We start from the raw sequence: 230686 nt of genomic DNA on the forward strand, positions 1-230686 counted from the left end.
ACTGACTTTCTCAGAAAACCCTTAAAACAAGATGTTAATAGTATTATTAAACGGTCGCTGAATCGTTATTTTTGCATGTAAACTTTCTAGTTTACTTTTGCGATTTGCTGAGTACGATATGCGCCTCTTTAGGCTGCTGCGAAAGTCTCCCGTGCTCTTCTTCGCCCCTTCCGCAACTGCGCCTCCCTATCGTTATCGCCCCTTTTAAGGGGTATCTGGAAGCAGAAGTATGTTCTCGTTAAAACGTGTGCTTGCTTTGCCAGATAGCCTTAAATCAAAAACCGCCTGGACTGAAGCAGATTTTCAATTGCTGGCCGATTTTGCAGAGATGCAAGATACAAAGGTGTATTCGCGCTAAAAGCCGGGCTTGCTCAGAATACAAAGAGGCGACATAACGTCGCCTTTTTGCGCTTATCAGAACAGTAAAAATGAACCCCAGGTGATCACCACCAGAAGCAGTGCAATAAACACCGCTGCAGAGCCGATATCCTTGGCTCGGCCGCTCAGTTCATGGCGTTCAGGGCCAATACGATCAACGACTGCTTCAATTGCAGAATTGATCAGCTCCACAATCACTACGATAAACAAAGAGGCCACCATCAGAAGCTGTTCTACCTGTGTGACAGGAAGAAAGAACGAAAGGGTGGTCATTACAATCAACAGAACCGATTCCTGTCGAAATGCTGCTTCATTGTTCCATGCCGCGCGAAGTCCCTGAAAAGAATACCCGGCGGCATACAGTATGCGCTTTAGACCAGTCCTATTGGGTTTCATATGCCAAACTCTCAGAGTACTTTGATGGGGTGCTATTTTGCGCCTGAACACGCTAAATATCCATGCTTTTAGCTGATGATGTGCGTGCGTCTTTTTACCGAAATAAGTACTAATTCCAAATAAATCCCAAAGCTGCTGTGTGTTTTTCAACCACCATCATTAATGATTCCTTTTCCGGCGCAAGGAAGCCGGGATAAAAAGAAAAGTTTCTCTACGCACCCAGCAAACAGGGTGCTGCATTAAAACCTCTATTAAGGATAACAACATGTTCCAACAAGCTGTAAAATGGGCGCTCTATTTAATGATCTTCTGTGTTGCTGGCTCCGCTCAGGCAGCTTCAGACAAATCTCTCAATGCACTCCTTAAGACTTCCGGCATTGAAGAAATGGTGAATCAGTTCCCCGACACCGTTAAAGCAGGCATCCTGGAAGCGCAACAGCAGCAAGGTGCGCTGCCAGAGAAAGATCTTGATGCGATGATCCTCTCTGTTGATGAAACCATTGTTCCCGCCAAGATTCTCGCAGGTATCCGCAAATCACTCTCCAGCGAGTTAAACGACCAGCAAATTGCTGGTTTGATGAAATGGTATGAATCACCGATCGGGCAATCTTTTACTGAAGCTGAAGAAAAAAGCGGCACAGAAGAAGCATTTGCGGCAATGTCTGCAGAAGCACCCAAGCTGTTGCAAAACCAAAAGCTTATTGCTCAAGTACAGAAAATCGACCAACTTCTGAATGCGACCAACCTTACTGTTAACTTTTTCGAGCAAGTTCAGATGGCGATTTTTGCGGGCCTGATGTCCGCGCTTCAGCCTGATATTCCGTTAGATATGAGCGAGATGAAAAAGGAACTTAATGCAGTGCGTACGCAATCTACGGCGAACGTGCAGCAGATGGTGCATGTCTCACTGGCTTATGCCTACAAAGATTTTAAACCAGAAGAGCGTGAGCAATACATTGCGTTCCTATCTGCGCCTGACGCGAGCCGTTTTAATCAAACGGCGTTGAAAAGCATGATGGATCAGCTTGAAGTAAGCTTTATGGGGTGGGCAAAACGTGTAGGTGAGAAAAAGCGCGAGTCATAAACGTTCAGGACGAAAACAAAAAACGCCGCTAGCGGCGTTTTCTTTTGGCATGACTCAACGGCTACTTAGCGAAATTATCTTCGAAGTACTCGATGATGTCATCAGACTCATACATCCACTCAACGGTGCCGTCATCGTGCTCAATACGCAAGCAAGGCACCATTCCTCGGCCGCCTTCACTCACCAGTTCTTGGTAAGCTTCTCGATCAGCACCCGCATCGACCAACGCCACATCAAGATTCATCATCTTCAATGCCGCTCGGACTTTGAGGCAGAATGGGCAGTAGTTTTTGTGGTAAAGGCTGTGAGCATTTAAATCAGGCATACTTCTTCCTTTTTGATTGTGAATGGTCTTGCTAGGCATAAGACCCGTGTTTTCGAATATTTTATTCATTGCTAATGTAATGTACCCAAACAACTTGGGGGTTAGGAGGTCAGCGGGCATCGTCAGATAGCTTGGGTATGAGCTCAATCACCACGGAATCTTTTCACCTTGGTAATTTAAGAACCCTCCACTGTCTTTCGCTTCAAGCCCTTCCAACACTACATATAGTCCCTGTGCAGATTCTTCCGCTGAAATTAACGCATTTGGCCCGCCCATCTCGGTTTGAACCCAGCCTGGATGCAATGCGACAGAAATGATGCCTTGTGAAGACAAATCGTTGGACAGACTTTTCACGACGGAATTAAGCGCTGCTTTGGATGAGCGATAGATATACCCGCCCCCTGAGGTGTTTTCCGCCATACTGCCTACTTTCGACGAAACTGCAGCGAAGGTGCCTTTGGCTGCCAAAAGGTGAGGATAAAACGCTTCTGCTATTTTGAGAGGAGCAAGAGTGTTGATTTCGAGGACCTTGCGCCATTCATCCATATCTGTATTGCCAAATCCACAGCCTTTCGGACCATAGTAACCAGCATTATTGAGGATAAGGTTGAACTGTTTACCAGAGAGTGATTGAGCCAATGCGTCAATGTCGGCGTGGTCAGTGACATCCAGCGCGTGGATACTGAGCGATTCATACTGGGTAGCAAGTGCATTCAGATCAGTGGCCTCGGAGGGGTGGCGGCAACAGGCATGGACATGCCAACCTGCGTCTAGATAGATTTGGGTAAGTGCTAGCCCAATACCACGGTTTGCACCCGTGATGAGCATATGTTTGGAAGCCATGGCCATCTTCATTCCCTAGGGTTTGGGTATTAATATGATGGCCATGGTAGCAAATTCCTAGGGCTACAGACTTTGCTATCAGTCCCTTTTCATCGAGAGTTTCAGCGCATAACGGTAGTGCGCTGCATCGAGCAGGAATTCTGGATGCACACTTGGACTCCAGGAATCATCGCCGCCGATGCCCATATGATAGCCATCTATGCGCATATAGATGTGATCGTCTTTGACCAACTCTTCCTGATGCTTGGCTTCAGTCAGGCTTTCTTGGCTGTAGCGGCTTACAGAGAAATGGAACATTCCTTCAATGCGCAGGTTGTCGATATCCAACTGGCGAACGTCACAGCGAAGTCCGTTCTCAGACGGGAAGATATATGGCGTGTGCATGTCATCAATGCTTGATAAATAGCGACTCACCATGGCGCCCGCTTTACGGTCGGGGTAGTTCTCAAACGGTCCACGTCCAAACCAAGCGACAGAGTCAGTGAGCGGCAATGCCAACTCTAAACCAACCCGTGGAAGTGACGGTAAATCCTGCGCAACATTGACATCAACAGTCAAGACAATGGTGCCTGAAAGATCAACTTCATAGCGCCATAGTGTGCTGATAACCATAGCGCCGCCTATGAAATAGCCATGGTGGGAGCGGATTTGTACCGTATCAGAAAGTACATCAACGGTGTTAAACAGATTCTCATGGCGCAAATCGAACAAACCGGCTTGCTGCCATTTTCCGAGCCAGGCATTAGGATCAGGTCGATCGGCTTCGCTCGCTCCAATATCGTTGTCGATGGGCGGACGGATGAAGTTGTCTTTTGGCGCATCGAGAAGCTGTTCTTCTCCATCAATCAACCAACGCACCAAATGGCCACTTTGCTTGTCGAAATCCAGCTCGAAATAATCGCCTTTTACTGTCCAGTGATCCGGCTCATCAATCACATCAGGCAGTCTGTCGGGAGCCAACTCAGGGGACTGCAGCGCGCGATAAACCGGAAGCACTAATTGCCCCCAGCCAATAACGGCCCCTTCCGGAGCCCACGCTTCACCCGCCGAAAGAACCACTTCCAGATTCAGGAAGTATTCCTGATTGTGTTTCGGATACGGCAAGGACTTGGCGAGCTCAATCTGTGCGTCTTTCCCAGCCAGAAGATGAAGCGCAGCTTCGCCACTGGCGACCTGTTTACCATTGCCCTGAATCGACCAACGGAGCGTGAGGTTTTCCGGGGCATGGAACTGGTACTCATTGCTGATCGCCACTACCAGCGGGTACGTGCCTTCCAGTTTGTAGCTGAAGCGCTGCTGGTGGAATTTAGCTTCGAAAGCTGCTGGGTGCGGTGTCCTGTCTGGGAACATTAGGCCATTGATGCAGAACTGTCGGTCGTTAGGTGTGTCACCAAAATCTCCGCCATAACACCATTGGCTACCTTGATCATCTTTCCGGGAAATGCCCTGATCAACCCAATCCCAAATAAAACCGCCCTGAAGGCGGGGATAACGGCGGAAAGCTTCCCAGTACTTATCAAAACTACCAAGACTGTTGCCCATGGCATGAGCATATTCACAAAGGATCAGCGGGCGATTCTCGTTGGGTAGGCCAATCCACTTGGACAACGCCCATTTTGGTAGGCCAAGGTCGGTTTGATCCTGCTCGACACGCGCGTACATAGGGCAAATGATGTCTGTGGCTGTGGTGTCCGCACCACCGCCTTCATACTGCACGGGTCGGCTGGGATCGCGCTGTTTGACCCATTGGTACATGGCGTGGTGGTTGTTTCCAATGCCGGACTCATTGCCCAACGACCAGATGATAATGCAAGGGTGGTTTTTATCACGCTCCACCATGCGTGTCACACGTTCGGTATAGGCGCTCAGCCATTCTGCATTGTCGGAGAGCTGGCACATGGGCTCCATACCATGGGTTTCGATATTAGCTTCATCAACCACATAGAGCCCAAGTTTGTCGCACAGATTGTAAAACGCAGGGTGGTTAGGGTAATGCGATGTGCGTACTGCATTGAAGTTGAATTGCTTGATGAGCTTGAGATCTTTTTCAATGTCTTCAACGGTTTGAACATAACCTCTTTCTGGGTGAAACTCGTGACGGTTCACGCCACGAATAAGTGTAGGGAGGTCGTTGACTTTCAATACACCATCGCTGATACCAACTTGCCGGAAACCCACGTTGCAGGCCTCGATATCAATGGGCTCGTCATTCTCGTCCAACAGCATAATGACCAAACGGTAGAGATGCGGATCTTCGTCGCTCCAAAGTCTTGGGCAGGAAACGATGAGTGAATGTTCACAACGATCGCCCCAAGCACCGCGCTCATCAATCACACGCTGACCGCATTCAGCTATCACTGGTCCACTGAGATCTGTGCCTTCGTCAAACAGCTGAATAGCGACTTTGTTGCACCTGCCCTGAAGCTTGGTGGTGATATTCAAAGTGCCGACATGGTGGGTGGGGTCGAGCACCGTTTGTACACTGAAATCTGAAATTTGATCTTGGGGCTTTTTACGTAGTGTCACATCACGGAAGATGCCGCTTAGCCACCACATGTCCTGATCTTCAAGGTAGCTACCATCACTCCAACGCAGCACGACAGCGGTAATTTGGTTTTCCCCTAGTGTGACGAAAGGGCTGAGGTCGAACTCAGCAGGTAGGCGGCTATCTTGACTGTATCCCACAAAATGCCCATTGCAGAATAGGTAAAAGGCGGAGCAGACACCGTCAAAACAGATCAGGGTTTGTTCGTTGAGCCAGCCTTCAGGTAACTGGAATTTGGTACGGTATACCGCAGTCGGATTTTTTTGCGGTACCTTAGGTGGTTCCACGTCAAAGGGGTACTGCACATTGGTATAAATGGGAATGTCATCAGTGTCTTCAAGCTGCCAGTTTGAAGGTACAGGGATCGTGCGCCAGGTTGCGTCGTCGAACTCTCGGTTTGTGGTTTCAGAAGGCACAGATTCCGGTGCCTCATAAAGTGAAAACTGCCAGTCACCATTCAGTGAAATACGGCGTCGTGAAACAGGAATGGCGTTGTACTGATCATCCAGCGCTGCTTCGACGCTGGGATACGACGCCATAGGGCAATGCGCAGGAAGGCGGTTTAACTGAGTAACAGAGGGATTTTCCCACTGACGACGGCGGATCAACTCTGCAAATCGGGTCATGTTGTGGTTCTCAAACTCGTTCATTCAAGGCGGGCCATGGAACGTTTACGATTCAACGGTAAAGGACAACAGCATGGCACTTTCTGGATCCATTACTGGCAAGCTTAGTCCAATTTGACTGAGCTGGTCGCCGTTAACGACCTGAGTTTTTTCAATCCAGACAGGGAGATGCTTCATGGTCTTACTGAAAGCGGCAGGTGCATCAACTACCTCAACACGGTAGCTTTTATCCCCGCTAAGAGTCGGCATCTTCAGCCGTTGGCCTAGTGCATGTTGAGGCATAGTTAATTGAATGACGGCAAGCAACACGACGCTTTCATCCATCACACCATAGATATGAGTACCGGGATCTACCGAAGGCAGAATGAAGGATTTGCCGCTATGAAGAAGCGGACGATACTGCTTGTGCAGTGCAATGTATTTGGAAAATGCCCGCAACTCGCTGTCTTCCAACCCTTGCGGGTCGAGTTCTGCGCCCATGTGTCCGAAAAGCGCAGTAATGCCGCGCAGTGACATGTCATGGCAGCGCCTTGTGGTGTGGCTGAGTCTGGGGCCAATATGACTGCCCATGACTTCCGGCGGGAAAAACAGTTGCATGCCACGCTGAATGGTTTGTCTCTCGAGAGCGTCGTTGCAGTCGGACGTCCAGAATCTGTGGGTGCGTTTAAGCACTTCATAATCCACGCGCCCACCTCCCGACGCGCAAGATTCTATCTCCACGTGGGGGTGCTTTTCGCGCAGTGCGTCTATCAACCGATAAAGCGCCAGTGTTTGCCCGTGGTAAGCGGCTTTACCTTGGTGAGCAGATTGCACCAACTCGCGGTTCATGTCCCACTTAAGATAACCAATGTTATATTCTGTCATCAGGCTGTTGAGCGACGACAGCAGGTAATCGAAAGCTTGGGGGTTTTGCAGGTCGAGCAAAAACTGGTTTCTACCGGCAGGCTGCTGGTAGCCCAGTTCATCCATGCCAAGCATCCATTCTGGGTGCGCGCGGTAAAGCGCCGAGTTTTTGCTCACCATTTCCGGCTCGACCCAAAGGCCAAACTCCATGCCAAGCTGGTTGATGTGGTCAATCACAGGCTTTAAGCCTTCTGGGTATTTCCGTTTGTCGACCTGCCAGTCACCCAAGGCACAGGTGTCATCATCCCTGTCAGTAAACCAGCCATCATCCAGAATAAAGCGTTCGACACCGAGTCTTGCCACTGCGGTGGCCATTTCCATAATGCGTTGCGGCTCATGGTCGAAATAGATGCCTTCCCAAGTGTTGAAATGCACCGGGCGCAACTTGGACTGCGGAAAGTTTAAAATCTGATAACGCACAAACTGGTGGAAACGCTGCATCATGCCATTCAGCCCTTCCGCACTGAACACGGCATAAAGTTCGGGCGTTGAGAAGCTTTCGCCCGGCGCGATAGAAATTTCTCCAGATGCGAGCAGCGCTTCAGCCTGCAAATAACGCCGGCCATCGCTTTTCACGTGAGCTTGAACGCGATGGTTGCCGCTCCAGCCCAAATGCATTCCTATCAGATCGCCGCGCAGCTCGTTAGTGTCTTTTTGTAAGGCAATCAAGCCAGGAAAGTACTCGTGGGATGTGCGTCCACGACGGTTTTCCTGCACGTATCCGCCGTGCTTGAATGAAAGGCGTTGCTGGTGGAACTCATGGGACCAGCGCCCATGTAAGCTGATTAAGTCAAGAAAATCATCATTCACCGGAAGTGTGAGTGCAAGTCTCTGAAGCGCATATTCTGTTGTGCCAGTGTTGGTCAGTTTATGGCTGAGGGTCAGGACATCTGTGTCTTCATCAAGCGAGAGCATTGAACAAACTTCAAGTCCGGCACGGGGGTCACTCATAGTAATGGTGGCGCAGCTAAGGGTTGCAGTAACGGAGATCACTTCAAAGACCGCTGCCCAGTCTTTCCCGTTTCGATGTCCCTCAATGCCAGGGCTGCCGAAATCGCCTCGACCTTGCTCGGGGATTAGAGCCAGCGGTATGGATACGTCGAGTCTGGCTTGTCCTACTGGAATATTGAAGAGGGCACCGCTGAGTGGCACTTCTGCATCTATCTTTTTGCCCCAGTAAACGATAGCCGGAGCAGGTTGTATCATTAAGATAATGCTGGCTTGCGCTGATTGCAGATGCACATAACGCTCAGAAGCAGCATTGTTTGTCTGCGTGGGCTTTCTCGCCATGAATCCATTCCCTCTCATCTGGCGCTTAACGCCCAACAATTTCCGTATTCCTGACTCTATTCGTTTGGCTTAGCGACAGAGTTTCTTTTAATCAGTGTGGGTGTGTAATTGCCTTTTTCATCACGCATAGGTTGTTGGCTTGATACCGCGATGGCTTGCTCTGCGGCAAGCGCTGCCATTTCCTCAATAGGATAGCGAACCGATGTGAGTTTTGGGTGGAGATAGCGTGCGATAAGGCTGTCATCAAAGCCGACAACCGAGACATCTTCCGGCACGCGAAAGTCACGGTCAGTCAGCGCGGTCATTGCCCCTGCTGCCATGATGTCGTTGTAACAAAATACTGCGCTAAGGTTCGGGTTATCTGCCATAAGCTTTGCCATAGCCCGCTCACCACCTGTTTCGTCAGGGGTATCGAATGCCATCATCACCGGATGGGTCTTATCGGTGACGCGATAGGTATTCAACGCATCTTCATAACCTTGCTGGCGTTGCACCGTATCTTCGATGGGGTGGCTGGAACCGATGTACGCCACATAGCGGTGGCCTTGTTCAATCAGATGTTCGGTTGCCAGAAATGCACCGCGGTAGTTATCAAGGAAGATGCACCGGCCTTCTAGCCCTGGGATCAGACGGTTGATAAACACGATGGCACCGTGTTCTTCTGAAAAGGCGCGGAGTGTGTCGTCATCCAACGCTTTACTGTGCACAATAAGTGAGGCGACCTGATTCTGGATCAATGATTCAATTGCCTGCTTTTCCCTTGCCGCTTCGTGATAGCCGTTGCCAATCAAGAGGTGATGACCTTGCCGGTGGGCAATGGTATCAACGTGTTTGACCAAGGAGCCAAAGAAGGGGTCAGACACGTCCGCCACAACGACACCAATCGCCCGGCTTCGCTTGCTGACCAAGGTGCGTGCTGCGGCATTCGGACGGTAGCCCAGCTCGCGCATGGTGCGTTTTACCAAATCGGCGGTATCGGATTTGGTGAGCGGCGAGCCGTTGATCACACGGGAGACCGTGGCAACTGACACGCCTGCCTGACGCGCGACGTCCTTAATGGTTGCCATGAAGAAGATCTCCTATCAAATTGCCTGAAAGCGGCATTATCATTACTCCTGCGCGTTGGCAGTGAGTGGTGCGGGGTCTTCCTCGCCTTCCGGACGGTGGGTTATTGCCTGCTCGTTGCTGTCGAACAGGTGAATGTCGTCCAGAGAACAGTGCAGGGAGACAGTCTGGAAGGCTTTCACGGCATTGTCGCCGGGAATATGAACCTTGAATCCGTCTTCACCGCAATATTGGCCGAACAGGTAGGTACTGTTACCAAGGCGCTCCACCACTTCACTGTGAAATTGGAAATTAAAGCCCGGGCCTTCGCCGATCTGAATATGTTCAGGTCGGATACCGACGGTCACTGCCTCGCCATCGTTGACCTTACGGGCAACGCTGACAGTAAGAATTTGGCCGTCAGGCATAGCGACAGCGACTTCATTACCGTTGATGGCAGAAATGCGGCCGGGGACAAAATTCATTTTCGGTGAACCGATGAAACCTGCCACGAACAGATTAGCGGGATTGTGATATAGCGCCAAAGGAGAGCCAACTTGCTCCACATTTCCGGCTCGCAGCACCACGATTTTGTCGGCAAGTGTCATGGCTTCGACCTGATCGTGGGTCACGTAAATCATGGTGTTGCCCAGTTCCTGATGAAGCTTGGCAATCTGCAGACGCATTTCAACGCGAAGCTCAGCATCCAGATTGGAGAGGGGTTCATCGAACAGGAAGACTTTTGGATCCCGCACAATAGCGCGACCAATCGCCACACGCTGGCGTTGGCCACCAGACAATGCTTTGGGTTTTCTGTCCAGCAGGGCTTCAAGTTGCAGGGTTTTGGCAGCGCGGTCGACGTGCTTGTCGATTTCCGCTTTGTCGACGCCGTTCATTTTCAGGCCAAAACCCATGTTTTCCCGGACCGTCATGTGCGGGTAAAGCGCATAAGATTGGAACACCATGGCGACACCGCGGTCTGCCGGGTCAACGTTGTTCACCTCTGCGCCGTCGATGGAGATGGTGCCATCTGAAATGGTTTCAAGACCGGCAATCAGGCGCAGCAACGTAGATTTGCCGCAACCGGAAGGGCCTACAAACACCACGAACTCTCCCCCGCTGATATCTAGGTCGATACCGTGAATCGTTTCGATTTTACCGAAGCGCTTAATAACTTTTCTCAGTGTGATGTCGGCCATACCGCGGTCCCTATGCAATCAGTTTCTTTTCGGTGAATCGAATTTCGTCGTTTTGGTCACCCTTTTCTAAAAATAGGCGGTTTTTCGACGAATGGAAACGTTTACATTGTCGATTTTGTGAACTAGTTTTAAAGAATGAACTCGCGTTGGTTACATTTTAGTAACAAAAAAATGCGTCGGATATTGCGCGTTGTTGGTTCATCAACGTTAGAAAAACAGGACGTAATATGACTGTGCATTCCTCATCAGCATCCAAGCCTTTCGCTGTTCAGCGAAGTCAGTTGGCAATGGCACCTTGGTTCTTCCTTGCCCCCGCCATTGTTGTTTTCGCGATATATGTGCTTTATCCCATTGGTCAAAGTATCTGGCTCAGCTTCTTTGATTGGGACGGTCTGGGAGAAAAAACCTGGGTTGGTTGGGAAAACTACACTGAGCTTTTCGATTCAGATGCGTTTTACACCTCATTGGTGAACAACTTCCTCTGGATGATCCTTTTCATGCTTGCGCCTCCGATTGGCCTTCTGATTGCCCTCTTTCTCAATCAACAAGTGGCAGGTATCCGTCTTATTAAGGCGCTGTTTTTCTTCCCCTTCGTGATTTCGCAAGTGGTGGTGGGCTTGGTCTTTGCCTGGTTCTATGACCCGTCATTTGGTCTGCTAACGCAATTTATCGTCGCGTTGGGGTTTGATCCTATCTCGATTCTGGCTGATGAAGATCTGGTGACGTACGGCATCATCGCGGCCGGGCTTTGGCCTCAGGTGGCGTACTGCATGATTCTCTACCTGACGGGTCTCAACAACCTCGACCCCGAGCAGCTGGAGGCGGCGCGTCTTGATGGCGCAAAAGGCTGGCGAATGATGTGGTATGTGGTGGTACCGCAGCTCAAACCCGCCACTTTCATCGCGGTGGTTGTGACGGTGATTGGTGCGCTGAGGTCATTTGATTTAGTGGCAACCATGACTGCAGGTGGTCCTTGGGGCAGCTCAACGGTATTGGCGTACTTGATGTATGAAGAGTCTATTTTCAATTACCGCATGGGTTATGGTGCGGCGGTCGCCGTGGTGCTCTTCCTGATTATGGATATCTATATCGCCTGGTTCCTGTGGCGAATGCTGAAAGGAGAGCGTTGATATGTTTCCAAGACCGATTGAACAGCGCAGCAAATTCGTCAACGTCACGTATCGCATCTCGCTCTACATTGCCGTGTGTCTTTGGCTGATTCCGCTCGCTGCGGTGTTGATGACCTCTGTGCGCTCCATCGCTGACATTAACGCGGGTAATTACTGGGGTATGCCGGATGAACTACAACTGGTCGAAAACTACACACAGGTGTTCACTGCAACCCCTATGGGACGCTACCTGCTGAACAGCTTACTGATTTGTATTCCTGCGGTGGCGGGGGCGGTATTGCTCTCGACCCTCGCAGGTTATGCACTGGCCAAATATAAGTTCCGCGCCAATATCTGGCTATTTGCTCTGTTTATCGGCGGTAATTTTGTTCCGTTTCAGATTTTGATGATCCCGGTTCGCGACCTCACCATCAGCTTCGGTCTATATGACACCCACTGGGCGCTGATTTTCTTCCATGTCGCCTTCCAAGCCGGTTTCTGCACCTTATTTATGCGTAACTTTATGATTGGCATTCCCGATGCTCTGATTGAGGCAGCGCGTGTGGAAGGGGTCAGTGAGTGGCGCATTTTCTGGTATGTGGTTCTCCCTTTGGTGAGGCCCGCACTGGCAGCATTGTCTGTTTTGGTCTTTACCTTTATTTGGAACGACTTTTTCTGGGCTCTGGTGCTGGTTCAAAGCGATGAAGTTCGTCCTGTGACTGCAGGCCTGAACGCATTGCAAGGACAATGGCTTGCATCCTGGCAGTACATGTCCGCAGGCGCGGTAATCGCTGCACTTCCGCCTGTGGCACTGTTTTTTACGATGCAACGCCACTTTATTGCTGGATTAACCTTGGGCGCAACCAAAGGCTGATCCCGGTTTAACGAAAGTAAGGATGAAGGATATGAGAACGCTTGCTAAGAAAAGCATGGGCATGATCAGCGCTCTGATGCTGGCGCTCAGTGGTTCAGTAACCGCAGGGACGCTGGTGATTAACTCTGATGCCTCAGACCCAGCGCCAAAGAAAGCTTGGGCCGAGGTGATTGAAAAGTTCGAACAGGCGAACCCGGATATCACGGTGAAATACAACCTGTATGACCACGAAGCTTACAAGACCACGATTCGTAACTGGCTGGTGACTTCTCCACCGGACGTGGTGTTCTGGTATGCGGGTAACCGAATGAAAACCTTCGTCGACCGTGGTTTGTTTGAAGACGTGAGCGACATGTGGCAAGCCAATGGCATGGACAAAGATTTTGCCAGCGCTATGCCAGCGATGAGCGTCAACGGCAAGCAATACGGGGTGCCTTATACCTATTACCAATGGGGTATCTACTACCGCAAAGACCTGTTCGATAAATACGGCATTGCGGTGCCTAAAACCTGGGAGGATTTGGTTGCTGCCTCTAAAACCCTCAAAGACAATGGCGTGACACCATTTACGATCGGTACTAAGTATCTTTGGACGGCAGCGGGTTGGTTCGATTATCTGAACATGCGCGTTAATGGTCTCGATTTCCACATCGATCTGATGGATGGCAAAGTGCCTTACACTGACCCACGCGTGAAAGCCGTATTCGAAAAATGGAATGATCTTGTTGAGCCGGGTTATTACCTCGACAACCATGCATCTTACTCTTGGCAGGAAGCACAGCCCTTCCTGTATAACGGTGAAGCAGCGATGTATCTGATGGGTAACTTCCTCGCGGCAAACTTTACCGATGAAGTGCGTTCAAACATGGGCTTCTTCCAGTTCCCAGTGATTAATGCCAACGTGCCAAAGGCGGAAGATGCGCCAATGGATACGCTACACATTCCTTCCAAAGCGAAGAACAAAGAAGATGCGCGAAGGTTCCTTGCGTTTGTCGCGCAGCCTGAAATCCAAACCATGATCAACGAAGCGCTGCTACAAATCCCAACTAACAACAAAGCGACACCTAAGGACGATGAGTTTCTGAATGCAGGTGTAGTGATGTTGGGCGAAGCTGCAGGCACAGCGCAGTTCTACGACCGTGATACTGACCCGGCAATGGCGAAAGAAGGGATGAAGGGCTTCCAGCAATATATGGTTCACCCAGACCGAATCGACAAAATTCTTGAGAAGCTGGAAAAAACGCGTAAGCGTACTTTCAAGCAATAACTGATATATCAAATCGTTAGATTTAGAAGCGAGCGTTATTGAATAACGCTCGCTTTTTTATCTGGATATATCTAAACAACCTGAATACGGTATCTTCAGGTTGTTTAGGTATATGAGAAAGGAAAATATATGCCGTACCCTATCAGCCTGTACTAAGTTTAAGATCCCGATGTGTAAAATGAATTGCTGACAGGAAAGGGCAATGCCAAATCTGATCAACGCCAGTTACTCGAACAACATGTACCTCAGTGCGCGTCAGCGTGAGAAAGATGAGGCACAGTATGGCGCGCGTAATGAAGGCGTGAAAACTGATCAGTCGTTGACTCCCGCAGAACGCGCGGAAATGCTCCGAAAAGAGCGCGAAGAGAAAATGCAGGCGGATAAAGCACAGGAAGATTTGCCACAGCGTGGTGATTACCGCGGTTTGATAGACCGCGTAGCGGAGCAGGAAGCTAAAATGGCCAAGTTCTCCGCTTACACCCAAGGCCAGCAGCAACTCTTAAAACAAGTCGAAAAAACCATCACGCCAAACGAAGGTGAGACGAGTTACAACTTCAAGGTTTAGTTTCCGCGGCGCTTTCATTGGCTGGCGCTACCAATCAAATATCTATCACTTCCAAATCGTGCTCTAGCGTGTCATATATACCAACACAAGCCTTGTTGGCTGGTAGGTAAAGAGGCTCGTAACCAGGTTTGATTATCTGACTACCACCCAAAGGTTTACCCTCGGTAAAATTCAATGCATGTGGCCAATTGCATTGGATGAGTATTGCATTTGTTGCCTCCGATATCGCCTTGGGTGCTTTTGCATCGGTGGCTTGATCGCGCTTGCTGCCGGAGAGCGATCGAGGGGCTGCTTCCATGTACCCCGGCCACACGATGATATCTGGCATGTTGGGAGAGATTTCAGTAAGAAACCAGTCGAGGTCATCAATTTCTCTGCAAATCACCACTCCAATGTCTAAGCCGTTTAGAGAGTAATTATTTCGACCTGACCCCTCTGAGAATGCACGTCTTTCGCTCTGTGTTAAGCCGACTTTGTGCCACTGAGACAACAAAGTTCCACAACGGCCAAGCAAAAGGTAGCTGTTGTATATCGCATCATCGGAATAAGTAGGTGTCCCGACCATGATATTTACCCTTGCTTGGTATGCCGAGCTGGCAAGAAAATCAATAGCTCGCCGAGTGGTCTGTTCATTAGAATGATTGAGCACTTCTCGATGGAAACCTGTAGTAGCAAGCTCAGGGAAAATAAGCAGATCTAGGCGATTGAAGCGAGCGCACAGCCTTGATATTTCGGCGACATTTTCTTCTAGGCTCCAAGCCATCGGCATTTGGATGATCCCAACTTTCAAAATTCCTCCTCTGATATTCCCAAATGCTTGGCAGCAATCTCTTTGTGGGGGCTAATCTGCCACAAAGTAGTATTGGAAAAATCAATGGTAAAGACATACGCGAGGTATGTCGTGAGAATCGCTGAAAAGCATGTTCAAGAAGATGAGCGAATTCGAAACTCTAGAGTTTTGGGGTCGTGATGAAGTCTAAATCCACTCCTGCGCATGTACTGACACTGTGACATCAGTTTCCAGCGCGCCTGTGTGCTGGGTGGACGCTGGCTCAATCATCATGAAGTGGGTATCTTCCTCTGCCACCGGGCAGTGTTCCACACCTTTTGGCACCACAAACAATTCACCCGGATTAAGCACAATGTCTCTGTCGCGAAGCTTTAACGTCAGCTGACCTTTCAGCACCAGGAACAGTTCATCCTCATTCTGATGGCTATGCCAGACCAACTCGCCGCTGCCTTTGGCGATCTTTACTAATTGACCATTAGATTCGGCGATGATCTTGGGCGTCCAGGTTTCATCAAACAGGGAAAACTTATCGGTCAGGGTAATTTTGTCCATCTCAGTATTCCTAAGTAGCGTGAACGTTACTGCCATATTTTGGTCACTATTGTTCGCCATAATGCCATTTCTTAACGCCTGTATTGCCCGCTTTGTTCGCTTTAATCACCCAATCAAACAAGAGAGGGCAAGACGATGAAAAAGCAACCAAACAAACACTCATTTACGCTCGGGATCCCATCCTGGCTTTGGCCGGTTTTGATCAGCATGGTTTGGGTTATTCAGCTGGCGGCAGAATAAAAAATCGAGCGCTTAGCGGTGTGCGTGGTACCAGCGTTTTACAGGCTCTGGTAAGCCAAACACCCTCAGGTTTCCGCCAACCACCAGCATCACGCCGAGCACCGATTGCCATGTCCATTCATAGCCTTCAAAAATGGTTGATAAAGACAAGGCAACCAGCGGGAATAGGACAGTGCAGTAAGCCGCTTTAGCCGCGCCAATGCGCCCAACCAATGCAAGGTAAGTATTGAATCCGACCACAGAGCCGATGATGGCGAGATAGACCAACGCGGATACATACAGCGGCGTGGTGGTGAAGGCGAGTGAATGCCCCATCAACAATGCGATGGCGAACAGGTACAGCGCGCCATAACCCATGGCCCAGCCCGTGGTTGGCAGCAGTGGCATGCCTTTTAGTTGTGCGCGGGCAGAAACCAGATTACCCATGGAAAAGAAGTAAGTGCCAACAAAGGTGACACCAAGGCCGAGCAATATGGTGAGATCCATGGCGGAGTGAATAAACTGGGCGCCAAACAGCATCAAGATGCCAGAAAACCCCATGAGTGCCCCTTGAATGAAAGAAGTGTCGGGACGTTTTTTCTCAAGCCACCAGAGGTTGAGCGCGTTCAGAATCGGCGCGAGGGAAAAGACGACCGCGTTGAGCCCACTTGGAATGTACTGGGTGGCGAAATAGAAACAGAGAAAGTTGTTGGAGAACAGGCAAAGTGCCAGCAGCACTGCCATTTTGTGGTTTTCTTTGGAAAGTCGGGGCAGCTTGCCGCGAAGGGCAAGCCAAGCCAGAAGCGCAGCGGATGCAATAGCGAACCGCCATCCAACGGAAACAACCACCGGAGTGTCCCCAATCTGGAAAGCGATCGCCAACCAGGTGGTTCCCCAGATTAAAACCGTGATGACGTAAAGCGATGCGTTCATGACTTCCCCTTTTATTGTGCCAACTATCGTTGTTTTTTCATCAATCTATCTCCAAGCCATTTTTTAGGCTTTCAGCATCCTGCGGTTTTTATAGATTCTTGCGCTTTTTTCCTTCGAAGCATGTTCAACCAGCGGAAGTGCCGATATATTGAAAAAGAGAAAGGAGTGGTATTTCAATGGACAAGGATTCGTCTCAAACCCTCAAAAGGCAGCGAGTTTACAACGTATTGAAGGACAACACGGCGCGGCTGCACAATGAAATCTGGCAGGATAATGGCTTGGGGTCAGCCGTATGGAGTAACAGTCATGGCAGCGCCAGCTATGAAAAGCCGGGTCACCATACGTTGAGTTTTTATCTTAGTGGCGGACAGAATACCAAGCGCTGCCTGTCCGGTGGTGATATGTTTGGTGGTGAAGACAAGCTGTGTCTGATGCCAACCGATCATCGCTCGCAATGGTCTTTTGCCGATCCCTTCAGCTTCTTCCATTTCTACTTCGAACAGAAGCATCTACAGAACTTTGCTGAACAGGTGTTCGACAAAGAAGGCCGGCATATTGAGCTTAAAGAGTACACCTTTGTTGATGATCCTTTCGTCAACCAATTGGTGCGCCAGACCATGCTGCGGTTGGATTGGGAAAGTGATACCGATAAGCTGATGATGTCTCATGCCCAGCAAATGTTGCTGCTACATCTGGTACGTCGTTATTGCCAACTGCCTTTGCAATTGCCGCAATCGCGGGGTGGGCTCTCTCCACAAAACCAAAGACTGGTCTTGGAGTACATTGAAAGCCACCTTATGAAGTCCTTTACCTTGACTGATTTGGCAACCTTGACGCAACTGAGTGAATTCTACTTTGCCCGCATGTTCAAAACCAGTTTTGACTGCACGCCACACCAATACGTTTTGTCACGCCGAATTGCACGCGCAAAAGATTTACTTCAGGAAAATATCCTGCCACTGGCTGAGATCGCGATGGCCTGTGGATTCTCTTCTCAACAGCACTTTTCCCAGCAGTTTAAACAACGTGTTGGCATGACACCTGCCGCTTTCCGTAAGGCACAAAACTGTCGTTAATGTCGGTTTGGAAGCGCTACTGCATGATCCTCACTTTTAATACATGTTTTTGCCTCTCTGGCGCTTAGATTGAGAAGTTGGGAAGGATGAATTCCCAACTTGGTCATTTATTGCGACGAATAGGAGAGAGCCTGCATGACGACCGAAAATACAGCGCCTGTTGAGCATTTCGTTGATGCATCCCGTCAAACCGGCGCGATCTGGGGTTTACACTGTAAAGATGGATGGGTGATCTGTGACTCGGCCATTTATGAAGGCACGGATGTGATGCCGTTTTGGTCAACACGAGAAGCCGCTGAAATTCACTGTGTTGATGAATGGTCAGAATTTGCTCCCGTCGCCATTCCACTTGAAGAATTTGTGGATGACTGGCTGGTGGATCTGGCGAATGACGCCGTCATGCTTGGACCAGATTGGGGAGATGATCTCAGTGGCGAAGAGATCGAGCCCAGAGAGTTAGCTGAAAAATTCGTTTTACAGTAGATAGTTACGCTTCTCTGTCAATCTGAGTGTACAAAATCTTCTTTACAGCGTGCTCTTGTGCAGCACGCCCTCTTGCGTTGCCTTCTAACGTTTCAGAGTGCTATCCCTAATTAAGTGATTTAACAAGGTTATAACAACCCAAGCGTTGTTATGGCCAACTGAAAGGGATCGTAGATTAGGAGGATTAACGATGACACAGACAACAATCAACCCAATGGGGACTGACGGCTTCGAGTTTGTTGAATACACTGCTCCGAATGCGAAAGGTATTGCTGCTCTGAAGAATCTGTTTTCACTGATGGGATTCGCCGAGATTGCGAAACATAAACATAAAAATGTGTGGCTCTATCGCCAAGGGGATATCAATTTCATTGTGAATGGTGAAATTGACTCACAGGCGGAAGGTTTCGCCAAAGTGCATGGTGCAAGCGTGAACGCCATGGCATTTCGCGTGCAGGACGCGCGACATGCAGTGGGTTATGCAGTCAAGCAGGGGGCCACGGCCTGTGAGGCACGTGTAGGGCCAATGGAGCTGAACATTCCGGCAATCCACGGTATCGGTGATTCTTATTTGTACCTCGTTGACCGTTATGGTGACAACGAAATCTACGACATCGATTTTGACTATTATCCAGATTGGCGCGAGCGCCTTTCAGCATCTGATGCGGGTCTGCAGGTGATTGATCATCTCACCCACAATGTTGAAAAAGGCAACATGGATACATGGGCTGATTTCTACGACCGTATTGCGAACTTTAAGGAAATCCGTTTCTTTGATATTGAAGGTAAGCTTACGGGGCTTAAGTCTCGCGCGTTAACTGCGCCTTGTGGCAAAATCCGAATCCCTATTAACGAGTCGAGCGACGACAAATCCCAGATCGCCGAATATCTCAAAGAGTACAATGGTGAAGGCATCCAGCACATTGCGCTCAGCACTGATGACATTTACAAAACGGTAGAGTCACTGAGGGCTCGCGGTATGCGCTTTATGGACACGCCAGACACTTACTATGAGAAAGTGAACACGCGTGTAGAAGGGCACGAAGAGAGCATTGATCAGTTGCGCGATCTGAGAGTACTGATTGATGGCAATGGGGAAACAGGGATCTTGCTTCAGATATTCACAGATACCGTCATTGGTCCTGTGTTCTTTGAGATCATCCAGCGAAAAGGAAATCAGGGATTTGGTGAGGGTAACTTCCAGGCACTGTTTGAGTCGATTGAGCTTGACCAAATTCGCCGTGGCGTATTGGATGCGGGATAATCAGCATCACTCTTAAAATGAAAAAACAGGCCAATTGGCCTGTTTTTTGTTACACGTCCAGTGACCTGTCGTTCACTCTCATATCAAAGAGCAACTGGTAGAAAAACTCTTTGCGCAGTGTCGAGCTGCTCTCATCAAAGAGAACGCCCGCCGTGGGAGGTTCTTTATCATTATTAACTGTCACTACTTTGCCAGTAATCACACCTTTCAAATCACTGCCATATTCAATATGAATTTTCAGGGTCTCGTCTTCAAAGAACAGGTGTTCATCGCCGGATGCTGAAAGGCAGCAACCAGAGACAGAGTAATCGATAAGGCGCCCTTTGAATGGGCCTTCGTCAGCGTCGACACGCACTGTTAGGTTAGTATCTATACGGGGTTCCTGACGAATTTGGCGGTGGGCAATACTTTCCGGTAAGGAGACAATCAAGAGGCGAATGGGTTTTTGAATCACTCCCATCACCAAGGAGCGAAACGCAATCACATCACGGAATTCACTGTCGGTGATGGCGCGGATAATAAGCTGATTATTGGGGATAAAGAAACGCTCGATAATGGGGTCGTTGCCGTTTGGGCAATCGATCAATAAAAACTGATCTTTACGATAGCCCACGATACGAGAGGTAACCTGAGTTTTACGTGGATCGTCTGAAAGCTCCATATTCAATCGGGCTCCAACTGATAAGAGCCGGTAAAAACTGTCTTGCGATTCCTTTTTAACTGCCTGCATAAAGCTGATCTCTCCCCAAAGTGACGGTCATAAATAACCGCCAATGATGCTAGCCAGCTCCCCGTTATCTCGCATCTCTTGTATACGCTTATCCATAAACTGCTGAATCTCAGGACTGATTCCGGGTGAGTAGGCCAAATGGATGTTGTATTTCGGGATGAGGTTGTTCACTTCAAAAAGTGTGTATTCGTTTTGGGTGTAACCAAGACGCTTAAGGTGGTATTTGAGACGAAGGTCCATTTCGACAAAACCGCCAACGTTCTTCAGACGATCAACGACGCGGAATGCCGAATCATAGTTCTTGACTCGAACTTCACTGACTGAGCCGCTTCTTATCTGCTCTTCAAGACCGGGATAGTCAAATCCAAACAGCAAAACGGCGATTTTTCCGTTCAGATCCTCTGGCGTTTGATACACAAACTCAGAGTCGGTTCGACTCAGAATACTGTGCTCTACTTCAAGAATTGGGAATTTGGAGAGATTCGCTGCCTGCATGTCACCCCATGCTGGGCTGCCGTAAGTGACCCAATTTTTATCTTTATTTTTATTTAATTCAGCGAGGTAGCGGTTGAAGGGGTAAGTGTGAATGACTATCTGGTGCTCAGTGCCTTTAAATGCCTGTTTAAGTACGTCCGTGACTATGCCACGATGGTTCTTACCTTTGTCCTGAATTTGCAGTGGTTCAGCCTGATCCTGGATAACAAAATAATCCAGCATCGCAGCCGAAACAGGAGCAGAAAACAGGGAAAGTAAAAGCGGATAGAAGATGACGCGATTAACAGTACGGATAATGGATTGCTTTTCAGACATTGTTTTGACCATCCATGTTTACAAATCGTGGCTATTCTTACAGGTGGGTGCTCTGAATTTAAGACATTAATAAGCCTAGACTATGTTGAATCAAAAAGAGAATCTTCATCAGCCTTCAAGCATGGCAGCACGATTAGTAGGTCGTGTTCTTCTTGTGTGTAGCCTGCTTGCATTCCTTGTTGCGGCTTTTGCTTTGTATTTGGATTATCAGGCACGTACGGAGCAAATGCGCCAAAATGCCCTTTTAATTCAAAAGACTGACGTAGCCAGTATTACCAACAGTGTTTGGCAGGAAGACATGAACCAACTGCAGGTAACAACGCAGGGGATCTTTCGCGACCCAGACATTAGCTATATTCGAGTATTTGACGACGATCGCACATTGGCCGAGCACGGCGTGATGCCTTCAGAGCCAAAGTTTGCCTATCAATGGCCATTGGTGCACGAGCAATTTGGTAAAACCTATCAACTCGGTTTTCTGCAAATAGAGGTAAGCCTCGAAGATATCTACAGCGCTCTGACTGAACGTTTTGTGATATTGCTGCTCTTCCTTGGTGGCGCAACGTTGATCCTCGGTAGCTTGGTGTTCTTCATCGTTTATGTTGATGTGGTTCGCCCGCTGGTCTGGATTTCTCATGGTGTCACCAAATTCGGGACAGACAACCTGCCAAAACCCATTAAACCACCCAATCAAAAAGTGGGTGAGGAACTGGTCACGCTCTACACCCAATACAACGACACCATCGAAAAGATGCGTGAGTACAGTGCCGAGCTTAAAAGTGCAAAAGTGCAGGCAGAAACAGCTAACCAGAAGAAGAGTGAATTTCTCGCCAACATGAGCCATGAAATTCGCACGCCAATGAATGGCATTATCGGCATGGCTTCGCTGCTGAAAGGCACGCGTTTGGACGAAGAACAGCGAGAATTTATAGAGATGTTGGAAACATCCTCTCTATCGCTTTTGGATATTATCAACGACATTCTCGACTTTTCGAAAATCGAAGCGGGTAAGCTCGAACTGGATTACGTCGAGCTGAACATGTTGGAGCTTTGCAAAGACATTGAGCATCTTTTCCGCCTTCGTACCAAAGAAAAAGGTCTCGAATTTGAATGCAGTCTGGATCAGGACATGACGCCACTCCTAATGGGTGATGCGCCCCGTCTGCGCCAGGTGATGATCAATCTTGTCGGGAATGCGGTGAAGTTTACCCAAAACGGTAGCGTACGCGTGTGCATTCGTCAGGTTGGTGAAGAGGGTGACAATATTTCTGTGCGCTTTGAAGTGCAGGACACAGGTATTGGGATTCCATCGAACAAACTCGACACCATTTTCGAAAAGTTCGAACAAGCTGATGGTAGCATGAGCCGCAACTTTGGCGGTACAGGATTGGGTCTCGCGATTTCGAGCCAGATCGTTGAGCTCATGGGGGGGCATATTGAAGTGGAAAGTCAGGAAGGCGAGGGAAGCTGTTTCTTCTTCACTGTGACGTTTGAACGCGCTCAAATGCCGGAAGCTACCCCGGCCGATGCATTGCTTTTCTCTGATGCTGCCATGCTGCTGGTGGATGACAGTCGATTAAACATGCGAATTACCAGCGCACAACTTGGTAATTTGGGTTGTCAGGTGACCTGTTGTGTACATCCTGAAGATGCGGAAGGGATGATTGCGGAGCGTATCGATACCGCCAAGCCGTTCAAGCTTGTGATTCTTGATAAGCTCATGCCGAACTCAGACGGCTTCTCTATTGCCTCTAAATTGCGTAAGCGCTTTGGCAAGCGTTGCCCGAGCTTGATGATGATCACTGCTGCACCGGAAGTACACGACAATGTGAAGTTAGAGAACCTCAACATTGAAGGTTACCTCTCCAGACCTTACAAATTTAATGACCTTCGCAACCACCTAACCCGAATTCTACGCGGTCAACAGGCCAAGCTGGGTGTGGTTTCTATGATTGAGCACAAAGCAGATCAGGCATCACGTGAAAGCAAGGTACCAGAACCTACTACATACTCCGGCCGTGTGCTGGTGGTGGAAGATACCCTAGTGAATCAACGTGTCACGCAGGCGATGTTGGCGAAGTTGGGTGTGGATGTGGTAGTGGCTGAAAACGGTCAGGTGGCGATTGATTACTGTAAGGAAGATATGTTCGACCTGATCTTCATGGATTGTCAGATGCCCATCATGGATGGATACCAGGCATCGCGTATTCTTCGCGAGCACGAATATGCGCCTCATACGCCGATTGTCGCCCTAACTGCTAATGCAACGGCACAGGACAGGGATGATTGTTTGAAATGCGGTATGGATGATTACATCGCCAAGCCGGTCAGCAAGGCAGATCTGGAACGAATGATTAAGGCGCATATGCCTGGTTCTCAGCATGGTGAAGCCAAAACGCTCTAACGTTTAGAACCTTTTAAGCCAAATAAAAACGCCTGCTTTCGCAGGCGTTGTACTTACTTGGACTCGTTACATTGCTGACTTCCATTGCTGTAGCAGTTCATCGTAATTGATGGTTTGGCCTTGTGGCTTCTCATTACCCAGCTTGGCTTTTGGTGCGCCCGGCAGGTTCAGCCAGTACTCAGCATCACGTGGCTTATTTAGCTTAGGACCACAAGCACCTTGTACTTTTGCACGCTCCAGACGTTGCAATACGCGGTCTTGTGCTTTCGCCAATCCATCCAATGCTTCCTGAGGTGTCTTCTCACCGTTTGCTGCTTCAGCAATAAATTGCCACCACAGCTGTGCCAGTTTTGGATAGTCAGGCACATTGGTACCGGTTGGTGTCCACTGCACGCGCGCCGGGCTGCGGTAGAATTCCACCAATCCACCCAGTTTCGGTGCGACATCCGTCATTGCCTGAGAATTGATGTCGGACTCACGGATAGGCGTCAGACCCACCAGGGTTTTCTTAAGAGACACGGTTTTCGCCACAGTGAACTGTGCGTAAAGCCATGCCGCCATGCGGCGTTTTGGATCGGTCGATTTCATCAGGGTCCAAGAACCGGCATCCTGATAACCGAGCTTCATGCCGTCTTCCCAGTAAGGTCCACGTGGTGAAGGTGCCATACGCCATTTTGGTGTGCCGTCTTCGTTCACAACAGCCAGACCGGGTTTGGTCATGTCAGCGGTAAAGGCGGTGTACCAGAAGATTTGCTGTGCAATCGAACCCTGTGCAGGAACCGGGCCCGCTTCAGAGAAGGTCATGCCTTGTGCTTCGGGTGGCGCGAATTCACGCAGCCAATCAACGTATTTCGTCGTGGCATAAACGGCGGCAGGGCCGTTGGTCGCACCACCACGCTCAACGCTTGAGCCAACAGGTGAGCAGCCTTCCACACGGATGCCCCACTCATCAACCGGCGTTCCGTTCGGAATACCTTTGTCACCTGCACCTGCCATGGAGAACCAAGCATCGGTGAAACGCCAACCCAGTGATGGGTCTTTCTTACCGTAATCCATGTGGCCGTAAACGCGCTCGCCATCGATCTCTTTCACGTGAACAGAGAAGAATTCAGCAATATCTTCATAGGCAGACCAGTTAACCGGTACTCCGAGCTCATAGCCGTATATCTCTTTGAACTTGGCTTTCAGATCATCTCGGGCAAACCAATCGGCGCGGAACCAATAGAGGTTAGCGAACTGCTGGTCAGGCAGTTGGTAAATTTTGCCGTCCGGTCCGGTGGTAAAGCTGATGCCAATGAAATCGTCCAAATCCAGTGTAGGCAGGGTCACGTCTTTGCCTTCACCGATCATGTAATCGCTGATAGGGAACACTTTGCCGTAGCGGAAGTGGGTGCCAATCAAGTCAGAGTCATTGATGTAGGCATCGTAGATGCTGCGGTTGGACTGCATCTCCGTTTGCAGTTTTTCGACCACGTCACCTTCCTGGATCAGGTCATGGGTGACCTTGATACCGGTGATCTCCTCGAAGGCTTTCGCCAGCACTTTGGACTCATATTCATGGGTGGTAATGGTTTCTGAGACAACCTTGATTTCCATGCCGCGGAAAGGTTTGGCAGCGTCGGTAAACCAGGCCATTTCCTTGAGCTGTTCCTCTTGGCTTAGCGTGGAAGGGGTAAACTCATCGCCAACCCACTTCTTTGCTGCGTCGCTGTACTGATCGGCGAGGGCCGCCGGTGCCAGTAGCATGCCGATCATGAACCCAAGTGGTGTCCATTTATTTACAGCAGGCAATTGCTTCATAGTTTCGCTCCTTTGTCGTTTTGTCCTAACCCCAACGTAAAACCGCAATAAGCCACACTATGGCGACCCCGAAGGGATACCAGATAGGCAGATCCGTCATTCCGATGAAGAGAAGGTGTATATAGGCACTGCCGAGCAGTCCTATAAATAGTCGATCACCCCGGGTTGTGCGGATAGGCAAAAATCCTTTCCTTTCCACACAAGGACGGAGTACTTCGAATACGGTCATCGCCACCAACATGCAGGCGATGGTGATAAAAAACAGGGCGCTCGGGAGTGTCCAGGCCATCCAATTCATGTCATTTCTCCTTATACACGTCCGAGTGCGAAGCCTTTGGCAACGTGGTTACGCACGAACCAGATAACCAACAGACCGGGAACAATAGTCAACACACCTGCAGCAGCGAGCACTCCCCAGTCGATGCCGGAGGCACTGACGGTTCGCGTCATGGTCGCAACGATAGGTTTTGCGTTGACAGAGGTGAGTGTCCGCGCCAGCAGCAGTTCAACCCAGCTGAACATAAAGCAGAAGAACGCGGTGACACCGATCCCTGAGCGGATCATCGGGATAAAGATCCTCACGAAAAAACGGGGAAAGCTGTATCCATCGATGTAGGCGGTTTCATCAATCTCCTTTGGCACACCGCTCATAAAGCCTTCTAGAATCCATACCGCGAGCGGCACGTTGAAAAGGCAGTGGGCGAGTGCCACAGCGATATGGGTGTCGAACAAGCCCACTGAGCTGTATAGCTGGAAGAATGGCAGCAGGAATACAGCAGGCGGTGCCATTCTGTTGGTCAGCAGCCAGAAAAAGAGGTGCTTGTCGCCTACGAACTTGTAGCGCGAGAACGCATAAGCGGCAGGCAGTGCAACCGACAGTGACAGCAGGGTGTTAATACTCACGTAGGTAAGTGAGTTCAGGTAACCCGAGTACCAACTTGGGTCTGAGAAAATGACAATGTAGTTATCCAGCGTAAAGCTTTGCGGCCAGAACGTGAGTCCGCCCAAGATCTCTTCGTTGGTTTTGAACGACATCATTAGTAGCCAGTAAATTGGCGTCATCAGGAACACAATGTAGGCGAGCAGGCCAAAGGTTTTTCTGTTCATGGCTTAGCTCCTTTTGTCCATGTTGGTCATAGCGGTATAGAACACCCAGGACACCAGTAAGATGATGAGGAAGTAGATAATAGAGAAGGCGGCTGCAGGGCCGATATCAAACTGACCGACTGCCATCTTGGTTAACGCCTGTGAAAGGAAAGTGGTTGCGTTACCTGGTCCTCCACCTGTCAGCACGAATGGCTCGGTGTAGATCATGAAGCTGTCCATAAAGCGCAGCAGTACGCCAAGGAGTAGCACACTCTTCAGTTTGGGAAGCTGAATGTAGCGGAATACAGCCCAGTTTGATGCGCGGTCGATTTTCGCAGCTTGGTAATAAACATCTGGAATAGCGCGCAGGCCAGAATAACAAAGCAGGGCAACCAGAGATGTCCAGTGCCAAACATCCATCACCAGCACGGTAATCCATGCATCGACCGGATCTGAGGCGTAGTTGTATTCCACTCCAATGTTGTTGAGGAACCATCCCAGTAAACCGATATCTGCCCGTCCGAATATTTGCCAGATAGTGCCGACAACGTTCCAGGGGATAAGAAGGGGAATGGCAAGAACGATCAATACCAGCGAGGCTTTGAAACCGCGTGCTGGCATGCATAGCGCGACCGCGATACCTAACGGGATTTCAATCGCCAGTACACAGAAAGAATAAATGAACTGACGAACCAGAGAGTCATGTAAACGTGGGTCGTTCAAGATCTCCCTGTACCATTCCGTACCCACAAAGTAGCGGGTGTTCTGATCAAAAATATCCTGAATTGAGTAGTTCACCACTGTCATCAGCGGGATGATGGCGGAGAAAGCGACCAGCAGGAATACTGGGAGTACCAGTAGCCAGGCGCGGTTATTTTCCGTCTTAGTTTGCATCCTGACCTCCTGTCGCGCTTGCGCTTTCTTCTGGCTCTCCGGCCAGATATTCATCGATGTAGAGTTTTAGCCATTGAGCCGGGAAGCTGATATGGGTATGCCCCTGAGGAATTGGCGCCTCTTCGGCAATGCGCAGTTTGATCGGTAGCGTGCCGAACATCGCCGTGACGATTTTGTAGGTTCCCAAATCTTCAACGTGTTGCACCGACACTTCCCAGGAGTCACCTCGTTTTTCCTGCCAAACGTGCACAAACTCAGGGCGTATTCCGACCTTGATATTCTTGCTGTCGGTGCTTTCTAGAACTTGGCGCTGAGCGTCCGTTAGGGTGATGGGCATGTCTTCAAAAGATACGTTGCCGTCACTGGTGCGTTGAACTGGCAGGAGATTCATGCCCGGGCTACCAATGAAAAAGCCTACGAAGGTGTGATTGGGTCGTTCGAACAGTTCGCGTGGAGAGCCAAACTGCACGATGGCACCGTCATACATCACCGCAATTTCTTCCGCGAAGGTGGCCGCTTCGAGTTGATCGTGGGTGACATAGATCATGGTGATGTGGAACTGCTCATGGATCTGGCGGAGCTTACGGCGCAGTTTCCATTTCAGGTGTGGGTCAATAACCGTCAGCGGTTCATCAAACAAAATGGCGGAGACATCTTCACGCACTAGACCGCGTCCCATGGAGACTTTCTGCTTTTCATCTGCGTTTAGGTTGCTGGCGCGTTTTTCCAGAACGTTGTTGAGTTCCAGCAGTTCAGCCACTTCACTGACACGCGAACGCACCTTGGCTTCCGGCGTTTTCATGTTCCGAAGCGGAAACGCAAGGTTGTCATATACCGTCATGGTGTCGTACACCACAGGAAACTGGAAAACCTGCGCGATGTTGCGCTCTTGTGGCGCAAGCTGGCTGACGTCCTGATTATCAAACATGACTTCACCTTCTGACGGCGTCAGCAGGCCGGAAATAATGTTCAGCATGGTACTTTTGCCGCAACCAGAAGGGCCCAGCAAGGCGTAGGCACCGCCATTGCGCCAGGTATGGGTCATTTTGCGGATGGCATAATCCTCACGGCTTTGAGGTGAAGCCTTGTAGGAATGCGCCAAGGAGTTAAGAATGATTTCTGCCATATTGTTACCCCCCTATGCCCGGCGTTGATTGCACTCGACGCGCAGACTGAATGAGCTTTTGTGACTCATCGAAGACATAAAGTTTGTGGGTAGGCACATAAATACTGATCTTCTGATCAACGTCGTAGTCGTGAACCCCCGGTAAGTGGAGCACCATGTTGATGTCGCGGTTTCTCACGTGCAGGAAGGTTTCACTGCCGCTGATTTCCGCCAGCTCGACATCAACGGTCAGTTCTAAGTCGTCATCATTGTTTGGCACCAAGCTTAGGTGGTTAGGACGGATGCCAAATTGATATTCGCCATCGGTTAGCTCGCCAAGGTCGGTGTTCAGTGGGAAATGTATGTGCTCATCGAATGAGACATTTCCACCACCGACACGGCCACGGATCAAATTAATGGGAGGTTCACCAAAGAGTTCTGCACTGGTGACTGAAGAAGGGTGGTGGTAAACCTCAGCTGTTGGCCCTGACTGAATCACCTTGCCTTCGTGCATCAGAACCACATTGCCGCCAAGAGCAAGCGCTTCATTCGGCTCTGTGGTGGCGTAAACTGCGATGGTGTTGCGCTCTGCGAACAGCTCGCGCATTTCCTGGCGAAGCTCTTCACGCAGTTTGTAGTCGAGGTTGACTAAAGGCTCATCAAACAGAATCAAGTCAGCGTTTTTCACCAGTGCCCTTGCCATGGCGGTACGTTGCTGTTGACCGCCCGAGAGTTCAAGAGGCAAGCGATCAAGGAACTGTTCGATATGAAGCATCTCCGCCGTTTCCTGCACTTTCTGTTTAATGAGTGCTTCAGGCTGTTTTTCCAGTCGTAGCGGTGAGGCGATGTTTTCGAAGACGGTCAGATTGGGGTAATTGATAAATTGCTGGTAGACCATAGAGACATTGCGTTCCCTTACGGGTACGCCCGTGACATCCTGACCATTAAAAAGCACGCGACCGCTGGTAGGTTTATCCAAGCCTGCCATTAGGCGCATCAAACTTGTTTTACCCGCCAATGTCCTTCCAAGTAGGACGTTGAAGGAGCCGGGCTCAATCCTCAGGTTAATGTCGTCCAACCATGTTTCATGGTTGCTGATCCTTGTGACGCTCTCCAATTCGAGTGACATGTAAACTCCCTGTTCAATAACGATGTGCGTTGCTGGCAACATCGTCAACTGCGCGAACGCGCATTAATTTTCGAATCCGAATGTCATACGCCAGATTCATGCCAAAAGTTAAATTAATGTTAATATATTGAATTTAAAAGGTTTAAAATAAGTGTGAACACGGTCACTGTGTAAAAAGTGTGAAGTTATTTGTTGACTGTTAACAGAATGTGAACAATGCTTGACACTCTCAATTCTGTTCGAACGCGCATGGGTAGGTAGTCAAATGAGCGATCTGGCTCACTCTCACGATGAGGTTATACAGGCGTCATGGAAGCGATGCCGCTCGTTTGGGCTTAACCCAAAAAGTGCACCGGCAATTGTTCGACTAAATAAAGGTGATTGGGAAGATACACAGGGGAAATCCAAAGACCTGATTGTGACGACACAAGAGCAGGTGCTCCCTTTCTATGAAAATATTCTGGTGAACAGTAACAGCCTGGTGTTACTTGCCGACAGCAGTGGGAACTTATTGAGCCGTTGGGGGCGACCTGGTTTTATAAACCAAATGGAAGGGCACCTCTTCGAGCAGGGAACCAGTTGGCTTGAACGTTTCAATGGCACCAATGCAGTCGGAACTGCGCTGCAAACAGGTGAATCCGTCGTTGTTGGCCGTGATGAACACTATCTGATCGCCAACCGCTATATGACAGCCTCTGCCGCTCCTATCTTTAACAGTGAACGTGAACTTGTCGGTGTACTGAACATTTCCTCTGATGCGTATCTGCCTACCTCTCATGTGAATGGGATGGTGAAAGTGATGACGCAATCAGTTGAGAACCAGCTCATCATGGCCACATATCGCCAGCACTATTACACCTTGGTGTTTAACAATAGTGAGGATAATCACACCAGTCAGTGGGCGGGATTACTGGTTTTCAACGACGCAGGTGAGATAGTGGCTGCTAATCGTCGTGCAGACTTGCTGGTTGGACATGTGTTGAAGGGGCTGAACATCGAAATGGTTACTGGGATCACGACGCTAAAACTATCTGCGCATCCTGAGAACCAAACACTGTCTTTTCTTGGTATTTCAAACTATCGCCTGTTTGGTACGCTCAAGCGCCCCCTCACCAACATGATTCGCACACCGCCATCTCCATTGTCTACCGTCAAATTGAAGAGTGAACCAAAGCCCGTCGCAGCGGTATCTGGTGAGCGTCGATTGTCAGATCTGGATCTTGGCGATCTGAAAATGCAGAAAGCGATCAAGCAGGCTGCCAGTGTGGTCAACAGTGACATTCCGCTGGTGATTCAAGGTGAAACGGGCGCGGGTAAAGAAGTGTTTGCCAAGGCAGTACATGCATCGTCAGAACGCGCTGACAAAAAGTTTGTGGCAGTGAACTGTGCGGCTATTCCCACTGAGTTGGTTGAGTCGGAGCTTTTTGGTTATGTGAGAGGTGCGTTTACCGGTGCCAATAACAAAGGCAGCATTGGTTATATCAGGCAGGCTGACGGTGGCACTTTACTGTTAGACGAAATTGGTGATATGCCATTGCATGTTCAGGCAAGGTTGTTGCGCGTACTCCAGGAAAAAGCGGTCACGCCGCTAGGAAGCACTGAAAGCTATCCTGTCGATTTCCGTGTGATCAGCGCGACCCACCAACCGCTTAGGGAAGCGGTATCAAAAAAGCAGTTTCGTGATGACCTTTATTACCGAATTAATGGACTGACCCTATTTCTGCCTTCGCTCTCGGAGCGTTCAGATACCAACGCACTGGTTGGTCATCTACTTGATGAATTGACGGAAGGAAATAACCCTCCGGTCAGTAATGAGGTGTTGCAGTTATTTGAACGTCACCCCTGGCCGGGAAATATCCGTCAGTTGGTAAATACCTTGCGTGTGGCGTTGGCGCTATCTGACGGCAGTATGATCCATTCTCATCATTTGCCAGACGATTTCTTTTTGGATCTTGAAACACAGCCAGAAGAACCTTTGGTCACAAATTCTTTTCAACCAGAAGTGCTTCCCCTGCAAGTTGCGAGTTGGCGGGAAAGTCTGCCAGAACTTTATTCTGCCACAGAGGGAAACATTACCCGCATCGCTGAACTTTCCGGCGTGAGTCGAAATACCATCTATAAACGTCTTCGAGCATTAGGGCTGAAGTAGCTTCTACTCACCAACAAAGCATTCAAAAAGTCAATTAATCAGAATCAAAATATTCACCATGTCAACGAATATGGCGGTATGTTGCACGAAATTTCCGCCTAGACGCGAATAAATAGGATGAAACGACTAATGACAATTTGCTCATATAGAGAAGTGTATCGCAAATCAAATTTCTGTTTTTAGTGTGAATATTGTTCAATTATTGAACGGTTAATGAATTGTTATAGCGGGAGTTTTATTGAACAAAAGATGAATGATTAACCTCACTAAATGTGGTTTGTTTCACTTTTATGACTGTGTATTCAAATAAGGAGGAGTTTTATGAAGAACAGATAACTGAGTGCTTTTTGGTCAATGTAACTGTCAATAGCTGATTTTGTTAATTTTTATAGCGTTGAACTCTGTGTTTTCAGAATGTTAATTTTCATCTCGCAGCATTTTGCAAATGGAATTTATAAGAAATACAGGAACGTATTCTATGAAAAAGACACTTTTAGCAGTAGCAATCCCGGCAGTACTTTTAGCAGGCAATGTCAATGCATTTGAAGCATACAGCGGTGACGCAGGTTCCGTAGAGATTTACGGTCAACTTCGCGCAACTTTGGCGAAATCTCCAGATAAAGATGTGACTCTGAATGACGGTAGTTCACGTGCAGGTGTTAACGCGCTTTACTCTGTGACTGACGACGTAGACGTATTCGCAAAACTGGAATACAGCATCAGCTATGACAAAGATGCAATGGCTAACCGCCTGGGTTACTTCGGCTTTACCGGTGATTTCGGCAAAGTCACTCTGGGTAAACAATACCTGACTGCTGATGACCTGTGGGGTGTTGATAACTCTTACTGGTTCGGTGGCTCTCACATTGTTGAGGGTGCCGTTTCTGGTGGTAAGCACGACAGCGCTATCCGTTACATCCTAGAAACTGACTTTGCAACCATCGATGCGAGCTATGGCCTACCAGAAGATGGTGCTGCAGCAGAAGTTGCGGAACTGTTCATCAGCAAAGATATCGCGGGCTTCTCATTCACCGCAGGTGTTTCTTCTGCTGAGCAAGAGCACGGCGCTTTTGACTACAAAGTCAACGACAGCACCACACTGAAAGTTAGCTCAGGCAGTGTAGATGACCTTTACTACACCCTTTGGGCAGAGCGTTCTTTTGGTGACCTGACTGTTGGTGTCCAGTACGCAAACAGCAGCATCGAGAGTAGTGCACTTGCAGTAGACCTGGATCGTGAAGGCTACACTCTTGCACTAAACTACGGCTTGTCTGACAAGTCCGCAGTATACGGCGGTTACGAATACTCAGAAGTTGAACTGAGTGCTGACGAGGTATCAGCGTCTGCAAAAGATGACTACACCAATGTATACGTAGGTGCAGTGCACAAGTTCAACTCTTACTTCCGCCTTTGGGCAGAGATGGGTTACTCAGATGGTGTAACTGCAGGTTACAGCAACAACAAGAACGATGGTTTTAGCGTAGCGCCAAGCTCTGTTGATAGTGAAGCGAAGTACGCAATCGGTGCACGCGTATACTGGTAATTAGCCAGTAAATCACGCTTAGACTTCACACTGTCTTTAAAGCCCAGCAGGATGCTGGGCTTTGTTGTATCTGCCTGTTGTGTCGAGAACAAATCCAAAAACTGCCGTTGGCGCACGTGCAAAAGTTAACCGAATATTTTACAAAGAGATTTAGCACATGTTCTTGCTCAGCTTCGGAGAGATTCCATGCTCGATAAAATGGCGTTCTTTATCTATGTGATCCGCACTGGGTCAATTTCCTCTGCAGCCCGCCAGTTTAACGTTTCAGTGTCGGCAGGCAGTCGCTGGCTTCAGGAGCTAGAGCAGCATTTTGGCACTACACTTTGCCATCGCTCCAACCGCCTTTTAGAAGCCACCCCGGCTGGCCAGACGCTTTATGAAGAGTTCTCGCCCATTGTCGACCGAGCCGAACGCATCAGCCGTAAGCTGGAAGGCTTTCAGGATCATGAGAAAGGCCACATCAATATCGCCTGCACGCCGGTTTATGCCAACCATTACCTGATGGATAAAATCACCGAATATTCCAGACTCAACCCGAAAGTGACGTTCAATATCAATGTTACGCCTTGGGCGATCGACCACGCCAGCACCAGCGATTTGATGATCAGTGCTAACGCGCGGTTTCAGGGTTATAGAGAAAAGGACCTTATGTTGGTTAAGCGGGAACTGTTGGCCTCCCCCTTTGTGGTCGTCGCTTCTCCCAACTACACCGAAAAGCAGGGCTTACCCACGCAACCGGAAGATTTGCAGGATCATGCCTGTCTGGTGGCAACGACACTCACTGGCAGTAACGAATGGATTTTCCAAAAAGGTGTGGAAACCATCGTCATGAAAGTGCCGAAAACCATTGAAGTGAACGACAGTGACCTATTGCTTCGTGGTGTGACTCAAGGGGCTGGCGTGGCTTATCTGCCGCAGTTTGTGACTGAACCTGCGATTGAAAATGGCGCGCTTGTCCCGCTGATGCAAGACTTTGAAACCAGTACTTGGAGTCTTAATCTCTATTATCACCCCTCTGGGGTTGCCTCTCCTGTTGCCGGCAAGTTTAAGGACTTTCTGCTGGAAAAACCCTGCTGATACTATACCCAAACGACCTGAAGCTGCGCGCATTCAGAGGTCATCAATGCGTTCAATTCGAGGCAAATTTCGCGAGGAATAGTCATTCTATTTCCGTGGAGTTTAACGAAGAAGTGGGCGCATTGATGGCCTCCCTTCGGGCGAGTTGACTGACGCCGTGCTCTTTGTTGTTCCTTTTTGATGGAGATGACTACACCGGCAAAGGAACGCCGCGATCACAACGCCAGTCAATCTCGCTGAATCCTGCATCTTCAGGTTGTTTGGGTATATTCTTTTGCTTTGCATTTTCGCAAAGCCACTTTGAATTTCTGTCTATATCGCCACTTTCGCCTCTCCCATACACTGAAAACCAAACAGTGGACATGGGAGTATGGGCGGTATGGAACGCATCTTTATTGTGGCGGCAAAGCGCACGCCAATCGGGAGCTTTAACGGTTCTCTGGCGTCACTATCAGGCGTTGATCTCGGCGCGCACGCGATGAGAGCGGTGGTTGAGCAAGCGGGAATTGAACCTGAGCACATTGACGAAGTGATTGTCGGTAACGTGCTGACAGGTGGCGTTGGCATGGGGCCGGGCCGACAAGCCGCTATCAAGGCGGGCGTGCCAGATACGGTCCCTGCTTATACCCTCAACATGATTTGTGGCAGCGGCATGAAAGCGATTATGGACGGTGCCAGCCATATCCGCGCCGGTGACGCTAAACTTGTGCTGACCTGCGGCATGGAAAGCATGTCTAATGCCGCTTACGTAACGTCAGGGAAAATCCGTCGTGGCATTCGTATGGGTCATCAAATGCAGGAAGACAGCATCATCAAAGACGGTTTGACTGATGCCTTCCATCACTATCACATGGGCGTGACGGCTGAAAACGTCGCGACCCAATGCAATATCAGCCGTGAGGCGCAGGATAAATTCGCCCTAAAGAGCCAAAAGAAAGCGGTTAACGCCATCGAAAAAGGCCACTTTGCTGCTGAAATCTCTCCAATCACTGTTGCTGAGCGCAAACGTCAGTTTGAAGTGAAAGACGACGAATACCCAAAGGCCAATGCCACCTTAGAAGGCTTGCAGGCACTTCGTCCAGCGTTCGATAAACTAGGCAGCGTTACTGCAGGTAACGCATCCGGTATCAACGATGGTGCTTCGGCCATCCTGCTGGCATCAGAAAGTGCGGTGAAGCAACACAATCTTACGCCTCTGGCAGAGCTGGTGGAATACGGCCAAGGTGCGCTTGCCCCCGAAATCATGGGACTCGGCCCAGTTTCTGCAGTCGCTAATACGTTGAAAAAGGCCCAAATGACCATCGAGGACATTGACGTATTCGAACTGAACGAAGCCTTTGCTGCGCAAGCTTTGGGTGTGATTCAGGGGTTGGCAGAAGCACACCATGTCGATGAACACTGGTTGCTAGAGCGCAGCAACCTTAGCGGCGGGGCGATAGCCCTTGGTCATCCCATCGGTGCGTCTGGCAACCGGATTGTCACCACGCTGGTTTACCAGCTGCAACGTACCGAGAAGGACTACGGCCTTGCCTCCTTGTGTATCGGTGGCGGTATGGGCACTGCTCTCATCCTGAAACGTTGCTGAGGGCGTGAACACCATGAAAAAAGCTGCGACCGCACAACAGATAGAAAGCCTTTTGCACGATGGCATGACCATTATGATTGGAGGCTTTATGGCAACAGGCGCTCCAGAGCGTCTCATTGATCTTCTGATCAAAAAAGACATAAAAGACATCACTTTGATCACCACAGATACTGGCTCTCCTGGTCGAGGTGCAAGTCGCCTTATTGCAGAGAAGCGGGTGAAGAAGCTGTATGCCTCTCATATCGGCACCAACCCGGAAACGGGCAAGCAAATGAACGACGGCACGCTTGAAGTCGAGCTGGTTCCCCAAGGTACGCTGGCAGAACGTATTCGAAGCGGCGGTGCGGGTTTGGGTGGCGTGCTTACGCCTACGGGGCTTGGCACCATTGTGGCGGAGAACAAACGGGTGATTGAAGTCGATGGCAAAGCCTACCTGCTGGAGACGCCGCTGAAAGCGGATTTGGCACTGATCCGGGGTTCGAAAGTCGATCGTCGTGGGAACGTCTTTTACAGCAAAACGACCCAGAACTTTAACCCGTTAATGGCGACTGCAGCAGAGACAGTAATTGTTGAGCCAGAGCAGCTTGTTGGGCTTGGCGATATAGAGCCAGAAGCCGTTCATACGCCAAGTATCTTTGTTGATCACATCCTTGTTGATAACAGCTATGTCGGTCAGCGCTCAGTGGAGGACAACCAATGACAGCGCAACTGGATAAAGACACCGTTCGCCACCGCATTGCATGGCGTGTTGCCCGTGAGATGAAAGACGGCGATATCGTGAACCTTGGCATTGGCCTGCCAACGCTGGTGGCGAACCATGTCGACAAAGACGTCGAGTTGCTGCTTCAAGCCGAGAACGGTCTGCTAGGTATCGATCAACTGGCATGCGAAGCCACCAAAGATGCCGATTTGGTCAATGCAGGCGGCCAGCATATTACCGCCGTTGATGGTGCCTGTTACTTCAACAGTGCCGACTCGTTTGCCATTATTCGTGGTGGTCATGTTGATGCGACGGTGCTGGGGGCGCTACAAGTCGATGAGTGCGGGAATCTCGCTAACTGGATTATCCCAGGGAAAATGGTGCCCGGCATGGGTGGCGCGATGGATTTGGTCGTCGGTGCGAAGAAGGTGATTGTTGCCATGGAGCACACGGTGAAAGACCAGCCGAAACTGCTGAAACAGTGCTCATTGCCTCTGACTGCTGCCAATCAGGTGAATTTGATTGTGACGGAAATGGGCGTGTTTGAAATCAATGAGAGCGGCATGGTTCTGACTGAGCTTGCGCCAGAGTTTTCCATTGACGAGGTGCAGGCTGCCACCGAAGCGACACTGTTGGTGTCACCGAATTTACGACCGATGCAATTACCTACAAGCTAATTTAGTTTGGGATGGCTAAAAATAAAAAGACCACCGAGAGGGTGGTCTTGTTGCTCTCGCTAAATACTAAGCAGGTGCTTCGCAGGAAATGGCTTTGGCGGTGCAGAGTAGACTCTCTTTAGCCGTTTCAAATTGGTGCCGCTTATCCATAATTTGCTCAGCGCCAGAAATGTTGATGGCTGCAATGATGTTACCCAAATAATCAGTGATGGGCGCAGCAATCGCTGTTGCGTTATCGGAGCGATTCAAGGCGAAGCCCTGTTTCTTTTCTGTTGCAAGCAGGTGTTTAAGTTCAGGAAAGGTCTGAGGGTGGGGTTTAGGGTACATATCCAGGTGAATCGATTGATAAACCGCGCTTAGTTCAATGTCGCTCAGTTGTTGAAGCAAAATTCGACCCATTGCATTGGTATGGCAAGGTAATCGGGTTCCTAGAGGAATATTGACTGACAGCCTTTGTGAAGCTTGTGCCCGGTATATATATAGCGTTTCCAGGCCGTCCCTTATTGCCAAATGACAGGAGATACTGGTGTCATCTCTCAGCTTCTTTAGGTGAGGGGCTGCAATATCGACTAAATCCTGTCCAGCCAAAAAAGAAAATCCCCGCGAAACCACCTGAGGACCCAAGGTATAGGCGTTTCTGGCGACTTTTCGAAGGTAGTTCTTATCGAGCAAAGTTTGGACGATCCGGTAGATAGACGACTGGCTGACACCCAAACGCTCAGCAAAATCATTGGTGCTTAGAATTCGGTGTTCCGCATCGAAGAGTTCGATGATATCCAACCCCTTTGCCAAGGACTGAACCTGATAGTCCGTTTTGCTCATCTTTCCCTCATATGTAAATGAAATGTTCAAATGTGAATAAAATATGTGTTAATTTTGCGTTCATGTCCATTCTTGCTGTCAATTTATTGACAATTCACATATCAAACGAAAAGTACGGAAAGCAACCAACAGGATGGAACATGCAAGAGTCAAAGGAGTTTATTCTCAAGGCAACGTGTGATGCATCGAGTGGGATTCTTGCGGCAGTCACTTCCTATTTGGCGGGTCTTAGCTGCTATATCTCTGAGCTGCATCAGTTTGATGATGAAGAAAATGGTAATTTCTTTATGCGTGCCGTGTGTCGGATTGAATCACCGGATATTGATCTGGAGATGATCCGAGAAGGATTTGAAGAACAGGTCAGTCGTTTCCATATGGACTGGGAATTTTTCGATATCGACAAGCCTATGCGCGTGCTCATCATGGTGAGTAAGTTCGACCATTGTTTGAAGGACCTGCTCTACAGACACGAAAATGGCGAGTTGCCAATGGAAGTGACCGCGGTTGTTTCCAACCATAAAGATCTGCGACCAATTGTTGAGCGAGCCGGTATTCGTTTTATCTGGCTACCTATCAATTCTGAAAACAAGCCGAGACAAGAAGCTGCACTTTTGGATGTCATCCAAGAGACAGATACTGAGCTTGTTATCCTTGCCCGTTACATGCAGATCCTCTCAGACGAACTTTGTAAAAAGCTTCACGGTAAAGCCATCAATATCCATCATTCATTCTTACCAAGTTTTAAAGGTGCCAAGCCTTATCATCAGGCGCATGCCCGCGGTGTGAAGCTGATTGGTGCCACGGCGCATTACGTCACCTCTGACCTTGATGAAGGTCCAATCATTCAGCAGAGCGTGCAGCCTGTCGGCCACACTTATTCTTCAGACAGATTAGTGGCGGTTGGCCGGGATACCGAAACCATCGCACTCGCGCAGGCTGTCAGGCTTCATCTCGAACATCGCGTGTTCATGTACGGTAACAAAACCGTCGTCTTCCAATAGTCAGCAGAGGTGACTGTGTCTGTGAATGTCATTGATGGCCGTCAGCTAGCCGAGCGTTTGGTTGAAGAGATGGCTGAAGAAGTGAAAGCCAGAACTGGACGGGGATATCAGCAACCTGGGCTGGCAGTGGTGTTGGTGGGAGAAGATCCCGCCAGTGCCATTTATGTTCGCAACAAAATCCGGACCGCTGAAAAAGCAGGGCTGCATTCGGTGGTTACTCATTTGAACGCATCTTGCTCTCAGCAGGCGCTTGATAAGGTAGTGACTGAGCTGAATGAGCGTGATGATATCGATGGCATTCTGGTTCAACTCCCTTTGCCTGCGCATCTCTCAGAAGAACGCATTATCAACCTGGTCACACCTGAAAAAGATGTAGACGGTTTTCACCCCATGAACGTCGGGCAATTGGCAACAGGACAAGCGCATCTTGTCCCTTGCACGCCTCTAGGCTGCCTTGAAATTCTGAAAAGGGAAGTCGGCGACTTGTCGGGGAAACATGCGGTTGTCGTAGGTCGTTCCAATATCGTAGGCAAGCCCATGGCGAGCCTGCTACTTCAAGCCAACTGCACTGTCACCGTGGTGCATTCAAAAACGATGGATGCTGCCAATCTCTGCAAACAAGCCGATATCCTCGTGGTCGCTGTGGGCGTGCCCGAGCTGGTGGATAGTGCATGGGTTAAACCTGGTGCCGTGGTTTTGGATGTCGGCATCAACGCCATTGAAAAAGACGGCAAACGCAAGCTGATGGGAGACGTTGACTTTGCGGATGTCGCTGATATCTGCAAAGCAATAACCCCTGTCCCGGGAGGCATTGGCCCTATGACTATCGCTTGCCTTATCAAAAACACACTGGTTGCAGCGAAACAGCGGGGCGTCAAACAGCCTGTTGTCAAAGCACGTTAAGAAAGGAGTCTGCTGTGCCTTTTTCACTTTTAAAATATGGTCTAACGAATGACTATCCCTTTGAGAAGGAAGCGGATTTACCAGTTCCCAGCGATCTAAAGCGTCATTATGACGTGGTGATTATTGGTGGTGGTGGACACGGTGTTGCTACCGCCTATTACCTTGCCAAATATCACGGCATTACCAATGTTGCGATTCTCGAAAAGGGCTATTTGGGTGGAGGGAATACGGCAAGGAACACCGCCGTTATCCGCTCTAACTACTTAACGTCAGAAGGCGTTAAGTTCTACAGTGAGTCCGTCAAATTATTCCAGAACCTCTCCAACGAATTTGATTTTAACATCATGTACTCCTCCCGCGGACAACTGACGCTGGCTCACACTGATGCCACCGTTCGCTCGTTCCGGCAGCGTAAGGAAGTGAATAAACATTTTGGCGGAAGAACAGAGCTTATTGACCCGCAGCAAATACGCGAATTAGTGCCGACCTTGAACATGAACCCGGCGGACATGCCGATTCTGGCGGGGCTTTGGCATATTGATGGCGCGACTGCAAGGCATGATGCGGTGGCTTGGGGGTATGCAAAAGGTGCAACCCAGCGTGGCGTTGAGCTGCACCAGTTAACGGAAGTGACAGGTGTTAATACTTCGAACGGGAAGGTCGTCTCTGTTGAAACCAACCGGGGCACCGTTGGGTGCGGTTGTGTGGTGCAGGCCGTCGCCGGGCATAGCTCGATTGTTGCCGGGATGGCGGGTTTTCGAATGCCCCTTACCAGTTACCCACTTCAAGCCATGGTCACCACCCCCGTTAAACCGTTCCTCAATCCTCTAGTCAGTTCTTCAGCCCTGCATTGCTACGTTCAACAAACCGGCCGTGGGGAAATTGTCTTTGGTGGTGGGTCTGATCCTTATCCGCTTTATAACACCCGATCGACGCTGGATCTCAAAGAGAGCTTGATAGCCAGCGCGATTGAAATGTTCCCTTTCATGGCGAATTTCAAGTTGCTTCGACAGTGGGCAGGCACGACAGACATGACCAGTGATTACAGCCCGATCATGGGGTTGAGCCCGGTCGATAACTACTATCTGGACGCTGGGTGGGGAACGTGGGGATTTAAGTCAACACCGATTTGCGGAAAAACCATGTCCGAACTGGTGGCCTCAGGTGGAAAAGTGCCAGAGCTGATTGCGCCATTCTCGATGGATAGATTCGACGTGTTCCGACAGGTAAACGAAATGGGGGCTACGGCCGCAAGCCACTAGGAGAGTATTCATGAAGATAATGCCATGCCCCTTGAACGGTCCAAGAAACATCAATGAGTTTGTCTACGGTGGGGAAGTGAAAGCCATGCCAAACCATCATGAGTGTTCTGACAAAGCGTGGGCCGAATACGTTTTTTATGCTGACAACAACATAAAAGTCGTTCAGGAATGGTGGTTCCACAGTGCGTCCGGTTACTGGTTTATTGCTGAAAGACACACAGCCTCTGACGAGATCATTGATACCTATGATCCAAGCGAGATTTTCACAAAAAGAGTCTCTTTTGATGCCGCCCCTAACCAAGGACAAGGAGGAAAGCAATGACGGATGCAAATCGACTAGCGCCTCCAATGGGGTCTTTGATTTCACGCGCTCGGCGTGTGCGGTTTCAGTTTGAAGGTACTAGCTATATCGGGTTTGATGGCGATACGGTCGCAAGTGCCTTGGTTGCTCACGATCATTGGCTACTGTCCCGATCGTTCAAATATCACCGGCCGCGCGGACCACTCTCAATGGCTGGTCAGGATGCAAATACTCTGGTTCAACTGCCGCAAGAAGCCAATGTGTTGGCAGACCGGATAGGTATTGCAGAATCACCGGTGGTAATGGGGCAAAACTACAACGGGTCACTGGAAAAAGACGCCGATGCAATATTAGAAAAAGTGGGTCGGTTCATGCCCGTCGGCTTTTACTATCGCGCTTTCTATAAACCTAAAGGCATTTGGGACAAATGGGAGCCGATCATCCGGAAAAAAGCAGGCTTGGGCGTTGCTGATTTGGACTTTGAGCCAACTTACCACGACAAGGCCTATTTGTTCTGTGATGTGATGGTGGTAGGGGCGGGTCCAGCGGGCCTGAATGCTGCCATTACTGCGGCAGAAAATGGAGCAGAAGTCATCCTTGTTGATGAAAACAAACAGCTCGGCGGTGCACTGACTTACCACCGATTTGATATTGATGGTGAGATGACAGATGAAATGCTGAATGCTTTTCGTTCGATCGTGAATGATCATCCGAAAATCCGTGTGATGACAGATGCGGTCTGCAATGCTTGGTTTGCAGATAACTATTTGCCAGTACAGACGGGTAACCGTATGTACAAAATCAGGGCCAAACAGTGCATTGTCGCTTCGGGTGAATTTGAGCAGCACGTGGTGTTCAGGAACAATGATCTCCCAGGCGTAGTGCTGTGCAGCGCAGCCATGAGATTGATGAAGCACTACGCCGTCAGGCCAGGCAAAAAATCCGTTGTGTTAACCGGAAATGATGATGGGTATCTAACGGCTATTGAGTTGGCAGAGCAGGGTGTCGATGTTGTTTCTATCGTCGATATGCGCCAATCTCCACCGCGAAAAGATCTGGGTGATAGCGTGAAATCTTTGGGTATCCCCGTCATCCCCGGCTCGACGGTTTACGAGGCGACAGCAAAAAATAACCACCTGTCAGCGGTGGACGTATATTCGATCAACGAGGATTACGGTGTCGAACAAAAAGTCTCGACTATTCCTTGTGATCTGCTTTGTATGTCTGCGGGATACATGCCAACTTACCAACTGTTGTGTCAGGCAGGTGCCCAGCTAAGCTACGACGATAAATCAGCGCGGTTCACTCTGAAAAATCTCCCGAAAAATCTGCACATCGCGGGCTCAGTGAATGGCATTCATGAACTTGATAAGGTCATAGCAGACGGACAACGAGCGGCTTACCAGTGTTTGAAAAAACTTGGTTTGCAAAAGCAGGGCCTTTCAGAGGTTACTGCCATCAATATTCAATGTGATATCCCAACTAACTTTCCGTGGCCAATATTTCCTCATCCCAAAGGAAAAGACTTCGTTGATTTTGATGAAGACCTCCAATCTAAAGACATCATCAACGCCACACGTTTGGGCTATCGGGATATTCAGCTGGTTAAGCGATTTTCCACTGTAGGAATGGGCCCTTCACAGGGGCGTCACTCCGCATTGCCCAGCGCACGTTTGGTGGCCATGGCTACAGACAGAACCGTGAGTGAAACGGGCGTAACGACTGCCAGGCCACCGTTTATCCCAGAGAAACTGGCTTATTTAGCAGGTAGGATTTTCAATCCCGTGCGTAAAACCCCAATGCATGAAAGACACGAAAGTCTCGGGGCGCAATTTATGCCTGCTGGCGCATGGCGACGTCCCGCTTATTACGGGGAAGCATCGCAACGCAATGCGCTGATTCAGGATGAAGCTTCTGCAGTGAGACAGAATGTCGGGATCATTGACGTCAGCACACTGGGTGGTATCGAAGTTTGCGGGCCTGATGCGCCGGAGTTCCTGAATCGCATGTACACCTTTGCCTTTGTGAAACAACCTGTTGGTAGAACCCGCTATGCTGTGCTGACCAACGAACAGGGTGTGGTGATTGATGACGGTGTCGCATGCCGGCTTGCAGAGGATCACTACTATGTCACGGCAACAACCAGCGGTGTCGATGCGGTTTATCGTGATATGAAAAAGTGGAATGCGCAATGGCGGCTGGATGTCGATATTGCCAACGTGACCTCGGCGTTTTCAGCAGTCAATGTAGCGGGCCCTAACGCGCGAAAAGTGCTTGAGAAAGTCTGTCACGATGTGGATTTTTCCCCCGAAGCTTTTCCTTATCTTGAATATCGGGAAGGGCACATCGAAGAGATGCCAGTGCGACTGATGCGTGTCGGATTTGTCGGAGAGTTGGGCTATGAAATTCATATGCCGACCCTGTTTGCGCTCAACATCTGGGACATTCTGATGGAAGCCGGTGAGGCGTTCAGCATGCGGCCGTTTGGGGTGGAAGCGCAGCGACTGCTGAGGCTGGAAAAAGGCCATATCATCGTAGGACAGGACACCGATGGCATGTCTCACCCCGGTGAACTTTCATTGGGATGGGCGATCGCAAAAGCCAAGCCGTTTTATGTCGGTTCACGCTCGGTAGATATCGTGATGCGCCGCGAGCAAACCCGCAAGCTGGTTGGCTTTAAGCTCGACAAGTCGTCACCTAAGCCAGAGGAAGGACATCTGGTGTTGGATAAAGCAGGAGCGGATTCCAGCATCACGGGGAATGTCACCTCCTGTGAATATTCGACCACCTTGGATGCCTACATCGGACTGGCGTTCGTGGGTATTGACCAGCAAGAAAAGGGAACCTTAATCCCTATCCGCGTGGACGGAAAAGAAGTGTGGCCGGAAGTCGTCCCATTGCCATTTTACGATCCGGAAGGTGAACGACAGGAGGTCAATTAACATGGGTTCGTTTTCAGTCAGTGATCAGCCAGATCGCAGACAGAGTTGCATCGATCAGGAGCATCACCTGTCGTCTATTTCTTTCTATGATGCCACGACGTCTAACCGCATCGGTTTTAGAGGAGCTCAGGTCGCTGCATTTCTGGAAGCTCATGGAATACTGATTCCGGAGCAGCCCAATCGCGCGCTTAAGATGCCTAATGGCTTATGGATTCTGCGTTTAGGCCACACTGAATTTTGGCTAGTCGATAAGAAAGACCAAAACACCGACGCTATGATAGAACTGGAAAAAGAGGCAGAACAGCGCGAAAAAGTAACCCGCTTGTATTGTCAGCACAGTCATGCGCTGTTTGTTCTGACTGGCGACGACTGTCCGCAAATGTTCGCCAAAGTGTGTGCAGTCGATCTTAGCGTTGACGCCTTTAAGCGGGGGAACATTGCTCAAACATCCGTGGCGCGTGTTTCTTCTGTCGTAGTCAACGTATCAAAGAGCGAATTTGAGCAAACGCGTTTTCTCATCCTGAGCGATATTTCAAGTGCAGACTATTTGTGGAAAGCGCTTGATGATGCCGCCGAGGAGTTTCAACAATCCACCATCACAATCAGCTAAGAGAGGCAAATCCGAGGGTAAGTTAACAATATAAATAAACACTCAAACCAGACGTGTTTATTCCTGTCGTTTGTCGGGATTATCGGCTTGGGGCGTGAATAAAGGAAAGCCCTGATTTGAGTGCTAAATACGAAAGGAGCATTTATGCCAGTGATTACAATTTCTGAGATTCATCAGGTTTGTAAAACAGCGTTAGAAAAACATGGAGCGTTACCTTGGATTGCAGAATCTGTTGCCCATGCCGTTGCTAAGAATGAATCACGGAACAATCGGATCTGTGGGCTATATTATTTGCAAAGTTATTGCGAGCAACTCGTCTCGGGCAGGGTATCAAAAGATGTAGAACCGGAAGTCACTTTGCCAAAGCCGGGTTTTGTGAAAGTCGATGCCAAATATGGCTTTGCTCAACCTGCTTTTCAGCGCGGATTACCTGCCGCGATTTCAGCAGCCCGCGAAAACGGCACGGCATCATTGGCCATTGGTCATAGCCATACCTGCACCTCGTTAGGTTTTTTCACCGAGCAGTTGGCGCGGCATAGTTTTATCGCGATTGGCTTTACCAACTCTTCTCCCATTGTTGCGCCTCCTGGCGGGAAGATTCGCACCATAGGCACTAACCCTGTGGCTTTTTCCGTACCTGATGGAGAAGGCGGAATCGCCATGCAGTTTGACCAGTCCACTACAGTGGTCGCCCTGGGGAAAATCACTATGGCAAAAGAAGCAGGAGAGTCAATTCCTGAAGGCTGGGCGTTAGATGAACATGGCCAACCTACCACTGACCCCCATAAGGCTTTAGCGGGTTCTTTGGTTTCAGCAGGAGGGTATAAAGGTTGGGGATTTGGCCTGATGGCGGAGTTGCTGACAGCCGGTATGACCGGCGGAATCGCTTCTCAGTTTGTTAAGCCGCTTAAAGCACCACAAGGTGAACCACACGATTTGGGTCAGTTTTTCCTCATCATAGACCCGGCAAACTCTGATTACTTTTTTGAAAGATGTCAGCAGGTGGCTGATCTTGTCTCTGAAGATGAAGGAACTCGTCTTCCTGGCCAGTTTATGAATGAAATGAAAGAAGTAGAGGTGCCTGAATCCCTCTGGGAATTAGCGATCCGCCTATCCAACGGACCACAGTAACGGGCTATGTTTGGGCAGTGGAGATGCTGCCTGAACCTCTTTCTCAAGCATTTCTTTATTCCCCTTATACCGAAACCACCTACCGCTACGTCCAGGTCGCCCAGCTCAGTTGATACGTCAACGGCCAGACGTTCAGCAGAAGTCGCTCCGATTTGGAAGCTCACTGCGCCTGCAGCGAAGCTACCGGGTTTTAGCAGCTCGTTACCTCCGAAGCTGGTGTTATCCGTGATGTTGGTCAGCTCAGCAGTCAGCTGTTGGTATTCTGCATCCAGTGCTGCCAGTTCGTCAGCGCCGTTTGAACCGTTCAGTGCCTGAGTCGCCAGATCACTCATGCAGTAAACGATGTTGGTCATTTCATGCATCGCACCTTCCGCCGTTTGCATCATAGAGATGCCGTCTTGTGCGTTTTCAATGGGGTACAGTGATGTGTTATATAGTTGTTAGTAATCACTTCATCAGTTAGTGAATGGAGTGGGTGGTCATTCAGGGACGCTCTTTTAACGCCTATGGTTGTAAATGCAAAAGGCACCTCTTTAGAGGAACTTAAAACGCAAGAAACTCGCAAAGGCAGGTTCAAGTGGCGGGGGATCGAGGTTCGCCTTGGGCTTGCGCTCGCTATGCTGTCGATGGCGACATTGCTACTCGCACTTTTTAGTTCGGTGACTTACGACAAACTTGAGTCGGCGTTGGTTGAGCTCAAAGAGAAAGATATTGTCGCGCTTGAGCATGCTGCCAGATTGAACGACATGGTGCGTCTGGTGATCAGTGACGCCTCTCAATTGGCCGATGCCGAATCAAACCTCGAAAGAAGAAACACCATGACCAGGGTGGACGACAGTATTCAGGAAATGAACCAAATACTGGTGCATTTCCCTGAGTATCACGCCTATTTCAAAGACCTGATGATGCAGGTAAACAATAGCTTGAGCTTGCTTTATCAAAGTGCGGAAGATTCCCGAAAGCTGAATGCTGAATTGAGGAATTTGCTTGAAGGTTTTTATCCACTGCTTCAACAGGTCATTGATGAGCTCGATAAGCTTCCGGCGTCGGATAAGTCGAAACTCCAGTATGGTCAATTGAAGGCGCTACTCTTTTATCAGCTTGGGCTGGTGGAGAAGCTGTTCAACGACGGCAGCTTCAATGAGCTGGATTACACCACGATTCGTTTGGAACAGCTTGGAGAGGAGTGGTTCGATCTGTGGCAAGCGAGTGGGCTGGCAAAATCACTTCCAGCACTGGATGAAAAGCTCTCCGTGATTTACACGTTGGCGTCCCGTTCCAGTCATTTAGTTAGGTTGAAAAACCAGGCGCTTGAGCATCATTATCAGCAAGCGTTTTTGCTTGAAAACAGCCGTGAATACTTGCACCAACTATCTATTCAAATTGAGCGCAATACCTCAAATGTGAATCTGGAAATTGATCAATCCATTGCTCAGGTCCAGCAGTCCTTGGCGTCAAACCGGAACTTCTCCCTTACGCTTTCTGTCATCAGTCTGATTGCCGCTGCGGGTATTGCTTGGTTCTACGTGCGTAAAAACATTTTGGAGAGACTGCTGCACCTACGCGATGAAATGTTTGCGATTTCAACTGGCCATCTGGATACAGAAATTGCGTTGAGAGGCCAGGATGAAATTACGCAAATGGCCAAGTCTCTGAAAGTGTTTCAGGCCACAGCAAAAGTGGTAAAGCGCACCAACAAAAAGTTGGAGGCCGAAGTCGAAGAGCGACGGTTGGCGGAAGAAAGATTAAGGGTGACACAAAATGAGTTGGTTCAGGCGGGTAAGCTTGCCGCACTGGGACAACTGAGTGTTGGTATTACCCACGAAATCAACCAACCATTGACTGCTATTAGCAGTCATACGCGCAGCGCTCAAAAATGGCTGGAGCAAGAACGCACAGACAAGGCGTTGCAGAACCTTTTAAAAATTGAAATGTTGCTGAGCAAAGTTGCTGCGTTAACGCATCATTTGAAAGCCTTCTCCAGAAAGAGTGATGGCAAAATTTCCCCCGTTGAAGTCATGCCAGTTATCAATGACGCCATCGCGTTGTTCGTCAGCCGGGATGTGCCGATTGCATTGGATTGTCACCTTGACCAGACCCAGAGTGTGATTGCCAATCCTATTCGTTTGGAGCAGGTCTTGGTCAATTTGCTCAGCAACGCTGTCGATGCTGTCGAGAACACAGAGAACCCGCTGATTGTGATGTCGGTGAACTGTGATGAAGAAGGCGTGAGTATCAAGGTCAAAGACAATGGCAAGGGAATACCCAGCGAAGATATTCCTCATATTTTTGACCCGTTCTACACAAGAAAAGATGTTGGTAAAGGTTTAGGGTTAGGGCTGTCTATTGCATTCAATATCATTAAAGATTTTGGCGGTTCTATCAGGGTTTATTCGCAGCCCGGGCAAGGCAGTGAATTTGTAGTACATCTTGAACAAGGCTAAAGAGATGATGGAAAAACGCATCACGCTGATTGACGATGAGATTGATGTCGTCGAAGCAGTCAGTGAAATGTTGGAATTAGAGGGATTTACGGTTTCAGGATTTACTGACCCCAAGGTTGCATTGAAGTTACTCACGCCGGACGCTGCTCAGGTCGTTCTTTGTGATGTGCGGATGCCTGAGTTGGATGGTCTCTCCATGCTGGACGCTATTCAACACAGGGCGCCAAGATGCAAAGTGATCCTGATGAGTGGCCATGGCGATATTCCGATGGCTATCGAAGCTATGAAGCTGGGAGCTTTTGATTTTATCGAGAAGCCGTTGCAAAGCGATGAGCTGGTTGAAAAGTTGAGCCTTGCAGCTTCTCATGTAGAGCAATCTCCAGATCTTACATCAGCACAAGCCTTGCCTATCGAAAGCCGGGTGATTGGCTCCTCGGCGCACATGGAAATGATAAGAAATCAGGTGTTAGCTCTGGCGCGCACAGGCGTCGATACCATCATCAACGGGGAAACCGGCACAGGGAAAGAAGTGATTGCGCGGGCATTGCATCAGTATTCTGCCCGCAAAGACAAAGCGTTCGTCGCGATTAACTGTGGCGGGATGACAGAGAGCATCATTGAGAGTGAGCTATTTGGACATGAGGCGGGGTCTTTTACCAGCGCCAATAAAAAGCGCATTGGTAAAATTGAACAAGCCAATGGCGGTACGCTTTTTCTGGATGAAATCGAAAGCATGCCGATATCCGTTCAAATCAAACTGCTTAGGGTGATTCAAGAGCGTGTCATTGAAAGGGTAGGCGGCAATGAGCTGATCCCCGTCGATATTGTCGTACTTGCGGCGAGCAAAGCAGATCTCTCTGAGCTCAGCCAACGGGGCGAGTTCCGCTCAGACCTTTTCTACAGGCTCAACATAGCCAGCCTCAATTTGCTACCACTCAGGGAAAGAAAGGAAGATATCCAGTCGCTGTTCCGTCATTTCGTCGTTCAAGCCAGCCAAAAATATAAAACGCGTCCTTCGACGCTTTACGCAGAGCAAATCCAACAGCTGTGTCGTCACGATTGGCCGGGAAATGTCAGGGAACTTCGTAACGTGGCGGATCGGTTTGTACTTGGCATTGTTGGAGAAGGCTTTGATTTACACTCCCCCCTAACCCAGGGAACGGAGGCATTCGCGTTTGAACAGCAGATGGAACAGTACGAGCGTAACGTACTGACTGAGGCCTTGATTGAAACCTCGGGTAACATCAACGAAGTGTCCGTTCGCTTAAATCTGCCAAGAAAAACCCTTTATCGGAAAATGAAAAAGCATCAGCTGGACAAAGAGAATTTTAAACCCAGCAGGGACGGTTAAGCGCTTTAAATCAAAGGAGCCATGTGGCTCCTTTTTTCGCTTCTAAGCGTTTTGGACACGAATGACCCAAACCACTCTCTTTACCTTTTAAAACTGGACAGAAATGACCGAAGTGAAATCGGGAAATTTCGCCATGATTTTAAATATATGAAAAATAATAAAAATATTGTTGGCATGCCTTCTGCTATAGAGAAGCTGCACATCAACAATAACGTGAATATAAGGTTCTATTATGAAAGACAGTGTAAAAGGATTGTTAATCGCTGGCTCATTGCTTCTGCCATCTGTTGCTATGGCAAATGAGTGTTCCCATCGCGGTGTTTTGGATGAAAGATACTGTGATGAAAATCAGGACTTGGTTGCAGACTCACCAAAAGACGCTTCAGAATGGATAGACCCAAGTACGTTGGTTTTCACTTATACCCCAGTTGAAGATCCCGCACTCTACAAAGATGCATTCGCCGATTTTCAGGCTCACCTCAGTAAGATCACCGGTAAGAAAGTTATCTACTACACCGTCCACTCAAACTCAGCTCAGGTTGAAGCTATGCGTTCTGGCCGCCTGCACGTGGCTGGCTTTTCAACGGGTCCAACCGGCTACGCCGTGAATCTGGCAGGTTACGTTCCAATCGCGGTTAAAGGTGATGAGTCTGGCTTTCAGGGTTACAACCTGGTCACTATTGTCCGTAAAGACAGCGGTATAAAAGAAATGGCAGACCTCAAAGGGAAGAAAGTCGCTCACACTTCTGCCTCGTCAAATTCTGGCAACCTGGCACCGCGAGCGCTATTTCCAGCACAAGGCTTGGTTCCGGACGAAGACTACAAAGTGCTGTACTCCGGTAAGCATGACCAATCCATCCTTGGCGTGTTCAATGGCGACTATGATGCTGCACCAGTGGCTTCCGATGTCTACGACCGCATGGTTGCAGCAGGTCGTGTTGATGACTCTGAACTGGAAATTATCTATCGCAGCCCGCGTTTCCCGACCTCTGCTTTTGGCTATGCGCATAACCTGAAACCTGAATTGGTAGAGAAGATCAATGAAGCCTTCTTCAGCTATCGATTCACGCAGGAAATGAGCGATGCGTTTAAAGGTGCAGACCGCTTCTCGCCTATTACTTACAAAGAAGATTGGTCTGTGATCCGTAATATTGCGCACGCAACGGGTACCGCTTACACCAAGGCTGGCTTGAAGAAGTTGGCGGAAAAAGACGCTGCGAAACGCGCCAAGAAGAAAGCGGCTGAACTGGCCAAGCAAGCCACAACGCAATAATTCGTTAATTCAACCTAAAAAGCATGGTGCCCTCACGGGTAGGGCATCGTGCACCCAAAAATAAGTGCAACAAGGAATATGAGTATGGCCGTAGCAAGTTATGACGGAATAAAAATTAAAAACCTTTTTCATCAATACGTGGCTGGAAAGCCAATCCTCAAAGGCATTGATATTGATATTGATGAGCCCGGAATCATCGCTATTATCGGCCCTTCTGGTACCGGAAAAAGTACGTTGCTCCGTTGTATTAATCGCCTTAACGACCCAACCAGCGGTGAGATTTTGTTTGAGGGCGAGGACCTGACAAAACTCAAAGGACAAGCGCTGCGAAAACAACGTCGCCATATCGGCATGGTGTTCCAGGAATACAACTTGGTTGAGCGCCTAACAGTCATAGAAAACGTATTGAGTGGACGCTTGGGCTACATGTCGTCATGGAATGCTTGGCGTCGTAACTATGCCAAGGAAGATCTAAAGAAAGCCTTCGAATTGTTGGAATTCGTGGGTTTACAAGATTTCGCCAATCAGCGCGCAGACAGTCTATCTGGTGGTCAAAGGCAGCGTGTCGGTATTGCACGCGCTGTGATGCAAGACCCTTATATCTTGCTGGCTGATGAACCGACCTCCTCCCTCGATCCAAAGACCGCGGTTGAGATCATGGAGCTGATGGAAACCTTTGCCAAAGAAAAACAAATCCCTGTTTTGGTTAACATCCACGATGTGAATCTCGCTAAACGTTTTGCCAAACGTGTCATTGGTATGTGTAACGGGAAAGTGCACTACGATGGCAGCCCTGAAGGGATCAGCGAAGAGGATCTAAAAGTGATTTATGGAGGTGAGTCATGGCTGGACTAAACCCCTCCGTTGATGTTGAGAATCCGTTTAAGAGCTCTTGGGTAAACAGAGTTTGTATTCTCGGCATCATTGCGTACCTGTTTTATAGCTTTTCCAGTTTGAACCTTAGTGTTGAGCGTTTGATAGTGGGGTTTGGGGAGAGCGAGAGGTTACTTTCTCGTATGTTTCCCCCTGACTTTTCCCGCTCCAGCTTGTTATTGAGTGGACTGGCAGAAAGCCTTCAAATCGCCATTATCTCGAGCTTTTTTGGCATCTTGATTTCATTGTTTCTTGGCTTGTTAGCGGCAAGAAACATGATGCCATCCATTGTTTCTACTCCTGTGCGTGGCTTCATTGCCCTATGTCGCTCTTTCCACCCGGTGATCATTGCCATCCTGTTTGTAAAAGCGGTGGGCTTTGGTGCTCTGGCGGGGATTTTAACCCTGGTTTTTGCGTCCATCGGCTTTATCGCAAAGCTGTTTGCGGAAGCGATTGAGGAAATCTCATTTAAGCAGGTTGAGGCGATTAGGGCGACAGGTGCCAATTTTATCAGCATTATCCTATTTGCTGTGATGCCGCAGGTATTTACCCGCTTTATCGGCTTTGCGAGTTATCAATTGGACTCCAATCTTCGTAACTCAACCATGGTTGGCATCGTGGGGGCTGGTGGCCTGGGCGGTACACTTTTCTCGGCTTTCCAGCGTTTTGACTACGACTTTGTGGCAGCCATCCTGATCACCATTATCGTCCTGATACTCGTTGGTGAATTCCTGTCGAACATCGTAAGGAGAATTTTCTAATGACGACGGCTTCTATCGATAAAGAGTGGCAACGTTTCACGTTTAATGAGCGACTCGCCCGTTTTGCTGTATACCTCTGCTTTGTATCAGCCATTGTATGGTCCTGGCAGACGGTCGAGGTGATCCCTGAGTTCCTGTATGACGCACCGGCGCAGTTTTCAGACATGTTCAGCCGTATGGTACCGATGGATTACGGCTTCTATCCGGAAACCATTCATGCAGCGCTAATTGAAACCCTGCATATCGCCACTTTGGGCACCTTGTTTACGTTGGTGTTTGCGATTCCATTGGCGCTACTGAATGCACCAAATATTACCCCGAGCAAAACGCTTAACTGGGTTGCCCAGTTCTTTTTGGTGTCATCCCGCTCGGTGAATTCTCTGGTTTGGGCACTGCTTTTCATCGCGCTGTTTGGACCCGGTGTATTGGCGGGAATCATGGCTATTGCTGTTCGAAGCGTTGGCTTTGTCGGCAAGCTTCTCGCTGAAGCGATTGCAGAAGTGAACATGGGCACAATTGAAGCGCTGAGAGCCACAGGCGCATCTTGGATGAGCATTCTGTTAAAGGGCTATTGGCCGCAAGTCATGCCAGCGTTCTACTCCATTGTTCTGTTCCGTTGGGATATCAATGTCCGCGAGTCTGCAGTGCTTGGTCTTGTGGGGGCTGGTGGGATAGGTGTAGTGCTGAACGATGCACAAAACCTGTTTGAATGGCAGAAGGTCTCCATGGTGCTTTTCAGTATCTTCGCCGTGGTGATATTGGCAGAAGCGCTGGTTATCCATGTTCGAAAGAAACTGATCTAAGCGCCATAGGCTCAAGCTCGTTTGCAGGATATCGACCATCAGGTGATGAATGACGTGATTGAACGCTGCATCGCACAGGTTTCCGTGGTGCAGAGCGTGCCACCCTGATCGAAATGCTGCGCCTTCATGATGAAAATGATGCCACAGCAAATCCTGACACTGGTAGATGAAACCCTCGAAGCCCTTCCGGGAAAATCGGAGAAAGTCACGGTGCATCTGAACCCGCAGGATCTTGAGCGCATCAGCCAGATCAGTGCGGATTTACCAAACGCCTGGAAGCTGGTTTCGAATTCAGAAATGCCTGTGGGAGGGTTACAGGCGTGTTTGAAATCAATGAGAGCGGCATGGTTCTGACTGAGTTTGCGCCAGAATTTTCCATTGAAGAGGTGCAGGCTGCCACCGAAGCGACTTTGTTGGTGTCACCGAATTTACGTCCGATGCAACTGTCGGCTTGCTAGGGCCAAAAAACAAAAAGACCACCGAGAGGGTGGTCTTTTTGTTTTCGCTGTCGGGCGACTGCGCTATCGCAGAAAGAAAGCTTATTTTTTGCCTTCTTTGTCCAGACGGGTCAGCTCTTTGATTTGACGGCTGATCTCGCGGCGCTCTTTTGAAATCTCTGCGCTCTTGATGATGTGGTCATCAACACGATCTTCGTAGTCAGCTTTCATGTTTTTAACGATCTCTACGATTTCATCGTGAGTCATTTCTGGTTGAATGTAATCAAGCAGGTTCTCAAGCAAAGTGACGCGCTTCTGGTTGTCGCGGATTTTCTTCTCGTTATCCTGAATTTCCCGCTTCAGTTTATTCTTGCGACGAGAGAACTTAACGATCTCGAATACATTGTTCATAGGTCTATAACCTTCTTTGTGTGATCCTGATGAAATTAAACCACAAGGTGACCGTCGGAAACAGTCTTTTGATCAAGGAAAGCTCAGTATTTTACGAGAACTTTTAGTGACAGCTTGAGCGGGAAAATGTGTGCTAGAACCTCGTAAGCGCAGAATATTCGGGGTACCCGAATCGTGAGCAAATTAACCATATAGCATATTGATAGAAAAGAAAAAGGCACGTCTGGAAGCGTGCCTTTGACGAAAGTGAAAGTAAATTACTCGACTGCCCCTTCAAGGCGGACATGCTCACCCTCCAGTTTAAGATGAGCACCGCGAAGCATAGCATTGACTAACTCTGTTGCATCAAACTTGGTGAGCGCTTCGTGAGCACCTACCTGATGGGCGCGGTCTACGCTGATTTCGCTGGAAAGTGAGGTATGAAGAATCAAGTAAGCTTCTGACAGAGGCTCATTGTTTCTAATTTCGAATGCTAACTCATACCCATCAATTCCTGGCATTTCGATATCGCTGACCACAATATCAAACGGTCGACCTTCTCTGGCTGAGTTCTTCAACTTCTCAAGGGCATCAATCCCGTTGGTGCTAACCACATAAGGAATATTGATGCTGTCGAGCGCTTCTGAAAGCTGACGCCTCGCCAGACTACTGTCATCAACTAAGAGGATGTGCATAGGTTTGAGTTTCTCACGATCCACATCGGCGAGGATAGGATGAAGCTTGTCTTCCGGCATTGGGAAGATTTTCGACATCACCAACTCAACATCCAGTAATTGCACCAGCTTTTCATCGACATTCATCACGCCAGTGAGGAATGCCCGTGTGCCCAATGTCTCTGGTGGCGGCGTGATATTTCGCCAGTCACATTCACTGATTTTTTCGATACCACGCACCAAAAAGCCGACCACACGACGTTGGCAGTCGGTGATGATGATAAAACATTTTTTGTACTCTTCCTTATCGACAGGTTGATAACCAATCGCTTTCGCCATGTCGATAACGGGCGTAGTGATGCCCCGAATATTTGCAGTACCAATCACGGTTGGGTGAGAGCCAGGTAGAGCCGTAAGCGGGCAGAAAGGAACAATCTCTCTGACCTTAAGAGTGCCAAGGGCAAAAGTCTGTGTGGCAGAGAGTCGGAACAACAACATTCCCTGCGATTCATTGGCTTTGCTTTTCATATAGCGCCTGTTATTAGCCAGAATGAGTGGTCAAGACAAAATGATAAGTTGCATCCAGCAACGCCAGATTGCTCATCTCTAATTGTAGCGTTTTTATGGTTCTATACCCAGTCAATCTAAGTTCTATACCTTTAGATTGCCGAGGTATTTTATACCTATGATGTGCTGATTTATGAAACTAATCCAGTAACATTTCGTGAATTTCCAGCCTGATCATATTGTTGCTAACTCACTGTGAGAGAAGGTATTTGCTGCTCAGTGATGAAAATGTGAGTAGAGTTGGTGTAATTTCGCTTTATTCAAGGAGTTTTTCTATTATTAAAAAATAAATGGTACGTAACGCGATAAATAGTAAACACAAAGTGAGTGCCTTCTCATTATGTGGTTTACTGGCAGCTAGCGATGAGACAATGATAAGTCTCAGTGATGTGATCTGAGAGCGGTTAGTAGCCCATGACAAGTATTTTAGATTCAGTAGATTCCCGCACTAACTTGGTTGGTGAAAACCGACTTGAATTGCTGATATTCCAATTGGGAACACGTCAGCTTTTCGCCATTAACGTGTTTAAAGTCCGCGAAGTATTGAAAGTTCCCCGTCTCAACCAAATGCCGGGTTCTCACCCCAAAATATGCGGTGTTGCGACCATACGAGGCCACTCGATTCCTGTGATTGATATGCGACAGTCCATTGGCTTAAAACCGCTGGATAAAGATCAGGAAAGTAACCTCATTGTGACGGAATATAACCGCTCTGTGCAGGCCTTTTTGGTTGGTAAAGTGGTTTACATCAAGAACATGGGTTGGGATGAAATCATGGAGCCACCAAGTACAGGTCGCTCTAATTATCTCACTGCGATCACAAAGCTGGAGTACGACAACGAGCATAAACTGGTTGAAATCATCGATGTTGAGAAAGTGCTAGCAGAAATCATTTCTTACGATATTGGTATTTCCGATGGGGTGTTAGATGATGATTTGACTAACCATCTGGTGGGTCAGAAAGTACTGGTTGTAGACGACTCATCAACGGCGCGTAAGCAGGTCACAGAAACACTTGGTCAACTCGGTATCGAATGCATTGAGAAGAAGAATGGCCAGCAGGCGCTGAATCTTCTTAAATCTTGGTGTGATGAAGGGAAAGACCCGCGCAACGAGATCCTGTTGATGATCACTGATGCGGAAATGCCGGAAATGGACGGCTACAAGCTGACGTCAGAAGTGCGCGCAGACAGTCGCATGCACGATCTCTATATTGCGCTTAACACTTCACTCAGTGGCAGTTTCAACGAAGCCATGGTGGAGAAAGTGGGGTGTAACCGCTTTGTGTCCAAGTTCCAACCCGATCTTCTTGTGGATGTGGTGCAAACCCGCATGCGCGAAGCGTTGGGCAAGTAGGCACGGGTGAAGTTACTTTTTCTCACCCGCCATGCAAAATCCAGTTGGGATGATCCTTCCCTCGACGATCACGATAGACCACTGAATCCACGTGGTCGTCGCAATGCATCTGAGATGGGCGTAAGACTCGCAGCTTGGTCGAATAAACCTAAAACGATAATTACCAGCAGTGCAGTCCGCGCGAAAACTACCGCATTACTGATTGCTGAGCAGTTGCCTCATTCACCGCCTATGATCATAAAAAGCGATGTTTACACCGAGGATTGGGAAACCTTAGTGAAGATTGTAGAGCGGTTTGATGATGATAAAGATAGCGTCATGCTGGTCGGACACAACCCGGCATTTAATGAGTTTCTAGCCCATATTCCTTTTGAGATAGATAACCTCCCAACGTGTGGTGTGGCGGTGATTGCCCTCTATAGCCAAAGTTGGTCTAACTGGTCGACAGCAGACAAACAGGTTCTGTTTCTCGACTACCCTAAACGACTGAAACCGTAGTCAGTCTAACGCGATGTCACGGTCCTACTACTGAGACTTATGCACTTTTTCTGTGGATAACCCAGTTAGTTCACTATGACTCTTTCCTTTCAAAGCCAGATTGGTGGCTATGGGGAGGCCGATCAAAATTCAATGGTTAAAAAGTGACCAGCGTTGAAAGGGGGTCCCGTGCCACTGAATTATCCCTGTTTGGGTATACAGATTTTTCGGTATAAACTATGTTTCAGCTCGCGGAAAGGGCCGTTAAAAAAGAGAATGTTTTGGAGTACATAATTGATCTCTGTAGAAAAATATGAGGGGTTAACCGCACGGATTGCGCTGATCAATGAAGAGATAAAAAGACAGGACGTCGAATTCTACCTATTTGTTCCTGGAGAGCTGAATTTCTCCAAGAGCGTGCTGAGCGAAGATGAGTTTTACTACAAGGTGCTCTCTAACACGCGTACCTACTTTACTTCGCAACACCACTTACCACTTGTACATTCCCGCCTCGCCAGCCGGGACAAACTGCCTTCTGACAAATACCGCGTCAGCTTGAGCTTGTATGCATACCAATATGCGTTGTCACTGGAAAAAACGACACACCGATTCTTCGACACAGTTACAGATGTTGGAGAGGAAGAAGCGGTTGAGCAGTTAGAAGTCATCACGGATATGGCAGTGGAGATCTTACGTCGTCTTCGTCGTTACGTACCGAAAGATGAAAGCCTCATCAAGTATTACAACAATGTCGATAACTACCTTTCCTGGTTGACTGAGCAGCGTTTTCTGTCGCTTATTGCGCATATGCCAAGGAGTGCAGCGTTTAAACCTATCAAAGAACAGCTTCTGGAGTTTTGTGAATCTGAAGCGGCCTACCGTATCGATCAAAATTACAACTCCTCAAAAGCACAAACAGATGCGACGCGTATGGTAAACAAAATGCGCCTAGCGCGCCGCTTGATTGAATATCCGGTCACCATTCGTCAGAAAGATGTGATATTGGGGCAAAACCTCAATAAACTCGCGAAAGGTGCTGCTGCTGGTTTGGTGATGATCTTCGTGACGGTAGCAATTATCCGGATGCGCAGCTTTCTTGGTGAAATTACCCTGTCATTTGCTTTGGCGATGGCAGGTTTATATGCCATGCGTGAAATCTTTAAAGACGACCTGCGTGATGTGCTTTGGCGCTGGATTCGCAAAGGGCGGCCAAAGTGGCGTAAGTTGTTTACTGACCCGACATCCGGCCAGCGCATCGGCAGTCAGTTGGAGTGGCTGGACTACATTTCGTTCGATAAGATTCCTGATGATGTGCGTAAGATGCGCAAAGGTAAGCTTCGTCAGCGCGAAGAATCAGTGGTGAAAATAAAAATGGTTACCCAGATGTCCACCACCAAATTTCTTAGTGGCTACGACATGACGCGTGAAGTATGGCGAATAGATTTCCGTCCATTCTCCCGTTTGATGGCGCGTGGTAAAGAGCGTTACTATGCGCTGAGCGATGGTCAGGTAACACGTGAATCTATCGATAAACGTCATCAATTTAACCTGGTTTCCAAACAGAAAAATCAGGATGGCAGCTTCACAATTCAACGCTGGAAGATCACGGTGAATCGCTCCAAAGTGGTTGATATAGAGGAAGTCTTCTCATAAACCGCCAAAGACCTACAGAGCCCAAATTTCCGATTAGTGTTGTTACCCATCGAAAGAGACAAGGGTCAAATGGAGTGATGAGTTAACCGATCGCGTTTTCTAAGATTTCGCGGATTATTACCTGATCGTTCAACATTTTCAGCCCCTGCTTTTGTAAAAGATACATAAGCGTGAAGCTCCAAAAATGTTGATGATAGTTAGTATGGAAGAGAAGGCCCCATAAGCTAATAAAAAGCATTATAGAGCCATATTTACAATTTTAAACAGTACTATTTTTGGTTTATTAGAAGGTATAACCTAAGGTTACAGTTCCCCAGTTATTGAATTGAGAATGTCTTCCGATATATTGGTTATATTCTAAGTTGGCGAAAATATTCTCACTCAATGATGGGGCGGAGAACTGCAAACCTGTTGCAACATGTGGTCTAAATTCACTATCACGGAAGGTGGTGACTTTATTATTTGGTTCGTTAGCCGTGCGCTTACTTTTATTGTACGCAGCGCCTAGTTTGATGTACGGACGCAGAAAGGGGTTGGCATCAAGGCCAAATACGGCATCAAAATGTCCCGTACGACTAATTTTAGTGTGGCCGAGTACGTAGTCTGCCGTTTCTTTATTGTCACCATAGGCATAAGAGGTTTCAACCGAAGTATATTCATTGATGATATAACCAGAACCTAGCGAAAATCCGATCAGGTCAACTCCACTCCTTCCGCCGCCAAAAATATAAACATCACCGTCACTAACACTTGCAAGTGTCGGCATTGTAATTGATGACATAATTAAAGCAATAATCATTCTTTTCACTTTGTACTTCCTAATTCCTAATCTATTAAATATTTACGTCCTTGACGATTCATCCTGAATCAATCCGTGCAAAATTTTGCCATTTAAAAATTAGGGCAAGGAATGCATTATTCCATTAATTTATAAACTATTAAATTGTTATTTTATTTGAATTAACTTATGATTTCTTATTACTCAACACCGACAAATTTTGGTTCATAATCAATGAATCCAAATTTCCCAATAATATTATCCTCATGAATTAAATCAATGGGGTAGTCATAGACTGAGTAGATTTTCCCATCTGATGACTTAAATATCTTTGCTGACAATAATTTTATATGGTCATATTCAAAATCATGTAAATCTATATCTATTTCACTTGAGCTATTAATGGTTCTCTGCCATTTTTCTGAAATCAAATAGAGAAATATATCGCTGCCCCAATAACCCCAAATATACTTTTTAGTGTATATTCTTCCTGATTTTTTCTGATGCACTACTGATGTCAATATGCCATCTATGCATGCGCCTTGAGACTTCAAGCTTTCCGATTCACTATTGAATTTGAATTTACATCCAGTACCATTTATAAAAGGCTTGATATTCCATAAGAATATGAGAAGACCTAATATGATTAGAGCAACAAGTACAGAATATTCTCTATTCGACTTTTTTAAATGATGCTTCAGATTCGCCATTATAGTGTCCATATAGGTATTCACCATCTTCTAACCCTGAAATGTCCCCTATATCGCTACTGGTGGAACAAACGATTTTACCGTCAACAGTCATACATTCAAGTGATGCTTGATGGGATTGCAAAACAAAAGAAACAAAAAAAGATAATGCATAAATGAAAAATATTAATGTAATTAAGGTTAATTTTATTTTCTTATTGTGAATTACATTTTCTCTTTTATGAGGTACTGATTTAATTTCTTCACATTCATGAAAGCATTCGACCGATTCGTTATTTTCACATGCAGTTAGTGGTGTTGTCGTACTGTCTTTAACATTAGGCGCATCGCCTATTTTTGCATCTAAACTATCCTGTATGAAGCCAGAGTGAAGCATATACCCTTTACCGGGCAGCGTTTCTATTATTTCACCTTTGTCTGAAAGTGCTTGGCGAATGGCTTTTATTGCCATTGTCAAAGAGTTTGGACCTACCACTCGCATCGGCCAACCAGCAGCAATGAGATCTGATTTTTCGACCTCATTATCTTTATTTTCAATAAGATGAGAGAGTATCATTGATTCAGATATACTTAGCTTCGACACTTCTCCAGTACTATTGTTAAAAATGGTTTTTTTCAACCTATCAAAAAAGTATCTGTACATATTTTCTTCTCGAATCAATGAAGGCACTCTCTCTCTCCTACCTATTATAGGTCACAACATGGGAATGGAAATCCACATTGGTCCCACGGTAAGCAATCAGGATTAAAACCACCAGATGAGCCACCAGATGAGCCCCCAGATGAGCCCCCAGTTGAGCCACTAGTTGAGCCACTAGTTGATGGTTTTTTTATATCAAATTCCTCTACGAAATAGGTGGTCAGTGTTTTCGTTTCTCCACTACCTGAGATGGTTGAAAATTGGTTATCATATATATCTTGCTCTACTTCGAATAAAAAATATATTTGTTTTCCTATCGTATTAGGACCAAAAGATAAGGTGTTATCTTCGTTACATTCTCTATTGTTTATTTCTGGAGATATATTACATGGGAGTGTAATATAAGCTAGACCACTTATGTTTAGCGAACTCTGTCCTTGGAATTTCACCGACTTTATCCTAATGTTAGCCGTTTCATTATTTATTTCAAAACTTTTATGATACAATCTTAATCTATATTTTTTACTATTATTAAATTCTTTTACTTCATGTTCATGTGTAGTGTTGATCTCAGTTGCAACCACACTATTGCCACTATCTATTACCGTTTGATAAGGATATGGATTATCCATCGCTGGTAGTTCTAAAGAACTTTCTATCTTGACTCTTCTTGATGCGCAAAGATCATCCATTTCTTCGTAGCAATATGTTATTTCATACTCACCTGGTTTGTTTGCTATGAGTTGTTGAGTTAACTCATCGAATCTAATGCAATATTCGCATCCTGTAACACGCATTAGTGCTTCAGAAAAATTCACTTTATGCATGTAACTACTGTTTTTGAAACCTACTAATGTCTCTATTTTTCTTCTCTGACCGACTAGCATTGGCGTTTCATCTACAAAAAGTAGGAGATTTGTTGCTTGGTCGACTGAGACCGTTATACGCTCTGTTGCAACATGCTGGTTGGACTTAAGTTTTGCCAGCAGAGAAAATTCTCCCTCACCAGTCGCTGTTAAATAAGAGTTATTTTGTTCAGTTACATTAATATTGTCACCATTATTCTCGATAACAAAGATTACATCCTCCACATCGCCGACATAATCATCTGTATAGATGCCAGAAACCGGAATTTTTGTTGTTATACCCGATGGAATTTTGATATCAGAGTTTTTGAAAAAGATCTTCTTGAGCTCTTTGTCTGCTACTTCTAATTTTATGGATTCGGACTCAAAGTTATTTAAAACTGCAGAGATCTCCACTTCCCCTTTCTTTAATGCATAGATGTAGCCGTCCTCTATATTGATGATTTTATTCCAATCTTGTTCTTGATATCTCCATCCAACTAAACTAGTGACATCTGATTTGTGCTTATTATTGTATGTGGCGGTGACAGAAAATTTTGTGCTGCTTCCTTGGCTGAGTTTTACTTTATCTATATCTATCACTAATGCTTCTATTTCTGCATCAGATATATCAAATATAAAATCATCACTCTCTATCTCCTTCCAACCCACTTTAACGGAGGCCAGACCGTAATCTTTGAATTTTATATATCTTTGATCTAAATCTTTGCTATTTTTTCTAACGACTTCAATATTATCAGATGTATTCCAAAAAACTTGGGAGGTGACAATACTGGAACTCTCATCGCTAAATTTAGCAGTGGCTTGGATTTTTTTGCTCAAACCTACGATATACGAGTCAGTGTTCTGCTCGTTTTTATCAACCCAAGCTAATTTTATTTCTTGAACCACAGCGTCTGTAACTTCAACTAAAATTGTTTGAGAAATAGCTCTATTTTCATAAGTTAAAATGATATTACCTGGTTTTTTAGATGAAAATAAAACGTTACCGCTACCGTCTTTTTTGATGATGAGATCTTTGACATCTGTGGCGTCTTGATACTCCGCCTTAATATGCTCTAGGTCAATATCAATATCATCAGTTGTTCCGTTGGTGTAGGTCCCTTTAACGGTAACTAATGTCTCGATACCTGCAGGAATACTTGGTTTATTCACGCTTAAGTTGACGGTTTGAAGCGTTGCTTCAGACACTTCTAACATGAATGCAAAAGAGACACACTTTTCCTCACATAAACTATCGTCCGGTGTTTCACCGCTTGGAATTTGCTCACCATAAAATACAAGTACAGGCACATTCGCCGCTTGGTTGATGTTAGTCAGATCCAAGTTATTATTATCATCTAAAGAAACTGTTGGTGTGTCACCTACTGCGGACTGATTTTTAGCAACTTTAAGATTACCCTTATCAATGAGATTAGACGATGTTTGAATGCGAGATCCATCGCTGAATATGATATCCATATCAAAGGGCTTATTTACACCCGCTATCGCATTCTGATTCTCCACATTTACAGAAACTACCTGTTTTTCTAATACCTCTAAGTCATAGGTTGCATCGATAAGATTGTGGCCATCTAGTCTTGGGTCTTTATATATCGCTGTAATGACAGTATTACCAGGATTATTTCCTTTTACTATGCCATTAGAACTAATGAAAGCCACATTTAGATCACTGGATGTCCATTTAATATGTTGACTATTAGTGAGGTCATCTTTCGAGCCGTCAGTAAAATATCCAGTCGCTTTAAAGTTATTTGAGAATCCTGATACTAGTCCTGTTTTTGTATCACCTTTTATTTTTGTATCATATTCGATTGTTAGTCTTTCAAGAAATGGAGCTTCATCACTAACTGCTTCAATAGTGTTGTAAACAGTTTCTGTATCTCCAGATTGCTGGGTTACAGATTCCTTATCACCTTTACAACCTGACACTGATAAAATGAATAATGTTATAAATAATATTGATATTATTAATCTGAATTTTTCTTTTTTATCTTTTACTTCTTGTTTCATGGTTTGTGCTCATTTTTCCACATTGGTTAAAAGTGAGGCTGATGATAGTTGCATTACTATTTTTTTCATTTAATAAAAGATAATAAATAATAAAAACCATGTAAAACAATGACATAGGTGGCATTTATGGTGTTTTTGGTTGCCTTTTTATATTGCCAACTTAAGATGGATTTTTTCTTTTATTCGTTATTATTTTTTATTACTTCTGGTTTGTTTTTTTTGTTTTATATTCCTCGATGAATTTTGTTTGTTGAGGTATTACAATGTTTGCTACTAAGAAATCTGCGAATTTAGTCCGTAATTACAAGCTGGATGAATTTCATTTTTTTAATGTTAATAATACTATCCAAATCGGGGCGATCAACGATATTGGAAGTTGGGTTGTAAAGTTTAGTGTTTTTAGTCAGCCTATAGTTAGACGATTTGGCCATTTCGAAAAAAAAGCGAGAGAGTTACTCTTTAGACCACATAATATTGATGATGTGGACGCTTTTTATAATGGTTTATCACGAGAGAACAAGAGAAACCTTGCTGAGGAACAAATCAAATTCCTAACATCACAGGTTAGGAAGAGAAATATTAACCTCGATGAAGGTGAACTGATATTTATCAATATGGAACCTGAGGTGTTATCGTTTCTAACTGTGGAGGTTTATGAACTTTACCAAGCGCTTTTTTACGCTGGCGCGAATTTAGTTATTGAAATTACGGAACGAAATATTGAACGACTTGATCTTAAAAGTGTATATAGACTTTTTGACCTTGGGGTTGAGTTTGCGCTTGACGATTTCGACCTGATGGGGCGGCACTTGGACTTTTCGCTTGTGGCGAATGAATGTTTTCGCTTTATAAAGATTGAGCTTGATATGGCGTTACAATATAAAAACACTGTATCTGAAATAAGAGAAAGTTTTGGTAAAGAAGTGATCGTTGAGCGTGTTGAATTTCAAGAGTCTATGTTAGAGGTTATGACGTTACATTGTGACTACCTACAAGGATATTTATTGGCTGATCCACAGTTGCTTTAATGGAACTAACGGTGAACTAAGTACAGTGTTCTCTTCTGTACTTAGTTTTTTGCGTTGAGGGGCGCCCGTTTGATGTTTTTATTTCTGATGATGTGCTTCTATAGCGTTTATTAGAAACCGTTAGTCTTGCCTTGATATAACCACTGAGGGTGTATTTAAACAAACTATTCTTTGGTAATGCTTCCTAAAATCTTCTATATAATCGACTTACAATGTTATGCAATGTCACTTTCTAGTCTTTGGCTATATCATTGAAAATCTCGAGAATGGATGAGTAGCTGATCGAGGGTGTGCGTCATGTCGATCAACCTTCCTGCTACCACATGCACCACATCGCCTTCTCGCTCAAGAATCCCTTTCACCTTTAATATCTTTGCTGTCACAAAAGGGGTGTTTTGCGCTCGCGCAGTAGCAAGCCACACCACCACATTGATGTTTCCGGTATGGTCTTCCAGCGTCACGAAGGTCACGCCACTGGCTGTGCCGGGGCGCTGTCTGCCAGTCACCACTCCAGCAACGGTTATCGCTGAGCCTGAACGTAGGGTATCGAGCTCATTGGCCAATCGGTGCTTGCCCAATTTTCCGCTTTCATCCAGCAGTGCGATAGGGTGCTTGCCGAGCGTCAGGCCTGTCGCTGCGTAATCTTCAATCAAGTCTTCCACCGCCGAAGGTGCGGTAATCGCGTTAGCATCAGAGCAGTCGGGCTGTGAGCTGGAAAATAGTGGCAGAACATGACTGTCATCCATCATCTGCCAGCGGGCAGAAAAGCGATTACTTGCAAGTGCTTTGGTGGCATTAGCACTGGCTAGGGCTTCCAAATCGCCCCGGCTCAATCCGCATTTTCTGATATCGTTGAGATGCTGGAATCCAGTGCTGGGGCGACATCGCAATAACTTCTCTGCGCTAATGTCGGATAAGCCTTTCACGATACGAAAGCCAAGTTGCAGTGCGGGCTTTCCTTGCACCGTGATCTGTTGGTGATCCCACTGGCTGCGGTTGACGCAAACAGGGAGAATTTGCACATGATGACGGGAGGCGTCCTGCAATAGCTGTGACGGACTATAGAAGCCCATAGGCTGACTGTTGAGCAGCGAGCAGTAAAAGGCGACCGGATAGTAGTGTTTTAGCCATGAAGAGGTGTAAGCCAATACCGCGAACGAAGCACTGTGAGATTCGGGGAAGCCATACTCACCAAAGCCCTGAATCTGGCGGAAGATTTGCTCGGCGAACTCAATATTATAACCGCGCTCTTGCATGCCGTTGATCAGCTTTTCACGAAAAGAGGCTAGCTTGCCACTGCGTTTCCACGCCGCCATTGCTCGGCGAAGTTGGTCGGCTTCGCCGCCACTGAATCCTGCGGCGACCATGGCAAGCTGGATCACCTGCTCCTGAAAAATGGGTACGCCCATGGTTCGGGATAAGACAGATTTTACCTCTTCCGATGGGTAAGTGATTTTCTCTTCGCCCCAGCGCCTTTTGAGGTATGGGTGTACCATATCTCCCTGAATCGGACCGGGGCGGACAATGGCAATTTGAATGACCAGATCGTAATAACAGTTCGGGCGAAGCCTTGGTAGCATGCTCATCTGTGCGCGAGATTCCACCTGAAACACGCCGACAGAATCTGCTTTCTGGAGTTGTTGATAGACAATAGGATCATCACCCATGGCGGTGATGTCAGCAATCGACAAACTGCGCTGATGCTGCTTATCGATAATGGCAAAAGCTTTGCGTATAGCGCTCAACATACCCAGTGCCAGAATGTCTACTTTCAGCAGCCCAAGGGATTCCAGATCATCTTTGTCCCATTGGATCACACTGCGCTCTGCCATGGCGGCATTTTCCACTGGCACCAGTTCATACAAAGGGCCTGCGGAGATAATAAAACCGCCGACATGTTGGCTTAGGTGACGTGGAAAGCCGCGGATTTCTTCAACCAACTCCAGAAGCCAGCGCCCAAGATGTGATTGGGTATCCAGCCCCAGCGCTTCAAGTTGCTCACCTTTATCCAGCCCTTTGTCGCGGTGGTTAAGATTTTTAATGTAGTAATCCAATTGGGTTTCATTGAGCCCCAACGCCTTGCCGACATCGCGAAACGCACTTTTAAAACGGTAGGTAATCACTGTCGCGGCAATAGCCGCACGCTGACGGCCATACTTTTGGTAGATGTAGCGGAAAACTTCCTCGCGCCGTTCGTGCTCGAAGTCGACATCAATATCCGGCGGTTCATTACGTTCTTTAGAGATAAACCGCTCGAACAGGACATTGATTTTCTCCGGGTTCACCGCGGTGATTTCAAGGCAATAACACACCACAGAGTTCGCCGCTGACCCACGGCCTTGATACAGAATGCCCTGTGATTTCGCGTACTGCACAATGTCGTAAATGGTGAGGAAAAAATACTCGTACTGCTGTTCGGCAATCAGCCCCAGCTCTTTATCAATGGTTGCGCGGATCTCTGGCTTAATCCCGTTCGGGAAACGTTTTCCAATGCCTTCTTCTACTAAGTGGCGCAAGTAACTGCTGGCGGTAAACCCATCTGGAACCAGTTCTGCAGGGTATTCATAGCGAAGCTCACTGAGGCAGAAGGCACATTTGGCGGCAATACGCTGGGTCTCTCTTCGCCAGCTTTCTGGATAGAGCTTTTCCAGTTTCTCAATCGGTTTGAGTGCCTGCTCACCATTTCTGGGTAATTCAAAGCCGCATTGCTGCAAGGGCCTGCCGAGCCGAATGGCAGTGATCACATCTAACAACGGCTGGCGGCGAGGGTGATGCATCAATACATCGTTGGTGCAGACAATCGGTAGGGTGAGCTCCTTTGCCAGCGATTCGACCATGGCCAGATAGGTGGATTCATTGGGCAATAACAGCCGTTCAACGCCTATCCAGAGTCTTTCTTCAAACGTACTCTTCAGCCAGTTCTGAAAATCAGAAGGCTTGGCTTTTTTTTTATGTTTGAGTGTCGGTAGCCAGATGCAAAGACACTGTGTGATGTGGCTGAAATCATCACTGAATACCTGATAGTGCCCTTTTTCACTGCGCATTCTGGCTTGGGTAATAAGGCGTGCGAGCTCACCATAGGCTTGCCGGTTTGGGCAAAGTAGTACCAGTTTTTCGTCCTGAAAGGTGATTTCTGAACCAATGATCAGCTTAAGGCCAAGGTTTTGGTCGCGGTTTATGGTGTGAGCACGTACTACGCCAGCAAGCGAGCATTCATCTGTAATAGCGAGTGCGTGGTATCCCAAGGTGGCAGCGCGAACAACCAGTTCTTCCGGGTGGGAAGCGCCGGTCAGGAAGCTGTAATTGGTTTTACAGTGCAGTTCTGAAAAGGTTAGTGGGCGGTTATCAGAAGGTGTTGTCATAGGAAGCGATCTCAAACTGCGGATCAACAAAAAAGGCCGTGCTCGAACCACTCACCTTGTGCGGTTCGAAATACCCAGCAAAGTTGTCCCCGTTTATTACGGGCGACAAAGTAATCGCGCTGGATGGGCGATTTATCCCACCAACCACCACTGACGCGTTCAGGGCCTGTGAGGGTGTCAGGACGAGACAGCAAAGGACGCGGTGACACATGAAGTAACGCAGGGCGTGTTGGCAGGAAAGGAGGTAACATTTGCGTACTTTTCTGCAATGGCAACTGGCGTTTGAAGGCGCGCTCTGGGCGATGATCATTTTCCAGTGACAGGCTGTACACTCCGTGTTTTCCAGCTTTTGCCTGCATCAGGCTAATCAGTTCGCCTGGTGTGAGTTGTCCTCGTTTACCCGCAAATAAATCCTGGGTGGGAGATTGTCTTGGTAGCAATGTATTGGCTTCCAGACGAAGGTGAGTAATAGGCGCATCCAGCTTGAGTTTTTCAAGATGAAGTTGGAGCAGTGGTATCCACCGGCTCGCGGCAGATTCAGGTGCTGCAGCGGTGATCTCCAAGACTTTGTCATCTTGCTCTCGCTGTGTCAGCACAATGGTAATGGCGGGCGTGACCGTCTCCCTAACGTGCAGGAACTTCTCCATTTCTTTGAGCATGCGCTGAAGTGGAAAGCAAAGCGTCTGGCTATTGGAAATGTCATGCAAAAGCTCCAGTGACTGGTAGAAGAGCTCGGGCGGTGTGAAGCTCGCCGGTAAAGCGAGGCTTTTCTGGGTCAGGGAGCGTAGATGAGCCGTCAGCGGTTTGCCAAAACGTTGACCGAGTGAATCCACCGATAACGCCAGCAATTGTTTGGCGTGTCGGATTCCCATGCGTTCCAGCTGGACAACATTCTTCTCTGTGAATCCCAGTTCACGTACTGAAAGTGCGGCGAGCGCCTGCTCGGTGGCTTCCGGTGTCAGGTAGCCGCAGTCCGCGTTTGCCCGTGCAAGCCAGCGTGCCGCTTCTGGATAGGGGCTAAGCGCGAAGTGATATTGCACCTGCTCGCCACTGATCACAGGCAGCAGTGATTGCCAGTAGTTGTCCAGCGAGCCGTAAAGCTTGAGCATAGGAGTGACTTTCATCAAAAGCCCATCTGGTGCGTAAGGGATGATGTCTGCGTTGACCTGATACAGCAGGGAAGCCAGCTGTAATAGGCGGTGGGTTTCGGCCTGCTCATCATAGTCAGCGACGTCTAAGCCATGACAGAGCGCGCTGGCGGTACCAAGATCGTTACCCGTTACAATGCCATATTCCCGTGCCTGTGCGTTGGCTTGATAAACATGACCTGTCGTGCGGGAAAGTACAATCAGCGGTGTTTTCACCCTGTTATCGCGGATAAGGGTGTCGAGCAGCAAGGTGGGGAAATGCAGATACAACCAGAGGATCATCGAAACAATGGCACCACGTTAGAGGTGTCTGCCAACTGGAGAGATGACAGTGTGATGGTTTCAGGCGGCTCTACTTGTTCGGCCAGTGAGAAAGTATGAAAAACAGGCGCTAATGGCACATGAAAAGGCTGAACAGGTAGCCCACGGCGTTTAATCACGGTCACGTTCAATCCTTCTTCATCAGGAATGGCAGACAGGCGGCAGCTTACCGGCAAACCCTGAACACTTTTTTGGTGGGTGATCATAAACAGCAGACAGTCGTTTTCAGTCGCAGCGAGTTGAAGACGTCTGGCCTGAGTCACGGAAAGTGCCTTCCCCCAGAGTACGGCAGAGCGACAGCAACCACTTTTCAAGGCTTGTTCAACGCACCATAGGCTTGATGAAACAGACGCATCCAGAATGATCACCTTCTCTAAATCCAATCCTGCCTGACACAGGGCTATTGGATTGAGCTCTCCCGGTGGCGCCGCGAACACGGTAAGTTCACTGTCTTTCAAAGCCGTCACGACTGCTGGCAGGATCAGGCGTAGTTCACCAATGCCAAAGCAGGGCAGTTGTAGTTCAACCACGCCGGATTCCGGCCAGCCGCCATCCAGCTTTTCATCAAGCACAGTGTGGCCGCTGGGGCGGCAGTGTGCTTTGGGTTGATAGAGACGGTTCGCCGTCCAGATCCCTGAGTGCAGGGCGAGAATATTATCGAGCATAAGCAAACAACACTGTATATATATACAGTATTATTCTAGGGCGAGATGATGATTAGAGCAAGTGTGTTCTGATGCATATAATTTCGTCACCAATGGACAGAAAAGTGGCTCGTTAAGCGTTCATATTGTCGATATACTCAACTGTCACTTAACCCAACTCTCTGAAGATAAAATGAATAAATGGGCAACGATATGTGGGATGCTGCTGTTAACAGGCTGCGTGGCAACCCCCAAACCAGACAGTGAAAAAATTACCGTCTTGTGGGGCGACGCATTAGAGATGCTGCATTGTGAAGATAAAGGCGTCGTTGTCGGCTCTCAGGGACATTGGTACGACTACTGGTTGATTGATGATGGCGTGCTGACTCAGGGCGCGGTGAATGAATTGCGTAACAAGGCGATGCAGCTGGAAGCGGACACTGTCCTACTGTATGCGCCAAAACCTTTTTCTACGTCGGTCACTTTTCTGGCAAAAGCGTATCGCTGTCACCCATAAAGCAGCATCACGAAGATCAGTAACGCACTGAACGCAGCTGTGGTTTCCAAATGTGGAAGCCACTTTTTGATCTCTTGAGACATCGAGTGGTCTTCTACTTTCCCGGCAATGCCTTGTCGTGTCCAGCGTTGTACGTTCGGGTGAAAGAACAGGTATACCTTCACCAGAGAACCTACCATTTGCTCATACCATAGTAACACCACAAAGATGGGATGAAATTGCCCTGACTGAATCGAAATCAGCAGCACATTCAAACTTCGTGTTGCAATCACCCAAAATAGATAGGCAATCACCACCTTAGGTCCGAGCAGCGCAGCAACAAATAAAGCAAGCGAAGGACCAATCAAGGTCGTCCACATACTGATTCGCTGATCCAACAGACAAATCCAGAGAAACAAGCCAGCCTTTTTAGGCCCAAGCTGTATTGCACGGATATTGCTTCGCAGCATGTTGCCGTACCAACGGGTCATCAGGGAGATACTGGTGCCTAAGAAACTGCCAGAAGGAGCATCCTCCAAACAAGTGACCGCCATATCCGGAATATAAAGCATTTTCCAGCGCTCTTTGAGCACATAAAACCAGGTGCTCTTGTCATCTCCCGTTAGCATGCGAATTCTGCCATAGCGCCAGTGCTTCACATGGTCATAACGAAGGCTCTCAATGAAATCTGGTGAGAGTGCCATGGAGGCTCGGAACGCGGAAAAACGCCCTGTGAGCACCAATACGCGATACGTCAGGCTAAGAGAGCTCATGTAGAAGTGGCGCTGCGCCATACGCTGACGATACCACTGGCGGGTCAGAGAGTTACCTTTCACAATCGGCTTGTTGTGTGTGGTGACAGCACCTAAGTCGTGATAACGCATCAGAAAGCCTGATACTTTAGTCAGCATACCTTCGGGAATGATGGTGTCTCCATCCATCAGGATAAGAACACTGTCTTTGGATACAGGGCGGTCTTCAGCCAGCAATGTCAGTGCGTCGGCCATGGTGTTGCGTTTCCCGGTTCCGTCCTGATCAATGATAAAAAGAGTAACAGGGACACGCTGCTTGAGCTTGTCGAACTGGGATTCAATGATCCCGATGTCGGCTTCATCCGTGACACAAGCGACAGCGCGGCAGGCGACACCGAAATTACCAATTTCATCAATAAGCGCTTTGAAAACTGGGGCGCTGATTTCCGGAGTAGTGCGGTAGCAGGGTATAACGACCAATATCTCAGTGGGTTTGTGCGTCATCTCGGCCAAACTTGAGAGCACAGGGTATCGCACATATTGATAGTAGAGCCCGCGGAATAGATGAATCGTCTTCCATCCATAACGCCATACACCGATGATGCCCAAGGTATATACTACTTCCTCCTGAACCGGAACGTCAGGCAATATGATGTAGAGCCCCCAAAGCGCCAGTAGCAGTGTCGCAAAGAACAACCACCACATGATCGTAATGTGCCGAGGATCCTGGCGATGGAAGTTCTTGATAAAAAGACGTTCAACATTCATAGGTTGAACCAATGCTTGAAGACATCTTTCCAACCCACTTTTGCAATCACAGTGGCGGGTTCGTTAACAATTGTTTGCTCTGCGCCTGATTGAGGCACAACTTTTATCAGCGTATATTGATTGAGCCTTGGTAACGTTTTGGGCAAGCCGCTCAATGACTCCCCTTCTTCGTTGTAGATATCCGCATTGGCGGCGCTGTAGAACTGCACATGCTCTATCGTGCCGATTTGCTTTGTGTCGTTACTGGCAAGTTTGTACTCCACTTCCATGCCGATTTTGAGCAATTCTGCTTTTTCGAGTGGCATCAATGCCAGAATCGAGCGTTGACCTCGGTTTGGACTGGGTGATGGAGACAGCTCGAAAATAGCTGTGCCAGTTTGTACGATTTGGCCGTCACGGGCGTTAATGGCAACGATGTAACAGTCGCAGGGGGCATAGGCCAACCCACGGGTTTTCAGTCGTTCGATTTCCTCAAGAAGCTTGTCTTTTTCAGCGATCAATATGTCGAGTTGACTTTGCGCTTCAAACGGAGATTTACCACTTATTTGCGCTTCTTTGGGTGGGACACCGAGCAAAATCTGATCTAATTGGCTTTCGATAGCTTCGATTTCAGCGTCGAGTGAAAGAAGATCCCTTTTTATTTCGAAAGTTTCAACACGCTCCAACTCTCGCGTGACGGAATCAACACTGCCTTTTCGAAAGCCTCTGTCATACAGCTTTAAGATTTTCTCCCGGGTTTGGAGCTCTTCTGTCAATAAATCCTTTTTTTCAGAAAGCAACTGAAGTTCTTTGAAAAGTTGTGAGTTGTAACGGGCCACCGACTCCTTACTCTGACGAAGAACGGTTTGTAAGTAGTTAATCTTACTGTTGACCTTGTCCAGCTCTTGTTTGTCTTTGGCGAGCAAGTCCGTGCCTTGCTCGGTAAAAACGGAGAACAACAGGTCGCCCTCTTTGACTTGTTGACCGGGTTTGAAATCTGAAAGGTTTAATACACCGTTGTTATAGCTTCGTTGGGAGAGCACAGGTTGGCTCACAGCAGCATGATGTGAGGTGATGTTGAGAATACGGGACTGCACCATCAAGGCGGCAACGGTAATGATCGCTACTGAAATCAAGGCAACGAGTGCAAAGCGCCACCAGTTTTGCTGCATGCGCTTCACTTCTTCTTCGTGAAGCTGCGCCTTTACCCCATAGGAGGTGACGCTTTCTAACGAAATTGTTTCACCAGTCAGGTAGGTGTCAACGATAGACTGCAATGTTTTTTGGTGGCCGGAATTGAGGGAATAAAATTGGCAACCCATTGCATAACCAGTTTCACTGGCACGCATGACTTCAAATTGCATCGGAGTAGAGAAACGACCTACAGGGAGTTCAAAACACAGGTGTCCGTGGTGCTTGTCGCCTTTCTTTCCTGGGTAGAGATTATCATCAATAGAAAATCCACCCACACTCCACTCTTTTGTGGGATATAGAACACCATCAATTTCAACCTGCGCCGGAAATTCGATACGTGGAAATTTACGCGCACCTGAGCGGGATTGAAAAGTGTGTATGGACCCTGTGTTGATAGCCGCAACTCCCATAATGCCTCCTGATTGGGCCACGCCTTCAGCGGAAGACTGCAATTGTTGCGCCAATGAGACAAAAGTTTCTATCCAAGAAGGATGACGCAAAAAGAAGAACCATTGATAAGTATATAAGTATTGGCGATTTTTGAGAGAATATTGGGGCTTTCTGAAGGGAGGCGAATGAGATCGTCTGTGGGTAGCTAGGATAATGCGTTCAGAAAATCAAAGAAGACTATTGATAAGTGACAGAAATCCGTGTTGCAAATTGAGAATCGTAGTGCGCTATTTTTGCATTATGACAGCTTCTTAGGCACATCTTGCCTAGTAGTAAAAGCAAGAGGAAAAGCGACCAAAGAGTCGCCTTTTTTCAATCAGTTATCGCAAGAATTAAATCTTGGTTGCGCGCTCGATATGAAAAAGATGAATTTCATGCAGGATCCGCTCAGAAATGATCTCTGAGATAATGCCATCAAAGCGGCTTTGAAGAGCCTGGATAGAAGGTATCACCTGCATCACACTGGCTTCGTTATCATCCGTTATTTCCATATCCAAGCTCAGGTCGCAATCGAGCGTGGCGATAAACGGTTTCATACGTTCCAAAATGCAGTTGACCATGTACTCATTAGAGCTAAGTTGATTCAACTCTTCGCGAATCATCTCAGTCATGGGGCAGCTTTGAGGCTCACGTGATGAGCCCCCTTCAGCGGGGAAAGGAATCACAGTCGGCATAGCGTAATCTCTTTAAAATATATAATAGTTATTGGTTTCCGCCTGTTAGGCGGTTTTTTTCTTATTTGTTGAATAGTTTAATAAAACCAGCCATGTTGACCAGTAGGTGCTTAAGATAGTGGAGCTCGGTTTGCAATCTTGATAAAAAGAATGCAATTAGCGACCATTTTACACTTGCATAATCGCAAATGTTCTACTAGCGATGTGTGACTACTCATTAGGCCTTTCAGGCCTACTGGCAGACATTCGTTCGCAGAGTTGTACTGAGCTACGCTGGATTTTTTCGTACAACTCATCGGGTCGGTTTCCACCGTCGAAATTGTATTGCTCCAACGCTTTGCAATCAGTAGAGAAATCGACTGCACCCACCATCAATGCTGCTCCCTTCATTTTATGGGAGATTTTCTTTACATCGACATAGCGTTCGCTTTCCCAGGCTACAACTAACTCTTTAATGTCGCTTTCCTGTGTTGAAAGGTATCGGTCAACCAACATGCCTATTAGCTCAGGATCATCGCCTGTGCTTTCTTTTAAGGTTGATAGATCAAACGGCTCAAGAGTTTCATTCTCTACGTCTGACTGTTGTAGTTTTATTTCAGCAGCTGTTGAGGCTTGTGCTTGCACTGGCTGTGAAGTCTCAAGTGTAGGCGCAACAGAGAGGATTTCTGAACCGGGCTCAGGCTCAGGCAAGAAGCTGTTCATGAGCACAATCAAGTCATGTTGTTTAAACGGTTTTGCTATGTATTCGGTCATTCCTGCATTGAGGCATTTTTCGCGGTCACCACTCATGGCATTGGCGGTCATTGCGACAATTGGAACTTCGGGCAGTTTGTTTTCGGCTTCCAACTGACGAATTTTCCGGGTTGCTTCGAAGCCGTCCATCACCGGCATTTGGCAATCCATAAAAATCATGTCGTAGCGGTTGGACATGAAGCGCTCAAAGGCGATGGAGCCATTGTCTGCAATCGTCGTTTTACAACCCAGCTTCGTAAGCACCGTATTAATGAGTTCTTGGTTAACCGGATGGTCTTCTGCAATCAGCACCGACAATCCTTTGACATAAAGACTGTTGCCGATGTTACGTGTAGTTTTCTCCTGTTGTGTCATCTGACGGAAAATTTGTTCGCGGCTATGCCCTTGGGCATCGAGTTTGATAACGGCCGATAACGTTTCGTAGATAGACTCAATGTTAAACGGCGAGGTAATTGCCGCTGAGATGGCCTCTGTGTTTTGCGTCAACACACCTCGAATGTCAGCAAGGTAAATGACCATGTGTGAATTACTTTGTGGCAGCAGTATGGATTTGAGCTTCTCCAGCGAAATCGTGTGATCAAGCAAAGTGACGTCGAACTCTCCTGATTGCAATGCTGAAGACGCGACGTTTTCATCTCGAGCAACAGTGACAGATAAACCTAAAATGTCGAAATATTGCTGTAGGTTGCTGACCTGACTGACACTGCGCGAAATCAACAGCGTTTTGATTCCCTGTAAGGAGGAGATATCTGAAGGTATTTGCTCGGGTGATTCATCAGGCACTTTGATTGTAAAACGGGCAGTGAATATGGAGCCCTGACGAATCGCACTTTTAGCCTGAATATCGCCTCCGAGAAGGTCAGTAAACTTACGACAAATAGGAAGACCAAGGCCTGTTCCCTGATACCGGCGCTTGCTTGAGTTATCAATTTGGGAAAAGTTTTCAAATGCTTTATTAAGCTGAGCTTGTTCAATCCCGATACCCGTATCGGTGACCTTGAGTTCTATCTCGCAATCGGAGCCACGACGACTGAGCTGTGTAATAGACACATCAACGTAACCACTGTCGGTAAACTTTGCGGCATTACCTGCCAGATTGACCAGTATTTGCCTTAACTTGGAAAAGTCCGATGTGATGAGTCGTGGTAGTGAAGGGTCAGTGAAGGTTGTGAAGCTAACATTGTCTTTCACTCTAGGTGCGACGATGTTGGTAACATTTTCAATCACTTCATGGATGCAGAAAGTTTCCTGCCGAACCGTCATTTTGCCCGCTTCGATCTTAGAAAGGTCGAGCACATCGTTGATGATATCTAACAAAGCATTTGCTGACACTGTGATAGTGTCGTTGTAGTGTCTCTGCTCGTACGAAAGTTGGGTGTGAGAAAGCACTTCTGACATACCGATAATGCCGTTAATCGGCGTGCGTATCTCGTGGCTCATCATGGCAAGAAAATTGGATTTGGCCTCGTTAGCCTGCTCCGCATCATTCTTCGCGCGAATCAGCGCATCATTCACCTCTCTGTTGAGCTGCGTCTGGCGGTCAGAATAAAGCATGCTACAGATGCTTTTCACGACGGGGGCAATCCAATTCACGATCTCTTCAGTGTAGGGTTCTTGACGTCCCGCCAACACAATAACACCGACTTCTTCGCCCATGGTCACCAAAGGAAGCAGGGCGTAATGCTCAAAAAAATCGTTGCTGTCGTTCAGCACACCTTTGTGCAAGGACGAAAATTCAGTTCGCTTAAGCTGAATACTTGACTCTGCAAAAGGAAGTAACTGAACGGGCAAGCCTTTAAATTCTTTATTTAGATTAGCGACTTGATGTTTAAAAAGAACTTTCTGATCGCCACCCTTTATCGACAACATCGCAGTGAGCTTACTGTCAGTGAAAGTGGCGAGTACCACCATTGCTTTTTTGAATGACCGCTCAGAGTTACCTGTGGTCATATACATATCCTGAACAGAGTTGAAGACAGAATAGAGCGCGTTACTCCTGCTTAGCTTGGCTTCCATTCTCGTCCGCTGCGTGATATCCCGGACGTTCATGACAACGTAATCTTGATCGCCAATGCGTTGTTTATTTCCTACCAGATGCAGGAATAGGGTGTCATCGGTGCCACCTTCAAATATTTTGCTTGCTTCTTCATTGTCGAGAGTATTTAGGTATACCTGACCTATGGTTTCGACCAAAGTCTGGTTGATTTCGTTACTGAGAGTATTCAGTGGCGCTCCATTTTCCGGCACGCTCGGTAAATCAACCAGCGTCGATGCACGATGGTTTACCGTCATCACGTTGCCACGGCTGTCTAGCACAATTACGCCGTCGGCATAGTTCCGCAAGATAGATTCAAGATACTGCTTGGTAAAACCAATTCTTAGCAGTGATTTGGCATGTTTGACGAGGAAAAGTACAAATGCGGCAGTCACGACAAGGAATGCTACCGAGAGGTAGTTGCGGGTATAGGTGACAGCACTGAGCGCGGTGCTTGCATCAAATTCAATGACCAATCCAACGGGGAGTTCTTGATGCCATTGCCATGCGCCAATCGATGACTCTGGGAGATGTCCTTTAAACCCTTCTGAATTGACGCTGATGTTTTTGTCTGAGCGATAGAGTAAGTCTGAAGGTGTTTCTCTGGTTCGGTTGGTGGTTTCAATCGTTTCCGGCAACAGGTAGCGATTCTTTGTAGGGGCGATGACTTCGCCATCATTATCGACTGCGAAAGCAATTCGGGAAGGGATCGCTTCCTGACTGAAAAACAACTTGTCGAAGTCTGAACTTTTCCGGGTTGCGACTAAGACAACGGGATCTTTGTCGTTGTCACCATTGAAGAAGGCGAGTGCCATGAACACCTCCGTCAATGGTTTATCGTCATCGGACAAGTGAGGTGGGCTAACAAATATAGTCTGCCTCCTCACCATGGGAACAATATCTGGGTAGGTATCAACAGCGACGTGTGAAAACTCATAAGCCAGCTCAAGGAGGATGTCACCCTCAGGGGAAAAAAGGGTGACTTCGTCGAGTGAAAATGATTCTCGATACAAATCCAGAATTTTTGTTACTTCGCCAGCATTTGTTAATGCATCTCCATAGAATGCACCGCCTATATCCAGCGCTTGAATCAACTGATTGTCAGTCGCAATAATGCTCAGTTCTCTCTCGCGGTGATGGTACCAATCATCAACAGACGAGCTGAGATTACTAATTTCTGTGGTGAGAAAGTAGGAGAGCTTTTCCTGGGTATCTTGATAGATAGAGCGATAAAACCACAGGAAAGAGAGCAGCAGAATAATGACGACAGCACCGCCGCTAAGGAAGAGTTGGGCCAGCGTATAACGGGACTCCTGGCTGGCTAGACGGAGGTTGTTAGCCATTTAGTCCTCGTCAGATTTGCATTTCAAAGATGGATTTGTACTTGGTGTCTTCCTGGACCACATGTTTTACCCACCAGAAACGTAGCAGACGGAAAAAGTCTGTTTTGTAAAAGCTGGGATCAGCCTGACACTTGAGCACCACAAATTCAGCCTGTTTGATCAAACGTGCGTGCATGTCTTTGTGCATCTTAAGTCTTGGGTAGTCTGCTTCCGTCAGCAAGGCCTCTTCCTGGTCAATATGGTGAGCGACGTAGTGTTGGAAGCGTCTAGAAATGTCTTCAAAGCCGTTGCCATCATGGTGATTGACCACAAGCTCGTAGGTGTCGTTGATAATAGCGAGCAACTCTTTGTTGCTTTCATCCAACTCTCTATGCCCGACAGTAAAGCGGTCTTGCCATTTAATGAATTTTTTACGGTTGTCAGGCTCTGGCTGCCCTTCGGCAGCTGGGGAAGCTAGAGGTCCGGTTGATGGAAAATCAGGTACGCTTGGTGCTTTGTGCTCATGAATCAGCGCATCAACTTCTTTTAGGTCATCGTCGGTAAAGGCTACTGTTCCATTGACCTGAAATGCTGTCGACTTCGCTGGATCCTGCTCATACATCGAAAAGTAATGTTCGACCGTTTTTTTTGGCTTGGCTTGCATGGAGAGCTGGTTGATTCGCTCCTGCAGTGACTGTCTGTTCACAGGCTTTACAAGAAAGGCATCAACATCAAAAGCAATGCACTGGGCAATCACGCTTTCTGATGCGTTGGCAGTGAGTATGATAATTGGGATGTCGTGAGGCAGGCCGTAACGACCACTGCGGATCAGTCGCAGCATCTCAAGGCCGTCTATAGGCTCCATTTGTAAATCAGTGATAATAAACGATGGGCGCTCATGGTAGAGCTTGGAGATTGCATCAGCGCCATCAATAGCCATGATGCAATCATTAAAGCCGAGAGACTTCGCCATAATCGCGATGGTTTCCCGGATCATTTCATGGTCATCAACAACTAAGCACTTCTCCAGCATTTACAGCCTCTTCAAACCTATACTATCCCCTATTAAGGATTAGCCTAGAGAGCTGATTTTTCAATGAAAGAGGCGCTGGTTTTGAAAATGAGATTATTAATTCTGATACAGATCCCGTTAGCGGATTAACCAGAAGAAAATCATTGATATTATGACCGTTTTCAGGGTGCTAAGACGCATCAGGCTGAGCACACATACGAACACACCCGCCAACAAAAATGGATTATCGATAGATATGTCGATGTTTCCCTCAGGGAAAAGGAGAATGGGGGCGGCTAATGCAGTCAGGACTGCCGGCGCTGAATATTTCAAGATACGTTGCATCACAGGTGTCACTTTGAATGGGATGCTTTGTGCAAGAAAGAAATATCTAACGGAAAATGTAATGCATGCCATACCAATGATCAGAATCCAGATATTCATTTACTCTTCCCCTCTTTCTTGTTGCGTGCTGGCACAACGCTTTCACACACGAAACCAGCCACCATGCCTGTAACAGCCGCAGCAATCAAAGCGTTACCAAAACCTGCCAGCGTAAATATTGTCATTGCCACGAACGAGACCAATACACAGACCAATACTGGAATATCTTTGATGGTTGGAATGACCAAAGCGAGGAATGTCGCTGCAATGGCAAACTCGAGCCCAAACTCTTCGATATTCTCGAACTGTGTGCCACCGAGCACACCTAATAGCGTTGCAAGGTTCCAACATAGGTAGAAAAAAGCGCCGCTGAACAGGGCATAGTGTTTGTCGAACTCTCCCGTTTTTTCAATCTGGGCAGCGCAGAGCGCGTACATCTCATCGGTCAACAGGAAACCGAGTGCTACTCTCCATTTGAAAGGCAGTTGGCGGATGTACTGGCGGAAATTCACCGAGTAGAGCAGATGGCGCGCACTGATCACAAAGGTGGTACTGAAAAGGGTGCTTCCCGGTACACCAGCTCCCATCATGGTCACACCGGAAAGCTGTGCGGCACCGGCAAATACAAACAATGACATGGCTTGTGCCTGCAAAGGTGTTAGTCCCATTTGAACACCCAGTGAGCCACAGAGCACACCCCAAGGGACCACCGCCACGCTGAGCGGAAACATATCAGCGCAGGCGCTGAGCCAAACTTTATTCTTCATGGGGAATGCGGGATTGTCCTTGTTCATGCGAATCCTTCGAATGGGGGAGAATGCTTTCAGTTTTATCAGCCACCCGAATAGAAGAATTGGACAAAATTGCTTTCTGGTACTGCTTAGGCGTGACGCCTATGGCGCGACGAAAATGACGGTGGAAATGGCTTTGGTCGTGAAAGCCGCAAGAGATAGCACAGTCGGCAATGCTGAAGCCATTTTTCATCATCTGCTGCGCTTGGCGAACACGCTGCTGGATCTGGTAGGCATGAGGCGGCAATCCATATCGTGCTTTAAATTGTCTGACTAGATGATATGGACTGACACCGGAAAGCTCGCTCAGGGTTTCCAAGCTCACGGTTTCCGTTGTGTTTTGATGCAGGTATTCGCGCACCAATTCCAGTTTGGGACCAATCTTGACGATGTCTTCTGGCAATTGAGGACGCTTGTTGAACCGGCATGTCAATGAAAGTAGAACATGATGAGTGAAAGTTTCAGTAAGCAGCTGATCTTCATTTGTGCGCAACAGGGAGAAGAGCATTAAAAGTTGGTTGGATAGCTTGGGATCTTCTTCAACGGCGGAAGGAAAATAAGGTACTTTGGATGCAAGCCCAAGATCTTTTGAAACGGATTCAAATTGCGCCTCGGTGGGATACATGGCTTCGTAAGTCCAGCCGCCTTCAGTTGCAGAGTGGCCATCATGAACTTGGTCTGCATTGACAAGGATAATGCTGCTGGCTGGCGCGACGTGATACCCACCGGTTCGCCAAAAACGCTGCGCGCCTTCGCGAATCACACCGACGGTGTAGCCCTCATGGGTGTGGCGGGAAAAAGCTTGTTTCTCGTAGGTTGCTTCTAACACCTCCAAGCCGCCTAAAAGAGGGGACGATTCAAATTTCGCGCGTTCCATTGCACTCCTTGCTTTACCCAAAAAAGATTGGGTCAACAGACCCTAGAACGAGTATACCGAAAGCAGCCGATAAAAATTTGTACAAAATTGCGATAGTGGCAGCAGGCGAAATGAAAAAAGAGGAATATTTGGTGCTCAGATAAAGAAAAAGGACGCCACGGGGGCGTCCTTTAAAATTCTCTGCGAGAAGAAAAATTATGCTTTTTCTACGTTTGCAGCTTGTGGGCCTTTTTGGCCTTGTTCGATTTCAAAAACTACTTTTTGACCTTCAGCCAGAGTTTTGAAACCTTCGCCAGTGATAGCGCGGAAGTGAACGAAAACGTCTGGGCCATTTTCTTGCTGAATGAAACCAAAACCTTTTTCTTCGTTAAACCACTTCACGGTACCGGTAGATTTAGACATGTTGTCTCCTGAATATATTTCCATTTGTAACATTGCGCGAACGCATTAAGACCTTTTATTAATGAATCACTTATGGTGGCAAATGTAGCGAATATCTTCAGGACAACTTACTTTTGCGAAGGTAGGGTGTAACGAAGTTTTCAATTGCAGCATAAAGAGCTCTATTAACCAGGCCGAACGATAGTACCACAGAGGTGCCAATTGTATAGCTAATTTATGGCTCTTCTGCGTCACCTTGTGCTTTAGGTCCGCTCTTTCTTCGCAAAACGCACTGAAAGTTGGCGAAATTAAAGACAACTTAAAAATAGTCTGATTTCGCGGAAAAGAAAGTGAGACATCTCTCGATTTTCGAAAGGAAAAGTGTATTTGTTCTAAGAATCATAATGTTAGCCGTCTCTTTAAGGCGAAACTGTCACAGAATTGTCAAATATTCGGTCAGAAAGGACCTATCCTTTTGAGACAGCCAGCTCTGATGTTTCGAACCCGTCACTGTTTGATTAAATGGAAAAAAATAAAATCATCAATAAAGAATCAGAAGTTTGGGAGGACATTAAGTGAAAATTGGGATTGATCTGGGCGGCACAAAAATCGAAGCCGTTGTTTTAAACAATAACGGTGAACAGGTTTTTGTAGAGCGTGTTCCAACGCCTCAGCATGACTATCAGGGAACGTTGGACGCTATAAAAGGGTTGGTCGATCGGGCAGAAGTAGCGGTTGGCGAACAGTGCACCGTCGGTATGGGGATCCCAGGTACACTTTCTCCAGTGACAGGAAAAGTAAAGAATGCCAATTCAGTCTGGCTCAATGGCCAGCCACTCGATAAAGATTTGGGGGCTCTCCTTGACAGGGAAGTTCGCATCGCGAACGATGCGAACTGTCTAGCTGTCTCTGAAGCCGTTGATGGCTCAGGTGCGGGTAAGCACATGGTTTATGGCGTGATCATCGGTACAGGTTGCGGCGGCGGTATCTCGATTGACGGTAAGGTGCATGCTGGCGGCAATGGTGTGGCAGGTGAATGGGGGCATAATCCATTGCCCTGGCAGACCGAGCAGGATCGCTATCATGCGGAGCATATTCACTGCTATTGCGGCAGACCCAGCTGTCTTGAAGTGTTTATTTCCGGCACAGGGTTCTGGAAAGACTTCGAGCTGATGCATGGTGAAACACTACGTGGCCCCGACATCATGGCACGTGTAGAGCAAGGAGATAAAGAAGCGGAGGCTTGTATTCAGCGCTACGAAGATCGCTTGGCTCGCGCTCTAGCATCTGTTGTTAATACTCTGGACCCAGACGCTATTGTGTTAGGCGGCGGGATGTCCAATGTAGACCGCATCTATAAAAACGTCCCATTACTTATGAAAAAATGGGTCATGGGTGGAGAGTGCGACACACCCATCGTGAAAGCTAAATACGGTGACTCCAGCGGCGTTCGTGGCGCAGCCTGGCTCTGGTAATTCTTCTTCCTGGCATGGTGTCTCCGCCATGCTTTCAGTAACATTTTTTCATTACCTCAACGAATCCGTCTAATGCATCAATACCCAAACGACCTGAAGATGCTCGCATTGAGGGCCTCCCCTCGGGCAAGTTGACTGACGTCGTGCTCTTTGTTGTTCCTTTTTGATGGAGGTGACTACACCTGTAAAGGAACGCCGCGTTCACAACGTCAGTCAATCTTGCTGAATCCTGCATCTTCAGGTTGTTTGGGTATATAGTTACAAGGTGATTCTCACTTCTAATACTTTTAGTGTTTGATGGCATGGTAAGGGGACGTATGAAGATCATTTTTGCAGACGACATGGCAGACATGCGTGAGAACATTCTGGAGTCTTTGGGTGCGTTGGAAAAAGACTTTGGTCCATTTGAAATCCTTGGGCAGGCAAAAGATGGTAGAGAACTTATCGCTCTGGCTGAACGCAATCCCACTGTCGATTTGGTCCTAACTGACCTGAGGATGCCCAACATGGATGGCCTATCCGCGCTGGTTTATCTGAGAGCGAATTGCAACATTAAAAACATCGTCGTCATTTCCAGCGAGAGTCTTGTCTCTATTTCGCAGGCAGAGAAGATAAAGGTGGACGCCGACACAGAAGAAAAGCTGGCGTTGCTCGATAAAATTGCCCACCGCGTCATTGATGATGAGGTTGTGGAAGGCAAAATCAGTTCCATTCTGATTGGTTGTGAGAAGCTTAGATTAGACCCTATTCAGGTCGTCGAGTACTACGGTGCTACTGGCTACATGCGCAAACCCATCACAAAGAGAAAAATGCATGGTTTGTTTGAAGAGCTGAGCCAAACAGACTCTTTCATTAATATCGGCATTGTTTAAATCCGTTAGCTGGTTATCTGCTCGTTCCAGCAGATAACTGCCCCTGTTTCTTCCACGTTTTTCCCCTCTCTTTCATGCTGTTATTGATGCTGTAAGCTTACGTTTAGTGCCTATTGATAGCTTTGACATTGAGACGTGCTGGCCTACTGTTAAATCAATACCTCAACATTTTCTCAAAAATAAAACATGAGGGTGCCGTAATCATCGGGTGTTCCCAACCCGTTGTTTTTGTTTGAAGCCTGATGCTTGAAGGGCAAGTCATGGACAGTGTAGCTGAACGTTATCCGGACAAAGGGCTAGACCTGAGCACCGGATCCAAAGAAGCCGATCATCACAGCGGAACGAGGTTAAAACAGAAAAATCTCATTTTCTCGCTGGCTGATGAGCAATACGGAATACCGCTTTCTTCTGTGAAAGAAGTGATTGGTATGGTGAAAGTCACCCCCATTCCTCATATGCCGTGCTTTTTCAAAGGTCTTATCAATCTCCGCGGGAAAATCATTTCTGTTATTGACCTCAGGTTAAAGCTCGGGCTTGAAGAGAAAGCCTATGAGCCTAAGAAAACCGCCATCATCATCAGTGATGTTAACTCCTTGACCGTAGGCACCATAGTGGATGATGTGAATGAGGTTGTGGGTTTCACGGATGAACAAATTGAAACCAAGCTCGAAATATCCAGCAGCATCAAACGTGAATATATCCATGGCGTAGCAAAGGCGGATGACAACAGCCTGGTGTTGTTGCTCGATATTCTCAACGTGCTTGAGCCGGAAGACTTGGATCTGATTAGCAAGCAAGTATCTGCGCAGCCAACGTCAGGCGGTGCGGATTTCGATATTTAGCAAGAGGATACAAGTCATGCTGGAAAACCTTTCCTTACGGGCAAAGATTGTTTTGGGCAATGCGGTAGTGCTTCTGTTCCTTATCGCTCTAGGGTTGTTAAGCCTCAATAGCATTAAAAGTCTTAGCGCCACAGAAAAGTGGGTGGAGCATACCCATGAGGTTATCAACAAAGCGCAAAACCTGATTACCGCCGCCATCAACATGGAAACGGGTATGCGTGGCTATTTGTTGGCAGGGGAAGAGCAGTTTCTTGAGCCCTACAATGAGGGGCAACGGGAATTTGAAAACATCGTCAAAGAACTCAAAGAGAAAGTCATCGATAACCCCCAACAGGTTTCTTTGCTTGAAGACGTGGAAACAACCATTGCTGACTGGCAACGTAATGTGACTGATGATGCGATTTTACTGAGACGTTCCATTGGCAACGCCAAAACGATGAACGATATGAGCACGACCGTGGGTGAGGCGAAAGGGAAAGCTTATATAGACAGACTGAGAGAACTGATTGATAGCTTCATTGCCCAACAGCGGGTTGTATCGAACCAAAATTTCTCTTCCTCCCAGCTTGATGGTAATGGGCAAAGCATTGATGAAGTTGTTGCCAGTGCTCTGCTGATTAAGGTAGCGGCCCTTGATATGGAAACGGGGATGCGAGGATTTTTACTCTCAGGACAAGAAGCTTTTCTCGAGCCCTACGTACAAGGAAATAGCCAGATAAACCGCTTGCTGATAAGCCTCAAATTGGAAGTGAGGGACAACCCGATTCAGCTTTCCGTGCTTGAAGATATCGAAGAAGTGGTCGCCGATTGGCGAGGTAATGTGGCAGAAAGCTATATCGCTTTGAGGCGCGAGATTGGTGATGCCAAAACCATGGACGATATTTCTGATTTGGTGGCGCAGGAGCGTGGAAAGCAGTATTTCGACAAGTTCAGAAGCCAAATGGGCACTTTCATCGAGCGTGAGGAAACTCTGATGGCAGCCCGAACACAAGCCGCGCATGAAAGTGTCACCCATACCTACATCACCATCATTGCAGGCATGGTGTGCGCAGTGATTGCTTCCATTATCGTTGCTTACTTCCTGAGTGCGGCGATCATGCGTCCGTTTAGAGACATCTTCAAAGGCCTGACAGTGTTCAGTTCTAAGGAATTGAAAGAATTAAGTCAATCTTTCAATGACGTAGTAAAGCGTATGAATAGCGGGGCATCGAAAGTCGCGATGATTGCTGGAAACATCGAGGATGTCTCCCAGAACCTTTCTCAAATCACCAACAGACAGGCCAGCTCGGTAGAGGAAACATCAGCCAGTGCTGAGGAAATTTCCAGCATGGTGCAGAACAATGTCCAATCGGCCGAACATTCACGGGATCTGTCACAAGAGGTTGGGGAAAGGATGACAGATCTCGACGAGGCCATGTGTCAGATTTCCGAGTCCAACCACAAGATCTCAGAACTGGTGAAGATCATCGCTGAGATTGGTGCGAAGACAGAAATCATCGATGAAATCGTCTTCCAGACCAAATTGCTCTCGTTTAATGCGTCGGTCGAAGCAGAGAGGGCGGGTGAGCACGGCAGGGGATTTGCTGTCGTTGCTCAGGAAGTGGGAAATCTGGCTCAAATGAGTGGGAAAGCTGCGACAGATATTTCCGCCATCGTGAAACAAAGCATTAATGAGGCTGAAACTATCGCCAAAGAAAACACCAGTCGTGTGGAAAATGGGGGCTCTATTGTGTCTGAAACGCGACAACAGGCGCAGTCAATGGTCGAAGGCGCGACCAGTATTTTTGAAGCGTCTAACGAGCAAGCCAGAGGTATTCAGGAAATCAGCAATGCGGTTGAGTCGATTAACAAAGCCACACAACATGCAGCGTCTATTGCGGATCAGGCTTCGAATTCAAGTTCTGAATTGACCAGACAAGCTGCAGATCTCAATAATCTGGTCTCGCACCTGAGCAATTTCCTGTGTGGGCACGATGTGGAGACCAAGGCAGAGAGCCTGCAACCAACACCTAAGAACTGGCAGGAAAACCTTGAGCCGGATTACAGTCGCCCCACCAATGTTCGCCCCTCTAAGCTCATGAATGATGATGTAACTATGGAAGGGGATAACCAAAGTGCTTGGAACAGATTGTAAGTAAGGCCTTGGTCTATGGTGCAGAGATCCGACCCTTTTAACGTCAAAGCGATTCATAACGTGACCGAAAATGTCAGCCGTTTTGATGTTTCTCGGGCGAAGCTGTCTCCAGGTGAATTCCGGCACTTTGCAGATTTGATATACCATCATGCGGGGATTCGAATCTCTCCCGACAAATGCACTATGTTGGAAAGCCGTCTGAACAAACGCCTCCTCACACTTAAAATTCACTCGTTCAAGCAATATGCCGACTATTTGAAAGCCGACATGAGCGGACGTGAATTAACTGAATTCACCAACGCCATCACCACCAACAAAACCGAGTTCTTTCGGGAGGCCTATCACTTTGAGGTGTTGAAAAAGGACATTGTCGCGCGCCATCGCTCAGATTCAGTGTTTATCTGGTCAGCAGCCTGTGCCAGTGGAGAGGAGCCTTATTCCATTGCAATGATATGCGATGCACTCCAGAAGGAATTTCCCAGTTTTGAGGGCAAAGTCCTAGCGACTGATATTGATACTCATAGGCTCGCGATGTGTGAGAGCGGCCGTTACGAAAAAGAAAGAGCAAGCGAGATCCCCATCCAGTTTAGGCATCTCTGCGTTACCTTCTCTGACAATCCGAATGATGACACATTTGAGATGTCTGATGTGCTCCGCCGCCAAATCAAATTCCGCCAACATAACCTGATTCATTTCTCTGAAAAGTTTGGTATTCAGTTTCATTACATTTTCCTACGCAATGTCCTGTTTTACTTTCCTTCTACGACTGGGGAAAAAGTCGTCCGTTCTTTGTTGAGCCAATTACAGTCAGGGGGGCTGATTTTTGTCGGTTTGACAGAAACATTGAATAACATGGAGCTTGGGATAGAACAGGTAGGCACCTCGGTCTACAGAAAAGTGGCAGCGAAAGGGTGTGGCGATGGCTGATACCCAGATCAGTTCTGGTGAGCTGTGTTTCTTCTTTCGCAAAAACGCCTGGATGCAGACATTGGTGGGCACTTGCGTCACGGTTTGTGTCTGGGATAAGGAAAACCGAAGCGGCGGTATGTGTCACTACCGACTGCCGAGTGCGCCGGATAACTTTGCCAAAAACAGCGATGCCAATGACTTTGGTTGCTTTGCCATTCCCAACTTATTACGTCGGTTCAAGCACACCTCTTCGCGGCTCGAAAATCTGACGGCCTGGGTACTTGGCGGTGCCCAACTCAACGGTGGCGACTTCCTACAGTCACAGCAAATTGGTGTCAGGAACATCTCAGTCGCGCTCGAACTGTTGGCACTCTATGGTGTGCCTGTGCTTGGTGTGTCAATTGGCAGTTCAGAAGGGCGACAAGTCCGTTTCAATCCCTTCTCCGGTGAAGTGGACTTTCGCTTTGTTGCCGAGCAATATCCGCCATCCAAAAACTGCCACTCCGGGAAAACGAAGTGGCACAGGGTTTTTACGACGCAGACTGCGCTAAATCAAGATGCTTTTGCTGAAGTGCTGGAAGAGAGAAATGGCCTCAGCATAGAGGGTTTCTCTGATGCCGAAACCCTATTCGAGCAAGCCTCAACATTGCTACCAGATACGATTGTGATCGATACCCATCAGCTTTCAGGAAATCAAAGTTTAGGCAGCGTAAAGAGTGGAGGAAGTGTTCCCACCATTGTGATTTCTCCAAATGTGAGAGCACTAACGGGCGCTGAGTTCCACCAACTCAATCAGGCGGTGGGCAGGTACCAATTTGTAGCGACACCGGCCACCTTTAATCAGGTTTTGGCCTCTGCGCTTGCTACAAAAGCCTGGCTTTATGAAATGGGAAGATGTGAGGACATGCTCGAACCACGCCAAACCCCCGTTCCTGTCGACACGGTGGTGCTCCTTGGCGCGTCAACAGGGGGAATAGATGCGTTGGATTGCGTGGTGAAAAATCTCCCTTGTCCGTTTCCCCCCGTTTGTATTGTTCAGCACATTCCGTCCGACTATTCACACTCATTGGCGGAGAGGCTCAACAAATCGTCCCGGCTTTGTGTGCGTGAAGCAGAAGATGGCATCCTGCTGGAAGGTTCTCATGTGTATGTGGCGCCGGGAGGAAAGCATCTCAGGCTCATGCAGCTGCCGGATGAGCGGGTGGTAGTGAGGATTACCGACGACCCATTAGTCAATGGCTTTCGACCGTCAGTGGACTACCTGTTTCAGTCTGCACTCAGGATCAAGAAACTCAAGAAAGTGGCAGCCCTGATGACAGGAATGGGAAGGGATGGCGCCATGGGGCTGTTGAGCCTCAAACGTGATGGCGCGTTCACTATCGCTCAGGGTAAAGAGAGCTGCGCCGTTTATGGCATGCCGAGAGCTGCGAAAGAGCTGGGAGCAGTATGCCGAACCGTTCCTTTGATTGGCATCGCAGGCGCGATTGAAGCGGCGGTGAAATCATTTCAAACACAGGGTTCAGAAAACCTATCCAAAACGGCGGCAATGAATGGGGATGAAGGATGAGAAGAAAAGCATCGCAAACGACCCATTTAAAAGCGCTGGCAGAGAAAGCCCAGCATATTGAAGCTCTAATAGATGACACTGCATCGCTTTCCAACATGAATGAGGAAATCGAGCAGTTAATGGCTTTCCATGAAAGTTACCAAGCCAATGACATGACGCCTTATCGCGCTATCGATGATTTGCTGCTGAATATTCAATCGCTGACAGATTATCTGGCTGCAGAAAATAGTGAGCTGGATGGGACGCTCAGCGAGCTTTTAGCGCGGGCCATTCATGCGGTGGCTGAGGACTTCCGCTCGTTTATCGACGGTAAGCTTAACGAGGAATATACCAACAATAAAGAATCCTTATTGGCCGATATGGCGACCTATTTTCTGAATAAGGAAACCTTTGATATCCGTTTCTGTGAAGATACCTTTGCGTTCGAAGGTGATGTGGCGGATGAGTTGGCTTATCTCTATTCTTTGGTTGAACCGGAAGGTCAGGAAAGCACATCTAGGGCATTGTCAGGAAGAAAGTTTCTGTCAAAAACCAAGGCGCCAACGAACTCCTCTCTCCAGTCTAATTTCGAGCAGACCACACGTGTGAAATCACAGCTGCTGGAAAAGCTGATGAGTCATACCGAAGAACTGGTTCAGATACGTAATATGATGGTCGACTTGGCCGATCAGGAAGACAACCAGCGCTTGACTGAGCTTTCTAATAAGTTGATGACCATCTCTGACAACATGCTGGGGGATCTGCTGAAAACCCGCATGCGCCCCATCGGTAATTTATTGAGTAAATACCGGAGAATGGTGCGTGACCTTTCCAATGAGCTAGGGAAAAAAGTCGACGTTGAGATCATCGGTGAGAACATCGAACTCGATAGCAATGTTCTGGATGCCATTAATGAGCCGATGACCCATCTGGTCAGAAATGCGGTTGATCACGGTTTTGAAATGCCAGATGAACGCATCGACGCTGAGAAACCAATGATTGGTCGACTGCTCATTAACGCCTATAACGAATCGGGCAAGGTCGTCATTAACATTCAGGATGATGGCAAAGGTATCGATATCCAGAGAGTGCTGAATAAGGCCATCAGCACGGGGGTAATTTCACAAGAGCAAGCAGCCCGGATGTCAGACAAAGAAACCATGGAGCTGATTTTCCATTCTGGGCTTTCCACATCGGAGCAGGTGAGTTCCGTGTCTGGTCGTGGTGTGGGAATGGATGCGGTGAAACGCAAAGTGGAGGAGATAAAGGGCACTGTCGATATCTACTCCGAGTTTGGTATCGGTACCGAAGTTTCACTGATGTTTCCACTGACAATGGCAACGCTGAAAGTGGCCTTACTTCAAATCGGTGGTTTGAACTATGCCATCCCGTCTTCTGAAATCTCTGGGATTGTCGGTGTCAGCCGTGATGATGATGAAATTTCCATCCGGTTTGATAACGGTGCTGCCACCATGCTGAGGAAAGGCACTGTCACGCCTTTGATTGAAGCGAAGGATTATCTTGGTGCGCTGGCGAGTGAGGAAAGCTTTCAGTCTTTGTATGAACAAGGGAAGTCAGTCAGTGTGGTGACCTTTAAAGACAGGGGTCAGCACTGGGGGTTGGTTGTTGATGATGTGCGTGCGTTTTTGGATATCGTGATCAAACCACTAGATAAAAGTATGAATCAGGAGAAGATTTTCTCCGGTGCCACCGTGTTAGGGAATGGTGATTTGGCACTGGTCATCAACCTAAAGAAAGTGCTGCGTTTTGCGCGCTACTGATAATCAGCGACCTTCATCCGGGTTGCTAATTTTGTTCTTATACTTAAGACAGATATGGTTTCTAGATTGGGGTGAACGATGAAAATTCTCGGAAGCTTTTTGCTGGAAGCGGGATTGATTTCAGCCTCCGATCTTGCCGACGCCATGGTTGAGCAGGTAAGAAAAACACCACACAGCGTAGAGATTCTCTATGAGAAAGGCCTGATTTCTCCCGAGCAACTTCTTGCGATTGTTACGCTTCAAAATGATGAGAACCTGGATTTCAGAACCGCTTGCCTGCAACTTAATATTTGGAAAAGTGAGTTTATCGACATCATCAACAAAGAAGTCGAAAAACGCCGGGGAACATTAGGTCAACTGCTTGTAGAAAGAGAACTTATTGACCCACCTGTTTTGCTGTCAGTGATTAAGCAATATCACGCCTACCGTTCTGAAAATAATAACGACTTTGCGCTTTTCTCTGAAAATACCATTTTGGATTTGGCCGAGGAGTCCGGCAGTGACGGTGCGCCTACGGTTAACTATGAGCCGGATTTCTCGCAAGCGTCTGAGGGCACCACCTCTGAATATCTGGATCTGTTCTCAGAAGAGAAAGAGATTGCTCTCGAGTTGATGATCCTGGCGATTGAAAAACTGGGAAGTGACAAAAGCGAGGATTCGCCGGAAGAGCTTTTGGATAAGTTCTTTACTGAGTATCACTCACTGAAAGGGACTGCGAGAGGGATTAGCGCTGTGTTGACGGAAAACCTAATCCACGAAGCAGAGGATGTGCTCGCGTTCTACAAGCGTTTCTTGCACAAGTTTGAGAGTTCAGATTTCTCCGCTTTGGCTGCAGTGAACCTCAATGTTTTGGATGTATTGAGCCAACTGAGGAATGAACTGGTCGTCACGGAATCCGAGCAGAGCTTTTGGGGTAAAGAGGATAAGAAAGCGAAATACCTCAAAGTGTTGGAGGATATCCATAAGCTCAATCATGAACTTCAAGGGCGTGGTTACAAAGTGGACATTGAAGAAGTCAAAGACATGTTCTGATTTGGTGCATTAATTTTCTCCCCCCGTCTCAATTTCCATATATTGATGCACAGTGAAGGCACCCCATTCGATATGATGGATGAAATTTCAATCAGTTGGGGTGGTAAAAATGGATTTTCTGGAAATCTTACCTTCACTCATCAATACCTGGGTCATTCTTGCGGTTTTGGTGGTTATTGCACTGCGTTCAGCAGTCAAATTTGTTCCTCAAAATACAGCGTATGTGATCGAGCGTTTTGGTAAATACAACAAAACCATGGAAGCGGGCCTGAACGTGCTGGTGCCGTTTATTGACCGTGTGGCGTATGTAAGAACCTTAAAAGAGCAAGCGTTCGATGTGCCCTCACAGTCAGCAATTACCCGCGACAACATCTCGCTGGTTGTGGACGGCGTACTCTACATCAAGGTGCTGGATCCTGTGAAAGCGTGTTATGGCGTTGATGATTACATCTTCTCCGTGACACAACTGGCGCAAACCTCTATGCGTTCTGAGATCGGCCGTATGGAACTGGACAAGACCTTCGAAGAGCGTGAAAGCCTTAACACGGCTATCGTCTCTGCTATCAACGAGGCGGCGCAGCCTTGGGGTGTACAGGTGCTGCGTTATGAGATTAAAGATATCGATCCACCTCGCTCAGTACTGGATGCGATGGAACGTCAAATGAAAGCAGAGCGTGAGAAACGTGCTGCGATTTTAGAATCAGAGGGTGCACGTCAGGCAGACATCAACGTCGCCGAAGGTCAGAAGCAGGCACGGGTACTGGCAGCAGAAGCAGAAAAATCTGAGCAAATCCTGAAAGCAGAAGGTGAAGCTCAGGCGATTCTTGCTGTTGCACAAGCGCAGGCGGAAGCACTAGAAGTGGTTGGTCGCACAGCTGCAACAGAAGAAGGTCAAAAAGCTATCCAGCTTGACCTCGCAGACAAAGCGATTGAAGCGAAAAAAGCGATTGCGAAAGAATCTTCCGTGGTCTTGCTGCCTGATAGCCAATCAAGCGCAGCATCTCTGGTGGCGGAATCAATGAGCATTATCAATAAGCTGAATGCCGGGAAGTAACCGATGGATTTAATGTCATACTTGCAAACCAATCTGGCGGAATCGACCATTATTATCGGTCTGATTCTTCTGATCATTGAAGTCTGGCTATTGGGGCTTTCAACCATCGTCCTGCTGGCACTCGGTGTGTCTGCGATTGTTACGGGTGGTTTGGTATGGGCAGGAGTTTTCCCAGAGACCCTAACCGCAGTTATCGCTGGTTCAGGTATTGGTGCAGGTGTGCTAACAGCAATCCTATGGGGACCGCTCAAACGTTCGCAAAAAAGCCCTCGCCGTGAGTACAACATTCACAGCGACTTTATCGGGTTGGTGTTTGATCTTGAAGAACAGTTAGATGCCGATCATCCTGTCACGGTGAAATACTCAGGTGTTAGCTGGAAACTGGTACTTGGCCCAAAACACCTAAGCAACATTGTGCCTGTTGGTGGTTCGGTGAAAGTGATAGCCGTTGATGTTGGAAAGTTTATGGTAGAGCCTGTAGACGTCCAGAGTAACGAATCCTGAAATAGCTCTAACTTGGCGAAAAATGAAAAGGAAGCTGATTACGCTTCCTTTTTTCTTTGGGAGCAAAAAATCCAATAAACAAAGCACCTTGCACTGTGCCCCTTGGGTATAGTTGACATCGCGACCTATGCTAAACCGTAGTAAATTCAGACAGGGATAAGAGTTGATGAGTAAAGTGTGGTTAACGGGAGATGCGGTGGTTGATTTGATCCCTGATACAGAAATGACTTACCTGAAATGCCCCGGCGGGGCGCCTGCCAATGTGGCGGTTGCTGTGGCAAGACTAGATGGTAACGTGGGATTCTTTGGCCGTGTTGGAAACGATCCTTTTGGCCGTTTTTTGGCGCAAACGCTGAAAAAGGAAGGCGTGGACATCGATCATCTGGTTTTGGATGAAGACAAGCGGACTTCAACCGTGGTGGTGGACTTGGATGACAGCGGCGAGCGCAGCTTCACTTTTATGGTAAAGCCGAGTGCTGACCAATTTATGAAGCCAGAAGATATTCCTTCTTTTAGCCCGGGAGACTGGTTACACACTTGCTCAATCGCTTTGGCTAATGAGCCAACACGCAGCAGCACCTTCGAGGCAATATCGCGTATTAAAGCGGCTAGCGGCTTCGTCAGCTTCGATCCGAACCTTCGCGATGAGGTTTGGCAGAACCAATCTGAGATCATCCCTGTAGTGATGCGTGCTGTCGCGATGGCGGATGTGGTGAAATTCTCAGATGATGAATTGCTGTTCCTGACCCAGAAAAGTGTACTGGAAGAGGCTTTGGCTGAGGTGAAAGCGTTGGGTATTCCGATGATTATGATCACTCGGGGTAAAGAGGGCGCTTGGCTGATGCTGGATGGCGTTCGGTCGCTTATCACCGGAAAAGTGGTGAGCCCGGTTGATACTACAGGGGCGGGAGATGCGTTTGTGGGTGGTTTGCTGGGGTATTTTTCCCGTCTTTCCGGTGATAGCTGGAAGCACGCAGAAACGGCAAAAGAGGCAGTGGTCTGGGCAAATGCTTGTGGCGCATTGGCGACCACACAAAAAGGTGCGATGACCGCACTGCCAGACCTGGTGAGCCTTCAGGTTTTTATCGATAGTTAATCATGTTTTTGCAGCTTCGGTTTTTGAAGTGGCAGCTTGGTTCAGAGCGTCAATCAGATCTGCGCGTTTTAGGGGTTTGGTGAGGTAATTGTCCATGCCCGCGCTGATTGCCCGTTCAAAATCTTCTTTTCCTGCATGAGCTGATAGCCCAATGATGTGTAGCGTAGGCACGTCGTGCTCTTTTTCAAACTGACGAAGTTGGGCAGTGAGCTCATACCCGTCGATGATGGGCATGGAGACGTCTGTAATCAGTATCTGAAATGGATTTTCTTTGTAGTGAGAAAGGGCTTCAGCTCCACTTTCCAGATAAGTGACATTATCCGCTATACCAGTTAGAAATATTTTGGTTACTTCACGGTTGTAACCAATGTCGTCCACCACGGCGATAGGAATCGAAGCCAGAATTCCACTTTCCTGTTTGGATTCATTTTGCGTTGGTCTCGCTGATGGAGGCTCAATCATTAAAGATAATTGAAGCTCTTGTAGCAACTGGTTCATACTCAGGGGCCGGATGATCAGTCTTTGCTCATAGCCACTTGAACTTGAATGGAAATCGGCCAGATTGGGTATAATGCCAACCCAAGGGCAATAGGGCTCAGGTGAAAGATCTTTTACTTCGGATGCAAGGATTATCGCAGCGTCAAAGGTGATTTTGGATTCTTCAAGCACATCCAGTGTGGTGAAGTAAGTCACTTTTGCCTGCCAAAAGCTAGCATAACTGCTAATCAAGGGCCTGTGTAAAGGATCGGCGTTAATCACCGCGATATGTTTACCATTCAGTGCGCCTTCTGTGTTTTCCATTTCTTCATAAGTGGGCAAAGTCAGCGAGAAAGAGAACTTACTCCCTGTGCCGAACTCAGATTCGACCTCAAGTTCTGAACCAAAGAGCTCCAGCAGGTTTTTTGTGATAGAGAGTCCAAGACCAGTCCCTTCATAGCGACGGGTGGTAGAGCTATCAACCTGCTCAAAAGCTTTGGTGACATCTTTTATTTTGTCCTCTTGAATACCTATGCCGGTGTCTTCAATCGTAAGGGTATATGTGGTGCTGTGACTATCCTGATGATACTCCCCCCGCATCAATACGCGTATATAGCCATGCTCTGTGAACTTCACGGCGTTGCTTAGAAGGTTGTTGAGCACTTGTCGAATGCGAAGCTCATCGCTTTCCACTTCGGTATTTAATTCAGGTGGAATATCGATAACAACCAGCAGATCTTTACTTGCTGCGGCAATGGCAGCTAGCGATGCAGCTTCCTCAATGGTATCGGTTAAACTGAATCGCTCTGAATCCAGCTTCAGCTTTTTTGCTTCCAGCTTGGAGAAATCGAGAATATCGTTAATAAGCTGTAACAGGTCTTTGGCAGACGAGTAGATAATGCCTGCAAATCCTGCCTGCTCTTTGGTTAGTGAAGATTCTTTAAGCATTTCGGACATGCCGATAATGCCATTCATCGGAGTGCGGATCTCATGACTCATATTGGCAAGGAACTGCGATTTGGCTTCGGTGGCATTACGGGCGGCAGAAGCGGCTTCTTTGAGCATTTCTTCGAATTCGTGGCGTTCGCTGGCATCACGGACAATCAACACATACCGGTCAGTCATCCCGGCGGCATTGATGATAGGGAAGGCGGTTATTTCCGTCTGGAAAGGTTCGCCAGTGCGGGTAAAGCATTCTGCTCTGACGGTGATTCGTTCACCCTTATTGATAGCCTCCCGCAATTGGTAGGCACCCACTTCAGACGTATGTTCTCCAAATAGGAGTTCCTGAAAATCCCTGTCACAGGTTTCCCGTTCTTTGTAATCGAGCAACTCATTGAGTGCGTCATTTGACAGAGCCACATAGCCATCCAGATCGGTAATCAAATATGCTTCGTGGGATTGTTCAACGATTTCTGCCAGCATTTTGTTTTGTGCGGCAAGTTGCTTATATCGGTTTTTTTCTTGCGAAAGCTCTTCATAGGTGTGTGAAAGCGCAACCGACATATCGTTAAAAGCATTAGCGACTTGAGCAATCTCGTCTTTACCTTTTACGCGTACAACTTCTCCCGGGCCGTTTTTCTGGATTTTTAACGCTCCCTCTCGGAGGGTGAGGAGCTGTTTAGTGAGTAATGATCCAAACACGAGGGAAAAAAGCGCCACCAACACCATTTCCAAAGCAGCGATAGACACAGCGCTTTTTTGTGCATCTAGTATTAGTTGGCTGAAGGCTCGAACATCCAAGCCCACTTCAATCTGACCGACGGCATACTCATCTATGGAGACGGAATAACGAATGTCATAAATACCATCAGTCGCTTCGGAAGGGAGTTGCTCATAATTTGGGGCAACTGAGCTTTCATGGAGGGTATTGGCCTCAGCCAGCACCTGTCCCTGCTCATTCATAATACGGATATATGCTATATCGCCATTACGGATGGCTTCATTGGTGAAAGCGCGAAGGTTGGCGAGGTCAGTAGAGATGATGGCGTCGCGTACGGCTATAGCGAATGTTTGAGAAAGTCTTTCACCGTTGCTTATAATTTGCTGCTCGTTGGAATCTCTCAGCCAGCCAATACCAGAAACGATGAGCACCGCGAGCAAGATCAGCTCGATAAGTGCGATACCCAGTATTGTCTTGAGGCGAAACGTCATCGAATTACAGCCTGCCTAACGTTACTTGGGTTGAATCACCGAGATGTTCAGTGCACGAATGTCGTCCCATGCATCATCATCTGCACTTTGGAAGCCTTTGATGTTGAGCTTCTTGAGAGCTTCTTTACCTTCCGGGGAGCCATCCAGCGCGACAAATGCGGCCCGCAGTCGGCGATGCTGATCCGCTGAAAGCGACGGATGGGTCGCGATGGCATGAGGCGTGTAACCTTCTGTGGTGTAGAGCACTTTCAGGTTGTCTTTAGCGTTAGGTGGCGCGGCACCTAAAGTGCGAACAATACCGCCGCCTGCCTCGAACAAGCCGTCTGCAACGCCAAGATAAGAAGAATCGTGGGATCCGACGTAATTCGGTTCAAATTGGATGCCTTTGTTCTTGAGTGTGGCTTGGGTCAAAAGGGTTGCTGCAAAGGCTGCCGGGGCAGGGAAAGCGAGGCTTTTGCCATCAAGCTCTTCAAGCGTTTTAACGGGAGAACTCTCCCTGACCACTAGAATTCCCTTTATGCGTTTGTTTTTGGCATGTGCGACGGCTTTATAGCCAGGAGATTCATTAAAAACAGTGAAGTGGTAAGGGTTCATGTAGGCAATATCATATTGCCCCTCAGCCAGACGCTTTTCGAACTCAGGTATATTTGGGGCAGTCGCAAATCGGATTTTAAGACCTGACAACTCACTGATGGTTTTCATCACCGGGCTCCAGTTGCGGATAAGCTTGGCGGAAGATTGTTGCGGCACAATGCCAAACACTAAAGGATGGGAGTCATCAGCGTGCTTCCCAGCATGTGCATGCACGTTCACCGTGGTGAAAAGAAAACCACTGCACAGGATAACGACCGATGTGATAGCAAGCTTATGTAAAGTCCAGTTACCTATTGATCTCATTGCGAATATTTCCCTATTCACTGATTATCAGATAACTATAGTACAGTGTCTCATATTTGCGTCATTGAAGGGGTGGAGAAAAATGAAAGCGCACAATTTTGGTGCAAGCGACAGTGAGTTGGGGCAGCTAAATCCAGTCGCGGAACCGCTGCAATTCATGGGGAACTGAGGTAACCTTGTCAGTTCAAATTTTGAAGATATCCAGCATCCTGTTTCTGGGTACATTTGCAGTTGAATAGGGAGAGTTCATGTCATCAGGAAAACTGAATACCACGCTGGTATCTGCGGGTCGTAAATCCGCCTACTGCAAAGGCAGCGTTAACAGCGTGATTCAGCGTGCTTCGTCGATTGTATTTGATTCTGTTGAACAGAAAAGAGTCGCGACCAAACATCGTGGAGAACGCGAACTGTTTTATGGTCGCCGTGGCACACTGACACACTTTGCTTTTCAGGATGCAATGACGGAGCTTGAGGGCGGTGCGGGCTGTGTACTATACCCTTGCGGAGCAGCGGCGATTGCCAACAGCATTCTTTCGTTTGTGAAAACCGGCGATCACGTTCTGATGACGGGCGGTGCTTATGAGCCGACCCAAGCGTTTTGTAACACCATTCTCGCTGATATGGGGATCTCCACCACTTACTATGATCCGATGAAAGGTGCTGAAATTGGTACCTTGGTAAAACCAGAAACATCTGTGGTTTTCCTTGAGTCCCCGAGCTCTATCACTATGGAAGTGCCAGACATTCCTGCCATTGTAAAAGCGGTTCGTGCGGTGAACCCCGAAGCGGTAATTATGGTGGATAACACCTGGGCAGCAGGCATTCTGTTTAAAGCGCTTGAGCATGATATTGATATCTCTATCCAAGCGGGTACCAAATACATTGTTGGTCATTCAGATGCCATGATTGGTACAGCGGTCGCCAACGTGCGTACCTGGGAGCGTCTTCGTGAGCGCTCATACCTGATGGGGCAAATGGTGGATGCAGATACCGCATACATGGCATCCCGTGGTCTTAGGACTTTGGGTGTTCGTCTTAAGCAACATCAGGAAAACAGTATCGCGGTAGCACAATGGTTGAGCGGACGCCCTGAAGTGTCGCGAGTTAATCACCCAGCCATGCCTGAAAGTGTGGGTCATGAAAACTATCAGCGTGATTTCAGTGGCAGTTGTGGCCTGTTCTCTTTCGTGCTGAAAGAGAGACTCACTGAGAAGCAAGTGGCGAATTTTCTTGATAACTTTACCCATTTTAGCATGGCCTATTCCTGGGGTGGCTATGAGTCTCTGGTTTTGGCAAATCAGCCGGAAGACCTAAATGCCATTCGTCCAGTTGGTCCTGTAGATTTCAGCGGCACCCTAGTTCGTCTGCACATTGGTCTGGAGGATGTGGAAGACCTGATTGCGGATTTGGAAGCAGGTTTCGAACGCTTGAAGTAAACTGGCTTCGACGAGACATAAAAACGGCGCATTAAGCGCCGTTTTTTTGTCTTTAGCTTTTCAAGCTGGGCACTGATTCATAGTGCTCAACTGTGGGGAAGGGAGATTACTGATCTTTCGCCATCAGCATTTTCAATGTGTCAGCCAGTTCTTCAGCACTTTGGTGTGCGCTGGTGTTAACCACATATTTGCCGTTTACCATGAATGTTGGCACTGAGGTAATCTCGGCCTGAACCGTGATTTGGTCTGCGCGTTCCATATCTGCAAACAATGCTTCTTGTTGAGTTTCGGTCATATCAAAAGGACTGATGAGGTTGTATTGCGCAAACAATGCGCTGAGGATTGCACGGTTCTTGTCTGCGTCTTCAGACTGGTCTTCCTGAACAAACTTAAACAGCGCTTCAGTCAGTCCCGCTGGTGGCATGCCGTCGACCTGGCTCATCGCGGAATAGTAGATCATGGCAGCGAACGTCGCGCTTTCGTTGAAGGTCACATGAGCTTTGCCGATTTTGACGCCTGCAGCGTCTTCAATGGCTGGAATAGCAGCTTCCATCGAGCGGCAGTGACCGCAAGAGAGACTAAATACTTCGGTGACCGCTGGTAAGTTTTCTACCGTGACTGGTGCTTTGAGTGTGGTGTATTTTTCGCTTTGTGGCGCTTCATCACTGCAAGCGGTTAATGCCAGTGCAGCAATTAATGGGAGAAAAAAACGCTTCGGGTTCATAAAACAAAATCACTATTTTTTGCGAATCCAAATTCGCGATGGGTGGATTTTTAGAAGGACGAGTATATACCCAAACAATCTTAAGTTGCAGAACTCCGCGCGTTTAGGTTGTTTGGATATATCCCAATCTACTGAATCTGAGGCAAAAAAATGCCAGCCGGAGGGCGGCTGGCAATGAGCGCTAGGCTCTTGGGCTTCTTGTTATTTAGTCGACAATCATCTTGCTCTGCATAATCATCGCATCGATAACCGAAGAGCTGATTTGCTCTGAGGTCATGCCGGTAATGTCGACGCTGTAAGCATCAGCCATGTCTTCGACACTCATGTTGTCAAACACCACTTGCTGATCCACATTCCCGTCACCTTGAGAGGAAATGTTGAGCATAGCATTCCCTTCTCCATCGTCACTGAACGATAAATACTCGCCGAGTGAGTCGTTTGTTTCGTTGTTCAAGAGGTCGGAGAGATTGATAGCATCTTGCATGGCATCAAAGTCAGCAATGTGATCAACGGCTGGTGCGTTGGCTGTGCCTTGATCTCCGTTGAGGAAAGCAAAGGTATCTGAGCCTGAACCACCCGCCATCAGATCATTGCCTTGACCACCAAAGATGAGGTCGTCGCCAAGTCCACCATCGATGATGTCATTGCCAGCATTGCCGTATATGACATCATCTCCACCATTGCCGAGCAGCACATCTGCTTCACTGCTACCTGCAATTTGATCGTTACCATCGCCACCAGAGAAAGTGACATCATCTAGCGCAATCACGTCATCGAGTGTATCGCTTACACCGTTTAGCGACGCATTGTTGACTGCTGATTCTGAGCCACCGATGGTGACATTAACCTGAGTTTGCATACCATTTGTGGCGGTGAGACTGATCACCTCAGTAACAGTATCATGCTCTCCTAATGCTGGTGTTGAGTGAGGGTCGAGTGTGTAAGTCCAAGCACCGTCGGTTAATACCAGCGAGCCGTATTGGCCGTTTACTGTGGTGTCAGAAAATTCAGCTTGTGAATCATTCGCATCCAAATCAACGATAGAAAGCACACCTGTTGCTTCGAGCGTTGCACCAGAAAAATCAGTGAAGTCAGAATATGACATCGACCTTGGCTGATTAGGCGTATCACGCAGGTAATCCATGGTGAGTCCTGGGGTGATTTGTGGACCGTCTATCTGCACAATCACGCGGCCTTGCTCATTGGAGTCATATCTGAAGCTACCATCACCATCAAGGTCGACATCAAAGACAGCGAAGGAGTAAACATTTCCCGCTGAATCTTGATAATCGAGTTGATAGTCGTAGGTGGCTGAGTACTGCACCCCGTTGATTTCGACTTTTTGACTCGAATCCTGAACATACTCATTTCTGTAGTTGTCACCGTCCACCGTCGTGTCGTTGTCATAGAAACGTATCGTCGAACCGGAGTCATTGAACTGGAATGTCGGCTCGTTACCGTAGTACTGCATGTCGCCGCCCGAAAACGTATAACCCTCATTGAGGACGAATGCATTTCCAATGTCTACATACTCACTGGTCACGGAGTCTGGCGCCACGATAGCGGCAGTATTTGTGCCGACGACAAATGGGTCATCATTGGTACCTGAGATGGAAACGTTGATGTTTTGTACTGTGCCGTCAGTGGCCGTTAATGTGATGGTATCCGTGACATAGTCTGAACTTGAGAGTACTTCTGCTTTCGCATCGTCTAGCTCATAAGTCCATACGCCATCAGTCAGTGTGAGTGAACCGTAGTCACCCTGAATGGTGGTGTTCAGGAACTCAGGGTTATCTTCTGCGTCCGGGTCACTGATAGCGATACTGCCGCTCACTGTTACTGTGTCTCCGAAGTCACCCTCTGTAACGGCACCACTGAATATGCCAGTGACAATTGGGGCATCATCTGTACCCTGGATGGCAATGACAATTTCATGTTGTCCGCCTTCTGAGTCAGTAATGACAATGGTATCTAGAGTCTCTTCATCGATTTGTTGCGCTTTGCTTTCATCGAATGTGTAGGTCCAGTTACCGTTAGTCAGGACAAGCTCACCGAACTCACCTTGAACAGTGGTATTCGGCAGTGTTGGCGTGTCGCCGCTATCAGCATCTGATACGCCGATTGAGCCGCTGGCTGAGATAGGCTGGTCTTGTTGCTGTGTCGCGGTGACGGAGAAGGTGACATCGTTGTAGTCGCGATCGCCGCCGCCTACAAGATCTTCCCATCCGGAGTATGTACCTGAGTTATTCTCATAATCGAAGTCACTGCCGTTTTTCGATGATTCAGACACAAATGTCGTGCCTGATGCTCCACCTTGATAGGCTGTCACTCCACCACTTCCGAAGCTCAGACTTACACTACCGACATTAAAGCCTTTGCTGTCACCGTCAGGGATGAGGAACAGCCCCACTTTTTCACCGCCAGCGGTATTGATATTTACGCTTGAGTTGTTAACCGAATGCGCATTATCAAAGATGATGGCTGAGCGTACTACGTTACCACTGCCATCCATCACGTAGTAACCGACACTGTTGCTGTAACCGGCACTGGATGAAATGTTGTTCATGTTTAGATAGAGATTGTCACCTTCGCCGACATCCCAAGTGCCATCCGAGCCACGGTTAATGGTGACGTTTTCCGACGTTGAAGAAGTGTCAGATATGGTGGCTGTGGTGTCTCCTGTCAACGTGGCAGCATCATCACTACCGGTGATGTTCACCACAATCTCCTGTGTTGAACCGTCTGAAGCCTCAACAGTGAAGGTATCTGTTACGTTCTGGCCATCGTTGAGACTATCTGCCTTGCTGTTGTCGAGCGTGTACGTCCATTCGCCGTCAACAAGAGAGAGCGAGCCATAGGTTCCTGATTGATTACCATCTGGAATTGTGACGTTGTCACTATCGATGTCACTAACCGAGAGTTTGCCACTGGTTGTAATCACGTCACCCGAATCACCTTCTGTCACGCTGCCGGAAGTAGTGCCTGAGATGAATGATGCGTCATCAGCACCTGTTACCGTAACGACGATGTCCTGAGTGGTGCCGTCTGTCGCTGTCAGTGTTATGACATCCTCAACTTGCTGCCCTTCACTGAGTGATTGTGCCGCATCACTCAAAGTGTAAGTCCATTCACCATCGACCAAGGATAATGAGCCAAACTGCCCTGCTACTGTCGTATTGGCAAAGCTTGGTGTGTCGTTGGTATCTACATCTGTAATCGACAGGGTGCCGCTGACAGTTTGAGATTGCGAATCTTCAGAGATTTGTCCGGAGAGATCACCCGTTACTTCAGCCAGATCATCGGTACCCGTGACCGTGATAGTGATGTCTTGTTGAGTGCCGTCGGTGGCGGTCAGCGTGATCACATCCTGGGCGGTATCCCCTTCTCCCAGTGATTCAGACTTGGCTTCATCCAAGGTGTAGGTCCAGTTGCCATCCACCAGTTCAAGTGTCCCGTAGGTACCTTCCACCGTCGTGTTTTCAAACACCGTGGTATCACCACCGTCGACATCCACCACATCCAGCGAACCAGATGTGGTGATTGGGTCGTGGAGATCGCTATAATCCAAGCTACTGATATTCTGATAAGAGTTAGGAACAAGCGCCAGTGACGTATCTGCAGAGATCTCGGGTCCGTCAAGCTGGATCAGAACCTTACCACTTTCTGTGCCGTTGACAGCATTGCTACCATCTCCATTGATGTCGACATCGACAACGGCGAAGGTATAAGTACTGCCTTCTGCGTCTTGGTAAGTCAGGGCATAATCTACATTGACGTTATAGGTTTCGCCATCAAGGCTGATAGTTTGTGTGGCGTCTTGACTGCGTTCGTTTGAGCCATCATCACTATTGAGTTGCCCGTCATCGTCGATGATTTGTACCTGTGTTGCGTCGCCACTGAAGTTAAGTTCAGGAGGGAAACTCCAGGTTACAAAAGAGCCGCTGTCGAAGCTGACATTCTCATCCATGATGAACGCGTTACCAATGGTGTGCACATCCGTGCCATCTGCGGTAACACTGCCTGAGGTGGTGCCTGTGACGACGCCGGCATTGTCAGTGCCGGTCACGGTGACCGTGACATCATGGGTCGAACCATCAGAGGCCGTCAGGGTAAAGGTATCTTCTGCCGACTGGCCTTCGGGCAGAGGCTCTGCTTTGGCGGGGTCGACGGTATAAGTCCAATCGCCATCCACCAACTGGAAGGTGCCGTATTCGCCCTGCATGGTGGTGTTGGCGATGGTGGTGTTATCACCGGTATCAGGGTCAACAACAGTGATAGAGCCGGAGACAGAAGCATCCGTATCCGTCACTGTTGCCGTCACATCACCGGTCAGTTCAGCCAGATCATCGGTACCGGTGACCGTGATAGTGATGTCTTGTTGAGTGCCGTCGGTGGCGGTCAGCGTGATCACATCCTGGGCGGTATCCCCTTCTCCCAGTGATTCAGACTTGGCTTCATCCAGGGTGTAGGTCCAGTTGCCATCCACCAGTTCAAGTGTCCCGTAGGTACCTTCCACCGTCGTGTTTTCAAACACCGTGGTATCACCACCGTCGACATCCACCACATCCAGCGAACCAGAGGTGGTGATGAGAGACTCGCCAATTTCCAGTTTCACCGTGGCGGTATTGCCATCGGCATCCACCAGGTAGTAGCTGCCGTCGGCGGTTTGGACGATAACCGGCGGGGTGTTGTCATTCTCCATGGAGGCGACATTACCCTGATGTACCAGCGAGCCTTCGCTGTTGATGGTGTAGAGGTCGACACCACCATCCGGGTTCGGCGCGACGAAAACAGGTTCACCGTCGACATAGCCGGCGGTCGACATGTATGCGCCGGCATTTTCAATAACGTCAGTCTGTGTCAGTGTGCCGTCAGCGGCGACGTCAAACACAGTCGTTACATCAGCACTGCTGCTGGAGCTGATGGCATAGGTGCTGCCATCAGGGGTTTGATAAAAGTTCACCGAGTTGCCATTGCCGGAGGTGACCGGCTCACTGTCAACCAGAGTGAGGTTACCGGTGGCGCTGTCGACCGCATAGAGACTGACGACATCAGTACCGCTGGACGTGACAAAGGTATTGCCGTCAATCGTCACAATATCGATGCCTGACACCAGGTCACCGGACGGGTAGGAGTTGCCGGTTTGCGCAATTTCACCGGTTTCGGGGTTGTAGAAGAGGACATCGACGGTATCACCCTGAGGGCGTGTCGCGAAAATCAGCGTTTCACCATCATCTGTTTCGAAGGTGACGTTCTCACGCACTATGCCTGTTTGCGAGTTACCGAAGGTCAGGCCGCCATTGAGGCTGAGTTCACCGGAGTCAGAAATCTGCCAGGCAGAGATGGAACCACTGTTCTGCGAGGTCAGGAACAGGGTAGGCTCACCATCGACTTGAGAAACATTGGACTGAGTCAGACCGTTCCCGAGCGCACCAACGGAAATACCGGCTTCCTGAATCACTGCAGTTATGTCGCCGGCAGAAGAGGAGGTCACTGTACCGGTATTATTGTCATAGACGATGCGGTCGGTCTCAGTGAGCGCCCCATCATCTTCTACGCGGGAGATGATGGTCGTGCCACTGTAACCATAGGACGTCGAAATCACATAAGGGACACCGTCAATCGTGGTGGTGGTGGTATTCCAACCGCCATTGTTATCGCCCTGGGTGACCTCACCCGCGGTGAGGTTGCCACTCTCTTCCACATTCAGCGTAAAGCCTGCTGCGTCCACACTGCCTGAGGTGGTGCCTGTGACGACGCCGGCATTGTCAGTGCCGGTCACGGTGACCGTGACATCATGGGTCGAACCATCAGAGGCCGTCAGGGTAAAGGTATCTTCTGCCGACTGGCCTTCGGGCAGAGGCTCTGCTTTGGCGGGGTCGACGGTATAAGTCCAATCGCCACCCACCAACTGGAAGGTGCCGTATTCGCCCTGCATGGTGGTGTTGGCGATGGTGGTGTTATCACCGGTATCAGGGTCAACAACAGTGATAGAGCCGGAGACAGAAGCATCCGTATCCGTCACTGTTGCCGTCACATCACCGGTCAGTTCAGCCAGATCATCGGTACCGGTGACCGTGATAGTGATGTCTTGTTGAGTGCCGTCGGTGGCGGTCAGCGTGATCACATCCTGGGCGGTATCCCCTTCTCCCAGTGATTCAGACTTGGCCTCATCCAGGGTGTAGGTCCAGTTGCCATCCACCAGTTCAAGTGTCCCGTAGGTACCTTCCACCGTCGTGTTTTCAAACACCGTGGTATCACCACCGTCGACATCCACCACATCCAGCGAACCAGAGGTGGTGATGAGAGACTCGCCAATTTCCAGTTTCACCGTGGCGGTATTGCCATCGGCATCCACCAGGTAGTAGCTGCCGTCGGCGGTTTGGACGATAACCGGCGGGGTGTTGTCATTCTCCATGGAGGCGACATTACCCTGATGTGCCAGCGAGCCTTCGCTGTTGATGGTGTAGAGGTCGACACCACCATCCGGGTTGGGCGCGACGAAAACAGGTTCACCGTCGACATAGCCGGCGGTCGACATGTATGCGCCGGCATTTTCAATAACGTCAGTCTGTGTCAGTGTGCCGTCAGCGGCGACGTCAAACACAGTCGTCACATCAGCACTGCTGCTGGAGCTGATGGCATAGGTGCTGCCATCAGGGGTTTGATAAAAGTTCACCGAGTTGCCATTGCCGGAGGTGACCGGCTCACTGTCAACCAGAGTGAGGTTACCGGTGGCGCTGTCGACCGCATACAGACTGACAACATCAGTACCGCTGGACGTGACAAAGGTATTGCCGTCAATCGTCACAATATCGATGCCTGACACCAGGTCACCGGACGGGTAGGAGTTGCCGGTTTGCGCAATTTCACCGGTTTCCGGGTTGTAGGAGAGGACATCGACGGTATCACCCTGGGGGCGTGTCGCGAAAATCAGCGTTTCACCATCATCCGTTTCGAAGGTAACGTTCTCACGCACTATGCCTGTTTGCGAGTTACCGAAGGTCAGGCCGCCATTGAGGCTGAGTTCACCGGAGTCAGAAATCTGCCAGGCAGAGATGGAACCACTGTTCTGCGACGTCAGGAACAGGGTAGGCTCACCATCGACTTGAGAGACATTGGACTGAGTCAGACCGTTCCCGAGCGCACCAACGGAAATACCTGCTTCCTGAATCACTGCAGTTATGTCGCCGGCAGAAGAGGAGGTCACTGTACCGGTATTATTGTCATAGACGATGCGGTCGGTCTCAGTGAGCGACCCATCATCTTCTACGCGGGAGATGATGGTCGTGCCACTGTAACCATAGGACGTCGAAATCACATAAGGGACACCGTCAATCGTGGTGGTGGTGGTATTCCAACCGCCATTGCTATCGCCCTGGGTGGCCTCACCCGCGGTGAGGTTGCCACTCTCTTCCACATTCAGCGTAAAGCCTGCTGCGTCCACACTGCCTGAGGTGGTGCCTGTGACGACGCCGGCATTGTCAGTGCCGGTCACGGTGACCGTGACATCATGGGTCGAACCATCAGAGGCCGTCAGGGTAAAGGTATCTTCTGCCGACTGGCCTTCGGGCAGAGGCTCTGCTTTGGCGGGGTCGACGGTATAAGTCCAATTGCCATCCACCAACTGGAAGGTGCCGTATTCGCCCTGCATGGTGGTGTTGGCGATGGTGGTGTTATCACCGGTATCAGGGTCAACAACAGTGATAGAGCCGGAGACAGAAGCATCCGTATCCGTCACTGTTGCCGTCACATCACCGGTCAGTTCAGCCAGATCATCGGTACCGGTGACCGTGATAGTGATGTCTTGTTGAGTGCCGTCGGTGGCGGTCAGCGTGATCACATCCTGGGCGGTATCCCCTTCTCCCAGTGATTCAGACTTGGCTTCATCCAGGGTGTAGGTCCAGTTACCGTCGACCAGTTCAAGTGTCCCGTAGGTGCCTTCCACCGTCGTGTTTTCAAACACCGTGGTATCACCACCGTCGACATCCACCACATCCAGCGAACCAGAGGTGGTGATGAGAGACTCGCCAATTTCCAGTTTCACCGTGGCGGTATTGCCATCGGCATCCACCAGGTAGTAGCTGCCGTCGGCGGTTTGGACGATAACCGGCGGGGTGTTGTCATTCTCCATGGAGGCGACATTACCCTGATGTACCAGCGAGCCTTCGCTGTTGATGGTGTAGAGGTCGACACCACCATCCGGGTTGGGCGCGACGAAAACAGGTTCACCGTCGACATAGCCGGCGGTCGACATGTATGCGCCGGCATTTTCAATAACGTCAGTCTGTGTCAGTGTGCCGTCAGCGGCGACGTCAAACACAGTCGTTACATCAGCACTGCTGCTGGAGCTGATGGCATAGGTGCTGCCATCAGGGGTTTGATAAAAGTTCACCGAGTTGCCATTGCCGGAGGTGACCGGCTCACTGTCAACCAGAGTGAGGTTACCGGTGGCGCTGTCGACCGCATACAGACTGACAACATCAGTACCGCTGGACGTGACAAAGGTATTGCCGTCAATCGTCACAATATCGATGCCTGACACCAGGTCACCGGACGGGTAGGAGTTGCCGGTTTGCGCAATTTCACCGGTTTCCGGGTTGTAGGAGAGGACATCGACGGTATCACCCTGAGGGCGTGTCGCGAAAATCAGCGTTTCACCATCATCCGTTTCGAAGGTGACGTTTTCGCGCACTATGCCTGTTTGTGAGTTACCGAAGGTCAGGCCGCCATTGACGGTGAGCTGGCCGTTCCCCGAAATCTCCCAGGCAGAGATGGAACCACTGTTTTGCGACGTCAGGAATAGGGTAGGTTGACCGTCGATATTCGAGACATTGGACTGTGTGAGACCATTACCCAGTCCGCCAACAGAGAAACCTGCATTTTCAACGGCAGAGGTGATATCTCCAGACACTGATGACGTTACTACGCCCGTTGAGCTGTCGTAAGTGATGCGGTCGGTCTCAGTGAGCGAACCATCGTTTTCAACCCGTGAGATGATGGTGGTGCCGTCGTAACCAAATGACGTCGAAATCACATAAGGGACACCGTCAATCGTGGTGGTGGTGGTATTCCAACCGCCATTGCTATCGCCCTGGGTGACCTCACCCGCGGTGAGGTTGCCACTCTCTTCCACATTCAGCGTAAAGCCTGCTGCGTCCACACTGCCTGAGGTGGTGCCTGTGACGACGCCGGCATTGTCAGTGCCGGTCACGGTGACCGTGACATCATGGGTCGAACCATCAGAGGCCGTCAGGGTAAAGGTATCTTCTGCCGACTGGCCTTCGGGCAGAGGCTCTGCTTTGGCGGGGTCGACGGTATAAGTCCAATCGCCATCCACCAACTGGAAGGTGCCGTATTCGCCCTGCATGGTGGTGTTGGCAATGATGGTGTTATCACCGGTATCAGGGTCAACAACAGTGATAGAGCCAGAAACTGAAGTGTCGGTATCAGAAAGACTAGCGGTAGTATCACCAGTCACAACTGCCGCTTGGTCAGTACCTTCAACAGTTACAGTGATCTCGTGTTGTGAATTGTCAGATGCCGTAAGGGTAAAGGTTTCATTGGCTTCCTGACCCTCTGGCAGGGCTTGGGCTTTGTCTGGGTCTAACGTATAAGTCCAGTTGCCGTCGGCCAGTTCGAAGGTACCGTAATTGCCCTCAATCGTTGTGTTGCCGATGGTGGCCGTTTCACCCGAATCCGGATCAGTAACTGTGATAGAGCCTGTTGCTGAGGTATCGACGTCGGTGATAGACGCAGTAGTATCACCTGTCACAACCGCAGATTGGTCGGTGCCTTCAACCGTCACCACAATCTCGTGAGTTGAACCGTCAGAAGCGGTGAGGGTAAAGGTGTCATTCGCCTCTTCACCTTCAGGCAGGGCCTGGGCTTTGTCGGGGTCTACCGTGTAGGTCCACTCGCCATCGACCAGCTCGAAGGTACCGTAGTTGCCTTCAATGGAGGTGTTACCGATGGTGGCCGTTTCGCCTGAATCCGGGTCGGTGACCGTGATAGTCCCGGTTGTTGAGGTGTCCTGATCGGTGACCTGTCCGGTGGTATCGCCGGTGACCACAGCCGCATCATTGGTGCCGGTCACTGTAACCACAATCTCGTGGGTTGAACCGTCAGAAGCGGTGAGGGTAAAGGTGTCATTCGCCTCTTCACCTTCAGGCAGGGCTTGGGCTTTATCCGGATCGACCGTGTAGGTCCACTCGCCATCGACCAGCTCGAAGGTACCGTAGTTACCTTCAATGGTGGTGTTACCGATGGTGGCCGTTTCGCCTGAATCCGGGTCGGTGACCGTGATAGTCCCGGTTGTTGAGGTGTCCTGATCGGTGACCTGTCCGGTGGTATCGCCGGTGACCACAGCCGCATCATTGGTGCCGGTCACTGTAACCACAATCTCGTGGGTTGAACCGTCAGAAGCGGTGAGGGTAAAGGTGTCATTCGCCTCTTCACCTTCAGGCAGGGCTTGGGCTTTATCCGGATCGACCGTGTAGGTCCACTCGCCATCGACCAGCTCGAAGGTACCGTAGTTACCTTCAATGGTGGTGTTACCGATGGTGGCCGTTTCGCCTGAATCCGGGTCGGTGACCGTGATAGTCCCGGTTGTTGAGGTGTCCTGATCGGTGACCTGTCCGGTGGTATCGCCGGTGACCACAGCCGCATCATTGGTGCCGGTCACTGTAACCACAATCTCGTGGGTTGAACCGTCAGAAGCGGTGAGGGTAAAGGTGTCATTCGCCTCTTCACCTTCAGGCAGGGCTTGGGCTTTATCCGGATCGACCGTGTAGGTCCACTCGCCATCGACCAGCTCGAAGGTACCGTAGTTACCTTCAATGGTGGTGTTACCGATGGTGGCCGTTTCGCCTGAATCCGGGTCGGTGACCGTGATAGTCCCGGTTGTTGAGGTGTCCTGATCGGTGACCTGTCCGGTGGTATCGCCGGTGACCACAGCCGCATCATTGGTGCCGGTCACTGTAACCACAATCTCGTGAGTTGAACCGTCAGAAGCGGTGAGGGTAAAGGTGTCGGCCGCCTCTTCACCTTCAGGCAGGGCTTGGGCTTTATCCGGATCGACCGTGTAGGTCCACTCGCCATCGACCAGCGCAAAGGTACCGTAGTTGCCTTCAATGGTGGTGTTACCGATGGTGGCTGTTTCGCCTGAATCCGGGTCGGTGACCGTGATAGTCCCGGTTGTTGAGGTGTCCTGATCGGTGACCTGTCCGGTGGTGTGGCCGGTGACCACAGCCGCATCATTGGTGCCGGTCACTGTGACCACAATCTCGTGGGTTGAACCGTCAGAAGCGGTGAGGGTAAAGGTGTCGGCCGCCTCTTCACCTTCAGGCAGGGCTTGGGCTTTATCTGGATCGACCGTGTAGGTCCACTCGCCATCGACCAGCGCAAAGGTGCCGTAGTTGCCTTCAATGGTGGTGTTACCGATGGTGGCCGTTTCGCCTGAATCCGGGTCGGTGACCGTGATAGTCCCAGTTGTTGAGGTGTCCTGATCGGTGACCTGTCCGGTGGTGTCGCCGGTGACCACAGCCGCATCATCCGTGCCGGTCACTGTGACCACAATCTCGTGGGTTGAACCGTCAGAAGCGGTGAGGGTAAAGGTGTCATTCGCCTCTTCACCTTCAGGCAGGGCCTGCGCTTTGTCGGGGTCTACCGTGTAGGTCCACTCGCCATCGACCAGCTCGAAGGTACCGTAGTTGCCTTCAATAGAGGTGTTACCAATGGTGGCTGTTTCGCCTGAATCCGGGTCGGTGACCGTGATGGAGCCGGTTGTTGAGGTGTCCTGATCGGTCACCTGTCCGGTGGTGTCGCCGGTGACCACAGCGGCATCATTGGTGCCGGTCACTGTAACCACAATCTCGTGGGTTGAACCGTCAGAAGCGGTGAGGGTAAAGGTGTCATTCGCCTCTTCACCTTCAGGCAGGGCCTGCGCTTTGTCGGGGTCTACCGTGTAGGTCCACTCGCCATCGACCAGCTCAAAGGTACCGTAGTTACCTTCAATGGAGGTGTTACCGATGGTGGCTGTTTCGCCTGAATCCGGGTCGGTGACCGTGATAGTCCCGGTTGTTGAGGTGTCCTGATCGGTGACCTGTCCGGTGGTGTCGCCGGTGACCACAGCCGCATCATTGGTGCCGGTCACTGTGACCACAATCTCGTGGGTTGAACCGTCAGAAGCGGTGAGGGTAAAGGTGTCATTCGCCTCTTCACCTTCAGGCAGGGCCTGCGCTTTGTCGGGGTCTACCGTGTAGGTCCACTCGCCATCGACCAGCTCAAAGGTACCGTAGTTACCTTCAATAGAGGTGTTACCGATGGTGGCCGTTTCGCCTGAATCCGGGTCGGTGACCGTGATAGTCCCAGTTGTTGAGGTGTCCTGATCGGTGACCTGTCCGGTGGTATCGCCGGTGACCACAGCCGCATCATTGGTGCCGGTCACTGTGACCACAATCTCGTGGGTTGAACCGTCAGAAGCGGTGAGGGTAAAGGTGTCATTCGCCTCTTCACCTTCAGGCAGGGCCTGCGCTTTGTCGGGGTCTACCGTGTAGGTCCACTCGCCATCGACCAGCTCGAAGGTACCGTAGTTGCCTTCAATGGAGGTGTTACCGATGGTGGCCGTTTCGCCTGAATCCGGGTCGGTGACCGTGATAGTCCCGGTTGTTGAGGTGTCCTGGTCGGTGACCTGTCCGGTGGTATCGCCGGTGACCACAGCCGCATCATTGGTGCCGGTCACTGTGACCACAATCTCGTGAGTTGAACCGTCAGAAGCGGTGAGGGTAAAGGTGTCGGTCGCCTCTTCACCTTCAGGCAGGGCTTGGGCTTTGTCGGGGTCTACCGTGTAGGTCCACTCGCCATCGACCAGCTCGAAGGTACCGTAGTTGCCTTCAATAGAGGTGTTACCAATGGTGGCCGTTTCGCCTGAATCCGGGTCGGTGACCGTGATAGTCCCGGTTGTTGAGGTGTCCTGATCGGTCACCTGTCCGGTGGTGTCGCCGGTGACCACAGCGGCATCATTGGTGCCGGTCACTGTAACCACAATCTCGTGGGTTGAACCGTCAGAAGCGGTGAGGGTAAAGGTGTCATTCGCCTCTTCACCTTCAGGCAGGGCTTGGGCTTTGTCGGGGTCTACCGTGTAGGTCCACTCGCCATCGACCAGCTCGAAGGTACCGTAGTTACCTTCAATGGTGGTGTTACCGATGGTGGCCGTTTCGCCTGAATCCGGGTCGGTGACCGTGATAGTCCCGGTTGTTGAGGTGTCCTGGTCGGTGACCTGTCCGGTGGTATCGCCGGTGACCACAGCCGCATCATTGGTGCCGGTCACTGTGACCACAATCTCGTGAGTTGAACCGTCAGAAGCGGTGAGGGTAAAGGTGTCGGTCGCCTCTTCACCTTCAGGCAGGGCTTGGGCTTTGTCGGGGTCTACCGTGTAGGTCCACTCGCCATCGACCAGCTCGAAGGTACCGTAGTTGCCTTCAATAGAGGTGTTACCAATGGTGGCCGTTTCGCCTGAATCCGGGTCGGTGACCGTGATAGTCCCGGTTGTTGAGGTGTCCTGATCGGTCACCTGTCCGGTGGTGTCGCCGGTGACCACAGCGGCATCATTGGTGCCGGTCACTGTAACCACAATCTCGTGGGTTGAACCGTCAGAAGCGGTGAGGGTAAAGGTGTCATTCGCCTCTTCACCTTCAGGCAGGGCTTGGGCTTTGTCGGGGTCTACCGTGTAGGTCCACTCGCCATCGACCAGCTCGAAGGTACCGTAGTTACCTTCAATGGTGGTGTTATCTATAGATGCCTGACCACCATCTGGGTCAGTAATATTAATGGATCCAGACGTAGATGTGTCCTGGTCGGTAATGGATGCTGTCATATCACCTGTGATGACAGCTGCATCGTCGGTACCCGTCACTTCGATAGTGATCGTCTGTTGAGTATTGTCTGATGCGGTCAGAGTGAAGGTTTCAGTCGCGACATCGTCTGCACCCAGTGCTTCAGCTTTGGATGGATCGACAGTGTAAGTCCAGTTACCGTCGACCAGTTCAAACGTACCGTATTGTCCTTCAATGGTGGTGTTGGCGAATTCTGGCGTGTCGTTGGTATCGGCATCAGAGATGCTGATTTGACCTGTAGCAGTGACAGCATCACTGACATCCAGATAATTGATACTGCTGACTTCGTTGTATGAACCATCAACCAGCGTCAAGTCTGTGCCTGGAACGATATCCGGGCCATCGATTTGAACCAACATAGTCGTAGGTTCGCCGGTGCCGCCGAAGTATTCTCCAGCTTCGGTAGCTGAAACCGTCAGCACAGCCATTGTGAAGACATTGCCATACGCATCGGTATATTGAACCGTTGCGTTGACCGAAACTGGATATGACTCTCCATTCAGTTCAATAGACTGGGAGCCGTCGTTGTTCAGCCTACCATCGCTGTCAGTGATGTTGGCGCTGAATCCAGTGGAGCTGAAATTTAGATCGCCCGGCTGGCTGTCTGCATTGAAATCTTCGGTGTCGCCATCTACATCTTCACCGAGTAAGAACAGGTTAGTGACTTCCACCACAGAGCCTGTTTCTGTAGAAACAGAACCGGTGAAGTCACCGGAAACAACAGCGGCATCGGCAGTGCCTTCGATAGTAATAACGATTTGGTGTTCGTTGTTTTCGCTGTCGGTCAGGGTGATGGTGTCAGTTGCCGTTTGACCGGCATTCAATCCTTGGGCAACAGACGGATCTAGGGTGTATGTCCATTCTCCATCAACCAGTGAGAAGGAGCCGTATTGACCGTCAACATCAGTGTTGGCAATCACTGGCGTGTCACCACTGTCTGCGTCTACCACTTCTATAGAGCCGGTTGCGGTGATGTCTGTGCCTTCCACTAGGTTTGCGGAGGTATCTCCCGTCAGTTCTGCCGCGTTATCTGTGCCCGTTACATTGATGTATAGTTCATGGGTACCACCCATGGAGTCGGTAATTGTGATGGTATCGGTAACGGTGACACCTTCGTCTAAACTGGCTGCCAATTCAGGATCCAGCGTATAGGTCCAGTTTCCATCAACCATGGTGAAGGAGCCATATTGCCCCTGCTGGTTGGTGTCTGGTAGCGTGGGGTTATCACTACTGTCTGGGTCACTGACGGTTAGCGAACCAGTGGCTGCCAGCGAGCCAGTTTCATCGGTGACACCGCCTGTCGTGTCACCATCAAGGACTGCAGAATCCTCACTACCGGTAATGGTGATGACAATGTCATGCACTGTGCCATCAGAAGCCGTGATGCTAATGCTGTCTGTGGTCGTTTCACCTTGATCCAGGTATTGGGCAAGATCCGGGTCCAGCGTATACGTCCACTCACCATCGACCAATGTCAAGGAGCCGTATTGGCCTGCCGTTGTGCCGTTTGGTAGGGTAGGGTTTTCGCCTGTATCCACATCAACCAAATCGACTGAACCAGAGGCGGTCAGCGCTGCGCTGCCTTCAGTGATGGTACCTGTGGTATTGCCTGTCAGCACAGGCTCCTGATCGGTGCCTGTAATAGTGATGGTGATTTCGTGCTTCGAACCGTCAGAAGCTTCAACAGTGACGACGTCAATGGTGGTTTCACCGTCTGGCAATGCTGCGACAGAATCAGGATCCAACGTGTAGGTCCATTCGCCATCGACCAGCGTCAGCGAACCATACTGGCCGTCAACTTCGGCATCTGGCAGGGTTGGCGAGTTGTCTGAATCCGGATCGATGACGCTGATAAAGCCTGATGTGGTTGGTGAACCGTTGTCACTGATTGAACCAACGGTATTGCCCGTCAGGACGGGCTCATCGTCTGTACCTGTGACTGTGATGACAATCTTCTGTTCGGTGCCATCACTGGCGGTCAACGTGATGACGTCAGTGTCAGTTTCACCTGCATTTAGCGTTGAAGCAGCTTCTTTGTCCAGCGTGTAGGTCCACTCTCCTTCGACCATTTCCAATACGCCGAAGTCACCTTCTATGCGTGTATCTTCGAACGTTGGTGTGTCGTCGGCATCAACATCGCTAATCGATAGTGAACCTGAGATGGTTTGTACTTCGCCGCTGGTTGTGTCCGTCAACGCACCAGCTGTTTGACCGCTTACAACAGGAAGATCATCGGTACCCTGAATCGTGATATCGATAGTGAGCGGCGTGCCATCCAGAGAGTAAACTGTGATTGACTCAGGCAAGGTATCACCTGCGTCTAATGCATCAAAGGTTGCGGTGTTTTCCGATGCAGAGGTATAGGTCCAGTTACCTGCTTTATCTATGGTGATTTCACCATAGGTGCCGGTATAAGTACCTTCCTGGAAGAAATACTCGCCATAATCGGCGTCTGAGACTTTTGCTCGGCCACTGGTAGAAATTTGGCCGTCTGCCTCATCGACGGTGGCGCTGGTTTTGCCACTAAAGACTGCCGCATCATTAGTTCCATCGATGGTGATGGTAATGGTTTGTACGGTACCATCTTCTGCGCGCACCGAAAGGGTGTCCGTGAGCTGGTCGCCTTCGCCTAAGCGGTTGATTGCACCTTTCTCATCAGTGGTGGAGTAAGTCCAGCTACCATTCGCATCAATAGTGACTTCACCCCAACGACCTTCAACAGTCTGAGGCATGAATGCATTATCGTTACCGTCCACATCGGTTGACGTCAGTTGTCCAGACGTGCTCATGGTGCCATCGGATTCGACAATGGTACCGACGATATCACCCGCGATTGCAGCCGGATCGTTGGTCCCGACTATCGTTACCATAATCTCGGTTTCTGTACCGTCCAGAGATCGGACAGTGATAGTGTCGATGAGCTGTTCGCCTTCTTTAAGCGCATCAAATTCAGCGGTATTGGAAGGATCTGATGTGTAGGTCCAGTTACCTGCTCGGTCGATAGTGACGTCGCCATACTCACCGTTGAAAGTGCCTTCCTGGAAAAAATCCTCGCCGTAGTCTGCATCAGACACGTTAATACTGCCACTGGTGGTGATTTGGCTATCGGTTTCGTTGACGCTGACACTGCTCATGCCGCTGAAGACAGCAGTATCATTTGTTCCGTTAATCGTAATTGTGACGGTTTGTTCTGTACCATCTTCAGACTTTACAGTGATGGTATCTGTCAGTTGATCGCCTTCGCCAAGGCGGTTAATCGCACCCTTGTCGTCGTCGGAGCTATACGTCCATTTACCGTCTTCATTAATCGTCAGTTCACCCCAGCGCCCTTCAATGGTTTGCGGAGTAAAGGTGTTCTCGCCATCAGCATCAGCCGCGGTTAACTGTCCTGATGTCGTCATGGTGCCGTCGGCTTCGACCACAGTACCGACAATGTCACCAGCGATTTCTGCAGGGTCATTTGTACCAATAATAGTGACTTTGATTTCTGTTTCTGTGCCGTCCTGCGAACGGACTGTGATGGTATCAACGCGCTGTTCGCCCTCTTTTAGCGAATCCAATGCCGCGTTTTGTGCCGGATCAGAGGTGTAGGTCCAATTACCTGCACGGTCCATGGTGACGGAGCCGAGTTCTCCCACGTAGGTTCCGGCTTCCATGTAGTATTGGCCGTTGTCAGGGTCAACCACATTGATGGTGCCTGACACGCTGATCACACCGTTGCTTTCGTAAACATCACGTTCAGCAATCGCGGAGAAAACGGGGAGGTCATTGACGCCTTCGATGGTAAGAACGATTTGTTGTTCTGTGCCATCTTCTGAGCGAACGGTAACCACTTCTGTCAGTGTTTCACCTTCTGGTAAACGCTGAATCGCGCCCGTTGGGTCTGTGGTGGTATAGGTCCAGTTGCCGTTTTCATCAACAGTCACTTCACCGCGAAGCGTAGTGATGGTTTCAGCAATAAATTTGTTGTCTGTACCGTCGACATCAGCAGCGTTCAAGGTTCCCGTTGCGGTCATGGTGCCGCTATTATCAACAATAGTAGCGGTGATATCACCGGAAATCTGAGCCGGGTCATTAGTGCCCTGAATGTTCAGTGTGATTTCGTGGGTGCTGCCGTCAGAAGCCGTAATTGTAATCACGTCAGTGGCTTTTTCACCCTCGCCAAGCGGCGCAACTAACTCTTTATCGACGGTGTAAACCCAAGCGCCGTTTTCGACGACCAAAGTGCCGTATTCGCCTTTGTAGGTGCCGTTATCCAGCGTGGTTTGATTGTTGGAATCTGGGTCTACAACATTCAGGGTTCCTGAGGCTGAAGCAGGGACTGTCCCGTTGCCGTCCGTTACCGTTGCAGTGGTATCACCTTCAACCGTAGCGTCATCATCTGTGCGGGTGATGGGGAGTGTTACCGTTTCTTCAACCGTCGTTTTTCCGTCGGAGACACTGACGGTGACACTGATTTCTGCAAGATTCAGAGTATCGTCGTCAATGGCGGCTGCGCCTGCTTCCGTTAACACAACCTTGCCATCTTCAACAGCAAAATAGCCGTCAGGGTCATTAGTGATAGTAATAGTCAGTGCATCGCCGTCGCCATCAGTGGCATCAATAGATGCAATCACACTGCCCTCAGAGACATTGTCATCTTCAGTGAGCTCAACAGGTGTGATGGTGATTTCTGGAATATCCTCAACCTCTGCGACGCTCACGCTTACGTTGCCAGTCACCGTTGACTGACCGTCAGTGATTTCGACAGTGAAAATGACGGTGCCGCTGTAGTTTGGTGGCGGCGTCAGCGTGAAGGACCCATCGCTGTTCTCTGTTATGGTTGCACCTTCAACATTTGATTGGATGCTCGAAACTTGAGTGTTGGCAGGGTCTCCACCACTAATCGCCCCAAGAATATCAGCGCGGCTGAGAACAATTTCGCCATCCTCCTGAGAGGAGATGCTTAGGCCGTTGAACGTCGGTGTTACGTAATCATTACCGTCACTGGAATCACTGTTTCCACCGTCCGTGCCTTCTTCGGTATTTGAAAGCAGTGCGGCAAAGCGAGTGTTGATAAGGGTATCAGCTTGCACCTTTGACAGCCCTGATGAAAAGAGCCCTGTGCTGTCAAAGGTGGAAATATTGCTTATTCCGCCTGTAGAGGAGCTGTATTCAATGACCGACGCTGCTGTGAGTGCCGAGCCGCTGGCTTCTTCACCTGCCGCTGTCTCAGTACCTTCTTTTTGAGTTGGGTCATCGCCTTCTTCAATAGCCGCGATGATTTCAGCGACGTCTGAGGGTAGATCAAGACTTTCGAGTCCTTCCTCTCCTGCGAGCAGCGCCTCATCAAGCACATCAACCTGTTCTCCATCTTCTGTTACCAGCCAAGCATTTTTCCCGTTTGGTACAGACAATACATCGCCTGTTTGCACCACAGTATTTGCTTCAGCAGGAACCATTTCTCCGTCTGGTTTCACTACAAATGCTTGTCCAACGACTTGACTGAGAACCAAGTTGATAGCCATAACCTTCTCCCAAGATATAACGACTCATTTTTGTACTAAGTGTTTGCCTTTTGAGCAGAATATTAAAAGTAGTACATAACCCTTGTGGGTGATAAGAGTGGTCAAGGAAGATCCGTAAGTTTTCATTGCAATGTGTTTCATAAATGAGATTGAGTATATCTTTTCCATGCTGTTGAAAAGCGGAATGACATATTTGCCTGTTTTAGACTCAGTAAGTGCGCACATATGCAACTGAGAAGCTTATAAATAAGTCGAGGTCAGATTTGGCAGTCACATAAAAAAGCCACTAGCTTTAAAAAGCAAAGTAGTGTTTCGCCAACGAGATAAAGTGAGAGGTTAATGCCGCCTGATGCGGCGTTTCTCGCTGGAAAAGGCCGACAGAAACAGGCCATTAATTACATGGATTGGCGATCTCAGCCCAAGACGAACGCGTCGGAAAAAGTCTGAAAGGAAGGCCTAATGACAGGTTTGGTGAAGAATGAGCCGCTGATTGTGCTCGCAGACGAAGATCTCTCCCATATTGATTTCTATCAGCAGGTTTTGAGTGAAAGTGGTTACTGGCTCCGCTGCGTGGCTACCCCTGCAAAGTTGATGACGATTCTCCAGCAACATCCGGTCAATATTCTCGTACTCAACATGGATTTTCCATTCGAAGATGGCGGTTCATTTGCCGAGCAAGTGGCCAGGATCCAGCAGCTTCCGACCTGCCGTGATACGCGAATTGTGATGACCACTACTCAGTTCTCATCCGATCAAAAACAGCAGGCTTATCTCAGTGGTGGTGCCGATTACGTGGTCTATCCCATTGCACCTGCAGAGTTGTTTCTGAAAATGTCGACGCATCTGACGGCGGGTGCCAGGAAGAATGTCTCCAGTGCATTGAGCCGCAGCTTTAATGTACTGTCGGAATCCAACATGGCGTTATACCCCATGATGGCAACAGCACTAAGTTGCGCTCAAATGCTGAATCAGACCTCGCTCAGCAATAAACAGGCGCTTTATCTTGAGAGCCTGAGTCGCTCACTGAAACGAACGGGGGTGATTTGCGATAATCTCCGTGATTTCCAAGAGCTCTCATCTCACTTCCTGACTCTCGAAAATACGCCCTTTGATCTCGACCAATTGTTAGAAAGCCTGCGCGAATATCTTCTCAGCGAAGCGGAAAGCCGTGAAGTTGAACTCTTATTTAACGTGCCGCTGGATGTGCCCCGTTCATTGGTCGGTGACCCAGACAGGCTGCGCCGTGTGTTGTTGAACATTATTGATGAGGCGATGGTTGTGGGGGAAGGTAGTCCTTTAATCCTCACTATTAGATCAGGCCAGCTCAATGATCACAGCGCTGTGCTCGAATTCGCCATCAATCAGAAAGTGACAGCCCACGAAGAGATGTTCGATGACTTGGAAGAATTAACAGAACGCCTGGTGATGTCCAAATCTGAAGTCGATGAATCCATTAACTTACTGATTGCTTCTTACCTGATTGAGCAAATGGGTGGTCAGGTGCATTACGACATGGATGACGGTGAGCCCGGTGTCTATTTCAATATGGAGTTACAGCTGTCGAAAGCGACATCGGACAAAAGCTTTTCAGTACCCGTTGATCTGCGCGAACTGCGAGTATTAGTTGTAGATGACAACCCTTCTTCGATCGCGGTTCATCAGGCGATTGTGGAATCACTCGGTTTTGAGGTGGACTCAGCCAATGATGTCGACAGTGCTTTTACTGCCATTGTGGAAGGACATTTGGACCTAGAATTGGAGCCTTATGACCTAGTGCTTCTCGATTGGCACATGCCAGGGAAGAAAGGATTCCACCTGTTAGAGAAAATCAAAGACGACCTCGACCCTGATAAGCATCCATTGGTTATAGTGGTCAGTGCTTACGACAAGAAGATGATCGACAAAGAGCGTGGTAAAGGGAAAATTGACGGTTACCTTCACAAACCGATTTCAGCCTCGGTCATGTTTGACACCATCATGGAAGTGATGGGTCAGAACCTTCCTAAAACTCACCGCCGTGTGATTAGCGCGAAACAGCACGGGTCGGCCGTGACAGTGAACGGTGGGGGGCGTCGAATCCTAGTCGTCGATGACATGCCTATCAACCAGCAGATCGCCCGAGAAGTGTTGATCAGTAATGATTTTCAGGTAGAGCTGGCTGCTTCTGGTCGTGAAGCGGTTGTCAAAGTCTGTCCGGCACCGGAACTCTATGACGCCATTTTGATGGATCTCGAAATGCCGGAAATGAACGGGCTGGAAGCCACCCGGATCATCCGAGAAACCTCAGACAAAGAAAGCTTACCGATTTTTGCTGTGACTGCTCATACCATGGAGCGCGATCGCCAGCGCTGTTCCGAAGCAGGCATGAATGACCACATCCCTAAACCTTTGGACGCTGACAACCTGTTGCAAAAACTGGCGGGATATCTCGGCCTCGCCGTAACTTCTGTGACACAAGAAGAACAAGATGCTGAAAGCCACAGTGCAGACTACGAATATGTCGATGTAGAAGATGGAATCAAGCGCGTGATGGGTAATGAGGCACTTTACTTCAAACTTCTCAGTGACTTTGTGCATCAAGTGCGAGCGCAGGAAAATCAGATTTACCATCAGATTGACGCGGGACAGCTGATCGAAGCCTCGGAAAATGCACACACCATCGCGGGTAGTGCTGGCAACTTATCTATCGTTGGCCTTCGCCGCTCTGCGAAGCAGCTACAAAACGCTTTGATGGCGTTGGAAGACCACCAACCACCACTTAACCACTTCAAGCGTGATATGGATAATGCCATCAAAGAGATCGGAGAAATCTTGTTGAAGCGCAATCAAACCCCGGTATCCAGTGAGTTGCTGCAAGAGGGAAGTATTGGTAGTGAAACAACTAAGAACAATGCATCAACTGTGGAACAGGCAAAATTGGCGCGGTTGAAAGCATTCAGGGACCAAATGTTGTCACAGGATTTGATTGCGATAGATACCTATTATCAACTTCTGGTCGATTACTGCGACTTGGCACCTAAGCTCAAACCTGTCGGCGACAAGCTGATTGAACTTGATTACGCCAAAGCGATTGCGGCTTTCAATATCTACGTGAAAGAGAGCAAGCTGGATATCTCGTTGGCTGTTGAAAAGGGAGCTTCGCATGCACGCTAATCATACTGCTCCGGACAAAGACACTGTCCTTCTTATCGACTCGTCGCCGAACAGCATCCGCATTCTCAATGCTATTTTGGGCGAAGAATATCGGGTGATTTTTTCCACCTCGGGGGCGACAGCTAAGGTTCTTGCCAAATCTGAATCGCCAAAGCTCATCCTTATGGATGTCGAGTTGCCTGATATTGATGGTTTTGCACTTTGTCAGCACTTCAAAACTGAGCCTGAAACCAAAGATATTCCCGTTATTCTGATCACTGAACACTCTGAGGATGAAGGGCGTGAAATGGGGTTGAAGATTGGTTGCGCGGATTACATATCCAAGCCGGTCTCCCCGGCAGAAGTGAAGCTACGTATCTACAACCAGTTACGAATCCGCCGCAACGAAGAGCTGATCATGCAGCGCGCGCTCTATGATTCGCTGACAGGTCTTGCAAACCGAAACCTGACGATGGATAGACTACGTTACGCGATCGCTCATGATTTGCGTCGTGGGCTGATGACAGGCGTGATGCTGGTCGATATTGATAATTTCAAAATCATCAACGATACCTTGAGCCATGATGTGGGCGATCAGGTGTTGATCGAGCTTTCCCGCCGCATCGTTAAAGTCGTGAGGGAAATAGACACAGTCGGGCGTGTCAGTGGTGATGAGTTCCTCATTGTATTGCCTGGATTGCAGCAGACTGAAAACGCCTGTCAGATAGCCAGTAAACTTCGCAAAGCCATCAATAAACCGGTAGAAATCGCCGGCGGTGGCGAAGTGCATGTCACGGCCAGTATTGGTGTGTCACTCTGCCCGCTGGATTCAGATGACTTCAAACGTCTCTTTGGTTACGCGGATGTGGCGAAGCATCAAGCAAAAGAGGGCGGGAAAGACAGTTATCGCCTCTTTACCAGTGAGATGAATGACAGCGTTCAACGTCGTCTGCGTCTCGAATACCACTTGGTTTGGGCACTGTCGCGTGGCGAGTTTTCGGTGGTCTATCAGCCTCTTTATGACCTGAAAACGAACCGTATTTCCGGTGCGGAAGCTTTGCTCCGCTGGAATAACGACGAACTGGGTGCTGTGCCACCGTCAGAGTTTATTCCTATCGCGGAGCAGTCGAACCTTATTTATGAGATCGGAAAGTTCGTGCTCGATACCGCCATGAATGATTTTTCTGAGCTCAAGAATCGCGAGGGCGATTTGCTGCATCTGGCAGTGAATATTTCGCCGCAGCAAGTGCGACAGTCGCACTTCGTGGAAGACTTCATGGCCACCTTAGAGAAACAAGGCTTCGCACCGAATCGGCTTGAGCTGGAGGTGACTGAAGGCTTGCTCCTCAGTAACCAGCCCAATGTGAAAGAGATGCTGCATAAGTTGCATGACTTGGGGACCGAGCTTTCGATGGATGATTTTGGTACGGGCTATTCATCCCTTAGTTATTTACTGCAATTCCCGTTTGATGCTCTCAAAATCGACCGTGAATTTGTTGACGGGATTACGGATGTAGAGCTTAACGAAGCGCTTGCCACTGCGGTTATCTCTATGGCACAAGGCCTGAAAATCAAAACCGTTGCTGAAGGGGTAGAAACGGAGGAGCAATTGGAAATGCTCAAGTCGAAAGGGTGCGACTTAGCGCAGGGTTATTACCTGAGTCGACCACTAGATATCGACGGACTGAAAACTCTTCTCGGTGAAATGGGCGGTGAATCCTTAAAGGATGGAAAGAACACGAAAAAAGCCAAAACTACCTAGCATTACAAATAAGGGAGCTTCGGCTCCCTTTTTCGTTTATGGCCTACTCTAGCCAGCCTGCCAGCGTTTGAACAGGATCGCCACCGCCCTGTGGTGTCAGCCAAACCGCAATAGCAGAAGGGTTAGCCGCTGTGTTGCCGTCGAGCGCAAACTGCCAGTTATGCTGGCCAGTTTTTGTATCGAAATCCACTACTACAAAATCGTGCTCTAGGGTTCTTCCGCGGTTTTCACCGCGTTTAACTTGAGTGGTAATATCCATCGCCAGCAAAGCATACTGCGCTTGTAAGCGCTCATTGCCTTCGAAGTTAATCCTCAACGTATTGCCATTGATAGAGGCTTTTAGCTTTGGCGCTTTTGGACCATGCGCATAAGGAACAGGTTGTCTGGCGAAAAATCCACGCCATTCCTGATCATTGATAAACCAGCCTGGGGTATACACGCCACTGGCACGGCTTTGAGAAACCTTCTGACGCTGTCTCTGACTGAACTCCGGTTGAGCATATTTGTCTGTCCAACCAATGTAGTTCCAGTAGTCCACATGAAAAGCCATAGGGATAACTGTTGTCCAGAGCCCTTCTTTTCCTTTGAGCTTATTGAGTGCTGCTTCGGCGGGAGGACAACTACTACAACCTTCGGAGGTGTAAAGCTCTACGATGGTCGCTGGTGAGCCGTTGCTTTCCCAGCTCTGTGCAGAGAGTGTCGCAGGTGCCAATGCAGCGGCAACGAGAGTAAAAGAAAACAAGGTGCGCATATTGGAACCCTTCAATAGCTTGTAAAGACAAAGACCCGAGTTGGTATGAATCTCTTTCAAATCGTGAAACTGAATCTTGATGAGTCAGTGTGAGATAATGGCCTTGTTTAAATTAACGCTGAGGTGGAATAGGGTGGACATGCTTCGCCAAGCTTTTATCCACATAGCGTCCAATATCGACTGAGGCCGAGTATGAACACTTCTTCTGAATCTTATGTGGTTGTCATGACTACCTTCGCTGATAACAATATCGGCAAACGTATTATCGAATCCTTGCTTGAAAAGAAACTGGCCGCTTGTGTTCAGGTGTTACCTATTCAGAGTTACTACCATTGGCAGGGGAAGATAGCATCGGATATAGAAAAGCAGGTGATGATTAAAACGAAAAAATCACTCTACAAAGACGTTGAAGCTGAAATCTGTCGTCTGCATGATTATGACGTGCCGGAAGTGATCCAATTACCCATCGAAACTGGGCTGGGTGCGTATCTGGGATGGATTTCGGAAAGCTGCGACCAGAACGGGCAAAACTAAAATGCCTCTAGAATGGCAATAGAGGCATTGGATAATGAAGCGATACTTGTTTAGAACTGAATTTTGTAGCCTACGATCAGGCTAATATTCTTTTCGTTATCATCGCGGCCTACTCCTTGGTCGGGGGAGCCCTTTATCTTGCCTTGGGTATAGCGCAGACCTAACATGAGATCTGAAAAGTTGCCATCTACACCCGAGCCCCAACGGAAACCGTCGCCTGTAGAATCATCGGTTCCTCTGTAGATTCTCAGCGAGGAATAGCCGACAAGACCATAGACATCAATGGAGCTTTCCGAGCCAATATAAAAGCGCTTACCAACGGGTATGTTTGCGGAGTATGAGTAATCTTCCTTATAGCCGTATGTTTCTTCAAAGTCATCGTTTTTCAGCAGTGCGAATTCCAATTCACCACCAATAAAGAAAGCATTATCAGCAATATTCTTCGCACCAACATGAATGGCATATTTTTGACCCGTCTCATCAGCGAATTCATGTGCACCAATGCTCCCTGCGATATAAAGGTCTTGCCCACCTGCATGCGCAGCGCCGGATACCAATGCTGAAAACAGTAATGCGGTTCCCCATTTCATTTTTAATTCCTTTTCCTAGCCAGTATGAAGATGTATACCCAAACAACCTGAAGATGCTCGCATTCAGAGGTCATCAATGCGTTCAATTCGAGGCAAATTTCACGAGGAATAGTCATTCTATTTCCGTGGGATTTAACGAAGAAGTGGGCGCATTGAGGCCCTCCCTTCGGGCGAGTTGACTGACGCCGTGCTCTTTGTTGTTTCTTTTTGATGGAGGTGCCTACACCGGCAAAGGAACGCCGCGATCACAACGCCAGTCAATCTCGCTGAATCCTAAATCTTAAGGTCGTGTGGGTATATTTCTTTGCCAAAATACAGGAGAGGAAAATATGGAAGTTGTATCTTATTTAATAAAGTAAAGGGTTGGCTTGTTTTTATATTAACTTAAATGCATTTCGCTGCCATGCAAAAGGTAAGGCTTGTATTAAATAATATTCAAACCTTGCCTGATTATTTGACGAGAACTATTTTTTTAGTTCGATTTGATGTGTTTCTGACCAATTTCTCAGGTCCTCAAGAATTTGCAGTGCAGATTGTCCAAATTCAGTAAGTTCATAACTGACCGCGATTGGGCGGTCGCTGATCACTGTACGTAATACCATGCCTTCGTTTTCCAGCTCTTTCAAACGCTGGTCGATCATCTTTTTACTGGCACCGCCCAATTGACGGGCGAGATCATTAAAACGGACTGGGCCATCTTTTAAATGATAAATGATTGAGCCTTTCCACTTGCCGCCAATCAGGCGCATCGCGCGTTCAATCGCACAGGGCTCTGTGCAAACATTCGTCACGGATTTCCGGCCACGACTGTCAGTTGTTATTTTCGCTACCAACTTAGAATGCCTCGCTCTCAATACTAGGTTACAAAAAGTAAACTGGTTGAAAAGAAGGTTAAGGTTACCATAATTAACCACACAATACATTCTATACCCAAACAACCTGAAGATGCCGGATTCAGCGAGTTTGACTGGTGTTGTGATCGCGGCGTCCCTTTGTAGGTGTAGTCACCTACTCACCTACATCAAAAAGGGACAACAAAGAGCACGACGTCAGTCAACTCGCCCGAAGGGAGGCCCTCAATACGCCCACTTCATCGTTAAATTCCACGGAAATAGAACGACTATTCCTCGCGAAATTTGCCTTGAATTGAACGCATTGAAGGCCTCTGAATGCGAGCATCTTCAGGTAGTTTGGGTATATACCCTTGCAGACTGATATGGCGATTTTTGCAGCGGGTAAAAAGGGAGTTTGCCGTGACCGATAAAATCAAAATCGACATTGTTTCTGACGTTGTATGCCCGTGGTGCATCATCGGCTACAAACGCTTGGAGAGGGCTATCGATGAGCTGGGCATGCAGGATGCTATCGAGCTAGAGTGGCAACCGTTCCAACTCAACCCGCATGTTGGTTTTAAAGGTGAAAACCTGCGAGAGCATTTGATGGGCAAATACGGCATTAGTCGGGAAGACAGTGATCGTAATCGTCAGAACCTTACGAATCTGGGGCAAGAACTTGGCTTTCAGTTTTCATTTTTCGATGAGATGAAAACTCTGAATACCCGCGACGCCCACATTCTTTTGGAGTATGCAAAAGAGCAGGGAAAGCAAACGACTCTGAAGCTACGTTTGTTTGATGCCTATTTTTCTGAGAAGCAAGACATTTCGAACCGAGATACTTTGGCGAAGCTATTGGAAGAGATCGGTTTGAGTGCCGAGGATGGCTTGACGAAGCTAGAAGATGCCAAAGCAGCTAAAAGCTTCGACGACGCTCAGAATTACTGGCGTGATCTTGGTGTTTCCTCCGTTCCAACGATCGTTTTCAACCGCGAAAGTGCAGTAACAGGTGCTCAGCCTGTCGACGTGCTAAAGCAGATATTGAAAGAATTGAATTCTTAATATTGAGAAAGTCGACATATGGAACGTTCATTAGAATGCTCTTAATTTTAATGTTACACGGATGTGATTATGAGTTTGTCGGACCATCCTCTTTGGCGTAAGCCTCAACACCATTTAGATAGCGGCCATGCCGGTGATCATGTTCATTGGCTAGAGCTTTTCTATGATCTGGTGCATGTGGTTTCAATCTTCGTACTGGGCAATTACCTGAGCCATCACCTGAGCGTTGAGGGATTTGCTATCTTCGCCATGCTATTTGTTGTGGTGTGGTTTGCCTGGTTTGATCTGAGCTTATTTAACTCGCTGTACGTGAGTACAGATATACGTCACCGATTGGTGATGGCAGCACAGATCCTAACGGTGATGTTGATGACTTCGTCTATCCATTCGATTGACCACGGCGGTTGGGCGTTTTTTGCCGTCGGATACGCTATGAACCGCTTTATCATTGCATATCTCTATCGCCGTGCAAGGAAAGTGGGGGATTCTGACTCAGCACTGCCTTGCGAAATGTCCCGTAACTATTGGATTGCCTCCGCTATCTTTGTGGTGAGTGCTTTTCTTCCTAAGCCTTATGGTTACATTTTGTTTGGTATAGGCATGGTCGTGATGTGGTCGCTGTTTGTCATGCCAAAGATTGGCACCATCCACCATGAACGTCTGGTGCCAAGGCTTGGCCATATGGCTGAACGTTTCGCCTTATTGGTGTTGATTGTGGTGGGAGAGGGTTTCTTCAAACTGATCATTACGCTATCAGAGTATGGCGTATCCAAAGTTTCGCCAGATGTGTTCGTTAATTACGTCATTGGTGGGTTCTCATTGCTTGTGATGTGTTGGGTCTACTTCGACTTTGCCGGGAATGGAAAACCAAGAAATACTGACGCTAAGACCATGATTCAATGGACGCTTTCCCATCTTTTGTTGATGTTGTCTGCGGTTTGTGTGGGCGTTGCTTTGTCTGCCGAAGTGAAAGTGGGCTTCTGGGATCACTACCCGTTCAAGTATGCAGTCATTGGCTGTCTTGGTCTGGCTGGTTATCTCTATGCATTGCTGCTTATCCAAAACGTGATTGAAGAGCGAACCGCTCACCGATTCGCAACAGCAAAAGTACGTATGGTGGGCATTGCGCTGTCGTTTGTAGCTCTGGCAATTGTGGCATTTGTCCCTGCGCTTGTTGGTAACTTTGTGTGGGGAGCGGCGCTCATTTCTCAGGCGGTGATCCCGATGAGAAATGCTTACCTTGCAATCTCAGCCGCTGAATCAGAAGCAAACCTTGAAGATGCCGGTTAATGCAGGCGATCGATAAAAAACTACCGGACGCCATCACCCCATTTCAGATTGCGGTGCTGGTGCTTTCAGTTTTTGTTGTGCTTTCGCTGATGGTGGAAATCCTGTTTCCACTTACTGCTGAGACACGTCAAATTTTGTTGTATGTGGACACCCTGATTTGTGGTGTGTTCTTTATAGATTTTGTGCAGCAGTTCCGTGCAGCAGAGTCAAAGCTCCAATATATGAAGTGGGGCTGGCTAGATTTGATTTCCTGCATTCCTTTGATGGACGTGAACCAATTCGCCCGCATTCTGCGCGTTGTGAGACTTGTTCGGGCAATAAAATCGATATCGATGATCACCCATACCATCAGTGAAAATAAGGCTTCTTCGTCACTGCATTTTCTTGTGACAGTCTCGCTGATCATGATGGTATTCGGTTCTGTCTATGTACTGTCGCTTGAGCGTGGTATGCCAGGGGCTAATATTCAGACGGCGGCGGATGCATTTTGGTGGACGTTTATTACGATCACGACAGTTGGGTATGGTGATTTTTATCCTGTGACGTTTGAAGGCCGTATTGTCGCCATCATGCTCATCACTATGGGAGTGGGGATGTTTGGCAGCTTTACTGCGGTGTTTGCTTCTTGGTTAATTGCTGAACCGAAAGATACCAAATCTGTCGCATTGGAAGTCGAAGTGCAATCACTGCGAAAGGAAATTCAGGAACTAAAAGCGCTGCTAAAAGACAACAAAGGCGTCTAACCAGGCGCCTTTATTTTCCTTGTAAACAGCTCTTCTTTCTTATCGTTGGGTCAGGGCCAACTTGATACCCAGCCCGACAAATAATGTTCCCGTTACCCGGTTAAACCAGCGGATAAATGCTAGCTTGGCCAAGGTTTGCTTCATCAACTTTGCCGCACCACCATAAAACATCAAAGAGCCAAATGAGAGCGCCATAAAGCTCAGCGTCATGATGAAAAACTGCGGTGCAATAGGCGTGTTGGTATCCAGAAACTGGGGAAAGAACGAAGCAAAAAAGACGATGGCTTTAGGGTTGGTTATTGCCAGCAGCAAACTTTCGCCAAAGTAATGGTGATAGTGCTTATTCGGTTTTTCACTCTCTTCAACCTTCGAATTGCCTATGCGACTTGAGCGAAAAATCTTGATGCCAAGGTAGACTAGATAAATGGCGCCTATCGCTTTAAAGACTGTAAAGACGAGGGAGGATGTCATTAAGAGTGCGCCAAGACCAAGCATCGACACCACAGAGAGAATGAATAAGCCGACGATATTGGCGAAGCTAGAAGTGGCGACGACAGACATTTTTCCAGTCAGACCATTGCGGATAGCCAGCAAAATGGCTGGCCCTGGACTGGTGACATAGAAAAATGAGACGAAAAGGTAAAGCAGAAAGGTCTCTAGCTGCATGAAAAGCGCTCCTCCATAAGCATTGGGAGGCCTTATAGATCTAGATAAAGCCTCAACATGTCTTTATGTTGCACCCCATTTTCCCAAATGGGCTCATCATAGTTGTCCAAAAAATGGTCTGTGACAACATCAAATACTCGAAATCCCATTCGCTGATAGAAGGTGAGCTGGTAGCCAAAGGTTCCGGTGCCCAGCTCCAATCTTTTCATGTCTTTACCGCGGACAAATTGGATCATGTACCGAAGCAGTTGCGTGCCACAGCCTTTGCCTTGAAATTCAGGAGAAACCGCTATGTTAAACAATTCTGCATGCTTGTTGCCAATGGGTTTCACAACACATGCAGCCACTACGTTATTGTCTTCAGATGTTGCAACCACACACCATGAATCAAGCAGGTAGGAAGCGATGCTGGATGCGGAAGGGTCTGCTTCTAGAAGCAATGAAGCTGGAATATGCTGGGGTGTCACTTCGCTGAAGGTCATATTAGATGGCATCTGGCAGACACCTTTTGCTGATAGTTTTCGTAAACGTCATCGAAAAAAGCATAAATTTCCTATTTGCTGAATGTGACTCAATCCTTTAATTCTTGCAACGAAAACTCAGGATAAGCCAAATGGTTCAACTGGTCTTCGCGCAACGAAATTCGACTTTATTTCCTCGTGGGCTGTAAGGTGCATGGAACAACCAAAACCCTCATAACCTTAACGACACCTGATTTCACAGCACCCGATGCCGCGCAGGTCAAGATGAGCACAGATCTTATCTTCGTCTATTGGAGAGATAGGTAGGCAGGGGTGGTCGGGTTGTTCTCAGTCTCTGTTGGAGCACCGCATCCTTGCCTTCCCAGTTGACTATGAATATCGACAATATCAATTAAGTCAATGTCTAAGCTTAACTGGGTTAATCCTGTTTCAGGAGATGTTTCTCGCTCCGAGTAACAGTCGAGAGCATCAGTATAAAATGTGATTATCGCATCGCGTTTGTCAGTTCTGAGAACCTGTTGATCTATGCCCAGAATATTAAACATGTTTTCTCCTAAATACGATGACGCGACGCTTGCCTTGAAAATTGGACGTATTGCGATAATTACAGAGAAGTAATGGGTAAACGCCGACGTCTGGCTTTAGATTTGTATCGCTCTTCTTTTAAGTACCATCCGCAAGAACCCAAGATCACTGAGACTGATGCAATAATCAGTAATTGCGACGGAAATTGCAGAAAGAAAGCCTCAACAGCAGACACAGGTTCGTAGAGAAACAATAAGGTGAGACGCGCGGTCAACAGAACAATTGAAAAGAAAAGGGCAGTGCGGATGATGTGAGAAAACTTTCCATAGCGACGTTCTTCACCCCACCTGTAAAAACGTTTGTCGAGTTCCATATTCGTTCCGGATGAGTCAGCTAAGATATTGATGCGGAAGAATAAAGCGAATACTTAAACTTTTGCATTGCGAGTTGTAAATTTGCGATGCACTCAACGGGAGGCGCGATTGTAAAGACGCGGTGCATCCTGCCTTGGGAGGTGAACGAGGTTTAGGTTAGCTTCAATCGCGGTGTTTACTGCCAGAGACGTGGGTGTGCCGAGCGTAATGAGAGTGCCTACGCCGGATAATACCGCTTTTTGAACAAGTTCAATGCTGCAGCGGCTGGTGACCAGCAGCGATTGGGTTGGATCCAGTGCTTTGTTACGAAGTGCGGTTCCCAGCACTTTATCCAAAGCATTGTGACGGCCTATATCTTCTCTGCACAGGATGATCTCGCCTTTTTCATCGACGAGCATCGCTGCGTGTATAGCGCCACTGATATGCCCTAGTGACTGCCATTGACGCAGAGACTCCCGCAGGTTGAGGATGCTGTCGTTTTTGAGGGTGTCGATATACGGCAAGGGTTCAAACGTCGGAATAGCTTGTTCGAGAGATTCAGTACCGCAAATCCCGCAGCCTGTTCGACCAGCCAAATGGCGTTTAGTAAGGGAAAGTCTGGCCTGTGCGCGATTGGCTAACTGTACATCAGCAATCAGCGCGTCGTCTTTATGGTCAATGCTGACGTCATGAATTTCGCTGCCGCTTCGTATGATCCTCTCACTGAAAGAAAAGCCATAAATAAAATCTTCAATATCTTGCGGCGTGACCATCATCACCGCGTGACTGATACTGTTGTAACTGACCACCAGTGGGGTTTCGGTTGGCAAAGTTGCGAACGAAGTGACCTGACTCTCGTCATCGATATAGTGATGCAGAGAGTGGGGAGGGAGTAGCGTATCCGGATCCGCCTTGTCATCTTTCATCTTGCGGTTGGTCATTCTTAGCCTTGAGCGGTGTCTATCTCACGAAGCATAGTGCCATCCAGTTTACCTCGCTGAGCCCAAGTGTAAAAAGGTGAGGTCACACTTTGTCGCAAACGCATTTCGTGCAGGCGCATTTGCACATTACCCAGTGAGATCCCCCCTTTACCATGCCTTAATACGGTGGCGTTTTTCCGCCTGATAGCAATGAAAAGACTACACTTTTCAGTGCCGTGACAAATTCAGTGACGGCTTTAGATTTTCCGGAATTCAGGACAATGGAATGGCAGATTACTCAGGATTCGGGCTGTTTAAACACGCGCTCACTTTCCATGAAAATTGGCAACGGGCATGGCGAAACCCAACGCCGAAACCCCTTTATGACGTGATCATTGTTGGCGGTGGAGGCCACGGTTTGGCGACGGCGTATTACCTTGCTAAGGAATGTGGCGTTAAGAATGTTGCTGTGGTTGAAAAAGGCTGGCTAGGCGGCGGCAATACGGCGCGTAATACCACCATTGTGCGTTCCAACTACTTGTGGGATGAAGCCGCGCACCTCTATGAACACTCTCTCAAACTCTGGGAAGGTCTTTCCCAGGAGCTCAACTTCAACCTGATGTTCAGTCAACGTGGCGTATTGAACCTGGGGCACAATCTTCAGGACATGCGTGATATTGAGCGACGTGTCAGTGCAAACCGGCTGAATGGTATCGACAGTGAAGTACTGGACACCAGAGGGGTACAGGATTTAGTGCCACTTCTTGATTGCTCTGACAATGCACGATACCCAGTTCTGGGTGCGAGTTGGCAGCCAAGGGCTGGCGTGGCGCGACACGATGCCGTTGCATGGGGTTATGCCCGTGCTGCCGATCGATTGGGTGTGGATTTAATCCAACAAACGGAAGTGACCGGTCTTCGTATTGAAGATGGCAAAGTGAAAGGTGTAGAAACCTCTCGCGGGTTTATCGGCGGGGAAAAAGTGGGTTGTGTGGTTGCGGGTAACTCGGGTGAGTTAGCACGAATGGCAGGAATGACCATGCCTTTGGAATCCCACCCTTTGCAGGCCATGGTATCTGAGCCAGTGAAGCCATGTATCGACACTGTCATCATGTCGAATGCTGTTCATGGCTACATCAGCCAGTCAGACAAAGGCGACTTGGTGATTGGCGCGGGTATCGATAGTTATAACGGCTTCGGTCAGCGCGGCTCCTTCCCAGTGATTGAACATACCATTTCAGCGATCATCGAGATGTTCCCGTTCCTCAGCCGTGTGCGTATGAACCGTCACTGGGGCGGGATTGTAGATACCTGCCCCGATGCTTGCCCTATTATCAGTAAAACTGATATCAAAGGACTGTATTTCAATTGCGGCTGGGGTACTGGTGGCTTTAAGGCTACACCGGGTTCAGGCCACGTATTTGCTCACACCATTGCGAATGATTCGCCGCACCCTATTGCGGCACCATTTAACCTCAACCGTTTTGTAACGGGCCATCTGATTGACGAACACGGCGCTGCCGGTGTGGCGCACTAGGGAAAGGAACGCAGATGCTACGGATTTATTGCCCTTACTGTGAAGAATACAGAGAAGAAGACGAATTCAGCTATGGCGGAGAAGCGCACATTGTTCGCCCGCTGGAGCCCGAAGCCCTGAGCGATAAAGAATGGGGTCATTACCTGTTCCATCGCAATAACATTAAAGGCAGCCATCGTGAAATGTGGTATCACGCCGCGGGCTGTCGCAAGTTCTTCAACGTGCAGCGCAATACAGTGACTTACAAGATTGAAGCGGTATACAAAATCGGTGAGTCCGCTCCCGAGGAAAATGGGGAGGCGGGTGCATGAGTCAGGTTAACCGTTTAAGCGAAGGCGGACGTATCGACCGCAATTCCTCTTTCACATTTACTTTTGAAGGCAAAGTGTATCAGGGCCACAAAGGCGACACCTTGGCCTCTGCACTGCTTGCCAACGGCGTGAAAGTTGTGGGACGCAGTTTCAAATATCACCGTCCCCGTGGCATTTTGGGTGCAGGTGCAGAAGAGCCGAACGCGATTTTGCAGCTGGGCTCAGACGATGCCACATCATTGCCAAATCAGCGTGCTACGCAGACCGAACTGTACGACGGTTTAAAAGCCCGAGTAGCGAATGCCTGGCCAAGTTTGGATAAAGATTTCCTCTCTGTGGTGGGAAAAATTGGCGGCGCAATGATGCCTGCCGGCTTCTACTACAAGACCTTCATGTATCCCGAATCCCTTTGGCCGACCTACGAAAAGCAAATTCGTAAGGCGGCGGGGTTGGGTGAAATTCCCCGCGCGAAAGACCCGGATCAATACGATCACATGCATCAGCATTGTGAAGTGCTCATTGTCGGCGGCGGCGCTGCAGGTCTGGCAGCAGCAAGACAGTTTCTGGGGTTAGGGCAGCGTGTGATTCTGGTGGATGAACAGTCAGAATTTGGCGGAAGCCTGCTTCATTGCCGCGAGAAGATAAATGGCAATCCAGCGACGGACTGGGTTGCAGAAACCGTGGAGCAACTGGAGGCTGATCATAACTTCATGTTGTTGCCAAGAAGCACCGCGTTTGGTTATTACGACCACAACTTTGTGGGTGTCGTGGAAAGGCTTACCGATCACTTAGGTGACGGCGTTAACGGTGTTCGCCAGCGCATTCATCATATCCGCGCTGAGCATGTTTTGCTGGCAACGGGTGCGATTGAACGTCCACTGGTATTTGGTAATAACGATCTGCCAGGCAGTATGCTGGCATCTGCACTTCAGATTTATCTCCGTCGTTATGCAGTTGCACCGGGGAATGAGCTGATACTGATGACCACCAATGACGAAGCCTATGACGCGGCCATTGAGTGGCATAACAGTGGCAAAACCGTGGTCGCGATTGTGGATACTCGTTCCTCCTCTGATGGCGATCGTGTGAAAGAGGCTAAGGCTTTGGGTATTTCAGTCTTGCACGGTCATGCTGTGACTAGCCTTCAAGGTAGTAGCTATGTCACTGGTGCGGAAGTAGCCCCTATCGACCGAAACGGAAAGAGCGTGACGGGCGCGATAAAAGTGCTGAGCTGCGATACGGTAGCCACTAGCGGCGGCTGGAGTCCAGCGCTGCATCTCAGTTGCCACACTGGGGGACGTCCCACTTGGCGCGATGACATTGCTGGATTTGTGCCTTCAAATACCGTTGAAGGGATGGATTATGCGGGTGCTGTTAATGGAGAAATCACACTGCTGGATGTGATTCAGGACGGCGCTGCAAAAGCCAAAGTCATTGCAGACGCACTTTGCGCAGAGCTGGCCGAAACGACTGTTCCTGTCGTCGACACAATGCAAACCGACCCTGCAATGGCGATGTACTTGGTGCCTTACCGTTTGCCGGTCAGCCGCGCGCCCAAACAGTTTGTCGATTTTCAGAATGATGTTACCGCTGCGGGTATCGAGCTTGCAGTTCGTGAAGGTTACGAATCCATCGAGCATATCAAACGCTACACCGCGATGGGCTTTGGTACCGATCAGGGGAAAACGGGCAATATTAACGGTATGGCGATCGCTGCCAATGCAATGGGCAAATCCATTGCAGAAACCGGGACTACCATTTTCCGCCCAATGTACACGCCGGTGACCTTTGGCGCGCTGGCGGGGCAGCATGTCGGGAAACTGTTCGATCCGGCGCGTTATACCGCGATGCACGAATGGCATGTCAAAGAAGGTGCGTTATTTGAAAACGTGGGCCAATGGAAGCGCCCCTGGTATTACCCGAAGAACGGCGAAACCATGGACGAAGCTTTGGCGCGAGAGTGTAAGGCAACCCGTGAAAGTGTCGGAATTTTGGATGCCTCCACACTCGGCAAAATCGATATTCAGGGTAGAGATGCGCGCGAATTCCTGAACCGCATTTATACCAATGGCTGGGACAAACTGGCGCCGGGACGTTGTCGCTATGGCCTGATGTGTCACGAAGACGGTATGGTGTTTGATGATGGCGTGACATCCTGTATTTCAGATTCTCACTTCATCATGACAACCACATCAGGTGGTGCAGCGGGTGTGCTGCAATGGCTGGAAGTGTGGCATCAGACCGAATGGCCAGAGCTTGAAGTCTACTTCACCAGTGTGACGGACCAATGGGCGACCATGACGATTTCCGGTCCAAATTGCCGCAATGTGTTGCGTCAGTTGGTTGGCGATGAAGATGTCTCGGAAGAAGCCATGCCATTCATGAGCTGGAAGCCGATGAAAGTGGCAGGCGTGGACGCCCGCGTTTTCCGCATCAGTTTCACGGGCGAGTTATCGTTCGAAATCAATGTGAATGCGAACTACGGCCTTTACGTGTGGGAGCAGGTGATGAAAGCTGGGGAAGCCTACAACATTACCCCTTACGGCACCGAAACCATGCACATTCTGCGTGCGGAGAAAGGTTTTATCATCGTGGGACAGGATACCGATGGCTCGGTGACGCCACAGGATCTCAATATGGGCTGGATTACCGGTAAGCAGAAAACCTACAGCTTTCTGGGTCGTCGATCCTGGTCAAGGGAGGACACTTCCCGGACTGACAGAAAACAGCTGGTGGGCCTGAAATGTGAGGAATCGCACAAGGTTATTCCAGAAGGGGCGCAGGCAGTAGACAACCCTGATCAACCTGTGCCAATGACCATGGTGGGGCATGTTTCCTCTTCATACTTCAGTGCCGTATTGGGGCATTCCATTGCATTTGGTCTCATAACAGATGGTCTTAACCGCATGGGGGAATATGTTTACTTCCCATTGGCGAATGGCAAGACACTCAAGGCGGAGATTTGCAGCTCAGTGTTTTACGACACCAAGAATGAGAAGCCGATGAACGCGAATGAAGATGAGGTGTCGGCACTATCAGATAGCTATGAACCAGTAAAACGCACACCTGTGCATCATCTTGGTAAATCGCACCAATCTTCACCGGGCGTGCATTTGCATGAGCGCGATGGTGTCAGCCACCTTGTGTTGCGTGGCGAGCCTACTTCAGAGTTCTCAGCTGCGGTGGAAAGTGCATTAGGGCTGACGTTGCCAGTTTCCCCTTGCGCGTCTTCGGTGAACGATTCGCTGCAAATTTGGTGGCAATCGCCAGATGAATGGCTGATCCTGAGCTTCGATCAAGATGCAGGTACCATCGAGAAGAAACTTCGGGAAGCGTTGTCAGGACATTTCCAAATCACGGATGTCAGTGGCGGGCAGACATTGCTAACACTGACTGGCTCTCATGCCAAAGATGTGCTGAAGAAATCTGTTTCCTACGATGTGGATGGCAGAAGTTTCATTATGGGTAAGTGCGTTGGAACATCTTTCGCCAAAGGGCAGGTGTTTATGCGCCATCACAGTGAAAACTGTTATGACCTGATTGTGCGCCGAAGTTTTGCTGACTACATCGCGCTTTGGATACAGCAATCTGCCGACGAATATGGACTGGCGCTGGACTGCTAACTCAATACTCATTGCCCGCTTCATGCGGGCTTTGTTTTTCTTAGCCCCGTGACGCATTACTCATCTGCATTAGTGATATTGTCTATATACCCAAATGACCTGGCTGAATCCTTCATCTTCAGGTTATTGGGGTATTAAATAATAACGAGATTGCGCGCTTGGACTTTATCACTGACCCTTTGTTCTATTTGATTGCCATCCCTGCCGTGCTGATTTACGGCATCGGTAAAGGTGGGTTGGGTGGCGCGCTGGGTATCATTGCAGTTCCTCTAATGGCACTAACGATAGCACCGACACAGGCGGCGGCTATCTTGCTACCTATTCTTCTGGTGATGGACGTATTCGCCGTTCGCTATCACTACCCCAAGGCTGACTATTCAGTGATCAAGAAGATGCTGCCGGGCGCGCTGGTGGGCGTTGCACTCGCAGGCTTCTACATGCAAGCCGTTTCGCAGGCCGGATTGAAGCTGACGATTGGGGTATTGTCGCTATGGTTTTGTGGTCAGTATTTACTGAGCCTGTTAGGAATATCGAGACCCGCCAGAAGGCGAAACAACACTCTGGCAGCCACGTTTTGGGGCGGTGTGAGCGGATTTTCCAGCACCACCATCCATGCTGGCGGCGGTCCTGCGAGTATCTATCTTCTTCCTCTCAGACTCGAAAAAGTCACGCTGGTGGCTACCATGGCGGTATTCTTCGCTATGTTAAATGTGGTGAAACTTATTCCCTATGCAGCTCTTGGCGAGTTCGATGCCAACAACTTATCTACGGCATTGATACTCATGCCATTAGCACCAATCGGGGTGGCGCTGGGCGTCAAGCTTCTGCACCGCGTCAGCCAGGCGCGCATCTATCAGCTTTGCTACCTGTTTCTTTTCCTGTCGGGCGTGAAGCTTTCTGTTGATGGGATCAGCGGACTTCTTTGACTATTTCCTACTGAGCTTGAATGCCAGTGATACAGCTAGACTCTGCGCCAAACAGAGTGTCGCCGTTTGAGAACGGAAAGACTCCACTTCAGCTTCTTTAATCACAAAGCAAACGTCGCTATTTGCCGCCAGAGGGCTCACCTGACTGTCGGTAAAAATGATTTGTTTTGCCTTTTTCGTAGCGGCGAATTCACACAGTTCAACCGTTTCTGGCGAGTAAGGGGAGAAGCTCGCACCAATCACCACGTCTTTACTGCTCACCAAGGCTAATTGCTCAGCTGCCATGCTGCCGAATCCATCGACAATCACAACACGGCGTTCAAGATGACGAAGCGCATAACTCAGGTATGAGGCGATGCTGAAAGCACGTCGCATCGCCACAATGTATATGGTTTCCGCGTTTTCCAGCAGATCGACGGCTGCATCCAACTGCTCGGGTGCGATTGCATTGGAGAGTTCCTGAAGCGCGACGGTATTGGCGTGACTAAATTGCTGCAAAATATCGGACGGTGTTTCTAGTGCTCTTTCTTCACCTTGGGCGTTTTGCAGAAGGCGGGCGCGTTCGGTATAGCTGCTGGTTTCCTCAACAAGGTTTTTGCGGAACAGTTGCTTCATTTCGTTGAAGCCGCTGAACTCAAACGCATTGGCAAAGCGGATTAGTGTCGAAGGAGGAACATTCGCGTGAGTGGCAATGACAGCAACAGTGTCGAAGGCAATGCTATTGGGGTTATCCAACACATAGTGAGCTACCTGCTGAAGCCGTTTACTCAGGTTGTGGTAGCGGTGACGGATTTGTTGTTGTAATTCAGCGAGGTGAGTTGCAGTTGCCATAGCGTTTCCTGATCTAGCACATCTATGGCAAGTGTAATGTTTCGTTAGAGATTAGGAAATGGAATTTTTATTCCAATTCCTAAAGGGGTATAGCTCAGAAAGGTACTAGCTGAATGCGACTTCACTAAAATGGGGATTATCTACCAGTGCTTTCATAGATCCCACTTTATCAAGCACAACTAATACATCTTCCCCCTCTACGTCTAATACGATGCACTCCTCTTTCTCTATATTTCTGGCGGTATCTTTTGCAATGCCTTCTTTATGATCACCTGTGTGAAATTCCAATCTCACGGGATAGTGAAACATACAGGCGATTTCAACATAGTCATGGACGTCGCATTTGATCATGTGAATTTCCTTTCGCTGGATCCCTTTTTAACAGTTTTACCCAAAGCGTGAAAACTCGCTACTGATCGCTGCGCAAATTTTACTTTGTTGCTTTCTCTGAATCAGATAAGGGCAAGACGACCAGTTCTACACGTCGGTTTTCGGTTCTACCCGCTGATGTTTTGTTGCTTTGAGCGGGTTTAGTTTCTCCGGCAGAGAAAGTTTTAAGTCGGTTCTTATCTCCGCCAGCATTAACCAAATAGCCTTTTACTGACTCTGCACGTTGCAGACCCAACGTCAGGTTATAAGCGTGTGAACCGATACTGTCCGTATGACCTGTAATGGAAATTGGTGTTGAGGAAGTTTTAATGGAATCCACAATCCCTGCCAGGATCTTCTTGCCTGTTGGCGTCAGAGAGGACTTATCAAAACTGAAGTGTACTTTGGCGATTAATCCGCTCTTACCTTGTTGAACTGAAGGTGTCTCACGCACTAACAGCTCTGCACATTCTTTGTTGAGGCCTGCGTTGATCAGGGCGTTGATAAATATTGGGGTGGTGGGAAAGGCGTTGCTTTGGCGTTCAAGTTGGAGGTACCGCGCCTTATGAAAAAAAATATCTGTCGATTGTCCAACGTTTATTTTGAATCTGACCTCTGTTTGCTTGTCTGAACAAATGTCCTCAAAAACTGTTGCCGATATGTTAGATGCTAGAGTCGGCATCGCCACGCTGCTCAATGCAATAAGAAGCGCAGGAAGTGTAAAGGTGGCTTTCATAAATGCTCCGTTATTCATCGTAGTGGCGATAGTAAAGGTGACCGACTTCTTCACTGATCAACTCAAGGACAGTGTCAAAGATTTCCTGATAAGAATCGGCAGACTGAATATTGTCTTCGCCAGCACATATTTTTAGTCCCGGATTGGTCTCTAGGTCATAGTCAAAGCCAATGACGAAGATTTTTGCTTCAACATCCCGATCGCTTATAGTTTGTGATTCAAGAGCGCTAATGATGTTGTCGCAAAGACCTTCCTGATACAAACGCAGTGCGGCATAGCCAGGGTAACGCTGGTCTTGGCCCCTAGCAGAGTCAACACCATCAGAAAGGACGATAATTAGCTTTCGGACATTCTCGCCCTGACTGACGATTTTGGCTGCGTCAATCAGACCTTCGTAAGAGGCAGTACCATAGTCGGGGTAGAAACTTGAAATGGTTGAGCGGAACTGACTGAATTCGTCAGTTAAATTTAGCGTGTAGAAGTAAGAATCATCGCTGCTATGTCTGCCGTTAATACTCGTATAGCGATTATTTAAAGGATCTGAAGTCGTGGCTGAAAAGTTGATATTGGGGATATTTCTCCACCATTGCCATGTCAAGCTACTGGAATTGCTATTGTAGTCAACATTGCTATAGAACTGACTGCCGTTGTTTGGGTACATATTGTACCCAATAAATGCTGCACGGTTTTTCAGTGGTGAGCCGTTGAGTTCTTGTTCTGTTTTTTCGTTGAAAGTTTCCAACTTACGCGTGATGTCAGATATAACATCTATTACACCGCGATACTTACGCTTGCCGTTCCATGAGTCCTGCATTGAACCAGAAAAATCTGCGACAAAGGCAACGTCGATAGTATAACCCTGGTATTTCCGAGATACAGCCCTGCCCCCCATTTCTTGGACTTCTTCATAGCCAAGGTGATAGTCATTTTGCGGGTACCAAGAATCGAAATCGGCATTAACTACGACTTTGTATTCTGTGAATATCAGCCCTTCTTCATCATAAACACCGGGCTTACCGCAATCGTTACCATAAATCTCATCACAACTTTTCCGTACGATGGCAATATCCGATTGCTCAATTTTTCCATCAGGTATGAAAACGTTCGTGACCTTTTGTGCTAACACTTTGTTTTCACTCTCTACTTTGGAAGCATTGGCGGCAACGGCCAAAGAAGCCATTTCAACTGCATCGCCAAGCCTTGCATGGGTTTGTAAGTAGCGCGTTGATTCAATGGCAAAAACGAAAATGCTAAAAAACAGGGGGTACATAACCACAAAAATAATAGTGGCTATGCCTTTTTGTTTTTTGGGTGAACGAAAATTCATCTTCTTTCCCTAGCGGCCAAATGACATTGAAATGGAACGGACGCGTTCGAACCTTTCACCGACGATATCGCCATACCAATTATTTGAGCGATAACAAATGGTGACTTGGTAAAGGGTTAGTTTGTTGTCAAACTGAGTGACGGGAGCCATATCTGTCATATTTGATAGGGGGGTGTCAGGTTGACAGTCATATTGACCAAGGCTGAAGCGATGTACGTTGATGACTGGAGAAACAGGTTGTTTGTCGTCATCAAACTGTTGCTGTTCGATATAGACACCCAATCGGGATGCTTCGAAGTCACCAATTGTGTCTTTTAAAGACCTTGAAACCAGATTTAAGCCTTTTGTTGCTTCTGTATAGGTGATGGTTTCATCACCATCAAAAAGCTCTGTACGCTCTTTGATTAGACTGACTAAAGAATAGGATAGCCTATCCAATTTGCCTTTAATGGATTGCTTAGCGACCACATCCATGGTGAATACCAAGATCAGACTAAAGCCCATCAAAACCAAAACCAGTTCGATGGTGAATACCCCGCGTTGTTTATTGGCTAAATTGGTCACGCTCAAACTCCTGAATGCCAAAGACTTCACGCGCTAAGGTAAAGTTCTGTGTGCCACCTTCCCAGTTGAATATGGATGAGTAATCGTAACTTACCCGATAGAGTGCAATTGGATTGTCTGCACGCTCTTCACTCCCCTCACTGTTGGGATTGGTTGCCTCGTTATAGGATTCGTAATATCTGACGGAGATGTTAAATTTATTGCGGTCGAGGAATTGAACCCATGCATTGTCGTTGTCATTCAGGGTCTGTATAAATACATCTTTATAGTCACTGTTTGCAGATGTTCTGGCATTGCGAGATGATTCGGCAATGGCATAGTCGACTGCTGATGACATAAAGCCCACCACGCATATCTCCACCCAAAAAATTAGAACAGAAAACATCGCCATGAATCCGAGAACGAATTCAATGGCAACAACACCACGTTGCTTGTTCATGTTATTTTTACTTTGCATGTCCGTATCTCTAAGACTTCCATCGAATGAAAAGTTTGTTTCCTTTTACCTGAACTTCAGGTTTCTCCTGTTTGTCGTTACGCATTTCAAGCACGATACGCACAAAGTTTTCATGCTCACCGAGAACTAACCTTTTGGCAGGGCCTTCTTTGTAGTATCGACGTCGCTTTGTGGTGAAGTCTTTTGCCCCTTCAATGTCAAACACCCATTTTCTGCGTTTCTCCAAATACTCTGTATTGATTTTTCCCAGCGGGAAATCAGACGTTGCTATGTATTCTTCGCCTTCAGTGGTTGATTTATATTCGACGTGAGTCACTAAGCGACGCGATTTAGCGAGTTGACGCTTCTTCTTGGTTTCAGCCAGTCGTTTCGCTTGTTTTTCTTCTTCAATGGCTCTCTGGGCACTCTTGGCTTTTGCTTGCTCCATTTTTATTCGCAGTTTTGCTAGGTGGTCATTTGAAGCTATTGCTGTATCTACTGCGGGTTGGGGCGGGCTTGTTACAATGTTCGACTGACCCTTTGGCTTACTCGTCAGATCGTCCTTTGTCGTAACACTTGGCTGTTTTGTCCTTAATGATTCAGGCAGCTTCTCTTGTTTTGCTAATGGAACTGAGGTGGATTTCTGAACATATGTGAGCTTATTTGTATTGAGCGTTGCGGCTCGCAGTCCCTTAAACTTCTCTGCGAGATAAATATCATTTTCGCTGTTTGCCAGTAATTGACTGAATGCGCGAGTTTTGCCCGCTTTAGCATAAGCGAGAAGGAGGTTAGCTTTGGCCTTATCATCAGCTCTACCTATCTGAACAAGTGGGGCAAGAATATCGATTGCTCCGTTGTAGTCACCTTTCAAAAGCGCCATCATGGCTAAGTTATTTTTTATTGCCGCATCGTTATAGTGATTTTTTCTCGCCGTTTCAAAGGCAAAGGTTGCATCAGCAAATTTCCCTTGTTCTGCAAGAATTAATCCCTTGAGATTATGTGCTTCTCCCAGACCTTTATCCTTGCGGATAGCCGTATTCACATGCTGCTCTGCTAACGTCAACTTGCCTTGATCAAGAAAAACATTTGCACGAAGAAGAGCTATTTCAGCGCTGTCTAGCTCTCTTGGCGATATCTGAGAGAGCTGGAACATCGCAGCCTCTGTATCTCCTAACTTGTAATGTGCTGATGCTAGCTTGAATCTCGTGGTGACAGATGGTTCGTTCTGCAGCTGTCTTTCGTAGCGCTTTACAAGAGCAGCATAGTTTCCTGAGTTAATGAGGATCTCTTCACCGTTATCTTTCACGTACTGAGACGGTGAAGAAGAGGTACAACCTGCCATAAGGGTTGCTGCAAAAAAATAAGCGAAGATTTTCATTAACCTAACATCCTCATAATTCCAGGTGCGGTAATAAGAATCACAATCGGCATCATGATGAAAATGATTAAAGGAACTGACATTTTTGACGCAAGTTTGCCGGCTTTCTCTTCCAGAGAGAGCAATTGAATTTCACGGATATCTTTCGCCAGTGTTGAAAGCACGCCGTATATCGAGGTTCCGTGCTGTATACTTTGCGACAGTGTCATGACGAAGCTTCGCATTTCCGGTGCGGGAACTCGTTCATGTAACTCTCCCAACGCCTTTTCTAGGCCCACTGTTTGCGTCCTATCCCGAAGACGTTTGAGCATGTATGCCATATCCCTATCAAACGCTGCCATTTCTGATGTGAGGTAAAACAGCGTTGTCTCGATAGTCATTCCCGTTTGGACGCAAACGCCCATTAAATCAAGAAGATATGGGAGCTTTCTGGTTAACTTGGCTGACAGCGCTCTGCGACGCATATCTAAGTAGAGGTCTGGCGCAATAACGACCGCGACAACAAGTATGCTTAGGGAAACAACTTTTGATGCAGCCGCCTCACTGAGAGGGGCGTCACCCGAAAAAAGGATGATCAGCGTGCCGACACCACAAATGGTATATTTGATAAGGAAGTAATAGGGAGCTAGGGCAATGTCATAGATACCCGCGCCAATAAACTTTTCTTCAATTTCCTTGTTTGTCCCGGCGAGATAACTGGTAATAAGGTTAGTTACCTTGGATACAGCTGATTTTTTTCGAGGAACAGTGGGCCCGTCTAATGCTTGACGGAGTCGATGACGGCGGTAGAAAGAAACATAGACTCCCGTCAGAATGATTGATGCGCCGATCGAAATCAGTAGCGTATAGAAAACGATATGAATGCCCGTCATTATTTCACGCTCCGCATTAGGCCAGTGATAATTGCCATACCAATCGCTTCACTGATCAGGGTGTAATAGAGTAGTGGTCGACCATCCTCGTGATTCATCACGAAGTCATAGTTTTCGGGGCTGAGTATGCGCATAATGAAAAAAAGGAAAATGAATGGTATGGCGCAAACAATATACGCTGACATTCGCGCTTCTGCGGTCATCGCCCGCTTTTTCATTTCAATAGAACGCGCATCAAACAGAACGCGATTCAACCGAGTTATAACCTCTCGTAATTGACCGCCGCGATTGACGTTGACGCGCATCGCGATAACGAAGAATTGGAACGATGGCGTAGGAAACCGCAAACACGCTTTGCGGAATACGGCATCAGTGGATTCTCCCATATTCAAGCGCTCTCCCATGCGCTTGAACTCCTTTCCAACAATACTATCTAGATTACCACCAACAAAAACAATGGCATGGAGTAGGCTCTCACCAGCGGATACCGAGCTAGCAATCATGTTTAGAGCGTCAGGGAAACTATCCTCGAAAGCGTTTTGAGCACGGTTGTTGAGGTAAGAAAGCCCAAGTGCTGTTGAAAGAGGAACAGTAACTATCAAGCTAGTGAGAATCGTAAAATAGAACAAAGTCCCTAATACGTAAACGCCAAGCATCGATACGACAGCATAGAAAACGATAATTTTCAGAAGAGCAAAGTTACCGATATCAGCCAGTACATTGTCAAAGGCACGTTTGACCCTTTGCGGATAGGTGGTCTGAGTTAGCGCGTCCATGTCGACTGCGCGATTCTCCAAAAACTGTGTTTCCGGCAGCGGGTTGTTGTCTCTTAATAAACTTTCTCTGCGAGATTTGAGACGGGTTTGTTTGTGGAGGAGGTAGAGGCCAAATGCCAAGAACAAACAATAGATGGCGTTAGCAATCATGAAGTTCTCCCGCTGAAGATGCTGTTCAGTTCATTACCTAAACCGAAGTAACGGGCTTTCTCATAAAGTACGGAACGTTGAAGCAAACCTGAGGTAATAAAATCACCACGTACCTTTCCGTTTTCACCAATGCCCTGATGTTCGAAACGGAAAATCTCTTCCATGACAACGTTGTTACCTTCCATGCCAATCACTTCACTGATGCTCATGACTTTACGACTACCATCATGGAGACGGCTAATTTGAATGATGATATCTATCGCACTTACTATGGTGCGTCGAATAGCCTCCAAAGGCAGTGAGGCGGTTGCCATCATTACCATGCTCTCGATCCGGGATATGGCATCACGAGGATTGTTGGCGTGAAGTGTCGTCATAGAGCCATCGTGGCCAGTATTCATAGCCTGAAGCATTTCGAATGCTTCGGAACCACGACATTCGCCGATAATAATCCTATCCGGACGCATTCGTAGGGCATTAATAACCAACTGTCGTTGGCTAACCTCACCATTGCCTTCAATGCCAGCTGTCCGTGTTTCGAGTCGCACAACATGGGGTTGCTGTAATCGCAACTCTGCCGCGTCTTCAATAGTGACGACCCGCTCTTTCTCCGAAATGTAGTGAGACAAAGCATTCATCATTGTGGTTTTACCAGAACCTGTACCACCTGATATGACAATGTTTACTCTGCATCGAGAAGCTATAACCATGAGCTTTGCTACTTCTGGGGTCATCGCTCCAAATTCAACCAAGTCTCCAAACATGATGCTTTGTTTTTTAAACTTACGGATTGAAACGGAAGCACCATCAATGGCAATTGGAGGGAGTACGATATTTACCCGGCTACCATCTTCTAGACGCGCATCACACATAGGGACAGATTCATCCACCCTGCGACCAACCCGAGCAGCAATTCTTTTTGCTACATTAGTGAGTTGCTGTTCGTCAATAAATGTGATTGGGGACTTTTCAACCAAACCATTTCGTTCGATAAAAACGGCCGATGGACCATTGATCATGATATCCGAGATGGTGTCATCCTCGATCAATGGCTGAATTGGCCCTAAGCCGCGAAGCTCGTCATACATCATTCTTACGAAGTCGCTTCTCAACGCATTATTAATGGGTACGTTGTCTTGATCGGCAAGAAGGCTGACTGCCTCTGTAAGTTGATTTAATAAATCTTCTCGTTTTAGTGAGGCAATGGCTTCGGCATCAATAGCATCAAATATTCTCTCTCGCAGAGAGCGATATAGTTCTTTTGTCCCTTGCATAGGCGATTACTTCCCTCCGAAGCGAGGAATAGAGAACAGTTTTTTTCGCTTCGGGGCTAAGTCTTCACCAATGACAAGTGCACACAAACGACGAATTTCTCCTCCAAATTTAGATTTTGTGCTCCCGGGGTTTGTACCGCTGACCAAAAGCTGCTCCAACTTTGATTCGTAGGGCAGCATGATATCGACTGAAATATTCAAGTACCTCTCTACTTCCGCCTGTGTAACGCTGGCAAACCTTGGAGCTCTATGTTGATTTAATACGAGGATCGTTCGGAAGTTCTTCGGTCGCTCCGTCTCTTGAATATGCTTGGCGAGCTTGTTCATGAGAGCGGCAGTTTCACGCAAGCAGCTTATAGTCGGTTCCATTACTATGATGGCGACATCAAGCAGGTGATGGATGGTGTGTGGTTGAACATCAAAACTGACTGAAGATGATAAATCGTCCAGTATAAAATTCGTCTCCGACGCTAAATAGGAGATGATGAGAGAGTTCGTTTCGAAAAGGTCTACAGATCTCTCATCGTTGAGTCCTAACGCTAAATAGTCCAGTCGGTTGGAAATACGTGTAACCAGACTTTTTGCGGAAGTGTGGTCGAGTTCTGTCCCTATTTCGTTCTCTGCTAAACGTCGTTTATCACGGTTTTTGAGCCCGAGCAAAATGTCCAGATTGCCTGAAAAGTAGTTATGGTCAACCACCATACATGACGTATGCTTGTCATTAGTTAACACCCAGCTGAGTTCAGCGGTGAGTAACGATGCACCAACACCGCCTCTTGTGCCAATAACTCCAACACGTTTCGCTCTGCGACGGTTCTTCAATGATGAGGTTTCAATATGCCTAACAAAAACAGACTGAAGGAACTCAGCAAGATCGACTTTTTCCACGGGCCACAGAAGATAGTAAAAACCAAGTGACTTTAGCTCTCGTACGACCGAAATAGCGTCAACATCGCCAATGATAATAATGGAAAGCGACGTTGGTAGGCGCGCAGACAGCTGACGACATTCTTTTAACGTGTCCGGGCACCCTATAAGGTCGATAACAACGAGTTTAGATTTGTTCTCTTCTACCTGAGGTGCGACATCTTTGAACTTATAGGGTTTGGCTGTGGGAGGCTCATGACCATCGAAACGGAAAGTTTCGTCAATTAAAACGCGTAACTCATTTGAACGATAAAACTGTATTGCACCCAATGTATTCTTGGATGTCGATGAGCTTGATATTTCTTTGGGTTCTTTTTTTAATAGATCGCCGAAATCTAACATGGACGACCCCTTTACATTGGATTCTGCGGCACTATGCCGGAAATTTGAGATTGACCTGCAATCTTTCTCTCTGGATAAACCATCGACTCCCAACGTAGAGCTTCGACAGTGCAGCCAACGTTTCCGTGGTTATCGCCGGAAATAATAACTTTGTCGCATGATGGCGCTTGAACTTGGTATATCAAGCTAGATATTGTGACGCTGTCTATTTCTAATGCTGAAGAATTTTGCAGAGAAACGCTCTCCGGTGATACGCCATTACGAATCAGCCAACGATAGCTTTTTTGGGCTAGTTTTTGTCCCTGTTTACCATTCCAAGATATCTTGGCGCCATAAACCAACAGGGCTTTGCGGTTAAGGATCAGATAGGCATCGATTTCATCACGCGCTCGCATGATGCCATCTTTTTTTACAGAAACGCTGTATTGGTAATTGACTGGTGTAACTGACAAGTTACTGCGATCTGCTATTGGTGAATTTGCTGAGCAAGCTGTCAAAGAGAGAGTTATTAAGCTAGGGAGCAGAAACAGTCTGAAAGAGATCATTTTTTGAATCCTCCGGTTGATAGGATTTCCTCTTGCCACTGGGCAACTTCCGGTGAAGCCTTAAGGTTTACGCCAAAAAATCGGGATAGCGTAGACGTTCTTTGCATCGAAGGGATGCGTATATTGCCAGAGGATACGGGTCCAACGAGCGAAACAGTCGCAACAATAACTAGCTCGGTTTTCCTTCGCTGAGTTGTCGTATTGCGAAAAAAGGCGCCTAGGATAGGTACATCACCAATAAAGGGTATTTTTGACAGGGCTTCTTCATCTTCTGTGCTGAGAAGTCCTGCTAAGACGAAGCTATCTCCGTCACCTAATTCCAGAGTGGTTCTTGCGCGCCTTACCTTGAATGAAGGGATATCGAGTAGTTCATCACCAAACTGAGAATCCACAGAGCTAACTTGAGGAACAACGGATAGCTTGATTTTGTCGTCTCGTAAGACTTCTGCAGCAAGGTCTAAGCCGATACCGAACTCTTTATATTGGATGCGGAAGCCATCATCAACACGGTAGGTGATGGGGATTTCGCCACCAACCAAAAAGCTTGCTGTTTCACCTGAAATTACCGATATGTTTGGCTCCGAAAGGATCTGTCCAACCGTGTCATCGTTGATAGCGGAAATATATGCTGCGACGTTGGTAGCGCTACCGCCCAACCCTGAAATTCCTCTAAAAAACTGTCCGTTACCGCTAAAACCGCCACTTAGAATTGTTCCCCATTTTATACCCAGCTCGTCGACAAGGGAGCTGTTCACTTCAGCGATAGTTAGCTTGACGTTGACCTGCTTAGAAACGCTCACTTCCAGATTGTTGACCAAACCCTCATAGGTGCGGCGTGCCATAAAGTCGATGTCATAGCTTTCATTGTCGGAAGTTGTCCACTCTAGACGTTTCTCTGTGAATTCTTTCTGGAGTAATTCTCCAACCATTTTGTAAATATCGTTTTTCTCTTTCTGGGTCGGCACAAATCCGGAAAGAACAACTTGATCGCCCAAGTTTTGTACTGAGATATCGATATTGGGATAATGTAGATTCAAAATCTGCTCGATTTTGGTGAGGCTTTTATTTACCACAATTCTGCGGCTTGACAGAGTATTACTATTTTCACCAAAAACGATTAATGATGTCTGACCAATTTTTCTGCCAAATACCACTAATTTATGGTTATCTATGACCTGGTAGTCTGCCGTTTCTGGATCAGCGATGAATACAGTGCCGATAACCTGATCAAATTGGAGCGACTTGGCGTCACCCTCGCCAAGATTCATAATACTTGCAGCTTGTACATTGTTTTCATATAGCGTGCTGATAAGCAGGATCGAAAAAGAAAAAAATAGATTGTAAAGGCGTCGCATATCCCTGCTCTCTAATTGAAGGCTCTCTGTTGACCACGAATTTCTGTGACTGATTTAAAATTGGGTAAGACATCGTGTGTATCTGCACTTAAACCAAGCGAAGGCCTTAAAAATTTATCGGTTGATTTAATGACTTCTAATATACCGATACGACGAGCAATAACCATTTTGGCGACTTGCGCGCGGTCTAACTCTATGGTCAGAGGCAATAGTTCATTATTTTCCTCATCGATAGCTAAGATGCGCACATTCTGCAGCAGAGGCGAAACCGAAAGTGTCCTGAATGATTCAATAAACTTATTCCTTGATGACTCGCCGATATTTTGATCATCAGACGTCAAGATCATAATGTCTACCTTATCTCCAACAGAAATACCTGAACCAATGAACATCTTTTTCTCAATGGTCAGCGAATAGGGGATCATACCCGTTTTGATCACAGCGTCGACATAACCGGGGTCATCTGGATTGATGAAATCATTTTGGGATAAATATTCCTTTGTGGAAATGCTGCGCTTAGCAACCATGCCGGGATTGATAGAGATATCCGTGTTGTAAGAAACCCCCTTTTCTAAGGCAGTTTCCTCATTAATCCGAAAATAACGAAAATTTCCACTCTCTAGTATCTGCCCCTTTTTGAGCGGCTCTTTGAGCTGGGCTACTTGATAGGAAATGTGAGAGACAGGCGATGCTGTAGATGGTTGGGTCTGAAATACACCACTTAGGCCAAGCACACCAATACCGATAGACAACATAGCGATAATGAAAAAAAGACGTTGGCTCATGCTTTAACTCAGTTTGCTTAGATAAATACAGAGTAAAGAAGACATCACTATGGGTACTCCATAAGGCACGGTGGGATCGGTGACCTTCCTGAATCTACAGATTGACCAAATTATTATTGCTGTAATGAAGCCCAAAAAGCTAATCATCACGATACAAAATATAAAATACTCTTTGTCAATGATAAGCACGTAGGTCGACAACAACTTAGTATCACCAGCAGCTAAAACGCCAAAGTAGAATAAAGCCAGCCCCGTTACCAATACCAATAAAGATTGAGAGATATTGAATGAGTAATGACCATCAGTGAGGGCAAGCAAAACACATGTTATAAGTATGCAAACAACTGTAAGGTTACTGATCTTTCTCCACAATACGTCAGTGAAAACGATACATATGGAGCTGGCTACCAGGATTAAATCTAACACGGCGACACTAGGTTAAGTTGCTATATGGCTGCCTATTTATTGGTTTTCGCCGCCACTGCCGCCGCTGCCGCCACCGCTTCCGGCTGAATTCGCAGCAGTTATGTTAGCAGTTATGTTACCCAGAGCTCCGTCTAACGTCGTTTTCAAGGTGCCACTGTTTGAAAAAACAGCAACAACGAGTGCAGAGATAGCCACACCGATTATGGCATACTCGATTGAGGTGACACCTCGTTCATCACGCCCAAAGCGCTTTGCGATTTTTGAAAGAAACATGAGAAAACTCCATTTGTATTGTATGTGAATTCTAACTTTCATTATTTTTAGTGGTAAATAGCGAAGTGAAATTTTCACCAAAATAACCAAAGCCGAAAGATAAGATATATCTGATATTCGAATTAATCTAGCTGACTCACTAGACCTCTGTATTTCAATGATGAACCAAAAAATCACATATGAGACACTAAGGGGTAGTTGTAAAGCTGTTGAATAATTGAATGGTTGAATATAAACAAAGAGATAATTTGACTTATATCACGATTACGCATATGAAACCATAATAACTGTCCAATAATTAAATCGGATGAGATTGGTCATTATTTTTTACTTTGTTTGAATTATGTCACGGAAATATTTTGTCAGAGAAATGTCAAATATTCCTAGCCTATTGCAATTAGTTTAATGACTATATAAACAGAATTACATATATTTGCAGACTATTTTGTGCAGTGTGACTTTTTATATGGACACCTATTTTTTCAACTAAATTGTAATAAATGTAAGTGGAGCACAAATTTTGAGCAAAATAATAGGGATAACTAGGAGGAGTAAAACCTACGCTGATCAATTTTTGAGCGGGAATGTAAATGAGCTGTTTCCCACTGTGTATAAATATAATTTGGCCTGTTTAGCAAAAGATATTACTTATCCCTGAACTTGGTAAGACAATTTAGCTTTCTTTTCTGTGAACATGTTAACCAGATACATACCAATGAGCATGCTGGCAAAAAACAAGATGATCATCCCTGAACCTGATCCGAGGGCAGTGATAGCGGGGCCTGGGCAGATACCCACCACACCCCAGCCAATACCGAAAATAAGGGAACCGCTTAACAATTTTTTATCTACTTGCTGATTTTGACTCACAGAGAACGACATTGCGAATTTGGGTTTTGTCTGTTTTCGAATGAACAGAAAATAACCTGGCAGGAACACCATCAGGGCGCTGCCCATCACGAAAGCCAAACTTGGGTCCCACTGACCAAACACATCAAGGAATCCGATCACTTTAACCGGGTTGACCATACCGGAAATCATCATCCCCAAGCCGAAAAGAAAGCCGGAAAGAAGTGCAACAATTTTAAAAAGCATAATGATCTTCCTTACAGGTGTAGGCGGATGAATACAGTAATGAATGCGGCTGGCATGAAGATTAGTGTTGCTGCAATAGAGCGTTTTGAAAGACGGCCCATGCCACAAATGCCATGGCCGCTTGTACAACCATTGGCAAGTTTGGTTCCTATTCCTACCAGTAGGCCTGCGCCGACAAAGAAGAGGGGAGAAGAGTGTGCATTCGCAGCGGCGAAATCGGGATAACTAATGCCACTGATTGATGCAAGCATGCCTGCCGCTACCATCCCACCAACAAACAAAAGTCGCCACGAAAAGTCCGACTCTTTCGGTCGTAGTAAGCCACCGACGATGCCGCTGATACCAGCAATACGACCATTCAGTGCCAATAAAACTAAACCAGAGACACCCAGAAGCATGCCACCTATCAGTGAGTCCAACGGTATTTGAAATGCCATAAATACTCCCATTTCTAAGTGCATTCGCTGTGTTTTCAGCAAACTCATACACTAGGAATTTTATTGGATTCAATAAATAAGTCAATTCTAAATTAGAATGTATTGAAATAAAGGGTGTGGATGCTTTAGGAATTGGGTTTATTGGCCTAGTTTGTCTTATCTCGTTTTGAAAACTAGCTCAAAATCCATTCCGCCATTAGTGTTCTTTCTGGCGGAGATACTGCCCTCCATGTCCCGCATATTGTTGGCACAAATAGAAAGACCCAAGCCTAAACCCTTACCTATTTTTTTGCTGGTGGTGAAAGGCTCAAACAAGGTTTCTATGGCATCCTCTTCTACGCCGATACCATTGTCTGACAGAGTGACGATGACTGATGACGCCTCTGCAACAACCGAGATGATGAGATGAGGCTGGGCAGTATTTGCCATGGCATCACAGGCGTTGGAAATCAGGTTGCCCAATACCTGTCTGAGGCGCTGGTCCTCTGCCAATATGCTTGGCGTGTTTTCCGGCAAACGAACCCTTACGTTCACGCGATCCAGTGGCTGTTGATAGATGCGCAAGACTTCCTCCAACACATTTGGGAGCGTAATGGCATCGAGTTTGTCCGGTTTGTTATAAGCGAAGGTTTTAAGCTGGGTCGTCATATCGACCATGCGTTCAATGAGCTTATCAATGAGCAGGTTGTTCGAGAGGACTTTCTCGCCCTCACCCCGCTCGAATAGCACGCCGTTGGTTGTGACCAGCGTGCGAAGTCCAGTGAGTGGTTGATTCAGCTCATGGGCAATCGCGCTCGACATTCTGCCCATCGCGGCCATTTTACTGGACTCAATCAATTGAGCCTGCGCTTCATGTAGCTCTTCCGTTCGTTCCTCTACGCGCTGCGCCAAAAGCGTGTTGGCTTCAAACAAGGCTTCCTCGGCCTTTTTCCGCTTGGTGATATCCAGCAAAGTTACGAGGTAGAAATGGCGATCATGAAAAGGGAATGCAGTAAGAGAAACCAAGGCGGGAAAGGTGCTGCCATCCTGCCTTTTCGCGAGGCTTTCCTGTGCATTGATGTTGATGTCTTCAATCACTTTTTTGTACTGATCAAACAGCAACACGATGGGGGAGTGTCTGTCCTCAATCAGTTGTGAAATCTTGATATTCGGAGTGGGCTCGCCAGTAAAACCAAACATGCTGATAGCCATGGCATTGATATCAACGACTTGCCCTTTTTCATCAAGCAATAAGAGGCCGACCTGGGTCTTATTGATCATCTGATTGAGCTTTTGTTCTGACTCTTCAATCAGCGCCTGAATACGGCGCTGGCTCAGGTTTTTCTGGTGGCGCTGATAACTGATTACCCCCAGCAGGAACAACAACAAAAGCAACATGGCAACGCTCCAGCCAGCCGCCGATGCGTTTCTTTCTACTGAGCTAATAGGCGTGAGGTAACTCAGACGCCATTTCAAGTCGTCCAGTTGAATGGTCTGGGCAAAATAGCGGGTGCGGTCAAGCCGCCAGACGCGGATAGTGTCTCCTTGCCACAGGCTGGATACCTTAGTTTTGATGTCGATGTCGCCATCGTTCAACGCATCGGCGGAAAACTTATCGCTGCTGGAAAGGAAAAATTGCCCTTCCGGATTTTGCAGCAACATGATGTCGGAACTCGCGAGCCACTGGTCGGTCAGCAGACGTAAATCAAGTTGTACCACTACAATGCCGACAATATTTAGCTCGCTGAAAATGGGCGATGAAAGGTAGTAGAAAGGGCTCACCCCTTTGGTTTTTCGCACCATGGATGTGCCTTCGCCGAGGGCATGGACATCGCGCACAATCGCATCCAAATCCTGACTGGTGATGTAATCGCCATCCACACTGGAAGCCAGCACTATGCCCTGATCAGACAAGATGTACCAACCTTTGGTATTGGCTGCTTTGTCGAGTTGACTGAGTGTGTTTTCAACCTCGTCAGTGATTGAGGTGTCACCCAAGGTTAAAGCAACCACGTCAGGATTGTTATTGAGCAAATAGGGGAGATGATAGAAGCGTAGCAAGGCATGGCGAATTTCAGCGATGGCGTTGAGCAAATCCTGCTGTGCGGAATGTTGCGCTTGCACGGTAAGCCATTGGCGTGCGGTTTCTCTGCCACCCCAGAAAAACACTGACACGAGGATCAGTGAAATACCGATAAGACTCCATTTACGGCGCATAGCAAGATTCCGTTTGCTGGTTTCGTTTCTTGTAGAACGTTGAGTATATTAACACTATAAGCGCTTTTCCGATGAGTGGAGCATAGCGCGATCTGAGAGCTGAGGGATATGGAAACAAGGCAGAGTGCAAGGATTGCCCTGATTGAAGACGACGAAATCGTTAGGCAGGCAACCTCTCAATGGCTGCAACTGGCAGGCTTTGATGTGGTTGAATTTGGCTTGGGGAATGAGGCGTTCGATGCGATTCAGCATCAAGCATTTGACGCGATTATCAGTGATGTCAGATTGCCAGATGTCGATGGCATCATGCTGCTAGAAAAGCTTATCGACAGTGGTGTGAGTGCACCGGTGCTAATCATTACTGGTCATGGCGATGTCGATATGGCCGTGAAAGCTTTGCACCTCGGTGCGTTTGATTTTATTGAAAAACCCTTTCAGCCTGACAGGTTATCGAGTCGTGTTTCTCAAGCGGTTGAGCAATTCCATGCGCAAACTTCGACCCAGCTCCGTGGAGAGTACCTTGCTAGTTTGTCCGGGCTAGAAAAAGTACTGGTCGGCCAGAGCGAAGCGATGAAGCGACTTCGCGAACAGGTAGCGAGGATCGCACTTATCGACACCAATGTGATCATTTACGGCGAAACCGGATGTGGTAAAGAGTTGGTCGCCAACAGTTTGCATAAGGAAAGCGGCAGAAAATCTCATCAGTTTGTGCCTATCAATTGCGGAGCCATCCCGGAAAACCTGTTTGAAAGCGAGCTTTTTGGCCATGAAGCGGGTGCTTTTACGGGTGCCGCTAAAAAACGCATTGGTAAGTTGGAATATGCTGATAGGGGCACTCTGTTTCTCGATGAAATAGAAAGTATGCCAGCGGCCATGCAGGTCAAAGTGCTGCGCAGCTTGCAGGAAAACACCGTGGAGCGGGTCGGCGGCAACAAGCAAATCAATATCGATCTCCGCGTGGTCGCAGCCGCCAAAGAAGATCTGCGTGATCATCCTGAGTTCCGGCAAGATCTCTATTACCGCCTGAACGTGGCGCAAATCTATATTCCGCCGCTTCGCGAACGCGGGGACGACATCCTCACGCTGTTCGAGCACTTCGCCAAGGAGTCCAATCCAAATGCGAGATCAGTCAGTGATGCAGATAAGAAAGCCCTGATGTCCTATGGCTGGCCGGGGAACGTGCGTGAGCTTCGTAATGTCGCCACACGTTTCGCGCTCGACAACACCATGTCTGTGCTGGAAATTCTCTCCAATCGACCTTTGGCATCCAATGAACCCAACACCAATGGCGTGCCGTTGGCGGTACAATTGCATAACTTTGAGCGAAAGGTATTGGAAGAGGCGCTGACTCGACATCAAGGACGAATCAATGACGTGATGCAGGAACTGGATTTACCCCGCCGTACACTGAACCAGAAAATGCAGAAGTTTGGTTTGAACCGCGCAGATTTTACCGACTCCTAGGGGGCTGTTGACCTTTGCGCCTGAACAAACGGGTGATATGCATCGGCACATTTTTGCTTATCGCCATCCGATAATCCTCGTGACCCCTTACCAAGACTGGACTTCCTCAATAAGCAAAATCTTGCCGATGGGTTTTTCCTCCAATCAGCAGGATTTTGCTCATCTCTCTCTCGATTTTTTAAATAATCAAATAAAATCAAATAGATAAAATCTGGCATCCGCTTTGCTCTTACTGAATCCAAATAACAAATTATTAACATGGAACGCAGTAAACAGGAGTGAAGTATGAAACTGAAAAAGATGCTTGCAGCAATGGCCATCGTGGCTTCAATGGGCGCAAGCGTGAACGTTGGTGCGGAAGAGAGAAGCTATATCCTCGCGACAGCTTCAACTGGCGGCACTTACTACCCGGTAGGTGTTGCGTTAGCGACGTTGAGCAAGGTGAAGCTGGGCCCTAAGTATCAATTCTCCCTTTCCGCGATTAGCTCTGCCGGTTCGGGTGAAAACGTTAAATTGTTGAACGAGAACGAAGCTCAGTTTGCGATTTTACAAGGGCTTTATGGCGCGTGGGCTTGGCAGGGGTCAGGTCCATACAAGGGCGTGAAGCAAGATGACATCCGCGCCGTTTCCATGCTTTGGCAAAATGTTGAGCATTTTATTGTACGTTCTGACTTGGCAGAAACCGGTACGGTGTCGGATTTGTCGAAACTGGACGGTAAGAAGTTCTCGATTGGCAAAAAGAACTCAGGGACAGAGAACTCTGGCCGCCACATTATGAGTGAGCTTTCCATCTCTCCGGACAACTTCCACCTAGCGTTTATGGGTTACGGTGCCAGTGCCAATGCGCTGCAAAATGGCACCATTGAAGGAATGAATACTCCCGCAGGCGTGCCAGTGGGCGCGGTTACTCAGGCATTTGCTGCCATGGGTGATGATTTGAAGATCCTCTCTTTTACGGATGAGCAAATCAAGCAGGTCAACAGCACCTATAACCTTTGGACAGCTTACGAAATTCCCGCCAACACCTATCCCGGTCTGGATAAACCAATCACCACTGTCGCCCAGCCTAACTTCCTCGCTGTGCGCGACGATGTGTCGGATGACGATGTTTATCAGCTGACCAAAGCCATCTATGAAAATCTGCCTTTCCTACAGGGCATTCATAAAGCCACCAAAGCCATGGCGATTGAAAAAGGGATTGCTGGTCTTCCGGTGCCGTTGCATCCCGGTGCCGCGCGTTATTACGAAGAAGTGGGCATCGACATTCCCGCAGAGTTGAAAACGCAATAAGCCTATCTACTCCCAAATTGGGAGATTGAAAACGACAGACAGCCCTGATTTAGGGCTGTCTAGCAAGAGAGTAGTAACGCTCCTCAAAAGGAGTGCTGGAGCTAATCATGAAGGATGCCGTAAACAAAGAGCTCGAAAAGTTCGAGTTGCCTAATCGCATCGATATTCCCTGGGTGAACCTGACTATTACTGTTTTGGCAGTGGCCTTATCCTGTGTTCATATCTGGTTTAACACCTTATCAACTTGGTCTGAACTTTGGGTTTCGGCTACCCACTTTGCCGGATTTGCGGTGATTTGCGCGCTGTGGTTTCCCGCCGCCAATCACCTGAAACACAACAAAATCGCTTTGGTGATAGACCTATGGATTGCTATTGCAGCAGTGGCTTGCCTGCTTTATATCCCCTACGCCGAAGATGCCCTTTATGAGCGCGGCGTGAAGTTTGTGGCGAGTGATTGGGCATTCGCTACAATAGCCATCCTGATTGCAATGGAACTGGTGCGCCGCACCATGGGCTGGTTTATCCCCATACTCATCGCGGTGTGTCTGAGCTATGTGGTGCTTTGGGGGCAGTGGATGCCCGGAGTGTTCCACTTCCCGGGTTTGAGCTTGGAAACAGTGTTGTACCGAAGTTTCTTCTCGTCTGAGGGCATGTTCGGCCCTATTTCCCGCATCAGCTGGAGTTACGTCTTTATGTTCATCCTGTTCGGTGCATTTCTGGTGCGATCCGGTGTGGGTGATTTTATCGTTCGTCTATCAAAAGCCGCGGCAGGGAAAATCATCGGTGGGCCCGGTTTTATCGCAGTATTAGGTTCGGGCTTGATGGGTTCGGTATCGGGATCGAGCGTTGCAAACACCGTCTCGACAGGTGTTATCACGATCCCTTTGATGAAAAAAGCGGGCTTTCCGGCACGGTTTGCTGCAGGGGTCGAAGCGGCAGCATCCACGGGGGGACAGTTGATGCCACCAGTGATGGGGGCTGGCGCATTTATCATGGCGTCTTATACCCAAATCCCTTACGTCGATATCATCGCTGTTTCCTTTATGCCTGCGCTGATTTATTTCCTTTCCGTTACCTTTTTTGTTCGCATTGAAGCCAAGCGCAGCAATGTGCATAAAGTATCGGAAGACGAAGAGTCGGTTCTGGGTGTGCTCATCTCAGGCTGGCACAACCTTATTCCGCTCGCTGTGCTGGTGTTCTTACTTATCCAGGGGTTCACCCCGACTTATGCCGCAGGCATTTCCATTCTTTCTGTGATTGCAGCCAGTTGGCTCTCGAAAGACAATAAAATGGGCCCCAGTGCTGTGATTGAAGCGTTGGCGTTAGGAGCAAAAAATATGGCTCCAACGGCGATTTTGCTGGTTGGTATTGGCTTGGTGGTTAACGTTATCAGCACGACAGGCATTGGTAATACCTTCTCACTGATGATTGATGGCTGGGCAGGTGGTAACCTGCTGGTGATGTTACTGCTGATTGCGTTGGCGTCGCTGATATTGGGAATGGGCTTGCCAGTGACTGCCGCTTATATCGTGCTCGGTACTTTGTCCGCACCCGCTCTTTATACCTTGCTGGCAGAAAACCAGTTGATTGATCTGATTGTCGCTGGCGAGTTGCCTGAACAAGCGAAAGCCATATTTATGTTGGCGGGGCCGGAAAACTTTGAATCACTGAGCGCGGCGATGTCCGTAGAACAAGCCAAAGAGCTGCTGACGCTGGTACCACCGGATTTCAAAGAAACGCTGATGGAGCAGGCACTAGGCGTTGAAGCGGTCGGGCTGGCGTTGCTCTCTGCGCATCTGATTATATTCTGGCTGTCGCAAGACAGTAATGTGACTCCGCCTGTCTGTCTGACTGCTTTTGCTGCTGCGACCATCGCACGTACGCCACCAATGAGGACGGGCTTGACTGCATGGAAGATCGCCAAAGGGCTTTATATTGTGCCACTTCTGATCGCCTACAGTTCGCTGGTGAGTTGGGACTTCACGGAAGTCTTGGTGGTGGGCATTTTTGCCATCTTCGGCACCTATTCACTTATCGGTGCCTTGGAAGGGTATCTGGAAGGAGCATTGAATCCTTTGCTGCGATTGGTATTGGTTGTTGCGGCAGTTGTCATGGTCTGGCCGGCGCTACCACTTTGGACGAGGCTACTCGGTGTGATGACTTTCCTGGCACTCTTTATTTACAGTGGTCGAAAGGTATCAGTTCAGACTGCAGCGTCATCCCACTAATATCTTTGTTCATCTGTCATCTGGTTTAGGCATCTAGCCTGGACCAGATGTTTTTCTCCGTTGTCCCAAATTCTGACACCTTTTGTCAGCAAACTTTGCTCATGATTACTTTAGGTTTATGCCCAAGGTCATTCATGAGTGGTTATCGTTTTCTCGCATTGTTCGCCTTACTGGTACTGCATTCTTCTGTTTTGGGAACGCTGGCGAACGCCGCGACACCTTCGCCGTCAAATGCGCGCGTTTTCCTTATCACTCCACAAGATGGTGAAGTGGTTCCGCAGACCTTCAAGGTTAAATTTGGGTTGGAGGGTATGCGCTTGGCAAAAGCGGGTGAGAGAGTGCCGAACTCAGGACATCATCATCTTTTGATCAACATAGATTCGCTGGTGGACTTTGCACTACCCTTGCCAGCAACGAATAACATTCTGCATTTTGGAGGTGGGCAAATTGAGACGGAATTGACGCTACCGAAAGGGAAGCACACGCTGCAATTACTCCTGGGTGATCACCTCCATATCCCTCATGTTAAGCCAGTTATTTCTCAGAAAATCACCATAGTGGTGAGATAAAAAAGCGCAGACTCCGGTGGTGGAATTTTGGGAGACTGCGCAAAGGTACAGTGGGAACTTGAGTTGGTTGAGTCTTACTGGCCGCGGCCGCACACCATCACAACCAGAGTACGGAAGATGATGTAGCAGTCCATTCTCAGCCAGCTCATTGGTGAAGACAGTGAAAGTGCGTACGAGTGGTCAAAGCCGACTTTTGACCGAACGTCTTCAATGCAGGTGTCATAGCCTTGGTTAACCTGAGCAAGACCCGTGATACCCGGAGTGACACCGTAAGTCCGGTCTGCAAAGTAGGGAATCGCTGTTTCCAGCTTCTGATAGAAACCCGGGCGTTCTGGGCGTGGGCCAATCAGCGCCATATCACCTACCAACACATTGAAAAACTGTGGCAGCTCATCCAAGCGTGTTTTGCGAAGGAATCGGCCAACACGGGTAACGCGAGGGTCTTGTTTCGCTGCCCATGCTGCGCCGCCAGCCTCTGCATCTGTGCGCATTGTGCGGAATTTAATCATGTTGAAGATCAGGCTGCGATCAGGCAGTGAGCGGCCAATCCGCATCTGGCTGAAAAAAACAGGCCCCGGGCTGTCGAGCTTGATAGCAAGAGCAATCAGTGGAAACAGCGGTAGTGTTAGTGCCAGTCCGATAAGAGAGCAAACAATATCCATCGAACGCTTCGCTTTAGCTGTGATGGGATTGATGTCCATTTGCGCGTTGAGATTCATGTTGAGGTTCATGCTGATCGTCCTCTTCCTAAATTTATTCGTCAGACGTGACACGCTGCCAACGTCCTTTCTCCAATCCGGTGATATAGCGCAGGCTACCAATCAGGTTCGCGGTGTGACCGGTTACCAGGTAGTTGAGCGCTTTGCTGATCTTGTTGCTTGGCTGACAACCAACGAGTTGGTAAATCGCCACGATGCTGTAAAGAGAAAACTGGCCAGCCGCAGCTGCCATAAAAAACAAATGGGTTTGTGCCAGATAGATGCTGCCTGCTAAGGCGATCAGCATCAGGAATGGCATTAACACCCGCAGTGCCTTGCCTGAGGCAAAAGTAAACGCTACACCTCGGTGGCTTGGGTGCAGGCATTCAAATAAACGGAACAGTTGTTGGCAGTTGCCCGCGCCAATGCGTAGGCGACGACGAAAATCTTGAGAGTGGCTAGATGCTTCCAGTTCGACGGCACGTATATCTTCCAATACATCAGCACGGTAGCCTTGCGCCACGATCTTCATAGGTAGAATGAAATCGTCGTTGATGGTATCCAGTGCAAGTGGTCGGAACAGCTCGCGGCGAATGAAGTAAAGCGCGCCATGAGCACCAAGCGCCGAGCCCACTTGCGCTTCGTTGCGTTGAATTTTGTTTTGATAGTTCCAATATTGCTGCTCTTCTTCGCTTGGGTTGAGGAAGCAGTAACGGCTGTTTACGACACCAACTTCTTTTGATTGAAAGCGTTTTGCCGCCAAACGCAATGCGTCATAGGATATAAGCGCTGAGATATCGCTCATTGCTACCAAATCACTGCGAATGGTCGCCATCGCTTTGTTTAGTACAGCCACCTTCCCATGGTTGTCGGGGTACTCAATAACGCGAACGTTCAGGTGACGACATACCATCTCTTTCGATGCTCTGCGGGCAATCTGGGCGGTTTCATCTATACATCCATCACAAGCGACAACCACTTCCAGTTTGTGAGCTGGGTAATCCAGCATCGCGAGATTACGGATTTTCTCCGCAATCCACTGAGCTTCGTTGTAAGCCGGCATGAGTACAGTGATGGTCGGCAACTCAGTGTGCTTAGGCTGCGCGATGTCTTTCGCCGCAGTTTTAGGGGTACAGCGCACCAGCATTTTCAGCAGTAGGGGATAGCCGAGGTGATGGTAAATAACCAACGCAATGCTGGTGGCTGTGAGCCAAAAAATAAGTTCATATCCCATAACACAAACCCTCCGCCAGTGAGTCGTATGCCTTGGCCATTTTTCTTACATCGGCGTGAGATATTACGAAATCGCGTGGTGTATGAAGGCGGCTTTCGTAGAGAAATGGCAGAATTTTCTCAGCCATTGCTTCCGGGTCACCGGCTTTCAACACCAAGCCTGTTTTGGGGCAAAGTGTTTCGATTGCGCCGCCAACATCTGTCACGGCTGTTGGAATGCCACAAGATTGTGCTTCCAATGGCGCGAGAGGGAAGCCTTCGTTGAATGACGGCAGGCAGAAGAGGTCAAGGGACTGATAAAACATCGGCATGTTCTCGACATGTCCGAGGAAATGAACACGGTGGTCGATAGCCATTCGCTCTGCTTGTGCTTTAAGCGCGCTTTCCAGGGAACCGGAACCTGCAATCACCAGGTGATAATGGGCAGGAAGATCAGCCATGGCTCCGATCAGTATGCTGTGGCCTTTCACTTCTTCCAATCGACCGCTCGCGCCAATCAGTTTCACACTACAAGGCAGATTCAATGCGTTTCGGGCTTTAAACTTGTCACCCGGGATGAAGCGTGACGTATCGATACCATTCTTGATCACTTTGAGTTGATGGATACCCGGTAAGTCCATCATGCCTTGTGCGACTATATCCGCATCAGCAACTTCGACGGGCTTTGCTACCAAGGAAACAATGCGATGCAGCAGGCGATGACGTTTATCGTTGTAGTGCCAAGCGTCATGTTCTGTGTGCATGTGGGCGATACCGTTCAGGCGAGAAGCAAGGCCGCCGTAGAAGAATGGGCCGATGTGGTGTGTATGAACCACGTCTGCTTTGAGTTCGCTGAGTAGCTTGCGCAGTTGCTTCACCAACGCAAAAGAAAGGCCGGGTTGTTTGTCCAAGAAAATGAGTTGGTTCTTGTACGCCTCAAGTCGAGGCCAAGCAGCGATAGCAGATTCCATGTCTCCTTCCAGACTCACAATCTTCATGTTGTGGCGGAAAGTAGAGAAATTCATCAGCTCTAGCGCCATGACTTCGAGGCCGCCGGGTCTGAGATGTTGAACTACCTGCACAATGGTTTTCATGGTTTACCCCAGTTCGATTTTTCCGTTCGAAATGTTGCTGTTGATAACCAATAAGCACAGGATATGCCAATATATTAAATCATTTTAGTGTTCTGTTTTTTAAATAAAAATCCCAGCAATGCATTCGCTGGGATGATAGATTTATCATTATGAGAGTCGCTCTGACAGTCAGCGGGCGAGATCCATGATCTTGTTACGCCATGTATCCATCGTGCGGTTATCGACCTCACGCATTTGATTCCACTTATCCGGGAGCTCTCGTTTTAAAGAAGCCAGAAGCAATTTGGCGTTCGAATCAGATTTTGCTCTCTCTTCCAACCAAAGGACCCACCTGTAGTCAACAATACCTTCCATGATTTCATACAAATCGGTATGAATGTCGGGTTCTTCTGGGCAAGGGTTCGCAGAAGGATAGAGCATTTGTACATCAAACTCTCGACCGTCTGTGGGGTCAAATGGGTCAGCAGTCGGCATACGTCCATGCCATTTCAAAAAGCCATCCGCACCGGAATGCCAAAGGTAATAGCCAGAAGCTGCTCGCGGGTTGGGCAGGTTGTAAAGCCAAACCTCACGGTCATCCTTCTGGGTTTCTTTGACCTGATCAACATTGATGCCAAAGCCATCATTCACCAGTACCAAGTCAAACATCGGTAGATATTCTTTGTCATGATCGCTGTTCAGGTGACCAGCCAGCTTTGCGTCCGGTGCCAGCATAGAAAAGCTCTGGTACATGTCTTTGAACAAATCAACGTTGCCCGGGTTACTGGGTTCATCGGCAATCGACCAATAAGGGGTGGGCTGCAATCGCTGTTTGTAGCGGCTTTCTATGTCTGCCACCACGTTGGCTGCGTTACCAACGCCAATGGACTGACTGAGTCGTTTAGCGGGAGCATAAGCCATGGCAGAAGTGAATCCGAGCATATTGAGGTTGTCGGAAAGTGCATCGAACTCCTTTTGTGTGTTTTCATTATGTGGCGTAGCAAAGGGGGGAGAGATGCCGGTGAGACCAAGTTTTCGGAGGAACTTCAAGTCGCAAACCATTGCCATGTCGCCGATGGCGCCAAGCTCTTTGAACCAACCAAACTGGACCTGTTTTTCCAGGTATATCCCAACGGGCTTTTCCAGCGCGGGCAGGGAAACATCCAGCACTGATACACTGAAGGGCGCTTTGAGTATTTTCCCTTGCAGTATCACCTGCACTTCGCCTTGATAATCGCCGGACGCCTGAACTTCAGGCACATCGACACGCACCATCAGTCGCCTTGGCAGTGCAACGCCCTGATTTTCCGGCATCAAGCCGTGGCGAAGGTAGTTGTCGTTTGGCGCTAGCAGTGTGGATGAAAGATGGGTGCGGGTGAGTTGCCATTGGCTCCAATGCCAACTGGCCAATAGGCGACCTTTTTCCTGGCTAGGCTGTTTCAGCATCACCATGGGGGCTCCCGGAAGGTTGCCTTGCTCAAAGTCCATGGGGATAAGCACAGAGGTTCCCGGTGCAGCAGAGACTGTATTTTCTTTCGTGCTGAGCTTGGGTTGTCCTGTTGGCCATTTGGTCCACGCTGCAACAGGCCAGTTTCTATCCCACCAAAGTTTTCTTTGTCTCGTGAGCATTTCCAAGATTAATGGATTATCTGCTGGTGCAGCCAAAATACCACTGACAAACTGCGCGTCTGGGCTATCCCCCTTGAGTGTGACTTTCACAGGTTTACCGGTGCTCTGCACATTAAAAGTGACGCGATCACTTTTTCTGGCGCCGAAATGATCCCAGCTACTGCTTTCAGGCGATACCTTAATTTCCCGAAGGCCGAGATAAACATTTTCGATCCAGTTTTTTGGAGACAAGTTTTGTCTGTAAACAGCTTTGCCATCCACAAGGATTTCTCGTTTCAAAGGGTGGGGCAGAAATTCCCACTCTCCGGCATCCCTTAGCCAAAGGGTGACTTGCCAATCCCCAGCAGGTAGCGGAAGGGTCAAGGTGTCGATGCCACGAATCCCGTCAAAAGTCAGCGCATCGGCAGCTTGCATTCGGGTGCTTCTGTCAATGGGGTGAATAGAGCGCCCGGTAACCATTGGCGAGTTCGGCGTTAGCGGCTGGAACCCCGGCCAGATAGCGCTGCCGGAAGGCCCTAAATCCCATGCGAATATGTTCTTCCCAAGTGGCTTGGGCGTCATGACCCTCGCACCAGTCAGCGCAAACCCACGTTCTGCTCGACCAGCAAATATGATGATTTGCTGAAGATTTTTGAGATCTAAAGATCTCCCGGCCGGGGTTCTTAAGCTGGCGAAAGGTACTTCAATGTTGAACTCACCCGGTGGTATGACGCGTTCAATATTGGCACGGTCGGCGTAGCCGGGGTTTTTAGTATCGTCCGCGCGTATGACGGCGATGGCATCAGCGTTGGACAGGTTGTTGCCCGAAATCACCAGCATACTGGTAACAGAGACGTCGCCAATGTCAGATTTATCAAGGCGAATCTCAGCCATCACTAACGACGGACAAAACAAAGCTAAAGCAAGTATCCAATGCTTCATCATCTTATCTCCGTTTATTTGGCTTCTATGACTTTTCCGTTTTTTGGGGCGCCAAGCGTTGGACGCTCCTGTTTTACAAAGGGAATACGGGTTAGGACGGGGGCGCCAGTGATGGCTTCTAAGGTGTTAATGCGACGAATAGTGGTATCAGTGAGCTCCATAAGCACTGCCAGACCACTACCGAGGAAGATGCCACCAATCATGCCCGCGATGGCAAACACAATGATGGGGAGATTGCTTGGGGTGCTGGGTGAATAAGGGCGATCAATGATCTTGATGCGTTTGTCTTGCTCGAACACACCGAGTGAACTGGTCAGACGCGCTTTTTCCTGACGTTCCAATAGCTCTTCGAACAACATCCGCTTCACTTGAAGGTCACGCTCCAACTTGCGGATTTGCTGTTCTTTCTCGCCAGACATATTGGTCTTTTCTTCCAACTGTAGGATCATTTTTCGTAGGCTGGCGGTTTCCTCTTCTAGTGTTTCTACCTTGCTGCGCGCTTCCTGAAGGTTTTCGAGTTGGGATATCAGCAAAGGCTGGGATTCGCTGTCACCGTTCATGCGGGCACTGCTGGCAATATCCCAGAGTTGTGCGGTGTCGATCGTCTGCTGGGTAGACTCAACGAGTTGAGCGCGCTGTTCTTCCAAGCGGCGCAGGTTTCTTAGAGCACCTTGAACCAGACTGTGTTGGTCGGTGTAGCGGGCTTTCAGCAAAGCCAGTTCACTGCGGATCTTAACAATCTGGTCTTCAATGCTGCCGATTACCGGGTTGGTGCTGGAGAGTTGTTGATCAAGACCACCGAGGCTTTTTTGTGCACCTGCCATTTCAGCTTCTTTTTCTGAAAGGCGCTGTTTGAGTTGTTCAATGCGCGCGTAGTTAGCAACCTGAAGTTCAGGTAAGCCATCGGCATGTTTGCTACGGAAATCAGCCAATGCAGCTTCTGCGGCGTCGAGTTCTTCTCGGCGTTTGTTGATGTGCTCGGAAAGGAAGAAACTGGAATCTTTCATCGATGACCGTTCAGGTGCCAAAAGCTCTTCCACCACATAATCACTAACCGTTTCCAGTGTTTCCTTCATGCCGATAGGATCGTTAGAGCGATAGTCGATTCGAATGACATCCTTACCAATGGTGACCATGTTTAGGCCGTTGGAAAGTTGTGCGATCACTTCATCGAGTCTTTGCGGGGGATCATCTTCCGCCACGTAGCCACGTTCTATGGCTACCTTCCCTAAAATATGTCGGCTGTGCAGCAGGGTTTGTAGTCCACTAAAACGCTCTTTCATCTGAGCAGATATTGCCAGATCTTCCAGAAAGGGATTCATCTTCGAGGTTTCCTGAATCAGCATGCTGGTGTGTGAGATGTACTGCTTTGGACTCAACAAGCCGATCGCAATACCCATCAAAGGGAATATCAGGATAGGCATGATGATCACGTAACGGCGACGCCATGCGCCATCGAGCAAGATCAGGAATTTGTAGGTCAAGGTGTTCATAGCGCGTCCAGCCAGTCAGCTAACTTTTCAGCACGCGCATCCCAAGTGTGAGGGCTGACCGCCGCTTGCTGGTGTGAATTGTTTTGTTTTTGACCTGCACGTTTCAGTGCTGAAATCATTTCGTCCGCATTGTTAACGATAGACACATATCCACGATATTCATTAACTGCTGGAAAAGGTGTGCTGATGACTGGTCGACCTGTAGCGAGATATTCGCGCAGTTTAAGTGGGTTGCACGCCTGAATTTGACCATTGTCGGTAAAGGGTAAAAGGCTGGCCGACCAATGCTGGCTGTAACCCGGTAGTGCGTGATGAGGGCGTGTGCCCATCAGAGTAACGTTGTTGTGTTTGGCTAGCGTTTTGGCCTCTTCGCAGGCATGGCCGATAAAAACGAAATGCCAGTTTGGCAGTGCCTCGATAGTTTTGTGCAGCATCGGATAATTTAACCAATCTGACAGCGAACCATAAAACCCTGCGATAGGCTTGCCGTTATTCGGTAAATCTTTTGCACGAGGTGCCGGTGTTGAAAACAACGAGTAATCAACGCCATGTGGTAGCAAGCGGGTACGAATGGCAGGGAAGCGGGTATAGAGGGTTTCGCTGGCCGCTAAAATCAAGTCGGCTTTGCGGACCAATTCGTTTTCCCGTTCAGCGACGGTGGAATGGTCGACACCTGCAAGCTTTGAGAAATCATCGCCGCAGTAATACACCACGGACGATGCGCCCAATTTGTCTGATACATCCACTGCCGTTGGCAGTGATGTCCATAGAATCGGGTTGTTGAGTTTGGCTTTCTCGATGATAGGCAGAAGCTGGCTCATCAACATATTTGAAGCGATACTTCGACCGAAACGTGTTCTTGGTGCTGGCAAAGTGGACGGATTCACCAGCGTAAAATTGTCTGGTAATGCCGCTTTACACTTAGGGTTTGTGGCAATGGACTTGGCTGTCAATTTGCGCCATGCGCGGCGAACATCATTCATGGTCAGGGTTGGGCGGCGCAGGCCAATGGAATTTACCCATACCACTTTGCGATGTTCAGACAGGCGACGGATAAGGTGTTGGGTGCTGGAAGGCAAGCCACCCCAGTCTTCGCCAAAAACAATCAGATCGCGTCTCATCGTTTCCTCTCCTTATCCGTGAGTGGACGAATCACTTTGGCAGGAACACCGCCTGCAACCACAAAGGGCGGTATGCTGTTAGTGACAACACTGCCGGCCGCTACAATGGTGCCTTGACCAATGGTGACACCTGCCATCACTGACACGCCGGTTGCTAACCAAACGTCCCGCTCAAGAACCACATCACCAATCTGGCTATCAAGCTCAGGTAAACCCGCGGCTCGGTCTTCTGCATTAAGTGGGTGACCAGGGTAGCCCGCGATAAAGGCGCGTCCTGCGATGCGCACGTTATCGCCAATCACGACTTTTGAACCAACAGCGATGGTGGTCTGCCATCCAATATCAATATTGCTGCCAATGATGAGTTCGGGTTGCTCCGCGCTGCAGGTGCGGCCCGAGAACGTCGATTGGCCTGAGACCCGACAGTTGTCACCCATAGAGATGGATACCGGACCGCTGACAAAAGGCATTCCGCCATAGAGATATAAACCACGACCCACATGCTGTAAGCGACCTTTAAACACTGGCGTCCACCATAGAGCGCGGGTCAGATTTTCCCAGATGGCGCTGACGAACTTCGTCAGTTTATATAGAGGCACCACAATCAGTTTGGGTGCCGGCATGCTCGCTTGGAGCGCGCCTTTGATGACTAGGAACAAGCCACGGGCGATTGGGCTCGGGCTGTTCTTTAACCAATGTCGGGTCGCTTGCATGTTCATGGCGATTACTCCACGGTCACTGACTTCGCGAGGTTGCGAGGCTGGTCAACGTCGGTGCCTTTCAGTACAGCAACGTGATACGCCAACAGCTGCAAAGGCAATGTGTAGAGAACTGGCATCATCACTGGGTCGCAATCGGGCATTTCAATCGCGTGAGTGATGTGCTCAGAAGCGAGTTCAATGCCTTCGTGATTGCTGATCAGAATGACCTTGGCACCGCGGGCTGCGACTTCACGGAGATTCGATAGGGTTTTGCTCATCATCGGCCCTGGAGGCGCAACCAGCACTATTGGCATAGCATCGTCAATCAGCGCGATAGGGCCGTGTTTTAGCTCGCCGGCTGGGTAAGCTTCTGCATGGATATAACTGATCTCTTTCAGTTTCAATGCGCCTTCCTGTGCCAGAGGGAAACCTGTTCCTCGGCCGAGGAATAATGTGTGTTCCGATTGCATCAGTGATGAGGCAATAGATTTTATTGATGCTAACTGGTCAATCACGTTTGAAAGGCCAACTGGCAGGGTGAAGAGTTCTTTGATAGCGGCTTTCTCAGCAGCAGTATTCAGTCGGCCACTCGCTTTAGCTATGCGAAGTGCCATCAGCAGCAATACCATCAATTGGCCTGTGAAGGCTTTGGTTGAAGCCACGCCTATTTCTACGCCAGCCAAGGTACGCAGAAAGCTGTCGCTTTCCGCTGCCATGGTGCTGGTGTCAACGTTCAGAAGAGATATACAGGACAGCCCTTGCTCCTTGGTGTAACGAAGGGCAGCCAGTGTATCTGCCGTCTCGCCGGATTGGCTGATAAACAGCGACAAGGTGTTTGGTGAAAGTGGTGACTCACGGTAGCGATACTCTGAAGCGATATCCGCTTCTACAGGAATCGCAGCGTATTTTTCGAACCAGGTGCGGGCAACCATACCTGCATAGTAAGAAGTGCCACACGCTACGATAGATAGGCGGTCAAAGCGCGCAATATTCGAAGGGAACGTCTCGTCTTTCAACGTGAAAGAGGCGTTATCACAGTAGTGATTGAGGGTGTTGCGAACCACTTCTGGCTGCTGATGAATCTCTTTGAGCATGTAGTGGCGATAGCCTTGCTTGCCTTGGTCATGTTCAGAGACCTGCAGCGCTTTCATTTCGCGATGAGTCACGTCGCCAGCAGTATTGGTGATGCTCATTTCGTTCACACGGACTTTTGCCACATCGCCATCTTCCAGCATGCAAAGGTTGCGAGCCACGCTTGCCATTGCAATTGCATCAGAGGCAATGAAATGACCTGTGGCTCCCTGACCGATAACCAGTGGGCTGCCCAAACGGGCCGCGTAAACTGTGTCCGATTCTGAAGCGAAAATCACTGCAATACCAAAGCTACCGTCTAACATCGCCATGGCTTCACGAAGCGCAACTTCCGGCGTTAGGCCTTTGTCCAGATTACGTGTGATCAGCAGTGGTATGCACTCGCTGTCGGTTTCGCTGTTAAAGCGATAGCCATCGCTTTCCAAATCTGCTTTCAACACACTGTAATTTTCAATAATACCGTTGTGTACTACAGCGACTTTTGGCGTCATATGTGGATGGGCGTTGGTCTCGGATGGCGCGCCATGGGTCGCCCAGCGTGTGTGGGCGATGCCGACAAAGCCTTCCAAAGGTTGTTCTTTCAAGAGGGTGCTCAGTGCATCCAGTTTGCCAGGTGCGCGGCGGCGTTGAAGACCGTTACGTTGAGCAATCACCAAACCGCTTGAATCATATCCACGATATGACAGGGCGCGAAGGCCTCCAACTAATGCTGAAGTGACTGACGTTTCTGAGATAGCTGCGAAGATTCCACACATAGTCTTTCTCCTTGGTTTTCTTTTCCGCTCTGATAGAGCGCCTTTTTCCAAGAAGACAGCACTAACTGTGCCAAGAAATAATAATTATAATTTTCATATGGATAGAGTAAAACGCCGTACGTTAAAACGGCGTTTTCTCATTTTGAAAGTCAGATTAGTCAGGTTGACGGTTAGTTTGCCGTTTGCCCTCTCATCGCCTGGATAGAGAACTTTGGTAGCAGGTTGAAGCGTTGTGCCAACAGTACCATCGAGCCAAGTGCCATGATGATTAGCATCAGGCGCGCGATGTCTGACCATTCATAGGTGGAAACGTATAGCCAGAAGCAACAAAAACTTCCGCACAAGAGCAAGGCAGTCAGCGGGTAAGGCAGATGGTAGAGATGTTGGCTTACAGCATAGAAGAACACAAATCTCAGGCCTTGGGTAAATGTCAGTGCCATCAGTACACCCATCACGCCGTGGCTATTGCCCCACCAAATCAAAGTGCCTACAGCAACAAAAGCTGATACAACATTAATAGCCATCTGACCATAAGTAGTGTCTCCTGCGAAGCTGCCAAGGTTGACCAACTCAGCTAACTCTTTAAACAATGCAGCAATAATCAGAAAAACGGTAAAAGTCGCTGCGAGCTGATAGGTATCTGGCAGCAACCAAGTGATGGCGAGAGGTGCCAAAAATGCTACTAAAACCGAAATCAGCATCACAGCAGTCAGACCAAAGCAGGTATAACGTGTTGCTATTTCCCGTCCATTGACACCGTAAAGCACATCGAACCGTTTTGGCATCCACCACATACCGAAAGGTTGCAACAACAGTACGACAGCCAGTCCGAATTTAGCGGCCACACCGAACTGCGCGACTTCTTCCAGTGAGCTAACTTCTGCCAGCACCCAGCGGTCAAAGCCATTCATAGTAAATGCCATCAAGCCACTTGCCATGATAGGAATGCTGTAAATGAGTGACTGCTTGGCGACGGGCATGGAGAACGCCAGACCCGTTTCACGGATTTGAATGATAAATAGGATCACAGATTGTACAATGGCGGCTATGATGCCTGCTTCTAGAACGCCATCTACACCGCGGCCAGCAAGCAACATCGCGACAGTGAGTGCTGCTTGGAACAGCGCGCGCCCGACAGCGACAGAGAAGAAAGTAAAGGCACGGTTTTGCATGCGAATCCAACCGAGAGGCACTGCAATGCAGCCTTCAAGTGCCAACATAAGAAGCACCAAGCGCAGTTGATATGTTGTTAGACCTCCTGGCACAAAACTGTCGAGCCATGCTGCTAATGCCCATGACAATGGAATAACCACGGCACATACAATGAGAGTGAGGGTAAAAATCCGCGCTGACATGGTGAGCCTTTCTGCTTCCGATTTACAGCGGCCCACAAAGCGGTATAGCGCATCTTCAAGACCTAACCCCACCAGAATACTGCCGAGCGCTGCAATACTGCTTACAATCTCCAATTTACCGAATTCTGCCTGTGGCAGTTGATGGGTGATGAAAGGCAGCATCAGCAGAGAAATGCCTTTCATCAAGGCCATGCTGCTGCCATAGAGCAGTGCCTGCTTCATCATGGGTGAGAGCGCTCTCATCCTTGAACCTCGTCACGGGCCAGCGCTGCTTCATTGCGTGCAACTTGTTGGGTAAGTGCTTCGCATACTGCCGAGAAGCAAAGTTCGGCTCGATACTGTCGCGCGATTTGAAACGCTTCATCACCCAGCATCTTTAGCATGGGCATATTTTGCTGCGCTTTTGCCAACGTGCGGGCGAGATCTGCTGCGTCATCAGGCATGTATTTCAAACAATTTTCGCCGTCGCTTAGTTGGGTGTCCCAATAAGCACCGTCAGAAGGAATAATCACACACATGCCCGCCGCCATGGCTTCCAGAATCGACAGCCCAAAAGGCTCTTTGGTACTGGTAGACACAAAAATATTGCTGCTGGCGCGAATCGCATCCAGTGAGTCAGGCGCTTCATGCCAGAACACTTTGGAGATGCATTGAGGTGCTTCACTGATGGCCAAATTGGTCTGCTTAGGGCGAATGAAACAGATGTGGGTTTCAGGGCGATCAGATGGCTTCATGTGTGATAGTGCTTTGGTCAATGTATCCAACCCTTTCCACTTCAGAAGTGACGCGGCCCAAAACAAAACCGCATAGTCGTATTGGCAGCGACTCGGCCAGAGCACTTTTGGAAGGCCATTCCGAAACGTTTGAAATTGTGGGTAAGCGGAAACATCCTCACCGCGGCCTGTCGCTCTGATGGCGTTGTTTAGTGAGTCGTGTGTTGAGTCGAGATAATAGATCTCATTCGCTGACAACAGGCATCGGCCAATGGTGCGCGAGCGGGCAACCGGGCCATGCACCATTTGTACAATTCGATAGCCCAGCAAAGAACGCGCAATATACACACCTAGGTCAACACCAGGTCCTGAGGCAGCGAGTGCGGTGTCCATTTTACCTACGAACAGGCGAAGCCAGATGATCTGCAGAGCAATTAGGAAGTGTCGGGCAAAGTAACTCAAACCTTGCTCGGTTTTCTCAAGTGACTTAGGCATATGTAGCCGTTTTACGTAAGCCTTGGTTTTGGCCCAGGTATCAGGGTCTGAGGTGAGAATGGAGATTCGCACCTGTTGTGATTCCAATTGGCTCAATATATGTTTGGTTGATACCTTGGACCCGCCCGCAAATGGGATAGGATCAAGAATCACAATGTGCTTTAAACGGCTCATTACGCAGCCTCCGAAGGTTGACGACGCAGCTTTTTTACAAAGTTGAGTGACGCTTTCACCGGTGGCACTAACTGCCATTGGTTTGTCCAGCGAGCGGTCATCTTCGGATTGGCCAACAGCGATTGGTAAAGTGCCTCGAAACGCTCGGTATGTTGGGTGATGGTGAATTCTGCCATCACTCGACGATAACCATCCTGTGCAAACTGAAGGCTTTGTTCCGGATTCGTGAAGAGGTGATAAGCAGCCTGTGAAATAGTATGGGCATTGTCAGGTTGAACCAGAATGCCGGTTTTATTGTGGGCAATCACACCTGGGATACCGCCGACACGAGGCGCTACAACCGGAAGTCCTGCAAGATTGGCTTCTGCCAGAGTCAGGCCAAACACTTCTTCCCGTGCGCCGGAGAGATACACATCCGCACCACCACGCATCAATCCAACCACGTTTTTCTGCTCACCAATCAAGTGAATGCGATCCTCAAGACCGGCTTCCACGACTTGTTTTTCCAATGCCTCACGTTCGCTGCCTTCGCCAATGACCACCAGATGAATGGGTAGACGAAGCTCTCGCATTTGGCGGCAGGCTTCAATAAGAAGGTCAACACCTTTGCGGTGGATCAGGGAGCAAACGGTGACCGCGACAAAAGCGTGGTAAGGAATACCACATTTTTTGCGGATATCCTCAACGGGTTGGCTCAGCAGCTTTTCTGTGTCGATACCATTTGGGATCACCTGACAACGGGCTTTATTTGCGCCATCACTAAGCAGCTGGTCAACAACAGGTTGGCTAACGCCTACTGCCATGCTTGCATGATGAAACCCAAGAGTAATGCGATCGCGCAGTGGATAGCGTGAATGCAGATGAAGCACCAAAGGTAACTTTCTCGCGCGGGCAACTAGGTTTAGCCATTGAGAAGGTGCACCGCTGTTTGAATGCAGCAGGGAGATTTGATGCTTATCGACAATGCGAAGCCCTTCGTTGACCAATTTGCTGTAGCCGACCACATCCCATTTTGGCGCTTGCTCGCCAAACAGCAGGGTAAAGTTGCTGACATAGACTGGAATATTTAGCTCACGTACTTCTTCCGCCATCGCTTCATTGTTACACCAAAGCACAGGTGCAAAAGCCGACTTGTCGAGATGGGTAAGCAGATCAAGTAAGCAACGTTCACTGCCGCGGATCCAGTTGTCACCGTAATGTACAAACAAAATGTTCTGACGGGTTTGTTGGGCTTGTGGTGAATGCATCATTGTTTCTCCTCCAGTCCTATTAGGCGATGAATGCGCCGGACTTGCTTTTTACTGACTTGAGCAAAGACCGCGCCAAGTTGCTAAGCGACTGAATTAAATGAGCCTGAGTGAGATTCCTCACTCAGGCTCTCGGTTCTCTTTCATTCTGAGAATCAAATAAGACGATGCTTATAGTGAATAAGCCTTCAGCAGTTTTGGAACGACAGCTTCGGCGGAGTAATGTTCTTTCACGGTCGAAATCGCATTGAGCTGCCACATCGATCTTTTTTGTGGATCGCTATTACGCCAGTCATGCACAACATCAACCATGGAGGTGACATCGCCTTGTTTGAGCAGCCAACCGTTCTTGTCATGTTCGATAAGCTTATCTAATGCTCCAACGTTGAAGGCAGCAACAGGAATGCCACGAGCCATAGCTTCCAAGGATGACATAGGTAAACCCTCTGCGCGTGAAGGAAGAACCAACAAACCGATACTTGGCCATACTCGGCGCATGTCAGTTTGTGCGCCGTGAAAGACCACATTGGCAGGGGCTGACGTCTCAAGTTCCTTGCGCATAGGCCCGTCACCATAGACGTGGAAGTCGAGGTACGGGAAATGCTTGGCGAGTAGGACAAAACGGTCAGGTGCTTTTTCTTTACTCAAGCGCCCGACAAAGGCGATTTCCTCTCCTGAAGACAGGGAAATGTCACGGGCGTTAATAAAGTTGTCTGAGAGTTCAGCCGGACATGGAATAGTCGAGAGAATAGGGGTACTGACCGCAAACACTTTATCAGCCAGGAAAGCGGTATGGCGATCAAGCCAATCATATATTTTTAGCTTGCCGTGCTTTTCTTCTCCACTATGAAAAGTGCTGGCGCAGGTAATGCCCATCATTTTGCAGATTGGGCGTACTAAAATTCCTGCCTTGTATCCGTGAGTATGGATAACATCGGGTTTCTGTTTGCGAATTTCTCGCCACAAGGTTGTCAAACGTCCATCTAGTACCTCACATTGAAGGCCTGCATATAGAAGATGACGCTGAATGGGGTGGCTGCCGTAGTTGTTGAGAAACACAACGGTAACTTTATTTCTGGCACTCGCTAAACCCATAGCGAGATGTTCAACATGGGATTCGATACCACCAAATCCGCGGCTGTCTAACACTAACCAAATCTTCTTTGTGTCCATTTTTATCACCCGTCATCAATGAAGAAATTGATCGATAAATATCAGGAGCAAAGTTGGTGCCAGAGTGTTAACTGATTGAAATTTAATAATTGGCTATGACGGGCTTCAGCTGCAAACTATTGAATTTCATCAAAATGAGAAACCGTGAACGGCGAATTCGTCAAAGCGCATGTCAAAATGACGAATTCATCCTCGGCACGAAATCCAATCGCTTACAAAAGTGAAACAACAAATGAGGTGAGTGGTAGGCACTTAAAATGCTAAAAGAATGCGATTTACAAATTATCTTAATGTTTCTTATAGAGTTAATTACTGCTTTCCAAGCCTGTCTTTTATCTGAAACCCTCCAAAAATTAAAATCTGGCAAACCCTTTGCAAAGAGCCCGTTTAGAACCCCCAAAAAGGACAGAGGTCTCTATGGCAAGTTATTTAGTTACAGGTGGATGCGGGTTTATCGGTTCCCACCTTGTCGAATCGCTGCTGGCAGACGGTCATCATGTGAGAGTTGTTGATAACCTTTCTACTGGCTACCGCACCAATGTGCCAAGACACTGCGAGCTTAGAGTGGCTGATATCTGTCAGCCCGGAATGTTAGAAGAAGCGATGAAAGAAATGGACGGCTGCTTTCACCTTGCCGCCATCGCCTCTGTCGAGCGCTCAAATGAGGAGTGGATTGAGACCCACGATATTAATCTGACTGCCAGCATTCGCGTGTTTGAAGCTGCGCGTACTGCTAAAACCCCAGTGGTTTATGCTTCTTCAGCTGCGGTTTACGGCGATAACGCTGACATGCCGTTATCTGAACGCTCTATCCCCAGACCGCTCACTGCTTACGGTGCCGATAAGCTGGGTTCAGAGTTGCACGCCCGAGTCGCTTCGATGGTACATGGTGTTCCGACGACGGGCTTGCGTTTCTTTAACGTGTTCGGCCCGAGACAAGACCCGAAGTCACCCTACTCTGGGGTTATCTCTATCTTTGCAGATAAGATTATGGCCTCGCAGCCTTTGACCATATTTGGGGATGGTGAGCAAACCCGTGATTTTATCTATGTAGGAGACGTAGTACGTTTCCTTCGCGGAGCCATGTCGACTGTCTCAACATCGCCTGAAGTATTTAATGTTTGTCGCGGTGAAGCTTTGTCAGTTAACCGTCTAGCAACAACTTTAATGTCCTTGACCGGAACGGAGGTTGAGATTTCCTACCTTTCTGCACGCAAAGGCGATATTCGCACGTCTATTGGAAGCCCGATGCATGCCAAAAAGGAGTTGAGATTGAAGGCGCAAACCTCGGTGACAGAGGGTTTGAGGAAGTTGATTACTTATCTGATTGAAGAAGGAGAGCGCTCTGTTGGTTAAGTTCAGGAAAGCGTTCAAAAGAAACGCCGCCCAAAAGCGGCGTTATAAGGGTCTGCTTATCTTTGGCGGTTTATCCAAAAACGGTTTTGGTAGAACCCCTCAGGCAGCTTTTGTGACGACTTTCTCCTCCGTTATTGGTTTCTCATTCAAGTCTGCTAGACGCCGAAGCCTCTGCCTTGAATAAAATCGTCACAAACTGCTGAAAAAGTCATCACCAAAGATAAACATACTCTGCAGGCTGGCTCAGGCTTCGTCGGTTTCCCACGCTTGTTTTTTTCGATACAAAGTCGAAGGGCTGATCTGCAGCAATACTGCTGCCTTCAGGACATTCCCATCACAGTAAGCGATGGTTTTCTGAATGGCTTCGCGCTCAATTTCGCTTAGCGGACGAATGTCAGAGTCTGGCGCTATCTCCTCACTTGAAATCTCCGAATTGACCTCAGTGGGCGCAGGTTCAGGTTTCATGGTTTGGGTGATCGAGCGTATTTCCTGATCGCTCAGCGTTTCGTTTAGCGGTGGTGGTAATTGCTTAATGGTCACAGATTCACCATCGTGAAGCACCACCACGTTACGCACCACGTTCTGAAGTTGGCGGACATTGCCAGGCCAAGGGTAGTGACGCAACACAACTTCTGCCTCAGGTGAAAAACGGGTGAACTGCTTACCTTCTTCTTTGGCATAAGACACAAGAAAGCTGGTGGCAATGGATAGAATGTCATCGCCACGTTCGCGAAGTGGTGGCATAGCAAGAGGCACAACATGCAAGCGGTAATATAAATCTTCACGGAAGCGGCCTTCGGCGACTTCCTTCATGGGATCCCTGTTGGTGGCGCAGAGAAAGCGGATATCTACGGTTTCTTCTTTGCTGGCACCGACTTTCTGGTAACGTCCAGTTTGAATAAAGCGAAGCAGTTTTTTTTGTAATTCCAAATCCATTTCGCAGATTTCATCAAGGAATAGCGTGCCGCCATTGGCTTGTGCCGCAGCGCCTTTCCTGTCGTTGCTTGCACCTGTAAATGCGCCCTTCACATGACCAAAAATTTCGCTTTCCATCAAGTCATGAGGGATGGCGCCACAGTTTAGGGCAACAAAAGCTTCACCGGCTCTTGGGCTTTGGTTGTGAATGGCTTCGGCACACACTTCTTTACCTGTTCCGCTCTCACCGGTGATAAACACGGTCGCCTTGCTTGGCGCAGCAGAGTCAATGATGCGGTAAACGTTCTGCATAGGTAGACTGGCACCAATAAACCCATGGTAGGTGTGGCGCTCAAAGCTACTTTGAAGATCTTCAACCAGTCCTTGCAGACGGGCATGCTCAAGGAGATTTTTGATGGTAGTTTTTAGTCTCTCTGCACTGACAGGCTTTTCGAGAAAGTCGACCGCACCCTGACGCATCAAATCTACTGCCGTGTTTAGCGTGCCGTGGCTGGTAACAATGATGACAGACGAAGGCAGACCCTGTTTCTTAATCCATTGCAGGATTTCTTCGCCAGGCATGTCTGGAAGCTTTAAGTCGAGGAGAATGAGATGAGGTGTGCTCTCCTGGAGGTAGTCGAGCGCTGCCTGTCCAGTTTCTGCACAGGCGAGTTCAATTGGCTCGTTCGCCAAGTACTGTTTGTACAGATTGGCGAGCGGTAGCGAGTCTTCAATGACCAGCACACGGTACGTTGACTTCATGTGATCTTATTCCTCTTTATCGTCATCTTGCTGCGTACCCTTGCTGGGAAAGATGACCTAAGTTTTTGTTTTATATTGAGTGTAAGACAATTTGATCTGGTCACTGCTCAGAAAAGCCTTTTTCTGCCCTAACTTCTAAAGCTGCGAAAGATTTTTCTGCAACCTCAGCAATGGCTTGGGCGCTCTCGAGTGCCAGCTCAAAGTTCTGGTCAATACAGTGTTTTTCAATATTCCGGCAGAAAAGACAAAGTTGCTTGTTGCCGTGCGCAGCGGCGCTACTACCCAACGTGTGGGCTTCAAATTCGAGCGCATAATGGTTGGCGTCCGATGCTGCAGTCGTGATTGTCTCAATCCGCAGGCGAGCATCTTTGATGTAGAACTTGATGAGATCTGGAACCAAATCTGCTGATGTGTCTCTGGCAAGCTGAACAAGCGTCGGCTCATCGACAATAGGTTCGTCAACAAGGGTCTCATCAACAACAGGTTGCTCCGTCGCTGTCTTTTCTCTGATAGCTTCCGTTGAGACGGCTTCTTGATGTGGAGAAACGAGTTGTTCCTCTTTGTCGATGGTGTTTTCAATAGATTCTGGCTTAGCTTCAGCATTGTCAGGTTGCCAACGTGCAAGACAATCCAGAATTGACTGGCGAGTGAAAGGCTTGGAAACAAAGTCATCCATACCAAGCTGTATAAAGTGTTCGCGATCTCCGCGCAGTGCATGTGCTGTGAGCGCGACAATAACGACATCTTTGGTAGGTGAGCCCATGGCTCGGATTTTTTTGGTTGCTTCCATGCCGTCCATGCGTGGCATAGATATATCCATCAGCACGATGTCGTAAGGAATACGGGATACGGCCTCGACGGCCTCTTCGCCATTGCTGACGATGTCGACAGACAAGCCAGAGAATTCCATCATGGTACGAAGAACAATCTGATTAGCGGGATTGTCTTCTGCGACCAAAATGCGCAGGGAAGACGAAATATTATTGTCGACTTGCTGCTTACGTTTATTGGTGGCTTCCAGTGATTGCTGATCATCAGCAATATCAAGCTCAATGGTGAAGGTAAACACGGATCCTTTGCCGACCTCACTCATCACCGAAATCTCCCCATGCATTTGGCTGACCAGCTGTTTACATATAGCGAGTCCCAGACCACTTCCCTCGTGAATCCGGTTATAGGTCGCTTCAGCCATGGTGAATTCGTCAAACAGCGTCGGAATGTGTTTCTCATCTATGCCGATCCCTGTGTCTTTAACATCGAACTGAAGCTGCACAGAGTCTGGACGGCGGTGGAGGCATTTGAGCGTAATGCTAACCGCTCCGGCATTGGTGTATTTCACGGCATTTGAAAGCAAGTTAAGCATGATTTGGCGTACCCGATCGCCGTCGCCCACCAGGTACTTGGGAACCCCCTCCACAATGCGGGATGTTAGTTGAAGGTGTTTGTTTTCTGCCTGCGGATACACGATGTCGACCGTATGCTCAAACAGGTCGTACATATTGAAGGGGTTATTTTCGAGCGAGAGTTTGCCCGCTTCCATCTTCGAGAAGTCGAGAATGTCGTTGATGATGGCAAGTAGCAGCTCACCGGACTCGCGCGCCGTCTTCACCAGTTTTCGCTGGAGGTCATCAAGCTCGGTTTCTTTAAGAAGTCCCAACACGCCTAGTACACCGTTCATTGGCGTGCGAATTTCGTGGCTCATGGCGGCGAGGAAACGGCTTTTTGCACGGTTGGCGTTCTCAGCGGCAAGTTGCATTTCCTTGAGTTTTTTCTCCCCTCGTTTTTGGCCAGTTAGGTCAAAGAAGTGCGCAACATAATGTGTGAGGTCACCGCTTTCATCGGTAATTGAGGTGATGGCCATATGGACTGGAATTTCGTGTCCATCTTTGTGGCGCAAGCGCATGTCACCATCCCAGCTTCCTTCAGAGTGGAGAATTCGCCAGATCTTCTTGTGGAATCCCAAGTCTTCTGGGTTTGCACTGAGTGACCTTGGTTTTTCCCCCTCGACTTCTTCGCTTTGGTAACCGGTGATGGCGGTGAATGCAGGGTTGCTTCGAATAATGTGCCCTTTGTTATCTGCGATGAAGACCGGTTGAGACGTCTCGAAGGCATGTGCGGCTATTTTGAGCTCGGTCTGATTCTGCAGGCGTTGAGTGATATCACGAATGTAGGAAACGAAAATATGTCCTTTTTCGGTCTTCGCGGCGGAAATAGAAATCTCAATCGGAAACTCCCGCCCGCTACGCCGAATCGCTGGGAGCTCTATACGCTTATTGAGCACGGGGCCTTGACCAGTTTCAAGGAAATGGCGCATGCCTTGAATGTGCATGTCGCGCATTGGAGGAGGGATGATGGTGTCTGCCATGGACTGGCCGACAATGTCATCGCGATCCCAACCGAATATCTGCTCAGCAACGGGGCTGAACTCAATGATGATGTCTTGATCGTTGGCGACTATGATTGCGTCGTGTGACGCTTTGTAAATAGCTTCGCTTTGTTCCTCGATTTGCCGCGCTTCGCTGTAGGAGTAACGCTGTTCTTTCAAAGAGCATTGAAGCTGGGTATAACTTTGCTCTAGCTTGTCTTTTGTATTGAGAATCAGGTCAACTGTTGCGCTGATGTCATCTGAGTAGTTAATCAGTTTCACGTTGTCTGGGTCGGTGTTCATGCTCTGGAGATGGTTCAAGCGTTTTAATGGACGCATGGCGCCGACCATCATGAAATAGAGGGTCAAAATGGCAATGACAGCGATCGCGATGGTGCTGAAAATAATGATTTGGCCGAGTTCAGATGAGGCCGACTCAAAATGTTGTGCTTGAAAGCCAATCACTGCATCGATATTGGGAACCGGACTTTTCTCAATAGGAACCGCAACCGTGGTGACTTTGATAGTCGGGTCGCGGCTTGAGTGAGAGTGAGCCCAAATATCACCGCCGTTTTCAATTGTAAGGTATAGGATCCCTGGCTGTTTGGTGATTTCGTCAGCGATGCGTTGAAGGCCAGCAAGGTCACGGCGCTCGAGATAGGGCAGAGTGGTTAAGGTAACCAGCTGGGAAATATGCGCTTCGAGATGATAAACATCATGTTCTTTTTCTTTTTTCAGCAGTGTTGCGGCGAGAGCAATCATGACTGCCAAAATGACAGAAAAAATGATGGCAACGTTTAAAACAGCTCTAATGCGAATTTTCAAACCAAACCTCCATTTCTCTGATGTGCGTCATGTGGTTCAATAACGAGTGGATGTATCTTTCAGTCTAGTACAGGGTCGACGTATTCCAATAGCATGATGGTGGCGTCGTCGCGGTGCCAATCTCCATAATTATCAAAAACCTGAATAACATGTTGAACGGCTTCGGCAACGGGAAGCGACAATGTGTTTTCCAGTTCACGCATCACGGCCTTTTCGAGAACCTGCCGTCCATCGGCAGAATCTGCTGCTTCAAACAATCCATCTGTGTATACGGCGATGCGTTCTCCCGATTGGAGTGAGGTGGTCTGGGTTTTGTAGTCAGCGCCATACAATACCCCAGGCATAATACCGCCCACGTCCAGCAGTGCCGCACCGTGCTCATTGACTTTGATGGGGGCAGGGTGTCCAGCGGTGGCTACGGAAAATTTTGCGTCACCGTAAAGGGCGACAGAGCAGCAAGTAAGGATGACCTGAGAAAGCAAATTGTCGTCCATGGCACAATCGGAGAGGCGACTGAGCAGCGTACCGCAGGGATCATCAGTATCATCAACGTGGTACATAAGCCCGCGAAGATAACCCCCATAGGCATATGAGAAGAATTTTGCCGCCACATCGTGACCCATTACGTCGACCATATTGATCATGAGGAAGTCGTCGGTATCGCGGTGAAGAACCAAATCACCGCCGCCGATGCCCGTATTTCTTGTGGCAAATGCTATTTGCCATTGTCGGGACTCTGCTGGCAAAGAAGGCGTCAATGCATTAGTGATGCGATGGTTTACCTTGTCGGTGAGCTGACGGTAGATTTGTTCGGAGCGGTGCAAAACCCGCCGAGCACTCTGAACCAATGCAGATTTGGTGACAGGCTTAAGAATGTAATCATCAATACCTAATCCCATGGCGTTGTCGCGTATTTCCTGACTGTCCGCATATGTGAGGAAGATAAACGGCGTGAGCAAAGTATTGGTCTGATTGTGAAGTGCCTTTTTTAAATCCAACCCGTCCATGCCTGGCATCCGAATATCGGAAATAACCAGATCTACGTTGTTATTCATCAGAAACTGGAGTGCGTCCTGACCGTTGGATGCTTCTGACACTTTGAAGTGCTCAGAGAGGTAAGCACTGATCAGTCTGCGCTGGCTGTCATCGTCTTCGACGACCAATACACAAGGTCTGGTCGCCACTTGTTGAATGCTCCATTTGAGGGTGAGGCGGTTTTCCCCAAAGGTGGTACGTTTTGTGTATTCAAGTCCATCTGTCAGGCTGTGGATCAAGGCTAAACCACGTCCGCCTTCCTTTTCTTCAAAAGTGTCTAGTGATTTAACGCGGCTAGCGAGAGTGGGATCCCAGCTTTCACCGTCATCGTCAATGTGAAGCAGCCACAGTCCATCAACGCATTCCAATGAGACTGCGATAAATGTTGGAAGAGGTTCCGTGTGTTCCAGTAGATTAGCGGCCGCTTCAGAGAAACAAAGCTGAATCTTGTTAGAAAGATGATCGGCGACACCGCGTTGCTTGAGTGTTTGACCAAGCCGCTTGCGAGTATCACTGACTTTTCCTAGTGTCGCTGGTCGACAGATTTCCTGAACTACTGAGACCATAGATTAAATCTCCAACGACAGCAGATGGCTGCTGAATATCGACTTGCGGAGCTTTTGCGTGAGTTTCGGGAAGCGATTCCCTAACCTACCAATCTCACGGAGGACCTCGGTTTTCAGCGATGGATTGTTTTTGTCGTTCATGACACAACCCAACAGATGGGCACCCGCGTCATTGAGCTTTTTGACTGATTCTGATGCTTGCGCTTCTGTCGTCTGACCGGACATGACCACCATAATGGTGCCATCAGAAGCCGCTGCCACTCGCTCTGGAGGAATATTATTGGCATTGAGGCGAGCCACTGGTGAGGTATCGAAAATGATCAGGTCATAGTCTTTGTGCCATTCCTCGACATACGTTTCCAGCGAGCCCGGGCGGCGCAGTTCCATGATGGTTTCACGCTTGGAAGGCGCGATAATGCCGGTAAAATAGGTGTTCTCTCCATCTACACCAACAAGCTCAGGGTTGGGCAGATAGTGATTGTCATAGGTGGTCACCGTCATACCTTGGCTCACCAAGCTTGGGTGGTAGAGGTTTAGGTCCACAACCAAGGTAGACTGGCCAGCGAGCAAAGAACGATGAGCGATAGCCGATGCCAGCGAGGTGACGCCTTCGCCAGACTCCGTGGCAGTGATAGTAAGGGTTTTGTAGTTGTTACGAACGATTTGAAAGTAAATACGTTCGATTTCGACATTAAGCGGCGAAATAAACATCACAACACTCCTATAAGTGCGGCGATACCAGCGAGCTGGAACAGGTCAGTAATACCCTGTCGGATTTTCTCAGCGGTACTTTCGTCTTTGCTCGGGATATACACCGTATCTCCGGCCCGAAGAACGGGTAAATCCTGAAAACGAGCTGTGCGGCTGAACTCTGAAAGGTTGAAAGTACGTGCCTGATCGCGGCAGCAGGATAAGTTCACCACAGTGATTTTCTCAACATATGCGTTGTTGGAAGTGCCGCCAGCTTCGGCAAGCAGGTCCAAAATCGTCATATGGTCGTCAAAGTTATAGCGCCCGGGTTTGTTAACCGCGCCTAGCACCCTAATAGTTTCTTCTTTAGGGCGGTCAAGCCAGTTCCTGTCTTTTTCCGGGATATAAATGGTGTCGCCGATATTCACTTCTGGCAGTAAGTTGGAGTCGCCAGTTTCAAAAAACAGGGCGAGATTCAGACGGCTGACCCGGGCATGTTTACCATCCAGGTGGGTAATGCGGATATTGTGCAAATCCGCATTGGCAGTCGGACCATCTGCGGCGGAAAGAATATCCAGAAAGTGCATTTCTTCTGTAAAGCGGTATCGACCGGGTGCGCCCACCTGTCCGAAGACATAGATGGAACTGTCTGAACTTTGGCGAATCCATTTGGATTTGTTATCGACAGGATCATCGGGCAAGTCATGCACACGCACTGTAGAGCCCGCGCGAATTTCTGGTAGCTCGCTGTCAGGGCGACCTTCGTTGATAAAGGTGTCCAGGTTGAGCACGTAGGTTTTGGTGCGGTTGCCACCGATAGGTGTTACTACTTCAATACGGCTGGTGTCTGCACGTGAAGTTGGGCCTCCGACATGAGCCAGCAAATCCAGCAGTGACATTTCATCTGACCATTCTACGCGGCTGGGACGCAATACTTCGCCAATAACACGCACCGCACGTGAAGGAGCCACTTTTAGCCAGGATTTTTCATTCTGATCTAGCTTTTCCGGCACAAAGATAGCGTCACCCGGCTTAATGGCGGGCATTGGGCCACTCATCCGGCCATCTGTGAATTCAGAGAGGTCAAAAGGTACAGTCGAACCATCCCGTCGGATAATTCGGATTTGGCGGCTGTCAGCAAATCGGTTTGGGCCGCCAGCATTGGCAAGAATATCGATAAAGGTAGCCTCTTCTTTGCCCTCATAAGCCCCAGGTTTTGCGACTTCACCCATCACATAAACAATGTTTGAACCGGCTTTGATCTCTTCTTCCTGCTTGGGTACGAAGATGGTCGCACCAGCGACGATGGTTGGCAGAAGGCTTTCATCACCGGAGTCGAGGTATTTTTTAAGGTCAAAGATCTTTGGTTCGTTTCCTGATATGACACGGATTTGCTCAACGGCTGCGTAGCGTGTCACACCACCGGCACGCATCAACATATCGACAAGATTGTTTTCGTCTTTGGCTGAAAAGCTGCCGGGGCGCAGCACTTCCCCGAATACTTTTATGGCTTCCCTGTCTTCTGCTGCATCACCGGAGTCTGCAAGCGCTGTGGGGTCGAAGGTTTGCTCGATGTTACCGATCATGGGAGAGACTGGGATGAAAAGCGTATCTAATGAACGCAGTTCGGGCAGAATGGCAGAGTCGCCCGTATCAAGAAATTTCTTATAGTCGAAGATAATGACTTCTTCGCCACGGCGCAGTTGGAAGCGGTCAAGTTGGGCACCTGCTCGAAGGCCTCCTGCAGCATAAAGTGCCATTTGAACCGACGCATTTTGGTTAAGCGTGAATTCGCCTGGCTCCTCCACATAACCTTCGATGGTGACTAAAAGCTGTCGTTTGCTGACGAATACCTGCAAAGACGACAAATCTCGAATGACGGCGCTGAGGGTCTCTTTCACCGCGGCATCCAGCTCTGCTTCTGACATCCCAGTCGCTTCAATCATGCCGACTTCGGGGAGCGTCAGACGACCCTGACGGTCTATCTGGAATTCTTTATTGAGTGTGACTTCACCGGGCAACATGATGGCAATTTGGTCACCCACCTGAACACGATAGTCATCTGCTTGCGCTGTAAAGCTCAGCAACAAGGCAGCAAAGAGGGCAAAAATTCGGTTCATAGCTTGGTTCCCCCATTGCCAGATTTCGATCCAGCCTCGATGACTTCGATCGAGACGCGGCGATTGACCAAGCGGGTTTCAGGCTCATTGCCTTCAAACAGAGGATCGGCTGAGCCAACAGCTGCGACAGTAATGCGCGACGGTGCTAATCCGAAAATCTGCAAGTAACGTTTGACCTGATTAGCACGGGCAAGAGATAGCTTTTGGTTTGCAGTTGAGTTTCCGATTGAGTCTGCATGCCCCGTTACATGGAGGCTGTATTGAGGAATATCACGGAGAAGGTGAGCGGCCTCCGCGAGGTGCCCCATGTATTTTGGGTTAACTTCTGGTGAGTTGAAAGCAAACTGATTATCAACATTCAGCAGAGCATAGATTTTAGCAGCGAGGTCAGAGGCGTTGTTGTAGCCGTCTGCTGATGCCGGTACACAAGCACCACTGCGCTTTACAGCATCTAGCTGCTTTTCGAGTCTTTCAAGAGTGGCACGTTGGATGATGATGTCATTGGCAGCATCAAATTCGAGTCCGCCATGTAGCTCACGGACAATGCGATCTTGTATTCTTCTGGCTTGCAGCACGGTGGCTGGAAAGCAAAGCTCGGCTCCTTCAAGCACCAACACATCCAAATGTCTGGCACCGAGTTCCCATTCAAAGCGTAAACCGTGTTCAGGGCCTAGTGGCTCATCTGGCATAACAGGAGAAATGGTTGAATGATAAGCCTCAGCCATACCACCCTGACCATGATCAGGAAATGCTGAACAGCCTGAAAGTACTGTAATCGCAAAGGTAAGCGTAAAGAGTTTTCTCATCCCGTTTCTCCCTATGGCGATTCGGTTTACTGAGTGGTTTGCGCAGCTTCTACAGAGATGGCGCTGTTGATGCGCAGCAGTGTGATGATTTCCATGGGTTGGCCGTGCACATTGGTCAAAGACAATGTGTGGCCTTTGGCTTTGAGTCTTTTGAACAGAAAGACAATGGCGCCAATACCGGAGCTGTCTAGGAAGTCGACTTCACCCAAGTTCATGGTGATGTCAGACATTTTCTCTTCAGCAACGAGCTCATCGAGCGTGGGTTGTGCTTCGCTGCATCCTTGGGCATCCATGTCGCCTCGGACGATGAGTAGGAGGGATTCATCAGGCTGTTTAATGGATTCAATTTGCATGATTTTTTTGCCTCACCTGTATAGATATGGGTTCTAATGCGAATTCCGTACCATGTTGCAATATCAAATAAAAACAATGGGATAATTAATGTTGGATGATAGGCTTACTTCGGCTTTCTCATTTTGGAAGTAAAAATGAGAAAAGCTCGCAATCATCAAATTGTGCTGAAATATCGCGATTCTTTAGGGCTAGAACAAAATTTATTCACTAAAGATCAACAGCCCTTAGTGTAATTGTCTCAAATATAAGATAGAAGTAATTCGATGTTTTCGCGGGAAACATCGGTGGAATTGTGGTGAACGGGGAGTAATTGGATCTAAACCGACGATAGTTATGACGCAAAGTTATCGGTCATGATATGCATCTAGGTGGTTACAAGCTCATGCAAGGTTGGGCACTACCTCCTCCCTAATTCAAACAGGTTTTAACATGAAGCTTGGGGTGGTAATTGAGAAAGCGCCTTACCTCTCCGCGTTGGCGAGAGAAAAGCGCTTTGGTCGGTAAACTTAAGCGTCAAAGCTGATGTGCTTCTTCCCTGTCCAGTTCTCAATCACATCGATCATAGTACGTTTGTTGACGGGCTTAGCGAGGAAATCATCCATGCCCACTTCTTTGCATTTTGCTTTATCTTTCTCACTCACGTTGGCGGTCATGGCAAGAATAGGCAGAGTACGTCCTTGTTCGTTGAGGGTTCGAATCGTTTCACAAGCAGTGAATCCGTCCATCTCGGGCATTTGTAAGTCCATTAACACCAGAGCAAATTCGTCCTTTTCGACCGCATCAATAGCCTCTTTGCCGTTATTAGCGGTAGTGACCCTAAAGCCTGCTCGCTCTAACATGGTTCTCGCAATGAGCTGGTTGGCGACGTTATCTTCCACCAGAAGAATGGCAGTTCCAGTATCGCTTCTGAAGGCTTTGCGACTGAGTGTCTCGGGTTCATATTCTTCTGGGTAGTGGAGTTCACAGGGCAAAATAACGGTGAATTCACTGCCAAGTCCAACGTGACTCTCCAGCTTGATTTCACCTCCCATCAATTCGACCAGGCGCTTTGATATCGCAAGGCCCATTCCAACGCCACCATAAGTACGTGAGAAGGTTGCGTCTTTCTGGGTAAAGGGTTCAAAAATCAGGTTTTGATATTCGGGTTCAATACCGATACCGGAATCGCGGACTTGAATACGTAGTCCACTAGGAAACTGGTGGTTAAGCATTAATTCTACTTCACCAAACTGGGTAAATTTGATCGCATTTCCCACCAGATTGGTCATGACTTGGGATAGTTTGCCCTCGTCCGTTTTTGCCACCACGTGATGATTGAGGCGATCATCGAGTCGAAGTTGGAGCGATTTGGCGTGTGCAGATTTCTCGAACATTGAAATTACGCCTCGAGCCATTTCCGCCACATCAAACTCTCTCTCCTCAATTTTGATCGCACCGACATCGATTTTTGAGTAATCAAGAATGTCGTTGAGCTGATTAAGCAGAAGATGCGCAGCATCGTCCGCCATGTTAGTGAGTGTTTCACACTGCTCAGGGAGCTCTTCTTCTTTGAGTATATCGATGGCTCCGAGGATGGCGTTCATAGGGGTGCGGATTTCATGGCTCATGGTTGCTATGAACTGTGACTTCGCCATGTTGGCGGCAACAGCTTGTTCACGGGCATGATCGAGTTCTAATTCCCTGAATTTCAGGCGTTCAATATGGAATTCCAAATCATCAACAGATTTTGAGAGACGTGTGATTTCATCTAAATGCTCACGGGGATGGCCTTCCTGTTCAGCCACACCTATCAGGCGTTGATTGATATTCGATAGAGGGCTGAAAATCATTTTTTGTGAGATGAGGTAAATCATGAAACCTAGAATCAGCAAAGTGATCGCTGTGTAAATGCGCATCTTTTCTACATGAAGTTCAATGTCGGCCATCATCTGCTTCTTACTCATGGAGATTTGCATGTCGCCAATGCGAGTATCACTGAAGTTGACGGGGTTGACGAAGTTGAGGGCCATCGGATTGTCGTCGTGTGGTTTGTCACCCCATTGACCTATTTCTACTCCACCTTCAGTGACAATGGATATGTAGCAAAGGTCCGGGTAGTGCTCGGCCATCAAAGCGAGCTTGTCATTCAGTGCTCCAGAACTTTTTGTCAGCACGTCGGAAGACAGTGCGGATGTGAGTGCAGAGAAGTTAGCGCGGATTTGGTTATCCATGCGCTCAGAAAGATAGTTGCGCTCGAAAGAACGAACAGCTTCTCCGGCGATAAAGCTCAGCGCCATTGTCAGCGCTAGAACGGACAGCATATATTTCAACCATAGTGGTAACTGCTTCATCATCATCTCCTTCGCTGTTCTCGCCTGCCTAGCTGTTTTAAGCCTTGGCCTCTCACTTTGAAAACGACTTTGACAGTCACTTTGACCAGTTCGAGCGCGATTCCTGCCAATTTCAAAAGGTTGGAAGAGTGCTAGAGGAGATAATGCAGGGACTTTGCCAAGTTTCCGATTTACATGTAATTAGCGTTTTTTAATAAATGGATTTGGAGGCGGCTCTGGCTCGGAATTGTCTTTGGCTTCTTGTTTTGCAGAGCGGTTTCTTTGCTCAAAAAGGTCTGCCTCTCGAAGCGACACATACCTGAACACTGAGGCTGTCAGTGCTAAGAGGATATATATAGGCCAGGTAAAACCTTGGGTGAGGAAGGTCCCTGACACACAGAATGCGACGATGCCAGAATAAAGCCCTTCAGAAATCGCGCGGATGACAGGTCCATATTCGACTGGGTTAGCCATAACGATTCCTGTCGCGCGTTTTGCGGAAACGAACACCGTAATGGTCATGACCATAAAGGCGATAAGCCCGATAAAACCAGTTTCACCTAACACGCCAAACCAGGTGCTGTGTACAGCGTGGTTTAAGCCATCCCAATGCTTAGAATATTCAAAATAGTTGAAATAGAAGTTGTTTAAACCGACACCTGATAATGGATTGTCGACTGCCATATAAAAAGCTGCTTCCCAAGCGTAAAGACGACCAGCGGCGGAAGCATCCAGGCCTTCCTCTGCAGCACCACCCGATTTACGGCCGCTTATCCCTGCTGCCACAAACAAGACTGCCGCAGTAATACCACCACCAATAAACAGCAGGGTTTTCGATTTCACCCGACGCCAAGCTAACACACCAACGGCAGACATTATGCCTAATAGTCCTCCACGGCTTTGTGTCGCAATAATGGCGGAGAAAATGGCAACCGCTGAGAGAAAAGCGAGAAAGCGAGTCTTCTTTGATAATCCGGGTGTCATTAGGATGCTGATAGTAAAAGAAAAGGGGAACAGAAGTACCAACGCTAAATCGTTAGGGTCGCCAAGCACAGAGCCTAACTCTCGCCCAACGGTGACGCGTGTTCCTTCCACCATGCCGATGCCATTCACTTTGTTGAACAAGGTCACAATCGCGACGGCGGTACCTGACACAGTGATCATTATCATGGCATTGCGATAGTGATGTATGCCGGTTAAAAGCCACGCCAAGGCTGGCGTCATAATGCCGATTTTTACGTAGATGTTTTTAAAATAGGCGATGGCTTCGCCCACGTTGCTAGAGAGAGGAATACCAATAAAGACCAACGCAAAGAAGATGTAAAAGGCATTCAGTTCCTTGGATGTCCACATTTTAATTTTGCCGCTGAGGCCGATATGCCAGGCAAGTGTCGTCAGGGTACCGAGCGACAAAAGAAGCGGGAACTTAAGGTTATAGAGTGGTGCAAAAGCTTCGTGTAAGCGGAAAAAGGAAAAGGCAATAAACAGCAGACCAAGTAATACAGGCTGAGAAAGAGTGATAAGAATCGCCAGAGGGACCAGACCAATAGCAACCGGGATCACTGGATGAGGAATAACCAGCCACACCATGCAAGACAGTGCGACAAACGCTGCCGTCGCATGAACGAAATGCGTTCTTATGCGGGTAAGCAGAAGTTGTCTTTGCTCGTTAAGCCATTCGAATAATTGCATTTTTCTGAGAAAGATATTCCATGCATTGAGTAAAGCAGAGATCCGAGCAAAATGTGCGCCAGAGAAAGAAGAGAAACAAAGTGCTTTAAAAATAATGAAGTAGTGCAGTGAAAATAAAAAACGCGCCGACACGGCGCGCTTTTTATGATTTTGCATGTCAAATCGGGAAGTGGAAAGGAATCAGAGTGTTGCGCCAGGATGTATTAAGCGAATAACCAATGAACCTGCTGCACGCATGGATTCAACATTGTGGCTTAACACCACACCACCTTCCGGCGCATGGTAGCGGTATTCCTCTTCACCAAAGCTGTCGTATTGGATCGCTAACACCTGACCTTTCTCCACAGCTTGCAATAATTCAACCTGTGGAAGAATAAAGCCGCCCTGAACAGCACGAATACTGGTCACGCGAGCGCTTTCAATCGCTGGTTCCACTGCTGCAAATTCGCCATCAATCAAACCGTATAGAGTGAAGATGTTGAGTACACCGCGAACCGTACGATTCACCATTTCTATATCGGTATAACGGCCGACACCAGCTTCAACCGTGATGCTCGGAATGCCATTCTGATTCCAAACGGTTTCCAGGATACCCGGGTCGCCTGGATCGTTCAGAATGGCATCTGGGTTCATCAAGCGCGCCATGTTAACAGCGTCATCCAAACGATAATCCGCGAACACATAAAGCGGATAGCGGGTGCCAGATGTTTGCGTATGCAGGTCAATCGCAAGATCGGCATTTGGCTGGAGAAGGTTACGCCAGATCGGATCAAGATAGCGTTGAGGTTCGTTACCTTGCGGATTGCCCGGGAAATGGCGGTTCAGGTTGCCACAGGAAACGTCAGGGTCAGAGGAAAAGAAATCGCGGCTGTGGTGCAGCATACCGCTTAGGTTGACGGTAGGTACGATGGTCACGCAACCTTTCAGTGATTTACCACGCAGAGCACGGGCAATCGCTTGTGCTGACAAAACACCATTGTATTCATCGCCATGAACACCCGCGGTGATCATGATGTTCTTGCCCGGTTCAGTGCCTTTAAACACCCAGACAGGAAGATGTTGCCACTGTGCCAAAGCATCGGTTGCGGCGCGGAACCAAAACTTGTGTGCACCTGCATCCAGTTGGCTCACATCAAGTGATGAAATCACTGACAATCCGTCGATTTTGTTTCCTTCAATACACTTAGTCATTACGTAATTTCTTACTTTTAAGAATTTTATGGTTCGTTAAAACTCAAAAAAGGCGAGATTGTCATCCCGCCTTTATTCATGTCGATGTACCCAAACAACCTGAAGATGCAGGATTCAGCGAGATTGACTGGCGTTTTGCTCGCGGCGTTCCTTTGTAGGTGTAGTCACCTCCATCAAAAAGGAACAACAACGAGCACGGCGTCAGTCAACTCGCCCGAAGGGAGGGCCTCAATGCGCCCACTTCTTCGTTAAATTCCACGGAAATAGAACGACTATTCCTCGTGAAATTTGCCTCGAATTGAACGCATTGATGACCTCTGAATGCGAGCATCTTCAGGCTGTTTGGGTACTATACTTTAAGCTTACGCGAAGCCAGTGAGATGTGCACTCACAACTGTGATACTTGCGATGACAAAAAGTAAAAGCATAAATCCCCAGACAAACTTCGCCCAGTTACCCCAATTAATTCAAAACACACAGTGCAGTCATCACTGAAGCAGATGTCGGTGCAATGATGTTGATAAATCCCTCACCCAGCTGGAAAGCCAGAACTGCGACCTGATGCGCTACACCAGCAATGTCAGATAAAGGTGCCAGCAATGGTATGGTCAACGACAAGGAAAATGACTGTCTCCAAAAAAGTTTGGATTAGCCAATGGGATCCAGCGATGACCGGTGGCAGTTGGAGCGAAGTTGTTTAGAATGAAAGGGGCAAGGCATGGATGTAAGAGGAGCAGCAATGTCTTTTGATCTGAAGAAGCTGATTGAGCGTTGTGAAGAAGCTCTGGAACATGAAAACCCGCAACAAGCCACTAAGCGATTATTGAGAGAAAGTCTCCAAGATCCCGGTTCGGTCAAATCAGCACTCATGCCCGGTAACCGAGCAGATTTCGAGTTTCTGTATGAGTCAGATAACCTCACCATTCTTCATTTTATTTGGGCACCTAAAATGACCATGCCCGCACATAATCACAACCTATGGGCAGTTGTGGGTGTCTATGAGGGAAGAGAAGATCATATTTTTTGGCAAAAAGCTGACAACAGTGAATATGGAGATGCTGACATTCGTCCTGTTGGTGCTGCTTCCATTGGTGTAGGAGAAGTGCTGAGTATGGATAGCCACGCAATTCATTCGGTGACCAACCCTACATGTCTTTTTGCTGCAGGTATCCACATCTATGGAGGTAACTTCAGAGAGACGGACAGAAGTGGCTGGGATCCCATCCTTCTTCAGGAGACACGATTGGATGCCGAAAAAAACCAAGCCATTTTTGATGTGGAAAACGATGTATTGGATTTGCTCAAACATAGGCATAAATAGAAACGACCAACCCAATCTACTGTGGTTTACACGTCGCCGCTGAAGAAGCCACTGAACATGGGGAATTCAGCCGTAGCTATCCTCTCTGAACTCAGAGTTTGTTCGTAGCTTCTAGCGTCTGTTCGCCAAAGGTCACAAGACGCTATTCGTTCTGTTCGACTTCACAAAGGAACATAAGAAAATCACGTTTCTAATCCTTGTAGTCCTGATTGTTCTTGCTGGTTTCTAGATCGAACACTGGATTTCATTTACGGGATGAAGGTTCAATACGACCATCAGAAAGAAACCGAAGTGAGGTTGCTGACTTAACCATTATTAATGGCCAACTCGCAACTTGGGCGCTTTCATAACAAGGAACACTGCCAGAGCACATACCGCAAAGCCGATAATAGTGGCCGTTGAAAACGCTTCATCGAAAAAGAGCCATCCCTGAATAGCGGTAACGGGCGGAACCAGATAAATCACAGAGGTGACTTTAGATGCTGCGCCTTGGCCAACCATGTAGAGGTATAGCAATACCGCAATGACTGATAACGCCAGTACAGACCAAATCATGGTGAGGGTGAACGTTAACGACCAAGTCACTTCAAAGCCTTCCACCAACCAAGCCATCGGCAAAAAGAACACACCAGCTGCAACATATTGCCACATCGCACAAGCAACCAAATCAACACCCTGACAAAAGTGCTTTTGGTACAAAGTGCCGAGGGTAATGCCAAGCAATGCCAGAAAAACGAACAGATAGGCATAGAAAGGTTGAGCGTCGATATTCCAGCTCATCTTGCCCTGCACGACCAATGCGATGCCGAAAATACCCGCGAACAAGCCAACCCACTGTGCTGGATTAAGCCGCTCGCTGGAAAGATTAATCACAATCAGAGCGGTGAGGATTGGCTGGAATCCAACCAGCAAAGATGACAAGCCAGCAGGCATGCCAAAACCAATCGCTGCAAACACCCCGCCAAGATAAAAACCGTGTATTAACAGCCCAGACAGTAGGACGTGAAACAGCACTTTTCCTTTGGGCATCAGGGGTTTCATGACACCCAAAATAACGATAAACACCGAGACGTTTAGCACCATGCGAATAAAAAGGAAAGTGGCGGCATCCGCATACGGAAGGCCAAATTTGGCACCGATAAAGCCTGTGCTCCAAAGCAATACAAAGATAAAGGGAATGGCGCTTTTCAGCATGGGGCAGCAATCCTTGCGCTATGAGAGTGAGTCGAGAGGTGATTAAAACGCAATCAGTGTTTGACAACAAGGAAAATGATTGCGTCCAAAAGCATATAAATTCATGTGAGTAAGTGGGTCAGTGTATGAACGACGAAAAGCCCACAGATGTGAGCTTTATGTGTTGGTGAAGGAGGTTAAGACAACCAATCCAAACTGAGCAGTAATCTTGGGGCACTTCCGGGGGCAGGAGAGCGATGAACAATACCGCGGCCTTCATTGCCGACCCAGGCTTCACCTTTTAATATCGCTACGGCCCCGGTGGGGATTTCTTTGATACCAGAAGGGGCGACAGATTGCTCTGGTAATTGCCCCGGTGAGCTAGAGCGCTCAACGTCACTCTCATCAATCCATTCCGTACCACGACCAGAGTATGTAACCAGCAATCTGGCTGGGACCCGGTCGATATGGAAACGTGGGCACATAGTTGTATCCAATACCTGCAGGCGAATACCCAACGCGTCGGGCTCGAAAAGGCATCGATACATTTCGATCACATCTTCCACATCCGCTAACCAGCTTTCTATACCTTTGAGTTCCAACGCCCATTTAGGCAGAAGTTCCCAGATAGACAGCGAATTTTCGAGTGTGACAAAGCGATTGTACTTCCCTACCCGAGTAGCGAACTGGTCGGCAAACTCTCTGCAATCTGGTGAAAGCTCGCGTTGCCAGACGGTAAGATTCACGTCTTCCCGGAATATTTCGGTTAGGCATTCTGGGTGGGTATTCTGAACCGTCACTGGCCGGGTGACTGTTTCGAACTCCGCTATCATGGACAGTCTCCAAATTGTCTCGTAATTGAAATGTTATAACATAACATTTCAGTGTGTGCGACTACATGGAGTATTGCAGAAAGAAGTTGTTTTGATTCTCTTCGAACTGAAATTCGTTCTTGAAAATGAAGCATCTAGGGAGGAGGCGTCTGATTCAAACTAGATCATTGATTAAAAAAAGATATTTACTATGGTGCCAAGGATAGGTAAGCATGACGACTGAATCTTCGACAGAGACCCGAACATGGGATTTTAACAACCGCTTACCGCTTGCATTGAAATTGTTCTTTTTGCCATCACTGGCATTCTTTGTGATTTTCTTGATGAATCACGAATTTGAACTGACGTTGTTTTTAGCATCACTACTCGTTTTCATCGTATTCTTTTTGTTCTTTGGTTACCTGTTCAGTCATGAGTTGGTGGAAATTAACTCGTCTACACTGGAGCATTCTCATCATCTGCTTGGTGTGACCTACAAAAAGAGGAAGTACCCACTTGGACACATACATAACTTGCGTGTGTACCCAAGCATGTCAAAGCCGTCTTTTTTTGACCCTCAAGGCCCTTTTTCAGAACAATTGAGGCTGCATATGCTTGGCGGCTCGGTCGTGTTTGATTATGGCCCTCTATATCGAAGTATTCAGATGTTCAAGGGAATGACAGAGAAGGAGGCGCTAAAGTGTGTCGCCCAAATGACTGAGTTGCTAAATGAATATTGATTGAGAGGTCACTCGCTAAGCAATCTCTTGTTTCTGAAGCCAACTCTGGCTTTTGATACCTTCGGCGAAAGCTTGAAAGTAGCTCGCTATCTGCGTGTTTCTGGAGAGATGATCTGAAAGGGAGCTAGAGAACATGGAAAGTTTGGGGCTGATTTATTTTCATCTGGTAACGGCAGTGCTGTCATTTTTGCTGGGAACCTATTTGCTTGCCCGCAGAAAAGGTAGCCCCCTGCATAAACGGCTCGGAAAGGTGTATATGCTGTTAATGATGGCTACGGCCATTTCTACCTTGTTTATCCCGTCGCAGGTGGGGCCTAAGGTGTTCTATCACTTTGGCTACATTCATATTCTCAGTGTTGTCACCCTTTACACCATTCCTGAGTCCTTCATGGCGATCAGAAGGGGTAATGTGAAAAAACACCAGCAAAGCATGGTGATTTTGTATGTTTTGGCGCTGCTGGTGGCGGGTGCATTGGCGTTTACACCAGGAAGGTTACTGCATACTTGGCTGTTTGCTTAGTTGCGTTGAGTAATAAAAGAGGCTGCTTGGCAGCCTTTTTTATTATCAAAATTTATAGACAGCTCCAAGGCTGAACTCCCAACCTAAATCGTTTTGTGCAAGGCGGCTGTCACTGTCATGGTGCTCAAGTGCAACTTGAGAAATGGCCAACCAGCTTTCAGAAAGATCGTAAAGGGCGATAACACCGCCTTTGTACACCCAGGTTTCGTCAGCGTTGAATTCGGCTAAGCCAGATGCAGAAGACTCCTGAGCTGAGATGGAATACAGATGTTGGGAAAGCTTCTCGTCGCGATAATTCAGTTCCACGTAGGGTGACAAGACAAAGTCAGCGATGGGCGTGTCAAACGCTCGGCCGAGATGAAGTTGGATTTCGTAGCCGTTGTGCTCGTCGGTGACATCATGAAGATAAGTGAGGCGCGCACCCACAGTACCCAGTGTAATGCCAAGCTCACCGTTGCCATCTCGGTTATTTATCCCTGAAGGGATGTTGTCGAAATCGTTAGAAACCTCTGCAAAGCGAAGGTTACCGGAAAGGCCAATAAACGGGATCGGGTTGTAAGTGAAAAGGCTGCCATCAATAAAACCATGCTCACTGTTATAGAACACGTATGGCTCAGCCCCGACTTTTGTGCCTTGATTTGAAAAGACCGATTCCCCAACAGTCAGTCCGGCACCGACAAAACCAAAATCCTTGTATTTATCCTGTGCTAATGCCGGCGTCGCGATGACAGACAGCAACAGAGGGGACAGAATTGATATGACGCATTTTCTCATGATAGCTCTCCTTTCTATGAAAAAGAAGAACTGTAATGGAGGAGGTTTCTTTCAGCAGACTTTAGCTTTGCCGGTTACCTTTGATGAGACCTTCGATGGTCTCAGTCACCTGTTTGAGTTTCAGGCTCTGCTCTTTGTAACTCATCGAGACTTCTGAGGTTTCATTGGCAATCTGGTGGTTGTTGTTGACGATTCCTGTCATGGACTCCATGGCAGAATTCACCTGAATAAGGCCTTTCATTTGCTGGTTGAACGCCTGACTAAAGGAATCAATTTCCTGCGCCAACCCTTCAATTTTGTTGGAGATATTCGAAAAACTGACCTGGGTTTGTTCCGAAAGCGCCTTACTTTCCTTCACCCGCAATTCTGTGTCTTGCACTATCTTGCCAACGGTGACCATTGAGTCTTTCAGCAGCTTATCGATATCTTGCGATGCTTGACCCGACATTAAGGCCAACTGGCCCACTTCCTGAGCCACAATGGCGAACCCGCGTCCGTGCTCACCTGCACGCTCGGCTTCTATAGAAGCATTGAGTGACAGCAGCTTGGTTTGGAAAACAATGTCATGAATGACCTTGGTGTAGTCAGAGATCTTTCTAATGATCTCGTTTATCTCCTGCAACTGCTTGTTGGAGTTTTCAATCAGCACGACCGAATGCGCCATCTTGTCCATGTTCTTACTGCCGTCAGAGCTGAGCACTAACGTACCTTTGGACACATCCAGACAGGTCAGGACGTTTTCATTGGTGCGCTCCACCATCTCCCGGATTTCTGACATGGCAGATACATTGGAATCCAGCGCGCTTCGCTGTTTCTCAACCCCGTTGGCAATGTCTTTCGCGCCTTGTAGAACAAGCCGGGAATTTTCCTGAGCAGCTTCAGACACATAGGCGAGGTCTTTGGTAATTGAAATGAGCGGCTTAGAAAGTCGCATTGAAACGAAATAGATGATTAAGCAAAGCAGAATGATGATGCTGACAAAGCAAAACAGCACCACTTGCAGATTCCTTTGCAGTGCCGCCGTTGAAGCCTTCTCGTTGTAGGTAATATTCAGCACACCGAGCAAAGTCCCATCAGGAGCGAGGATTTCTTCCGAATACTTCAATGCTCCTTCACTGGCTTCCTTGGGGGCGGTTTCTGTGTAAGGCACCCCAAGGCTGTCCATAAATTGGATATGATCAATATCCTTATCTTTCATTCCAACTTGAACAAACTCCTCCAACGCAGACAAGTCATAATTCATGATGTATGTCTTGCTGGATTGATTCAGAAAGTTGGCCAATGACTGCACTTTCCCTTTTTGTATTTGGGATAACTCTTGAGCAGTCATGTGGTGGAAGAACACAGCCGCCAATACCAGCAATGCGGTGATACTCCCGATCAAGGGAACAAGAATCCGGTACTTAAGCGACAACCCTTTAAAAAACGACATCCACTTATTCATGGCTTCACTTCATGCTGCTGACTGGTATCGCTTTGCCATTCTCGATTTTCGTCAGGTATACATCGTCCAGGCCCTGTCTATCAGACTTACTGAAGTTCACGTAAAGGCCACCAAAGTTCTTGTTGCTGATGCTCTCCATCGCACTGACAAAGTTTGAACGGGTGAGTGACTGACCTGCCTGCTGTAAGGCTTCAACAATCACCATGGCATTCAAATAGCCTTCCAGTTGGGTGTAGTAAGGGTTTTCAATACCTTGGGCGGCGAGATCTTTTTTGAAGTCTTCAATAATGCGAAGGTCACTTTCATCTGGGTTAGGCATGACCTGGGAGATGTAACTGCCGTTGCCATCAGCACCTAATTCTGCAATCAGCTTTTTAGTGCCCACAAAAGAGATATTGGCGAACTTAGCGCCAAAGCCTTTCTGATTTGCCAGTTTGATGAAGGCACCACAAGCTTTATAGGCGCCGACCAAAATCACGGCATCCGGATTTTTGCTCATAATGCTGTTCAGCCCTTGCTCTACATCTAATGTATTTCGTGTGTATCTGCCTTCCGCATGGATTTTGAGGCCACGTTTCCTGAGGGCGCGCTGCACGCCCGCTTTACCTGCTGCGCCATAGCCGTCGTCTTGAATAAACACGGCAATTTTCTTGTATCCCAAATCATTGATGAAATGGTTAACCAGCTTTTCGGTTTCATTGAAGTAGCTGGCGCGGATATTAAAAATATTCGGATTGGTAGGGGTGCGAAGAAACTCTGCGCCGGTGAAAGGGCCGATATAAGGGACTTTTGCACGGTTCACTTCGGGAACGACGGCTTTTGAAGTTGGTGTGCCAACGAAACTGACGAGGGCAAAGACTTTGTCAGTATAAATCAGCCTCTTCGCATTCTTGGCTGCGCGATCCGGTTCGTAACCGTCATCAAGGGAAATGACTTTGATCTGCCTGCCATGAACGCCGCCTCCCCGGTTAATTTTCTCAAAGTAGGCGAGGGTACCCGCTTTCACCCCTGTGCCCAAACCCGAGGCTGGGCCGGAAAGGGCATTACTCATGCCGAATGTTATGGTGGTGTCCGTGACGCCGACTTCAGCAAAAACGGAATATGGTAGCGCGAGAAAGGATACCATTATCCAGCGTGAGAATTTCATCACAAAGTCCCTTACTAACTATTTGGTTATTAGTGAGTATAGGAAACATAGTTAATGTTTCATTACTGAGAATTTATGATGTCAAAATCAGGACTGGTTACAGGCAGGGATATTCGTAAAGCGCGGCATCGAAGCCTTCGACTTCACGACGATCAATGAAATAAAAACCGAACGATTCGTAGAAATTGCGAAGCCTTGGTCTGTCACCATGGCAATCACAGCGCAGCCAATGTCTTCCCTCCGACTTAACTAACTCCACCATAGCCTGTAAAACGCGATGACCAATACCACGGGTGATAAAGGCATCACCAATGACTAGTTTGTGAAAAAACAAAGAGTCATTAGCATTGATTTGAGGCCAGAAAAGAGCATCCATTTCTAGGATGAAGACACCGCCGATAATCTGGTCGTCTTCTTTGACCAGGTACAGGCTGCCATCGCCGTATGCTTTTTGCAGTGCAGATACCGAGACTTCTTCTCGTTCCCAAAGTGGGATTCCCGCGCTTTTGAGTCTTTCAATGGCTTCGAAAAGAAACCCTTCAATTGTCCGCCAATCGTCAGGATGGGTAGATTTTGTCAGTGATATCGGCATAGATCCCAGTGTTCTGCGACCGCGGCGTTCAGTTTAGACCTCTGACGTTTCTGACAGGGACTTTTTCAGCGAGCGGGCTTTGTTAAGTTCAATTTTATAGGCAGCCAACAGGGTGGAAAGATCACTCACTTTCACCGTGCAATTGCCCTCGTTGTCCATCGAGTTTAGAACGTCGTCGTTAAGTCTGGCGAGTGCATCACGCGTCGCCGGAGTATCAGTTATAATAGGCATCGTTATTGACTTTTTTGTTATTAATGTTGGGCTATTTAATCAGAAAGCGACTCAAGGAAACAATCTGGTTTTGAAACGGATTGTTTCAGTCAATCGAAGTGTAGCGCTTGGTGTCATAAATGGCAGGGTTGGTACAAAAATCAACCAGAAAATTAGACTTGTCACCCAATTGTAATGAAATTAGCCGCTTAAAGTTACTCAAAGCGGCCATGCATTAAATTGTGAGGATGTCATTTCAAGCGTGGAAAGTGCGTGTTATTTGCCTTCCAAGAGTAGTGAAGTTTTGCGATCAACGTCGAATAACGTGGCTGCCTATTCGCTGCGCACAGGGTATATCAGCGCCTCAGTATTAAAACCACGGGATTTGGCAGCTTCGATGAATTTCTGCATTACCTCTTCCGGCACTTCAGGCGTTCTCGCCAGAAGCCACAGATAGTCTTTGTTGTAACCAGAGACGAAGGCGTAGTCGTAGTTTTCACCTAATCCAAACACCACGTAAGACGAGTAAAAAGGGCCAAAGAAGGAGACCTTCAAATGAGCGACATCACGTTCGCCGACGAAGTAGGCTCGGCCTAACGCTTCACTCCATTCTTTGTCTTCATCGTTGTAACCGCGGTTAACAACGTTTATCCCGCCATCGTCGCGTGGTGTGTACTCCGCGGAAACCAAAGAAAGACCGCGTTCGAATGAGTGGTCGAGTCTTGCTATTTCGTACCATTTTCCGAGGTAGCGTTGTTCATCAAATCCAGTAATAGGCTCAACACCTTCAGGAACGGATTGGCAGGCGGTCAGGCCAAAAAGAGAGGCCGCAATCAACAGCGCTTTAAACATAAATCGTGTCTTCTTTTTAATTGTTGGACAGTATGGCTTGATACGATGCCAAAATCCTAGTGGCTCATTTAGCGAAGAATTTTCGCCAGCGCATCAGCTAATGCCGCATGACCTGCTTCATCAAGATGGAGGCCATCAATCGGTGATGCCTCACAGACGGTTGTTGCTTCGAAGAAATCGCAGCCTTCTTCCTTTGCCACTGCACGGAAAAAGTTCGCAAGCTCAAGAGACTTCTGCCGACCATCACGAAAACCTGAAGCCCAGTTGTTGGCGTCGTGCATTGGCGCAGGCGAAACAATCAAAATACGCGGTGTCGGGTGACCTGCGTTGTCACACTGTTTGACCTGACCAATTAGCTTGCGAATACCTTCTGCGATCCAGGCAGGCTCTGAAGGATACTGGGATTTCAAATCATTGGTACCAAGTGTAATCACCACGCAATCCAGTGGGCGGTGGGTGAGCAGTATCATGGGCAGAGCAGCGCTTCCATCACGGTAAGGTTTCATTGGGTCATTCCACACAGTGGTTCGTCCATTGAGCCCTTCCTCAATAATCACAAATCTGTTTTGTGTATTGTCATCTTTGTCACTATTGAGCGCGTTTTGAAGGCGCGATGTCCAGCGAACGCCTTCGCCCCAACGCGATCCATTTGAGGGGTTGTAACCCCAAGTATTTGAATCACCGAAACATAAAATCCGTGGCATGGAATTATCCCTTTTTCTCAAGTGCTTCCATTTTACGATGATTAGCGGAATTCGTCGTCAGTTGACTGTGATGAATTGACGCTTTTCATTTTTACCGTGTCGCGTGTTGAACCGCTTGGATTGCTAAAACGGCTCAGTTTGGGCAGAAGGGATGAGGCTAATCCATCATCCGTTCTAGAAAGTGCTTTGAAACAAAGTGCGAAGCATCCAATCAACGGACGATGAGGGACCTGCATAAGGGACGTCAGAGTTTTAGGTACATAGGTTACCGAATGCAAGGAGTTCAGATGCAATGAATGAAAAAACACCCATGCAGAAGCGAGCCGCCGCGGCCAGGCATACAACCTCTGTTGATCAATCTAACCGACGAGTGCCGATTAATCTCAGGCAGTCGGGTCCCACACCGGTCGAGCTTCTGATCTCTACTCGGGTGAGAAAATCACCCTATTGGCATCTTTCTTACGAATCTGACTGCTGGCAGGCCACGATTTATAACCGCATGTATCATCCCCGCGCCCATATTCCTAAAGAGCAAGGCGGCGTGATGGCGGAGTATGATGCCTTGGTCAATCATGTGGCGATGTGGAATGTTGCGGTTGAGCGCCAGATTCAGGTGAAAGGACCGGACGCTGAAAAGTTCGTCGACTTCGTTATCACTCGTCCAGCTAATATCATCAAGCCCATGCGCGGAAAGTATGTGATCTTATGTAACGAAGAAGGCGGGATCATGAATGACCCCGTGCTTTTGCGCGTTGCTGAAGATGAGTTCTGGTTCTCGATTTCAGACAGTGACATCGAATTTTGGCTGCGTGGCGTGAACATTGGTAAAGGCTTTGATGTCACCATTGCAGAAATTGATGTCTGTCCAGTGCAAATCCAAGGGCCGAAATCAGAGGCGCTGATGACGGATCTGTTTGGCTCAGAAGTCAGTGATATTCCCTTTTATGGCTTGATGGAAGGTACGCTCAATGGGGCTAACGTGATTATCTCCCAGACCGGATTCAGCGGAGAAAAGGGCTACGAAATCTACTGCTTGGACGCAACGTTGAACGCAGAAAAAGTCTGGTATGGCGTGCTGGAAGCAGGTGAAAAGCACAACCTGAAAGTGACCGCCGTCGCTCATCACCGTCGCATTGCCGCTGGCATTCTTTCCTGGGGACAGGATGTTGATCAGGAAGTCTCTCCTTTTCAATGTAACCTCGGCTATCAAGTCCCGAAAGACAAAGAGGGCGACTACATAGGCAAGGCGGCACTTGAGAAAGCCAGAGTACAAATTGAATCCGGAGAATCTCCGTATCCTCTTGGTATGGTGGGGATTGTTTTTGGTGGCGAGCCAGTGATTGATTACGCTAACGATTTTTGGCTGATTTACGGCGAAGAGGGTGACGATGCAGTCGGCTACGTGACATCGCCTTGGTACAGCCCAGAACTGGAAACCAACATCGCGCTTTGCCATGTGCCTTGGAATGGACGGGATGTCGGCACCAAATACAGGGTGGCGTTACCAACGGAATTTGGCGGAGAGATTGTCGACGCTGAGATCGTCAGTATACCCTTCCGCCCTTCGGTGAATCCTAATTCCCGGGAAGTGGAGAAATCGCGTACCAGTGCGCCTGTTTCCTGACCTATATACTGGCGGTGCATTGCACCGCCTCTTTCTGGCGAAACGCTCATGACCATGAATTTTGAACAAGGCAAAGTTGATTGTATGCCTCAGCTTCCCGATCCCGCTTTTGCTGCGGCAGAGCTTATTTATCATGCCTCCCTTGAGGCGACACCACGTCAAGTGAGCGCATTGGAAAGCCGTCCTGAATGGCTACCGGAAGGTATCCGAGTGTACGTGCCTTTTCTTCCCTCCTCGAACTTTGAAGATGCTTTCGATACCTGTAAAACGCTGTTGATTTGGGGTGCGGTCCCGGTTCCTCATCTTCCTGCCCGCGCTGTCCCGAGCGAAGAGAAACTTCGTGAATGGTTGTTAGCGCTGAAAGTACTTGGCGTAAAGCAGCTGCTGCTTATATCTGGCGACATTAAAACTGTGCAGGGGCCTTATGCGGATACCATGCAGCTTCTGCAATCTGGTCTGTTGCAGGAATACGGTATTGAAAGCTTTGGTGTTGCGGGGCATCCCGAAGGACATCCTCACGCCGACCAAACAACGCTGAAAGATGCCCTTGAATTTAAGAGGAATTATGCCAAAGAACACGGACTATCCCTTTGGGTGGTGACGCAATTCTCGTTTGATCAGACGGTTTTGGAGCATTGGCTCGATGAACACCAAACCATACTTGCGGGAATTCCGGTGTATCTCGGACTTGCAGGGCCTACGCGTTTGAAAAACTTGCTTTCGTACGCGGCGCAGTGCGGGGTTGCAACATCAGCAAAGGCGCTGACCAAGAACATAAATGCCGTCAGGCTGCTGAGACCTTGGACGCCAGATTCATTGCTGGAAGGGCTGGCAATGTATCAATCGAATAGGTCGGAATCTGTGTTGAAGGGTATCCACTTGTTTCCGTTTGGTGGGCTGAAACAATCAGCTGAATGGCTCGCTAATAAAGCCAGATAATCCAGTTCACGGACAGTAACCCGGCATTTAATCTTGATGCCGAGACCCTGAAAGAGTGAAATTTGGGGCGTTCTAATGAATAATCAAAATAATACCGTATTAGTGACTGAAAATATGACAGCTTTACCTCCGCCCGGCGCGCCTGATATTGAAATCGCCCGTGCCGTCAAACCTTGGCCGATCTTTGAAGTGGCCCAGCGTAAACTCGGCATAGCCGCACATGCTTTGATCCCGTTCGGACATTACAAAGCCAAACTGGATTTGTCACAGATTGATACCACATCGAAAGTGGGCAAACTCGTGCTGGTCACCGCGATTACGCCAACTCCTGCAGGGGAAGGCAAAACTACCACCAGTATTGGTCTGGCTGATGCCCTGAATGATATCGGAGTTAGCGCCAGCGTTTGTTTGCGTGAACCGTCACTGGGCCCTTGTTTTGGTGTGAAAGGTGGAGCTGCTGGCGGTGGCCGTGCGCAAGCCATTCCGATGGAAGATTTAAATCTCCATTTCAACGGTGATTTTCATGCGATCACCTCTGCCCATAACCTGCTGGCAGCTTTGATAGATAACCACATCCACTGGGGTAACGAACTCAATCTGGATGCGCGCAAAGTATCATGGCGTCGTGTGATGGACATGAATGACCGCGCGCTTCGCCATACCTTGGTGGGATTGGGCGGCCCTGCGCATGGTCAGCCGCGCGAATCTGGTTTCGACATTACTGTGGCGTCTGAAATCATGGCAATCCTTTGTCTGGCAGAAGACAGAAAAGATCTCCAGCGCCGTCTGGGTAATATCATCATTGGACGCGACCGCGACAACAAGCCAGTGACCGCGCGTGATTTAGGCGCAGAAGGCGCAATGACGGTGCTTTTGAAAGACGCGATTCAGCCAAACCTGATCCAGACCTTGGAGCACAACCCAGCGCTTATTCATGGCGGTCCGTTCGCCAACATCGCTCATGGCTGTAACTCGGTGATGGCGACCCGCACAGCCATGGGTCTGACCGATGTTGTGGTGACGGAAGCGGGTTTTGGCGCGGATTTGGGCGCAGAGAAGTTCATCGACATTAAATGCCGTATTTCTGGTTTGAAACCGGATGCTGCTGTATTGGTGTGTACCGTGCGTGCGCTGAAAATGCAGGGTGGCGTCGCGAAAGACAATCTGGATGCAGTAGACGTTGACGCGGTGAAGCTTGGTTCAGCCAACCTCAAACGCCATATCGAAAACATGCAGAAGTTTGGCCTGACGCCTGTGGTAGCGATCAACCGTTTCCCGATCGATGATGCCAAAGAGCTTTCTGTCATCAAAGAAGTTTGCCTGAGCCTGGGCGCGCGCGTCGAAGAAGCACAGCATTGGGCAGAAGGTGGAGTCGGTGCCAAAGCGGTTGCAGAAGCAGTGAAAACCATCTTGGACGGAGAAGCACCAGATGTGCAATTCCTCTACGAAGATGACCTGCCAATTGATGACAAAATCCGCAAAGTCGCCACCTCGCTCTATGGCGCGGAAGACGTGCAGTTCAACATCGCGGCGCAAAAGCAGCTCGATGAAATCCACCAGTTGGGTTACGGGCATCTCCCTGTTTGTATCGCGAAAACGCCCTACAGCTACACTTCAGAGCCTTCGGAACTTGGCGCACCATCAGGGCACATACTGCCTGTGCGGGAACTTCGCCTGATGGCGGGTGCAGGTTTTGTTGTCGCGATTTGTGGTGACGTCATGACCATGCCAGGACTGCCACGTAAACCCGCCGCGCTCAGCATCTCACTGGATGATGATGGCGAGATTGTTGGACTGTTCTGAGCGCCATCTGATTTAAGTGTCGAAAAGCGCTACCTTGGGTAGCGCTTTTTGTTACTTATTCCTTGAACGTTTTTCTCCTGCCTTGAAGCACGTAAAGTACTTGTCATTCAATTCCAAGCGATTTGGCAGCAGGAGCAAGTGATGTGTAAGAAGGACAAACCGTATCAATATCAGGAGCGTCAGGTTGAGTTAGATACCGACCGCGCGTTTCGTCTTGGCGAAGGCAAAATCAGCGGTTATCTGTCCGTGATATTGGGTGGTTTGTCGCTGCTTGCCGTACTGGCTTATCTCTTTCCTTCCTATCTCACCACGACTGAACTTCGTAAAACCTACGATGCGGAAAGCCTGCAACATGTCCTGAAATACGGCATGTATTTTTCTCTTTTCTTTGGTGCCATGACTCACCTGCTGAAGAGGTATCGTCGTCTGGGTTGTATCGGCATATTGCTGACGCTGGTGGCTTTTGCTTTAGGTGGTTACACCTTACCTGTTGGCCCGGTTGAGCCGAAAGAACTCTCCTTGGGAGTGGATTGGTTAATCCTGGCATTTTTAGGCTCTGCTGCGATCTTTATGACGCTGGAAAAGCTACTGCCGAAGTACAAGAACCAAGTTATCTTGCGTAAAGAATGGGAAACGGATTTCTTCTATTTCTGCTTCAACCACTTGGCGATTTCCACCATTTTGATTTACGCCAACTACCATACGTCGCACTTTGACTGGGCAGTAAGTGCTTCATTGCAAGAGTCTGTGCAATCCCTGCCAGTCATTGTTCAATTTGTACTGATTCTGATTGCCGCGGACTTTGTTCTTTACTGGGAACATCGCCTGTTCCACGAAGTAAAAGCGCTGTGGCCCGTTCATGCGGTTCACCATTCGGTGGAAGAATTGGATTGGCTGGCAGGCTCTCGAGGTCACTTCATTCAAGTGTTTTCAGAGCGTGCAATGGTGATGGTGCCGCTGTATTTGCTGGGGCCTTCAGAGGCAGCATTGAATGCTTACGTGGCTTTCGCAGCGCTGCAAGCGGTATTGATTCACTGTAACACCCGCATGCACTTTGGTTTTCTGAAATATATCTTAGTAACGCCGCAATTCCATCACTGGCATCACAGCTCAGAGAAGCCTGCGATTGACACCAATTACAGTGCACATTTGGTGTTGTTTGACTGGTTGTTCGGCACCATGCACATGCCTAAACAGCATTGGCCAGCAAAATATGGCACCACCAAACCTATGCCGAAGGGCGTAATCAGACAAACTCTGTATCCGCTTACTGCACTGATTAGAAAGCAAAAATAAATTCAAAACTCTCCTCTATGCGCCGTTCGCGGCGCATTCCAAATACATCCTGTCGCATTCGCATCGCTGGATCAGCTGAGTGTTGTTTAAGTTGGCTAAATATAGAAAAGGAAAAACCAACAAAGGACGCACCCATGTCAGACGCTCTAGCGCTGCATCGAGATTCCATCATCATTGATGGCCTGATTATCGCCAAATGGAACCGGGAACTGTTTGAAGACATGGCAAAAGGTGGTCTGACGGCTGCCAATTGCACGGTTTCGGTATGGGAAGGTTTTCAGGGTACCGTCGATAACATTGTCGAATTCAACGAATTGATGCGTGAAAACAGCGACCTCATTCGTCCGGTACACACTACTGAAGACATTCTCGCCGCTAAGCGTGAAGGTAAAACCGGCATCATGCTGGGCTTTCAGAATGTTCACGCTTTTGAGGACAAACTCGGCTACATCGAGATTTTCAAAAAGCTGGGTGTCGGTATCGCGCAGATGGCTTACAACACCCAGAACCTGGTCGGTACAGGTTGCTATGAGCGCGATGGTGGTTTATCCGGTTATGGCCGTGAAGTCGTCGCGGAAATGAACCGAGTCGGCATCATGTGTGACCTTTCCCATGTTGGGCCAAAAACCTCGGAAGAAGTGATTCTGGAATCGAAAAAGCCGGTTTGTTATTCCCACTGTTTGCCGCTTGGCTTGAAAGATCATCCCCGTAATAAATCCGATGAAGAGCTCAAGTTCATTGCTGACCACGGCGGCTTTATCGGCGTCACCATGTTCGCCCCTTTCCTGAAAAACGGCATCAATTCCACTATCGAAGATTATGTCGAAGCCATCGATTACATCGTTGATCTGGTCGGTGAAGATTGTGTTGGTATCGGCACTGACTTCACCCAAGGCCACGATCAGGAATTCTTTGAATGGATTACCCACGACAAAGGCTACGCAAGAAGGCTGACCAAATTTGGCGAAATCATCAACCCGAAAGGTATCCGCACCGTGGGCGAATTCCCGAATCTGACGGCGGCTTTACTCGACAGCGGTTGGTCGCCAGAGAAAGTGCAGAAAATCATGGGTGGCAACTGGGTCAAAGTTCTTAAAGACGTTTGGGGCGAATAAGCCATAAAGAGAGGAAGCATTAATGGGTCATCATCCACCGGAAATCCCTATTCAGGTCGACGACGAAACTGGCGTTTGGAGCACCGATGGCTTGCCTATGCTCTATGTTCCCCGACACTTTTTTATCAACAACCATGCTGAGGTGGAAGACGCGATTGGCGCAGTTCAATACGCGGATTTGCTCTACAAAGCGGGCTACAAATCTGCTTATTTCTGGTGCGAGCAGGAGGGGGAAACCCACGGCATCTCCGGTGCAGAAGTGTTCGACCATTACATGAAGCGTCTTTCCCAGCGCGGTTGGGGACAGTTCTTTATCGAGCATCTGGATGTTTCGCAGGGAACGGCAAGAGTGCGGCTCGAAAACTCCGCATTCGTTTACTACTACGGCAAGGTGAACCGCAAGGTGGATTACATGTTCACAGGCTGGTTTGCTGGCGCCATGGATCAGGTGACGGAGAGCGTCGGCTTTCCGTTCAAAACCCATGCAGTGCAATTGCAAAGCGGCTCTGAAGAAGGCTGCGATTTTGGACTGTTTGAAGTGAAGCCGATTGGGTAAGAGAAGGTCCTAGGACCTTAAAAACTAAAAAGGAAGTGCAATGTCTCAGTTCGACGCTATTTTCCAGCCGCTTGCGATCAACAAGCTGACGATCAGAAACCGGGTGATCAGTACGGCACATGCCGAGGTGTATGCGACGGAAAATGGCATGCCGACTGAGCGCTATATCAAGTATTACGAGGAAAAAGCCAAAGGTGGCATTGGCCTTTGCGTCTGCGGCGGTTCAAGCCCAGTGTCTATCGACAGTCCCCAGCATTGGTGGAGTTCGGTGAACGTCAGTACTGATGAGGTTATTCCACACTTCCAGAACCTCGCTGATGCCATGCATAAACATGGCGCGGCTATCATGATTCAACTGACCCACATGGGGCGTCGTTCCCGTTGGGATGGTGGTCACTGGCCGACCTTAATGAGCCCTAGCGGTATTCGCGAACCTGTGCATCGCGCGACCTGTAAAACCATCGAGCCGGAAGAAATCTGGCGCATTATCGATGATTTCGCGCAAGCCGTCCGTCGTGCAAAAGAAGGTGGCTTGGACGGTGTTGAGCTCTCTTTTGCCCACCAACACCTTGTCGACCAATTCTGGAGTCCGCGCGTTAACCGTCGTACCGATGAATGGGGTGGCAGCTTCGAAAACCGCATGCGTTTTGGCGTTGAAGTACTGAAAGCTGTGCGTGCGGAAGTAGGGCCGGATTTTGCGGTTGGCATCCGCATGACGGGGGACGAATTCCATCCTGACGGCCTTGACCACGAAAACATGAAGGAAATCGCGGCCTATTACGATGGGCTGGGAATGATCGATTTCTTTAGCGTTGTCGGCTCGGGCTGCGATACCCACAATACCTTGGCAAACGTCATCCCGAATATGACTTACCCGCCAGAGCCGTTTATTCACCTCGCCGCAGGTATTCGCAGTGTGGTGAATGTGCCTGTGATGCACGCGCAGAACATCAAAGATCCGGTGCAGGCTGCGCGTGCGCTGGAAAGCGGATTGATTGACTTTGTCGGTATGACCCGCGCCCACATCGCAGACCCTCACCTCATCACCAAAGTGAAGCTGGGCCAGACAGATCAAATCCGTCAGTGTGTCGGTGCCAACTACTGCATTGACCGCCAATATCAGGGTATTGATGTCCTCTGTATCCAAAACGCAGCGACATCTCGCGAAGCCAAAGTGCCACACACCATCAGCAAAACCGACGGCCCAATTCGTAAAGTGGTTGTTGTTGGCGGTGGTCCCGGTGGTATGGAAGCCGCGCGTGTCTGCGCCGAGCGTGGCCATCAGGTCACCCTGTTTGAGAAAAACAGCGAACTTGGCGGGCAAATCACGCTGGCAGCCGCCGCACCCCAACGTGAACAAATCGCCGGTATTACCCGCTGGTTCGATCTGGAACTGCGCCGTTTGGGGGTGAACCTTGTATTCGATACGGCGGCAGATGAGGCGACTATTATGGCGGAATCGCCAGATGTGGTGGTGCTGGCTGTTGGTGGTAAACCGTTTATCAATCAGGAAGCCAAATGGGGCGGTGATGACGGTCTGGTGGTGAGCAGTTGGGACATTCTGAGCGGTGCGGTTGAGCCGGGAAAAAACGTGGTGGTGTATGACACCATTTGTGAATTCGCTGGCATGTCTGTGGCGGATTATCTCGCGGCTAAAGGCTCATTGGTGGAAATCGTGACAGACGATATTAAGCCGGGTGTCGCTGTCGGTGGCACCAGTTTCCCCACATACTATCGCAGCCTTTACGAGCGCGATGTGGTGATGACGCCTGATCTGGTGCTGGAAGAAGTCTACAAAGAGGGTGATAAACTGATTGCCCGCTTCGAAAACGAATACACAGGTGTCCGCGAAGAGCGCGTGGTCGATCAGGTAGTGATTGAAAACGGTGTCAGACCGGACGAGGCGCTCTACTATGCGCTCAAAGAGGGCTCCCGCAACCGTGGTCAGGTAGATATCGACACTCTTTTCGCCTTCGAACCACAACCCGCATTTGCTGAACAGGCGGACGGTTACCTGCTTTATCGCATCGGGGATTGCAGCGCGCAGCGCAATATTCACGCTGCCATCTACGATTCACTGCGTCTGTTTAAAGACCTCTGACCGACTGCGGGGTAGCTGTGATGTGGACGTCGCTTATCGGTCCCTTGTTAGTCATCATGATTGCGCTGGCGATTGCGGGCGCAGTCAAACGGATTCGTCTCTGGCAGCAAGGGAAGCCAGCCAGCTTTCCTATAGGTAAAGCCCTTGCTGCCATCCCCCGGCGCTACTTGGTCGATCTTCATGATGTCGTCGCACGTGACAAAGTGTTTGCGAACACGCACGTCGCGACTGCTGGGGGCTTTGTCGCTTCCGGCATTTTAATGGTGCTGGTTTTCGTTCTGGGGTTAGACAATACCCTGACATTTGCACTTATGAGTGCGACGTTTGCTGCGATGGCGTTTGGTTCAGTGAAAGTGAAAAAACGTCGCGAAAACCCGCCTGCTAATCTTTCCAAAGGGCCTTGGCAGAGGCTACCTAACAGTCTGCTGGTTTTCTCCTTCTCTGGCTTGATGATGTCGTTGCTGTTGTTATTGGGCATCGGCAATGTGCCCATCATCGTCGCGGCACTGCTTATTGTTGGCATTCTGTTAGGCTTGGCTGAGCTGCTGTTTGGCATGACCTGGGGTGGCCCAATGAAACATGCCTTCGCGGGTGCCCTGCATCTTGGTTTTCACCGTCGTCAGGAACGTTTTGGCGGTAGCCGTTCAACGGGATTGAAACCAATCAATCTCGACGAGCAAACCCTAGGCGTCGAAAAGCCATCCGATTTTTATTGGAACCAACTATTGGGATTTGATGCCTGTGTGCAATGTGGTCGCTGTGAGAAAGTCTGTCCCGCGTTTGCCGCTGGTCAGCCGCTGAATCCGAAGAAACTGATCCAGGATATGGTGGTCGGAATGGCTGGCGGGAGCACGGGAAATTACGCAGGCAGCCAGTATCCAGGCAGGCCTGATGAAGCACGTTGTGGTGCGCCGGATAAACCATTGTTTGAAGGTTTGCTGGATGCAGAAACGGTATGGTCGTGCACGACCTGTCGCGCTTGCGTCGAAGAATGCCCAATGATGATCGAACACGTCGATGCCATCGTCGACATGCGCCGTCACCTGACGCTCGCAAAAGGTGAAACAGTCGGAAAGGGCGCAGAGGTGTTGGAAAACCTGATTGCAACCGATAACCCGAATGGTCTGTCGCCAAACAGCCGTGCAAACTGGTCCGTGGATCTTAAACTCAATCATCTGTCAGAGGTTGGTACCACGGATGTGCTCTTGTGGGCAGGTGATGGTGCCTTTGACCTGGCTTATCAACGCACGCTCCGTGCGGTTGTAGCACTGCTTCGAAACGCCAATATCGATTTCGCCATTTTGGGTAATGAAGAATTGGATAGCGGCGATCTGGCGCGCCGTCTGGGCGATGAAGCCACTTTCCAGCGCTTGGCGATTGCCAATGTCAAAACCTTGAACAAATACCAGTTCCGATCCATTGTCACGCCGGATCCTCATGCCTTCCATGTGTTGAAAAACGAGTACCCGGACTTTGGCGGCAGCTATGATGTTTTTCACCACACCGAGTATCTGGCGAAGCTGGTAGAGCAAGGTGATATCAAGCTGAATCAGGCCAAAGCCCACACGGTGACGTATCACGATCCTTGTTATCTAGGGCGTTACAACGGTGGTTATGACGCACCGCGTTACCTCTTGAGCAGTATGGGACTGACGGTCAGTGAGATGGAGCGTTCAGGTTATCGCTCGCGTTGTTGCGGCGGTGGAGGTGGTGCGCCAGTCACCGATATTCCGGGCGAACACCGTATTGCAGATATGCGGATGGATGATGCCAGGGAGACAGGTGCAGAAATGGTAGCGGTTGCCTGCCCGCAGTGTGCAGTCATGCTCGAAGGCGTGGTGATGCCAAGGCCGGAAGTGAAAGACATTGCGGTCATGCTGCTCGATGCCGTGGCAGAAAACGCCGACGCTGGCCAAGCAAAAGCGGTGGGGGAGTAAATGGACGACATCAAACGACGCGATCCCCGTAAAGAACATATCCTGAGAAATCGCCTGCACCCTCAGTATGATGAGATGGCTGTTGACCATGATTTGCTGATGTCAGGTGGTACCAACCGCAAAAATCCCCACAAGCAGGGGTACTTATCGGCGGAAGGCATTAAACGGATCGACCGCTCTGGTGCTGCGGTCGCAGCGGCTGGCGTGGTGAAAAAACAGCAAGAACAAAGCCTTCCACTCAGGGCCATTGTTAATCCCTCCAACTATATTGCGGTGTTTTCGGATTCTGACAGTGCCAAGCTGACGGTGCTGGACAAAGACATGTTAGGACTTGCGCATTCGTTGGCGGACGATGGCACAGCCGTCGTAATGATTAACCTTCACAGTCGTGAGGGTGACCTTGCTTCGGCAGGCGCAGACAGGGCGCTGACGCTCGATGCAGCCAGTTACTCCCCTGACAGTTGGCTCGCGGTATTACAAACCATTGATTCAGAGCTAACCCCCAAACATTGGATATTCGCGGATGGCACCTTAGTCGGTGGAGATTTAGCAAGAAGATTAGCGGTCTCGTTGGGTGTCCGGCCAATCACCCGCGGCAAACAATTTGCAGATGGCGAGCTGAACTGTGGTGGTGGTGACGCTTCGAAAAGCGTTAACCGGAAGCTTTCCAGAATATTGCTGGTGGAAGAACAAGTGGCCGACCCCATCGCGGGTTTTATCACGGAAGCGTCTTCTCTGGATGTCGCAGAAGTGGCGGGTGTGATCCCGAAAGTCACTGATCTTGGTGGTGTCGCCGTTGATCCGGCTGACATTCCTTTGGCGGAAACCCGCTTTATTCTCTCCGGTGGTAACGGAATTCGAAACTGGGCCTTGTTCCATCAATGTGCGCAAGCTTTGGGTGCAACAGAGGGGGCCAGCCGCGTCGCTGTCGATAACGGACACATGCCAAGAACGACGCAGGTCGGCGCAACAGGCACTTATGTGAACGCTAAAGTCTATGTCGCCGTGGGTATTTCGGGGGCGATTCAGCATTTGCAGGGGATGACGACCTGCGAAACCGTCATTGCACTCAACACCGATGCCAACTGCGACATGATTAAACGCGCTGATCTCAGCATTATCGCTGACAGCAGCGAGGTGCTGCAGGCATTAGTTGACGCTACCTCTGGCGGTAAAGGAGAGCTTGATGATGTCGGATAACCAAAACATCCTGGTACTGGTTTCAGCCGGCCAACACCCGCTCTCTGGACGTCCAAGACGGGCAGAGCGTGATGCCAAGGCGCTGGAAATGGCTTTGACCCAGTCGGAATCCGCAATGGTTGTATTTGCTGGAGACCCGCAATCGTCCGCGGTGCGTGAATATCTCGGTATGGGCGTCTCCAAAGTCAATGTGTTGAAGCAACCAGAAGGGGCAGACACCAGCGTTGCACTGGTGGATTTCGTCAAATCCCAGCAGCCCCAACTGGTTTTCTGTGGAGCCCGGGCAGAGCAGGGGGAATCATCCGGTATGGTGCCGTATCTGGTTGCCGATGGGGTAGGTGCAGCAGTTGTGCCTGAAGTGGTCGATGTGATGGAACAAACCGATTCCCACGTTGAAGTGCTTCAGGCTTTGGCGGGCGGTCAGCGCAGAAAACTAAGGGTAGCATTACCCGCCGTGCTGGTAGCCAGTGCATCGGCACCTGAAGCTAGGCAAAGCGCGTTTACAAAAGCGCGAGATGGTTTAGTGAATATTTTCGAAGTCGAAGTGAAAATGGATTTGGAGCAGCAAGGCTGGGAATGGCAGCCAGCCAAGAAACGACCGAAGCGGACCAAAACCGTTGCCGCTAAAGCTTCCAGTCGCGATCGCTTTAAAGCCGCCACTGCAGCGCCCGCATCTTCAGGTGGGAAAGTGATGCTGAACCCAAGCCCACAGGAAGCGGCAGAAGCGATTCTCTCTCTATTGAAAGAAAAAGGACTCGTCTGAACCTGATCTGAATGTTCTCCCCGCCTTTGTTCGGTGGTAACCTCCTCAAAAATTATCATTGAACAAAGGCTCTTTTTTGAAACGCATCGTGTTATACACCAGTAAGAACTGCGCGCACTGCCAGTCAGCCAAACAGTTTTTCGATAGCAAGAAAATCGCCTACCGTCTGTGTGATGTGGGCACACCAAGAGGTAGAAAAGAGCACGCGTCGCTGGGAGCGCGTGGCGTACCGGTTATCAGGATTGGTGATAAGGTTTTGTATGGTTTCAATGCCAAAGCCGTTGAAAAAGTACTGAAAGGTGATTGAGCTTTCATAGAAAGCGAGAACTCAATTATCTGTGAGTCTGAAACCTAAGTGTCACTTTACATATGAAAAAACATATATAAAGTATGCGTGTGAACGATGAGCTGGTGAATACGAATGATCTCTCCCGTTAATTTCTACAAGTGTATGGCTGATGAAACCCGTCTGAAAACCCTAATGCTGCTGCAACAGGAAGGGGAGCTTTGCGTGTGTGAGTTGATGGAAGCGCTTGAGGAAAGCCAACCAAAAGTATCCCGTCATCTTGCTCAATTGCGTAAATGCCAACTGTTGACCGATCGCCGTCAGGGTCAGTGGGTGTTCTATAGCATTTCCAGTGCATTGCCGATGTGGGCGAAAGAGGTGCTTGCCGTGACGACCGATTCGAATCCGGTCTTCCTGCAAGAATGTATGACCCGCCTGTGTAAAATGGGCGATCGCCCAGAGCGCGCTTCTACCTGCTGTTAAGGATATAGAGCTAGGATGACGGTGTTTTTGTCTCTCAATATATATGAAATTTCATATATTAAAATGACTTAGGATTGAATGATGGGGATGTTTGAACGCTACCTTTCCGTGTGGGTAGCAGTGTGTATTGGGGCGGGTGTACTGCTTGGAAATCTTGTTCCTTCTGCTTTTGAAGTGGTGGCCAATCTGGAATTTGCACACGTAAATCTGGTGGTTGCGGTACTAATTTGGGTGATGATCTTTCCGATGATGGTTCAGGTCGATTTCTCCGCCATCAAAGACGTGGGCAAAAAGCCAAAAGGTCTGGCTCTGACGCTGGCAATCAACTGGTTAGTGAAGCCTTTCACTATGGCAGCGTTGGGCTGGTTGTTTTTCAAAGGCATCTTTGCAGATTGGGTTGATCCACAAAGTGCGAGCGAATACATCGCGGGCATGATTCTTCTGGGTGTTGCTCCCTGTACCGCCATGGTGTTTGTATGGAGCCAACTCACCAAAGGAGATGCCAATTACACTCTGGTTCAGGTGTCAGTGAATGATCTCATTATGGTATTTGCTTTCGCCCCAATCACGGCTTTCTTGCTGGGTGTGACAGATATTCAGGTGCCTTGGGAAACCTTGATTCTCTCCGTTGCCTTGTATGTTGTTCTTCCGCTGGTCGCAGGCGCTTGGGCGCGTAAACACTTGCTCGCAAAGGGTGAGGAAAAACTGCAAAGCTTCCTAACGGCCGTGAAGCCTTGGTCGATTGTGGGACTACTTGGCACTATTGTGTTGCTGTTTGGTTTTCAGGCACAGACTATCGTCAGTCAGCCCCAAACCATTTTGTTGATTGCGATACCTCTGCTAATTCAAACTTACGGCATCTTCGCAATTGCTTACGGTGCAGCCAAATGGCTCGAGCTTCCACATAACGTTGCAGCTCCTGCTGGGATGATTGGTACGTCTAACTTCTTTGAGCTAGCAGTCGCGGTCGCGATTTCGTTGTTTGGCCTGCATTCAGGTGCGGCATTGGCAACGGTCGTGGGCGTGCTGGTGGAAGTCCCCGTAATGCTATCTCTAGTGTGGTTTGCAAACAGAACAACCCACTGGTTTGAGCCTGCAAAGGTGTAAATCAATCGAATCAGAGAGCCCTGCGATGCGGGGCTTTTTTTGCTCTTGTCAAACCTGTTATTCCTACTTTTACTGAAATAAACAGAAGCTTGTAATACCGCGCTTGTGTGTATTAACGATATATGAGTAGTTGACCCCAACGGCTAATACATTGGCAGGTGCCATTGAGTTTTCACCTAAAGTTTTACGGTGATTGGGACTATCTCAATAGTGCTTTTAGCGTGGTCAGGGAAAGCGGAAATACGAGATTAATATGCGATTATATGAATATATCATGGGGTTAAAGATCCAGTGCTAAACCCCAAAATACACGGCTACAGTGACAATCAAAAATGCTATCCATGAGAGGTGTTTGCCTGTAGAGCCGACAAGCGCAATAACGAAATGAATAAGGAAGGTGATAGCAATGATTGTGGCAATGAGGGAGACATCCACCGTTGGGAAAGATAGTGCGATAATGACACCAGCATAACCTAACCAAGCGATAGAAGTGACATGCCAAGCGAAGCGCAATGTCCGCTTGGTAAAATCATCACTCCCAAACAACTTGGGCAAGTTATCCCTTCTGAAAAGACGTTGCAGAATATAGCGTTCGCCCAAGTAGGAGTGAGCGGCTGCCAGACAGACAAGAAGAATCACAGCGATTAAAACCAGATAGTTCATGCTCTTTTTCCTTTTATCCTTAGTTGCGAACGCTTTTTTACTTTCTCATCAATCTGCTCATTCGAACAGTTTTCCAGTGCTTGGGAACTGTTGATTAAACCTTCACCACTTTCCAAGAGCCTCGGCAGGGGGCGTTTGATACCTTCCATTCGCCATCAATTTGCCCGTTTTGCGCCGTCCCTTTGAAATCGTAACCCCAGCGCTCGTTATCGCTGTAGAGTTCAAGTTTTCCATCATCGGCAATCCAACCTTTTAGCAGAGTGTTGTTATACATCAGGCGAAGGGAGACTTTACCGTCTTCAATGTTCCCGAGAATGCGGGTTTCGAGGCAGATGTTGTCGCCGCTGATATCAATACGTTTACCTTCCCACTGACCGTCGAAGTTTGATGACACTTCAAAGGCAGGAGCTTCAGGTAGCGCTTGCGCATAGTTAATGCGTTCCCTAGGTTCTCGGTTTGCTTCGGAGTAGATGATAAAAGCCGTGAGGCCAATTGCAGCAGCGGTCATTAGTTTTTTCATGGTCATGAGCCCGTTCTTAACACACTAAGTGGTTGTGGTGTGAGAGTAATGGGGAGATGTTAACGTTTGCTAGTGAAGACGCGGGGGGATGGGGCGTAAAAAGGCGAGTGATGTCCAACTATATTGTTGATTATTATTTATTTATTTGACGTTGGAGCAGGATGTAACACCTGCCAGATATAAACTTCATTCCGTCTAAAATTCGATAAAATCCGCCTGCAATTCCGATGCTAGGATGGCGAAAAAACCATTGGAGGAGTTGAAGATGGTTTCTCGTCTCTTTGTCTATGGAACGCTGGCACCAGGGCGTCCGAATGAGCACGTATTAGCACTGGTTCCAGGTACGTGGGAGCCCGCGTCGGTGAAAGGAAAGTTGCTACAGGAAGGCTGGGGGGCAGAACATGGTTATCCCGGCATTACGCTTGAAGAAACATCAGATAACGTAGAAGGGTTTATCTTCAGTTCTGAAGCGTTGCCTTCACACTGGAAACGCTTAGATGAGTTTGAAGGCGAGGGATATCAGCGAGTATTGACCCAAGCAGCCTGTGAAAATGGCAAGATTGTTGAGGCTTATGTCTACGCCTTGAGATAGCGTGTCTGGGTATAATGAATTCAAAAAGGGCAGCACTTGCTGCCCTGATATTGAGGTGATTACGCAACCATCAATGTGCGGGTTTGATGAACAAATTCTGCGATATCACCTTTTATCGACGTCGCTTTAAACCCCAACTCTGGTGGTGCGGCAATAAAGGGAAAGATCATCGCGTATTATCCAAGCCTTGCTGATGCACCGGTGATGGTTTCCTGTCCTGCGGATATTAATCGTTGGCGTAAAGACATGTATGACCAACGCTGCAATCCGCTTTTTTGGGGTAACCTTCGGGTAACTTCACCGATTGCGTTGGTGGAAAGGATTGATGACAAGACAGATCTTCATCTGATTTGCGGCAAGGAAGACGATGTCACACAGCCTTACCTGACTAAAATCTATGGTGACGTGTTGAAGGAGCAAGGCAAGAAAGTGACCGTCGATTTAATTCCCGGTGGCCATGGTATTTTTCTGGATGATTTTGTCGTGGATGCGGTGGTTAGAAAAGTGAATGTGCTTTGAACCAAAGCAAGAATACTCAGGCAATAGAGGCGGATTGTCAGGCATAATGCCATCCAGTGAGTTTATCAGGGAACAACAGTAATGATTGAAAGTGGCGAAAGTTATTACGACGAGCTGTTCGCGAAGAAAGACCTTCAAGGCGAAACGTTTACGGGCATTGAATTTGAGGAGTGCCGTTTTGAAGAGTGCGACTTCTCCGATGCCATTTTCAAGAACTGCAAGTTCATCAATTGCGAGTTTTCACGCTGTAATCTGAGTTTGGTGAACCTCTCCGGCACGCGTCTTTTTACTGTGCAGTTTGAAGAGTGCAAGTTGGTGGGCGTGGACTGGAGCAAGGCAGACTGGCCTTCATACCATGTGGATTTCGAACTCAGGTTCAAGCAATGCATTTTGAATGATGCGTCATTCTTTGGGATGACGCTGCATGAGCTCAAACTCGAAGAGTGCAAGTTGCATGAAGTGGACTTCAGGGAAGGGGACTTCCAGCAATCTTCGATGACATACTGCGATTTTACCCACGCTCAGTTTATGCGCACCAATCTGAAAGAGGTCGATTTCAGTGAATCGACAGACTACGCCATCAATGTGTTGGAAAATCAGCTTAAAGGTGCCAAGTTCTCTCGTTACGAAGCGCTGAACTTGCTGGATAGCCTCGGTATTGAGCTGGTGGACTGATACCAATCGTAGTAAATATCTGCTCATCCTAGCTTGTTAAAATGCTCGATAACTGCGTTGGAAAATTTGACTGTAGAATAACTACTTATCAAAATTTCCCCACAAGCGCTGCCCGAAGGGTTCGACTGCGCGTCCCGTACTCTAAGCGTTTTACGCTTTGTTGAGGTGTATTTGCTTAGAATGACTAGGCGGCACACACCTCGCCGCGCCTAAAACGCTTATAGCGAGAACAAAATTTAACCACCAAAGGTCAACAGCCCCTAGCATTTTTCCTGCGCTATTTCTGATCAGCTACCTACTGCGATTGGTATGAACACAAAAAACGGCGCTGAATGCGCCGTTTTCTCTTTTACTTAGCGCCCGCTCTTAGCGTTTTTTAGCCCCTGCTTTTTTCAACAACTGACGCTTGAGGCGACGCTTCTCTCCACCGCGGCCCCCACGCTTTTCATGGTGCTCTTTATCTGCGTTGATATCTGGTTCGAAACCCGCCAGCCATTCCTGAGGGAGGCGTTGGTCAATCAAGGTTTCAATTGCATTAAGCATGCCTTCTTCTTCACGACTAACCAGCGATATCGCCATGCCGGATTTCCCTGCACGACCGGTACGGCCGATTCGGTGAATATAGTCTTCTGGCTGGTGTGGCAGTTCATAGTTGAACACGGTATCCAGTGAAGGGATATCCAACCCCCGTGCTGCCACATCGGTTGCTACCAACACGCGCACAGTACCGTTTTTAAAGCCTTCCAATGCGCGGTTACGTGCGCCTTGGGTTTTCTCGCCGTGAATCGCTTCTGCTGCCAGTCCGTCGAGCTTGAGTTCGTTTGCCAACGCTTCAGTGCTTTGACGAGTCTTAGCGAATACCAATACCTGTTGCAAGTTATGGCTGCCAATCAAGTAGGAAAGCAGTTCGCGCTTACGTTTTCTGTCAACCGGATGCACCAGTTGATTCACGGTTTCAGCCGTGCTGTTAGCGGTTGATACTTCCACTCGTACAGGGTCGTTCAGCAGGCGGTAAGCCAAATCCATGACCTGTTTTGGGTAGGTGGCGGAGAAGAACAGCGTTTGGCGTTCTTTCGGCATTTTCTTCATCAAGCGCTTGATGTCTGATATAAAGCCCATGTCGAGCATGCGGTCTGCCTCATCTAGAACCAGTGTATCCAGGCTGTTAAGCTGCAAGGTACCAATGTGAAGGTGATCCAGAAGGCGCCCCGGCGTACCCACAATGATTTCCGGCTTCTTCGCCAACTGATTCTTCTGAGGATTAATGTTCGCGCCACCATACAGCGCCACACATTTCAGCGACGTATGCTGACCATATTCTGCAACTTTGTCATACACCTGCTGAGCAAGCTCTCGGGTTGGCGTGACGATTAACACCCGTGCAGAGCCTTTTACACCACGTTCCAGGAGCTGGTGGATCAGCGGCAGCGTAAAGGCGGCGGTTTTGCCCGTGCCCGTCTGCGCTGCACCCATCACGTCTTTTCCTTCCAACACTTTTGGAATCGCTTGCTGCTGGATATCAGTGGGCTCGCTGTAACCAAGTTCGTTCAGCGTTTGCTGAAGCGTGGGATGAAGAAGTGAAAATACGTTGTCTGACATGGGTAAAAAGTTCCGCCGTAAAGAAGGGGCGCGAGTGTATCAGATAGTCTGATTTCACGGAAATGCTGTGCATAATCCGCACTCTTAAACTAGCTCAGGAATGCGAATGTTGGCGTGATTGTCGATCCGGAAGTCGCTACTTGCCTGTAGCAGCAGTATTTTTTGTTCTATGTTAAACATTGAAGTCAAGCGAGGGTAAGACAGTGGGACAGAATATTAATAAAACCTCGTTTAGCGCCAGCGATCATGAGCAATTCGCCAAGCAGCTAAAGTCAGAATTGGACCAACTCGAAGGGTTACTGGAGACGCCGGGTTGGGGAATAGGGAAATGCACCTTAGGTGCCGAATTGGAGCTTTATCTTACCGACAAACATCACCGACCCGCACACTACAATCTCGATATTCTGGACAAAGCCTCAGACCCCCTAATGACGGCTGAAATCAATCGATTTAACGTTGAATACAATTGTCCTTATACCGAATTCAGCGGTTCTCCCTTCACCTTTCTCAAGCAGAAAATGGATGAACGATTGCAATCATTGCAGACCATTGCGCACAACGATGGCGTAGATGTCACACCTATTGGGATATTGCCCACACTGAAAGATGGAGACTTTGGACTGGCATCGATGACGGACTCTCCTCGTTATCACGCCCTCACCGATATTCTTTGCGAATCCCGTGGTGGGCCCTTCCATATCCGTATTCACGGCGCAGAAAGTTTGGAAATAGATGCCGACGATTTAACGCTGGAAGGAGCCAATACCTCTTTCCAGGTGCACTACCGGGTTAAACCGAATGAGTTTGCCCAGTGGTACAATGGTATTCAGATCGCCACAATTTTCACCCTGGCGATGGCTGCGAACTCCCCAGTCTTTCTTCAGAAAAAACTCTGGCATGAAACTCGGGTGCCATTGTTTAAGCAGTCCATAGATAGCCGAAATCTTTGCGGTATGAACTGGCACACACCAGCGCGTGTTTCCTTTGGTAAGGGCTATGTACGTAAAAGTGCACTGGAATTATTTAGACAAGGAGTCAGCCTTCAACCTGTGCTCTTGCCTGATTTGCCAGAAAGCAGATGCCTTGAAGGGTGTGGCCCCCGACTTGATGCACTACGACTTCATCAGAGCACGATTTGGAGTTGGAACCGTGCTGTCTATGATGATGCAGATGGCGGTCACCTCCGCATTGAGCTTAGGAGTTTGCCAGCAGGACCCACGACGATTGATATGGTGGCCAACGCAGCACTTTGTATTGGGCTGGCGCACGCACTTCAGACTGATCTCGACAGGTTGATGGATAGGCTACCCTTTGAATTCGCGAAGTATAATTTCTACAGGGCTGCCCAGTATGGCGTAAACGCCAACATCCTTTGGGAATCAGAAAACGGTACATTGCAGGAATACGCGCTAGTGGATGTGCTGGATAAGTTGTTGCCACGCGTTGCCGATTCTTTGGTTCAGCTGGGGGTTTCCAGAGTTGAGGCCGACATGTTGATGGTGGTGATAGAACACCGCTTGGCAAAACGTCAGAACGGGGCGAGTTGGCAGCTTTCGACCTTGGTTGAACTTGAGAGAAAATATGGTCGGGAAGTCTCCCTGAACAAGATGTTCGCCTTGTATCAAAACCAATATTTATCAGGAGAGCCTGTTTCACATTGGCCGGTTTTATGATGCAGTGGGTGCTTGGGTCAACAGCCCCTAAAAATTTCACAAGGAGTGTAAGAAAGTCATGATGCTGCATGATGTTAGCTGGCCTAATGATGAGGACCTAAGAGGTGGATTGGTTGCTTGGTTGGACACACTATCCGGTGCCAGCTGGCTGACGCTGCCTGGCAAGGATCCCAATCGACATCGTGTAGTGGTGACTTTGCTTCACGGCAATGAACCCTCCGGTGCTAAAGCACTCTGGCATTTTGCCCAGAATCCACCTGACTGCGCAGTAACGACGCATTTTTGTTTGGCCAATGTGAAAGCTGCGCTCTACGACAAGCCGTTTACGACCCGACATTTCGCTGATAAACCGGACATGAATCGCTGCTTTGGGAAAACAGGTGAGGATGACAGCTTTGACATCGCGGCTGAAATCATGACACGTATCGCCACGTTAAAACCTGAAGCGGTTGTCGACCTCCACAACACCTCCGGCACTAGCCCTTCTTTTTCGGTTTCCACCAATGATGATGAAAAGCATCAGCAGATAGCCTCGCTGTTTACTGAACGAATGCTTTGTACCAGTGTTCGTTTGGGTGCTCTGATGGAGCAAACCACAGACGAGTCACCGATCGTTACTGTGGAGTGCGGTGGGGCGGCTGATCATACCGCTCATGAAGTGGCGAAAAATGGGCTCCATCACTACCTGACAGCCGACAATATCTTTGCCAATCATTCAGGCTTCTGGCCGTTAGATTTGCTCTACCATCCTGTACGGGTGCAGTTGAAGAAAGGACTAGAGCTTTGCTATCACGACCGAAAAGTCGACGATGCTGATCTGACACTTCCACCTGATATCGACCGCCATAACTTTGGTTGGATGGCTGCAGACAGCATGATTGGTTGGCTCGGGGAAAAAGGGCTGGATGGGATGACCACTAATGATGGCGAAGGAGGACACCCTATTAAGTCACTTTTCTATCAACATGACGGAGAGCTTCGCTTAAAGCATGCCTCCAAGCTTTTCATGATCACCACCAAACACCACATCGCTCTCTCAGACTGTCTGTTTTATATGGTGGTTGACTAAGCCCGCCAATATTTTGTTTCGTTGACTATTTTTATATAAGTGTAGCTATTAATTAATACACTTTATTATTTAAAACATGTAAAAATAGCTGATTATAAATGGAATGCATATCTATGCACTAAGTCTTTATTATCATTCAGTGGTTATTCCGCATTGAATACTGTCGTCAAGGCGATACTAGAAAATTGAAAGTTTTCGTACAGAATGACAAAAAATAATTCTTTCTAAATTATGCTTTACTAATATTGTAAAGAAACACCTGCTTTTTATTTAATTGCTTATATTTGAAAGAGATAATGTTTAATGCAATCAATAAGATACATTCCTAGTACAACTATTCCCCTTTTTACTGGGTGGGAATTATCTAGTCTTTAAGTCCTAATTTTTCATTAAACAATGAATAACCCTAGATCGGTGACCATAAAATCTATAAGGTTTAGGCCGTAACAATGAAATACTAAAACTTTAGATTTTTGGACGTAGACAAAGGTTTAAACGCCTAGTTTTTTGCAGTAGGGAATTGGGGCTAATAATGCTTCTGGATCAAAAAGAAGTTTTAGCACTGTTGCGCTGTCCGCGTAGTGGCTCTGAGCTTGATAAATTGGACGATCAAAACGCCAAGGTGGCGTCGAGCAAGGGTGACATTCACTATGAAGTAGTGAATGGGTACCCGATTTTGTTGTGCACTGAACGCTGCAAAGGACTGGGATGGCAGTTGTCATCTCATACTTCTGCTGTGCCTCGAAAGACCTATTCCGGCGCAATGAAAGTGATGAAGCGCCTAGTTTCCCCACCTTCCGGTGCGACGAAGAAGAATATCGACACTCTGATTTCTACACTGTTTGAGGTTCGCAGAAAGCCACGTGTGCTGATAGTGGGGGGAGGTACTATTGGTGAAGGCATGGACCGATTCTATGAAGACGCTAATATCGAATTAGTTTCTTTTGATGTTTACGCTTCTCCGAATGTTCAATTCGTGGCTGACGCTCACTGTATTCCATTGGGCGACAACAGTTTCGATGCTGTGATCATTCAGGCGGTGCTAGAGCATGTTATGGATCCGGGAATGGTTGTCTCTGAGATCCATCGTGTACTGAAACCCAATGGTCTGGTATATGCGGAAACCCCCTTTTTACAGCAGGTTCATGAAGGTCCC

The 230686-nt window shown here is 48.5% G+C and carries 186 protein-coding genes and 4 pseudogenes (2 of these 190 only partly in view); 86 read left to right on the forward strand and 104 right to left on the reverse strand.

Translation table 11 applies throughout. The features are described from left to right. Both K6Q96_RS17225 and K6Q96_RS24885 read left to right on the forward strand, forming a co-directional pair. Positions 1–25: the 3' end of a DUF3047 domain-containing protein gene (locus K6Q96_RS17225; protein WP_251881296.1), read on the forward strand. The gene continues 584 nt to the left of window position 1, outside the view; 25 of the gene's 609 nt are visible here — the last part of the coding sequence; its start codon lies beyond the left edge, outside the window; it ends in the stop codon at positions 23–25. Positions 26–229: 204 nt separating this feature from the next. After that, on the forward strand, positions 230–358 hold the full coding sequence (locus tag K6Q96_RS24885) for a hypothetical protein (RefSeq protein ID WP_256481852.1): 129 nt from the start codon (positions 230–232) through the stop codon (positions 356–358). A 56-nt stretch (positions 359–414) separates the two neighbouring features. On the opposite strand, the gene K6Q96_RS17230 is transcribed toward K6Q96_RS24885, so the two are convergent. After that, positions 415–774, reverse strand: a complete 360-nt coding sequence (locus tag K6Q96_RS17230; RefSeq protein WP_251881298.1) for a diacylglycerol kinase — start codon at positions 772–774, stop codon at positions 415–417. A 265-nt stretch (positions 775–1039) separates the two neighbouring features. Between K6Q96_RS17230 and K6Q96_RS17235 the strand changes: the two genes are divergently transcribed. Beyond that, the gene (locus K6Q96_RS17235) at positions 1040–1858 is read left to right on the forward strand and encodes a DUF2059 domain-containing protein (RefSeq protein ID WP_251881300.1); all 819 of its coding nucleotides are present in this window, start codon (positions 1040–1042) and stop codon (positions 1856–1858) included. Between the two features lie 61 nt (positions 1859–1919). Here K6Q96_RS17235 and K6Q96_RS17240 read toward each other — a convergent pair whose 3' ends face one another. The 6 genes from K6Q96_RS17240 to K6Q96_RS17265 all read right to left on the reverse strand — a co-directional run bounded on the left by K6Q96_RS17240 (position 1920) and on the right by K6Q96_RS17265 (position 10633). Beyond that, positions 1920–2183, reverse strand: a complete 264-nt coding sequence (locus K6Q96_RS17240; RefSeq protein ID WP_251881302.1) for a glutathione S-transferase N-terminal domain-containing protein — start codon at positions 2181–2183, stop codon at positions 1920–1922. Positions 2184–2330: 147 nt separating this feature from the next. Then, positions 2331–3032 (reverse strand): SDR family oxidoreductase, encoded by a 702-nt coding sequence (locus K6Q96_RS17245; RefSeq protein ID WP_251881304.1) that lies wholly within the window; start codon positions 3030–3032, stop codon positions 2331–2333. 72 nt (positions 3033–3104) lie between these two features. Then, a complete protein-coding gene (locus tag K6Q96_RS17250) occupies positions 3105–6197 on the reverse strand; it encodes a beta-galactosidase (protein WP_251882394.1) in 3093 nt (1030 codons plus the stop codon). A 45-nt stretch (positions 6198–6242) separates the two neighbouring features. Continuing rightward, positions 6243–8390 (reverse strand): alpha-galactosidase, encoded by a 2148-nt coding sequence (locus K6Q96_RS17255; RefSeq protein ID WP_251881306.1) that lies wholly within the window; start codon positions 8388–8390, stop codon positions 6243–6245. A 56-nt stretch (positions 8391–8446) separates the two neighbouring features. Beyond that, positions 8447–9457 (reverse strand): substrate-binding domain-containing protein, encoded by a 1011-nt coding sequence (locus K6Q96_RS17260; RefSeq protein ID WP_251881308.1) that lies wholly within the window; start codon positions 9455–9457, stop codon positions 8447–8449. A gap of 42 nt (positions 9458–9499) precedes the next feature. Next, entirely contained in the window at positions 9500–10633 is a 1134-nt protein-coding gene (locus K6Q96_RS17265; protein ID WP_251881311.1) for an ABC transporter ATP-binding protein, read from the reverse strand. A gap of 287 nt (positions 10634–10920) precedes the next feature. Between K6Q96_RS17265 and K6Q96_RS17270 the strand changes: the two genes are divergently transcribed. The 4 genes from K6Q96_RS17270 (at position 10921) to K6Q96_RS17285 (ending at position 14448) form a co-directional block, all read left to right on the forward strand. Further along, positions 10921–11763, forward strand: a complete 843-nt coding sequence (locus K6Q96_RS17270) for a carbohydrate ABC transporter permease (protein ID WP_434802193.1) — start codon at positions 10921–10923, stop codon at positions 11761–11763. Position 11764: 1 nt separating this feature from the next. Then, positions 11765–12616: a carbohydrate ABC transporter permease gene (locus K6Q96_RS17275; RefSeq protein ID WP_251881315.1), complete on the forward strand. Its 852-nt coding sequence runs from the start codon at positions 11765–11767 to the stop codon at positions 12614–12616. 55 nt (positions 12617–12671) lie between these two features. After that, the gene (locus tag K6Q96_RS17280) at positions 12672–13883 is read left to right on the forward strand and encodes an ABC transporter substrate-binding protein (protein ID WP_434802194.1); all 1212 of its coding nucleotides are present in this window, start codon (positions 12672–12674) and stop codon (positions 13881–13883) included. Between the two features lie 202 nt (positions 13884–14085). Beyond that, positions 14086–14448, forward strand: coding sequence for a hypothetical protein (locus K6Q96_RS17285; RefSeq protein WP_251881320.1), 363 nt, complete (start codon positions 14086–14088; stop codon positions 14446–14448). A 34-nt stretch (positions 14449–14482) separates the two neighbouring features. Here the strand turns inward: K6Q96_RS17285 and K6Q96_RS17290 are convergent, their stop codons facing one another. From K6Q96_RS17290 to K6Q96_RS17300, 3 genes are all read right to left on the reverse strand, one after another. Continuing rightward, positions 14483–15238 (reverse strand): carbon-nitrogen hydrolase family protein, encoded by a 756-nt coding sequence (locus K6Q96_RS17290; RefSeq protein WP_251881321.1) that lies wholly within the window; start codon positions 15236–15238, stop codon positions 14483–14485. Between the two features lie 186 nt (positions 15239–15424). Next, the gene (locus K6Q96_RS17295) at positions 15425–15790 is read right to left on the reverse strand and encodes a cupin domain-containing protein (RefSeq protein ID WP_251881323.1); all 366 of its coding nucleotides are present in this window, start codon (positions 15788–15790) and stop codon (positions 15425–15427) included. Positions 15791–16042: 252 nt separating this feature from the next. Then, positions 16043–16942: a DMT family transporter gene (locus K6Q96_RS17300; protein ID WP_251881325.1), complete on the reverse strand. Its 900-nt coding sequence runs from the start codon at positions 16940–16942 to the stop codon at positions 16043–16045. Between the two features lie 176 nt (positions 16943–17118). Here K6Q96_RS17300 and K6Q96_RS17305 point away from each other — a divergent pair, with 176 nt between their 5' ends. From K6Q96_RS17305 to hppD, 3 genes are all read left to right on the forward strand, one after another. After that, the gene (locus tag K6Q96_RS17305) at positions 17119–18018 is read left to right on the forward strand and encodes a helix-turn-helix domain-containing protein (RefSeq protein WP_251881327.1); all 900 of its coding nucleotides are present in this window, start codon (positions 17119–17121) and stop codon (positions 18016–18018) included. 135 nt (positions 18019–18153) lie between these two features. Beyond that, entirely contained in the window at positions 18154–18501 is a 348-nt protein-coding gene (locus K6Q96_RS17310) for a DUF2750 domain-containing protein (protein ID WP_251881329.1), read from the forward strand. Positions 18502–18691: 190 nt separating this feature from the next. Further along, positions 18692–19765 (forward strand): 4-hydroxyphenylpyruvate dioxygenase, encoded by a 1074-nt coding sequence (gene hppD, locus K6Q96_RS17315; RefSeq protein WP_251881331.1) that lies wholly within the window; start codon positions 18692–18694, stop codon positions 19763–19765. Between the two features lie 49 nt (positions 19766–19814). Here hppD and K6Q96_RS17320 read toward each other — a convergent pair whose 3' ends face one another. After that, on the reverse strand, positions 19815–20426 hold the full coding sequence (locus K6Q96_RS17320) for a flagellar brake protein (protein WP_251882395.1): 612 nt from the start codon (positions 20424–20426) through the stop codon (positions 19815–19817). A 96-nt stretch (positions 20427–20522) separates the two neighbouring features. Continuing rightward, positions 20523–21305 (reverse strand): substrate-binding periplasmic protein, encoded by a 783-nt coding sequence (locus K6Q96_RS17325; RefSeq protein WP_251881333.1) that lies wholly within the window; start codon positions 21303–21305, stop codon positions 20523–20525. Positions 21306–21387: 82 nt separating this feature from the next. Here K6Q96_RS17325 and K6Q96_RS17330 point away from each other — a divergent pair, with 82 nt between their 5' ends. Continuing rightward, positions 21388–23709: a response regulator gene (locus tag K6Q96_RS17330; protein WP_251881336.1), complete on the forward strand. Its 2322-nt coding sequence runs from the start codon at positions 21388–21390 to the stop codon at positions 23707–23709. 66 nt (positions 23710–23775) lie between these two features. On the opposite strand, the gene K6Q96_RS17335 is transcribed toward K6Q96_RS17330, so the two are convergent. Genes K6Q96_RS17335 through K6Q96_RS17360 form a run of 6 tightly spaced genes read right to left on the reverse strand, consistent with a single transcriptional unit; the run spans position 23776 to position 29723 of the window. Then, positions 23776–25509, reverse strand: a complete 1734-nt coding sequence (locus K6Q96_RS17335) for an ABC transporter substrate-binding protein (RefSeq protein WP_251881338.1) — start codon at positions 25507–25509, stop codon at positions 23776–23778. 25 nt (positions 25510–25534) lie between these two features. Further along, the gene (locus tag K6Q96_RS17340) at positions 25535–25807 is read right to left on the reverse strand and encodes a DUF2160 domain-containing protein (protein WP_062663417.1); all 273 of its coding nucleotides are present in this window, start codon (positions 25805–25807) and stop codon (positions 25535–25537) included. Positions 25808–25818: 11 nt separating this feature from the next. Then, positions 25819–26616, reverse strand: a complete 798-nt coding sequence (locus K6Q96_RS17345; protein WP_062663418.1) for a carbohydrate ABC transporter permease — start codon at positions 26614–26616, stop codon at positions 25819–25821. A gap of 3 nt (positions 26617–26619) precedes the next feature. Next, positions 26620–27489 carry a carbohydrate ABC transporter permease gene (locus K6Q96_RS17350; protein WP_062663419.1) on the reverse strand — a complete coding sequence of 290 codons (870 nt, stop codon included), beginning with the start codon at positions 27487–27489 and terminating at the stop codon, positions 26620–26622. Continuing rightward, positions 27479–28615, reverse strand: a complete 1137-nt coding sequence (locus K6Q96_RS17355) for an ABC transporter ATP-binding protein (protein WP_251881340.1) — start codon at positions 28613–28615, stop codon at positions 27479–27481. The genes K6Q96_RS17350 and K6Q96_RS17355 overlap by 11 nt, the downstream gene beginning before the upstream one ends. A gap of 4 nt (positions 28616–28619) precedes the next feature. Beyond that, a complete protein-coding gene (locus K6Q96_RS17360; protein WP_062663421.1) occupies positions 28620–29723 on the reverse strand; it encodes an ABC transporter ATP-binding protein in 1104 nt (367 codons plus the stop codon). A 265-nt stretch (positions 29724–29988) separates the two neighbouring features. Between K6Q96_RS17360 and K6Q96_RS17365 the strand changes: the two genes are divergently transcribed. The 6 genes from K6Q96_RS17365 (at position 29989) to K6Q96_RS17390 (ending at position 37454) form a co-directional block, all read left to right on the forward strand. Continuing rightward, positions 29989–31872: a sigma-54-dependent Fis family transcriptional regulator gene (locus K6Q96_RS17365; protein ID WP_251881343.1), complete on the forward strand. Its 1884-nt coding sequence runs from the start codon at positions 29989–29991 to the stop codon at positions 31870–31872. Between the two features lie 478 nt (positions 31873–32350). Then, a complete protein-coding gene (locus K6Q96_RS17370) occupies positions 32351–33415 on the forward strand; it encodes a porin (protein ID WP_251881345.1) in 1065 nt (354 codons plus the stop codon). 186 nt (positions 33416–33601) lie between these two features. Beyond that, positions 33602–34492, forward strand: a complete 891-nt coding sequence (locus K6Q96_RS17375) for a LysR family transcriptional regulator (protein WP_251881347.1) — start codon at positions 33602–33604, stop codon at positions 34490–34492. 379 nt (positions 34493–34871) lie between these two features. Continuing rightward, entirely contained in the window at positions 34872–36077 is a 1206-nt protein-coding gene (locus K6Q96_RS17380) for an acetyl-CoA C-acetyltransferase (RefSeq protein WP_251881349.1), read from the forward strand. A 13-nt stretch (positions 36078–36090) separates the two neighbouring features. Further along, a complete protein-coding gene (locus K6Q96_RS17385) occupies positions 36091–36777 on the forward strand; it encodes a CoA transferase subunit A (protein WP_251881351.1) in 687 nt (228 codons plus the stop codon). Beyond that, positions 36774–37454, forward strand: coding sequence for a 3-oxoacid CoA-transferase subunit B (locus K6Q96_RS17390; RefSeq protein WP_251881353.1), 681 nt, complete (start codon positions 36774–36776; stop codon positions 37452–37454). The genes K6Q96_RS17385 and K6Q96_RS17390 overlap by 4 nt, the downstream gene beginning before the upstream one ends. 66 nt (positions 37455–37520) lie before the next feature. Here K6Q96_RS17390 and K6Q96_RS17395 read toward each other — a convergent pair whose 3' ends face one another. Continuing rightward, on the reverse strand, positions 37521–38276 hold the full coding sequence (locus tag K6Q96_RS17395; RefSeq protein ID WP_251881355.1) for an IclR family transcriptional regulator: 756 nt from the start codon (positions 38274–38276) through the stop codon (positions 37521–37523). A 140-nt stretch (positions 38277–38416) separates the two neighbouring features. Here K6Q96_RS17395 and purU point away from each other — a divergent pair, with 140 nt between their 5' ends. The 7 genes from purU to K6Q96_RS17430 all read left to right on the forward strand — a co-directional run bounded on the left by purU (position 38417) and on the right by K6Q96_RS17430 (position 46426). Then, positions 38417–39277 (forward strand): formyltetrahydrofolate deformylase, encoded by an 861-nt coding sequence (purU, locus tag K6Q96_RS17400; RefSeq protein WP_251881357.1) that lies wholly within the window; start codon positions 38417–38419, stop codon positions 39275–39277. 15 nt (positions 39278–39292) lie between these two features. Next, entirely contained in the window at positions 39293–40180 is an 888-nt protein-coding gene (gene folD, locus K6Q96_RS17405; protein WP_251881359.1) for a bifunctional methylenetetrahydrofolate dehydrogenase/methenyltetrahydrofolate cyclohydrolase FolD, read from the forward strand. A 14-nt stretch (positions 40181–40194) separates the two neighbouring features. After that, positions 40195–41442, forward strand: coding sequence for an FAD-dependent oxidoreductase (locus K6Q96_RS17410; RefSeq protein WP_251881361.1), 1248 nt, complete (start codon positions 40195–40197; stop codon positions 41440–41442). 10 nt (positions 41443–41452) lie between these two features. Then, on the forward strand, positions 41453–41764 hold the full coding sequence (locus K6Q96_RS17415; protein ID WP_251881363.1) for a sarcosine oxidase subunit delta: 312 nt from the start codon (positions 41453–41455) through the stop codon (positions 41762–41764). After that, complete coding sequence (locus K6Q96_RS17420; RefSeq protein WP_251881364.1) at positions 41761–44685, forward strand: FAD-dependent oxidoreductase; 2925 nt, start codon at positions 41761–41763, stop codon at positions 44683–44685. The genes K6Q96_RS17415 and K6Q96_RS17420 overlap by 4 nt, the downstream gene beginning before the upstream one ends. Position 44686: 1 nt before the next feature. Continuing rightward, a complete protein-coding gene (locus K6Q96_RS17425) occupies positions 44687–45295 on the forward strand; it encodes an aminomethyltransferase family protein (RefSeq protein ID WP_251881365.1) in 609 nt (202 codons plus the stop codon). Positions 45296–45439: 144 nt separating this feature from the next. Further along, on the forward strand, positions 45440–46426 hold the full coding sequence (locus tag K6Q96_RS17430) for an Ldh family oxidoreductase (RefSeq protein WP_251881366.1): 987 nt from the start codon (positions 45440–45442) through the stop codon (positions 46424–46426). Positions 46427–46518: 92 nt separating this feature from the next. Here K6Q96_RS17430 and K6Q96_RS17435 read toward each other — a convergent pair. Beyond that, positions 46519–46839 (reverse strand): annotated as a pseudogene (locus K6Q96_RS17435) (flagellin N-terminal helical domain-containing protein); the annotation flags it as partial. A gap of 93 nt (positions 46840–46932) precedes the next feature. Here K6Q96_RS17435 and K6Q96_RS17440 point away from each other — a divergent pair. The 8 genes and pseudogenes from K6Q96_RS17440 to K6Q96_RS24945 all read left to right on the forward strand — a co-directional run. Next, the gene (locus K6Q96_RS17440; RefSeq protein WP_251881367.1) at positions 46933–48870 is read left to right on the forward strand and encodes a sensor histidine kinase; all 1938 of its coding nucleotides are present in this window, start codon (positions 46933–46935) and stop codon (positions 48868–48870) included. 7 nt (positions 48871–48877) lie between these two features. Then, positions 48878–50221 carry a sigma-54-dependent transcriptional regulator gene (locus tag K6Q96_RS17445; protein WP_251882396.1) on the forward strand — a complete coding sequence of 448 codons (1344 nt, stop codon included), beginning with the start codon at positions 48878–48880 and terminating at the stop codon, positions 50219–50221. Between the two features lie 232 nt (positions 50222–50453). Next, positions 50454–51494 carry a phosphate/phosphite/phosphonate ABC transporter substrate-binding protein gene (gene phnD / locus K6Q96_RS17450; protein WP_002536778.1) on the forward strand — a complete coding sequence of 347 codons (1041 nt, stop codon included), beginning with the start codon at positions 50454–50456 and terminating at the stop codon, positions 51492–51494. Between the two features lie 84 nt (positions 51495–51578). Continuing rightward, entirely contained in the window at positions 51579–52349 is a 771-nt protein-coding gene (phnC, locus tag K6Q96_RS17455; RefSeq protein ID WP_002536779.1) for a phosphonate ABC transporter ATP-binding protein, read from the forward strand. Then, positions 52337–53128 carry a phosphonate ABC transporter, permease protein PhnE gene (gene phnE, locus K6Q96_RS17460; RefSeq protein WP_251881368.1) on the forward strand — a complete coding sequence of 264 codons (792 nt, stop codon included), beginning with the start codon at positions 52337–52339 and terminating at the stop codon, positions 53126–53128. The genes phnC and phnE (K6Q96_RS17460) overlap by 13 nt, the downstream gene beginning before the upstream one ends. Then, positions 53128–53931, forward strand: coding sequence for a phosphonate ABC transporter, permease protein PhnE (gene phnE / locus K6Q96_RS17465; RefSeq protein ID WP_002536781.1), 804 nt, complete (start codon positions 53128–53130; stop codon positions 53929–53931). Before phnE (K6Q96_RS17460) ends, phnE (K6Q96_RS17465) begins: the two co-directional genes overlap by 1 nt. Positions 53932–54060: 129 nt before the next feature. After that, a pseudogene (locus tag K6Q96_RS17470) lies at positions 54061–54249 on the forward strand (FliH/SctL family protein); the annotation flags it as partial. Next, positions 54249–54389 (forward strand): annotated as a pseudogene (locus K6Q96_RS24945) (succinyl-CoA--3-ketoacid-CoA transferase); the annotation flags it as partial. The pseudogenes K6Q96_RS17470 and K6Q96_RS24945, both read left to right, overlap by 1 nt. Before the next feature lie 81 nt (positions 54390–54470). On the opposite strand, the gene K6Q96_RS17475 reads toward K6Q96_RS24945, so the two are convergent. Together K6Q96_RS17475 and K6Q96_RS17480 are read right to left on the reverse strand one after the other, a co-directional pair. Beyond that, on the reverse strand, positions 54471–54779 hold the full coding sequence (locus K6Q96_RS17475; RefSeq protein ID WP_002536784.1) for a DUF496 family protein: 309 nt from the start codon (positions 54777–54779) through the stop codon (positions 54471–54473). Between the two features lie 257 nt (positions 54780–55036). Next, entirely contained in the window at positions 55037–55960 is a 924-nt protein-coding gene (locus K6Q96_RS17480; RefSeq protein ID WP_251881369.1) for a chemotaxis protein, read from the reverse strand. A 453-nt stretch (positions 55961–56413) separates the two neighbouring features. Here K6Q96_RS17480 and K6Q96_RS17485 point away from each other — a divergent pair, with 453 nt between their 5' ends. The 3 genes from K6Q96_RS17485 to K6Q96_RS17495 all read left to right on the forward strand — a co-directional run bounded on the left by K6Q96_RS17485 (position 56414) and on the right by K6Q96_RS17495 (position 59485). Further along, positions 56414–57355, forward strand: a complete 942-nt coding sequence (locus K6Q96_RS17485; protein ID WP_251881370.1) for a chemotaxis protein CheV — start codon at positions 56414–56416, stop codon at positions 57353–57355. 6 nt (positions 57356–57361) lie between these two features. Next, a complete protein-coding gene (locus K6Q96_RS17490) occupies positions 57362–57853 on the forward strand; it encodes a SixA phosphatase family protein (protein WP_251881372.1) in 492 nt (163 codons plus the stop codon). Positions 57854–58126: 273 nt separating this feature from the next. Further along, entirely contained in the window at positions 58127–59485 is a 1359-nt protein-coding gene (locus K6Q96_RS17495; protein ID WP_251881374.1) for a hypothetical protein, read from the forward strand. A gap of 283 nt (positions 59486–59768) precedes the next feature. Here K6Q96_RS17495 and K6Q96_RS17500 read toward each other — a convergent pair whose 3' ends face one another. From K6Q96_RS17500 to K6Q96_RS17515, 4 genes are all read right to left on the reverse strand, one after another. Beyond that, positions 59769–60284 (reverse strand): outer membrane beta-barrel protein, encoded by a 516-nt coding sequence (locus K6Q96_RS17500; RefSeq protein ID WP_251882397.1) that lies wholly within the window; start codon positions 60282–60284, stop codon positions 59769–59771. A 179-nt stretch (positions 60285–60463) separates the two neighbouring features. Beyond that, positions 60464–60973 carry a hypothetical protein gene (locus tag K6Q96_RS17505; RefSeq protein WP_251881375.1) on the reverse strand — a complete coding sequence of 170 codons (510 nt, stop codon included), beginning with the start codon at positions 60971–60973 and terminating at the stop codon, positions 60464–60466. Further along, on the reverse strand, positions 60936–61643 hold the full coding sequence (locus K6Q96_RS17510) for a winged helix-turn-helix domain-containing protein (protein ID WP_251881376.1): 708 nt from the start codon (positions 61641–61643) through the stop codon (positions 60936–60938). The genes K6Q96_RS17505 and K6Q96_RS17510 overlap by 38 nt, the downstream gene beginning before the upstream one ends. Positions 61644–61660: 17 nt before the next feature. After that, entirely contained in the window at positions 61661–64492 is a 2832-nt protein-coding gene (locus K6Q96_RS17515) for an Ig-like domain-containing protein (protein WP_251881377.1), read from the reverse strand. A gap of 263 nt (positions 64493–64755) precedes the next feature. Between K6Q96_RS17515 and K6Q96_RS17520 the strand changes: the two genes are divergently transcribed. Beyond that, positions 64756–65520 carry an EAL domain-containing protein gene (locus K6Q96_RS17520; RefSeq protein WP_251881378.1) on the forward strand — a complete coding sequence of 255 codons (765 nt, stop codon included), beginning with the start codon at positions 64756–64758 and terminating at the stop codon, positions 65518–65520. Positions 65521–65768: 248 nt separating this feature from the next. Here the strand turns inward: K6Q96_RS17520 and K6Q96_RS17525 are convergent, their stop codons facing one another. The 3 genes from K6Q96_RS17525 to imuA are packed head-to-tail and all read right to left on the reverse strand — an operon-like array spanning position 65769 to position 71016. Then, positions 65769–68882 (reverse strand): error-prone DNA polymerase, encoded by a 3114-nt coding sequence (locus K6Q96_RS17525; protein ID WP_251881379.1) that lies wholly within the window; start codon positions 68880–68882, stop codon positions 65769–65771. 23 nt (positions 68883–68905) lie between these two features. Continuing rightward, positions 68906–70312 (reverse strand): Y-family DNA polymerase, encoded by a 1407-nt coding sequence (locus K6Q96_RS17530; RefSeq protein ID WP_251881380.1) that lies wholly within the window; start codon positions 70310–70312, stop codon positions 68906–68908. Continuing rightward, on the reverse strand, positions 70309–71016 hold the full coding sequence (gene imuA, locus K6Q96_RS17535) for a translesion DNA synthesis-associated protein ImuA (RefSeq protein WP_251881381.1): 708 nt from the start codon (positions 71014–71016) through the stop codon (positions 70309–70311). The genes K6Q96_RS17530 and imuA overlap by 4 nt, the downstream gene beginning before the upstream one ends. Positions 71017–71215: 199 nt before the next feature. On the opposite strand from imuA, the gene K6Q96_RS17540 reads away from it, so the two are divergent. Continuing rightward, entirely contained in the window at positions 71216–71512 is a 297-nt protein-coding gene (locus K6Q96_RS17540) for a DUF4156 domain-containing protein (protein ID WP_251881383.1), read from the forward strand. Here K6Q96_RS17540 and K6Q96_RS17545 read toward each other — a convergent pair. The 9 genes from K6Q96_RS17545 to cspE all read right to left on the reverse strand — a co-directional run bounded on the left by K6Q96_RS17545 (position 71503) and on the right by cspE (position 82884). Next, positions 71503–73011 carry a glycosyltransferase gene (locus K6Q96_RS17545; protein ID WP_251881385.1) on the reverse strand — a complete coding sequence of 503 codons (1509 nt, stop codon included), beginning with the start codon at positions 73009–73011 and terminating at the stop codon, positions 71503–71505. The two genes, K6Q96_RS17540 and K6Q96_RS17545, sit on opposite strands and share 10 nt — an antisense overlap. Further along, on the reverse strand, positions 73008–74594 hold the full coding sequence (locus K6Q96_RS17550) for an HlyD family efflux transporter periplasmic adaptor subunit (RefSeq protein ID WP_251881387.1): 1587 nt from the start codon (positions 74592–74594) through the stop codon (positions 73008–73010). Before K6Q96_RS17550 ends, K6Q96_RS17545 begins: the two co-directional genes overlap by 4 nt. 372 nt (positions 74595–74966) lie before the next feature. After that, positions 74967–75308 carry a hypothetical protein gene (locus K6Q96_RS17555; RefSeq protein ID WP_251881388.1) on the reverse strand — a complete coding sequence of 114 codons (342 nt, stop codon included), beginning with the start codon at positions 75306–75308 and terminating at the stop codon, positions 74967–74969. A gap of 210 nt (positions 75309–75518) precedes the next feature. Continuing rightward, the gene (locus tag K6Q96_RS17560) at positions 75519–79439 is read right to left on the reverse strand and encodes a hybrid sensor histidine kinase/response regulator (protein ID WP_251881389.1); all 3921 of its coding nucleotides are present in this window, start codon (positions 79437–79439) and stop codon (positions 75519–75521) included. 10 nt (positions 79440–79449) lie between these two features. Then, positions 79450–80451 carry a response regulator gene (locus K6Q96_RS17565; protein WP_251881390.1) on the reverse strand — a complete coding sequence of 334 codons (1002 nt, stop codon included), beginning with the start codon at positions 80449–80451 and terminating at the stop codon, positions 79450–79452. 117 nt (positions 80452–80568) lie between these two features. Further along, a complete protein-coding gene (locus K6Q96_RS17570) occupies positions 80569–80874 on the reverse strand; it encodes an AzlD domain-containing protein (RefSeq protein ID WP_251881391.1) in 306 nt (101 codons plus the stop codon). Further along, positions 80871–81608: an AzlC family ABC transporter permease gene (locus K6Q96_RS17575; RefSeq protein WP_251881393.1), complete on the reverse strand. Its 738-nt coding sequence runs from the start codon at positions 81606–81608 to the stop codon at positions 80871–80873. The genes K6Q96_RS17570 and K6Q96_RS17575 overlap by 4 nt, the downstream gene beginning before the upstream one ends. After that, positions 81571–82482, reverse strand: a complete 912-nt coding sequence (locus tag K6Q96_RS17580; RefSeq protein ID WP_251881395.1) for a helix-turn-helix domain-containing protein — start codon at positions 82480–82482, stop codon at positions 81571–81573. The genes K6Q96_RS17575 and K6Q96_RS17580 overlap by 38 nt, the downstream gene beginning before the upstream one ends. A gap of 195 nt (positions 82483–82677) precedes the next feature. Continuing rightward, on the reverse strand, positions 82678–82884 hold the full coding sequence (gene cspE, locus K6Q96_RS17585) for a transcription antiterminator/RNA stability regulator CspE (RefSeq protein WP_002536803.1): 207 nt from the start codon (positions 82882–82884) through the stop codon (positions 82678–82680). Positions 82885–83438: 554 nt separating this feature from the next. On the opposite strand from cspE, the gene mak reads away from it, so the two are divergent. The 11 genes from mak (at position 83439) to cscK (ending at position 96108) form a co-directional block, all read left to right on the forward strand. Beyond that, positions 83439–84338 carry a fructokinase gene (gene mak / locus K6Q96_RS17590; RefSeq protein ID WP_251881397.1) on the forward strand — a complete coding sequence of 300 codons (900 nt, stop codon included), beginning with the start codon at positions 83439–83441 and terminating at the stop codon, positions 84336–84338. Positions 84339–84655: 317 nt separating this feature from the next. Continuing rightward, positions 84656–85210, forward strand: a complete 555-nt coding sequence (locus K6Q96_RS17595) for a response regulator transcription factor (RefSeq protein WP_251881399.1) — start codon at positions 84656–84658, stop codon at positions 85208–85210. Between the two features lie 260 nt (positions 85211–85470). Then, a complete protein-coding gene (locus K6Q96_RS17600) occupies positions 85471–86052 on the forward strand; it encodes a chemotaxis protein CheW (RefSeq protein WP_251881401.1) in 582 nt (193 codons plus the stop codon). Positions 86053–86068: 16 nt separating this feature from the next. Beyond that, positions 86069–88186, forward strand: a complete 2118-nt coding sequence (locus tag K6Q96_RS17605) for a CHASE3 domain-containing protein (protein WP_251881402.1) — start codon at positions 86069–86071, stop codon at positions 88184–88186. A 15-nt stretch (positions 88187–88201) separates the two neighbouring features. Next, a complete protein-coding gene (locus tag K6Q96_RS17610; protein ID WP_251881403.1) occupies positions 88202–89113 on the forward strand; it encodes a CheR family methyltransferase in 912 nt (303 codons plus the stop codon). Then, a complete protein-coding gene (locus tag K6Q96_RS17615; RefSeq protein ID WP_251881404.1) occupies positions 89106–90662 on the forward strand; it encodes a chemotaxis protein CheB in 1557 nt (518 codons plus the stop codon). Before K6Q96_RS17610 ends, K6Q96_RS17615 begins: the two co-directional genes overlap by 8 nt. After that, complete coding sequence (locus K6Q96_RS17620; RefSeq protein ID WP_251881405.1) at positions 90659–92422, forward strand: chemotaxis protein CheA; 1764 nt, start codon at positions 90659–90661, stop codon at positions 92420–92422. Before K6Q96_RS17615 ends, K6Q96_RS17620 begins: the two co-directional genes overlap by 4 nt. A 78-nt stretch (positions 92423–92500) precedes the next feature. After that, complete coding sequence (locus K6Q96_RS17625) at positions 92501–93454, forward strand: hypothetical protein (protein WP_251881406.1); 954 nt, start codon at positions 92501–92503, stop codon at positions 93452–93454. Positions 93455–93563: 109 nt separating this feature from the next. Beyond that, positions 93564–94508, forward strand: coding sequence for an SPFH domain-containing protein (locus K6Q96_RS17630; protein WP_062663446.1), 945 nt, complete (start codon positions 93564–93566; stop codon positions 94506–94508). Between the two features lie 3 nt (positions 94509–94511). Then, positions 94512–95012 (forward strand): NfeD family protein, encoded by a 501-nt coding sequence (locus K6Q96_RS17635; RefSeq protein WP_251881408.1) that lies wholly within the window; start codon positions 94512–94514, stop codon positions 95010–95012. Between the two features lie 166 nt (positions 95013–95178). Then, positions 95179–96108, forward strand: coding sequence for a fructokinase (cscK, locus tag K6Q96_RS17640; RefSeq protein WP_251881410.1), 930 nt, complete (start codon positions 95179–95181; stop codon positions 96106–96108). Here the strand turns inward: cscK and K6Q96_RS17645 are convergent, their stop codons facing one another. Continuing rightward, positions 96109–98739, reverse strand: coding sequence for a hybrid sensor histidine kinase/response regulator (locus K6Q96_RS17645; RefSeq protein ID WP_251881412.1), 2631 nt, complete (start codon positions 98737–98739; stop codon positions 96109–96111). It lies immediately after the preceding gene. 21 nt (positions 98740–98760) lie between these two features. Next, on the reverse strand, positions 98761–99636 hold the full coding sequence (locus tag K6Q96_RS17650) for a phosphate/phosphite/phosphonate ABC transporter substrate-binding protein (RefSeq protein ID WP_251881415.1): 876 nt from the start codon (positions 99634–99636) through the stop codon (positions 98761–98763). Positions 99637–99884: 248 nt separating this feature from the next. Between K6Q96_RS17650 and metC the strand changes: the two genes are divergently transcribed. Next, complete coding sequence (gene metC / locus K6Q96_RS17655; protein WP_251881417.1) at positions 99885–101072, forward strand: cystathionine beta-lyase; 1188 nt, start codon at positions 99885–99887, stop codon at positions 101070–101072. Positions 101073–101178: 106 nt separating this feature from the next. Here metC and K6Q96_RS17660 read toward each other — a convergent pair whose 3' ends face one another. Together K6Q96_RS17660 and K6Q96_RS17665 are read right to left on the reverse strand one after the other, a co-directional pair. Then, a complete protein-coding gene (locus K6Q96_RS17660) occupies positions 101179–101796 on the reverse strand; it encodes a thioredoxin domain-containing protein (protein WP_251881420.1) in 618 nt (205 codons plus the stop codon). Positions 101797–102001: 205 nt separating this feature from the next. After that, positions 102002–121198: a VCBS domain-containing protein gene (locus tag K6Q96_RS17665; RefSeq protein WP_251881421.1), complete on the reverse strand. Its 19197-nt coding sequence runs from the start codon at positions 121196–121198 to the stop codon at positions 102002–102004. Positions 121199–121657: 459 nt separating this feature from the next. On the opposite strand from K6Q96_RS17665, the gene K6Q96_RS17670 reads away from it, so the two are divergent. Both K6Q96_RS17670 and K6Q96_RS17675 read left to right on the forward strand, forming a co-directional pair. Then, entirely contained in the window at positions 121658–124351 is a 2694-nt protein-coding gene (locus K6Q96_RS17670; RefSeq protein ID WP_251881424.1) for a response regulator, read from the forward strand. Continuing rightward, complete coding sequence (locus K6Q96_RS17675) at positions 124341–126092, forward strand: two-component system response regulator (RefSeq protein ID WP_251881426.1); 1752 nt, start codon at positions 124341–124343, stop codon at positions 126090–126092. Before K6Q96_RS17670 ends, K6Q96_RS17675 begins: the two co-directional genes overlap by 11 nt. Positions 126093–126135: 43 nt before the next feature. Here the strand turns inward: K6Q96_RS17675 and K6Q96_RS17680 are convergent, their stop codons facing one another. After that, entirely contained in the window at positions 126136–126843 is a 708-nt protein-coding gene (locus K6Q96_RS17680; protein WP_251881428.1) for a DUF1223 domain-containing protein, read from the reverse strand. A 192-nt stretch (positions 126844–127035) separates the two neighbouring features. Between K6Q96_RS17680 and cutA the strand changes: the two genes are divergently transcribed. Next, the gene (gene cutA, locus K6Q96_RS17685; RefSeq protein ID WP_251881436.1) at positions 127036–127377 is read left to right on the forward strand and encodes a divalent-cation tolerance protein CutA; all 342 of its coding nucleotides are present in this window, start codon (positions 127036–127038) and stop codon (positions 127375–127377) included. Between the two features lie 50 nt (positions 127378–127427). Here cutA and K6Q96_RS17690 read toward each other — a convergent pair whose 3' ends face one another. Next, on the reverse strand, positions 127428–127967 hold the full coding sequence (locus K6Q96_RS17690) for an outer membrane beta-barrel protein (RefSeq protein ID WP_251881438.1): 540 nt from the start codon (positions 127965–127967) through the stop codon (positions 127428–127430). A gap of 464 nt (positions 127968–128431) precedes the next feature. Then, on the reverse strand, positions 128432–128800 hold the full coding sequence (locus K6Q96_RS17695) for a winged helix-turn-helix transcriptional regulator (RefSeq protein WP_251881439.1): 369 nt from the start codon (positions 128798–128800) through the stop codon (positions 128432–128434). A gap of 420 nt (positions 128801–129220) precedes the next feature. Here K6Q96_RS17695 and K6Q96_RS17700 point away from each other — a divergent pair, with 420 nt between their 5' ends. From K6Q96_RS17700 to K6Q96_RS17710, 3 genes are all read left to right on the forward strand, one after another. Continuing rightward, positions 129221–129862, forward strand: a complete 642-nt coding sequence (locus K6Q96_RS17700) for a DsbA family oxidoreductase (protein ID WP_251881440.1) — start codon at positions 129221–129223, stop codon at positions 129860–129862. 69 nt (positions 129863–129931) lie between these two features. Next, positions 129932–131152, forward strand: a complete 1221-nt coding sequence (locus K6Q96_RS17705; RefSeq protein ID WP_251881441.1) for a low temperature requirement protein A — start codon at positions 129932–129934, stop codon at positions 131150–131152. Then, positions 131152–131895 (forward strand): potassium channel family protein, encoded by a 744-nt coding sequence (locus K6Q96_RS17710; RefSeq protein WP_251881442.1) that lies wholly within the window; start codon positions 131152–131154, stop codon positions 131893–131895. Before K6Q96_RS17705 ends, K6Q96_RS17710 begins: the two co-directional genes overlap by 1 nt. 39 nt (positions 131896–131934) lie before the next feature. Here the strand turns inward: K6Q96_RS17710 and K6Q96_RS17715 are convergent, their stop codons facing one another. The 5 genes from K6Q96_RS17715 to fdhD form a co-directional block, all read right to left on the reverse strand. After that, entirely contained in the window at positions 131935–132561 is a 627-nt protein-coding gene (locus K6Q96_RS17715; protein ID WP_251881443.1) for a LysE family translocator, read from the reverse strand. A gap of 32 nt (positions 132562–132593) precedes the next feature. Beyond that, positions 132594–133043, reverse strand: coding sequence for a GNAT family N-acetyltransferase (locus K6Q96_RS17720; protein WP_251882398.1), 450 nt, complete (start codon positions 133041–133043; stop codon positions 132594–132596). A gap of 287 nt (positions 133044–133330) precedes the next feature. Continuing rightward, the gene (locus K6Q96_RS17725; RefSeq protein WP_251881445.1) at positions 133331–133588 is read right to left on the reverse strand and encodes a hypothetical protein; all 258 of its coding nucleotides are present in this window, start codon (positions 133586–133588) and stop codon (positions 133331–133333) included. Between the two features lie 59 nt (positions 133589–133647). After that, positions 133648–133941 carry a hypothetical protein gene (locus K6Q96_RS17730; protein ID WP_251881447.1) on the reverse strand — a complete coding sequence of 98 codons (294 nt, stop codon included), beginning with the start codon at positions 133939–133941 and terminating at the stop codon, positions 133648–133650. A 93-nt stretch (positions 133942–134034) separates the two neighbouring features. After that, positions 134035–134862, reverse strand: a complete 828-nt coding sequence (gene fdhD / locus K6Q96_RS17735) for a formate dehydrogenase accessory sulfurtransferase FdhD (protein WP_251881448.1) — start codon at positions 134860–134862, stop codon at positions 134035–134037. A 265-nt stretch (positions 134863–135127) separates the two neighbouring features. Here fdhD and K6Q96_RS17740 point away from each other — a divergent pair, with 265 nt between their 5' ends. The 4 genes from K6Q96_RS17740 (at position 135128) to K6Q96_RS17755 (ending at position 141238) form a co-directional block, all read left to right on the forward strand. Further along, positions 135128–136378 (forward strand): sarcosine oxidase subunit beta family protein, encoded by a 1251-nt coding sequence (locus K6Q96_RS17740; protein WP_251881449.1) that lies wholly within the window; start codon positions 135128–135130, stop codon positions 136376–136378. A gap of 14 nt (positions 136379–136392) precedes the next feature. Next, entirely contained in the window at positions 136393–136689 is a 297-nt protein-coding gene (locus K6Q96_RS17745; RefSeq protein ID WP_251881450.1) for a sarcosine oxidase subunit delta, read from the forward strand. Continuing rightward, complete coding sequence (locus K6Q96_RS17750) at positions 136686–140312, forward strand: sarcosine oxidase subunit alpha family protein (protein WP_251881453.1); 3627 nt, start codon at positions 136686–136688, stop codon at positions 140310–140312. The genes K6Q96_RS17745 and K6Q96_RS17750 overlap by 4 nt, the downstream gene beginning before the upstream one ends. Positions 140313–140470: 158 nt before the next feature. Continuing rightward, a complete protein-coding gene (locus tag K6Q96_RS17755) occupies positions 140471–141238 on the forward strand; it encodes a sulfite exporter TauE/SafE family protein (RefSeq protein ID WP_251881454.1) in 768 nt (255 codons plus the stop codon). Here K6Q96_RS17755 and K6Q96_RS17760 read toward each other — a convergent pair whose 3' ends face one another. From K6Q96_RS17760 to K6Q96_RS17845, 18 genes are all read right to left on the reverse strand, one after another. Then, positions 141239–142069, reverse strand: coding sequence for a MurR/RpiR family transcriptional regulator (locus tag K6Q96_RS17760; protein ID WP_251881456.1), 831 nt, complete (start codon positions 142067–142069; stop codon positions 141239–141241). A gap of 105 nt (positions 142070–142174) precedes the next feature. After that, positions 142175–142420 (reverse strand): Rho-binding antiterminator, encoded by a 246-nt coding sequence (locus K6Q96_RS17765; RefSeq protein ID WP_251881458.1) that lies wholly within the window; start codon positions 142418–142420, stop codon positions 142175–142177. Between the two features lie 79 nt (positions 142421–142499). Further along, complete coding sequence (locus K6Q96_RS17770) at positions 142500–143228, reverse strand: OmpA family protein (RefSeq protein ID WP_251881461.1); 729 nt, start codon at positions 143226–143228, stop codon at positions 142500–142502. Further along, entirely contained in the window at positions 143185–144501 is a 1317-nt protein-coding gene (locus tag K6Q96_RS17775) for a TadE/TadG family type IV pilus assembly protein (protein WP_251881463.1), read from the reverse strand. Before K6Q96_RS17775 ends, K6Q96_RS17770 begins: the two co-directional genes overlap by 44 nt. Positions 144502–144510: 9 nt before the next feature. Then, a complete protein-coding gene (gene tadF, locus K6Q96_RS17780; RefSeq protein ID WP_251881466.1) occupies positions 144511–145065 on the reverse strand; it encodes a tight adherence pilus pseudopilin TadF in 555 nt (184 codons plus the stop codon). Beyond that, positions 145046–145522 (reverse strand): TadE/TadG family type IV pilus assembly protein, encoded by a 477-nt coding sequence (locus K6Q96_RS17785; protein ID WP_251881468.1) that lies wholly within the window; start codon positions 145520–145522, stop codon positions 145046–145048. The genes tadF and K6Q96_RS17785 overlap by 20 nt, the downstream gene beginning before the upstream one ends. Before the next feature lie 10 nt (positions 145523–145532). Continuing rightward, complete coding sequence (locus K6Q96_RS17790; protein ID WP_251881470.1) at positions 145533–146879, reverse strand: tetratricopeptide repeat protein; 1347 nt, start codon at positions 146877–146879, stop codon at positions 145533–145535. Continuing rightward, positions 146879–147751 carry a type II secretion system F family protein gene (locus K6Q96_RS17795; protein ID WP_251881472.1) on the reverse strand — a complete coding sequence of 291 codons (873 nt, stop codon included), beginning with the start codon at positions 147749–147751 and terminating at the stop codon, positions 146879–146881. The genes K6Q96_RS17790 and K6Q96_RS17795 overlap by 1 nt, the downstream gene beginning before the upstream one ends. Next, complete coding sequence (locus tag K6Q96_RS17800; RefSeq protein WP_251881474.1) at positions 147751–148677, reverse strand: type II secretion system F family protein; 927 nt, start codon at positions 148675–148677, stop codon at positions 147751–147753. The genes K6Q96_RS17795 and K6Q96_RS17800 overlap by 1 nt, the downstream gene beginning before the upstream one ends. Next, positions 148674–149951, reverse strand: coding sequence for a TadA family conjugal transfer-associated ATPase (locus tag K6Q96_RS17805; protein ID WP_251881476.1), 1278 nt, complete (start codon positions 149949–149951; stop codon positions 148674–148676). The genes K6Q96_RS17800 and K6Q96_RS17805 overlap by 4 nt, the downstream gene beginning before the upstream one ends. Positions 149952–149957: 6 nt before the next feature. Further along, on the reverse strand, positions 149958–151220 hold the full coding sequence (locus tag K6Q96_RS17810; RefSeq protein WP_251881479.1) for a CpaE/TadZ family protein: 1263 nt from the start codon (positions 151218–151220) through the stop codon (positions 149958–149960). 11 nt (positions 151221–151231) lie between these two features. After that, a complete protein-coding gene (locus K6Q96_RS17815; RefSeq protein ID WP_251881481.1) occupies positions 151232–151765 on the reverse strand; it encodes a hypothetical protein in 534 nt (177 codons plus the stop codon). Then, entirely contained in the window at positions 151762–153120 is a 1359-nt protein-coding gene (locus tag K6Q96_RS17820) for a type II and III secretion system protein family protein (protein ID WP_251881483.1), read from the reverse strand. The genes K6Q96_RS17815 and K6Q96_RS17820 overlap by 4 nt, the downstream gene beginning before the upstream one ends. An 11-nt stretch (positions 153121–153131) precedes the next feature. Next, positions 153132–153905, reverse strand: a complete 774-nt coding sequence (gene cpaB / locus K6Q96_RS17825) for a Flp pilus assembly protein CpaB (RefSeq protein ID WP_251881485.1) — start codon at positions 153903–153905, stop codon at positions 153132–153134. Between the two features lie 462 nt (positions 153906–154367). Next, entirely contained in the window at positions 154368–154604 is a 237-nt protein-coding gene (locus K6Q96_RS17830) for a Flp family type IVb pilin (RefSeq protein ID WP_251881487.1), read from the reverse strand. 648 nt (positions 154605–155252) lie between these two features. After that, a complete protein-coding gene (locus tag K6Q96_RS17835) occupies positions 155253–155699 on the reverse strand; it encodes a YeeE/YedE family protein (RefSeq protein WP_251881489.1) in 447 nt (148 codons plus the stop codon). Between the two features lie 11 nt (positions 155700–155710). Then, positions 155711–156136 (reverse strand): YeeE/YedE family protein, encoded by a 426-nt coding sequence (locus tag K6Q96_RS17840; protein WP_251881491.1) that lies wholly within the window; start codon positions 156134–156136, stop codon positions 155711–155713. Positions 156137–156292: 156 nt separating this feature from the next. Next, a complete protein-coding gene (locus tag K6Q96_RS17845; protein WP_251881492.1) occupies positions 156293–158332 on the reverse strand; it encodes a sensor histidine kinase in 2040 nt (679 codons plus the stop codon). Positions 158333–158440: 108 nt separating this feature from the next. Here K6Q96_RS17845 and K6Q96_RS17850 point away from each other — a divergent pair, with 108 nt between their 5' ends. Further along, on the forward strand, positions 158441–159796 hold the full coding sequence (locus tag K6Q96_RS17850) for a sigma-54-dependent transcriptional regulator (protein WP_251881494.1): 1356 nt from the start codon (positions 158441–158443) through the stop codon (positions 159794–159796). On the opposite strand, the gene K6Q96_RS17855 is transcribed toward K6Q96_RS17850, so the two are convergent. After that, a complete protein-coding gene (locus tag K6Q96_RS17855; protein WP_251881496.1) occupies positions 159793–160014 on the reverse strand; it encodes a hypothetical protein in 222 nt (73 codons plus the stop codon). The two genes, K6Q96_RS17850 and K6Q96_RS17855, sit on opposite strands and share 4 nt — an antisense overlap. 67 nt (positions 160015–160081) lie before the next feature. Between K6Q96_RS17855 and K6Q96_RS17860 the strand changes: the two genes are divergently transcribed. The 3 genes from K6Q96_RS17860 to K6Q96_RS17870 all read left to right on the forward strand — a co-directional run bounded on the left by K6Q96_RS17860 (position 160082) and on the right by K6Q96_RS17870 (position 163883). Further along, complete coding sequence (locus tag K6Q96_RS17860; RefSeq protein WP_251881498.1) at positions 160082–161086, forward strand: TAXI family TRAP transporter solute-binding subunit; 1005 nt, start codon at positions 160082–160084, stop codon at positions 161084–161086. Positions 161087–161193: 107 nt separating this feature from the next. Next, positions 161194–163314: a TRAP transporter permease gene (locus tag K6Q96_RS17865; RefSeq protein ID WP_251881501.1), complete on the forward strand. Its 2121-nt coding sequence runs from the start codon at positions 161194–161196 to the stop codon at positions 163312–163314. A 134-nt stretch (positions 163315–163448) separates the two neighbouring features. After that, on the forward strand, positions 163449–163883 hold the full coding sequence (locus K6Q96_RS17870) for a DUF4399 domain-containing protein (protein ID WP_251881503.1): 435 nt from the start codon (positions 163449–163451) through the stop codon (positions 163881–163883). A gap of 74 nt (positions 163884–163957) precedes the next feature. Here the strand turns inward: K6Q96_RS17870 and K6Q96_RS17875 are convergent, their stop codons facing one another. The 12 genes from K6Q96_RS17875 to K6Q96_RS17930 form a co-directional block, all read right to left on the reverse strand. Then, positions 163958–164614 carry a sugar transferase gene (locus K6Q96_RS17875; protein ID WP_251881505.1) on the reverse strand — a complete coding sequence of 219 codons (657 nt, stop codon included), beginning with the start codon at positions 164612–164614 and terminating at the stop codon, positions 163958–163960. A gap of 22 nt (positions 164615–164636) precedes the next feature. Continuing rightward, a complete protein-coding gene (locus K6Q96_RS17880) occupies positions 164637–165815 on the reverse strand; it encodes a glycosyltransferase family 2 protein (RefSeq protein WP_251881506.1) in 1179 nt (392 codons plus the stop codon). After that, positions 165805–166887: a glycosyltransferase gene (locus tag K6Q96_RS17885; protein ID WP_251881508.1), complete on the reverse strand. Its 1083-nt coding sequence runs from the start codon at positions 166885–166887 to the stop codon at positions 165805–165807. Before K6Q96_RS17885 ends, K6Q96_RS17880 begins: the two co-directional genes overlap by 11 nt. A 168-nt stretch (positions 166888–167055) precedes the next feature. Beyond that, the gene (locus tag K6Q96_RS17890; RefSeq protein ID WP_251881510.1) at positions 167056–169419 is read right to left on the reverse strand and encodes a hypothetical protein; all 2364 of its coding nucleotides are present in this window, start codon (positions 169417–169419) and stop codon (positions 167056–167058) included. Between the two features lie 11 nt (positions 169420–169430). After that, the gene (locus tag K6Q96_RS17895) at positions 169431–170909 is read right to left on the reverse strand and encodes a GumC family protein (RefSeq protein WP_251881512.1); all 1479 of its coding nucleotides are present in this window, start codon (positions 170907–170909) and stop codon (positions 169431–169433) included. Beyond that, a complete protein-coding gene (locus tag K6Q96_RS17900) occupies positions 170906–172030 on the reverse strand; it encodes a glycosyltransferase (RefSeq protein WP_251881514.1) in 1125 nt (374 codons plus the stop codon). The genes K6Q96_RS17895 and K6Q96_RS17900 overlap by 4 nt, the downstream gene beginning before the upstream one ends. After that, positions 172027–172749 carry an acyltransferase gene (locus K6Q96_RS17905; RefSeq protein WP_251881517.1) on the reverse strand — a complete coding sequence of 241 codons (723 nt, stop codon included), beginning with the start codon at positions 172747–172749 and terminating at the stop codon, positions 172027–172029. Before K6Q96_RS17905 ends, K6Q96_RS17900 begins: the two co-directional genes overlap by 4 nt. A 5-nt stretch (positions 172750–172754) precedes the next feature. Beyond that, entirely contained in the window at positions 172755–174578 is a 1824-nt protein-coding gene (glmS, locus tag K6Q96_RS17910; protein WP_251881519.1) for a glutamine--fructose-6-phosphate transaminase (isomerizing), read from the reverse strand. 170 nt (positions 174579–174748) lie between these two features. Then, a complete protein-coding gene (locus K6Q96_RS17915; protein WP_251881521.1) occupies positions 174749–176176 on the reverse strand; it encodes a lipopolysaccharide biosynthesis protein in 1428 nt (475 codons plus the stop codon). Continuing rightward, positions 176173–177315: a glycosyltransferase family 4 protein gene (locus tag K6Q96_RS17920; RefSeq protein ID WP_251881523.1), complete on the reverse strand. Its 1143-nt coding sequence runs from the start codon at positions 177313–177315 to the stop codon at positions 176173–176175. Before K6Q96_RS17920 ends, K6Q96_RS17915 begins: the two co-directional genes overlap by 4 nt. After that, positions 177315–178565, reverse strand: coding sequence for a glycosyltransferase (locus K6Q96_RS17925; protein ID WP_251881525.1), 1251 nt, complete (start codon positions 178563–178565; stop codon positions 177315–177317). The genes K6Q96_RS17920 and K6Q96_RS17925 overlap by 1 nt, the downstream gene beginning before the upstream one ends. A 168-nt stretch (positions 178566–178733) precedes the next feature. Next, the gene (locus tag K6Q96_RS17930) at positions 178734–179735 is read right to left on the reverse strand and encodes a glycosyltransferase family 4 protein (protein ID WP_251881527.1); all 1002 of its coding nucleotides are present in this window, start codon (positions 179733–179735) and stop codon (positions 178734–178736) included. Positions 179736–180152: 417 nt separating this feature from the next. Here K6Q96_RS17930 and K6Q96_RS17935 point away from each other — a divergent pair, with 417 nt between their 5' ends. After that, positions 180153–181091, forward strand: a complete 939-nt coding sequence (locus K6Q96_RS17935) for an NAD-dependent epimerase/dehydratase family protein (protein WP_251881529.1) — start codon at positions 180153–180155, stop codon at positions 181089–181091. Between the two features lie 243 nt (positions 181092–181334). Here the strand turns inward: K6Q96_RS17935 and K6Q96_RS17940 are convergent, their stop codons facing one another. The 11 genes and pseudogenes from K6Q96_RS17940 to K6Q96_RS17990 all read right to left on the reverse strand — a co-directional run. Continuing rightward, the gene (locus K6Q96_RS17940; RefSeq protein ID WP_251881531.1) at positions 181335–182768 is read right to left on the reverse strand and encodes a sigma-54-dependent transcriptional regulator; all 1434 of its coding nucleotides are present in this window, start codon (positions 182766–182768) and stop codon (positions 181335–181337) included. Positions 182769–182868: 100 nt separating this feature from the next. Continuing rightward, positions 182869–185958: a PAS domain S-box protein gene (locus K6Q96_RS17945; protein WP_251881533.1), complete on the reverse strand. Its 3090-nt coding sequence runs from the start codon at positions 185956–185958 to the stop codon at positions 182869–182871. A gap of 59 nt (positions 185959–186017) precedes the next feature. Further along, complete coding sequence (locus tag K6Q96_RS17950) at positions 186018–187559, reverse strand: response regulator (RefSeq protein ID WP_251881535.1); 1542 nt, start codon at positions 187557–187559, stop codon at positions 186018–186020. Between the two features lie 3 nt (positions 187560–187562). Continuing rightward, complete coding sequence (locus K6Q96_RS17955; protein WP_251881537.1) at positions 187563–188270, reverse strand: P-loop NTPase family protein; 708 nt, start codon at positions 188268–188270, stop codon at positions 187563–187565. After that, entirely contained in the window at positions 188270–190369 is a 2100-nt protein-coding gene (locus K6Q96_RS17960; RefSeq protein ID WP_251881539.1) for a polysaccharide biosynthesis/export family protein, read from the reverse strand. Before K6Q96_RS17960 ends, K6Q96_RS17955 begins: the two co-directional genes overlap by 1 nt. Next, the gene (locus K6Q96_RS17965; RefSeq protein ID WP_251881541.1) at positions 190366–191175 is read right to left on the reverse strand and encodes an OmpA family protein; all 810 of its coding nucleotides are present in this window, start codon (positions 191173–191175) and stop codon (positions 190366–190368) included. The genes K6Q96_RS17960 and K6Q96_RS17965 overlap by 4 nt, the downstream gene beginning before the upstream one ends. Before the next feature lie 26 nt (positions 191176–191201). Next, entirely contained in the window at positions 191202–191528 is a 327-nt protein-coding gene (locus K6Q96_RS17970) for an STAS domain-containing protein (protein WP_062663503.1), read from the reverse strand. A 507-nt stretch (positions 191529–192035) separates the two neighbouring features. Further along, positions 192036–193859, reverse strand: coding sequence for a response regulator (locus K6Q96_RS17975; protein WP_251881543.1), 1824 nt, complete (start codon positions 193857–193859; stop codon positions 192036–192038). A 180-nt stretch (positions 193860–194039) separates the two neighbouring features. Then, the gene (locus K6Q96_RS17980) at positions 194040–195530 is read right to left on the reverse strand and encodes an O-antigen ligase family protein (RefSeq protein ID WP_251881545.1); all 1491 of its coding nucleotides are present in this window, start codon (positions 195528–195530) and stop codon (positions 194040–194042) included. A gap of 180 nt (positions 195531–195710) precedes the next feature. Next, positions 195711–196721 carry a succinylglutamate desuccinylase/aspartoacylase family protein gene (locus K6Q96_RS17985; RefSeq protein WP_251881547.1) on the reverse strand — a complete coding sequence of 337 codons (1011 nt, stop codon included), beginning with the start codon at positions 196719–196721 and terminating at the stop codon, positions 195711–195713. 362 nt (positions 196722–197083) lie between these two features. Beyond that, a pseudogene (locus K6Q96_RS17990) lies at positions 197084–197336 on the reverse strand (putative basic amino acid antiporter YfcC); the annotation flags it as partial. A gap of 124 nt (positions 197337–197460) precedes the next feature. On the opposite strand from K6Q96_RS17990, the gene K6Q96_RS17995 reads away from it, so the two are divergent. Then, a complete protein-coding gene (locus K6Q96_RS17995; protein ID WP_251881549.1) occupies positions 197461–198042 on the forward strand; it encodes a hypothetical protein in 582 nt (193 codons plus the stop codon). 315 nt (positions 198043–198357) lie between these two features. Here K6Q96_RS17995 and K6Q96_RS18000 read toward each other — a convergent pair whose 3' ends face one another. Continuing rightward, positions 198358–199236: a DMT family transporter gene (locus K6Q96_RS18000; protein ID WP_251881551.1), complete on the reverse strand. Its 879-nt coding sequence runs from the start codon at positions 199234–199236 to the stop codon at positions 198358–198360. A 176-nt stretch (positions 199237–199412) separates the two neighbouring features. Beyond that, positions 199413–200048 carry a DUF1826 domain-containing protein gene (locus K6Q96_RS18005; protein ID WP_251881553.1) on the reverse strand — a complete coding sequence of 212 codons (636 nt, stop codon included), beginning with the start codon at positions 200046–200048 and terminating at the stop codon, positions 199413–199415. Positions 200049–200260: 212 nt separating this feature from the next. Between K6Q96_RS18005 and K6Q96_RS18010 the strand changes: the two genes are divergently transcribed. Then, positions 200261–200767 (forward strand): hypothetical protein, encoded by a 507-nt coding sequence (locus tag K6Q96_RS18010; protein ID WP_251881555.1) that lies wholly within the window; start codon positions 200261–200263, stop codon positions 200765–200767. Between the two features lie 133 nt (positions 200768–200900). Beyond that, positions 200901–201287, forward strand: coding sequence for a DUF2306 domain-containing protein (locus K6Q96_RS18015; protein ID WP_251881557.1), 387 nt, complete (start codon positions 200901–200903; stop codon positions 201285–201287). A 45-nt stretch (positions 201288–201332) separates the two neighbouring features. Here K6Q96_RS18015 and K6Q96_RS18020 read toward each other — a convergent pair whose 3' ends face one another. From K6Q96_RS18020 to K6Q96_RS18050, 7 genes are all read right to left on the reverse strand, one after another. Further along, positions 201333–202061, reverse strand: a complete 729-nt coding sequence (locus K6Q96_RS18020; protein WP_251881559.1) for a MipA/OmpV family protein — start codon at positions 202059–202061, stop codon at positions 201333–201335. Between the two features lie 61 nt (positions 202062–202122). Then, complete coding sequence (locus tag K6Q96_RS18025; protein ID WP_251881561.1) at positions 202123–203505, reverse strand: methyl-accepting chemotaxis protein; 1383 nt, start codon at positions 203503–203505, stop codon at positions 202123–202125. A 4-nt stretch (positions 203506–203509) separates the two neighbouring features. Then, a complete protein-coding gene (locus K6Q96_RS18030) occupies positions 203510–204652 on the reverse strand; it encodes an ABC transporter substrate-binding protein (protein ID WP_251881563.1) in 1143 nt (380 codons plus the stop codon). A gap of 97 nt (positions 204653–204749) precedes the next feature. Then, positions 204750–205244 (reverse strand): GNAT family N-acetyltransferase, encoded by a 495-nt coding sequence (locus K6Q96_RS18035; protein ID WP_251881565.1) that lies wholly within the window; start codon positions 205242–205244, stop codon positions 204750–204752. 33 nt (positions 205245–205277) lie between these two features. Next, complete coding sequence (locus tag K6Q96_RS18040) at positions 205278–205475, reverse strand: hypothetical protein (RefSeq protein ID WP_251881568.1); 198 nt, start codon at positions 205473–205475, stop codon at positions 205278–205280. A gap of 312 nt (positions 205476–205787) precedes the next feature. After that, positions 205788–206306, reverse strand: a complete 519-nt coding sequence (locus tag K6Q96_RS18045; RefSeq protein WP_251881570.1) for a lipocalin family protein — start codon at positions 206304–206306, stop codon at positions 205788–205790. 68 nt (positions 206307–206374) lie between these two features. Further along, positions 206375–207010: an SGNH/GDSL hydrolase family protein gene (locus K6Q96_RS18050; RefSeq protein ID WP_251881572.1), complete on the reverse strand. Its 636-nt coding sequence runs from the start codon at positions 207008–207010 to the stop codon at positions 206375–206377. A gap of 292 nt (positions 207011–207302) precedes the next feature. Here K6Q96_RS18050 and K6Q96_RS18055 point away from each other — a divergent pair, with 292 nt between their 5' ends. From K6Q96_RS18055 to arsB, 13 genes are all read left to right on the forward strand, one after another. Next, positions 207303–208634 carry a glycine cleavage T C-terminal barrel domain-containing protein gene (locus K6Q96_RS18055; RefSeq protein ID WP_251881574.1) on the forward strand — a complete coding sequence of 444 codons (1332 nt, stop codon included), beginning with the start codon at positions 207303–207305 and terminating at the stop codon, positions 208632–208634. A 48-nt stretch (positions 208635–208682) separates the two neighbouring features. After that, on the forward strand, positions 208683–209573 hold the full coding sequence (locus tag K6Q96_RS18060; RefSeq protein ID WP_251881576.1) for a methylenetetrahydrofolate reductase: 891 nt from the start codon (positions 208683–208685) through the stop codon (positions 209571–209573). A gap of 114 nt (positions 209574–209687) precedes the next feature. After that, positions 209688–211376: a formate--tetrahydrofolate ligase gene (locus K6Q96_RS18065; RefSeq protein WP_251882399.1), complete on the forward strand. Its 1689-nt coding sequence runs from the start codon at positions 209688–209690 to the stop codon at positions 211374–211376. 141 nt (positions 211377–211517) lie between these two features. After that, a complete protein-coding gene (locus K6Q96_RS18070; protein WP_251881578.1) occupies positions 211518–212672 on the forward strand; it encodes a sterol desaturase family protein in 1155 nt (384 codons plus the stop codon). Positions 212673–212806: 134 nt separating this feature from the next. Further along, positions 212807–213787, forward strand: a complete 981-nt coding sequence (locus K6Q96_RS18075) for a dipeptidase (RefSeq protein ID WP_251881580.1) — start codon at positions 212807–212809, stop codon at positions 213785–213787. A 22-nt stretch (positions 213788–213809) separates the two neighbouring features. Continuing rightward, positions 213810–214343, forward strand: a complete 534-nt coding sequence (locus K6Q96_RS18080; RefSeq protein WP_251881582.1) for a DUF5943 domain-containing protein — start codon at positions 213810–213812, stop codon at positions 214341–214343. A 40-nt stretch (positions 214344–214383) separates the two neighbouring features. Then, a complete protein-coding gene (locus tag K6Q96_RS18085; protein ID WP_251881584.1) occupies positions 214384–216444 on the forward strand; it encodes an NADH:flavin oxidoreductase in 2061 nt (686 codons plus the stop codon). A 20-nt stretch (positions 216445–216464) separates the two neighbouring features. Beyond that, on the forward strand, positions 216465–218381 hold the full coding sequence (locus tag K6Q96_RS18090) for a (Fe-S)-binding protein (protein ID WP_251882400.1): 1917 nt from the start codon (positions 216465–216467) through the stop codon (positions 218379–218381). Next, the gene (locus K6Q96_RS18095) at positions 218382–219581 is read left to right on the forward strand and encodes an electron transfer flavoprotein subunit alpha/FixB family protein (RefSeq protein WP_251881586.1); all 1200 of its coding nucleotides are present in this window, start codon (positions 218382–218384) and stop codon (positions 219579–219581) included. It abuts the gene before it with no gap. Next, positions 219568–220344, forward strand: a complete 777-nt coding sequence (locus K6Q96_RS18100) for an electron transfer flavoprotein subunit beta (RefSeq protein ID WP_251881588.1) — start codon at positions 219568–219570, stop codon at positions 220342–220344. Before K6Q96_RS18095 ends, K6Q96_RS18100 begins: the two co-directional genes overlap by 14 nt. Before the next feature lie 76 nt (positions 220345–220420). Beyond that, entirely contained in the window at positions 220421–220651 is a 231-nt protein-coding gene (locus tag K6Q96_RS18105; RefSeq protein WP_251881589.1) for a glutaredoxin family protein, read from the forward strand. A 114-nt stretch (positions 220652–220765) separates the two neighbouring features. Then, entirely contained in the window at positions 220766–221113 is a 348-nt protein-coding gene (locus K6Q96_RS18110; protein WP_251881590.1) for a metalloregulator ArsR/SmtB family transcription factor, read from the forward strand. A gap of 81 nt (positions 221114–221194) precedes the next feature. After that, on the forward strand, positions 221195–222220 hold the full coding sequence (gene arsB, locus K6Q96_RS18115; protein WP_251882401.1) for an ACR3 family arsenite efflux transporter: 1026 nt from the start codon (positions 221195–221197) through the stop codon (positions 222218–222220). Between the two features lie 294 nt (positions 222221–222514). Here the strand turns inward: arsB and K6Q96_RS18120 are convergent, their stop codons facing one another. After that, positions 222515–222883, reverse strand: a complete 369-nt coding sequence (locus K6Q96_RS18120) for a hypothetical protein (protein ID WP_251881591.1) — start codon at positions 222881–222883, stop codon at positions 222515–222517. 94 nt (positions 222884–222977) lie between these two features. Beyond that, positions 222978–223403 (reverse strand): hypothetical protein, encoded by a 426-nt coding sequence (locus K6Q96_RS18125; protein ID WP_251881592.1) that lies wholly within the window; start codon positions 223401–223403, stop codon positions 222978–222980. A 265-nt stretch (positions 223404–223668) separates the two neighbouring features. Here K6Q96_RS18125 and K6Q96_RS18130 point away from each other — a divergent pair, with 265 nt between their 5' ends. The 3 genes from K6Q96_RS18130 (at position 223669) to K6Q96_RS18140 (ending at position 225189) form a co-directional block, all read left to right on the forward strand. Further along, positions 223669–223995, forward strand: coding sequence for a gamma-glutamylcyclotransferase family protein (locus tag K6Q96_RS18130; protein ID WP_251881593.1), 327 nt, complete (start codon positions 223669–223671; stop codon positions 223993–223995). Positions 223996–224241: 246 nt separating this feature from the next. After that, entirely contained in the window at positions 224242–224514 is a 273-nt protein-coding gene (locus tag K6Q96_RS18135; protein ID WP_251881594.1) for an alpha/beta hydrolase, read from the forward strand. Positions 224515–224595: 81 nt separating this feature from the next. Further along, positions 224596–225189 carry a pentapeptide repeat-containing protein gene (locus K6Q96_RS18140; RefSeq protein WP_251881596.1) on the forward strand — a complete coding sequence of 198 codons (594 nt, stop codon included), beginning with the start codon at positions 224596–224598 and terminating at the stop codon, positions 225187–225189. A gap of 366 nt (positions 225190–225555) precedes the next feature. Here K6Q96_RS18140 and K6Q96_RS18145 read toward each other — a convergent pair whose 3' ends face one another. Further along, positions 225556–226788 carry a DEAD/DEAH box helicase gene (locus K6Q96_RS18145; protein ID WP_251881598.1) on the reverse strand — a complete coding sequence of 411 codons (1233 nt, stop codon included), beginning with the start codon at positions 226786–226788 and terminating at the stop codon, positions 225556–225558. 203 nt (positions 226789–226991) lie between these two features. On the opposite strand from K6Q96_RS18145, the gene K6Q96_RS18150 reads away from it, so the two are divergent. The 3 genes from K6Q96_RS18150 to K6Q96_RS18160 all read left to right on the forward strand — a co-directional run. Continuing rightward, positions 226992–228461, forward strand: a complete 1470-nt coding sequence (locus K6Q96_RS18150) for a glutamate-cysteine ligase family protein (protein ID WP_251881600.1) — start codon at positions 226992–226994, stop codon at positions 228459–228461. 58 nt (positions 228462–228519) lie between these two features. Further along, positions 228520–229530, forward strand: a complete 1011-nt coding sequence (locus K6Q96_RS18155) for a M14 family metallopeptidase (RefSeq protein WP_251881603.1) — start codon at positions 228520–228522, stop codon at positions 229528–229530. A 532-nt stretch (positions 229531–230062) separates the two neighbouring features. Next, a protein-coding gene (locus tag K6Q96_RS18160) for a class I SAM-dependent methyltransferase (protein ID WP_251881605.1) crosses the window boundary here: on the forward strand, positions 230063–230686 show its 5' portion. 315 nt of this gene lie beyond the right edge of the window; only the first 624 of its 939 coding nucleotides appear in the window; the start codon lies at positions 230063–230065; its stop codon lies beyond the right edge, outside the window.

The organism is Grimontia kaedaensis, from assembly GCF_023746615.1.
Lineage (GTDB): Bacteria > Pseudomonadota > Gammaproteobacteria > Enterobacterales > Vibrionaceae > Enterovibrio > Enterovibrio kaedaensis.

What these genes read in the sequence shown, in the direction of transcription:
- K6Q96_RS17845 (WP_251881492.1), bottom strand. Translation starts at nt 158,332, where the DNA reads ATGCGCCGTAAATGGAGTCTTATCGGTATTTCACTGATCCTCGTGTCA.
- phnE (WP_002536781.1), top strand. Translation starts at nt 53,128, where the DNA reads ATGACGACGGCTTCTATCGATAAAGAGTGGCAACGTTTCACGTTTAAT.
- K6Q96_RS17525 (WP_251881379.1), bottom strand. Translation starts at nt 68,882, where the DNA reads ATGACAACACCTTCTGATAACCGCCCACTAACCTTTTCAGAACTGCAC.
- K6Q96_RS17955 (WP_251881537.1), bottom strand. Translation starts at nt 188,270, where the DNA reads ATGTTTATTTCGCCGCTTAATGTCGAAATCGAACGTATTTACTTTCAA.
- K6Q96_RS17240 (WP_251881302.1), bottom strand. Translation starts at nt 2,183, where the DNA reads ATGCCTGATTTAAATGCTCACAGCCTTTACCACAAAAACTACTGCCCA.
- K6Q96_RS17245 (WP_251881304.1), bottom strand. Translation starts at nt 3,032, where the DNA reads ATGGCCATGGCTTCCAAACATATGCTCATCACGGGTGCAAACCGTGGT.
- K6Q96_RS17620 (WP_251881405.1), top strand. Translation starts at nt 90,659, where the DNA reads ATGAGAAGAAAAGCATCGCAAACGACCCATTTAAAAGCGCTGGCAGAG.
- K6Q96_RS17545 (WP_251881385.1), bottom strand. Translation starts at nt 73,011, where the DNA reads ATGAATGTTGAACGTCTTTTTATCAAGAACTTCCATCGCCAGGATCCT.
- K6Q96_RS17645 (WP_251881412.1), bottom strand. Translation starts at nt 98,739, where the DNA reads ATGACGTTTCGCCTCAAGACAATACTGGGTATCGCACTTATCGAGCTG.
- K6Q96_RS17635 (WP_251881408.1), top strand. Translation starts at nt 94,512, where the DNA reads ATGGATTTAATGTCATACTTGCAAACCAATCTGGCGGAATCGACCATT.
- K6Q96_RS18135 (WP_251881594.1), top strand. Translation starts at nt 224,242, where the DNA reads ATGTATGACCAACGCTGCAATCCGCTTTTTTGGGGTAACCTTCGGGTA.
- K6Q96_RS18100 (WP_251881588.1), top strand. Translation starts at nt 219,568, where the DNA reads ATGATGTCGGATAACCAAAACATCCTGGTACTGGTTTCAGCCGGCCAA.
- K6Q96_RS17665 (WP_251881421.1), bottom strand. Translation starts at nt 121,198, where the DNA reads ATGGCTATCAACTTGGTTCTCAGTCAAGTCGTTGGACAAGCATTTGTA.
- K6Q96_RS17790 (WP_251881470.1), bottom strand. Translation starts at nt 146,879, where the DNA reads ATGAAAATCTTCGCTTATTTTTTTGCAGCAACCCTTATGGCAGGTTGT.
- phnC (WP_002536779.1), top strand. Translation starts at nt 51,579, where the DNA reads ATGGCCGTAGCAAGTTATGACGGAATAAAAATTAAAAACCTTTTTCAT.
- K6Q96_RS17430 (WP_251881366.1), top strand. Translation starts at nt 45,440, where the DNA reads ATGCCAGTGATTACAATTTCTGAGATTCATCAGGTTTGTAAAACAGCG.
- glmS (WP_251881519.1), bottom strand. Translation starts at nt 174,578, where the DNA reads ATGTGTGGAATCTTCGCAGCTATCTCAGAAACGTCAGTCACTTCAGCA.
- K6Q96_RS17995 (WP_251881549.1), top strand. Translation starts at nt 197,461, where the DNA reads ATGTCTTTTGATCTGAAGAAGCTGATTGAGCGTTGTGAAGAAGCTCTG.
- K6Q96_RS24885 (WP_256481852.1), top strand. Translation starts at nt 230, where the DNA reads ATGTTCTCGTTAAAACGTGTGCTTGCTTTGCCAGATAGCCTTAAATCA.
- K6Q96_RS18025 (WP_251881561.1), bottom strand. Translation starts at nt 203,505, where the DNA reads ATGAATAAGTGGATGTCGTTTTTTAAAGGGTTGTCGCTTAAGTACCGG.
- imuA (WP_251881381.1), bottom strand. Translation starts at nt 71,016, where the DNA reads ATGCTCGATAATATTCTCGCCCTGCACTCAGGGATCTGGACGGCGAAC.
- K6Q96_RS17885 (WP_251881508.1), bottom strand. Translation starts at nt 166,887, where the DNA reads ATGAAAACCATTGTGCAGGTAGTTCAACATCTCAGACCCGGCGGCCTC.
- K6Q96_RS17970 (WP_062663503.1), bottom strand. Translation starts at nt 191,528, where the DNA reads ATGCAAATTGAATCCATTAAACAGCCTGATGAATCCCTCCTACTCATC.
- K6Q96_RS17280 (WP_434802194.1), top strand. Translation starts at nt 12,672, where the DNA reads ATGGGCATGATCAGCGCTCTGATGCTGGCGCTCAGTGGTTCAGTAACC.
- K6Q96_RS17440 (WP_251881367.1), top strand. Translation starts at nt 46,933, where the DNA reads ATGGTTGTAAATGCAAAAGGCACCTCTTTAGAGGAACTTAAAACGCAA.
- K6Q96_RS17660 (WP_251881420.1), bottom strand. Translation starts at nt 101,796, where the DNA reads ATGAACCCGAAGCGTTTTTTTCTCCCATTAATTGCTGCACTGGCATTA.
- K6Q96_RS17390 (WP_251881353.1), top strand. Translation starts at nt 36,774, where the DNA reads ATGACAGCGCAACTGGATAAAGACACCGTTCGCCACCGCATTGCATGG.
- K6Q96_RS17890 (WP_251881510.1), bottom strand. Translation starts at nt 169,419, where the DNA reads ATGATGAAGCATTGGATACTTGCTTTAGCTTTGTTTTGTCCGTCGTTA.
- K6Q96_RS17880 (WP_251881506.1), bottom strand. Translation starts at nt 165,815, where the DNA reads ATGGGATATGAACTTATTTTTTGGCTCACAGCCACCAGCATTGCGTTG.
- K6Q96_RS17560 (WP_251881389.1), bottom strand. Translation starts at nt 79,439, where the DNA reads ATGGCTAACAACCTCCGTCTAGCCAGCCAGGAGTCCCGTTATACGCTG.
- K6Q96_RS17690 (WP_251881438.1), bottom strand. Translation starts at nt 127,967, where the DNA reads ATGAAATGGGGAACCGCATTACTGTTTTCAGCATTGGTATCCGGCGCT.
- K6Q96_RS18110 (WP_251881590.1), top strand. Translation starts at nt 220,766, where the DNA reads ATGATCTCTCCCGTTAATTTCTACAAGTGTATGGCTGATGAAACCCGT.
- K6Q96_RS17580 (WP_251881395.1), bottom strand. Translation starts at nt 82,482, where the DNA reads ATGGAACGCGCGAAATTTGAATCGTCCCCTCTTTTAGGCGGCTTGGAG.
- K6Q96_RS17680 (WP_251881428.1), bottom strand. Translation starts at nt 126,843, where the DNA reads ATGCGCACCTTGTTTTCTTTTACTCTCGTTGCCGCTGCATTGGCACCT.
- K6Q96_RS17905 (WP_251881517.1), bottom strand. Translation starts at nt 172,749, where the DNA reads ATGAACATGCAAGCGACCCGACATTGGTTAAAGAACAGCCCGAGCCCA.
- K6Q96_RS17530 (WP_251881380.1), bottom strand. Translation starts at nt 70,312, where the DNA reads ATGATCCTCTGGTTGTATCTGCATTTCCCCACCTTGCTGCTCGACACC.
- K6Q96_RS17415 (WP_251881363.1), top strand. Translation starts at nt 41,453, where the DNA reads ATGAAGATAATGCCATGCCCCTTGAACGGTCCAAGAAACATCAATGAG.
- K6Q96_RS17355 (WP_251881340.1), bottom strand. Translation starts at nt 28,615, where the DNA reads ATGGCAGAAATCATTCTTAACTCCTTGGCGCATTCCTACAAGGCTTCA.
- K6Q96_RS18035 (WP_251881565.1), bottom strand. Translation starts at nt 205,244, where the DNA reads ATGCCGATATCACTGACAAAATCTACCCATCCTGACGATTGGCGGACA.
- K6Q96_RS17935 (WP_251881529.1), top strand. Translation starts at nt 180,153, where the DNA reads ATGGCAAGTTATTTAGTTACAGGTGGATGCGGGTTTATCGGTTCCCAC.
- K6Q96_RS17320 (WP_251882395.1), bottom strand. Translation starts at nt 20,426, where the DNA reads ATGGAGCTTTCAGACGATCCACGTAAAACTCAGGTTACCTCTCGTATC.
- K6Q96_RS17600 (WP_251881401.1), top strand. Translation starts at nt 85,471, where the DNA reads ATGGACAGTGTAGCTGAACGTTATCCGGACAAAGGGCTAGACCTGAGC.
- K6Q96_RS17750 (WP_251881453.1), top strand. Translation starts at nt 136,686, where the DNA reads ATGAGTCAGGTTAACCGTTTAAGCGAAGGCGGACGTATCGACCGCAAT.
- K6Q96_RS17340 (WP_062663417.1), bottom strand. Translation starts at nt 25,807, where the DNA reads ATGAATTGGATGGCCTGGACACTCCCGAGCGCCCTGTTTTTTATCACC.
- K6Q96_RS17370 (WP_251881345.1), top strand. Translation starts at nt 32,351, where the DNA reads ATGAAAAAGACACTTTTAGCAGTAGCAATCCCGGCAGTACTTTTAGCA.
- K6Q96_RS17445 (WP_251882396.1), top strand. Translation starts at nt 48,878, where the DNA reads ATGGAAAAACGCATCACGCTGATTGACGATGAGATTGATGTCGTCGAA.
- K6Q96_RS17745 (WP_251881450.1), top strand. Translation starts at nt 136,393, where the DNA reads ATGCTACGGATTTATTGCCCTTACTGTGAAGAATACAGAGAAGAAGAC.
- K6Q96_RS17865 (WP_251881501.1), top strand. Translation starts at nt 161,194, where the DNA reads ATGAAGGATGCCGTAAACAAAGAGCTCGAAAAGTTCGAGTTGCCTAAT.
- K6Q96_RS17705 (WP_251881441.1), top strand. Translation starts at nt 129,932, where the DNA reads ATGAGTTTGTCGGACCATCCTCTTTGGCGTAAGCCTCAACACCATTTA.
- K6Q96_RS17950 (WP_251881535.1), bottom strand. Translation starts at nt 187,559, where the DNA reads ATGGTCTCAGTAGTTCAGGAAATCTGTCGACCAGCGACACTAGGAAAA.
- K6Q96_RS17385 (WP_251881351.1), top strand. Translation starts at nt 36,091, where the DNA reads ATGAAAAAAGCTGCGACCGCACAACAGATAGAAAGCCTTTTGCACGAT.
- K6Q96_RS18010 (WP_251881555.1), top strand. Translation starts at nt 200,261, where the DNA reads ATGACGACTGAATCTTCGACAGAGACCCGAACATGGGATTTTAACAAC.
- K6Q96_RS17260 (WP_251881308.1), bottom strand. Translation starts at nt 9,457, where the DNA reads ATGGCAACCATTAAGGACGTCGCGCGTCAGGCAGGCGTGTCAGTTGCC.
- K6Q96_RS17980 (WP_251881545.1), bottom strand. Translation starts at nt 195,530, where the DNA reads ATGCAATTATTCGAATGGCTTAACGAGCAAAGACAACTTCTGCTTACC.
- K6Q96_RS18005 (WP_251881553.1), bottom strand. Translation starts at nt 200,048, where the DNA reads ATGATAGCGGAGTTCGAAACAGTCACCCGGCCAGTGACGGTTCAGAAT.
- K6Q96_RS17840 (WP_251881491.1), bottom strand. Translation starts at nt 156,136, where the DNA reads ATGGCATTTCAAATACCGTTGGACTCACTGATAGGTGGCATGCTTCTG.
- cspE (WP_002536803.1), bottom strand. Translation starts at nt 82,884, where the DNA reads ATGTCTAAATCTACCGGTACCGTGAAGTGGTTTAACGAAGAAAAAGGT.
- K6Q96_RS18000 (WP_251881551.1), bottom strand. Translation starts at nt 199,236, where the DNA reads ATGCTGAAAAGCGCCATTCCCTTTATCTTTGTATTGCTTTGGAGCACA.
- K6Q96_RS17540 (WP_251881383.1), top strand. Translation starts at nt 71,216, where the DNA reads ATGCTGCTGTTAACAGGCTGCGTGGCAACCCCCAAACCAGACAGTGAA.
- K6Q96_RS17965 (WP_251881541.1), bottom strand. Translation starts at nt 191,175, where the DNA reads ATGAGAAAACTCTTTACGCTTACCTTTGCGATTACAGTACTTTCAGGC.
- K6Q96_RS17335 (WP_251881338.1), bottom strand. Translation starts at nt 25,509, where the DNA reads ATGAAGCAATTGCCTGCTGTAAATAAATGGACACCACTTGGGTTCATG.
- K6Q96_RS17570 (WP_251881391.1), bottom strand. Translation starts at nt 80,874, where the DNA reads ATGAATATCTGGATTCTGATCATTGGTATGGCATGCATTACATTTTCC.
- K6Q96_RS18130 (WP_251881593.1), top strand. Translation starts at nt 223,669, where the DNA reads ATGGTTTCTCGTCTCTTTGTCTATGGAACGCTGGCACCAGGGCGTCCG.
- K6Q96_RS17915 (WP_251881521.1), bottom strand. Translation starts at nt 176,176, where the DNA reads ATGAGAGCGCTCTCACCCATGATGAAGCAGGCACTGCTCTATGGCAGC.
- K6Q96_RS18090 (WP_251882400.1), top strand. Translation starts at nt 216,465, where the DNA reads ATGTGGACGTCGCTTATCGGTCCCTTGTTAGTCATCATGATTGCGCTG.
- K6Q96_RS17565 (WP_251881390.1), bottom strand. Translation starts at nt 80,451, where the DNA reads ATGCTGGAGAAGTGCTTAGTTGTTGATGACCATGAAATGATCCGGGAA.
- fdhD (WP_251881448.1), bottom strand. Translation starts at nt 134,862, where the DNA reads ATGACCAACCGCAAGATGAAAGATGACAAGGCGGATCCGGATACGCTA.
- K6Q96_RS17725 (WP_251881445.1), bottom strand. Translation starts at nt 133,588, where the DNA reads ATGTTTAATATTCTGGGCATAGATCAACAGGTTCTCAGAACTGACAAA.
- metC (WP_251881417.1), top strand. Translation starts at nt 99,885, where the DNA reads ATGTCATCAGGAAAACTGAATACCACGCTGGTATCTGCGGGTCGTAAA.
- K6Q96_RS17230 (WP_251881298.1), bottom strand. Translation starts at nt 774, where the DNA reads ATGAAACCCAATAGGACTGGTCTAAAGCGCATACTGTATGCCGCCGGG.
- K6Q96_RS17375 (WP_251881347.1), top strand. Translation starts at nt 33,602, where the DNA reads ATGCTCGATAAAATGGCGTTCTTTATCTATGTGATCCGCACTGGGTCA.
- K6Q96_RS17855 (WP_251881496.1), bottom strand. Translation starts at nt 160,014, where the DNA reads ATGCCAGATTTTATCTATTTGATTTTATTTGATTATTTAAAAAATCGA.
- K6Q96_RS18040 (WP_251881568.1), bottom strand. Translation starts at nt 205,475, where the DNA reads ATGCCTATTATAACTGATACTCCGGCGACGCGTGATGCACTCGCCAGA.
- cscK (WP_251881410.1), top strand. Translation starts at nt 95,179, where the DNA reads ATGAGTAAAGTGTGGTTAACGGGAGATGCGGTGGTTGATTTGATCCCT.
- K6Q96_RS18065 (WP_251882399.1), top strand. Translation starts at nt 209,688, where the DNA reads ATGACAGCTTTACCTCCGCCCGGCGCGCCTGATATTGAAATCGCCCGT.
- K6Q96_RS18075 (WP_251881580.1), top strand. Translation starts at nt 212,807, where the DNA reads ATGTCAGACGCTCTAGCGCTGCATCGAGATTCCATCATCATTGATGGC.
- K6Q96_RS17895 (WP_251881512.1), bottom strand. Translation starts at nt 170,909, where the DNA reads ATGAACACCTTGACCTACAAATTCCTGATCTTGCTCGATGGCGCATGG.
- K6Q96_RS17515 (WP_251881377.1), bottom strand. Translation starts at nt 64,492, where the DNA reads ATGAAACAAGAAGTAAAAGATAAAAAAGAAAAATTCAGATTAATAATA.
- K6Q96_RS18045 (WP_251881570.1), bottom strand. Translation starts at nt 206,306, where the DNA reads ATGTTTAAAGCGCTGTTGATTGCGGCCTCTCTTTTTGGCCTGACCGCC.
- K6Q96_RS18030 (WP_251881563.1), bottom strand. Translation starts at nt 204,652, where the DNA reads ATGAAATTCTCACGCTGGATAATGGTATCCTTTCTCGCGCTACCATAT.
- K6Q96_RS17575 (WP_251881393.1), bottom strand. Translation starts at nt 81,608, where the DNA reads ATGAACAAGGACAATCCCGCATTCCCCATGAAGAATAAAGTTTGGCTC.
- K6Q96_RS18120 (WP_251881591.1), bottom strand. Translation starts at nt 222,883, where the DNA reads ATGAACTATCTGGTTTTAATCGCTGTGATTCTTCTTGTCTGTCTGGCA.
- K6Q96_RS17930 (WP_251881527.1), bottom strand. Translation starts at nt 179,735, where the DNA reads ATGGACACAAAGAAGATTTGGTTAGTGTTAGACAGCCGCGGATTTGGT.
- K6Q96_RS17820 (WP_251881483.1), bottom strand. Translation starts at nt 153,120, where the DNA reads ATGCGACGCCTTTACAATCTATTTTTTTCTTTTTCGATCCTGCTTATC.
- K6Q96_RS17350 (WP_062663419.1), bottom strand. Translation starts at nt 27,489, where the DNA reads ATGCAAACTAAGACGGAAAATAACCGCGCCTGGCTACTGGTACTCCCA.
- K6Q96_RS17555 (WP_251881388.1), bottom strand. Translation starts at nt 75,308, where the DNA reads ATGCCGACTGTGATTCCTTTCCCCGCTGAAGGGGGCTCATCACGTGAG.
- K6Q96_RS17265 (WP_251881311.1), bottom strand. Translation starts at nt 10,633, where the DNA reads ATGGCCGACATCACACTGAGAAAAGTTATTAAGCGCTTCGGTAAAATC.
- K6Q96_RS18145 (WP_251881598.1), bottom strand. Translation starts at nt 226,788, where the DNA reads ATGTCAGACAACGTATTTTCACTTCTTCATCCCACGCTTCAGCAAACG.
- K6Q96_RS17925 (WP_251881525.1), bottom strand. Translation starts at nt 178,565, where the DNA reads ATGATGCATTCACCACAAGCCCAACAAACCCGTCAGAACATTTTGTTT.
- K6Q96_RS17520 (WP_251881378.1), top strand. Translation starts at nt 64,756, where the DNA reads ATGTTTGCTACTAAGAAATCTGCGAATTTAGTCCGTAATTACAAGCTG.
- K6Q96_RS17875 (WP_251881505.1), bottom strand. Translation starts at nt 164,614, where the DNA reads ATGAACCTCAACATGAATCTCAACGCGCAAATGGACATCAATCCCATC.
- K6Q96_RS17610 (WP_251881403.1), top strand. Translation starts at nt 88,202, where the DNA reads ATGGTGCAGAGATCCGACCCTTTTAACGTCAAAGCGATTCATAACGTG.
- K6Q96_RS17485 (WP_251881370.1), top strand. Translation starts at nt 56,414, where the DNA reads ATGACAAGTATTTTAGATTCAGTAGATTCCCGCACTAACTTGGTTGGT.
- K6Q96_RS17960 (WP_251881539.1), bottom strand. Translation starts at nt 190,369, where the DNA reads ATGAACCGAATTTTTGCCCTCTTTGCTGCCTTGTTGCTGAGCTTTACA.
- K6Q96_RS18080 (WP_251881582.1), top strand. Translation starts at nt 213,810, where the DNA reads ATGGGTCATCATCCACCGGAAATCCCTATTCAGGTCGACGACGAAACT.
- K6Q96_RS17295 (WP_251881323.1), bottom strand. Translation starts at nt 15,790, where the DNA reads ATGGACAAAATTACCCTGACCGATAAGTTTTCCCTGTTTGATGAAACC.
- K6Q96_RS17800 (WP_251881474.1), bottom strand. Translation starts at nt 148,677, where the DNA reads ATGATTGCTAACGCCATCTATTGTTTGTTCTTGGCATTTGGCCTCTAC.
- cpaB (WP_251881485.1), bottom strand. Translation starts at nt 153,905, where the DNA reads ATGAGCCAACGTCTTTTTTTCATTATCGCTATGTTGTCTATCGGTATT.
- K6Q96_RS17255 (WP_251881306.1), bottom strand. Translation starts at nt 8,390, where the DNA reads ATGGCGAGAAAGCCCACGCAGACAAACAATGCTGCTTCTGAGCGTTAT.
- K6Q96_RS17420 (WP_251881364.1), top strand. Translation starts at nt 41,761, where the DNA reads ATGACGGATGCAAATCGACTAGCGCCTCCAATGGGGTCTTTGATTTCA.
- K6Q96_RS17670 (WP_251881424.1), top strand. Translation starts at nt 121,658, where the DNA reads ATGACAGGTTTGGTGAAGAATGAGCCGCTGATTGTGCTCGCAGACGAA.
- K6Q96_RS17815 (WP_251881481.1), bottom strand. Translation starts at nt 151,765, where the DNA reads ATGATCTCTTTCAGACTGTTTCTGCTCCCTAGCTTAATAACTCTCTCT.
- K6Q96_RS17625 (WP_251881406.1), top strand. Translation starts at nt 92,501, where the DNA reads ATGAAAATTCTCGGAAGCTTTTTGCTGGAAGCGGGATTGATTTCAGCC.
- phnE (WP_251881368.1), top strand. Translation starts at nt 52,337, where the DNA reads ATGGCTGGACTAAACCCCTCCGTTGATGTTGAGAATCCGTTTAAGAGC.
- cutA (WP_251881436.1), top strand. Translation starts at nt 127,036, where the DNA reads ATGAACACTTCTTCTGAATCTTATGTGGTTGTCATGACTACCTTCGCT.
- K6Q96_RS17595 (WP_251881399.1), top strand. Translation starts at nt 84,656, where the DNA reads ATGAAGATCATTTTTGCAGACGACATGGCAGACATGCGTGAGAACATT.
- K6Q96_RS18085 (WP_251881584.1), top strand. Translation starts at nt 214,384, where the DNA reads ATGTCTCAGTTCGACGCTATTTTCCAGCCGCTTGCGATCAACAAGCTG.
- K6Q96_RS17300 (WP_251881325.1), bottom strand. Translation starts at nt 16,942, where the DNA reads ATGAACGCATCGCTTTACGTCATCACGGTTTTAATCTGGGGAACCACC.
- K6Q96_RS17550 (WP_251881387.1), bottom strand. Translation starts at nt 74,594, where the DNA reads ATGGGAGTTGCGGCTATCAACACAGGGTCCATACACACTTTTCAATCC.
- K6Q96_RS17900 (WP_251881514.1), bottom strand. Translation starts at nt 172,030, where the DNA reads ATGAGACGCGATCTGATTGTTTTTGGCGAAGACTGGGGTGGCTTGCCT.
- K6Q96_RS17475 (WP_002536784.1), bottom strand. Translation starts at nt 54,779, where the DNA reads ATGAACAATGTATTCGAGATCGTTAAGTTCTCTCGTCGCAAGAATAAA.
- K6Q96_RS17365 (WP_251881343.1), top strand. Translation starts at nt 29,989, where the DNA reads ATGAGCGATCTGGCTCACTCTCACGATGAGGTTATACAGGCGTCATGG.
- K6Q96_RS17345 (WP_062663418.1), bottom strand. Translation starts at nt 26,616, where the DNA reads ATGAACAGAAAAACCTTTGGCCTGCTCGCCTACATTGTGTTCCTGATG.
- K6Q96_RS17760 (WP_251881456.1), bottom strand. Translation starts at nt 142,069, where the DNA reads ATGGCAACTGCAACTCACCTCGCTGAATTACAACAACAAATCCGTCAC.
- K6Q96_RS17805 (WP_251881476.1), bottom strand. Translation starts at nt 149,951, where the DNA reads ATGCAAGGGACAAAAGAACTATATCGCTCTCTGCGAGAGAGAATATTT.
- K6Q96_RS17270 (WP_434802193.1), top strand. Translation starts at nt 10,921, where the DNA reads ATGGCACCTTGGTTCTTCCTTGCCCCCGCCATTGTTGTTTTCGCGATA.
- purU (WP_251881357.1), top strand. Translation starts at nt 38,417, where the DNA reads ATGCAAGAGTCAAAGGAGTTTATTCTCAAGGCAACGTGTGATGCATCG.
- K6Q96_RS17325 (WP_251881333.1), bottom strand. Translation starts at nt 21,305, where the DNA reads ATGTCTGAAAAGCAATCCATTATCCGTACTGTTAATCGCGTCATCTTC.
- K6Q96_RS17850 (WP_251881494.1), top strand. Translation starts at nt 158,441, where the DNA reads ATGGAAACAAGGCAGAGTGCAAGGATTGCCCTGATTGAAGACGACGAA.
- K6Q96_RS18125 (WP_251881592.1), bottom strand. Translation starts at nt 223,403, where the DNA reads ATGAAAAAACTAATGACCGCTGCTGCAATTGGCCTCACGGCTTTTATC.
- K6Q96_RS18155 (WP_251881603.1), top strand. Translation starts at nt 228,520, where the DNA reads ATGATGCTGCATGATGTTAGCTGGCCTAATGATGAGGACCTAAGAGGT.
- K6Q96_RS17835 (WP_251881489.1), bottom strand. Translation starts at nt 155,699, where the DNA reads ATGCTTTTTAAAATTGTTGCACTTCTTTCCGGCTTTCTTTTCGGCTTG.
- K6Q96_RS17630 (WP_062663446.1), top strand. Translation starts at nt 93,564, where the DNA reads ATGGATTTTCTGGAAATCTTACCTTCACTCATCAATACCTGGGTCATT.
- K6Q96_RS17985 (WP_251881547.1), bottom strand. Translation starts at nt 196,721, where the DNA reads ATGACTAAGTGTATTGAAGGAAACAAAATCGACGGATTGTCAGTGATT.
- K6Q96_RS18070 (WP_251881578.1), top strand. Translation starts at nt 211,518, where the DNA reads ATGTGTAAGAAGGACAAACCGTATCAATATCAGGAGCGTCAGGTTGAG.
- hppD (WP_251881331.1), top strand. Translation starts at nt 18,692, where the DNA reads ATGACACAGACAACAATCAACCCAATGGGGACTGACGGCTTCGAGTTT.
- K6Q96_RS18055 (WP_251881574.1), top strand. Translation starts at nt 207,303, where the DNA reads ATGAATGAAAAAACACCCATGCAGAAGCGAGCCGCCGCGGCCAGGCAT.
- K6Q96_RS17920 (WP_251881523.1), bottom strand. Translation starts at nt 177,315, where the DNA reads ATGAGCCGTTTAAAGCACATTGTGATTCTTGATCCTATCCCATTTGCG.
- K6Q96_RS17860 (WP_251881498.1), top strand. Translation starts at nt 160,082, where the DNA reads ATGAAACTGAAAAAGATGCTTGCAGCAATGGCCATCGTGGCTTCAATG.
- K6Q96_RS18015 (WP_251881557.1), top strand. Translation starts at nt 200,901, where the DNA reads ATGGAAAGTTTGGGGCTGATTTATTTTCATCTGGTAACGGCAGTGCTG.
- K6Q96_RS17870 (WP_251881503.1), top strand. Translation starts at nt 163,449, where the DNA reads ATGAGTGGTTATCGTTTTCTCGCATTGTTCGCCTTACTGGTACTGCAT.
- K6Q96_RS17720 (WP_251882398.1), bottom strand. Translation starts at nt 133,043, where the DNA reads ATGACCTTCAGCGAAGTGACACCCCAGCATATTCCAGCTTCATTGCTT.
- K6Q96_RS17830 (WP_251881487.1), bottom strand. Translation starts at nt 154,604, where the DNA reads ATGTTTCTTTCAAAAATCGCAAAGCGCTTTGGGCGTGATGAACGAGGT.
- K6Q96_RS17975 (WP_251881543.1), bottom strand. Translation starts at nt 193,859, where the DNA reads ATGAAGCAGTTACCACTATGGTTGAAATATATGCTGTCCGTTCTAGCG.
- K6Q96_RS17285 (WP_251881320.1), top strand. Translation starts at nt 14,086, where the DNA reads ATGCCAAATCTGATCAACGCCAGTTACTCGAACAACATGTACCTCAGT.
- phnD (WP_002536778.1), top strand. Translation starts at nt 50,454, where the DNA reads ATGAAAGACAGTGTAAAAGGATTGTTAATCGCTGGCTCATTGCTTCTG.
- K6Q96_RS17380 (WP_251881349.1), top strand. Translation starts at nt 34,872, where the DNA reads ATGGAACGCATCTTTATTGTGGCGGCAAAGCGCACGCCAATCGGGAGC.
- K6Q96_RS17940 (WP_251881531.1), bottom strand. Translation starts at nt 182,768, where the DNA reads ATGAAGTCAACGTACCGTGTGCTGGTCATTGAAGACTCGCTACCGCTC.
- K6Q96_RS17810 (WP_251881479.1), bottom strand. Translation starts at nt 151,220, where the DNA reads ATGTTAGATTTCGGCGATCTATTAAAAAAAGAACCCAAAGAAATATCA.
- K6Q96_RS17275 (WP_251881315.1), top strand. Translation starts at nt 11,765, where the DNA reads ATGTTTCCAAGACCGATTGAACAGCGCAGCAAATTCGTCAACGTCACG.
- K6Q96_RS17235 (WP_251881300.1), top strand. Translation starts at nt 1,040, where the DNA reads ATGTTCCAACAAGCTGTAAAATGGGCGCTCTATTTAATGATCTTCTGT.
- K6Q96_RS18050 (WP_251881572.1), bottom strand. Translation starts at nt 207,010, where the DNA reads ATGCCACGGATTTTATGTTTCGGTGATTCAAATACTTGGGGTTACAAC.
- K6Q96_RS18095 (WP_251881586.1), top strand. Translation starts at nt 218,382, where the DNA reads ATGGACGACATCAAACGACGCGATCCCCGTAAAGAACATATCCTGAGA.
- K6Q96_RS17615 (WP_251881404.1), top strand. Translation starts at nt 89,106, where the DNA reads ATGGCTGATACCCAGATCAGTTCTGGTGAGCTGTGTTTCTTCTTTCGC.
- K6Q96_RS17650 (WP_251881415.1), bottom strand. Translation starts at nt 99,636, where the DNA reads ATGAGATCAATAGGTAACTGGACTTTACATAAGCTTGCTATCACATCG.
- K6Q96_RS17785 (WP_251881468.1), bottom strand. Translation starts at nt 145,522, where the DNA reads ATGCAAAGTAAAAATAACATGAACAAGCAACGTGGTGTTGTTGCCATT.
- K6Q96_RS18140 (WP_251881596.1), top strand. Translation starts at nt 224,596, where the DNA reads ATGATTGAAAGTGGCGAAAGTTATTACGACGAGCTGTTCGCGAAGAAA.
- K6Q96_RS17730 (WP_251881447.1), bottom strand. Translation starts at nt 133,941, where the DNA reads ATGGAACTCGACAAACGTTTTTACAGGTGGGGTGAAGAACGTCGCTAT.
- K6Q96_RS17310 (WP_251881329.1), top strand. Translation starts at nt 18,154, where the DNA reads ATGACGACCGAAAATACAGCGCCTGTTGAGCATTTCGTTGATGCATCC.
- K6Q96_RS17715 (WP_251881443.1), bottom strand. Translation starts at nt 132,561, where the DNA reads ATGCAGCTAGAGACCTTTCTGCTTTACCTTTTCGTCTCATTTTTCTAT.
- K6Q96_RS17775 (WP_251881463.1), bottom strand. Translation starts at nt 144,501, where the DNA reads ATGAATTTTCGTTCACCCAAAAAACAAAAAGGCATAGCCACTATTATT.
- K6Q96_RS17500 (WP_251882397.1), bottom strand. Translation starts at nt 60,284, where the DNA reads ATGATTATTGCTTTAATTATGTCATCAATTACAATGCCGACACTTGCA.
- K6Q96_RS17395 (WP_251881355.1), bottom strand. Translation starts at nt 38,276, where the DNA reads ATGAGCAAAACGGACTATCAGGTTCAGTCCTTGGCAAAGGGGTTGGAT.
- K6Q96_RS17795 (WP_251881472.1), bottom strand. Translation starts at nt 147,751, where the DNA reads ATGACGGGCATTCATATCGTTTTCTATACGCTACTGATTTCGATCGGC.
- K6Q96_RS18020 (WP_251881559.1), bottom strand. Translation starts at nt 202,061, where the DNA reads ATGAGAAAATGCGTCATATCAATTCTGTCCCCTCTGTTGCTGTCTGTC.
- K6Q96_RS17675 (WP_251881426.1), top strand. Translation starts at nt 124,341, where the DNA reads ATGCACGCTAATCATACTGCTCCGGACAAAGACACTGTCCTTCTTATC.
- K6Q96_RS17710 (WP_251881442.1), top strand. Translation starts at nt 131,152, where the DNA reads ATGCAGGCGATCGATAAAAAACTACCGGACGCCATCACCCCATTTCAG.
- K6Q96_RS17765 (WP_251881458.1), bottom strand. Translation starts at nt 142,420, where the DNA reads ATGATCAAATGCGACGTCCATGACTATGTTGAAATCGCCTGTATGTTT.
- arsB (WP_251882401.1), top strand. Translation starts at nt 221,195, where the DNA reads ATGGGGATGTTTGAACGCTACCTTTCCGTGTGGGTAGCAGTGTGTATT.
- K6Q96_RS18060 (WP_251881576.1), top strand. Translation starts at nt 208,683, where the DNA reads ATGACCATGAATTTTGAACAAGGCAAAGTTGATTGTATGCCTCAGCTT.
- K6Q96_RS17305 (WP_251881327.1), top strand. Translation starts at nt 17,119, where the DNA reads ATGGACAAGGATTCGTCTCAAACCCTCAAAAGGCAGCGAGTTTACAAC.
- K6Q96_RS17425 (WP_251881365.1), top strand. Translation starts at nt 44,687, where the DNA reads ATGGGTTCGTTTTCAGTCAGTGATCAGCCAGATCGCAGACAGAGTTGC.
- K6Q96_RS17360 (WP_062663421.1), bottom strand. Translation starts at nt 29,723, where the DNA reads ATGTCACTCGAATTGGAGAGCGTCACAAGGATCAGCAACCATGAAACA.
- K6Q96_RS17740 (WP_251881449.1), top strand. Translation starts at nt 135,128, where the DNA reads ATGGCAGATTACTCAGGATTCGGGCTGTTTAAACACGCGCTCACTTTC.
- K6Q96_RS17480 (WP_251881369.1), bottom strand. Translation starts at nt 55,960, where the DNA reads ATGAAAAGCAAAGCCAATGAATCGCAGGGAATGTTGTTGTTCCGACTC.
- K6Q96_RS17250 (WP_251882394.1), bottom strand. Translation starts at nt 6,197, where the DNA reads ATGACCCGATTTGCAGAGTTGATCCGCCGTCGTCAGTGGGAAAATCCC.
- K6Q96_RS17330 (WP_251881336.1), top strand. Translation starts at nt 21,388, where the DNA reads ATGTTGAATCAAAAAGAGAATCTTCATCAGCCTTCAAGCATGGCAGCA.
- K6Q96_RS17505 (WP_251881375.1), bottom strand. Translation starts at nt 60,973, where the DNA reads ATGGCGAATCTGAAGCATCATTTAAAAAAGTCGAATAGAGAATATTCT.
- K6Q96_RS17605 (WP_251881402.1), top strand. Translation starts at nt 86,069, where the DNA reads ATGCTGGAAAACCTTTCCTTACGGGCAAAGATTGTTTTGGGCAATGCG.